Genomic DNA, 226196 nt, shown 5'->3' with positions numbered 1-226196 from the left:
CCACCAGGATCAAATCGGCGCCGAACCTGATGTTGAAGCCTGGGCCGAGGAGATCGCGGGGGTCTGCGATCAGCTGGCCCGCGTGCTGGTGCCGACCGGCTCGCTGCACCTCAATCTCGGCGACGGCTACAGCCGCGCCCCCCGAGAGGGGGCAGAGAGGAAGTCGCTTCTGCTTGGCCCCGCCAGAGTTGCACTGCGCCTCACCCGTTCCGGGTGGTTATTGCGCAACACCATCGTGTGGGCAAAGAGCAACCCGACGCCCTCAAGCGTGCGCGACCGGTTCACCAACGCCCACGAGTACGTCTACTTCTTCACCCGGCAGGTGAACTATCACTTTGACCTGGACGCCGTGCGCGAGCCCGCCAAGACCGCGGGCGCCGGCCGGACCTCGAGGCGGGCTCGGCCCTCACTGCCACGTACGGCGGTGCCGAGTCTCGGCAACGGCAGCAGTCCCCGGGTCGACCTCAACCACGGCTTGGCCCGGCTGAAGCGCGCTGGGATTGCTAGTCACCCCCTCGGCAAAAATCCGACCGACTGCTGGATAGAAGCGACGGGTAGCTACCGGGGCGCGCATTTCGCCACGTTCCCGCTGCGGCTGGTGCGCCGGGGGTTGCTCGCCACCTGCCCGGAGCGGGTGTGTACGACGTGCGCCACGCCGTGGCAGCGGGCACCGCAACGCCTGCACGGCCGGTTGTTGGCCACCGGCCCCTTGCGCCCTGCCTGTGCCTGCCAGGCCGACTGGCGGCCGGGGATCGTGCTTGACCCGTTCATGGGTTCCGGAACCACGGCGGTTGCAGCCGAGATGTACGGCCGGGCCTGGGTTGGCATCGAGTTGAACCCCGACTACGCCCGGCTGGCCGAAGAGCGCTTGGCGGCGTGGCGGACGACGCAGGTAGGGGCGGTGTCGTGAGTCACACCGACCGGGCCACCCCTCCCCGGTGGCCTGTGGCTGCTCATCCCTCGCTCGCAGTCCCTGCGGGCATGGGCGGCCACACCAACACCGAGGAGGACGACGTGTCCGAACCAAGAGCAGGCGTCAAGACGCTGGGCATCAAGGTGCCCGACGCCCTGCACGCTCAATTCACGCTGGTGGCACAGCTCGACGGCATCTCGCTCAACGATGCGGCGCTGCGGGCGGTCGAGCTGTACGTGGCCACCAAGAAGGACGAGCCGGACTTCGCCCAGCGGGCTGCGGCCGCACTGGCGGAGATTGAGAAGGAGGCTGCGGCCCGGCGAGCCTCCATCGAGGGACTGTTCGGTACCTCAGCTGAAGCAGTCGCCGACGCCGCCGGTGCGGCCAAGCCGGCCACGAGCCGGAGCCGCAAGGCCGGAACCGAAGGGTAACCCTTTCGATTCTTCCTCACGGTGACGGGTGGCGGCCTCACAGCCGCTACCCGTCACCTCGAACCTAACAATTAACCATTTGCCAAGAATAAGGCCAGGATATCCTGTCTTGGCACTTCCTAAGAATCCTGAAAAAATAACAGAAGGGAATCGCAATAATGGCTCCTTAGAGCTGAAAGGTTCGATTTATGCACGCCAACGAACGCACCAAGGCACTGATTTACCTGCGCGTAGCTCGTGACGACCATCGACAGGAAGGCCGGGCGCTGGCAGCGCAAAACCGCGTCTGCGAGCATCGGGCCAACGAACTCGGCCTAACCGTCCTTGGCGTGTACATCGACCGGGGACCAGGCACAACCATGAGCCGACCAAGCCTGACCGCACTGCTTAGCGAACTGAGGCGGCGCGATGACATCGCGTTTGTCATCGCCTACGACCATCGGCAGGTCGCCATTCGAGCCGAAGACTACAGCCGGGTGGTTTGGGCGGTCGGCAAGGCATGCGCTCAGCTTGAAATCGCTAGCTTGCCTCACCGTGAAGTCACGGCGGTCGATGCCCAACTCATCGGGCGAATCGGGTCGGTGCAGCTGGCCGAGACGACCGCGAAGCCGCCGCCACCCGATGAACTGGATAACGATCGATCATAACTAATTTCCGAGAGGAGGAACCATCATGTCAACCAGAAACCAAGCGACCACATCGCTACCCAGCGAACCCGACGCTGCCAACCAGCTCATGCAGGCGATTGTGCGGGCGGTTGCCGAGTACTCCAGGATTGAGCACCGCCGGGCAACACTGGCGGGACAGGCAAAGCGGCGGGCACGCCTGCAGCAGGCGGCGGGAGGTGCTCACGATGATCACTGAGCCTACGACGAGTCCCGATCACGGCGCCCTGGCCGGAAGCCCCACCCAACCGCAGCCGGTCGTGGCTGCAAGCACTGTTCACGCGCTTGACCTGGCGAAAACCCGCGCGCTAACTCCCACCCGCGCGAAGTCGCAGGCGGCAGTCACGCGCCGAGCCACACCCATTGCTTTCGTCTACCTGCGGGTGAGCACGAAGGAGCAGGCGCGCACCGGCGGCGGCGCGGAGGGCTACTCCATCCCGGCGCAGCGAGACGCTTGCCTGGCCAAAGCGGCGGCCCTCGGCGCGGTGGTGCACCACATCTACGTTGACGCGGGCGAGTCGGCCCGCTCAGCAGACCGCGACGACCTCCAAGCCATGCTGGCGGACGTGCGGACGGTCAAGCCCGACTACATCATCGTGCACAAGATCGACCGGCTGGCCCGGAATCGCGAAGACGACATTGCCATTAACTTGCTGCTGCGGCGTCACGGCGCGGAGCTGGTGTCATGCACGGAGAACATCGACAACACCCCGAGCGGCAAGCTCCTGTACGGGCTGCTGGCCGAGATTGCGCAGTTCTACTCCGGCAATCTGGCCCAAGAGGTGATGAAGGGACTGCTGCGCAAGGCCGAGGAAGGCGGCACGCCGTACCGGGCACCGATTGGGTACCTGAACGTCCGCAAGACGGTCGAGGGCGTGACGTTCGCGTCAGTGGAACTCGACCCGGACCGCGCCGACCTGGTGCGCTGGTGCCTGGAGCAGTACGCCACCGGCGAATGGAGCGCGGCGGACTTGCTACTGGAGGCCACAGCCCGAGGTCTGACCAGTCGGCCGACGGCGACGAAACCGGAGCGGCCGATCGGCATCACGACCTTCTACCACCTGCTGCAAAACCCGTACTACATGGGCATCGTCAGCTACCAGGGCATTCACTACGAGGGCAAGCATGAGCCACTGATCGAGCCGGAGACGTGGCTATCGATTCAGGACATCTTGACGGTTCGTGCCCATCTGGGCGAGAAGGACCGCAAGCACATGCACTACCTCAAAAGCACGATCTACTGCGCGGACTGCGGGGGCCGGTTGGTCTACTCGATCAACGTCGGCAACGGCGGTGCGTACACCTATTACGTGTGCGTGAAGAAGAAGACCAAGACGAGCAACTGCCGCCGCCCGGCGGTGCGGCTGGAGCGAATCGAGGAGGGCATAGCTCAGTTCTACGAGCGGTTCGAAGTGAGTGCGGCTCACGTCGAGCAGATCAGGGCCGGCGTGCGGGCGCTCATGACTGCCGACCAGGAAGAGGCACGCCGTCACGCGGCGGCTGCCGTCAAACGGAAGCAGCAGGCGACGGACGAGCGGCAGAAGCTCTTGCGCGCCCACTACGCAGGTCACATCCCCGAAGACGTGCTCGGCTCAGAGATGCAGCGGCTGACTCGCGCCCTGGCCGAGGCGGACGCCCTAATTGCAGCGGCGCAGACGTCGACGGCTGAGGTGGAAGCGACCCTTGAAGCCGCCTTGGCAGCCGCCGGACGCTGCCACCGGGCCTACGTCACGGCACCGGAGCCCATCCGGCGGCAGATTAACCAGGGCTTCTTCGTGAAGTTGTTCATTGCACAAGACGGCTCAGTGGCTCGCGCCGAGCTGACAGAGCCATTCGCCGCTCTGCTGGCACCGGATCTGTCGGCCCGGATGGCGGTCGAGGGGACGGCGGCCGCTGGCGGGCCGTCCCGCGCGGCCCAGATGGCCGGAGACGAGCCGGAGGAATCACCCGATGGGACGCGCTCGACCGGCGAGAACCGGCCCGGCGAACCCGCGCCGGACGGCGGGCATGACGTGCGCCACAGGGACGCACGGCGTGATGATGGTGTCACACCTCGTAACATTTTTTGTGCTACTGGTGTGCAAAATGAGTACTTGGTGGGCGCAGCAGGGTTCGAACCTGCGACCGCTCGGGTGTAAGCCGAGTGCTCTTCCGCTGAGCTATGCGCCCCGGTGGCGGCGGTCCCGCGGGACCGCCGCCCGAGGAAACTCAAGCCGTCAGTTCGGCCACGGCCTTCTTCCAGCCCTGCTGGTCGCGGGCCTCGCCCGGGGCGTTGACCTCGGCGAACCGGACCACACCGGACGTGTCGATCAGGAACGTTCCGCGGACTGCCAAGCCGGCGTCGGAGTTGAAGACGCCGTAAGCGCGAGCCACCTCGCCGTGCGGCCAGAAGTCCGACAGCAGCGGGAACTGGTAGCCCTCCTTCTCGGCCCACGCCTTGAGCGAGAACGGCGTGTCGACCGAGACGCCCAGGACCTGGACGCCCTTGCCGTCGTAGTCCGCGAACTCGTCGCGGAGCTGGCACAGCTCGCCCGTGCAGATGCCACTGAAGGCGAACGGGTAGAACACCAGCAGCACCGGCTTGTCACCGCGGAACGACGACAGCTGGACCTGCTGCTTGTTGTAGTCGTTGAGCGTGAAGTCAGGGGCCTCAGAACCGACCTCGACGGTCATACCGGCAATTCCTCTCCCGAACGGACACGTGCCTGTGAGGACAACCCTATCGTGTCCGTCCGGCGGGACCGGCTCAGCGCTGCTTCGACTTCGACTTCGGCGACACCAGGCGGGTGCCGATCCAGTTCGGGCCGACACTGATGTTGGCGGTCTGGGCCAGGCCGACGGCGGGTACCGCTTCGGCGATTTCGCTCGGCTCGACGTGCCCTGGCTGTCCCGTCTTGGGGGTGAGCACCCAGATCACGCCGGTCTCCTCCAGGGGGCCCCTGGCGTCGATGAGCGCGTCGCCCAGGTCGCCGTCGTCCTCGCGCCACCAGAGCAGCACCACGTCGATGACCTCGTCGGCGTCCTCGTCGAGGATGTCCCCGCCGATCTGCTCCTCGATCGCCGCGCGGACGTCGTCGTCGACGTCCTCGTCCCAGCCGATCTCCTGGACCACCATCTCGGGCTTGATGCCGAGCCTCTCGGCGACGCTGCTCTGATCAGCGTCTCCCGCGGCGACCACTGCTTTCACTCCTCCAACTACGACGGAGTGCGGCAACCCGCACCTTCTGTCGAGGGTACGGCGGCGCCACACTCGGCGACCCGGTTGCCGATAGCGAACACTGGTGAAGCCCCGCGCGCAACCGTCCACACCGGATCTGTGACAACTCGTGTCGCAGGATACGGCCCGGCGCGGCCCCTTCGCGACGGCGTTCCGGGTGCCTGGCGCCCCCGCTCTGCCACCCCCGCGGGGGTCGTCCCCTAGGGTGGGGGAGAAGAAAACGCGCGCGCGATACACCGCGCGCCGGGAGTGGCTCGACCGGGCCGGTCCATGTTACCGACAAGTAGCGGTGCGGAAGCCGGGACGGAAGACGACGATGGAGAGTCGTACACCCCCGCGCACGAGCACCACCGGCTACAACTTTTCGCAAGGAGACCCCTTGGCCCCGCAGAACGACGGCGCCTCCGGCAAGGAGACCCCGGCACGCGTACGCGTCATCCGTGACGGACTGGCGGCGCACCTGCCCGACATCGACCCGGAGGAGACCGCCGAGTGGCTGGACTCCTTCGACGAGGCTCTGGCGAGGGGCGGGCAGCAGCGGGCCCGGTACCTGATGCTGCGCATCCTCGAGCGCGCCCGGGAGCGGAACGTCGGCGTCCCGGCCCTGACCTCGACGGACTACGTCAACACCATCCCCACCGAGAACGAGCCCTGGTTCCCCGGCGACGAGGAGATCGAGCGCCGCTACCGGGCCTACATCCGGTGGAACGCCGCGATCATGGTGCACCGGGCGCAGCGCCCCGGCGTCGGCGTCGGCGGCCACATCTCGACCTACGCCTCCTCGGCCGCGCTCTACGAAGTCGGCTTCAACCACTTCTTCCGCGGCAAGGACCACTCCGGCGGCGGCGACCAGATCTACATCCAGGGCCACGCCTCCCCCGGCATCTACGCCCGCGCGTTCCTCGAGGGCCGGCTGAGCGAGTCGCAGCTCGACGGCTTCCGCCAGGAGTACAGCCACGCCGGCGAGGGCGGCGGCCTGCCGTCGTACCCGCACCCGCGGCTGATGCCGGACTTCTGGGAGAACCCGACGGTGTCCATGGGCCTCGGCCCGATGAACGCCATCTACCAGGCCCGGTTCAACCGCTACCTGCGCGACCGCGGCATCAAGAACACCGACGACCAGCACGTCTGGGCGTTCCTCGGCGACGGCGAGATGGACGAGGCCGAGTCCCGCGGCCTGATCCACGTCGCGGCCGGCGAGGGCCTCGACAACCTGACCTTCGTGATCAACTGCAACCTGCAGCGGCTCGACGGCCCGGTGCGCGGCAACGGCAAGATCATCCAGGAGCTGGAGTCGTACTTCCGCGGCGCCGGCTGGAACGTCATCAAGGTGATCTGGGGCCGCGAGTGGGACTCGCTGCTGCACGCCGACCGCGACGGCGCCCTGGTCAACCTGATGAACGTCACCCCGGACGGTGACTACCAGACGTACAAGGCCAACGACGGCGCCTTCGTCCGCGAGCACTTCTTCGGCCGCGACCCGCGGACGAAGGACCTGGTCAAGGACCTCTCCGACGCCGACATCTGGAACCTCAAGCGCGGCGGCCACGACTACCGCAAGGTGTACGCGGCGTACAAGTCGGCGCTGGAGCACCACGGCCAGCCGACGGTGATCCTGGCCCACACGATCAAGGGCTACGGCCTGGGCCCGGCGTTCGAGGGCCGCAACGCCACGCACCAGATGAAGAAGCTCACCCTCGACGACCTGAAGCTGTTCCGCGACTCGCAGCGGATCCCGATCAGCGACGAGGAGCTCGAGCGCAACCCGAAGCTGCCGCCGTACTACCACCCGGGCGCGAACTCGCCCGAGATCGAGTACATGATCGGCCGCCGCAAGGCGCTCGGCGGGTTCCTGCCGGAACGCCGTCCCAAGGCCGCCAAGGCGCTCGTCCTGCCCGGCGACAAGGTCTACGAGGGCATCCGCAAGGGCTCCGGCAAGCAGGAGGTCGCCACCACGATGGCGTTCGTCCGGCTGGTCCGCGAGCTGGCGAAGGACTCCGAGATCGGCAAGCGGGTCGTCCCGATCATCCCGGACGAGGCCCGCACCTTCGGCCTCGACTCGATGTTCCCGACGGCCAAGATCTACAACCCGCACGGCCAGACGTACACCTCGGTCGACGCGAGCCTGATGCTGGCCTACAAGGAGTCCGAGAAGGGCCAGCTGCTGCACGAGGGCATCAACGAGGCCGGCTCGACCGCGTCGTTCACCGCCGTCGGCACGTCGTACGCGACGCACGGCGAGCCGATGATCCCGATCTACATCTTCTACTCGATGTTCGGGTTCCAGCGGACCGGTGACGGCCTGTACGCCGCCGCCGACCAGATGGCCCGCGGGTTCGTCCTCGGCGCCACCGCCGGCCGGACCACCCTGACGGGTGAGGGCCTGCAGCACGCGGACGGGCACTCGCTGCTGCTGGCGGCGACCAACCCGGCCGCGGTGGCCTACGACCCGGCGTGGTCGTTCGAGATCGCGCACATCGTCAAGGACGGCCTGCGCCGGATGTACGGCGAGGCCGGCCCGGACGGCAACGGCGAGAACGTCTTCTACTACATGACGATCTACAACGAGCCGTACCAGCAGCCCGCCGAGCCGGAAGACCTCGACGTCGACGGCCTGCTCAAGGGGCTGTACAAGTACGCCGACGCCCCGGAGGGCGACGGTCCGGAGGTGCAGATCCTCGTCTCCGGCGTCACGATGCCGGACGCGCTCAAGGCGCAGAAGCTCCTGGCCGAAGAGTGGGGCGTGCGGGCCGCGGTGTGGTCGGCGACGTCGTGGACCGAGCTGCGGCGCGAGGCCGTCGAGATCGACCACGACAACCTGCTCTACCCGGGCAGCGAGCCGCGCGTGCCGTACGTCACCGAGGCGCTCAAGGGCGCGAACGGACCGGTCGTGGCGGTGTCGGACTGGATGCGCGCGGTGCCGGACCTGATCCGCCCGTACGTCCCGACCGACATGCTGACGCTGGGCACCGACGGGTTCGGCTTCTCCGACACCCGGCCGGCGGCGCGGCGGAAGTTCCTGGTCGACGCCGAGTCGATCACCGTCGGGGCGCTGTCGATCCTGGCCAAGCGCGGCGAGGTCGACCAGGCCAAGGTCCTCGAAGCGGCCACGAAGTACCGGCTCGACGACATCGCGGCCGCCGGGCCGCAGACGTCGGAAGCCGGGAACGCGTGACCTGCTGCTAGGTTCGGGACCCGGCAGACATCCGATGTCTGCCGGGTCCCGCGTGCGTTAGGGAGTTGATCAGGGTGACGAAGCGCCGACTGCCGAAACCGGCCGAGCTCCAGCAGATCCTGCGGCCGAAGCCGATCGTGCTGAACCCGACGGACCGGCGGCTGGCGAACGCCCACACGATCGCCGACCTGCGGATGATCGCGCGCAAGCGCACGCCGCGGGCGGCGTTCGACTACACCGACGGCGCGGCGGAACTCGAGGACAGCCTGCTGCGCGCCCGGCAGGCGTACCGCCGCGTCGAGTTCCACCCGAACGTGCTGCGCGGGGTGTCCGATGTGGACACCACCCGCGAGGTCCTCGGCCAGACGTCCGCACTCCCGTTCGCCTTCGCGCCCACCGGCTTCACGCGGATGATGCAGCACGAGGGCGAGCGCGCGGTGGCCCGCGTCGCCGAGCGCAACGGCATCCCGGTCGGTCTCTCGACGATGGCGACGACGTCGATCGAGGACCTCGCCGAGGCCGCGCCCGGCGCGCGCAAGTGGTTCCAGCTCTACGTCTGGCGCGATCACGGCGCCGGCGAAGATCTGATGAATCGGGCGTGGGCCGCGGGCTACGACACGCTCATGCTCACCGTGGACACCCCGGTCGCGGGTGCCCGGCTGCGGGACGTCCGCAACGGGCTGACCATCCCGCCGGCGCTCACGCTCAAGACGTTCCTCGACGGCGCGACGCACCCGGCGTGGTGGTTCAACCTGCTCACCACCGAGCCGCTGACGTTCGCGTCACTGAACCAGTTCGGCGGCACGGTGGCCGAGCTGCTGAACAAGCTGTTCGACCCGACGCTGAACTACGACGACCTCGACTGGGTCCGCCGGACCTGGCCCGGGAAGCTGGTGGTCAAGGGCGTCCAGAACGTCGACGACGCCCGTGACGTCGTGAAGCACGGCGCCGACGCGGTGCTGCTGTCCAACCACGGCGGCCGCCAGCTCGACCGCGCCCCGACGCCGCTGGAGCTGCTGCCCGCGGTGCTGGACGAGCTCCAGGGCGGCGCCGAGGTCTGGATCGACACCGGCATCCTGTCCGGCGGCGACATCGTGGCGGCGATCGCCCGCGGCGCGGACGCGGTCCTGATCGGCCGCGCGTTCCTGTACGGCCTGATGGCCGGCGGCGAGCGCGGCGTCCAGCGGTGCGTGGACATCCTGCGGACGGAGATGGTCCGCACGATGCAGCTGCTCGGCGTCCGGACCCTGAAGGACCTGACGCCGAGCCACGCCACCCTGCGTTAGACCTGCGCCTGGCCGCCGTCGACGAAGAACTCGATCCCGTTGACGAAGCTGGCCTCGTCGGAAGCCAGGAACAGCGCTGCGGCGGCGATCTCCGCCGGGTCGCCGAGGCGGCCGAGCGGCACCTCCGCCACGAGGCCGTCGACCAGGCCCTGCTGCTCTTCGGCGGGCACCAGGCCCAGCAGGCCCGGGGTGCGCGTCGGCCCCGGGCTCAGGACGTTGACCCGCGTGCCCGTCCCCTTGAGGTCGACCGCCCAGCTGCGGGCGAAGTTGCGGACCGCCGCCTTCGTCGCCGCGTACACGCTGAACGCCGGGCCGACCCGGGTCGACGTCGTCGAGCCGGTCAGGATGATCGACGCGTTCGCGTTCAGCAGCGGCAGCGCCTTCTGGACGGCGAAGACGACACCCTTGACGTTGGTGCCGAACGTGCTGTCGAACTGCTCCTCGGTGATTTCCCCGAGCGGCGCGAAGCTGCCGCCGCCGGAGTTCGCCACGACGACGTCCAGCCCGCGGCCGCGCTCGGCCACCGCGCGGTAGAGCTCGTCGAGGTCGGCCAGGTTCGCCGAATCCGCCCGCACCGCCGTCACGTCGCCGCCGATCTCGGCGACCGCGTCGTCGAGGGCCTCCTTGCGCCGGCCCGTGATGAACACGTGCGCACCTTCGGCCGCGAACCGCTTCGCGATGGCGAGCCCGATGCCGGTGCTGCCGCCGGTCACGACCGCGGTCTTGTTCTCCAGGTTCACGATGCCCTCCAAGTTCTTGACTATCTCGTCCAGAACATACGCCGTTCTGGACGAGATAGTCAAGAACAGGTAGCCTGACCCCATGGCGAGACCCCGGAGCTTCGACGAGGCAGCGGTCCTGCGCGCGGCCAGGGACCAGTTCTGGGAACACGGGTACGCCGGCACGAAGGTCGACGACCTCGCCGCCGCGACCGGCCTCGGCAAGGGCAGCCTCTACGGCGCTTTCGGCGACAAGCACGCGCTCTACCTGCGCGTCTACGACTACTACTGCGGCGAAGCGACCGATGGGGTGCGGCACCAGCTCGAAGGCCCCGACGACACGGCCTACCGGCGGCTGTGCGATCACGTGCGGGCGATCGCCGAGTCGGTCGTCGCCGACCGCGAGCGCCGCGGCTGCCTGATGGCGAAGGGCGCCGCCGAATGCGCGGAGCACGACGAGGCCGTCGCCACGCGGACCGCGCGGGCGTTCCGCGACCTGCAGGGCTACCTGACGGCGTGCATCGCGGGCGCGCAGCGCGCGGGCGACCTCGACCCCGGCCCGGATGCCGCCCGCCTCGGCGGGCTCGTGCTGGCGGTGCTGCGCGGCCTCGAAGCACTGGGCAAGGGCGGCGTCGGACCCGAGGAGATCCGGGCGATCGCCGAGACCGCGCTCGACGTGCTGCCCCGGCCGGTCAAGTCCTGACCCATTGCGCCAACCGGTCTCAACTCCTTGACGGACCGCCTGGTTTGTGACGAAGATCTCGGGCACCCGCCGAAAGGCCGTTTTCGCATCGTGGAAACGGAGGTCGCCCGTGTTCGTGCAGGATCTGACTCCCCTGGGCTCGCTGGGCTTGTCGGCGTTCGTCGCCGTGCTGCCGCTCGCCACCGTCCTCGTCCTGCTCGGCGTCGTCCGGATGCGGGCGCACCACGCCGCGCTGATCGGCTTGCTGGTCGCGCTCGTCGTCGGCGTCGCCGCGTACGGGATGCCGGTCGTGCAGGCCGTCTCCGGGGCGCTGCAGGGCGCCGCGTTCGGGTTGTGGCCGATCATGTGGATCGTCGTCAACGCGCTGTGGATCTACCGGCTCACCGTGCGGACCGGGCACTTCGACGTTCTGCGGCGCTCGTTCGGCCGGATCTCCGACGACCCGCGCATCCAGGCCCTGATCATCGCCTTCTGCTTCGGCGCGCTGATGGAGGCCCTCGCCGGGTTCGGTGCGCCGGTCGCGATCAGCGCCGTGATGCTGGTCGCCGTCGGGTTCCACCCGGTCAAGGCCGCCGTCGCGCGCTGGTCGCCAACACCGCACCGGTCGCCTTCGGCGCGATGGGCACGCCGGTCGTCACCCTCGCCCAGGTCACCGGCCTGCCGCTGCAGGAGGTGTCGTCGATCGTCGGGCGGCAGACGCCGCTGCTCGCGCTGGTCGTGCCGCTGCTGCTGGTGATCATCGTCGACGGGAAGCGCGGCCTGAAGGACACCTGGCTGCCCGCGCTCGTCTGCGGCGTCGCGTTCGGAGTCGTGCAGTTCCTCGCCTCGAACTTCGTTTCGCCGCAGCTGGCCGACATCGGCGCGGCGCTCGCCGGCGCGGCCGCGCTGGTGGCGCTGCCCCGGACCCGGCGCCCGGTGCCCGCAGCCGTCCGCACCGGCACCGGCGGGACGGCGACCGCCGAGACGCCGCCGGAGGACTCGCGGGACGACGTCGTCAAGGCCTACCTGCCGTACCTGCTCATCATCGTGATCTTCTCGATCGCCGTGCTGCCGCCGGTGAAGAAGCTGCTGGACAAGGCGACCTGGAAGTTCCACTGGCCCGGGCTGGACGTCGCCGGGCCGAACGGGAAACCCGTCTCCGGCAACACCTTCTCGCTGCCGTTTCTCAACACCGGCGGCACGCTGGTGCTGCTGGCGGGCGTCATCACGGCGGCGCTGCTGGCGGTGAAGGCGAGCGGCGCCGCGAGCGAGTGGCTGGCCACGGTCAAGGAGCTGCGGTTCGCGATCCTCACGGTGACCGGGGTGCTCGCGCTGGCCTACGTGATGAACCTGTCCGGCCAGACCAGCACCATCGGCACGTTCATCGCGGCCGCGGGCGCGGGCCTGGCGTTCCTGTCCCCGGTGCTGGGCTGGTTCGGCGTCGCCGTGTCGGGGTCCGACACCTCGGCGAACGCGCTGTTCGGCGCGCTGCAGGTGACCGCGGCGCACCAGACGGGCCTGCTGGCCGCGGCGAACAGCTCCGGCGGTGTCCTCGGCAAGATGGTGTCACCGCAGAACCTGACCATCGCGTGCGTGGCGGCCAACCTGCCCGGCGAGGAGGGCAAGCTCCTGCGGAAGGTGCTGCCGTGGAGCCTCGGGCTGCTGCTCGCGATGTGCCTGATCGTGTGGGGTCAGAGCACCGCGGCGCTCAGCTGGATGCTGCCGTGACCCCGGGCCGCGCGGCGACGCGCTGGGCGGAGCGGTTCCAGCTCCACCAGCCGTGCACGACGAGCCCGGCGAAGACGATGTAGATCGCGGCCGAGAAGTACAGCCCGGACGAGATCTGCAGCGGCACGCCGATCGCGTCGACGGCCAGCCAGACCAGCCAGAACTCGACGAGCCCCAGGCCCTGCGCCCCGAAGGCGACGAGGGTGCCGACGAAGATGGCGGCGTCCGGCCAGGGCGCCCAGGACGCGTGCAGCGCGTCGAGCACCAGCGCCATCACGGTGGTGCCGACGACGAAGGCCCCGAGCATGGCCAGCCGTTCGGTGAGCCGGCCCTTGCGGACGACGACGCCGAACACCGGGTCCTGGCGGCGCGTCCAGGCCCACCAGCCGTAGACGGAGATGGCGAGGATCGCGACCTGGCGCGCGGCGAGGCCGCCGAGGTGCGCGGAGACGTAGACGGCGAACAGCAGCACGGTGGCCCCGACCTGCACGGGCCACGTCCACAGGGTGCGACGCTGCGCGAGGAACACGACGGCGAGCGCGAACACCTGCCCGGCGAGCTCCGCGATCGAAATCCACTGGCCGAGCACGGTGATCCCGTGGTGCAGCAGGAAGTCCACGTCACGCCCCTTTCGTCCTACCGCTCCCAACATGCTCCGGCCGGGGTGAATTCCCTAGGGACTGTGAGGGGCGGAACATCCCACGCTTTGGACGTCGCCGACGTGCAGCGTGCCACCGCGGACGACCCGGGCCTGCACGCCGAAGGTCGTGCCTGCGGTGTCGCCGAGGGTCTTGAGCAGTCCGGGCGCGGCCGGGAGCTCGTCGCACGGCAGGCCGACCATCACGCACCGGAACGCTTCGCGCAGGATTTCCAGCTCGACCTCGCCGATCCGGACGCGCTCCCCCACCCAGGCGTTCTCGGCGAGCTCCGGCGCCGGGCCGGTGTCGAGCAGGACGTTGGCCCGGAACCGCCGTTCGTCGAGCGCCACGCCGGGCGTGCGCTCGGCCAGCCAGGCCAGCGACGACGTCGTGACCAGGTGGACGGGTGCTTCGTCGTGGTGCGGGAGACCGGCTTCCTTCGCCAGCTCGACGCCGGGGAAGGTGAGGGAGGTGGCGAGTTCGGCGTGCACCCGGGGGTCGTCGCCGCGGATTTCGCGCCCGTCCGGGAAGGTGACCACCGGGACGTCGTGGTCGTATCGGGCGGCGAAGGTGTGCAGGCCGGGCATCCGGCGGAACCGGTCGGAGTTCTTGCCGCTGCCGAACTTGCCGTCGGGATCCCGGACGGCGTACAGGCGGTCGCCGTCGAGGCCGCGCTCGTCGAGCACCGCCTCGGTCAGCCGTTCGCCGGCCATCGACTTCACGGGATAGCGCCACAGCGCCGCCACGACCCCCATCGGATCAGGGTAACGCCCGGACCGGGCCCGGCGGCTCCGCCGAACGCCGGGATCGCGGTGCTCGGCCGGCGGTCGGTGCACGGCTTCCCGGCTCCGGGCCCGCGCCGCCCACCTGCCGACCGGCGGCGTGCCGTACCGCTGGACCTTCGATCCCCCGCCGCGAGAAGCGGGCCCGGCGGCTTCCCCGACCGCCGGGCCCGCGCGACTCCCCTCGGCTCAGCCCTGCGGGCGCGGGGTGCCGGCCGGCGGGGTCGGGGTGTTGTCCGCCCCCACCGTCGTGCGCGGGCGGGCGGCCGTCGGCATCTCACCCGTGCGCTGCTGCGGCGTCTCCAGCTGGTGTTCCATGTTGGCCAGCCAGCCGCGCCAGCGGTCCTGGGCCGGCTTGATCAGGCCGCCGCCGAAGCCGACCACGATCACGCCGCCGATCGTCGCCAGCACCGCGATCAGGACCGGGCCGGTGATCGCCGTCGCGATGTTCACCTGGCCCAGCGCCGCGATGATGCCGAACGCCATGATCAGCCAGTACGCGCCCAGCGAAAGCGGGCGCGCCGCGCCGCGGCCGGACAGCGCCGACGCGACGACGTCCCGCACCACCTTCGCGATGGCCGCGGCCACCACCACGAGCACCAGTGCCACCACGATCCGCGGCAGGAACGCGATGATGTCGTTGAGCAACTGGCTGACCGGGTTCGTCGGCCCGAACACGCCGAACGCCAGCTGCAGCGCGATCAGCAGAATGAAGTAATACACCAATTTGACGAGGATCCCGGTTGCGTCGATCTTCTGCTGGCCGATCTTCCCGCTCAGGCCGGTCCGCTCGACGAGTTTCCCGAAACCGGCTTTCCCGAGCACGAGCGCCAGCCCTTTCGAGACGGCCTTCGCGATCAGCCAGCCGATCAGCAGGATGATCAGGAATCCCACGAGCTTCGGCACGAACGTGGCCACCAAACTCCACGCCTGCCCGAGCCCGTCCTTCAGTTGCTGGCCCATACCGACTCCCTCCACGGATTTGCACCGGATCGTCGATCAAGTACCCGGGGGCGGCAACTCGTGCGCCCCACGATCGAGTGAGACGACTGGCGCGCGAAGATCGTTGGCGGCCATACTGGTTCTACCGGTGGGGACCGGGGAGACGAGGCCGTCCGGCGCAGCGTAAACCGCAAGCGCCGGGCGGCCTCGAGCATTATCCGGAAAAACCGGCCCCCGGGGGCGCCGGGGGCCGGATGAACAGCGGAAGAACCTCAGGCGGCGCGCAGGGCGTCGCGGAGCTTCACTTTCGCGCCCGTGCGCATGACCGCGTTCCGGTAGATCCGCGCGGCCAGCCAGATCAGCGCCGGAATCAGCAGCACCACGAGCCCCACCGACACCACCGCTTCCCAAACCGGCACCCCGCCCATCGCCAGCCGCATCGGCATCAGCGTCGGCGAGAACACCGGAATCACCGAAAGCACTTCGACGAACGTGTTGCCCGGATCCGACGGCAGCACGGAAATGCCGATGACGTACCCGGCGATCACGAACATCAGGGCGGGCATCGTCGCGCCGCCGACGTCTTCCTGGCGCGAAACCAGCGCCCCGAGCGCGGCGAACACGATCGAGTACATGAAGAACCCGAGCAGGTACCACACGATCAGCCAGACGACCGTGCCCACGGCCGCCGAAACGGAAATGGTCAGCACGCCGGTGGCCAGCCCGGCGACCACCCCGCCGATCCCGATGACGAGCATCTGGATCAGCCCGACCACGCCGATGCCGAGCACCTTCCCGGCCATCAGCTGCCACGGCTTGATGGTCGACAGCAGCAGCTCGACCACCCGCGACGTCTTCTCCTCGACGACGCCCTGGGCCACGGTCTGGCCGTTGATCATCAGCGACAGGTAGATCAGGATGCCGGCCACGATGCCCAGCACCAGCTGCTGGCCGTTGTAGTCGTACGGCTGCTCCAGCGGCGGGTCCTCGACGTACTTCGCCGAGGCGATCGCCGCCTGGAACTGCACCGGGTTCCCGCCGAGCGCCGTCACCTGCCGATCGACCGCCACCTGCTGGGACAGCAGCTGCAGGACGTTCGCGAGCTTGCCGTCGAGGTCCTTCTTCACCTGGACGTGCACGCTCTTGCCGTCGCCGGTGAGCAGGGCGTCGAGCGAACCGTCGGCCAGCTTCGCGCGACCGGCGGCCTCGTCGGCGACCTGGGTGGTCTCGATCTTCTCGTCGACCGTCTGCCCGGCCGCCTTCAGCGGCGCCGAGAAGCCGGCGGTCGCCGCGGTGTACCCGACCTTCGCGTCGGGCCCGCCGCCGCCGGCGATCAGCTTGATCAGCACGATGCCGACCACGATCAGCAGCAGCATGATCACCGTGCTGACGCGGAACGCCTTCGACTTCACCCGCGTGCCGATTTCGCGGGAGGCGACCAGGCCGACGGCCGCCGCCGGGCTCAGCCGGACGTCCGGGACCGGGGTGCTCATGCCTGGACCTCCTGGGTGACGACGGAACGGAAGAGCTCGGTCAACGACGGCTGTTCGCGGGCGAACTCGCGGACCGGCCCGGTGGCCAGCGCCGCCTTGAGCACGGCCTGGTCGTCGGCGTCCTCGCCCAGCTCGAGCTCGGTCACCGAGCCCGTCCGGCCGAGCACCTTCACCCCGGGCACGCCGTCGGCCCAGCCTTCGGCGGCCTCCGGGACGTCGACGCGCAGCCGGACGGCACCACCGGACCGCAGCTGGGCCACGGTCCCCTTCGCCACCATCTGTCCACTCCGGACGATGCCGACGCGGTCGCACAGCCGTTCCACCAGATCGAGCTGGTGGCTGGAGAACACGACCGGCACCCCCTCGGCCGCCTTCTCCTTCAGCACCTGGCTCATCACGTCGACGGCGACCGGGTCGAGGCCGGAGAACGGCTCGTCGAGCACCAGGATCCGCGGCTCGTGCACCAGCGCCGCGGCCAGCTGGACGCGCTGCTGGTTGCCCAGCGACAGCTTCTGCACCTCGTCGTCGCGGCGGCCGGCGACGCCGAGCCGTTCGGTCCACTTCTCCGCCGACGCCCGCGCGTCGGCGGCGGGCATGCCGTGCAGCCGCGCGAGGTACGTCAGCTGCTCGGCGACCTTCATCTTCGGGTAGAGGCCGCGCTCCTCGGGCATGTAGCCGATGTGGCGGCGCGTTTCGTGCGTCACCGGCGTGCCGTCGTAGCGCACTTCGCCGCCGTCGGCGGACAGCACCCCGAGCGCGATCCGCATGGTCGTGGTCTTGCCGGCGCCGTTGCTGCCGACGAAGCCGAACAGCTCCCCCGGCCGGACGTCGAACGTCATTTCCCGCAGGGCGACCACGTCACCGTAGCGTTTGGACACCCCGTCGATCTCTAAACCGGGCATTCCGGTTCCCCCGTTCTGTGTGGCCCGATCCTAGGCAGTGCGTACACGCTCCGCCTAGCCTCGCGCGTTGCCGCGCGGGGCTACCAAAGTTGCGGGCACGTAGGATCGCGGGCGCCATGGATGGAACCACCGCCGCGCGCCGGGTGCCGAAGCACCACGGACTGTCCGCGAAGACGCTCCGGCGGCTGGAGCACGCGTCCGGCAGCCTGGCGAGCGCGAGCATCGCGGTGATGGAACGGCGGCTGCCCTGGTTCGCCCGGCTGCCCGCCGACCAGCGCGCGAGCGTCCTGCTGATCACCCAGGCCGGGGCCGCCGGCTTCGTCTCGTGGTTGCGCGACTCCAAGGAGGCGCTGAAGCTCACGACCGAGGCGTTCCGCGACGCACCGGCCGAGCTGTCGCGCTGGATCAGCCTGCGCCAGGCGGTCGGGATGGTCCGGCTGGCCATCGAGGTCTTCGAGGAGCAGCTGCCGGAATTCGCGGCGAACGAGACCGAACGGGCCGCTCTGATCGAAGGGATCCTGCGCTACGGCCGGGAAATCGCTTTCGCGGCGGCGAACTCCTACGCCGCCGCGGCGGAGGCGCGCGGCGCGTGGGACGCCCGGCTGGAGGCGCTGGTCGTGGACGGCATCGTCCGTGGCGACGCCGAGGAGTCGGTGCTGTCGCGGGCCACGGCGCTGGGCTGGGATCCCTCCGCCGCCGCCACGGTGCTCGTCGGCAACCCGCCGTCGGAGGACCCGCCGACGGTCGTGTTCGAGGTCCGCAGCCGCGCGGCCCGCGTCGGCCGTCCGGTGCTGCTGTCGGTGCAGGGTTCGCGGCTGGTGGTCGTGGTCGGCGGCCCGACCGACGGCGGGGTGAAGGAGCGGGAAATCCTGGCCCGGATGTCGGTGGCGTTCGCCGACGGCCCGGTGGTCGCCGGCCCGACGGTGCGGACGCTGGCGGAGGCCCACCACAGCGCGACGGAGGCGTTGTCGGGACTGCGCGCGGTGGTCGGCTGGCCGGGCGCGCCCCGCCCGGTGCGTTCGGCGGACCTGCTGCCCGAGCGCGCGCTGTCGGGCGACGCGGAGGCCGAACGCCTGCTGGTGGACACGATCGCCCGCCCGCTCGAGGAGGCGGGCCCGACCCTGCAGCGCACGGTGGAGGCGTACCTGGAGAGCGGCGGCGTGCTGGAGACGTGCGCGAAGACGCTGTTCGTCCACCCGAACACGGTCCGGTACCGGCTGCGGAAGGCCGCGGAGCTCACCGGCTGCCAGGCGACCGACCCGCGGGACGCGTTGGTGCTGCGGATCGCGCTGACCGTCGGGCGGCTGGCGAGGGCCCGCGGGCTCTGGTGATCGCCGGGTGTCGAGAACCCGGCGACGGCTCCGACGGCATCATCGTCGCGCTCGCCGAACAGCTCCGCTGAAACCCCCTCCGAGGAAAGGACGTCACCATGGCCGTCGCCGAGGACCTCGATCGCGCCACCGACTCCACCGACCCGCAATGGGACTGGGTCGCCGAGCAGACCCGCACGTACCTGGCCTCGGGTGGCACCGTCGGGCACGAGTCGAACGGGGTGCGCACCCTCATCCTGGCCACCACCGGCCGCCGGACCGGCCGGCCCCGGCGGACCTGCCTGATCTACGGCACCTCCGGGGACGACTTCGTCGTCGTCGCGTCCAAAGGCGGCGCCGACGACGACCCGGCGTGGTACAAGAACCTCCTGGACGAGCCGAGCGTCGGCGTCCAGGTCGGCACCCGCCGGTTCACCGCCCGTGCCCGGGTGGCGACCCCCGGCGAGCGCGGCCGCCTGTGGGCGGAGATGGCGGCGATCTTCCCCCTCTACGACGAGTACGCGCGGAAGACCGACCGCGTGATCCCGGTCGTCCTGCTCACCCCGCAGGCCTGATCCGAGACGGGCGTCACGTGATGGACTTAACAGCGAAAGGTGATTGAACCCGACAAGGCATCCGGGTTACGCGCGAGCTTCTGCCGTGCATCTTTGGAGGGTTCCGACAAAGACGCCGCACAGACACTGTGAACGTCGGCATCCCGGGAAACACCCTCCGCCGTGTTGTCTTGAAGGGTGACAGCAGCAGTCCTCGCTCCCGGCCAGGGGTCCCAGGCCCCCGGCATGTTCACGCCCTGGCTCGACCTCGACGGCGCGCGCGAGCGCGTCGCGCAGTGGTCCGAGCGCGCCGGGCTCGACCTGCTCCGCCTCGGCACCGAGGCGGACGCCGACGAGATCCAGGACACCGCGATCGCCCAGCCGCTGATCGTGGCGCTGTCGCTGCTCACCTTCGAGCACCTCCAGGCCACCGCGCCGGTGCCCGCCGACGCGCCGGTCGCCGGTCACTCCGTCGGCGAGCTCGCGGCCGCCGCCATCGCCGGGGTGCTCAAGCCGGAGGACGCCGTCGCGCTCGCCGCCGTCCGCGGGGCCGAGATGGCGAAGGCGTGCGCGCTGGAACCGACGTCGATGGCCGCCGTCATGCTCGGGGACCCCGAGCAGGTCGTCGCGTGGCTCGAAGAGCAGGGCCTGACCGCGGCGAACCGCAACGGTGCCGGCCAGATCGTCGCCTCCGGTGCCGCGGACACCATCGCGAAGATCGTCGCCGAGCCCCTCGAAGGCACGAAGATCCGCGCCCTCAAGGTCGCCGGCGCGTTCCACACGCAGTACATGGCGCCCGCCGAAGAGGCGATGCGCGCCCACGCCGCCGAGCTGACCCCGGCCGACCCCACCCGGCCGCTGCTGTCCAACGCGGACGGTACGGTCGTCAGCAGCGGGGCCGAGTACCTGGCGCGCCTGGTCTCCCAGGTCACCCGCCCGGTCCGCTGGGACCTGACGATGGACGGCCTGGTCTCGCTCGGCGTCACCCGCACGATCGAACTGGCGCCCGCGGGCACCCTGACCGGCCTGGTCAAGCGGCAGCTCAAGGGCGTCGTCACCACTATCACCGCGCTGAAGACGCCGGCCGAGCTGGCGGCGCTGCGCCAGGAGGACGCCTCGTGACCGACCGACCCGCCCTGAGCCTGCGCACCGGCTCCCGCGGCAGCCGCGTGCTGGGTGTCGGCAGCTACCAGCCCGAGAAGGTCGTCACCAACGACGACCTGTCGCAGGTCATGGACACCAACGACGAGTGGATCCAGACCCGCGTCGGGATCGTCGAGCGCCGGTTCGCCGAGAAGGACGAGCTGCTCACCGACATGGCCGTCGCCGCGGGCACCGCCGCGCTGGCCGACGCCGGCGTCGATCCGTCCGAAGTGGACACGGTGATCCTGCCGAACTGCACCATGCCGACGCTGATCCCGAACGCCGCCGCCCAGGTCGCCGCCCGGATCGGCATCCCCAGCCCCGGTGCGTTCGACCTCAACGCGGCGTGCGCGGGGTTCTGCTACGGCCTCGGCGTCGCCTCCGACCTCGTCCGGGCCGGCTCGGCGCAGAAGGTCCTGGTCATCGGCGCGGAGAAGCTCACCGACTCGGTCGACCCCCTCGACCGGGCCAACGCGATCATCTTCGCCGACGGCGCGGGCGCCGCGGTCGTCGGCCCGTCCGACGAGCCGGAGATCGGCCCGGTGTCGTGGGGCAGCGCGGGCGACCTGGTCGACCTGATCTACATGCGCGACGAGAAGTACATCTACCAGGAGGGCCAGTCGGTCTTCCGGTGGGCGACCACGAAGATCGCGCCGATCGCGATGCAGGCGCTCGACGCCGCCGGGCTGAAGCCGTCCGATGTGGACGTGCTGATCCCGCACCAGGCGAACCTGCGGATCGTCGAGGCGATCGCCAAGAAGCTGCGGGCCAACGGCGCCCGCGACGACATGGTCGTCGCCGACGACATCAAGTACTCCGGCAACACCTCGTCGGCGTCCATCCCCCTCGCGCTGGACCACATGCGCAAGGCCGGGACGGCCAAGCCCGGCGACGTGGTGCTGGCGGTCGGGTTCGGCGCGGGCCTGTCCTACGCCGGGCAGGCGTTCGTCTGCCCCTGACCACCGTTACGCTCCCCGCGGGCACTCGCCCGAGGGCAACAGACCCCCAGAAAGACCGAGAAGGGAACTACCCCATGGCTGACAACGCTGAGATCCTCGCCGGCCTCGCCGAGATCGTCGAAGAGGTGGCCGGTGTGGCTCAGGACGACGTCACCGCCGAGAAGTCGTTCGTGGACGACCTGGACATCGACTCGCTGTCGATGGTCGAGATCGCCGTGCAGGCCGAGGACAAGTTCGGCGTCAAGATCCCGGACGACGAGCTCGCCAACCTGAAGACCGTGGGCGACGCCGTGAACTACGTGTCGGCCAACTCCAAGTAAGTCCTCTTCCCTCCTTGAGGAGACTCGAATGAGCAACTTCGACGTCGTGATCACCGGTCTCGGCGCCACCACACCGCTCGGTGGGGACGTCACGTCCACCTGGGACGGTCTGCTGGCCGGGCGGAGCGGGGTCCGGGCGATCGAGGCCGACTGGGTCGAGGAACTGCAGCTGCCGGTGAAGATCGGCGGTCAGCTGGCCGTCGATCCTTCGGAGGTCCTCCCGCGGGTGCAGGCCCGCCGGCTGGACCGCTGCGAGCAGGTCGCGCTGATCGCCGCCCGCCAGGCGTGGGCCGACGCCGGGTACACCGAGCCGACCGACGAGCACACCGACGTCGACCCCGACCGCCTCGGCGTGTCGATCGGCACCGGCGTCGGCGGCCCGGTCACCCTGCTCACCCAGAACGACCTGTTGCACCAGCAGGGTCTCCGCAAGGTGTCGCCGCTGACCGTGCCGATGCTGATGCCGAACGGCCCGGCCGCGCACGTGGGCATCGACCTCAAGGCGCGGGCCGGGGTGCACTCCCCGGCCTCGGCCTGCGCCTCGGGTGCCGAGGGCATCGCCAGCGGGGTGGAGATGATCCGCTCCGGGCGCGCCGACGTCGTGGTCGCGGGGGGCGCTGAAGCGTGCATCCACCCGATCACGCTGGCCGGGTTCGCCCAGGCCCGCACGGTCTCCACCCGCAACGACGACCCGGCGAGCGCGTCGCGGCCGTTCGACTCCAACCGCGACGGCTTCGTCCTCGGCGAGGGAGCCGGCGTGGTCATCCTGGAGCGCGCGGACCTGGCCAAGGCCCGCGGGGCGCGCGTCTACGCGACGATCGCCGGGCACGGCATCACCTCGGACGCCTACCACATCACCGGCAACCACCCCGAGGGCATCGGCCAGATCGCCGCGATGCGCGCGGCGATGAAGATGGCCGGCGTCACCGCGGCGGACGTCGGGCACGTGAACGCGCACGCGACGTCCACTGTGGTCGGTGACATCGGCGAGGCGGCGGCGATCCGCAACGCGGTCGGGGAACACCCGGTCGTGACGGCGCCGAAGGGCTCGCTCGGCCACCTGGTCGGCGGCGCGGGCGCGGTCGAGGGGATCATCACGATCCTGTCGCTCTACCACGGCATCGTGCCGGCGACGCTGAACCTGACCGACCTGGACCCGCGGGTGCAGCTGGACGTCGTCGCCGGCGAGCCGCGCAAGGTCGAGCTGACCGCGGCGATCAGCAACTCGTTCGGGTTCGGCGGCCACAACACCGCGCTGCTGTTCACCCCGGCGGCCTGAGTTTTCAGGAACCGACGAAGAAGGGCCCGGCTTCGGCCGGGCCCTTTTCAGCATTTCTCGTGCTCGGGCGGGGGACCGCCGTCGACGGTGTCGATCTTCAAGCCGGACTTTTCGACGATCATCGGCATCACGAGCCGCCACTTGATGCAGGGCTCCCGGAAGAACAGCGGAGCGTCCTCGGTCTTCTGCCGGCTGGTGAACCCGACGAGGACCCGCAGCGACGAGCCCGAGCCGCGCTCGATCCGGTAGACGAGGGCGTCACTGTCCGTTGTGGAGCGAATACCGTTCTTCCAGTCGGCGAGCGGCTGCTGAGCCGCCCGGTCCGCGCTGACCACGCTGGTCCACTTCTGGTACTGCTTGGTGTTGATGGCGTCGAAGTAGGTCAGCAGGACTTTGCGGACGGCATCGGCCTGCGGGTGCGCCCGCGCGTCGTCGGTCATCCGCACCTCGCCCGCCGCGCCCGCTGCGCCCGGCACGCCACTGCTCGGCACGGACGACGTCGGCACCGGGCCGGCGGTGTCGTCGGCGGGCTGGTCGGGCCGGCGGTAGAGCTCGCGCGCGAGCAGACCGCCGCCGACGGTCACGGACAGCACCACGACCACGACGGGCACCAGCCAGCGCTGGCGAGAGCTGGGGGCGGGGGTGGTCACGCCGGAAGCGTACCGGCCCCCGTCCCGCGGCTCAGCCGACCTGGTGCAGCCAGGTCACCGGCGCGCCGTCACCGGCGTGGCGGAAGGGCTCGAGCGCCTCGTCCCAGCTCGCGGCCAGGAGCTCGTCCAGCTTGTGCGCGAGGGACTCGCCACCGCGGGTCATGCTGACGAGCGCGCGCAGCTGGTCCTCGCCCACCACGATGTCGCCGTTGGCGCTGGTCCGGCCGTGCCACAGGCCGAGGCCGGGCGCGAAGCAGAACCGTTCGCCGTCGACGCCCGCGCTGGGCTCTTCGGTCACTTCGAACCGGAGCATCGGCCACGCCTTGAGCGCGGCCGCCAGTTTGGCGCCGGTGCCCGCGGGCGCGCGCCAGCCGCACTCGGCGCGAAGCTGACCCGGACTGGCCGGCTGCGCCGTCCACTTCAGGTCAACGCGGGCACCCAGGGTGCCCGAAATGGCCCACTCGACGTGCGGACACACCGCAGACGGCGACGAGTGGACGTACACCACACCTCGGGTGCTGCCACGGGTGCTCACTGCTACCTCCGCTTGTTGCTCGACGAGGGACGTCTTCCCCTACGCCCTGTCTCGAGCTGCGGAACGGCTTCAGCGCGGCTCCCGAATGCCGCCTCCGATGCGTTGTAGCACATTCTGCACCCCAACCGTGCTGTTTGGCCACATGAACACCACAAGTCACCCGCCGCCCCACTTTCGGTGGGCAAGCGGCCGCGGCGCGCCCGTGTCGCACGGATCATTGCGCTGGGCGCGCTAGCGTGTTGACCCGGAACGACGAGCAGGGAGGGACAGCGGTGCGACTGGTGCGCCTCGAGCGGCAGCAGTCCCGGGTGGCGGACGACATCCGGGCGGCACTGGCGTCCCTGGGCCGCGGCGGCACGGTGATCGGCGGCATCGCACTGGTGGGCGTCGGCGGCGTGGCGGACCGTCCGATCGAGGCGGTGGTCCTGCTGCCCCACGGCGTGATCATCGTGATCGGCGTGGACCTGCCGGACCCGGCCCTGCGCCTGGAAGCACCCCTGGGCGGCCCCTGGAAGGCGGACGGCTGGCCCCTGGTCGCGGACGACGACTCGGTGAACCCGGCCACCGAGGCCCTGGACATTTCCCAGGCGTGCGAGAAGCGGATCGCGGCGCTGGTGCCGGGAACGGCCCCGGTGGGCACGATCATCGCGGTGGGCCCGTACGTGGAGACGGTCGACCAGCCGGCGGCTGACCTGGCGGGCCCGGTCCGCGTGCTCCACCCGACCCCGACGACGATGCTGGCGGCCACGGTGTCCTTGGCCACGGCCCACCGGCCGAGGTCGGTGGACCAGGTGCGGGCGCTGATCCGCGGGCTGGCCCCGTCGGCCCCGGAGCTGCCGGACGAGGTCCTGCTGGGCGAGGGCTTCGGCCGGATGACCGACGATTCGCCCCCGGAGTCCCTTTGGGACGATCCCGCCGCGGCGGCTTCGGGGTCGCCGGCGATCGCCGCGGTCTCGGCGGCGACCGACTGGCGGACCGAACCCCCGGTGGAAGCCGCCCCGGAGCCCGCTGGTGGGGTTGCAGCGGAGGTTTCCGCGGAGGCTGCTTCGGCAGGCGGGGGCACTGAGGTGCTTTCTCCCGCAGACTCCTCGGCGGGGTCGCCTGGGGCAGAGAATCCCGCGGCCGACCTGGTTGAGGTAGTTGCTCCCGAGAAATCAACCGAACCTGCCGATTCTTCACCGCAGCTGGTCGGCGCACCCCCGGTGGAAGAGGCTGGCCACACCGAGGTTCTTCCGGCCGCCGGCGTGCCAAGCCAGCCAGCAGACGCCTCGGCCCAGCCGGTGTTCCCCGGCACCGAGACCGCAGAACCGCCTGAGTCTTCCGCCGCCGAAGCGGAACCGAACGAGTCTTCCGGCACCGAGACCGAGCGCACCGAAAACCTCCGCCTGCCCTCGCCCAACAGCGAGCCAGCCGAAGCCCCAGCCGCCGAAACCAACCGAGCGCCCGAGCCCGCTGCACCACCGACCGCAGAAGCCCAACCGGCCGGTCCTCCTTCGGCCGCGTCCACCCGAGCCGAGGCGGCCACGCCGTACCCCGCCACCGAGGCCGAGCGCACCGAAAACCTTCGCCTTCCTTCACCGAACAGCGAGCCAGCCGAAGCACCGGCCACCGAAGCCGAGCCCGAGCGCCCCGCCGAACCCGAGCCACCTCAGGCCAAACCCCGGCCCTCGCCCTACCCGAAACCCACCCGACCCACCCCGCACCCCACCGAACCCGAGCCGCCGCAGGACTCCCCGCAGCCCTTCCCGCACCCCCGGCCCGCGTCCGAGCCCGAACCCGCCTCCCGGACCGTCCGCTGGCTCCCCCTGGCCGCCATCGGAGCGCTCGCGCTGCTCGTCGTCGCCGCCGTCGTCGTGGCCACCTCCGGGGGCCGGACCGACGCCGCGCCCGCCCCGCCGCCCCCTCCTCCCGTCACCGCGAAAGCCGCGCCGCCGCCTGCCGCTCCGGTTCGGAGCCTGCAGTTCGCCCTCCGCGCCGCCGCCGAAGATCAGCGGTGTGCCTCGCACGCCTTCGGCGATGCCCAAGCCAGCCTGCAGCGGACCAGCTGCTCAGGCGTGCAGCGCGCCAGCTACGCCGCCACCGTCGACGGGCGCTCCGGGGCCGTCACCGTCGGGGTCGTCGCCTTCCCCGATGCCGCGCAGGCCGCCGCCTTCAAGGCCGTTGCCGACACACCCGGCGGGGGCGGGATCCTCGATCTCGCGACCGAGACCGCCCAGTGGGGCGCCACGCCCGCCCCGCGGTTCGAGAACGCCGCCTACGCCAGCAAACTCGACGGCTCCTCCGTCCGAATCGTGCAGGCCGTCTGGGCGCCGGGACCGTCCACTGCGGACGATCCCGGCCTGGCCAGGGCGGCCAAAGCCGCCCTGGACCTGCCCGCCCACTGACACTCAGAGCCCGTACGCCTCCAGCAGCCGCAGCCACACCTCGCTGATCGTCGGGAACGACGGCACCGCGTGCCACAGCCGGTCCAGCGGCACCTCGCCGACGATCGCGATCGTCGCCGAATGCAGCAGCTCTGAGACGTCCTGGCCGACGAACGTCACACCCAAGAGCACGTTCCGCTCGGTGTCGACGACCATCCGCGCCTTGCCGGTGTAGCCGTCCGCGTGCAGGGACGATCCCGCCACCGCGATGTCGATGTCGACGACCCGGTCGGCCGACCCCGGCCGCGCGTCCGCCAGGCCGACCGCCGCCACCTCCGGGTCGGTGAACACCACCTGCGGTACCGCGTGGTGGTCGGCCGTCGCGGTGAACCGGCTCCACGGCTCCGTCGAGACCGGCTTTCCCACGGCCAGCGCCGCCACCGTGTCGCCCGCCGCGCGGGCGCCGTACTTGCCCTGGTGGGTCAGCGGTGCCCGGCCGGTGACGTCGCCGGCCGCGAACAGCCAGCCACCGTCCACTGCGGACACGCGGCCGGTGTCGTCCACCTCCAGCGGCCGTCCGGGCTCGATGCCGAAGCGCTCGAGCCCGGCGGTCGCGGGACGGCGGCCGGTCGCGACCAGGAACTCGTCGACGACGACCGTCGAACCGTCCTTCAGCGTCAGCGACGTCCCGGAGTCCCCGGCGGCGACCTGCGAAACCCCCGAGTCCGTGTGCACCTCGACGCCGGCGTCGCGCAGCCCCTGCAGCACGAGGTCACCCGCGAACGACGCGTTGCGCGGCAGCGGCCGCGGACCGCTGATGACCAGGTGGACCTCCGAGCCGAGCGACGCGAACGCCTGCGCCATCTCGACGCCGACCACGCCGCCGCCGAGGACGCCGAGGCGCGGCGGCGCCGAGGAGGCCGACGTCGCTTCCCGCGAACCCCACGGCCGGATCGTGTCCAGCCCCGGGATCGACGGCGTGCTCGGCACGCTGCCGGTGCAGACGATCACCGCGTGCCGCGCGGTCAGCACGCGGTCACCGCCGACCGTCACCTCCCGCTCACCGGTGATCTCGCCGTGCCCGCGGATCGGCTCGATGCCGGCGCCGCGCGCCCAGTCGACCTGTCCCGAATCGTCACCCTTGCCGGTGAACCAGTCACGGCGTGCGAAGACCGCCGCCGGGTCGATCCGGTCGCCGACCGGCACGCCGGGCACGCGCTTCGCGGCGGCGAGGAGGTTTCCGGGCCGCAGCAACGCCTTGCTCGGGATGCAGGCCCAGTAGGAGCACTCACCGCCGAAGCGTTCGTGCTCGACGAGGGCGACCTTCAGGCCTCCGCGGGCCGCCCGTTCGGCGGCCACCTCCCCCACCGGACCGGCACCGATCACCACTACGTCAAAAGTCTCTGCAGCCATGTCTTCAGCGCACACCACTACGCGGGATCACGCAAGCCAGCGGCTATCCTCCGTCAGGAAGCTGCAAGTTTTCGGCGGCACCGGGTGCCGTCGGTCCCGGTGCGCGCGAACACATCACACGTTCGAGCACGGGAGGTTTGTCGTGGCCAAGAACACGGCGGTGCAGGTGCTGGATGATCTGACCGGCGAGCCCGCGGCGGAGACCGTCGGGTTCGGCCTGGACGGCATCGACTACGACATCGACCTCTCCTTCGCCAACGCCGACACCCTCCGCGTGCTGTTGCAGCGCTACGCCGACGCCGGGCGCCGCACCGGCGGCCGCAAGAACCGCCCGCGGCTCGTCCCCGGCGCGAAGAAGGCGCCCGCCGCGAAGGCCGCGCCCGCCAAGACCGCGAGAGCCGCCTCGGGCAAGGCCGCTGCCACCAAGACGGTGCCCGCAAAGGCGGCGCCTGCGAAGACTGCGCCTGCGAAAACTGCGCCCGCCAAGGCTGCGCCGACGAAAACCGCGTCCACCAGGACTGCGCGCACCAACGCGAAGACCACCACGACCAAGGCGACCCGCGCGAAGGCCGAGCCCGCGCAGCCCGCCCGCGCCAAGAAGGCCGCGGAAACCAAGAGCACCAGGGAAGCCGCGCGCAAGGTGCCGACCGTCACGTTCTCGGCGGCCGAGTGAGTCCACAGAGGACTCAAGCGGCGCGCTGGGCGCCGTCGGCGTGCCAGAGGGGGTAGCGGTAGCGGGTGTGCAGCAACGCCCGCTGCCGCGCCAGCTCGGCCGCGGACGGCGGCCGGGGCACGAGCGTTCCGAGCCGCTGCGACGCCGCCGCCCGCACGGCCGCCTCGACCGCCGGAAACCCGGGCCGCAGGCCGTGCTCGGCCAGCGACGCCACCGGGCTGCGGTGCGAGTCGAACGGCCGCGGGTCCGGCGGCGCGCTGGTCAGGTAGCGGCCGACGAGCCCGGCCGACGTCTCGACCAGCAGCGTCGAATGCGCCAGCAGGCCGGTCTTCGTGCGGAACACGGCGAACCCGCAGAGCTTCGCGTCCCCGACGAACAGCCCGCGGTCGCCGAGCCGCGGCACCAGCCCGAGCTGGTCGACGGCGGCGCTCATCACCTGGCCGAGCGCCTCCAGCGGCCGGTCCGCCGGGCCCGGCAGGACGAGGGTGACGTTCAGGTTGCCCGGGTCGTGGAACACCGTGCCGCCGCCGCTGGCCCGCCGCAGCACCGGGACGCCGTCGCGCTCGCACTCCGCCACGCGCACCTCGCGGGCGATTCGCTGCCCGCGCCCCACCACGACGCAAACCGGGTTGCGCCAGAGCCACAGCACCGGTGACTCGGGCGCAACCCGGAGGAGCGCTTCGTCGAACGCGAGATTCTCGGCCGGATCCGTGAACGCCGCACGAACATCCGACCCGGTCGTCATAACGCCTTGAGTTCCTCCACGATCTCGCCCACCGACGACTTGGCGTCCCCGAAGAGCATGCTGGTCTTCGGATCGTAGAACAGGTCGTTGTCGATGCCGGCGAAGCCCGAGCTCATCCCGCGTTTCAGGACGATCACGGACCGGCTCTCGTTGACCTTGAGGATCGGCATCCCGTAGATCGGCGAGCTCGGGTCGGTCTGCGCGGCCGGGTTCGTGACGTCGTTCGCGCCGATCACCAGCGCGACGTCGGTCTGGGCGAACTCGGAGTTGATCTCGTCCATCTCCTTGAGCTGCTCGTACGGCACGTCGGCCTCGGCGAGCAGCACGTTCATGTGCCCGGGCATCCGGCCGGCGACCGGGTGGATCGCGTACGCGACCGTGATGCCCTTCTTCTCCAGCAGCTTCGCCATCTCGCGGACGGTGTGCTGCGCCTGCGCCACGGCCATGCCGTACCCGGGCACGACCACGACCTTGCTGGCGTAGGCCATCTGGATCGCCGTGTCGGCCGCGCTGGTCGAGCGCACCGGGCGGGCTTCCTTCGCCGCGCCGCCGGCCGCGACCGCCGGGCCGCCGCCGAAGCCGCCCGCGACGATCGCCGGGATGGACCGGTTCATCGCCTTGGCCATCAGGTTGGTCAGGATCGAGCCGGACGCGCCGACGATCATGCCCGCGACGATCAGCGCCGTGTTGTCCAGCGCCAGGCCCATCGCCGCGGCCGAGAGGCCGGTGAACGCGTTGAGCAGGGAGATCACGACCGGCATGTCCGCGCCGCCGATCGGCAGCACGACGGTGAGGCCGAGGACGCCCGCCGCGACGAGCAGCCCGATGATCAGCAGCTCGTTGTCGCCGCCGGTGATGATGAGCACCGCGCACACGACCGCGACCGCCAGGAGCAGCAGGTTCACCGGCTGCTGCAGCTTGCCGAGGGTGATCGGGCGCCCGCTGATCAGCTCCTGGAGCTTGCCGAACGCGACGTTCGAGCCCCAGAACGAGATCGACCCGATGATCGCGGCGAACAGCGACGCGATGGCGATGTACAGCGGCTCGTGCGCGTAGCCGTCGGTGGAGTTGAACTCGACCCAGGCGATGAGCGCGACCGCGCCGCCGCCGACGCCGTTGAACAAGGCCACCATCTGCGGCATCGCGGTCATCTTGACCTTGCGCGCCGACGGGACGCCGACGACCACGCCGATCCCGACGCCGAGGGCGATGAGCAGCCAGTTGCCCATCCCCGGGGTGAGCAGCGTGGCGACGACGGCGATGCCCATGCCGACCGCGGCGATCCAGTTGCCGCGGACGGCGGTGCGCGGGCCGGTGAGGCCCATCAGGCCGTAGATGAAGAGGGCGAACGCGATGATGTAGAGGATCGCGATGAAGTCGGTCACTTCGTCTCCTCCTCATCGGCCGGAGCGGGCTTCTTCGCCTTGAACATCGACAGCATCCGGTCGGTGACCAGGAAGCCGCCGACGACGTTGATCGTGCCGAAGGCGATGGCGATCACCAGCAGGATCTTGTTGAAGACGCCGTCGACGCCGAGGCCGAGCACGACCAGCCCGCCCAGCAGCACGATGCCGTGGATGGCGTTCGTGCCGGACATCAGCGGCGTGTGCAGGGTGTTGGGCACCTTCGAGATGACGGCGAAGCCGACGAACCCGGCGAGCACCAGCACCGCCAGGTTCTGCACCAACGGACTCACGACGCGCTCCCTTCGCGCCCGGCCACGCAGGCACCGGCGACGATTTCGTCCTCGAAGTTCAGCTCCAGCGCGCCTTCCTTCGTCACGAGCAGCTCCAGCAGCTCGACGACGTTGCGCGCGTACAGTTCGCTGGCGTGCGAAGGCATTTCGGCGGGCAGGTTCAGCGGGGAGGAGATGGTGACGTCGTGCTCCACGACGTCCTCGCCCGGCTTGGTCAGCTCGCAGTTGCCGCCGGTCTCGCCGGCGAGGTCGACCACGACCGACCCGGCCGGCATGCCCTTGACGGCGTCCGCGGTGACCAGCGTCGGCGCCTTGCGGCCCGGCACCAGCGCGGTGGTGATCACGACGTCGAACTTCGTGATGGCTTCGGTGAGCCGCCGCTGCTGTTCCTCGCGCTCCTCGGGCGTCAGCTCGCGGGCGTACCCGCCTTCGCCGACCGCTTCGATGCCGAGGTCGAGGAACTGCGCGCCGAGCGACTTGACCTGCTCGGCGACCTCGGGCCGGACGTCGTAGCCCGTGGTCTGCGCGCCGAGCCGTTTCGCCGTGGCCAGCGCCTGCAGGCCGGCCACGCCGGCGCCGAGCACCAGCACCTTGGCCGGCGGGACGGTGCCGGCCGCGGTGGTGAGCATCGGGAAGAACCGCGGGAGCTTCTGCGCGGCGAGCAGCACCGCGCGATATCCGCCGATGCTGGCCTGCGACGAGAGCGCGTCCATCGCCTGCGCCCGGGAAATCCGCGGAATCGCCTCCATCGCGAAGGCGCGTATGCCTGCTTCTTCGAGTGTCGCGAGCCCGTCCGGATTGCCGCGCGGATCGAGGAAACCGACGAGCACGGCGCCCCGGCTCAGTTTCGCGACTTCCCCCGGCGATGGCGGGTCGACCTTCACGACGATCGGGGCGCCCCAGGCGTCGCCGAGTTCGGCGCCCGCTTGGGTGTACGCGTCGTCACTCAGGTGCGCACCGGCCCCGGCACCCGGCTCGACGACCACGCGCAGCCCGCGCTGCACGAGCCGCCCGACCAGCTTGGGCACCAGGGCGACCCGCCGCTCCCCGGGGCGTGATTCGGCCACCACACCCACGGTGAGCTGCTGACTCTGTTCGCTGTCGGTCACACGACCTCCTCATCGGCGAGGCACGATCCGTGGGTTGTACCACGCCGGACCGACAGTCCCCAGTGACGTGAGTCGCAAGTCTCGCGGTTGTGCCAGAAGATACGAGTGCCGGGCGGGAACCGGTCAGCTGCTTTTCCAGTGCGGGACGCCGAGCAGCACCAGACGCAGCCGTTTTTCCGCCGTTCCGGTGATTTTCGCGTCTTCACCCGGGCGGGCTTCCAGCAGTTCGACAATGGTCGTCAGCATCACGGAAACGATCAAGTCGGCGAGCATGTGCAGGTCTTCGGTGCTCCATTCGCGCAGCTTCGGGAACCGGGCGAGGTCGATCGCGAGGTCGCCGGAGAACAGGCGCAGTTCGACGCCGATCGCCTCGGCGAGCGGGCCGCCGGCGTACCGCTCGCGGGTCAGGAACCGGAAGTGGTCCTCGTGCGCCCGGACGAATTCGCGCAGCGTCGTCACCGACGCGCTGATCATCCCCTGGTAGGAGTCCCGGTCCGCGCGGGCGGAGCGGATCATGCCGCGCAGCGTGCGGGTCGCCGCTTCGACGAGGGCGACGCCGAGGTCCTCCATCGAGGCGAAGTGCCGGTAGAAGGCCGTCGGGACGAGGCCGGCGCCCTTCGCGACCTCGCGCAGGGAGAGCGTGGCGAACGGCCGATCGGCCAGCAGGTCCAGTGCGGTGTCCAGCAACGCCTGGCGGGTGCGCAGTTTGCGCTCCTGGCGGCTCACCGGCGTCAGTGGTTCGGACACGGGGTCCAGGGTACGGATGTCCACCGCGTTGCTCACGTCACATCCTCGGGGTCTCGCGTTGACAGCGTGTCCACTCCTGCAGTGCACTATTGAGTGTACAGTCGTTCACTGTAATCGAGGAGGACCCGATGACGGCGCTCATCCCCCGGCGGGTGCGCGGCCTCGCCTCGCTGGCCGAGGCGCTGCTGACGCCGCACGGGATGGACCGGTACCTGGAGCTCGTCGACCCGATGCTGGTCCGCCGCGAGATCCGCGGGCTGGTCACGGCGGTGCGCAAGCAGACACCCGACACCGTCACCCTCACCGTCAAGCCCAGCCGCGCGTGGCCCGGCTTCACCGCCGGCCAGTACGTCCGCGTGCAGGTGGAGATCGACGGCGTCCGGCGCACGCGCTGCTATTCGCCGTGCGGTTCGCAGTACGACGGCGAACTGGAGTTCACAGTCAAGGAACAGGGCCTGGTCTCCGGCCACCTGAACCGCGCGATCGGCGTCGGCTCGGTCGTGAACCTGTCCACTCCGGACGGCACGTTCACGCTGCCCGCGGCGCGCCCGGACCGCGTCCTGCTGATCGCGGGCGGCAGCGGTATCACGCCGGTGCTCGCCATGGTCCGCACGCTGGTCGCGGAGGGCCACCCGGGCGAGATCGTGTTCGTGCAGTACTCGAACGGGCCGGCGGACGCGCTGTACCGCACCGAACTGGCCGAGCTCGCCGCCCGGCACCCCGGGCTGCGGGTCGTGCACGCCCACACCCACGAGAAGGGCGGCGACCTCACCGGGTTCTTCACGCTCGCGCACCTGGAGCGGGTCGCGCCGTGGTTCCGCGACGCGGAGACGTTCGTCTGCGGCCCGAAGCCGCTGATGGACGCGGTCCGCGAAGAGTTGGGTGAACGTGTGCACACCGAAGAGTTCACGCCGCCGGCGTTGACCTTCGACACGGCGGACGCGGAAGGCCGGGTGCGGTTCAAGCGCAGCGGCCGCGAATGCGCCAACTCGGGGAAGCCGTTGCTGGAGCAGGCCGAGGAGGCCGGGCTTTCGCCGGAGCACGGCTGCCGGATGGGCATCTGCTTCTCCTGCACCCAGCTGAAGACCGCCGGGCGCGTCCGCAACGCGCGCACCGGCGAGGTTTCCGGCGACGAAGACGAAGAAATCCAGCTCTGCATCTCCGTCCCGGTCGGGGACGTCGAGATCGACGCTTAGAGGAGATTGTCATGACCGGTCTGCAGGACCGCCTGACCCCGGCACAGGTCGAGGAGTTCGGCCGCGAGCTCGACGCGCTGCGGCAGCGGATCGTCGACGACCTGGGCCAGGAGGACGTCGACTACATCCACAACGTCATCAAGACCCAGCGCGGCCTCGAGGTCGCCGGGCGCGCGCTGCTGTTCGCCGGGTTCTTCCCGCCCGCGTGGCTGGCCGGCGTCGGCGCGCTGTCGCTGGCCAAGATCCTCGACAACATGGAGATCGGCCACAACGTGATGCACGGCCAGTACGACTGGACGCGCGACCCGGCGCTGAGCTCCCAGCGGTTCGAGTGGGACACGGTGGCGCCGGCGGAGAACTGGCGGCACTCGCACAACTACATCCACCACACGTACACGAACATCGTCGACAAGGACCGCGACGTCGGCTACGGCATCCTGCGGATGGACACCGCTCAGAAGTGGCACCCGTACTACCTGGGCAACCCGGTGTACGCGACGCTGCTGGCGATCTTCTTCCAGTGGGGCGTGATGCTGCACGACCTCGAGGTCGAGAACGTCGTCAAGGGCGAGCGGTCGTGGGCCGACAACGTGCCGGTGCTGCGGAAGATCGTGCGGAAGGCATCCCGGCAGGTCGGCAAGGACTACGTGCTGTTCCCGCTGCTGACGGGCCCGCTGGCGCCGCTGACGTTCCTCGGCAACGCGACGGCGAACCTGACCCGCAACCTGTGGGCGTTCGCGATCATCTTCTGCGGCCACTTCCCGGCGGACGTCGAGAGCTTCACCGAGGAGGAGACGGCTTCGGAATCGCGGGGCCAGTGGTACCTGCGCCAGATCCTGGGTTCGGCGAACATCTCGGGCGGCCCGCTGTTCCACATCCTGAGCGGCAACCTGTCCCACCAGATCGAGCACCACCTGTTCCCGGACATCCCGGCGCGCCGGTACCCGCAGATCGCGGAAGAGGTGCGCGCGATCTGCGAGAAGTACGGCCTGCCGTACCACACGGGCCCGCTGCGCAAGCAGCTCTGGTCGGTGGCGAAGAAGATCGTGAAGCTGGCCCTGCCCGTCCCGCCGTCCCCGGCTACCGTGGAACCCGACCGGCAGCTCCGAGCAGCGTGAGGGTGACATGGTGGGCCAGTTCGAGCGGGAGAAGGACACCCTGCAGGTGATCACCGAATCAGCGGCAACGCACGTCGGCAACATAGCGTCGATCATCACGGGCGCGGTCCGCGACATCGCGCGTGAGACGGGTGAGTGGCTCACCGACGTGATCGAGATGCGCGAGGCGGCCCAGCGGGCCCGAGAGGACGACCCCGACACGGCGTGAGCAGCGTTCCGGGCGAGTCGTCCACACCCTCCCGGGATTGTGGACGGCTCGCCCGACGCGGCCGGCGGCGGTCCGGAACTGTCGGTGCCCGCCGGTAGCGTGGAAGACGGGGGCGCCCCCGCGGCCGAACCCGGGGGAAAACCGGATGGGCCCGCCCACCGCCCCGCGCGAAACTGGACCCGTGACCAGCCCCCACCCGCTCCGCCGCATCCTGGGTCCCGTCTCCGCGCGGGACTTCTGCGCCGAATACCTCTGGCTGTGCCTCGCCGGCCCGCTCACCGCGTTCTCGCTCTTCACCTTCCTCGCCGTCGTCGCTCTCGGCCTGTGGCTGACCCCCGTGCTGCTCGGGTTCCTCGTCCTCGCCGGGGCCGTCTTCTACGCCCGCGGGCTCGGCGCCGCCCACCGCCGGCTCGCGCAGGCCCTGCTCGGCGTCAGCGTGCCCGCTCCCGGGCGGCCCGAACTCAAGCCCGGGCTGTGGAGCTGGGTGAAGGCCCGCGTCGGCGACGCCGCGGGCTGGCGCGCCGCCGGGTACCTCCTCCTGCGCCTTCCCCTCACCTTCGCCGGGGTGGCCACCGTCGTCAGCGGGACCCTCTACGGCCTCGCCGCCGGCACCTTCGGCCTCTTCTGGTTCCCGCTGGGCGCACGGGCACTGCCGACCTTCGGCATCCGCGCCGAACACTGGGCCGGTGCGCTGGCCTGGTCGGCGTCCGGGCTGCTGGTGCTCGTGGTGCTCCCGTGGGTGACGCACGCCTTCGTCGCCCTCGACCGGCTGCTGGTCGTCGGGTTGCTCGGCGAACGCGAGCTCTCCGAACGCGTGCGTGACCTCGAGGCGAGCCGGGCGACGGCGGTCGAGGACGCCGCCCTGCGGCTGCGGCGGATCGAACGCGACCTCCACGACGGTGCGCAGGCCCAGCTCGTCGCGCTGGCCATGAAGCTCGGGCTGGCCAAGGACGAACTCGCCGGCGCCGACCTCCCGCAGGTCAAGCAGCTGGTCACCGCCGCGCACGCCAACGCCAAGCAGGCGCTGACCGAGCTGCGCGACCTCGCCCGCGGCATCCACCCGGCCGCGCTGGACGCCGGGTTGGACGTCGCCCTCGCCACGCTCGTCGCCACGTCCGGGATCGACGCGGGGGTCGCGGTGGACCTGCCGCGCCGCCCGCCGCCGTCGCTGGAGACCATCGTCTACTTCAGCGCCGCCGAGCTGCTCACGAACGCCGCGAAGCACGGCGGGACGACGCTGGTCGAAGTCACCGAGGAACAGAACGTCCTGCGGCTGCGGGTGCGCGACACCGGCCCCGGCGGCGCGCGGCTCGTGCCGGGCGGCGGGCTGGCCGGGGTGGCCGAACGGCTGCGGACGGTCGACGGCGAACTCCTCCTCAGCAGCCCGCCGGGCGGTCCGACCGAAGTGACCGCGCAGGTGCCGCTGCCCCGCTAGGGTCGCGGGATGCGGATCGTCATCGCGGAGGACTCCACCATCCTGCGGCACGGGCTCGTGGAGCTGCTGACCTTCCGCGGCCACGAGGTCGTCGCCGCGGTGAAGGACGCCGACGCGCTGCGCGAAGCGGTCGACGGCCACCGCCCGGACGTGTCCATTGTGGACATCAGAATGCCGCCGACGCACACCGACGAAGGCCTGCGGGCGGCGATCTCGCTGCGCCGCGAGGTGCCGGGCTGCGCGATCCTGCTGTTCTCCCAGTACGTCGAGACGAAGTACGCCGCCCAGCTGCTGGCCGACCGCGCGGGCGGCGTCGGCTACCTGCTCAAGGACCGCGTCGCCGAGGTTTCGGACTTCCTCGACGCGCTGCGCCGGGTCGCGGACGGCGAAACGGTCCTCGACCCCGAAGTCGTGAGCCAGCTGTTCTCGGCCACCCGCCGGACCGACGCGCTCGGCGGCCTCACCCCGCGGGAACGCGAAGTGCTGGGCCTGATGGCGCAGGGCCGCTCGAACTCCGCGATCGCGGCGGAGCTGTTCCTCTCGCCCGGCTCGGTGGAGAAGTACGTGACATCGATCTTCGGCAAGCTCGGCCTGCCACCGTCCGAAGGGGACAATCGCCGCGTGCTCGCGGTGCTGCGCTACCTGGATTCCTGAGCCTAGGCTAAGGCTCATGTACTCCACCGAGATCGAGGTCCGCACCGGCTCCGAAGCCGTCGTCCACGACCTCACCCACGAAGCCGAAGCCTTCCTGCGCGACGCCGACGCCACCGACGGGCTGCTGCACGTCTGGGTTCCGCACGCCACCGCCGGGCTGGCCGTCCTGGAGACCGGCGCCGGCAGCGACGAGGACCTGCTGACCGCCCTCGACGAGCTGCTCCCCCGCGACGGCCGCTGGCGGCACCGGCACGGGAGCCCGGGTCACGGCCGTGACCACGTGCTCCCGGCGCTGGTGCCGCCCTACGCGACGATCCCGGTGCTCGGCGGCGTCCTCGCCCTGGGCACCTGGCAGTCGATCTGCCTAGTGGACACCAACCTCGACAACCCCGTCCGCAAGGTGCGGTTCAGCCTCCTGGCGGGTTGAGCGGGCCGGCCACAGCGCCACCACCAGGCCCGCGGCCAGCAGGGCGCCGAGCACCCACAGCGCGGTCGTCACGTCGGGCGCGTCCGGCACGCCCTGCAGCAGGCTGCGCAGGCCTTCGGTCGAGAACCGGAACGGCGTCCACGACCACAGCAGCGCGCGGTAGGCCGGGTTCAGCAGCTCCGGCACCTGCCCGGCCACCGCGGGCGCGACCAGGTACAGCGGCGCGAGCACGGCCATCGCGCGCAGGCCCAGCAGGCGCAACAGCGCGGCCTGCACGGCCGCGAACGCCGTCGCGGCGAGGAAGACGAAGCCGAGCACGCCCGCGGTCAGCGGCAGCGTCGAGTCCCACAGGGCGAAGAACCCGGCCACGACCGCGGTGATGAGCACGCCGGCCCCGGTGACCTGCAGCAACCGCGCGCCGGCCCCGATCGGACGGCCCGTCCGCTTCGCGAGCTGGGTCAGCGCGAGGCCCGCGACGAGCGCACCGATCCACGCCAGCGCGCTCGCGGCCAGCGGCGCGACCCGGCCCGCGAGCCCCGCCGGGTGCCGGACCTCCTGCTTCGGCGGGCCGGCCAGCGCGGTCGCCGCGCCGGTCAGCGCCTGCTGCGCGACCTGGGTGCCCGCCGGGTTGACCGCGCCCGACGTGACGACCGTCGCGGCCGGTCCGGGCGCGAGTTCGAGCACGCCGTAGACCTTCTTGTCCTCCAGCAGCTGCCGCGCTTCGGCCGGGGTCGCGACGGTCCAGGCGAGCTGGCCACCGCCGTGGGCGGCGAGGCGCTGGGCGATCTCCGGCGGGCCGGCGACGGCGACCGGGACGCCGTCGGGCGCGACGGTGGCCTGGGCGCCGAAGGTGAGGAATCCGAGCACCACCGCCACCAGCGCGCCGGCCACGGCGGCGACCAGGGCGAGGGCCCCTGCGGGACGGGTCATCACTGCCTCCACTTATTCGTCATTCGTTGAATTACGCTCAAGGTACGACCCGGCCGCCCGGAAGTCAACGCGCGTTGAATAGCGCTCCCGGTAGCCTCGGTCCCGTGACGAAGAAGCGGCTGGTGCTCTGGGACATCGACCACACGCTCGTGGACTTCACCGAACTGGGCTCGACCTGGTACGGCACCGCGTTCACGGCCGCCACCGGGGCGACCCTGCAGGTCCGCCCGGTGTTCGGCGGGCGCACGGAACGCGCGACGACCACCGACCTGCTCACCGCGAACGGCTTCGAGGCCGCCGAGGAGACGATCGAGGCGCTGTTCGAGGCCCTGGTGGCGGAGTCCGAACGCCACCGGCACACCTTCCCGGAGACGGCGCGCGCGCTGCCCGGCGCGGCCGAGGCGCTGAGCTCGTTCGCCGCCGACGGCGACGTCGTCCAGACGCTCGTCACCGGCAACCTGCCGGAGATCTCCCGGCACAAGCTCGCCGCGTTCGGTCTCGACGAGCACCTCGACCTGGAGATCGGCGGCTACGGCACGCTCTCGGTGCACCGCCCGGACCTGGTCCCGCACGCGGTCAAGCTCGCCGCGGCCAAGCACGGCACCGAGTTCGGCGCCGACGCGGTGGTCGTCATCGGCGACACGCCGAACGACGTCCGGGCGGCCGTGGAGAACGGTGCGGTGTCCGTCGCCGTGGCCACCGGGCACTACTCCGCCGAGGAGCTCGCGGCCGAGGGCGCGCACACCGTGCTGCCCGACCTGACCGACACCGACGCGGTCCGGCGGGCCGTCCTCGGCTGAAAGTCGTCCTTCGGAGGGGGACATCCCTCAGCCGAAAGGAGGATTCCCCTAGGGGAAAAGTCGTTCCCTTGCCCGATGTCCGCGGCGACGGAACTCGACAGACTCTTCCCATGACTGACGCAGGGGCGGCGGACGGGTCCGCCGGAGGGGGCCGCATCCGGAACACGGTTGCGGTGTTGAGACAGCGGCTGCCGTTCACCAGCGGCGTCACGCTCGCGATGCTGGTGCTGGCCGTCGCGACCGGGGCGCTGTGGAACGCCGCCGAGGACCGCGCGGCCTACCCGTTCGTCGCCTACGGGCTGCCGTCGCTGGAGGCGGGCCGCTGGTGGACCATGTTCACCGGGCCGTTCTTCGCCGTCATCCCGTGGTACTACCTCCCGATGGTCGGCAGCTTCGCGCTCTTCGCCGGCTTCGCCGAGTGGAAGCTCGGGACGCGGCGCGCGATGGCCGTGACCATCGGCGGCCAGCTGGTCTCGGTGCTCGTGGCGACGCAGTTCCTCGCGCTGTCGCGCAACTCCGGCTGGCTGTGGGCCGAGCGGGTCGCGGGCAGCCTCGACGTCGGGTTCTCCGGCGGCGCGCTCGCCGCGGTGGCGATCGCCAGCGCGACGCTGCGGCCGCCGTGGGCGCTGCGGCTGCGGGCCGGGCTGTGCGTGTACGCCGGCGTCGCGATCGTCTACGTCGGCACGCTGGCCGACCTCGTGCACTTCTTCGCGCTGCTGCTGGCGCTCCCGCTCGGCAAACGCCTGGTGGGCACCCGCCGGGTGGGCGCCCAGGCGGCCCCGAACCTCCGGGAGTGGCGCGTGCTGGCCGTGGCCGGCCTGCTGCTGCTCACCATCGCCGAGATCGTGATGTTCCTGGTGCCCGGCGACGGCCCGTTCGGTTCCGACGACGGCGTTTCGCTGTCCGCGCCGGAGCTCGCCGTGCTGGTCCTCATGGTGGTGCCGATGCTCAACGGGCTGCGCAAGGGCAGCCGCGTCGCGTGGCGCTGGGCCGTCGTGCTCTCGGCGTTCGTGACGGTGCAGGGGCTCGCCGTCGCGACGCTGCTCGGGGTGGCCGACGTCTTCGGCGGCGACTACGACACGGCCGGCCTGCCGCTGTTCTTCGTGGACAATCTCCTGTGGACGGTCGAGCTGGCCGTGCTGATCGCCGCGCGGCACGCCTTCCGGGTGCCTTCGCGACGCCGGCTGCGGCGGCACGCCCAGGGGCCCGGGCCGTCGCTGGCCCGCAGCCTGCTCGGGCGCCACGGCGGCAGCACGTTGTCGTGGATGACGACGTGGCCGCGCAACACCTACTTCGTCCGCGCGGACGGCCGCTCCTACCTCGCCTACCGCCGCCACGCCGGGGTCGCGGTCGCGCTCGGCGACCCGATCGCCCCGGACGGCACCGCGGCGGCCACGGTCACCGAGTTCGCCGCGATGTGCGAGAACTCCGGCCTGGTGCCGTGCGTGTTCTCGGCGACGGAAGCCACCGTCGCGGCGACGCGCGAGCTGGGCTGGCAGCACGTCCAGGTGGCCGAGGACAACGTGCTCGACCTCGACGGCCTCGAGTTCCGCGGCAAGGCGTGGCAGGACGTCCGCTCGGCGCTGAACAAGGCGGCCAAGCAGGACATCGAGTTCCGGCTCGTCCGGCTGGCCGACCAGCCGGAGCCGATCCTGGCCCAGGTCCGGGCGCTGTCGGAGGAGTGGATGTCCGGCAAGGCGATGCCGGAGATGGGCTTCACCCTCGGCGGTCTCGACGAGGCGATGGACCCGGCGACCCGGGTCGGCCTGGCGGTCGACGCGGAGGGCACGGTCCACGGCGTGACGTCGTGGCTGCCGGTCCACACGGGCGCGGGCAAGGTCGGCGGCTGGACGCTGGACGTCATGCGCCGCAGCGCCCACGGCTTCCGCCCGGTGATGGAGTTCCTCATCGCGTCGGCGTGCCTGGCGTTCCGCGAGGAGGGCGCGCGGTTCGTCTCGCTGTCGGGTGCGCCGCTGGCCCGCAGCGGCACCGGGTTCTCCGCGCGGCCGGTCGACCGGGCGCTGGAGTCGCTGGGCCGCGTGATGGAGCCGTACTACGGATTCCGTTCCCTGCACGCGTTCAAGGCGAAGTTCCAGCCGCGGCACGTGCCGCTGTACCTGGCTTTCCGCGACGAAGCCGATCTTCCGCGGATCGGGCTGGCCCTGAGCCGGGCGTACCTGCCGGACGTGCGGCTGCGGCAGCTGGCGAAGCTGGTCAGTAGCTCTCGGGCACGCTGATCCGCTGTGGGAAGCGGATGTTCCGCCTGCTGACGACGTTCTGGTCCTTCGGGATCAGGCGGCCGTCGGTCAGGCGGAGCCAGTGGCCGTTCCGCGAGTCGGTGAAGGCGAGCATCACCCCCGGTGTCATCTCCGGGCGCCGCCACTGCTCGCGGATCGGCATCCGCCACTTCCCGGGCGGCAGAACGGCGTAGAGGTATTCGTCGTCCTCGATCTCCGGCCCGCGGTGCAGGGTGGACCCGGTCATCGGCAGCTGGTGCACGAGGTCGAAGGAAACGACGACGTGGTTGACCGCTTCGGCGTTCGCGTTGGAGACGATCATGTAGCCCTGGTCACCGGTGTATTCGATCCACGCGGTGACCTTCGCCGCTTGTTCCTGCCGTTCGCGCAGGTCGCGCTCCCGCCGGTCTTCGCGCGCGAGGCGGCCGTCGCGGATCGCGATCCACAGCGCGACCACGACGGCCGCGATCGTGCCGATGCCTCCGGCCCACTGTCCCGACGCACCCCACCAGTCCGGGTCACGTGGCCGGACGAGCCAGCTCCCGGCCTTCGCCAGCAACGGCCCGAGAACCAGCACGAACTCGGCCACGGCCAGCACCCCGAACGCGGCGGCCCGCACGCGGCCGAGCCGTCTTCCCTCGTCCCCGCTCATGCACCGCAGCCTGCCGAATCCCGGCGCCGGGCGGAAGACTGTCCGCCGGACGTGCAAAGCCGCCCGCGCTAGCGGTTCGTCGGCGCGGCGAAGCGGTAGCTGCGCACGATCCGCTCCAGGTCCTCCCGCGTCGACGACCCGTCGCTCGCGTACGCCACCACCACGCCGGACGTCCCGGAGTTCCCGCCGAACGCCAGCGCCGCCACCAGCGCGTGCCGGGGCACGCACTCCCCCGGCTCGGCCGGAGTCACCTCGGCGACCACGACCCGGGCGGCCACTGCGGTGCCGTCGGCCCGGCGAACCTGCGCGTCCGAACCCGGACCGGCCTGAAGTGATCCGCCGTAGGCGCCCGTTGCCACGTCCGTTGCCGCCTTGCGCGCGGCCGCGTCGAGGTCGGCCAATGGCTCGGTCGCGACGCCCGCGCCGCCCCGGTGCGCCTGGCCGCAGTCGCCCAGGAACGCGCTGCTCACCAGCCTGATCCCGGCCCAGCCGTGCTGGGTGCCGGGCGCCGGCTGCCAGTTCGGCGGGACGTCGTAGGCGTACGAGCCGTCGCCGCCCGCCACGGACTGCCAGCCCGCGGCCGCCGCCGGGACCGCGGCTCGCGGCGAAGGCGTCCCCACCGGCGGCGGCGAGGACGACGCCGGGTGCTGTTTGCCTGCCCCCAGCGCGTTCAGCACGCCGGCGACCAGGGCGACGAGCGCCAGGCCGAACCACGGCGCCCGCCGCCACTTCAGCGGCTTCGCCCTCGGCCGGATCCGTTTCGGCCGCGCGCGCGGCGCGGCGTCCTCGTCCCCCGGCGTCACGTCTTCGGAACGCCGGCTCATCAGCCTCGGACGAGCTTGACCAGGTGCTCGACGACGGCGTCGACCGCGATCTCCTCGCGTTCGCCCGAGCGCCGGTCCTTGACCTCGACGACGCCGTTGGCCAGGCCGCGCCCGACGACCAGGATGGTCGGCACGCCGAGCAGCTCCGCGTCGGCGAACTTGACGCCCGGCGTCGCCTTGCGGTCGTCGAGGATGACCTCGATGCCCGCCGCGTCGAGGTCGGCGGCGATCTTCTCCGCGCCGGCCGCGATCGTCTCGTCCTTGCCCGCGATGACGATGTGCACGTCGAACGGCGAGACCACGCGCGGCCAGATCAGGCCGAGGTCGTCGTGGTTCTGCTCGGCGAGCACGCCGACCAGCCGCGAGACGCCGACGCCGTAGGACCCCATCGTGATCCGGATCGGCTTCGAGTCGGGGCCGAGCGCGTCGACCTCGAAGGCGTCGGTGTACTTCCGGCCGAGCTGGAAGATGTGCCCGATCTCGATGCCGCGCGCGGCGACGAGGGTGCCGTGCCCGTCCGGCGACGCGTCGCCTTCGCGGACCTCGGCGGCCTCGATGGTGCCGTCCGGGGTGAAGTCGCGCCCGGCCAGCAGGTCGACGACGTGGTGGTCGACCTTGTCGGCCCCGGTGACCCAGGCGGTGCCGGGGACGATCCGCGGGTCGGCGAGGTAGCGCACGCCGTTGTCCTGCAGCGCCTTCGGGCCGATGTAGCCCTTGACGAGGAACGGGTTCTTCGCGAAGTCGGCCTCGTCGAGCAGCGCGACCTCGGCCGGCTCCAGCGCCGCCTCGAGGCGCTTCATGTCCACTTCGCGGTCACCCGGGACCGCGACGCAGACCAGCTCCCACTCGGCCGCGCCGGGCCGGCGCGTCTTGAGCATGACGTTCTTCAGCGTGTCCGCGGCGGTGAACGTGCGGCCCAGGCCGGCGTCGTTGAGGAAGTTGACCAGCGACTCGATGGTCGGCGTGTTCGGCGTGTGGTGCACCTGCGCCTCGGGGCGGCCCTCGACGGGCTGCGCGGGCGGCGCGGGCGTGACGACGGCTTCGACGTTCGCCGCGTACCCGGATTCGGTGCTGCGGACGTAGGTGTCCTCACCCGTCTCGGCGACGGCGAGGAACTCCTCGGACGCGGAGCCGCCCATGGCACCGGACGTCGCCTTGACGACGACGTACTCGAGGCCGAGGCGGTCGAACAGCTTCACGTAGGCGTCGCGGTGGGCCTGGTAGGAGCGCGCGAGGCCCTCGTCGTCGAGGTCGAAGGAGTAGGAGTCCTTCATGACGAACTCGCGCCCGCGCAGGATGCCGGCGCGGGGGCGGGCTTCGTCGCGGTACTTGGTCTGGATCTGGTAGAGCGTGACGGGGTAGTCGCGGTACGAGCTGTACTCGCCCTTGACGGTGAGGGCGAAGAGCTCCTCGTGGGTGGGGCCGAGGAGGTAGTCGGCGCCCTTGCGGTCCTTGAGGCGGAAGAGGCCGTCGCCGTACTCGGTCCAGCGGCCGGTGGCCTCGTAGGGCTCCTTCGGCAGCAGCGCGGGGAACTGGATCTCCTGCGCACCGATGGCGTTCATCTCTTCGCGCACGACGGCCTCGATGCGCCGCAGGACGCGCAGGCCGAGCGGCAGCCAGGAGTACCCGCCCGGGGCGACCCGGCGGACGTAGCCGGCGCGTACCAGGAGCCGGTGGCTCGGTACCTCGGCGTCCGCCGGATCCTCGCGCAAGGTGCGAAGGAACAACGACGAAGTCCTGGTGATCACGGCGGGGCTCCCTGCTCCGGGCGGGTGTGAAAGTCCCGCTCAGGGTAGTCAATCCCCCGGCCGTGACTCCAACGGGTTACTCGCGGCCGGTTTTTGTCGGTGGTGGCCGCTAGCTTGGCGGGCATGGCAATCCGGATGGGCATGATCACGATCGACTGCGCGAACCCCCGAGGTCTGGCGGAGTTCTGGACGGCGGCACTGGGCACGGAGGTGGCCCAGGACTACGAGGGCGAGTTCCTGATCCTCGCCCCGGCCGGCGGCGGCTTGCCGCTGGCCCTGCAGCGGGTCCCGGAGCCGAGAGCGGGCAAGAACCGCGTCCACGTGGACTTCGGGACGGACAACCGGGCGGAAGAGGTGCGGCGGCTGGTGGGGCTGGGCGCGAAGGAGGTGGAGGAGCACGAGGTGCCGGGCCTGGCGTGGACGGTGCTGGTGGACCCGGAGGGGAACGAGTTCTGCGTGTCGGCGCAGGCGCAGTGACGCGGTAGGTCCGGCCGGGCGGGGGTGGGCCGGGCAGGAGGTGGCGGCGGGGGCGGGTGGGCGGGGAGGGGGAGGGGGAGGGAAAAGGGGAGAGACAGAGGAGCCGAGCGGGAGGTACGTGTCGAGGTGCCCGCGCGCCGGGCGCACCCACCCGCGCCCGGCATTCCTGGCGCACCCGCACGCCTCACACGCGCCCGCGCCCGGCATGCCTAGCGCACCCCCACGCCTCACACGCGCCCACGCCCGGCGCGCCCACGCCCGCGCGCCCTTCGCGCCCGAGCCCACCTGCGCCGTTTCCGTTGCCCCGCAGCGATTTCCTCTGCCTCCGCCCCACCCCTCCCCTTGATCGTCCATCCGGCTCAACCCCTCCACACCCACCTCCCGACTACTGGCCACCCGCCAACGCCACCCGCTAGCATCGGCCCGACCAGGAACGGGGAGGGTCCTCGGTGCGGGGTGACCGCGGCTTTCCCGTTCGCGCCCGAAAGTCCGAAAGCCGATTCACAGGGGGATCCATGCCGCCCGTCAAGGGTGTCTTCGCCGTGCCCGGAAAAGCCGTGGCGCTCGCCGCCGCCGGTCTGCTGATCGCCGCCCTTCCCGCTGCCGCCGTCACCGGGGGTGCTCCCGCTGACGAGGGGGCCTACGCCTTCGCCACCAAGATCGAGGTCGGCGGCGTCCACGGCTGCAGCGGTGCCCTCGTCGCGCCGCAGTGGGTCGTCACCGCCGCGAGCTGCTTCCCCGAAAACGCCGCGCAGGCCGGTCCGCCGAAGCTCGCCACCAAGGCCGTCGTCGGGCAGCGGGGCACCGCCGGCACCGAACGGGCCGTCGTCGACCTGCTCTTCCGCGCCGATCGTGACCTCGCGCTCGCCAAGCTGGCCGCGCCCGTCACCGGCGTCACGCCCGTCGCCATCGGTACCGCCGCGCCCGCCCAGAACGAGTCGCTGCGCATCGCCGGCTACGGGCGGACCGCCACCGAATGGGTGCCCGACAAACTCCACACTGCCCCCGTTTCCGTGCAGAGCGTCACCGCCACCACCCTCGCCGTCCTCGGGGATCCGGCGGCCGCCACCACCTGCCATGGCGACGCCGGCGGCCCGCTCCTGCGCGAACACGACGGCGTCGCCGAGCTCGCCGGCCTCCACCACTCCTCGTGGCAGGCCGGCTGCCTCGGCTCGAACGAAACCCGCCAGGGCACCGTCGAGACCCGCGTCGACGACATCGCCGCCTGGATCGGCCTCCGCCTCCGCGGCGACGCCTACACCGCGCTGCCCACCGCCCAGCGCGTGCTCGACACCCGCACCGAAACCGGCGGTCACCAGAAGCCCGTCGCCGCGGGCGAATCCGTCTCCGTCGCCATCCCGGGCCTGCCGGCCGGTGCGAGCGCCGTCGCGGTCAGCCTGGTCGGCACCGGTGGCACCGCGAGCACCTTCCTGACCGCCTACGGCGATGCCCTGCCCACGACGTCCAACGTGAACGTCAGCGCCGGCCGCACCGCCGCCGGCATGGCCGTGGTCCCGGTCGGCCCGGACGGCCGGATCAAGGTCCGCAACAACGCCGGCGACATCGACGTCCTCGTCGACTACCTCGGCTACTACAGCGCCTCCGGCGAGTCGACCTACCAGCCGAAGGACCGGCCCGACCTGGTGCTCGACACCCGCTCCTCGCTCGGCGGCCACCCGGGCAGGCTGGCCCCGGGCGAGGTCGTGACCGTGCCGGTCCGCGGCGTGGCGGGCGTCCCCGCCGACGCCGTCGCCGTGGCCGTCAACCTCACCGGCACCGAAAGCGACTCCGACACGTTCTTCAGCGTCTTCGCGCAGGGCTCCCCCGGGCCGTCGACGCTGAACATCGTGCCGAACGAGCACCGCGCGGCCCAGTCGCTGGTGCGGATCGGCGACGACGGCGCCATCCGCATCTTCCTCCACCACGGCCAGAGCCACGTCCTGCTGTCGGTGGCGGGCTCGTTCGTCCCCGGCGACGCGGGCAGCCGGTACGCGGCGCTGACCACGCCCACCCGCCTGCTCGACACCCGCGACGGCACGCCGGCGCCGCTCGGCCCGGGCGGGATCGTCACGGTGCCGGCCACCGGCCTGCCGTCCGGGGCGACGGCCGTGGCGCTGAACCTCACCGGCGTGCAGCCGAGCGCCTCGACGTTCCTGGCCGCCTGGTCGCACGACCTGCCCTACAGCGACGTCCCCTCGACCGTGAACGTCATGGCGGGCGAGAACACCTCCAACGCCGCGACGGTCCGCCTCGGCTCGGGAGCGCGCTTCGACGTCCGCAACTCCGCGGGCTCGACGCACCTGGTCGTGGACCTGCAGGGCTACTACACGCGGTAGCGGGTAGAAAGGCGGCATGAGCGCTCGCGTACTGCTGCCGTGGACCGACATCGACGTGCCGGAGGGGCTCGGCGCCGCGTATTACGACGGCGTCGAGGCCCCTCCGGCCGATCTCGGGGACGTCGAGTTCTACGTGCTGCCCTACGACCGCGGGCCGGAGCCGCCGAAGCTGATCGAGCAGCTGCCGTCGCTGCGGGTGGTGCAGTCGCTGTCGGCGGGCGTCGAGACGCTCGTGCCGCTGCTGCCCGACGGCGTCCGGCTCGCCAACGGGCGCGGGCTGCACGACCTGAGCGTCGCCGAGCACGCACTGGCGCTGATCCACGCGGCGCAGCGCGACCTGCCGCGCTGGTTCGCGCAGCAGGCGCGCGGCGAGTGGACGCGCGAGCACACGCGGTCGCTGGCCGACAGCCGGGTGCTCCTCGTCGGCTACGGCTCGATCGGGCGGACCGTCGAACGTCAGCTCGTCGCCGCCGAGGCCGTGGTGACGCGGGTGGCGAGCCGCCCCCGTCCCGGCGAGGACGTCCACGGCGTCGCCGAGCTGCCCGAGCTGTTGCCCCAGGCCGACATCGTCGTGCTGGTCCTGCCGGACACCCCGGCGACGCGCGGCCTCATCGGCCCGGACGAGCTCGCCGCGCTCCCCGACGACGCCCTGGTGATCAACGTCGGCCGCGGCACGGCGATCGACACCGAAGCGCTCCTCGCCGAGACCCGCACCGGGCGGCTGCGCGCCGGCCTCGACGTCGTGGACCCGGAACCGCTGCCCGCCGACCATCCACTGTGGACGGTGCCGGGCGTGGTCATCACCCCGCACATCGCGGGTGGGTCGGCATCGTTCTACCCGCGCGCGAAGAAGCTCGCGGCGGAGCAGTTGCGCAGGTACGCGCGGGGCGAGGAGCTGCTCAACCTCGTAGTGAGCTGACGGCGGCGGCCCACGCGGCGCGCGAGACGGTCAGTTCACCGTGCTCCCGGGCCTTCGTGTCCCGGATGCCGACCGAACGGTCGAGCTTCACCTCGACGCAGTTGGATTGACCGCCGCTGTAACTCGACTTGCGCCAGACCATGTTCTTCACGCCGAGGCCTCCCGGGCTATCGCGCGACCTCCCGGAGCAGGGCTCGGGTGTCGTCTTCACTCAGTGCCTTGCCAGCCAACAGCTTAGCCTGTTTCCGGTAGCTCCGGACGACAACATCCTCGTTGAGGAAAGCGGTGGCGTGCGAGTTCTCCAAGTGCACGATCGGCTGCAGACCGGCGAATTCGTACAGGATGAACGAGCCGATCAGCCCCGGGTGATAGCCGATGCTCGCGGGAACGATCCGCAGTGAAATGTTCGACCGCAACATCATCGTCAGCAGGTGATCGATCTGATCCGACATCACATCGGCACTGCCGATTTCCTCTCGGATCGCGATTTCGCCCACCAAAGCGGTGAGCCGGACGGGATCCGGCCGCGAGAGAATCCCCTGCCGGTTCAACCGCGTGACCAGCATCGCGTCAGCTTGCGGCAGATCGATCTCCGAATTGGTCAGGATCGCCCTCGCATAGTCAGGTGTCTGCAGAAGGCCCGGTACGATCGCCAGTTCCCAGTTCGTGATGCGGGTGGCGGTGCGCTCGTACTCCACGATCCCGCTCAGCGCGGGCGGCAGGTCCGACGGGTTCGAATCGAGCCAGTTGTCGTCCCTGGCGTGCCTGGCCAGCCGCATCATGCGGTCGTACGTCACGTCGTCGACCCGCAGCGCGCCCAGCAGCCGCGCCACGTCCTCCGGCTGCGGTACCCGCTGTCCCTTTTCCCACGCCGACAACAACTGCGGCAGAATCCGCACCATCCGCGCGAGTTCGCGCAGGCCCTTTCCCCGCGCTACCCGCACTTCGCGCAGCGATGCGGCCAATGCCCTCGACCCGGGCGAGGTGGAAGTCGGCTTCATGTCGTGATGGTACGAATGCCGTCCATTCCCCGATCGGCGGTGGGGCGTCCCATTTTCAGGACAGCACGTACACGTGCCATTCGTCGTCGACGCGATAACCGCAACGCTCGTAGACACCCAGCGCGCGGTGGGCGTTGTCGACGTCGACGTTGAGGGCCGACCGGTCGAATCCCGCGGCTTTCGCCGCCAGGAGCGTGTGCCCCAGCAACCCGGACGCGACGCCGCGGCCGCGCAGGGCGGCCCGGGTTCCCACCCAGGTGGCGTAGTGCTCGCGGAGGCCCGTCGCCGCGGTCTGGTACGCGTAGTGGTGGCTGAGCACGAACGCGAGCACCTTTTCGCCGTCCAGCACGAGGAACGACAGGTCCGGGCGGAAGTCCTTCGAGCCGGTGACCAGGTGGCGCCAGGCCTCGGGCTGGTAGACGGTGCTGCCCCAGTGGTCGGCGAAGGTGTCGTTGCGGGCGTCGAGGGCGGCGAGGTCGTACTCGAAGTCGAACGGCACCGCCTCGAAGCCGTCCGGCAGCGGCGGCTGCGGCGGCAGGTCGGCGAGGTTCACGCGCATGTTGACCATCGTCCGGCCGTGCGTGTAACCCGCGCGGGTGAGGACGCCGGCGATCCAGCGTTCGTTCCGGTGGCTGCCGTGGTGCAGTTCGAGCGGCGCGCCCGGGAAGGCGCGCTCGTGCACCTCGCGGCTCGTGCGGGCGAACCACTCGACCAGGTGAGCGCCGACGGCGTCGGTGCGGTACGCCGGGTGCACGACGGACTGCAGCCGGATCATGTGCACGGGGTCGGCGGCGTCGCGGCGGCGGGTCAGGCCGTAGCCGGCGAGCTCGTCGCCCGCCCAGGCGCCGACGGTGGCGCGGGCCAGGTCGACGTTGGGGGCGACGAGCTCTTCGCGGAGGTCGTCCGCGCTGAAGTGCTCACCCGTGCGGTCGACGTCCTCGGCGGCCGCGTACAGCCGGGCGAGGGCGGGAGCGTCGTCCAGGGTCAGCGGGCGCCAGGTCAGGTCCATGCCGGGAGGCTAGGCCGGACGGCGGCGTCCGTGCACGCCGATTTACCCTCGGTGCGTGCTGGTGCTCCTGCCCCCTTCCGAGACCAAGGCCGACGGCGGCCGCGGCGGTCCGCTCGACCTCGGCGAGCTGTCGTTCCCCGAGCTGAACCCGACGCGCGCGAAGCTCGCGGACGCGCTGGCCGAGCTGGCCGCGGACGTCCCGGCGAGCATCGCGGCGCTGGGCATCACCGAGCGCCAGTCCGGCGAGGTCGAGCGGAACGCGCAGCTGTGGACGTCCCCGACGATGCCGGCGCTGCGCCGCTACACCGGCGTGCTGTACGACGCCCTGGACGTGAAGAGCTTCACGAAGGCGGCCCTGGAGAAGGCGCACCGGCGGCTGGCGGTCACGTCGTCGCTGTTCGGCGTGGTGTCGGCGACGGACCCGATCCCGGCGTACCGCCTCTCGGGCGGCAACTCGCTGCCGGCATTGGGGACGGTCCGCGGCCTGTGGAAGCCGGTCCTGGAGCCGGTGCTGCAGGCGGTCGACGGCCTGGTGGTCGACCTGCGCTCGGGCACGTACTCGGCGTTCGCCAAGCTGCGTCCGGACGCGGTGACGGTCCGCGTGGTGACGGAGAACGCCCGCGGCGAGCGCGTGACGGTCAGCCACTTCAACAAGGCGTACAAGGGCCGCCTGGCGCACGTGCTGGCGGCCACGCGCGCCGAGCCGTCCACAGTGGACCAGCTGGTGAAGGTGATCACGAAGGCGGGCCTGGTGGTGGAGCGCACCGGCGACCACGCCCTGGAGCTGGTCACCGAGGGCTGAGGCGGCCGAACCGGTCCGGCGCGAACGGGCTCAGGTCGAAACCCGGGTCCTCCCCCAGCGCCACCGCCGCCACCAGCTTCCCCGCGAACGGCGCGTTCGTCAGCCCGCCGGCCCCGAAGCCCGTCGACACCGCCAGACCCGGGCGGAGCGCCCCCAGGATCGGCAGGCCGTCCGGGGTGCCCGGGCGGAAGCCGACCCGGGTCTCCGCGAGCGTCGCGTCCGCGAGGCCCGGGGCCACCGCCAGGGCGTTCTCCAGCACTTCGCGTTGTCCGGCCGCCGTGACGCGGTAGTCGAAACCCGACTCCGCCTCGCGGGTCGCGCCCGCCACCACGCGGCCGCCCGCGAACGCCAGCAGGTAGTGGCTGCTGCGCGGCAGGACCACCGGCCACGCCGCCGTCTCCGTTCCCGGCAGGTCGAAGTGGCTGATCTGGCCGCGGTGCGGCGTCACCGGCAGGTCGATCCCCAGCGGCGCCAGCAGTTCCCGGCTCCAGGCCCCGGCCGCGACCACCACGCTGTCGGTTTCCAGGGGGCCGTCCGGGGTCGCCACCGTGCCGTCCGCGCGGAAGGCGACCTCGCCCTCGACGAACTTCGCGCCCCGGCGCTCGGCGGCCGCCAGCAGCGCGCGGCGCAGCCGATGCCCGTCGACGCGGCCCGCGCCCGCCAGGTGCACCGCGCCCAGCCCGGGCGCCAGCGCCGGGAACAGCTCCCGGGCCTGCGCCGGATCCAGGCGCCGGACCTCGCCGATCTCGGGCGCGTCCGCCGCCCGTGCCGTCAGCCGTTCGTGGGCTTCGGCGAGCTCCGCGTCGTCGGACGACACGACCATGCCGCCGACCACCTCGAACGAGGACCCGTCGAGTTCCGCGGCGAATTCGCGGTAGTACCGGCCGGCCGCCGCCGCGAGCGGGTACAGCGCGTCGTCCCGGCGGGAGGTCCAGGGACTGACGATGCCGGCCCCGGCCTCGGTCGCCGTTCCGGGGCGCGCCGCGTCCGCGACGACCACTTCCGCGCCGCGGCCCGCGAGGTGCCAGGCCGTCGCCGCGCCGCCGATCCCGCTGCCGATCACGAGCACTCGCATGCTTCCCACCCTGCCCGATCCTGCCGCGCCGGGGCCAGCAGGGGATGACCGACGCGGGCACCCTGCCGGTCGTATGCTGCGCGCCATGCCGAGCCGTGCCGAGCGGTATTTCGCCCATCTCGACACCCTGACGGGGTCCGCCGCGCCCCGGCTGCAGCCCATCCCGTCGACGCAGCCCGGGCTCGACGACGTGATCGCGTTCGTCTACGCCGACGAGCCCGAGCCGCGCTACCTGACCGGCGCCACCTACGGCCTGTCCCTGGCCGACCACCCGGACTGGCACGGCGTGCGCCCGGAGCTGTGGATCAGCGTCCGGTCCGACGACCCGGTCTGGGCCCTGGCCATCGGCTACCTCGCCGAGCAGCTGCGCGGCACCTGCCCGTTCGTCTACGGCGACACCATCGACTTCGGCCAGCCGATCGCCCCGGAGTCGTCGATGACGGCGTTCGCCGTGTCGGCGCCGGCGGGCCTCGACGCGGACCAGTACACGCTGATCGACGTCGGCGGCCCGCCGATCAGCATCGCCGGGTGCTACCCGGTGCACGACACCGAGCGCAAGTACATCCGCGAGCACGGCATCGAGGCGTTCTGGCAGCTGGACTGGGACCTCTACGACGTCCGCCGCGCGCCGGTGGTCTAGCGCCGCACGAGCTCGCGGACCGGACGCCGAACGTCCACGGCTCGCCGGACTTCGCGCCTTCCGGTGCCACGGCGTGCCGACGGGAACGCGGTGCTCGTGCGGCCGGTCGGCGGCGCGCCGCCGCTTGGCGCGCCGGTCAGCGGGTGGCTGACTCGCAGGTGGGCAGTGGTCCGCCTGCTCGAGTAGCCGGTCAGGCCCGGTAGGCGGCCGCCGCGATCCGGGCGAACGAGCGGATCAGCGGGTTCGCGTCGCCGTCCTGCCAGGCGAGCACCACCGGGCTCGGCGCCAGGCCGGTCAACGGCACCACGACCAGCTCGCCCGGCGGCCGGTGGCCCAGCGGCATCAGCCCGACGGTGCCGTTCCAGAGCACGGCCTGCAGGCACTCCTGGACCGCCCGCACCACCGGCCCTTCGCGGGGTTCGCCGCCGTGCCAGTACGCCTGCCAGCGCGCGTCGGTGCCGTCGGGGAACCGGAACCAGCGCCGTCCGGCCAGGTCGGCGGGCGCCAGGTGCTCGCGCCCGGCCAGCGGGTCGTCGGCGCGCAGGACCGCGCCCACCGGGTCGGCACGCAGCTCGTGCACCGTCAGGCCGGTCTCGTCGAACGGCCCGCGGGTCAGCGCGACGTCGACGAGCCCGGCGCGCAGCCCGCAGGTCGGATCGGTGAGGTCGGCGTCGCGGACGCGGACCTCGACCTCCGGGTGCTGCTGCCGGTAGGCGTCGGCGAGCCGGTTCGCGGCCGGGTCGGCGCCGTCGCCGAGGATGCCGACGGTGAGGGTCGGCGTGCCCGCGGCCGTGGCCACCCGCACGCGGGCCTGGTCGGCCTGGTCGAGCAGCGCCCGCGCCTCGGCCAGCAGCGCCGCCCCGGCCGGGGTCAGCGTGACGCCCGCCGCGGACCGCAGCAGCAGCACGGCGCCGACGTCCGTTTCCAGCTGCTTGATGGCCCGGCTCAGCGGCGGCTGGCTCATGTGCAGCCGCGCGGCGGCCCGGCCGAAGTGGCGTTCCTCGGCGACCGCGACGAAGTACCGCAGCGTGCGCAGCTCCATGACCGGCGACGATATTCGCCCGGTATCGGCACCACCGAACCGGTCTTGGACGGCCCGGGTCCGGCGGCGGTGGAATCGGGGCATGACCGAGCTGACCGATCCCGCCGTGCGCGTCTCCGGCGCCCGCGAGATCGCCCCCGACCTGCTGGTGATCCCGAACGACCACGTCGACCTGGTGCCGAACATCGGCGTCGTCGGCGGCACCGAGGCCGTCCTCGTCGTCGACACGGGTATCGGCAACGACAACGCGGCCCAGGTGCTCGCCTTCGCGCGCGAAGTGGCGAAGGGCCGCCGCCTGTACCTGACCACGACGCACTTCCACCCCGAGCACGCGTTCGGCGCGCAGGTGTTCGCCGGTGAGGCCACCTACCTGGTCAACCGCGGCCAGGCCGACGACCTCGCCACCCGGGGCCCGGGCTACCTGGAGATGTTCCGGGGTCTGGGCGAGACGGTCGCCCGCCGCCTCGACGGCGTCCGCATGCCCACGCCCGATCTCGTCTACGAGGACGGGTACAACCTCGACCTCGGCGGCCGGACCGTCCGGCTGCGGCCCACGGGCCGCGGCCACACCGCCGGCGACCAGGTCGTCGAGGTGCCGGACGCCGGCGTCCTGTTCACCGGCGACCTGGCCGAGACCGGGCAGTTCGCCATCTTCCCGTGGTTCCCGCCGCACGACACGGACGTCTCGGGCGTCGGCTGGCTGGCGGTGCTCGACCGGCTGATCGCGAGCCGGCCGCGGGTGGTCGTGCCGGGTCACGGCGAAACCGGCGGCCCGGCGGTGCTCACCGACGTCCGCGACTACCTGCGTGAGCTGCGGGACGAGACCTGGCGGCGCCGGGATTCGGCCATGGGCGTGGACGAGATCACCGCCGAGGTCCGCGCCCTGCTCGTCGAGCGGCACCCGGACTGGGCCGGGCGCGAGTGGATCGAGCCGGGCGTCGGCTGCCTGTGCGCCGAGCACGCCTGACCGCCCTTTCGGTGGGCGCGAACGGGTTTCGCCGTTCCGTAGGATCGGCGGCCCGGTGGCACCTCGAGGAAAGGGCTCGTCGTGATCGGTGTGGAGGTCGTGCTCGGAGCGCTCATCGCCTGGGCGCCGGCGAAGGCGCGGCGCGCGGGCAAGGCGCTCGACGGGATCGCCGACGAAGCCGTGGACGCGGGCGCGGCCAAGGTCCGGGACGTCGTCCTGAAGAAGCTCGACGGCGATCCCTCCGTGCGGAAGCTGGCCGCGGAGGTCGCCGAGACCGGCGAGGTCAGCGAGCGGACCCGCAAGCGCGTCGAACTCGCTCTGGAGGACGCCGTCGACGAAGACCGGCAGTTCGCGGACGCGCTGAAGACCGCGCTGGCCGAAGCGCGTTCTTCAGGCACGGCGGCTTCCCACGGCGGGGTCGCCGTGGTGGGCACCGCGGAGGCCCGCGACCACGGGATCGCGTTCGGCGCGGTCGGCCGCGACGTGCACGTCGGGCGGCCGCGGGCCCCTCGGGCGCCGGAGTAGTACTACCGCTGCCGGCCTGCGGAATCCGGTCGGGAACGTCCGGGCGCAGTCTTACGCCCCCAGCACCGCCATCGCCGCGTTGTGACCCGGGATGCCGCTGACACCACCTCCTCTCGCGGCACCCGCGCCACACAGCAGGATGCGTTCGTGGGCCGTCTCGACGCCCCAGCGGCCGGCCTCGGCCGGGTCTTCCGCGTACGGCCACGACAGGTCCCGGTGGAAGATGTGCCCCGCCGGGAGGCCCAGCTCGGCTTCCAGGTCCAGCGGGGTCTTCGCTTCCACACAGGGCCTGCCGTCCGGCGCGGTCAGCAGGCAGTCCTCGATCGGCTCGGCCAGCACGCTGTTCAGCGAAGCGAGCGTCGCGCGCAACGCAGCTTCGCGGGCCTCTTCGTTGCGCCCCTCGAAGAGGCGGGCCGGCATGTGCAGGCCGAACAGGGTGAGCGTGTGCGTGCCGGCCGAGCGTTCGGCCGGGCCGAGGATCGACGGATCCGTCAACGAGTGGCAATAGATCTCGCAGGGCGGCAGCGAGGGGATCCTGCCCGCTGCCGCCTCGCGGTACGCCGCCTCCAACTGCGTGAAGGTCTCGTTGACGTGGAAGGTGCCCCCGAACGCGTCGGCCGGATCGACGCTCGCGTCACGCAGCCTCGGCAGCCGCGTCAGCACCATGTTCACCTTCAGCTGGGCGCCTTCCGGGCGCTCCGCCGGATCCTCGCCCAGCAGCCGGGCGAGCGTCGCCGGCGCGACGTTCGCCAGGACGTGCCCGCCCCGGACGGCGGTTTCGGTATCGGCGCGCCGGTACCGCACCTCGCCGTCCGGGTCGACCGAGAGCACTTCCGCCCCGGTCACCAGGCGCGCGCCCGCCGCGGCGGCGACCGCCGCGAGCGAGCGGGTGACCGCGCCCATGCCGCCGACCGGGACGTCCCAGTCGCCGGTGCCGTTGCCGATCACGTGGTAGAGCAGGCACCGGTTCTGCCGCAGGTCCTCGCCGTCCGCCGGGGCGAACGTGCCGATCAGCGCGTCGGTGAGCACCACGCCGCGCACCGTGTCGTCGCCGAACCACGACGTGAGCGCTTCGCCGATCGGCCGTTCGAACAGCAAGGACCAGGCTTCCGCGTCGCCGACGCGCGCACGGAAGTCCACTTCGGACAGAAGCGGTTCGGTGAGCGTCCCGAACGCACGCCCGGCGACGCGCTCGGTCAGCTCGTAGAACCGCTGCCAGGCCGAGAAGTCCGAAGTGGACCCGGTGACCGCCCGGAACGACGCCGCCGTCCGGACGGCGTCACCCGTGTCGACAAGGAGACCGGAGCCGCCCGACGGGGTGTAGGACGACATCCGGCGCCGTCGCAGCTCCACGTCGAGGCCGAGATCGGCCACGATCTTCTTCGGCAGCAGGCTGACCAGGTACGAGTAGCGCGAAAGCCGGACGTCCACGCCCTCGAACGCGCGGAACGAGACGGCGGCGCCACCGGTCTCACCCCGCCGTTCGAGCACGAGCACCGACCGGCCCGCCCGCGCCAGGTACGCGGCCGCCACCAAGCCGTTGTGCCCGCCGCCGACGATCACCACGTCGTAGCTGTCCATCCGCCGCCCTTCCCTGGTTCGGCCTGCCCTTCAATCGTGACCACGCCGAGGGGCCGAATTTAAGGAAACGTCACAAATACTCCTTTCGCGGCGCTTTCCGCGAAATTCACTTGCACGGTGCCGGACCGATCCGGAATCCTGGGCCCACCTGGCAGGGAGCCGGTGCGGGAGAACGGGAGGTGCCTGTCGAGATGTCTGTCCTGGCCCTTTCGCGCCCTCACCCATCCGCCCCCCGAGGCTGACCACGCGCCCGGTGGGGCATCCCTGTTCGAGGAGAACCCACCAGTGCGTCAGCACGACTACGAAGACCTCTACGACGACGAGCCCACACGCCGCCAGACGCGATCGCGCCGCCGCGGGCGGTTCGACGAACCCGAACCCACGCGCAGTGGACGGCTGACCGAAGCCGAACGCGTCCGCCTCGCGAAACTGCGCGACGACGCCTACACCGAAAACGAGCTGCCCGACGGCGCCGACCGCTGGTCCACGTGGGACGACGCCGAACACGGCCCGCTCCCCCGGCCGGACTGGGTCGTCACCGAACTCGCCGCGGTCGACACGGACCTCGGCGTCCTCAAGACGGGCAAGGAAGCCGATGTCCACCTCCTGAGGCGCGCGTTGCCCGGCACACCGGGCACGTTGCTCGCCGCGAAGCGGTACCGCAGCGACGAACACAAGCTGTTCCACCGCGACGCGGGCTACCTCGAAGGGCGGCGGCTGCGCCGGTCCCGGGAGATGCGGGCGATGGCGCAGCGCAGCGCGTTCGGCCGCAACCTGATCGCCGAACAGTGGGCGGTCGCGGAGTTCTCCGCGCTGAGTCGCCTGTGGACGCTCGGCGCGCCGGTGCCCTACCCGGTGCAGCGCGAGGGGACCGAACTGCTGCTCGAGTTCCTCGGCGAGGACGACGGCACGGCCGCACCGCGGCTGGCCCAGGTCCGCCCGGACCCCGGCGAGCTGGCGGACCTGTGGTTCCAGGCGACCGCGGCGCTCGAACTGCTCGCCTCCGAGGGGCTCGCGCACGGTGACCTCTCGGCGTACAACCTGCTCGTGCACCGGGGCAGGCTGGTGGTGATCGACCTGCCGCAGGTCGTCGACGTCGTCGCCAACCCCGGCGGCGTCGAGTTCCTGGCGCGGGACGTGCGCAACCTGGCCGGCTGGTTCCACGGGCGCGGCCTCGGCGAGCACGTCACGCGGGTCGAAGAACTCCTGGCCGAGCTCGTTTCGGCGGCCGGGATCGGCTGAAACCGTGGCGGCGTCGCCGCTGTGGTGCGGAACACGGCTGCGACGCCGCCCACAACCGGTGACCTCGATGAGTGGTCCGAGCTCCGGTTCGGGTACAGTGAACACAGACCGCAACCGGCGGCGTGGATGAGTTGGTGTCCGTCGCCTCCAGAGCCACCGAATGGCTCGCGGTGATCCGAAGTAACTCCAGCGGCGCGCAGTGTCGGCAAGCGATGACACGGTGTGCCGGGTCCGTCCCTGTGAACGCCCATCGCACACCATCTTGCCCTGCCTGCGCGCGGGCTGCCCGGGCCTCCCTTGTGACGAACCACGTCCGAGAGGCATTTGTGACCGTCACGTTCAACTCCGGCCCTTCCTCGACGTCCGCGAACGCGGGCCGTCCCGACCGCAAGCCGCGCACCCGCCCGGCCGGCGGCGACATGCTGCGCGACGACGCGGTCGAGCTCGTGGCCACCAAGACCTTCGCCGAACTGGGCCTGCCGGAGCCGCTGCTCCGTGCCCTGGCCGACGCGGGCATCAACAGCCCCTTCCCGATCCAGTCCGCGACCATCCCGGACGCGCTGGCCGGCCGCGACGTGCTGGGCCGCGCCCAGACCGGCTCCGGCAAGACCCTCGCCTTCGGCCTGGCCATGCTGGCCCGGCTCGCCGACGGCAAGGCCCGCCCGAAGCGCCCCCGCGCGCTGATCCTGGTCCCGACCCGCGAGCTGGCCATGCAGGTCGCCGACTCGCTGACCCCGCTGGCCAAGTCGCTCGGCCTGTGGTGTCGCACGGCCGTCGGCGGCATGGCCTTCGCCCGCCAGGCGGACGCGCTCTCCCGCGGCGTCGACCTGCTGATCGCCACGCCGGGCCGGCTGTCGGACCACGTCCGCCAGGGCACCGCGCACCTGGGCGACTGCAACTTCATCGCCCTCGACGAGGCCGACCAGATGGCGGACATGGGCTTCATGCCGCAGGTCCGCGAGATCATGGACCTCACCCCGCCGGGTGGCCAGCGGCTGCTGTTCTCCGCGACCCTCGACGGTGACGTCAACCGCCTGGTCAAGCAGTACCTGACCGACCCGGTGACGCACTCGGTCGCGCCGTCGACCGCCAGCGTGACGACCATGGACCACCACGTGCTCCAGGTCTCGCACCAGGACAAGCAGGACGTCATCACGCAGATCGGCGCCCGCGAGGGCCGCACGATCATGTTCGTGCGGACCAAGCACCACGTCGACCGCCTCGCCGAGCGCCTGCGCGAGCAGGGCGTGAACGCGGCGGCCCTGCACGGCGGGAAGACGCAGGGTCAGCGCAACCGCGTCCTCGCCGACTTCAAGGAGGGCTACACCCCGGTCCTCGTCGCCACGGACGTCGCCGCGCGCGGCATCCACGTCGACGACATCTCGCTGGTGCTGCACGTCGACCCGGCGGCCGACCACAAGGACTACCTGCACCGCGCGGGCCGCACGGCGCGCGCCGGGGCGTCCGGCGTGGTCGTCACGGTGGCGACGCACGACCAGCGCCGGATGGTCCGCCGGCTGACCGACCGCGCCGGCGTGCGCGCGGAGTCGACCACGGTCCGCCCGGGCGACGCCGAGCTGTCCCGCATCACCGGCGCCCGCGAGCCGAGCGGCGAGCCGGTCGTCGAGCGGCGGCGCGAGAACCCGCGTCGCGGCGGCGGCGGCTTCCGCGGCGACCGCGGCTTCGGCGGCAACCGGGGCGGCGAGCGCGGCGGTTCCTACCGCGGCGAGCGCAGCTACGGCGACCGTGACCGTGGCGGCGAGCGCGGCGGCGACCGTGGTGGTTACCGCGGCGGCGACCGCGAAGGCCGTCCCGCCGGCTTCGGCGGCCGCGGCCGTCAGCCCCGCTCGGGCAACGGCGGCGGCTACGGCCGTCCGAGCCGTGGCCCGCGTCGCGGCTACGACAGCTGAGTTCTTCCTTCGGAAGCCCCGGACCGAGTGGTCCGGGGCTTCCGGCGTTTCCGGGGCCGCTTCGCGGTGGCGCGGGGCGTGGATGGGAGACTGCGGGACGTGACTACGCCGCCGACGCTCCCGCCCGAAGAGGTTTTCGACTGGCTCGACGCCGAGGCGGAGAAGCGGGCGAACGCCGGGCTCGTGCGGCAGCTGCGGCCGCGTCCGGCGCGGGCCGACGAGCTCGACCTGGCGGGCAACGACTACCTCGGGCTGGCCCGCGACAAGCGCGTCGCCGGAGCCGCCGCAGCCGCCGCGCTGCGCTGGGGTGCGGGGTCGACCGGGTCGCGGCTGGTCACCGGCTCGACCGAGCTGCACACCGAACTGGAGCTGGAACTCGCCCGGTTCTGCGGCGCGCAGGCGGCGCTGGTGTTCTCCTCGGGCTTCGCCGCGAACCTCGGCGCGGTGACGGCGCTGTCGGGGTCAGAATCGGCGATCGTCACGGACAAGTACATCCACGCGTCGCTGATCGAGGGCTGCCGGCTCTCGCGGGCGGACGTTGCCGCGGTCGCGCACTCGACGCCGTCGGCGATCAAGCACGCGCTGGCGACCCGCCGCAAGCCGCGCGCGCTGGTGGTGACGGACTCGGTGTTCTCGGTCGACGGCGACCTCGCACCGCTCGAGGAGCTGGCCGGCATCTGCCGTGCGCACAGCGCGGCCCTGCTGGTCGACGACGCTCACGGCTTCGGCGTCCTGGGCGAAGGCGGCCGGGGCGCGGTCCACGCGGCCGGGCTTTCGGGCGCACCCGACGTCGTCACGACGTTGACGCTGTCGAAGTCCCTCGGCGCCCAGGGCGGCGCGGTGGTGGGGCCGCGGCGGGTGATCAAGCACCTGGTGGACACGGCGCGGAGCTTCATCTTCGACACGGCGCTGGCGCCCGCGAGCGCCGCGGCCGCGCTGGCGGCGTTGCACGCGTTGAAGGAAGAGCCGGGACTGGCGGAGAAGGTGGTCGAGAACGCGGGCAACCTGGCGATGTCGCTGAAGGCGGCCGGGTTGAAGGCGAGCGTGCCGGACGCGGCGGTGATTTCGGTGCAGGCACCGTCCGCGGAGACGGCCGTGGCCTGGGCGGCGGCGTGCGCGGAGCAGGGCATCCGCGTCGGCTGCTTCCGGCCGCCGTCGGTGCCGGACGGCATCTCGCGCCTGCGGTTGACGGCGCGGGCCGACCTCACGGAGTCCGATGTGGACCGTGCGGTGAAGGTCATCACCGCGACGGCCCCGCGAGGCGCGCTCGCCTGAGGTCGGATCGGAAGGCCGGTCGGCGCACCTGGGCGGTCGGATCGCGCACCTGGACGGTCGGACCGCGTACCCGGAGGGTCGGATCGCGTACCCAGGCGGTCGGATCGCGTACCCGGAGGGTCGGTTGGGTGATCAGGGACGAGTTTCGCGTGACTGGGCGGGCATCTCGCGTGATTGGTGGGGTATTACGGGTGGCGGCGCATGCGGATATGGGGGATTCCGTCGTCGTCGGTGTACTCGTCGCCTTCGGCGATGAAGCCGTAGCGGGCGTAGAAGCCCTGGACGTATGTCTGGGCGTCCAGGACATACTCGCCCGGGATCGTCAGGGCCGCGTCCATCAGGCGGGCCGCCAGGCCGGCGCCGCGGGCGGGCGCCGCTGTCGCCACGCGGCCGATGCGGCGGATGCCGCCCGGGTCGAGCAGCACCCGCAGGTACGCCACGACCGAACCGGCGTCTTCGAACCACAGGTGCCGGGTGTCGGGCCGCAGGTCACGGCCGTCGACTTCCGGGTACGCCGCTTTCTGCTCCACGACGAACACATCGACGCGCAGGCGGAGGATGTCGTGCAGCTGAGCCGCGGTCAGCTCGGGACCGGTCGCGTCGTGCAGGGTCGGCATGCCCCCTGCTTAGCACGCTCAGCCGAGCAGGCGCGGCTTGGCCTGGGACTCGATGTCACCGGCATAGGTGGAGACGCGCGTGTACACGCCCGGCCTGTTCGCCTTCGCGCAGCCGTCGCCGAAGGAGACGATGCCGATCAGCGTGTCCCCCACCACCAGCGGGCCGCCGGAGTCGCCCTGGCAGGCGTCGACGCCGCCTTCGGCGTAACCCGCGCACACCATCGTCCGCTGGTCGTAGACGCTGTAGTCGGTTTTGCATTCGCTGTCCGAGACCACCGGCACCTGCGCGCTGCGCAGGTAGTCCGAGCGGTCGCCGCCGTCGGCGATGCGGCCCCAGCCGAGCACCGTCGCCTGGGTGTCCTTGGCGTACAGCCCCGCGTCACCGCTGCCGGGCAGCTTCGCGGGCCGGTAGCCGAGCTGGCCGCGCACGGTCAGCACCGCGACGTCGGCCCCCTTAGTCGGGTCGGTGTAGCCCTGGCCGATCCAGACCTTGGAGACGCCGAGGACCTGGCCGTCACTCGTGCGCTTGTCCTCTCGGCCGGCCACCACGCGGATGTCCTGCTTCGCCACCGCTTTGGCGCAGTGGGCCGCCGTCACGACCGCGGTGGAGCTGACGATCACCGCGCCGCAGAACTGGTTGCCGCCCGCGTCGGTCAGGTACACCGCGTACGGGTGGTCGGCCAGGGAAGCCTGGTTGCCCCCGACGATCCGCGCCTGGTTGCCGGAGCCGGCGGCCCCGGGGTCGGCCGCTGCCGTGCCCACCACGACCGGCACGGCGGCCGCGGCGACCGCGAGGAGCGCGGCGCTCGCGAACAGCAGGGATCGGCGGGACTTCACGGACATGGGTCTTCCCCTTTTCGACGCAGCACAACGTTGAGCACTCGGCACCCGGATGACTCCGGTGCGTGAACGACGTGCCCTCAATACCCTAGGCCGAGGGGGCCCAAAACGGTGTCACTGGAACGGGTGGTCTCCGGCCACGGGAGGCTTCTGCCAAGCTGACCGGATGTGGCGGACGGCGGCGGCGTGGGCAGCACTGGCCCTCGCCATGAGCGCGTGCTCGGCGACAGCGCCGTCGCCCGTGCCGTCGCCGGTGCCGTCGCCGCAGCCTGCACCTTCCGCGCCGCCGACGACGGCGAGCCCGCCGGGCACCACGGCCGCGCCGCCGGTGCCGAGCGCGTCCGCCGCGCCTTGGCAGGTCGGTGCCCGCCCGCTCCCCCGCCGTGCCGACGGCTTCGGCGAGGTCGAGCCGACGCCACCCGAACTGGTGAACCGGGCACTTCCGACAAAAGACCTGTTTCCCCCGCCCGCCGGGAACGCGTACGCCGCGACGATCAGCGCCGTGCCCGCGGACGTCCTCGCGCGCAGCACCTGGCAGCCGTCCTGCCCCGTCAAGGCGGCCGACCTGCGCTACCTGACGATGTCCTTCTGGGGCTTCGACGGCCGCGCGCACACCGGCGAAATGCTGGTGAACGCCGCCGGCGCGGCCGGGATCACGAAGGTGTTCGGGCAGCTCTTCGCCGCTCGCTTCCCGCTCGAGGAGATGCGCGTGACCAGCCCGGCGGAGCTCACCGCACCGCCGACCGGGGACGGCAACTCGACCAGCGCCTTCGTCTGCCGCCCGGCGCGCGGGCAGCCGAACTGGTCGGCGCACGCCTCCGGGCTCGCCGTGGACGTGAACCCGTTCTGCAACCCCTACACCCAGGGCGATCTCGTGCTGCCCGAGCTGGCCTCGGCCTACGTCGACCGCTCGCGCCGGCGGCCCGGCATGGTGCTGGCCGGTGACGCGACCGTCCGCGCGTTCGCGGCGATCGGGTGGAGCTGGGGCGGGAACTGGCACAGCCCGACCGACCGGATGCACTTCACCGCGACCGGCCATTGACCACGTAATACGACGTTGAGCACAGGCGGGAACACCCGCCCGCGCGGCGCGGTTGGCTAGGGTGAATCGACCGGACCCGGACCCCGCGGAGGATGCAGTGCCCCACTACGACCTGGTGATCGTCGGGACGGGATCGGGGAACTCCATCCTCGGCCCCGGTTTCGCCGGCCAGAAGACGGCGATCGTGGAGAAGGGCACCTTCGGCGGCACCTGCCTGAACGTCGGCTGCATCCCGACGAAGATGTTCGTGTACGCCGCCGACGTCGCGTACACGCCTTCGCGCAGCGCCAAGTACGGCGTCGACGAAGAGCTGAAGGGCGTGCGCTGGCGCGACATCCGCGACCGGATCTTCGGCCGCATCGACCCGATCGCCGAAGGCGGCGCGGAGTACCGCCGCAGCCACGAGGACAACGCGAACGTCGACGTCTACGAGGGCACCGGCCGCTTCACCGGCCACAAGGAGCTGCGCGTCAGCTTCGCCGACGGACGCCCCGACGAAGTGCTCACCGCCGACCGGTTCGTGCTCGCCGCGGGCGGCCGCCCGGTCATCCCCGCGATCCCGGGCCTGGACGACGTCGACTACCACACCTCCGACACCGTGATGCGGCTCGACGAGCTGCCCGAGCGGATCGTCATCCTCGGCGGCGGGTACATCGCGGCGGAGTTCGCGCACGTCTTCGCCTCCTTCGGCGTGCAGGTCACCCTGGTCAACCGCTCCGGGCGGCTGCTGCGCTCGGAGGACGAGGACGTCAGCGCCCGCTTCACCGAGCTGGCCGCCGAGCGGTTCGACGTCCGCCTCGACCGCAAGACCGTGCGGGCGCGCAAGACCGGCAGCGGCATCGCGCTCGACCTCGAGGGGCCGCAGGGCGCCGAAACCGTCGAAGGCGACGTGCTGCTCATCGCCACCGGCCGTCGGCCGAACTCCGACCTGCTCGACGTCGCCGCCACCGGGGTGACCACATCGGACAGTGGGCACGTCGTGGTGGACGACCACCAGGAGACCGTGGTCGAAGGCATCTACGCCCTCGGCGACCTGTCTTCGCCGCACGAGCTCAAGCACGTCGCGAACCACGAAGCCCGCGTGGTGCAGCACAACCTCCTGCACCCGGACGAGCGGATCACCGCCGACCACCGGTTCGTGCCGCACGCCGTCTTCACCCACCCGCAGGTGGCGTCGGTCGGGCTCACCGAGCAGAAGGCGCGCGAGCTCGGCGTGTCCTACGTCGTCTCGAAGCAGGACTACGCCGGCATCGCCTACGGCTGGGCGATGGAGGACACGACGGGCTTCGCGAAGCTCCTGGCCGACCCGGCGACCGGGCAGCTGCTCGGCGCGCACATCATCGGCCCGCAGGCGTCCTCGGTGATCCAGCCGCTCATCCAGGCGATGAGCTTCGGCCTCGACGCGAAGAGCATGGCCCGCGGCCAGTACTGGATCCACCCGGCGATGCCGGAGCTGGTCGAGAACGCGCTGCTCAACCTGCCGCTGGACTGAGCCACTCCGCGAAGGGCCTCTCCCGAAGGGGCCCTTCGCGACGGTTCAGACGAAGCGGTGGCGGCCGGCGAGAGCGCCGAAGGTCAGCTGGACGCCGAGCAGGCCGAGCAGCATGCCCAGCGGCACGGCCCAGCCGCCCGCGAGGTCGTGCAGCAGGCCGAAGAGGAACGGCCCGAGCGCGGCGAACAAGTAGCCGAAGCCCTGCGCCATCCCGGACAGCCGGGCGGTGTCCGCGCCGGTCCGCGCGCGCAGCGCGATCACGGTCAGGGCCAGCGAGAACGTGCTCATCCCGAGCCCCACGAGGATGCTCCAGAGCAGCGGCGACCACGACGGCGCGAGCATCAGCCCGGCGGTCCCGGCGACGCCGAACACACCCAGCCCGACGATCCACCCGCTCTGTCCGCGCTGCCGGGCCGCCATCGGCGCCACGACGAGGCTAATCGGCACCGCGATCAGCGAGACCAGGCCGAACAGCAGGCCGGCGTCGTCGCGCGGCACACCCGCGTCCATCAGCACCTGCGGGAACCAGCCCATCGCCGCGTAGGCGTAGAACGCCTGCAGGCCGAAGAAGCCCGTGACGATCCACGCCAGCCGGTTGCGCAGCAGCGACCGGCCGGCCGCGGCACCGTCGGCGGGCCGCGGTGCCCGGCCGGTGCCGCGGGCTGCGAAAATCCACACCAGCAGCGCGACGACGGCCAGCACGGCCCAGCTGCCCAGCGCCGGGCGCCAGCCGCCGAGTGCGTCGCCGAGCCGCGGGGTCACCGCCGACCCGAGGGCGCCACCGCCCTGCAGCGCGGCGGTGTAGACGCCGGTCAGCACGCCGATGCGGGCCGGGAAGGAGTCCTTGATGACGACCGGGATCAGCACGTTGATCAGGGCGATCCCGGCCGTGGCCACGAGCGTGCCGCCGAGCACCACGACCGGGCCGTCGAGCACGCGCAGGACCAGCCCGGCGCCGAGGGCGGCCAGCGCGATCGCGATGGCCGCGCCGACCCCGGCCCGGCGCGCGAGCAGCGGCGCGGCCAGCCCGGCACCGGCGAAGCAGAGGGTCGGCAGCGTCGTGAGCACGCCGGCCCAGACGACGGAAGCCCCCAGGTCGGTCCGCATTTCGGCGAGCATGGGCCCGACGCCGGTGATGGCCGGACGCAGGTTGAGGGCGGTGAGCACCACCGCGACCGCGAGCAGCGCCCCGGCGGCGACCACGCCCGGCGTCCGGACCGCCGCGGCGCCGTCGAGTTCGGGTTCACGGTGTTCGACGCGCATGCCCGCTACTATCGCATACGTAGGATGATTGGATGAAGGGATAATCCTGTGCCTCTGGCCACCACGCGCCGAGCAGGCCTCGTCGACCAGGTCATCGAGCAGCTGCGGACCGCGGTCACGCAGGGCGAATGGCCGATCGGCGAACGCATCCCGACCGAGGCCGAGCTCGTCGAGCAGCTCGGCGTCGGGCGCAACACCGTCCGCGAGGCCGTGCGCGCGCTCGCGCACACCGGACTGCTGGAGGTCCGCCAGGGCGACGGCACCTACGTGCGCGCCACGAGCGAGGTGTCCGGCGCGATCCGCCGGCTCTGCGGCTCGGAACTGCGCGAAGTCCTGCAGGTCCGGCGCACCCTGGAGGTCGAAGGCGCGCGGCTCGCGGCGTCCGGGCGGACCCAGGACGAGGTCGCCGAGCTGTGGTCACTGCTCGCCCGCCGCGAGGCCGAACTGCGCGAAGGCCGCTGGCAGGACTTCGCCCGCACGGACGCCGAATTCCACTGCGCGGTCGTCGGCGCGGGCCACAACCGGCTGCTGACCGAGCTCTACCGCGGGCTGACCGAGGTCATCGCGGCCAGCATCGCGACGACGTCCAGCATCGCCCCCGGCGCCGACCACTCGCCGGAAATCGGCCACGAAGGTCTCGCCCAGGCCATCGCCGACCGTGACCCCGACCGTGCCGCCGCCGAGGCCTGCGGGTTCCTCGACGAGCTCCTGGAGCGCATCGAACGCGCCTGAACTGCGCTTTCTTAACTTCTGGCACCACAAATGACCCCTAAGGGTGCCATTTCAGGGTTGTCGTGGTGCCACGATGGCGCCATAGTTGTGCCATGGACCTGACGCCCTTCGTGGACGAACTCCGCCGGGAGCTCGCGGTCGCCGCCGAAGCGGCGGGCGAGGAAGCCGTCGCCCTCGCCGAGCGGCTCACCGCGCCGCTCGAGTCGGCGATCCGGCTCACCCTGCTCGACGCCCTTTCGGCCGCGGCCGACGAAATCACCCGCGACCTCGCCCCCGGTTCCGTGGAGGTACGCCTCCGCCGTCGCGAAGCCGAGTTCGCCGTCTCCGTGCCCACCACACCGGAACCCGCGCCGGCCGAAGCGCCGCCGCCCGCGCCCGAGCCCGACGACGGCGCCGTCTCCCGCATCAACCTGCGGCTGCCCGAGCAGCTGAAGCAGCGCGTCGAAGAGGCCGCCGGCCGGGAGCGCATCTCCATCAACGCCTGGCTCGTCCGCGCCGCCACCACCGCACTCGGCACGGACCGCGGCCGTCCCGCCCCGCGCCGTTCGGTCTTCGGCGAGAAGTACACCGGCTGGGTTCAGTAACCACTTTTCCGTTCTTCCGTCTCCGACCTGCGGAGACGCCACCTCAGCACCCCAGGAGGGCGCAGCCATGCCTGTTTTCCCCACGCCCGAACCGATCACGGCCACGATCGACGTCAGCGTCGCCGACGTCCGGATCGTCGCCGGCGACCGCGCCGAAACGACCGTCGAGGTCGCCCCGGCCGACCCGGCCGAGAACGAGGACGTCAAGGCGGTCGCGAAGACCCGCGTCGAGTTCTCCGGCGGCGAGCTGCTGGTCAAGGGCCCGAAGTACGTCACCAAGCTCTGGGGCCGGGGCGGCGCCCTGCACGTCACGATCGAGCTGCCCGCCGGTTCGCAGCTCACCGGCACCGCCGCGATGGGCGACTTCCGCGTCACCGGCCGGGTCGGCCCCAGCCGCCTCAAGACCTCCGTCGGCGACATCCACGTGGACGAAGCCGCCCGGCTCGAAGCGAGCACGGCGACCGGCGACGTCACCGTCGAGCGCGCCACCGGGCACGCCGAGGTCGGCACCGGCTCCGGCGAACTGCGGATCCGCCAGATCGACGGCGACGCCGTGCTCAAGAACTCCAACGGCGAAACCCGCGTCGGCGAGGTCACCGGCGACCTGCGCGTCAACACCGCCAGCGGCGACATCCTCGTCGACCTCGCCCACGCCGGCGTGCACGCCAAGACCGCCGCCGGCGACATCCGGCTCGGCGAGGTCGTGCGCGATCGGCTCGTCCTCGAAACCGCCGTCGGCGAGATCGAGGTCGGCATCCGCGAAGGCAGCGCCGCCTGGCTGGAGCTGAACTCGCTGACCGGGTCGGTCCGCAACACGCTCAGCCCCGCCGACGGCCCCGGGTCGAACACCGAGACCGTCGAGGTCAAAGCCCACACCTACACCGGCGACATCGTCATCCGCCGGGCCTGAAACTCCACGAGACAAGGGGAAATCCATGCCGGACGCCATCGTGGCCGAGGGATTGGTCAAGAAGTACGGGAAGGTCACCGCGCTCGACGGGATGTCGCTCGTGGTACCGGAAGGCACGGTGCTCGGGGTGCTCGGGCCGAACGGCGCGGGGAAGACCACCACCGTCCAGATCCTGACGACGCTGCAGAAGCCGGACGCGGGCCACGCGACGGTCGCCGGGTTCGACGTCGTGAAGGACGCGCACGAGCTGCGCTCGCACATCGGTGCCTCGGGGCAGTACGCCGCCGTCGACCAGGAACTGACCGGGGCCGAGAACCTGGAGATGGTCGGGCGGCTGTACCACCTGGGCACCCGGCGGGCCAAGGCCCGCGGTCGCGAGCTGCTGGCCCGGTTCAGCTTGGCCGACGCCGCCGACCGCCCGGTGAAGGGCTACTCCGGCGGCATGCGGCGCCGCCTCGACCTGGCCGGCGCGCTGGTGGCGAACCCGCCGGTGCTGTTCCTCGACGAGCCCACCACCGGGCTCGACCCGCGGGCCCGCACCGAGCTGTGGGAGGTCATCACCGAACTCGTCGCGGGCGGCACGACGCTGCTGCTCACCACGCAGTACCTGGAGGAGGCCGACCGGCTGGCCGACACCATCGCCGTCGTCGACCACGGGCGCGTGATCGCCCGCGGCACCGCGGACGAGCTCAAGGACCTCGTCGGCGGCGAGCGGATCGAGCTGACCGTCGGCACCCACGACGACGTCCTCGTGGCCCGGCGCGCGCTGGCCCGGCTGGCCAGCGGCGAGCCGCAGGCCGAGGCGTTCCGGCTCACCGTGCCCGTGAGCCACGGCGCGAAAGCGCTTACCGAAGCGTTGTCACTGCTGGCCGCGGAAGGCGTCGACGTCCGCGACGTCGGTGTCCGGCGCCCGACCCTCGACGACGTTTTCCTCACCCTGACCGGCCACGAGACGGCCGAACCCGAGAAGGAGGCCGTGTGATGAACGCGGTGCAGATGGCCGTCACCGACGGCGTGACCGTCGCCAAGCGCAACTCGATCAAGATCGTCCGGTCGCTGGACCTGCTGGGGTCCATCGTGTTCACGCCGGTGATGTTCGTGCTGCTCTTCGGCTACGTCTTCGGCAGCGTGATCGACATCCCGGGCATGTCGTACCGCGAGTTCATGCTGCCGGGGATCTTCGTCCTCGCGGTGGCGATGGGCAGCATCGTCACCGGCTACGGGCTGACCGACGACCTGCAGAAGGGCATCATCGACCGGTTCAGATCCCTGCCGATGTCCCCGGCGGCGGTGCTGATCGGGCGCACGACGGCGGACCTGATCCTCAACGTGACGAGCCTGCTGATCATGGGACTGGTCGGGCTGCTGGTGGGCTGGCGCATCCACACGGGCGTCTTCGAGGCCCTCGGCGGGGTGCTCCTGCTGCTGGCCTTCGCCTACGCGCTGTCGTGGGTGATGGGGACGCTCGGCCTGGCGGTCCGCAAGCCCGAGGTGTTCAACAACGTCTCCAGCGTGGCGATCTTCCCGCTGACGTTCCTGGCCAACACGTTCGTCGACAGCGGCCGCCTGCCGACCCCGCTGCGCGTGATCGCGGACTGGAACCCCGTCTCGGCGATCACGCAGGCGTCGCGAGAACTGTTCGGCAACACGAGCACGGCCATGCCGGCGCACGACGTCTGGCCGATGCAGCACGCCGTGCTCGCTTCGGTGCTGTGGATCGCGGTGCTGCTGGTGGTCTTCGTGCCGCTTTCGGTGCGCTGCTACAAGAAGGCCACCAGCCACTGACTCAGGGCAGCGTGAGGATTTCGCTGCCGTCGGCCGTCACCACGAGGGTGTGCTCGAACTGGGCCGTCCACTTCTTGTCCTTCGTGGTGACGGTCCAGTCGTCGGCCCAGATGTCGTAGTCGATGGTGCCCAGGGTGATCATCGGCTCGATCGTGAAGGTCATGCCCTCCTCGATCACCGTCTCCACCGAGGGCTCTTCGTAGTGCAGGACCGTCGGGGGCGTGTGGAACGCCGGGCCGACGCCGTGGCCGGTGAAGTCGCGGACCACGCCGTAGCCGAAGCGCTTGGCGTAGGACTCGATGACCCGGCCGATCACGTTCAGCTGGCGGCCCGGGCGGACCGCCTTGATCGCCCGCATGGTCGCCTCGCGGGTGCGCTCCACCAGCAGGCGGGCCTCCTCGGAGACGTCGCCGGCGAGGAAGGTCGCGTTCGTGTCGCCGTGGACGCCGCCGATGTAGGCGGTGACGTCGATGTTGCAGATGTCGCCGTCCTCGATCACCGTCGAGTCCGGGATGCCGTGGCAGATCACCTCGTTGAGCGACGTGCAGCACGACTTCGGGAACCGGCGGTAGCCCAGCGTCGAGGGGTAGGCGTGGTGGTCGAGCAGGAACTCGTGCACCACCTTGTCGATGTCGTCCGTGGTGGCGCCCGGCTTGACGGCCTTGCCGCCCTCCTCCAGGGCCTGCGCGGCGATGCGGCTCGCGACCCGCATCGCCTCGATCACCTCGGGCGTGCGCACGCCGTTGCCGGTGTCCCGCTTCGGCGCCGGCTTGTCCACGTACTCGGGACGGGCGATGGAACTGGGGACGTCACGGCGCGGCGTCTGGACGCCGGGAACGAGCGGGGCACGAACGGACATGCCTCCACCTTACGACGGTCCGCTCAGCCGATCCCCGCCAGGAACCGGTGCGCGGCCTGCACGGCCGGTTTCGACGACCCCGCGTCGGTCAGCAGGACGGCGAACGCCAGGTCGCCGCGGTAGCCGACGAACCAGCCGTGCGAGTGCGCGCCGTCGCCGAACTGGGCGGTGCCGGTCTTGCCCGCGACGTCGGGGATGTCCCGCAGCCCGGTCGCGGTGCCCGCGGTGACGACCTCGCGCATCATCCCGCGCAGCGCGTCGAGAACGTCCTGCGACGGCGGGTCGCCGACGTTCTTCGTGGCCGCCGGCAGGCCCTTGACGATCGACGGCGACGGCACCTTCCCGGCTTGCACGGTGGCCGCGACCAGCGCCATCCCGAACGGGCTGGTCAGCACCCGGCCCTGGCCGAAGCCGTTCTCCGCCCGCTGCACGGCGGAGTCGGTCGCCGGGACGTCGCCGGTGACCGTGGTCAGGCCCGGGACGACGAAGTCGGCGCCGAGGCCGAAGGAGCGGGCGGTGTCGGTGAGCGCGGAGCCGCCGAGGCCGGCCGCGAGCCGGGCGAACGTCGTGTTGCAGGACCGCGCGAACGCCGTCTTCAGCGGCACCCGGCCGAGGTCGAACCGGCCTTCGTTCGGGATGACCCGGTTTTCGACCGTGGTCGTGCCGGGGCAGTCGACCGGGCTGCCGGCGTCGACGTCGCCGGTGGCCAGCGCGGCCGCCGCCGTGACGATCTTGAACGTCGACCCCGGCGGGTAGCGCCCGGACAGCGCCAGTGCGCCTTCCTCGTCGGCGGCGTCGTTCTGCGCGACGGCGAGGATGTCCCCGCTCGACGGCTGGATCGCGACCAGCGCGGCGGAGTACGGCTCGGTGGCCAGCGCCTTCTCCGCGGCGGCCTGGATCTTCGTGCTGAGCGTGCTCGTGACGGCGGGCGCGGGCCGCGGCGGCTCGGCCTTGAGCTCGGACACCTCGCCGCCGGTGACGTCGCGGGTGACGATCCGCCAGCCCGCCGCCCCGGCCAGCTGCTGCTCGACCAGCGCGCGGATGCCCGGCAGGACCTGCTGCCCGGACCCGCGGGTCACCGGCAGCAGCCGTTCCTGGCTGGCGAAGCGCACGCCGGGCAGGTCGTAGATCGCCGCCTTGACGCGCTGGTAGTCGCCGGCGCGCAGGGCGATCACCGGGTAGGCGTCGCCGGGCTTGGTCCTGCTCATCCCGTCGAGCACGGACCGGCCGGTGACCGACGGCTCGTACCGGTGCAGCGCCTTGGCGAGCGTCCCCGCGACGGCCCTCGTGTCCCCGGCCTTCTGCGGGTCGACGACCACGCCGATCACGGTCTGCGGGCGCATCAGCGGCACGCCGTCGCGGTCGAGGACCGGGGCCGTCTCGGGCAGCTGCGGCAGCAGGCCGAGGGTCTGGCCGACGGCCAGCTGGGGGTGCACGACCGTCGGCTGCCAGTGCACCTGCCAGCCGTTCTCGGCCGCCCGCAGCTGGGCGTCGGCGCGGTAGGACCAGGTGCGGCCGTGCGACAGGTGCCAGGTGAGCCGGTACCCGGCGGTCACGACGTCGCCGTCGGGCTGCTTGACCTCTTCGTCGTCGACGTCGAGGCCCTCGGGGTCGAGCACGCCCCGGACCTGGCTCAGGACGGTCTTCGCGGCGTCGGGTGAGTCGGTGTTCGCCGCCGCGGCGGCGACGTCCCCGGACGCGACGGCGTCCAGGAAGGCGGAAAGGGCGTCCTCGGGACTGTCACCCGAGCACCCGGCCGTGGTCGCGGCGACGAGCAGCAGCGCCGCGAGCGCACTGCGGTGTCGACGTGCACTCATGGCCGGATAGTGCCTGGTCAGCGTGGTTCGACCCCGCTGAAACACCGCCACGGAAGAGTGGTTAGAACAGCACCGTCGCGTACTGGCCGACCTGCTTGAAGCCGATCTTGCGGTAGGCCGCGAGGGCGGGGGTGTTGAAGGCGTTGACGTACAGGCTGGCTGTGCGGCCCAGGCCGCGGACCAGCCGGTTCACCACCGCGGCGGTGCCGGCGGTGCCGAGCCCGTCGCCACGGCGGTCGGGGTGCACCCAGACGCCCTGGATCTGCCCGACGGTGGCCGACATGGCGCCGATCTCGGCCTTGAAGACGACCTCGCCGTCCTCGAACCGGGCGAACGCGCGGCCGGCGCCGATGAGTTCGGTGACCCGGGCGCGGTAGCTGGCGCCGCCGTCACCGCTGCGCGGGTCGACGCCGACCTCCTCGATGAACATCGAGACCGCGGCGGGCAGGTACCGCTCCAGCTCGTCCGGCCGGACCGGGCGGACCAGCGGATCGGCGGCGACGAGCGGGGTGCTGTCCAGCGCCATCAGCGGCTGGTCGTCGCGGACTTCGCGGGCCGGCCCCCATTCGCCCTCGAGCTCCTCCCACAGGCCGATGACCTGCTCGGCGGGCCCGACGAGCGAGGAGCAGGTGCGCTGCCGCCTCAGTGCTCGGTCGGCGAAGGAGCGCAACGCGGGCGCGTTGCCGCGCAGCGGGATGAGGTTCGGCCCGGAAAAGCACAGCCCTTGGAGCCGCCCGGCCCGGACCGGACGGCTGTCGGCGGCCCAGAGCTCGCCACCGAGCCGCCACGGGTCGAGGCCCGCGGCCTCGACCCGGGCGCTGACCATGCAGCTGCCCACCGGGTCCGCGGCCAGCGCGGCACGGACCGCCGGATAGTCCCGATCATCGAGCAGCCGTGCACCTGCAAGCCGCAACACGGACTCCAGGGTGCCAGATCGGAGCGGTAAACGGAACGCGAGGCCCCAGACACGGTGAGATGAAGGGCCCAGGTCGGGGACGGCGGGGCAGGATGGAGTCCATGCAGCGGTTCACGTACAAGGTCGTCGAGGTCCGGGAGAAGCTGATCGGCGGGAAGATGTCGGGCGGCAAGCTGGAGAAGCTGCTGAACGACCACGCCGAGGACGGGTGGCAGCTGAAGGCGATCACAGCCACCGAAGTGAAGGGCCGGGTCGGCCCCGGCGGGGTCGAGGGCTTGCTGGTCACCTTCGAGCGGCCGGTGCAGTAGCCGGGGCCCGCCCGGGGTGGGTCCGGCCGCGGATGGGCAGGGCGGATCCAGCCCGCAGCGACGCCCGGCCGCGGTTCGCCGGACCGCAGGCCGGTGCTCCCGCGCGGCCAAGGGCCAAGCGACCGACCGCCGCGCCCGCCTCACCGCGCGGTCCGGCGCCGACCGCCCCGGCCGCCTCACCGCATGGTCAGGCGCCGACCGCCGCACCACCTACGGCGTGGTCAGGCCGCGCCGCGGTACGTCCCGATGGTCCACGCGTTGCCCTCCGGGTCGCGGAGGCTGAACGTGTGCGAGCCGTATTCAGTGTCCGTCAGCTCCGCCGTGATCTCCGCACCCGCCTCCTGCACCCGCGCGTACACCTCGTCGACGCGGTCCGACACCACGTACACGGCGGCCGTGCCCGGCTTCATCGCGTCGTGGACGCCGTCCGGTGGGCGGACGCTGCCCAGCATCACCGCGCCACCCTCGGGCCAGCGCAGCTCGGCGTGCGCGATCAGGTCGCCCTCGGGCACCACCAGCGCCTCGGTGAAGCCCAGGACGTCGACGAGGAAGCGGACCGCGGCCGGGGCGTCGTCGTACCGCAGGGCCGGCCAGACGTTCGGTTCAGGAGTCATGCCGTCAGCTTCGCGCCACCTCCGCCCCCTGGTCTTGGAGGAACGGGAGCTCCTCGGCGATCCACGTCCCCGGCGTGCACCCGGCCAGCGCGCGCCACTCGTTCGTCAGGTGCGCCTGGTCGTAGAAGCCGCACTCCGCCGCCAGCGCCGCCAGGTCCGTGCGCCCCTGCCGCAGCAGGCGGCCGGCCCGCTCGAACCGCAGCACGCGCGCCGCCTGCTTGGGCGCCAGCCCCAGCTCCGCGCGGAAGCGCTCGCCGAGGTGCCGCCGGCTCCAGCCGACCTCCGCCGCCAGGTCTGCCACGCGCACCCGCCCGTCCGCACTCCGCAGCCGGCGCCACGCCTCCCCCAGCTCGGGCGGCGGCGCCACCGGCGTCACGGCCCGGGCGGCCAGGACGTCGTCCAGCAACGCGAACCGCTGCTCCCACGCCGGCAGCGAGCGCAGCCGCTCCGGCAGCCAGCCGAGGCCGAAGCAGGCGAGGTCGGCCACCTCGCCGCTCAGCTCCGCCGCCGTCACGCCGAACAGCGTCCGCACGCCCAGCGGGTCGAGCTCCAGCTGGATGCCCTCCTGCACGCGGTCCTGCCGGATCAGCACCGCGCTCGTGTGCAGGCCGCCGACCAGCGCCTGCAGGCTGCGCCCGCCCATCCGCACCGGCCCGGCGAGGCTGATGACGAGCGTCACGTGCCGGGACGGCAGGCCGCGGTGGACGGCCAGCGTGACGTCCTCCTGCGCGTACCCCACATAGCGCGTGACCAGGGGCCGCACCACCGGGTGCGGCAGGCGATCGGCCCAGGTCACGCTCACGAATGCCAGCGTAAACGTCACCACCGACAGTTTCGGGTCTGGTAACACGGGGGGTGCGTCCCCACCGCGGAAGGAACCACCCGATGACGATCCAGGAGCAGGCGCAGCAGCTGGAGCTGCTCGCCGACCAGGTGCCGACCGGCATCGCGCTCGCCACCAAGAGCGACCTCGAAGACCTCCAGGCCCAGGTGCTCGGCCTGCTCGGGGAGACGTCCACCGCGACCGCGATCCAGGGCGCCATCCAGCTCGCGTCCCAGCAGATCGACGAGGTCGCGGCCGCGCTCGAGAACGTCCGCCTGCAGATCCGCGACGCCGCCCAGCACCACCTACAGGGCTGATCCGTAGCAGGAGCGGACGGCGGGCTGGCCCGTGTAGTTGGGGCCGGCCCGGTCGTCCGCGCCGAGGTAGCGGAAGGGCAGTGAGCCGTCGAAGCGGCCGTGCCGCCGGATCCGGTGCGTCCGCGGGTCGTACGCGAAACCGGCTTCGCGCAGCGCGCGCAGGACCCGGCGCGCCCCGCCCGGGGCATCGATGCCGTCGACGTCGAAGTTGGCCACGAACACCCCGTCGTCGGCGAGCCAGGACGCCGCCCGCAGCAGCGCGCCCAGCTTGTCGCCGACGTAGTGCAGGCCGTGCACGCACGTCACGAGGTCGAACCGGCCCGCGGGCTCCCACGCCGTGATCGACGCCGTCACCAGCCGCACGGGCCCGGGTGCCGCGAAGCAACCGACGAGGTCGACGCCGGTGATGTCCAGGTCCGGGCGGGCTTCGGCGGCGTCCAGCAGCGCCCGCCCGCTGCCGCAGCACAGGTCCAGCCAGCGAGCGCTCGGCGGCAGGCCCAGGACGTCGAAGCCGAGGACCCGCGAGTAGCCGTCGCGGCCGGCCAACCGGCGGTCGCGGTTCATCGCCCGGTTGGCCACCACGGACGACGCCTCCAAGGCGTCGTCCGACAGCAGGTCAGCCAGCGGTGACCACGGGCGCACCCTCACCCATGGACTCGCCCGCCTCTTCGGCGATGCGCATGGCTTCTTCGATGAGCGTTTCGACGATGGCGTGTTCGGGGACGGTCTTGATGACCTCGCCCTTGACGAAGATCTGGCCCTTGCCGTTGCCGGAGGCGACGCCGAGGTCGGCTTCGCGGGCTTCGCCGGGGCCGTTGACGACGCAGCCCATGACGGCCACGCGCAGCGGGATCTCCATGCCTTCCAGGCCGGCGGTGACCTGCTCGGCGAGGGTGTAGACGTCGACCTGGGCGCGTCCGCAGGAGGGGCAGGACACGATTTCCAGCTTCCGCGGCCGCAGGTTCAGCGACTGCAGGATCTGGATGCCGACCTTGACCTCTTCCACCGGCGGCGCGGACAGCGACACCCGGATCGTGTCGCCGATGCCCTGGCGCAGCAGCGCCCCGAACGCGACCGCGGACTTGATGGTGCCCTGGAACGCCGGCCCGGCCTCGGTGACGCCCAGGTGCAGCGGGTAGTCGCACTGCTCGGCGAGCAGTTCGTAGGCGCGGACCATGACCACCGGGTCGTTGTGCTTGACCGAGATCTTGATGTCGTGGAAGTCGTGCTCGGCGAACAGCGACGCCTCCCACAGCGCCGATTCCGCGAGCGCTTCGGGGGTGGCTTTGCCGTATTTGTCCATGATCCGCTTGTCCAGCGAGCCGGCGTTGACGCCGATCCGGATCGGGGTGCCGTGGTCCTTCGCCGCCTGGGCGATTTCCTTGACCTGGTCGTCGAACTTGCGGATGTTGCCCGGGTTGACGCGCACCGCCGCGCAGCCGGCCTCGATCGCGGCGAAGACGTACTTGGGCTGGAAGTGGATGTCGGCGATCACCGGGATCTGCGACTTGCGCGCGATCGCGGGCAGCGCCTCGGCGTCGTCGGCCGAGGGGCAGGCCACGCGGACGATGTCGCAGCCCGCGGCGGTCAGCTCGGCGATCTGCTGCAGGGTCGCGTTGACGTCGGAGGTGAGCGTCGTCGTCATCGACTGGACGGAGATCGGGAAGTCGCTGCCGACACCGACCGACCCCACCTGGAGCTGGCGGGTCTTGCGGCGCTCGGACAGGACGGGCGGGGGCAGGGCGGGCATACCGAGTGCGACGGTCACGGCTTCCAGCGTACCTACCCCTACCGGGGCACCCTCACCAAGTCAACCGTCACGGTGAGCAGGATTACGGCGGGGGTGAGCGGCCGCCGGCCGGCCGCCACCCCGCCGTGGGACTACTGGCCGAGCCGGATGGGGTTGACGATGTCGGCGGTGACGGTCAGTAGCGTCACCGCGCCGCCGATCAGGACGAGCACCATCGTGATCCCGGACAGCCTCGTGTAGTCGACGGGACCGCCGGCCGCCTTGCCCCGCCGGGCGCGGATCCAGTCGCGGACGCGCTCGTACCAGACCACCGCGATGTGCCCGCCGTCCAGCGGCAGCAGCGGCAGCAGGTTGAACACGCCGATGAAGAAGTTCAGGCTGGCCAGCAGGAAGAAGAACAGCACCCAGATGCCCCGCTCGACGGCCTCGCCGCCGATCCGGCTCGCGCCGACGACGCTGACCGGGGTGTTCGGGTCGCGCTCGCCGCCGAAGATGGCGGTGACGACGGCGGGGATGCGCTCGGGGAACTGGACGAGCCGCTGCGCCGTCTCGGCGAACATCGTGCCGGTGAAGTCGAAGGTGGCGCCGATCGCGGCGACCGGGCCGTACTGGACGGTCGGCGACTCGACCTTCGGCGAGGCGCCGATCATGCCGACCTCCTTGACGCCGGAGGGGCTCCAGCGCTGCACCTTCGGCACGTCGACGACGAGCCACAGCTGCTGGGTGCCGCGCTGCACCTCGAAGACGGTCCGGCCGCTGGTGGCCTGCACCGCGGTGAGCATCTCTTCCCAGGTCGCGACCGGCTTGCCGCCGACGGAGAGCACCTTGTCACCGGGCCGCAGCCCCGCCGAAGCCGCCGGGGTCAGGGCGTCCTGGGGGCACTGGGCGCCGGCCTGGGCCTCGGCCTGCTCCTTCGTCGTGCTCGGGCGGGCGCAGGAGGTCGAGTCCAGGACGGGAGCGGTCGGGGTGGGGTTCAGGTTCGGCAGGCCCATGGTCACGGCCATCAGGTAGAGGACCACGAAGCCCAGGATGAAGTGGGTGATCGACCCGGCCGACATCACGACGGTGCGCTTCCAGGTCTTGAACCGCCACATCGCGCGCGGGGCCTCGTCCGGCGTCACCTCGTCGAGGGCCGTCATGCCCGCGATGTCGCAGAACCCGCCGAGCGGGATCCACTTCAGGCCGTATTCGGTCTCGCCGCGGCGCCAGGAGAACACGGTGGGCCCGAAGCCCACGAAGTACCGGCGGACTTTCATGCCGAAGGCCTTCGCGGTGACCATGTGCCCGGCTTCGTGCAGCGCGACCGAGACGCAGATCCCCAGCGCGAACAGCACGACGCCGATGATGTAGGCGAGCACCCGCTACTTCCCCTCGATGATCGAACCGGCCCGGGCGCGAGCCCAGCGCTCGGCCGCGAGAACGTCCTCGACGTCGCGTGGCTCGCGACGCCATTCGTCGGCGGCTCCCACCACCTCGGAAACAGTGTCCACTATCGACGTGAAGCTGGTGTTCTGCGCGAGGAAAGCCGCCACCAACTCCTCGTTGGCGGCGTTGTAGACCGCGGGCAGGCAGCCGCCCGCGGCCCCGCAGTGCCGGGCCAGCTCGACGGCCGGGAAGGCCTCGTCGTCCAGCGGCTCGAAGGTCCAGGTCGCGGCGGTGTCCCAGCGGCACGCGGCGGCGGCGCCGGGGACGCGGTCCGGCCAGTGCAGCGCGAGCGCGATCGGCAGCCGCATGTCCGGCGGGCTGGCCTGGGCGATCGTGGAGCCGTCGGCGAAGGTCACCATCGAGTGCACGATCGACTGCGGGTGGACGGTGACGTCGATCTGGTCCGTCGGGATGTCGAACAGCAACGCCGCTTCGATCAGCTCCAGGCCCTTGTTGACCAGGGTGGCGGAGTTGATCGTGATGAGCGGGCCCATGGACCAGGTCGGGTGCGCCATCGCCTGCTCGACGGTGACGCCGGCCAGCTCCGCGCGCTTGCGGCCGCGGAACGGGCCGCCGGAGGCGGTGAGCACGAGCCGGGCGACCTCGCTGCGGTTCCCGGCGCGCAGGGCCTGGGCGATGGCGGAGTGCTCGGAGTCGACGGGCACGAGCTGCCCCGGCTTGGCGGCCGCGAGCACGAGCGGCCCGCCGGCGATGAGGGACTCCTTGTTGGCCAGTGCGAGGGTGGCGCCGGTGGCGAGCGCCTTGAGCGTCGGCTCGAGGCCACGCGAGCCCGGGAGCGCGTTGAGCACGGTGTCGACGGGCACGGCGTCGATCAGCTCGGTGACGGCGTCGGAGCCGGCGAGCAGCCGCGGGAGCTTGAACTCGCCTCGGGCGTACCCCCGCTTCTGCGCCTCGGCGTACAGCGCGAGCTGCACGTCTTCGACGGCCGTGGCCTTGGTCACGGCGACGGCCTCGACGCCGTGGGCGATCGCCTGCGCGGCGAGCGCGGCCGGGTCGGCCCCGCCGGCGGCGATCCCGGCCACCCGGAACAGGTGCGGGTTGCGCGCGGCGACGTCGAGGGCCTGCACGCCGATGGACCCGGTGGAGCCGAGCACGAGAACGCTTCGCGAGGTAGTCATCGCCGGTCATTGTCGCGCGGGGCGTGTCCGCGGCGCACCCGGAGGTGTGGGATCATCGGCGGGTCCGAGGTTCACGGGGTTTGAGGAGTTCATCGTGGCAGGCAAGGCGGTCGAGAAGAGGCGGCCCGAGGTCGACCCGCGCGACGAGCCGTCCGCGGCCTGGGGCTGGCACGGCTCGTTCCCGAAGGCCACCCGGATCGCCGGCTGGCTCAGCGCGATCATCCTGCTGGTGATGATCAAGGGCAACCACGAGAACAACACCGAGAACGTGTGGCTCGTCGGGCTGTCGCTGTTCCTGATCCTGCTGCTCGTGCTGGACATCCGCAAGCAGCGCACGGCCTGGCGCAAGTAGCCGGTTTTTCGCTAACGTCCCCGGCATGAAGCTGCGCTGGGGACTTGCTCTTGCCGGTGTGCTGGGTACGTTGCTGATGGCTCCGACGCCGGCTTCGGCGTCGGTGCCGCTGGTTCACTGCACGTTCACGCCGACGCCTTCGAACCCCGCCGCGCGGCCGGTGGTGCGTCCGCTGCCGTTCGCCTCGACGCGCGGCACCGTCGACGTGACGTTCCGCTTCAACTACGGGCCGGTGACGGTCCGGCTGGACCGCGCCGGGGCGGCGCCCTGTGCGGTGCACAACATGGTCTCGCTGGTTCTGCAGCGGTTCTACGACCATTCGCAGTGCTGGCGCCTGTCCGACTCGGCTCGCCTCGGCGTCCTGCAGTGCGGGGACATCTACGAGGTCGAAAAGGGCGGACCGGGGTACAAGTTCCCGGACGAGGTTTCGGGCGCCGAGACGTACCCGCGCGGGACGATCGCGATGGGGAACCAGGGCCCGGGGACGAACGGGTCGGAGTTCTTCATCGTGCATTCGTTCGCGCACATCCCGGCGAACTATTCGGTGCTGGGGCGGGTGATCCGCGGGATGCCGGCCATCGACCGGATGGTGGCGGACGGGATCATCCCGACCGATCCGAACGGGCCGTTGGACGGAGCCCCGGCGCACCCGGTGAAGATCCAGCGCGCCACGCTCGGCTGGTAGCACGCAGCCAGGCACCTTCGAATTCCGCGGCGGTGATCTCCTCCGCGTGGAACTCCGGCTGAGCGCTGATCTCGGCGAGCGGCGGGAACGGCACCTGCCCCAAGCCGATCGCGTCCGTTTCCCGGCCCGCGTCGGCCCACTCGGTGCGGCCATCGCGGTAGACGTCCACCTTGCGCACCTCGTAACGGTCTTCGCCGAGTTCGCTGAACAGCTCGACCGGCTCGTCGGCGAAGTCGTGGTGCCAGCGCACCTTCACGTAGGTGGTCACGGAGGAACGATAAGGGACCGGGGTACGGATCCCGACAGGAAAAGCCGGGTGCCACCCGGCACCCGGCTTCTCGAAACCAGCGTCAGCGCTCGCTGGACGGCGAAACCAACTCGCTCGGTCCGCCACCCGATTCCCCGGCCACCGCGGCCAGCTCCTCGCCCACCGACTCGCGGTCCGACGGCCGCGAGTCCTTCGTCAGCAGGGACGCCACCGCGCCGATCAGGCACACCACGATCGCGAAGCCGAACGCCACCGCCAAGCCCGACTGGAACGGGCCCGAGATCAGGTTCGGGAAGAAGCTGCGCCCGGTCAGGAACGACGCCTGGTCCGGCGGCAGGGACGACAGCTGGCCGCCCAGGAGCTGCTGGATCGGGTTGTAGCCCAGGAACGCCGCGAACAGCACCGCCACCGCCGGGAGGTTCGCCACCTGGGCCGCCGCCGCCTCGGGGACGCCGTGGGCGACCAGGCCGTCGTGCATCGTCGACGGGAGGCTGCTCGACAGGCCGGAGATGATCAGGCTGAAGAAGAAGCCGATCGACAGCACCATCGCCGCGTTCTGGAACGTCGTCATCATGCCCGCGCCCGAACCGCGCGCGTCCGCCGGCAGGCTGTTCATCACCTCGGCGCGGTTGGGCGAGGAGAACATGCCCATGCCGATGCCGTTGACCAGCAGGATCGCGGCGAACGCCCAGTAGTCGAAGTTCACCGGCAGGATGATCAGCAGCAGGAACGTCACGGCCGTGATGAACAGGCCGCTCGAGGCGAGCAGGCGGCTGCCGATCCGGTCGGCGAGGATGCCCGACGTCGGCGCGGCCAGCAGGAAGCCCACCGTCATCGGCAGCATGTAGATGCCGGCCCACAGCGGCGTCTGCTCGAACGTGTAGCCGTGCTGGGGCAGCCAGATGCCCTGCAGCCAGATGATCAGGATGAACTGCAGCCCGCCGCGGCCGAGGGACGCCGTCAGGTTGGCGACGTTGCCCCAGGTGAACGACCGGATCTTGAACAGCGAAAGCCGGAACAGCGGGTTGTCGACCTTCGACTCGATGATCACGAACGCGATCAGCACCGCGAGCCCGCCGATCAGGCAGGTGAGCACGAACGGGCTGCCCCAGCCGGTCGGCGACGAGCCGTAGGGCTGGATGCCGTAGGTGATGCCGATCAGCACCGCGATCAGGCCGACGGCGAAGGTGATGTTGCCCCACCAGTCCATCCGCGCGTGCTTGCGGACGCCGGTGTCGTGCAGCTTGAGGTAGGCCCAGACCGTGCCGATCACGCCGAACGGCACGGAGACGAGGAAGATCAGGTTCCAGTCGACCGGCGCGAGCACGCCGCCCACGACCAGGCCGAGGAACGAACCGGCGATGGCCGCGACGCCGTTCATGCCGAGCGCGAGGCCGCGCTGGTTGGCCGGGAAGGCGTCGGTGAGGATGGCCGAGGAGTTGGCCATCAGGAAGGCGCCGCCGACGCCCTGCACGATCCGCCAGCCGATCAGCCACAACGCGGCCGCGTCGCCGTCGAACCACGTGACGGCCAGCATGATGGAAGAAACCGTGAAGACGGCGAAGCCGAGGTTGTACATCCTCGCGCGGCCGTACATGTCGCCGAGCCTGCCGAAGCTCACCACCAGCACCGCGGTGACCACGAGGAAGCCCATGATCATCCACAGCAGGTAGCTCGTGTTGGCCGGTTCCAGGGGGTTGATGCCGATGCCCTTGAAGATGTCGGGCAGCGCGATCAGCACGATCGAGGAGTTGATCGTGGCGATCAGCATGCCCAGCGTCGTGTTGGACAGCGCGATCCACTTGTACCGCGGCCCCAGTTCCGCGATCGAATACGTCCGGCGTTCCGCCACTGTGCAACCTCTCTGCTCGCAAAGTCCCTTAGCTAGGCTAAGCAACTTGCTTGCGTATGGCAACCAACAGCGGGAAATGCGTGGGAGAGCATGATCACAGCCGCTTGACTGTCCTTTGAGGACGCTTTACCGGACGGCTGGGAACCGGTCCGCTTCGGAGGGCCGGCGGGGTTCGTGACCTGCGGTGCCAGGTGCGTGGCGGCAAGTTGTCCACAACTTGCGCCCGCGAACCTGGGCTGTGGACAACTCCGGTTCGTCGTCCCGGAACTGTCGGTGCCCTCCGGTAACGTTGAAACCGGGGGTCCCCCTCACGGCGAGGCCCCTGATCAGGGCGGCAAAGGCCACGGTCAGGACGGCAAGGCACCGGTCAGGGCGGCGAGGCCCTAGTCACGACGGCAAGGCCCCAGTCAGGACGGCAAAGCACCAGTCAGGACGTTAAGGCCCCAGTCAGGACGGCGAAGCCCGCATCAGGACGGCGAGGCCCCGACCAGGCGCCCGAGCACCCCCACCCCCTCCGCGATCTCCGTCGCCGTCCGGGCCGCATACCCGAGCACCAACCCCGGCCGCCCCGGGCGTTGGCGGTGCCAGGACAGCGGCTGGACCTTCACCCCCTCCGCCAACGCGGCCGCCGCCACCGCGATGTCGTCCACCGGTGGCTCGAACGTCACCGTCAGGTGCAGCCCAGCCGCGGCGCCGTGGACCACCGCCGACGGCAGCGAGGCCGACAGCGCCCGGATCATCGCGTCGCGGCGGCGGCGGTGCCGTCCCCGCACCACCCGCAGCTGCCGCTCCAGCTCGCCCGTCTCCATCAGCCGGGCCAGCACCAGCTGCGCCAGCACCGCGTTCCCCAGGTCCGCGAACCGCTTCGCGGCCACCAGGTCGGCGAAGAACCGCGGCGGCGCCAGCAGCCAGCCCACGCGCAGCGCCGGTGCCAGCAGCTTCGACACGCTGCCCATGTAGCACACCTCCGGCAGCATCGACCGGACCGCGGGCACCGGCGCCCGGTCGTAGCGGTGCTCGGCGTCGTAGTCGTCCTCTAGCACGATGCCACCGGCCGCCGCCCAGCGCAGCAGGTCACGGCGTCGCGAGCCGCCCAGGACCACGCCCGTCGGGAACTGGTGGGCCGGGGTCAGCAGCACCGCCGGTGCGTCCAACGCCGCCACCTGCACGCCGTCGTCGTCGACCGGGACCGGCGGGGTCGCCAGGCCGCTGTGGTGCAGGTGCTGGCGCGCACCCAGCGAACCCGGGTCCTCGACCGCCACCGCGGAAACGCCGTGCTGCCGCAGCACCTGCCCCAGCAACGTCAGCGCCTGCGCCACCCCGGACACCACGATGATCTCGCCCGGGTCGGCGCGGATCCCGCGGTTGCGCGCCAGCCAGCGCGACACCGCCAGCCGCATCGACGGCGCGCCGCGCGGGTCGCCGTAGCCGAAGTGGGACGGCTCCAGCTCGTCCAGCACCGCCCGCTCGGCTCGCAGCCACGCCGCCCGCGGGAACGCCGTCAGGTCCGGGACGCCGGGAGTGAAGTCGATCCGCGCGGGCGCTGCGCGAACCGCGTCGAAGACTTCCGCGCCGGGCAACGGCGTGATCACCTTCGAGACCAGCCGTCCCGGGGACGGCACAGGGGACGGCGGCAGCACGGGCGCGGCGACGATGACCGTCCCCGCGCGGCCGCGGCCCGCGGCGTGGCCGTCGTCGATCAGCCGCTGGTAGGCCTCGGTCACCACGCCCCGCGACACGCGCAGCTCGGCGGCCAGCACCCGGGACGCGGGCAACCGGGCGCCGACCGCGAGCCTGCCGTCGGCGACCGCCGCGCGCACCTGCCCGGCGAGCCAGTCCGCGAGGCCGCCCGGGGGCGCCTCGCGGACGTCCAGCTGGAGGAAATCCGACCCTATGGACCCCTCCGGTGCCGGGGTTTTGGCTCTGTCCATCGGACCATTGTCGCAGCACGCTGGGCTCATGGACACCGCTTACGTGCACGGCTACACCGCACCCGAAGCCCGCCGCCTCGGCGACCAGGCCGACACCCTCGCCGACCTCCTGCACGCCGGGACGGCCTACCCCGCCGGCAGCCGCGTGCTGGAGGCCGGCTGCGGCGTCGGCGCCCAGACCGTCCACCTCGCGGCCCGCAGCCCGGGCGCGCACCTGACCGCGGTCGACGTCTCCGCCGCGTCCCTTGCCCAGGCACGGGAACGGGTGCGCGGCGCCGGCTTCCGGCAAGCCGACCTGTTCGACCTCGACGGCGAGTACGACCACGTCTTCGTCTGCTTCGTGCTGGAACACCTGCCGGAGCCGGAAAAGGCCCTGACCCACCTGAAGACGCTGCTGCGCCCGGGCGGCACGATCACCGTGATCGAGGGCGACCACGGCTCGGCGTTCTTCCACCCGCGCAGCGAGCACGCCCAGGCCGCGATCGACGGCCTCGTCCGCGTCCAGGCCGACGCCGGCGGCGACGCGCTCATCGGACGGCGCCTGTACCCGCTGCTGGCCGGGGCCGGGTTCGGCGACGTCACCGTCGAACCGCGGACCGTCTACGCCGACGCCTCGCGCCCCGGCCTGGTCGCCGGCTTCACCCGCGACACCTTCACCGCCATGGTCGCAGGCGTCGGCGAAACCGCGGTCGCCCGCGGACTGAGCACGCGGGACCGCTGGGAGCAGGGCGTCGCCGACCTGCACCGGACCACGCGCGAAGACGGCACCTTCCACTACACGTTCTTCAAGGCGACCGGGAACAGGCCGTGAGGCCCCGGCCGCGGCTCGCCGGCAGCTCCGACGTCGTCGACCGGGACCTCGAACGGCTCGAAGCCGACCTCGCCGCCCACGAGCCCGATCAGCCCGCGACGCGCTCCAAGGCCCGCAGGTGGTTCTCGACCCGGATGGCGCCGGGCACGCACTCCCCGGCGTAACAGGCCAGCGCGCGCTCCCAGTGCAAGCGCGCCGCCTCCGCGTCGCCGAGTCCACTGTGGACTTCACCGAGCCCGCAGTGCGCCCGGCCCTGCTCGGGACGGCAGCCCGTTTCCTTCGCCACGGCCAAGGCTTCGCGGTGGTAGCGGAGGGCGTCCGAGGCGGCGCCGCGCGCGGCGGAAAGGAACCCGAGACTGTTGAGCACGCGGGATTCCACGCCGCGGTCACCGCCTTCGCGGGCCAGGCTCAGCGCCTCTTCGAGGTGCTGGGCCGCTTCCGCGTGCCGCCCCTGCGCCAGCCGCACGTCGCCGAGGTGCTTCAGCGCGACGCTGCGGTTCGGCGGGCTGCCCGTCTCCTGCGCGATTTCCAGCGCCCGCTCCAGGTGCGCCGCGGCTTCGGCGTACCGGCCGCGGGCGTGTTCGACGTCGCCGAGGATGCCCAGGGCGTACCCCTCGCTCACCCGGACACCCATCGCACGCAGGTGCGCCAGCCCCTCGTCCAGGAGCTCGGCCGCTTCGTCGTGCCGGCCCAGCGCCGACAGCACATCGCCCAGGTTGACCAGCGCGTAGCCCTCGCTCGTGCGGTCGGCGATCTCGCGCGCCAAGGCGAGCGCCTCTTCGAGGTACGCGATCGCTTCGCCGTACCGGCCGATGCCGCGGCAGGAACAGCCCAGCACCACCAGGACCAGGCCCTCGCTGGTGCGGTCGCCGGTCTTCCTGGCCAGCGCGAGCGCTTCCGTCGAGTACCCGATCCCCTCGGCGAACCGGCCGAGCGCCCGGCAGATCAGGCCCAGGGTGTTGACGGCGTGGATTTCGGTGCGCCAGTCGCCGGTCTCCCGGGCGAGGACGAGCGCCTCCTCCAGGTACCGCAGCGCTTCCGGCGACCGGCCGACCCGCCAGTGGCCCACCGCGATCAGGATCAGCGGCTCGGCCTCGGCCACCCGGTCGCCGCTGTGGTGGGCCAGCGCCGACGCGTGCGTGTGCAGCACCAGCGCTTCCTCGTGGTAGCCGCCGACGTCGAGGTAGTGCCACAGGATCCCGGACAGCAGCCGCAGCTGCTCCGGCCAGCCGTGGCGCGTCGCGTGCGCGGCGACCGCCAGGAGGTTGCGGCGCTCGGCCTCCAGCCACGCCTGCGCGTCGAGCACCTTGACGTCGGGGTCCGGCACGCGCGGCCGCAGGTGCCGTTCGTGGGGCAGCACGACGTCCATGGCCTGGCCGGCCGAGGAGACGTAGAAGTCGAACAACCGCCGCTGCGCCTCACGGCTTTCGCCGGGATCCCCGGCCGCGAGCTCGGCGGCGTAGACGCGCAGGAGGTCGTGCAGCTGGACGCGGTCGTCGCCGGTCTGCTGCGCGAGGTGGGCGCGAACCAGGGCGCCGGCCAGCCGTTCGGCCTCGGCCAGGCCGACGCCGGCGAGGGCGGCCAGCGCGGGCGGCGTCAGGTCGCGGCCGGGGTGCAGGCCGCAGAGCCGGAAGAGGCGGGCGGCGTCGGGCGCGAGGTTGCGGTAGGACCACGAGAACACCGCGCGGACGGCGGTGAGCGGGTCGCCGCCGCCGTCCAGCAGGTCGAGCCGCCGCCGTTCGTCGGCCAGCTCGGCGGCCAGGGCGGCGAGGCGCTCGCCCTCCCGGCTCAGCGGCAGCTCGGCGACCAGGCGCAGGGCCAGCGGCAGCCGGGCCGCGTACCCGATCAGGGCCGCGGCGGCCTCGGGCTCGGCGTCGACGCGCGGGCCGAGCAGCGCCCGGAGCAGGTCGCGGGCTTCGGCCTCGGTGAGCAGGTCGACGAGCACCCGCCGGGCGCCGTGCCGGGCGACCAGCCCCGGCAGCGCGTCCCGGCTGGTCACCAGCACCAGGCACGTCGGCGAGCCGGGCAGCAGCGGCCGGACCTGCCCGACCGCGTTCGCGTTGTCCAGCACCAGCAGCATCCGCCGCCCGGTGAGCGCGGTGCGGAACTTCGCGGCGCGTTCGTCCGGCTCGGCGGGGATGTCCGCCCCGGGGACGCCGAGCGCACGCAGGAACCCCGACAGCGCGTCGCCCGGGTCCACCGGCCGGACCGTGCCGTACCCGTGCAGGTCGAGGTACAGCTGACCGTCGGGGAACTCCCCCGGCGAGCGCTGCGCCCAGTGGACCGCGAGCGCGGTCTTGCCGACCCCGCCGGTACCGGAGAGGACGGCGATGCGCGCGCCGGTTTCGCCTTCCTCTCGGTGCAGCAGCGCGTCCAGCTCGGCCAGCTGGGCGGCGCGGCCGCGGAAGCCGGGGACGTCGGCGGGCAGCTGCGCCGGCACCCGAGCCGGCGGCTCCGGCGCGGCGAACTCCTGCCGCAGCACCTGCCGCTGGGCGGCCCGCAGCTCGGGGCCGGGTTCCAGGCCGAGTTCGTCGGCGAGCCGCCGCCGCACTTCGCCGAACACGTCCAGCGCGGCGGCCTGGCGCCCGGACGCCGCGAGCACCAGCACCAGCTTCGCGTGCGCGGACTCGTTCAGCGGCTCCTCCGCGGTCAGCACCCGCAGCTGCACCGCGGCGTCCTCGGGGTCGGCGACCTCGGCGTAGGCCAGCACGGCCTTGGCCCGCCGCATCGCCAGCGCGAGCCGGGCCGGGTGCTGGCGCAGCCGTTCGACGTCGGCGAGCGCCGGGCCGCGCCAGAGTCCGAGGGCCTCCTTCGGGGCGTTCCGCGCGAGCAGGGCCTCGAAGCGCAGCAGGTCGAGTTCGTCCTCCCCGGCGGCGAGCCGGTAGCCGCCCTTGTCCGTGGCGATGAGGCCGGCCGGACGCAGCGCTCGCCGCAGCCGCGCGACGTAGGTGTGGAGCAGGTCGAGGCAGGACGGCGGCGGCTCGTCCCAGATGGCGTCGACGAGGTCCTCGCGCCGGACCGTGCGGTTCGGCTGCAGGGCCAGCATGGCGAGCAGCAGGCGTTGTTTCTCCGCGCCGATCTCCACCGGTTCGGTGCCCCGCGTCACCGTCAGGGGTCCCAGCACGCCGATCCGCACCGGTTCCGGCGGGGCTTCGGCGAGCGCGTCCCGCAGCCTGCGTGCCGTCTCCGGCCGGGGGCGGCGGACGCTGCCTAGCTCGGCATTGCGCACCGCGCGCAGGCTCAGTCCCGCACGCTCGGCGAGCTGGGCCTGGGTGAGGCCGGCGAGCACCCGCCGGTCCCGCAGCCATCCGGCGAACGACGGACCTTCGTCCACAGGCGTCCTCTCCTGCGTCCCCCGAGCGGAACGTACCTCTCCAGCATCACGATCGTGCCGCCCGAGATGTACCACCGATCGGCCAAGATAACCGTTTGCGCAGGTACGGACGGTGACACCGGCGCGGAACAGCAGTACAGGCGCTCGTCCACCGCGCTTTCCTAGGCTTTCTGGCGTCCGGTGGTGACGAGGGGTCCGAGGCGCAGCCGTCGCATGGGGTACGACGGCTGCACCCGGGCCCTCAGACGCCGAAGCGCTTGAGCAGGGCCCGCACGGCGGCCGGGTCCTCGACGTGGGCGTTGTGCCCGAGCCCGGGCAGCGTGACGGCGTCGGGGTCGAGCGCCCGCAGCTGCTCCGGACGGCTCATCGGGTCGTCCTCCCCCGCGACGAGCACGACCGGACAGCGCGCCCCGGCCAGCAGGGCCGGCATGTCCGGCGCGCCGAGGCCGAACGCGGCCGGGTCCATCGCGAGGCGCCAACCTCCCTCGGTCTCGCGAAGCCCGGCCGGGTCGGTCGGCGCGATCCCGAGCAGCCCGGACACCTTCAGGTACGCCTGCTCGGCGTCGGCCCGCGTCTCGAACACCCGCGGCGGCCGGGCGGCGAACGACGCCGCGCGGTTGAGGTCGTCCTGGCTCCACTCGACCTTCACCCCGAGGGCCAGCACGCCCGCGACCTCGACGCCGTAGCGGCCGGACGCCAGTTCGAGCGCGAGCACCCCGCCGAGCGAATGCCCGGCCACGACGAGCGGCCCGCCGTCCGGCAACGCCCGCGCGACCGCTTCGGCGAGCGTGGCGAAGCTGTAGTGCGGCAGGGGTGCGGACGGGCCGTGGCCGGGCAGGTCCGGCACCAGAACGCGCCGCTCGAGCTGCACGGCGAAGTGGTTCCAGACGGCGCCGGTCGCGCCGAGGCCGTGCAGGAGGAGGACGGCCGGTTCGCCCTTGCCGCCGATGCGCATGTTGAGCGTGTCCATCCGCGCAGCCTCCCAAACTGTCGGTGGCCGCGGCTAGGGTCGGTTCGTGATCACCGATCCGGACACCTACGTGCGAGGAGTCCCGTACGACGAGCTGGCGCGGCTGCGGCGCGCCGGCCCGGTGGTGCGCGTCGACGACTTCTGGGCGGTGCTCGGCCACGCCGAGGTGCGGCGGGTGCTGCGCGACCCCGCGGTGTTCTCTTCGCAGCTCGGCGGAACCCAGATCCGCGACGCGGCCGACCTCGCCTACGTGCGCCGGATGATGCTGAACATGGACCCGCCGGAGCACGGGCGGCTGCGCGGGCTGCTCACGAAGGCGTTCACCCCGCGCGCGATCGCGAAGCTGAGTTCGCAGATCGAGAGCTGGGCGCGGGAGCTCGTTCTCGCCGTCGCCGATCGCGGCGAGTGCGACTTCGCGCAGGTGGCCGCCGACCTGCCGCTGCTGACCCTGGCCGGCGTGTTCGGCGTGCCTGAACAGGACCGGCGGCTGATGTACGACTGGAGCAACCGGGTGATCGGCTACCAGGACGCCGAATACGCGGTGAGCTCTACGGTTTCCGACTCCGAGGTGACCGGGCTCGCCCGGGCCGCGCTCGCCGTCCGCCCGTCGCCGGGGCCGGACGGGTCGATGCCGGATCCGCGGACGCGCGCGGGCATGCCGGACCTCTACGCGTACGCGAACGCGCTCGGCGAACACAAGCGCGGGCACCCGGGCGAAGACGTGATGAGCAACCTGATGCAGCACGTCCGCGACGACGGCGGCCGCGTCTCGCTCGCCGAGTTCGAGAACCTCTTCTGGTTGTTTTCCGTGGCGGGCAACGAAACCCTGCGCAACGGCCTGCCGGGCGGGATGCTCGCCCTGCTCTCCCACCCCGCGGAATACCGGCGGCTGCTGGCCGACCGGTCGCTGCTGCCGTCGGCGGTCGAGGAGATGTTGCGCTGGTGGACGCCGGTCACGCACTTCCGGCGCACGGCGGTCGCGGACGTCCGACTGTCCGATGTGGACATCCGCGCCGGGGACAAGGTGGTGGTCTGGTTCTCGTCGGCCAACCGGGACCCGTCGGTGTTCCCCGCACCGGACACCTTCGACATCGGGCGGACGCCGAACGACCACCTGACCTTCGGCCACGGCCCGCACTTCTGCCTCGGCGCGCACCTGGCCCGGGTGCAACTGCGGGCGATGTTCGACGCGGTGCTCGACCTGCTCGGCTTCGCCGAACTCGCCGGCGAGCCGGTGCGGCTGCGGTCGAACTTCCAGAACGGCCTCAAGTCGCTGCCGATCAGGTGGGCCCGCTGATGGAGATCCGCGAGCTGCGCGCGTTCGTCGCGGTCGTCGAGGCGGGCGCGATGTCCAAGGCGGCCCGGCAGCTGCACCTGAGCCAGCCCGCGCTGTCGCAGACGATCACCGCGCTCGAACGCCGGCTCGGCGTCCGGCTCCTGGTGCGCACCAGCACCGGCGTGCAGGTCACCGAGGCCGGGACGACGCTGCTCAGTGAGGCCCGGGCGGTGCTGGCGCGCCACGACCAGGCGCTCGCCGCGATGGCCCGGCACACCGCGGACGGCGGCGGCGTGCTGCGCGTCGGCGTCCCCTTGGAACTGCCACCCGACCTGCTGCCGTCGGCGCTCGCGCGGCTGCCGGACACGCGGGTGCAGGCGCGCCACCTCTCGTCGGTGGCGCAGGTGGCCGCGCTGCGGGCCGGCGAGCTGGACGTCGGGCTGGTGCGCGAGCGCCCGCCGGGGCCGGATCTGGACGCGGCGCTCGTGGTGACCGAGGACGTCGGCGTCCTGCTGGCCACGGAGCTGGCGGAGAAGCTCGGCTCGCCGGTCCGGCTGGAGGACCTGGCCGGGCTGGAGTGGTTCGCCTTCCCCCGTGCGGGCAGCCCGGCCTGGTACGACGAGCTGGCGGCGATCCTGCGCAGCCACGGCCTCGACGTCGGCCCGGAGGTGCCGGAGGAACAGCGGCTGATCGTCGAGCTCAAGATCCCGGCGGTCAGTGCGGGCGGGGCGTACGCCTTCGCGCCGCCGCGGTGGCCGTACCCGCTGCCCGACACCGTCCGGTGGGTGCCGCTGGCCGGGAACCCGATCGTCCGGCGGACCTGGGCCGTGTGGCCGGCGACGTCGCACCGGCGGGACGTCGCCGAGTTCGTGGCGGCGCTGGAAGACCATCGGCGGAACGGATCGGAGGTATAAGGAGGGCCGAACGCTCAGCCGGAAGTCTCCGGCGGCGGTCTCGCTTGAACCCTTCGACCGGGGAAAACCCCCGGGGTTGCGGAGGAGCTGAGCGATGACTGCAGAACTGTCCGGGTCGACGGCGCTGGTGACCGGCGGGACGAGCGGCATCGGCCGCGCGACGGCGGTCGCGCTGGCCGGGCTGGGCGCGCACGTGGTGCTGTCCGGCCGGGACGCCGGGCGCGGCGCCGAAGCCGTCGCGAAGATCCGCGCGGCGGGCGGCAAAGCCGACTTCGTCGCGGCGGACCTGACCGACGCCGCTTCGGCGCGCGCCCTCGCGGACCGGGCGCGGGAGCTGGGCGGGCCGATCGACGTGCTGGTGAACAACGCCGGGATCTTCCCGACCGGGCCGACCGCGGAGTTCGCGGAAGCGGACTTCGACGCCGTCTTCACGACCAACGTGAAGGTGCCGTTCTTCCTCGTCGCCGCGTTGGCGCCGGAGATGGCGGCCCGCGGCCACGGCGCGATCGTCAACGTGTCGACGCTGGTCGCGGCCCGCGGCATGGCGGGCATGGCGCTCTACGGCTCGTCGAAGGCGGCGGTCGAGCTGCTGACGAAGGCGTGGGCGGCGGAGTACGGGCCGTCGGGCGTCCGGGTCAACGCGGTGAGCCCGGGCCCGACCCGCACGGAAGGCACCTCGGTGTTCGGCGAGGACCTGGACGAACTGGCGGCGGCGGGCCCGGCGGGCCGGGTGGCAGCCCCGGAAGAGATCGCGGCGGCGATCGCGTTCCTGGCGGCGGGCGACGCGAGCTTCGTCCAGGGCGCGGTCCTCCCGGTGGACGGCGGCCGGCTGGCGGTGTGAGCGCGGGCGGACGGCGTCACCGGAGGAAAGTGACGCCGTCCCGGGGCCGCTCGTCGACCGTGAGCGAGAAAACGTCCGGCCGCGCGTAATGGCCCGAGACATCGAGGCTCTTGCGGGCCGCGACGATCTCGTCGAGGTCGATCTCCGCCGTGATGAGCCCTTCGCCGTCCCGCAGCGGACCCGCCAGGACGTCTCCGGTGGGGCCGATGATCACGCTGCCTCCGCGGAACGGGTCGTCGCCCCCTGTCTCGTACGGGCACGCCGAAACCACGAAGCACCGGCCTTCGTCGGCGATGTGGCGCATCGACGCCTGCCAGACGTCACGGTCGTCCGCCGTTGGGGCACACCAGATTTCCACGCCCTTCGCGTACATCGCCGCGCGCAGCAGGGGCATGTGGTTCTCCCAGCAGATCGCCGCGGCCGCGCGGCCCGCCGCCGTCGGCACCACCGGGAGCGTCGAACCGTCGCCGCGGCCCCAGAACACGCGCTCCCGCGCGGTCGGCACCAGCTTGCGGTGCTTGGCCACCAGGCCGTGGCCGGGATCGAGGAACACCGCCGTGCTGTACAGCGTCGAGCCGTCGCGCTCGATGACGCCGGCGACCAGGCTCGCGCCCGTCCGCGCCGCGAGCCCGGCCAGCTCGGTGACCTCGGGGCCGGGCACGGTCACGGCCGCGTGGAAGTACTCGACGAACGGCGTCCGGCCCGGGTAGCCGCCGAGGACCGCCTCCGGCAGCACCACCAGGGCGGCGCCCCGGAGCTCGTCCTCGAACGCCAGGATCCGCTCGAGTGGGACGCCCGTGGCGATCTGGAGCGCGGCGACGGTCGTCACCCGCGCACCGGTTCGCGTCGCGGCCACCACGGGACCACCGCCGACGTCCGCCGCTGGTAGTCCGCGTACTCCGGGTACCGGGACTTCGTGATGCTCTCGGTGAACCGCGTCGAGCCGACGAACAGCAGCGTGAGCAGCACCGCGCCGGCGACCGTCCACTGCAGACCGCCGGCGACCACGCCGAACGCGGCGACCGCCCACCACTGCGCCTGCTCGAAGAAGAAGTTCGGGTGCCGCGAGTAGCGGAACAGCCCGCTCTGGAGGAACCGCGTCGAGGCGCGACCGGCGTGCTTCTCACGGTGGAACTCCCACTGCTGCTGGTCGGCGACCGTCTCCCCCACCAGGAAGGCGGCGAACACCACCGCGACGACCACGTCCGCGACGCCGAACGAGCCCCGGTTCTCCAGCGCCGTCAACGCCGGCAGCGTGATCAGCAGCAGGATCACGTTCTGGTACAGCGAGATGAAGAAGAAGTTGAACAGCTGGAACTGCCACGGCGCCATCCGCTCGCGCAGCACCGCCCACCGGTAGTCCTCGCCGCCGGGTGCGTAACCACCCTTCCGGGCGAAGTTGAACGTCAGCCGGACGCCCCACAGCGCGACCAGGGCGAACACCACGTCGAGCCGCGGGTCGGCGAACCCGGCGGCGCCGGCGAAGATCCCCGCGTAGGCCACCGGCACGATCGACCAGATCCGGTCGACCCAGGAGTACTCCCTGGTCAGCACGGAGACCAGCCAGGTGCCGAGCGTCACCCCGGCGAAGACGTACAGGCACACCCGCAGCGCGTCCATGGGCCCACTTTAGGACCTAGGATCGGCGCCGTGCCGTACTCCTTCCTCAGCCACCTCGAGTGCTCCCGGACCGGCGAACACCTGGACGCCGACGTGCGCCAGGGCCTCTCCCCCGCGGGCGCGCCGCTGCTCGCGCGGTACGACCTCGACGGCGTCCGCGAAGCCGTGACGCCGAAGGAGATCGCCGGGCGGGAACCGACGCTGTGGCGCTACCACGAGGTGCTGCCGGTGCGGTCGGCCGAGCACGTCGTCAGCCTCGGCGAGGGCATGACGCCGGTGCTGCGGCTGCCGCGCTACGGCCGCGAGCTGGGGCTTTCACGCCTGTGGATGAAGGACGAAGGCCTGGTTCCCACCGGCACGTTCAAGGCGCGCGGCGCGGCGGTCGGCGTCTCGCGGGCCGCGGAACTGGGCGTGCGCGGGATCGCGATGCCGACGAACGGCAACGCGGGCGCGGCGTGGGCGTTGTACGCGGCGCGCGCGGGGCTGTCGAGCCTGGTCGCCATGCCCGGCGACGCCCCGGCGATCACCATGCGCGAGTGCGTCGCGGCCGGCGCCGAGCTGTACCGGGTGGACGGTCTCATCGGGGACGCCGGCAAGCTGATCGCCGCCGCGGCCGGGCGGCGTCCCGGGGTGCAGGACGTCTCGACGCTGAAGGAGCCGTACCGCATCGAGGGCAAGAAGACGATGGGGTACGAGCTCGCCGAGCAGTTCGGCTGGCGGCTGCCCGACGTCATCCTCTACCCGACCGGCGGCGGCGTCGGCATCATCGGGATCCACAAGGCGCTGCGGGAAATGCAGGAGCTGGGCTGGGTTTCCGGGCCGCTGCCCCGGCTCGTCGCCGTCCAGGCCACCGGGTGCGCGCCGATCGTCACGGCGTTTTCGCGCGGCGACCGGGAAAGCACGCCGTTCCCGGACGCCCGGACCGTCGCCTTCGGCATCACCGTGCCCAAGGCGCTGGGCGACTTCCTCGTGCTCGACGCCGTGTACGCGACCGGCGGCACCGCCGTCGCCGTCACCGACGAGGAACTCCTGGCCGCGCAACGGGAACTGACGTCCTACGAGGGGACGTTCGTCTGTCCGGAAGGCGGAGCGTGCTTCGCCGCGTTACGGCACCTTCGCGAGTCGGGGTGGCTCGGAGGCGACGAGGACGTCGTCGTGCTCAACACCGGCGCCGGGATCAAGTACCCGGAAACAGTGCCCTTGGACGTCCCGCTGCTCTCGACGACCGACGCGATCCCCTAGAGGACCGACCGCACCGTTTCGGGGTCGCGGGCGACGACCGCCGTGCCGTCGTCGGCCGTGATGATCGGCCGCTGGATCAGCTTCGGGTGCTCAGCGAGCGCCTCGATCCACTTCGGCCGGTCCTGCGGCGTGCGGCCCCACGCCTTGAGGCCGAGCTCCTTCGCGACCGGCTCGGCGGTGCGCGCGATGTCCCACGGCTCGAGGCCGAGGCGCTCGAGGACCGCTTCGAGCTCCGCCGCCGTCGGCGGGTCCTCGAGGTAGCGGCGCACGGTGTACTCCGCGCCCGCCTCGTCCAGCATCGACACCGCGGACCGGCACTTCGAGCACGCCGGGTTGACCCAGATCTCCACGGCGGCAGCTTACCGCCCTGGTTTTGGAGCACGTGCTCTGTTACGGTCGCGGCATGCCCCGCCCCCGCGTCCACGACCTCGACGCGCTCCTCGACGTCGCCGAGCGGCTCGTCGCCTCCTCGACGGAGGTGACGGTCCGTGGCCTGGCCGCGGCCGCGGGCGTCCCGAACGGGACGATCTACCACGCGTTCGGGTCACTCAGCGCGCTGCTGGCCCGGGTCTGGCTGCGCGCGGCGACGGCGTTCCTCGATCTCCAGACCTCGCTGGTGGACCAGGCCCCTTCGCCGGTGGAGGCCGTCGTCGCGGCGGCGGACACGCCCGCGGTGTTCGCCTCCGTGCGTCCCGACGGCGCGCGGATGCTGCTCGCGGTCCGTGGCGACCGGCTGTTCGGGCCCGACCTGCCCGACGAGCTGGCGGACGCGCTGCACGCGGTGGACAAGCGCCTGGTCGCGCTGCTCGTCCGGCTCGCCCGGCAGCTGTGGGACCGCGGCGACGGCCTGGCGGTCGAGGTGATCACCACGTGCGTCGTCGACCTGCCGACCGCGTTCTTCCGCCGTGACATCACCGATCCGCTGGTGCGGGACAGGCTGGCCGCCGCGGTGCGGGCCGTGCTGACCGTGCCCCCTCGAGAAAAGGACCGACCGTGACCGTATCCGTGCTGGACCTGGGTGACGACGAAAACCGGTTTTCCCCGGACTGGCTGCAGCGCGTGCACTCCTTTTTGGACGGTGTCGAGGGCGCGCTGGTGACCACCGGCGGCGGCAAGTTCTACTCGAACGGCCTCGACCTCGAATGGCTGACCGCCCACGGCGACCAGGCCTCGGCGTACGTGGCCGACGTGCAGGAACTGCTCGCGCGCGTGCTGACGCTGCCGGTCCCGACGATCGCGGCGATCAACGGGCACGCCTTCGGCGCGGGCGCGATGCTGGCGATGGCGCACGACTTCCGCGTGATGCGCGCCGACCGGGGGTACTTCTGCTTCCCGGAGGCGGACATCAACATCCCGTTCACGCCGGGGATGGCGGCGTTGATCCAGGCGAAGCTGACCCCGTCGGCGGCCGTGGCGTCGATGACGACGGGACGGCGGTTCGGCGGTACCGAGGCGGCGGACATCGGGCTGGTGGACGACGTCGCGGCCGAGGGCGAGGTGGTGAAGGTGGCGAGCGAACGGGTGCACGCGCTGGCGGGGAAGGACCGCGGCACGCTGGGGGCGATCAAGGGAACGATGTTCGCGGCGGCGGTGGCGGCGTTGCGGGCGGCTTAGGCCTCCGGCCCCCGGGTTCCAGCTTACCGGGGACCACCGACAGTTCCGGGTGGCCGGCACAGCGAGATGGCTGCGGCCGGACGGCGGAAAGCCTTGCGCGGCAACGATTCCCGCGCAAGGCCGCCGTCAGCGCTGTTCACCCGACCGCGTCACCTCCGCCAACCGCCCGCGCAGGTACCCCCGCTCCGGCTCGGTCCCCGCCAGCTCCAGCGCCTCCCGGTAAGCCTCAGCCGCCTCCGCCGCACGGCCCGACCGGCTCAGCAGCTCGCCGCGCGCCGCCGCGAACGGGCCGTACCCGCGCAACCTCGGCTCGTCCGCCAGTGCGTCCAGCAGCACCAGCCCCGCCTCCGGGCCGTCGCGCATCGCCACCGCCACCGCCCGGTTCAGCTCCACCACCGGCGAGGGGGCCAACCCGCGCAGCACGTCGTACAGCGCCACGATCTGCGGCCAGTCCGTGCCCGCCACGTCGGGCGCCTCGTCGTGCAGCGCCGCGATCGCCGCCTGGACGCCGTAGAGCCCCGGTGGCCCGCCGGTCAGCGCGACCTCCACCAGCGCCGCCCCCTCCTCGACCATCGCCCGGTCCCAGCGCGTGCGGTCCTGGTCGTCGAGGAGCACCAGTGCGCCGTCCGGGCCCGTGCGGGCGTCGCGGCGCGCGTGGATCAGGAGCAGCAACGCCAGCAGGCCCGCCACCTCCCGCTCCGCCGGCAGCAGCCGGCGGAGGATGCGACCCAGCCGGATCGCCTCCTCCGCCAGGTCGAGCCGCTGCAGGTCCGGGCCCGCGCTCGCCGCGTACCCCTCGGTGAAGATCGAATACACGACCTGGAGCACGCCCGGCAGCCGTCCGGGCAGCTCGGCGGCGTCCGGCACCCGGAACGGGATGCGGAGCGTGCGGATGCGGTGCTTCGCGCGCACGATCCGCTTGCCCATCGTCGCGCTCGGCACCAGGAACGCCCGCGCCACCTCCGGTGTCGTCAGCCCGGCCAGGCAGCGCAACGTCAGCGCCACGCGGTCCTCGGCAGGCAGGGCCGGGTGGGCGCACGTGAAGAACAGCTGGAGCCGCTCGTCGGGCAGGCCGCCGTCGGACTCCGGCGCCGGCGCCGCGCGCTCGGCCTCGACCTGCAGCACCGCGAGCCGGGCCGCGTAGGCCTGATCGCGGCGCAGCCGGTCGACCGCCTTGCGCCGGGCCGTCGTCATCAGCCAGGCGCCCGGCTTCGGCGGCACGCCCTCCGCGGGCCAGCGCACCAGCGCCGCCTCGATCGCCTCGGACGTCACCTCCTCGGCCAGGTCGAGGTCGCCGAACCGCCGGACGAGCGCGGCGAGCAGCAGCCCGCGCTCCTCCCGGAACACCGCCTCGAGACTCAGCCGGGGATCCCCGGCGGACGCGCCTGCCCGGCCCGCCACGGCGTCAGCCCTCGTAGTCGGCGAGCGGCCGCACCACGATGGACCCGCCGTCACGGGACCCCGGGCAGCGCGCCGCCCAGTCGAGCGCGACGTCGAGGTCCGGCACGTCGACGACGAAGTAGCCGCCGAGCACCTCCCGGGATTCGGCGAACGGGCCGTCGGTGACGAGCCGTTCGCCGCGCTCGTCGACCCGGACGGTCGCGCCCGTGGTGAAGTCGGCCAGCGGGCTGCCGTACAGGTAGACGCCCGCTTCCTGGATCTCCTTGTAGAACAGCTGCCAGCCTTCCGGCGTGCAGCCGCCGACGGCCTCGCCTTCGGCGGTCAAGCTGGCGTTGATCAGCATCAGGTACTTCACGGGATTCCTCCGGTGGCTCGGTTGCCGTACGCCACCACTACGAACGGCGGCCGGCCGCTTGGACACACCATCGCAGAAAACTCCGCACGCGCCCCAGGGGCGATCAGCCGTAGCGGCGCGCGTCGAGCAGCCGGCCGAGCTGTTCACGCCGGGAAGTGCCCTGCGGCAACCGGACGAGCAGCTCCTGCAGGACGTCGAACACCCCTTCGGGCACGGCGTCCGGATCCGCGCGTTCGAGCAGCGCGGCCACGGTCCGGATCGCCCAGTACTGGATGAAGGCGGTGGCCTCCCGGCCGAGCGCCCGCACGGTCTCCTCGAGCAACGCCGGATCCGGCCGTCCGTACAGCGCGGCGTACCCGGCGAGGCGCATCCCGCCGTCGTCGTCGCCGAACGCCTGCACCGGGTCGAAGCCCGGCACGCGCGGGAGCACGGTCACCATCGCGCCGAACAGCTGGTCCAGCTCCGCGGTGCGCTCCGGCTGCCGCGGTGCCTTGCGCAGCCGCCGGTACTCCTGTGCGAAGAGCCGGACCGTCTCCATCGTCGGCGGGAGGTCCTCACCCCGCGCGGCGCCCAGCGCGGCCTGGGCGGTGCTGCTCGCTTCCTCGGTCGTGCGCTCGAGCGCGTCCTGGCGCTGCTGCAGGTCCCGGTACTTGACCTTCCAGCCGCCCGGCAGCTCGATGCTCTCCAGCAGCTCGCCGAGCCAGGGCACCAGGGCCACGACGAAGAGCAGCACCGTGATGGCGTCGATCTTCAAGCCGGGCCAGATCAGGTGGGTCGCGGCCGCCAGCAGCGCGACCACGCTCACCGCGGCGCCCAGCCACCGCCGGCGCCCCTTCACGACGTCACCGGAAAGCGTCCGCGTGCGCCTCGGCCCACTCCTCGAACGTCCGCGCCGGCCGGCCGGTCACTTCGGACACCGTCGGGTACACCGTCGCTTCGTCCAACGTCCCGTCGACGTAGAAGCTCCAGAACGCCTCGACGTACTCGCGCGGCATCCCGGCCTCGAGCTCCACCCGCGTCTCGTCGTCCGACAGCGCGACGACCCGCAGGTCCCGCCCGAGCACCGAGGCCAGCGCCGCCACCTGCTCGACCGGCCGCACCGCGACCGGTCCGGTCAGGTCGTGGACGAGCCCTTCGTGCCCACCCGCCAGTGCGAGGGCCGCCACCGCCGCGATGTCGGCCGGGTCGACGCACGCCACCGGGACGTCCGGGAACTGGACGCGGACGGTGTCGCCCGTGCGCAGCTGCGGCAGCCAGCGCAGGGCGTTCGACATGAACGCGCGCGGCCGCAGGAACGTCCAGTCCAGGCCCGACTCCCGCACCGCGCGCTCGGACAGCGTCAGGTAGCGCGAGACGGCGTTGCCGAGGTCGGCCAGCGCCGCCGACCCGCCGGACAGCAACACGATCCGCCGCACGCCGGCCTCGCGCGCCTTCGCCAGCGTGCCCGGCATGTTCTCGTAGCCGGACAACAGGAACACGCCTTCGACGCCCTTCAGCGCGTCGGTCAGGCTGCCCGGGTCGTCGAGATCGCCGACGACGGCTTCGGCCCCCTCCGGCACCACGACGTCCGGCCGGCGCACCAGCGCCCGGACCGGTGCGCCCGCCGCGGCGAGCGCCGCCGTCACTTCCGCGCCGACGTTGCCGGTGGCGCCGGTGACCAGGAACATGGCCAACCCCCCAGAGTCGTCCCGGCCCAGCCTAGCGCCACCGGCCGGCCTCAGTCCTGCGCCGGCAGGTCCTCGAACTCGACGACCTGCCGGACCTCCACCTCGATGTCCTGGTCGAAGAGCTCGACGTACCGCTCGGCGAACGCGACGGCCTCCGCCCGGTCCGCCGCGTTGATCAGCGCGAACCCGCCGATGACCTCCTTGGCCTCGGCGAACGGCCCGTCGGTCACGCGGACGGCGGCGCCGCGGGCCTTGCGGACCAGCGCGCCCTTCTCGGTCGGGTGGACGCCCTCCGCCGTGATCAGGATGCCCTTCTCCGCCGCCTCCTGGATGAACCCGCCCATCTTCTCGATGAACTCCTGGCTCGGGTTCCACGACTGCGGGTCGTGCTCGTCGACGCGGTGCATCATGAGGAAACGCATGGGTCTGCTCCCTGGTGTCTCGGCCGGGGTCCGGTGCGTTCCCGGACGCGGTGACCGGCCTTCACCCCCGCGTCGATCGGCCGCATGCGGCGTTCGACATTTCTCCGGGGAGATTTTTCCGGCAGACTACCTGTGACCTGTATCACCACGAGAAGGGGTGGTCGACGTGCGTCCTGCGGGGCGCGATGTGCTCCTGACGAGGTGCATCATCCCGTCGGTCGCGGGAGGCTGAGCTCGTCGATCAGCACCGCCGCCCGGCGAGCCGTCGCGGCCGCCCGGCGTCCGGTGCTGAGCAGCGCCAGCGCGACGAGGGCGGCGCCGAGCCCGGCGACCAGCCACCACACACCGTGTCCCGCGCTCGAAAGCGCGACCCCCAGCGTCGTGCCGGTCTGCCGGCCGGCCGACGCCAGTGACGCGGCCACCCCGGCCATCGATCCCGGCATCCCGGAGACGGCGGTGTTCGTGATCGGCGGGTTCACCGCGCCGAGGAACACGCCGAACAGCAGGAAGGTCGCGAGCACGACGGGCAGCGGCGTCGCCGGGCCGAGGAACGCCGAACCGAGGCCGCCGGCGGCGAGCGCGGCACCGGCGACGACCAGCGGCCACCGCGGCCCGTGGCGCCCGACGAACCGCCCGGTCCGCGGCGACAGGACCAGGACGAGCACGCCGACCGGCAGCAGGCACAGGCCCGCCGTCAGCGGGGTCATGCCGCGGACGTCCTGCAGGTACTGCGTCGTGACGAAGAGGAAGGCGCCGAACCCGCACAGCGCGAACAGCGCCATGACGATCGCCCCGCTGAAGGAAAGGCTGCGGAACAGGCGCAGTTCGAGCAGCGGGTCCGTGCGACGCGGCTCGTAGGCGAGGATCCCGAGCACGCCGAGCGCGGCGACGGCGAGCAGGCCGAGCATCCACGGGGACGTCCAGCCCAGCCGGTGCGATTCGATGAGCGCGGAGACGACGCTGCCGAGCACCAGCAGCACCAGCCCCTGCCCGACCGGGTCGAAGCGGCGGGCCCGCGGCGCCCGCGACTCGGGCACGAACAGCGTGGTGGCCACGAGCGCGGCGGCGATGATCGGGACGTTGACCCAGAACACGGCCCGCCAGCCGAAGGCGCCGACGAGCGCGCCGCCGAGGATCGGCCCGAGCGCCAGGGCCAGGCCGGACATCGAGCCGAAAACGCCGATGGCGCGGGCCCGCGCGGCGGGTTCCGGGAAGGTGGTGGCGACGATGGCCATCGCGACCGGGTTGAGCATGGTGCCGCCCGCGGCCTGCAGCGCGCGGGCCGCGATCAGCCAGCCGACGCCCGGGGCCAGGCTGCACAGCAGCGACCCGAGCCCGAAGACGGCGAGCCCCCACCGGAACACGCGCCGACGGCCGAAGCGGTCGGCGGCCGACCCGGCGAGCACGAGGAAAGCGGCCAGCACGAGCGTGTAGGCGTCGACGGTCCATTGCAGTCCGGCGACGGAAGCGCCCAGGTCACGGCGGATCGAGGGCAGGGCGACGGTGACGATGGAGATGTCCATCACCACGACGACGATGCTGGCGCAGCAGATCGCGAGCACGAGGCCCGGACGGCCGGCGGTGGGAACGTTCATGCGTCCGAAGCTAGGATTTAGAGCGTGCTCGAAGTCAACCCGATCCCCGCGGAGGGACTGACGATCGCGGACGCGGCCCGCCGCAGCGGCGTCAGCGCCCACACGCTGCGCTACTACGAACGGGCCGGTCTGGTCGTGACGGACGTCGACCGGACCGCCGGCGGGCGCCGCCGGTACCGCCGGCTGGACCTGGAGTGGATCAAGATCTGCACCAAGCTCCGCGCGACCGGCATGCCGATCAAGACGATCCGCCGCTACGCCGAGCTGGTCGCCGCCGGGCGCGGCAACGAACCGGAACGCCTGGCGCTGCTGGAGGAGCACCGCGCCGACGTGCTGGCGAAGCTGGCGGAACTGCAGGAGAACCTGAAGCTGATCGACCGCAAGATCGGGGTGTACCGGGGGCGCCTGGAAGCCGGCGACGCCGACAACCTGTGGGCGCCGGCCCAGCCGGGCTGAGCGCTACCCCAGGCCGCCGTAGGCCGCGGTCACCATTTCCATGCCCCGCCCGTCGCCGGTGATGGCGTCGAGCATCTGGTTCATCGCGTAGGCGACGGTGAGGCCGGCGTCGAGGTCGTTGAACACCAGCGAGCCGCCCATACCGCCCCAGAAGCAGGTGCGGCCGCTGACGCCGTAGCCCATGCCGTAGCGCATCCGCACGCCCAGCGCGTGGTCGAGGCCGTGGTACTGCTCCTCCAGCGCCCGCTCGCACCCGGCGCGCGAGAGCAGCCGCACGCCGCGGACGATGCCGCCGGCCGACAGGACGGACTGGACGGCCGCGACCGACCGGGCGTTGCCGTGGCCGGCGCCCGACGGGATCTCCGCCCGGCGCCACGCCGGGGTGTTCGTGTCCGCGGGCACGAGCTCCGGATTCGGGGCGACGTCGAGGAGTTCGGTGGGCGGCGGCGGGGTCAGCCCGCCGGGCGGGGCGAGGGACGGCGCGACGCGGTGGTGCTCGTCGTCGGGCAGCCCGATGTGGAAGTCGGCACCCAGCGGGCCGGCGACCTCCGCGGCGAAGAACGCGCCGATCGTGCGACCGGTGATCCGCCGGACCACTTCGCCGAGCAGGAATCCCTGCGTGACGGCGTGGTAGCAGCCGACTTCGCCGGGCGGCCACCGCGGCGTCTGGGCGGCCAGGAGCGCGGTGACCTTCGGTGCGTCACAGAGGTCGCCGAGGGTGATGGGCGTGTCCCAGACGGGCAGCCCGGCGGTGTGCGAGAGCACGTGCCGCACCCGCACGTCCGCGGCGCCGAACTCCGGCCAGTACGCCACGAGCGGCGCATCGAGGTCGAGTTCTCCCCGATCGGCGAGGATCAGGGCGCACAGGGCCAGCATCGTCTTGGTGGTGGACCAGACGTTGGTGATCGTGTTTTCCCGCCACGGCACGGTCCGGCCCGCGTCGGCGTACCCGCCCCACAGGTCGGCCACGGGCTCGCCGTGCAGGAAGACCGCGACCGAGGCGCCGACGTCGTCCTTGGCCAGTGACGCCGCGAGCGCGTCGCGGACGTCCCGGAACCGTTCGTCGCACGTTCCGTGCACCTGCCCCATGGGAGCCGAGTGAACCGCGTTCGCGCCGGTGCCGCCACCGAATTCCGTCCCCGGGGCGGGCGATGATCGACTGGGGTGCCGTCGTCTACCGTAAGGGCGTGGCGGGCTACCGTCCGTGTGCTCCGACGGCGATGGCAAGGCGGCTGGTGAAGGAACGCGAGTTGCGGCGCCGCTGCAGGCGGCTGCTGAAGGAACTGGGCATCCGGCCGCCGCTCGACGTCCTCGAACTGTGCCGCAGCGTCGGCGACCAGCGCGGCCGCCCGATCCGGCTGATCCCGCACCGGATCCCGGTGCCGGGACCGTTCGGTGCCTGGATCGCCACCGATCAGGCCGACTACATCGTCTACCAGCAGGACACGAGCAAGGCCCACCAGCGCCACATCATCCTGCACGAACTGGGCCACATGCTGGCCGGCCACGGCGCCACCGCGGAGAACCACGACCTGGCCGGGCGGCTGGCGCCCGGTCTGGAGCCCGAAGCGGTCCGGCGGGCCCTGCTGCGCACCTCCTACGACACCGACCACGAGCGGGAGGCCGAGACGGTGGCGACGATCATCCTGGAGTGGGCGTCGGTCCTCGACCGGGTCGCCCCGCCGTCGTCGGGCGAAGGCGCCGCGCGGCGGCTGGACGCCGCGCTCGACGAACGGCTGGGCTGGCTGTGAGCAGCAAGCTCACGCTCCTCGTGGTCCAGGCCGTCATCCTGTTCCCGGCACTGCTGTGGAAGAGCTACCAGCTGACGCGCGCACCGCGTGACGTGGCCCGCTGGATGGTCACCGCCTGCCTGGCGTGCTTCGCGGCCGCGTACCCGCTGGGGCTGCTGGCCGGCGACGTCAACCAGCCGGACCCCGGGCGGATCGTGCCGCTGCTGTTCCAGCACGTCTTCCTCTGCGGGCTGGTGTTCTCCCTCGCGTGCTTCTTCCTGTTTTCGGCCCTCCCGCCCGCCCGGGCGCGGCGGCGCGCGCTGGTGGAGGCGGCTCCCCTGGGCACGGCGATCCTGGTGATGGCGACCGTCACGGTGCTGGTGCCGGACGTCCCGCCGGCGCAGTACCCCCGCAGCGCGGTCTCGGTGTTCTACCTCGCGGCCGACCTGTACCTGACGTACGGCATCGCGAGCGCGTGCTTCTTCGCGCGGCGCTACGCCCGCGGCGCGGCCCCACGGCTGGCCCGGGGGCTGACCGTGGCGTCGGTGGGGTTCGCGATCGGCGCACTGGGCGGAGCCACCCTGATCGCGGTGGTGCTGGTGCACTGGGCGGGCGCGGCGATCCCCCGGCTGCTGGTCCAGGCGACGGTCTGGCTGGTGTTCCCGAGCGCGATCCTGCTCGTGGTCGGCCTGTCCTACCCGGGCGTCGCCACCCGCCTCGCGGCGGCCCGGGTGTGGTGGCAGCACCTGCGGACGTACCACCGCCTCCGTCCACTGTGGACAAAGCTGCACGAGGCGTTCCCGGAGGACGCGCTGAGCCGCACCCCGCTGGGCCGCTGGGACGCGCTGAGCGTGCTCGGCGTCCACCGCCGCTACTACCGCCGGGTCATCGAATGCCGCGACGGACTGGTGCGGCTGAGCCCGTACGTGGCGCGCTCGGAGGACCCGCTCCCGGACCGGCTGACAGCGGCGCTGCGCGCGCACGCCCGGCGCGAGCAGGTCCCGGAGGAGCCGATGCCGATAGCCGTCCCGGACGGCGGCAGCCTGGACGACGACGCCCGCGAGCTGGTCACGCTGTCGGAGTCGCTCACGGGCTGACGCAGCGGCCGGCCGGTCAGCCGCAGGGCGCGCTGAGGGTGCTGTTGTTGGCGGTGTAGGTGGTGAGGGCGGTCCCGTTGCACTGGTACTGCACGACACCCTTGCCGCTGGCCACGACCTGGGCGGCGCCGCCGGTCACGCGCGAGATCGACACGGGCAGCGGGATGATGGGCCCGAGCGGGAAGTAGGAGTACTCGTTGATGGCGGTCAACGCGGTCCCGCTGTAGGTGAAGCTCTGGATCGGCCCGCTGACGGCGTAGGCGGGCGCAACCCCGGCTCCGGTCAGCGCGACGACCCCGACGACGATGGCGGCGTACCGAGACATCCGATGCGGCATGCCTACCGTTCTAACACCGCGGCCGGGCACTGTCTGCCACCATTCGTACGCCCCGGCCGGCTGCGCCGGCCGGCGGTCAGCGGTCGAGCCAGGGGGCGAGCAGCTTCTCGAGATCGGCGTCCGACAGCGCCCGCGGGCCGCCGTGGAACTCGTGCCAGCGCGCCGCGTCACACGCCGCGTTGTACTCCACCTCGAACGCCCGCATCAGCACGTACATGAACGTCACCGAGCTGAACCGCTCGCCCAGCAGCGACCGGGCGCCGCGGGCGACGTCCGTGGCGCCGCGGAAGTCCGCCAGCTTCAACGATTCCGCAGCCGGGTCGAGCAGGCTGGGGGCATACATCACGACAAACTCTCCATCACAGAAACGAAACTCAGCCTTCGGCGGCCAGCTGGCCGCACGCCGCGGCGATCTCCTGGCCGCGCGTGTCACGCACCGCGCACGCTACTCCGCCCGCGTTGACCAGCCGCACGAACTCCCGCTCGACCGGCTTCGGCGACGCGTCCCACTTCGAACCCGGCGTCGGGTTCAGCGGGATCACGTTCACGTGCACCAGCTGACCCAGGTGCTTCCGCAGCCGCTTGGCCAGCAGCTCCGCCCGCCACGGCTGGTCGTTGATGTCCCGGATCAACGCGTACTCGATCGACACCCGCCGCCCCGACGTGTCCGCGTAGTACCGCGCCGCCGACAGCACCTCGTCCACCGACCACCGGTTGTTCACCGGCACCAGCGTGTCCCGCAGCTCGTCGTCCGGCGTGTGCAGCGAAACCGCCAGCCGCACCTGCATCTTCTCGTCCGCCAGCTTCCGGATCGCCGGCGCCAGGCCCACCGTCGACACCGTCACCGACCGCTGGCCGATTCCCAGGCCACCCGGCGCAGGGTCGGTGATCCGCCGCACCGCCGCCACCACGCGCTTGTAGTTCGCCAGCGGCTCGCCCATCCCTACCGTTTTACAACGTGAGCTGTGGCCTAGTTACCGCAGTTCAACGAGCCAAGCGTGAGCTTCGTCACGGCTACCTTCGGTTATACGGCAGCCATAGACTGTTCGTCGCCATCGTGCACAGCGTCCATCTTGCGTCACCTGGGAACCGATCGTTCCGCAAGGTCACCTCATGCGACGGGTTCCGGAACGGCCTCGTTCGACACACCGAGCACCCCGCCATCGTCGGCCCTCCATCTCACCGACGTGCTTCCTCTACCTGACGGAACTACTAGTCCGCCACGGCGGTTCCGCCGCTGACGCAACCCAACCGCGTCGTAACCCCAAGCGGGCGGCCCCCGTTCCACGACAAGGCCGCGCCCACCGCGACCGTCGCTCTAGCGGAGACGCGAACGCCGCAGCAGGCGGAACAGAACGAGGAGCCCCGCGATCGTTGCCACGTGAGCCCATCGCCAACGGCGCGATGGCCGCGGGCCAGTTCTAAGACGCTGAGCTGCCTGTTGAGGCGGTCGCGGTCGCGGTACTTCGGTTTGTCGTGATCTTGTCCACTCGAAAAGTAGACTGGCCAAGAGGGAGCCACCGATACCCAATCCGATGCCCGAGTTCGTGAGCGTCTGCTGGGCAGAAGCCATCTGATCGACGTTCATCACTCGCATAGAGGGCTGAATCGCATGGCCACTGCTCCAGGTCACCAGGCTGGAGTCCTGAAGCGGCGGCACAACTGCCTCGACCGTTGTCCGCGCAGCTACGCTGCCGGCACCGACTTGCTTGTGGAGCGTCGGCGGAACGATCCAATCTCCAGGCAGCTCCTGGCCACCTAGGAAGCTGCCGAGGTTCGTCGTGGGAACGCCAGGAAAGCCCCCAACCAATGGCCAAACTAGGCTCTGCCGCGGGGTGTCGTTGCCGAGAAACAGCGCGGGGTGCTGAATAGCGGCTTGAGCTTGGCCAGTGAGGGTGTAGCCCGTGCCCGCGAAGCCTTCTCCAGCTTGCGAGACACAGGGACCGAAGGCGCCGATCTTGACATGAAGAACTTGCGTGTGCCCGAGGGCCCACGAGACGTCGCCTTGCACGAGCTTGGCGTCATGAAGTTCGCTGACAAGAGGGCGGTCAGAGAGCGTCGGGCCGAGGATGTCGACCTCGCTGAGGCGAGCTTGCCCACCGATGAGGAGCACTCCGTCGAAGGCACGGCTACCACACGCAAGAAGGGAATACCGGAGATACGGGTGCTCCCCTGGAGCGCCTGGCTCCATGGCGACGACGCGCAGCTCCAGCTGTTCAGGGATTGGTTGGTCGGAGTGCTGGAGGACGGCAACCCATCCCTCGAACGGCGCCGTGGATGGTTGCGCGTTCACGACCCCCGACGCGAAGACGTAAGACGCTATGCTCCCGAGTCCGACCAGTACGACAGCCACCGAGCCAAGCCGGCGCATCCACCTCACCCGCACACCCTCCGTTACCGAACCTTTGACCTTGTTACGGAGCGCACGCCGCGAAACTGAGCAACACAGGTGATCAGCTCCGGCTCAGGCGGTTTTGCGCCTGGAACAGATAGCTGTAGGCGCTGGAGGGGTCGGCTTGACGGCGAAGTCCAAGGAGGGCACCAGCTGCCCCCAGAGCCGCTCCTACGGGATTCCCCGTCGCATGTGTGACGGCACTGCCGGCGATGGCGATGCCGAAGCTGGCCAATGGGCGCCGCCAAGACTTCCGGGCAAGCCGTCGGAGCTCGTCGGCCACGTCGGCCAACGCCTCGCGTCGATCAGCGAACGCCCGTTCGTGCTCTGCGATGTCGAGTGACGCCAGTTCCCGGACGAACTGGCGAGGATTCCGGGCGTAGGCGCGGTGCTGCGCTCCATGCTGCCGCCGGAAGTCTAGAACTTCGTCAAGAGGTACCGACGACAGATCAAACGTGACCTGCTCCAGGTCGAACGCGACGATGTGGCCGGCAGTCGGCAAGACCTCCAGATCCAACGTGTCAAGCAACGCCCGCAGTGATCGGCTGTTGGCACTGACAGGCTGAAGAGCGTAGCCAGACGCCTCAGCCGGTGCGCGCAAAAGCTGCGGCAACACCACGAGCACGAAAGCCCGAACCACGGGATGCAGCGGGATCGACACGCCATCTTCAGTGTGCCGGGCAAGTCCGCGCTCCCGAAGCTGCTCCAGGACTATCTCAGTCAGCCCGGCATCGGCAGTTCCGCCGAGCCGAGAATGTGACAGTTCCGCAAACGCGGTTTCCCTGTCGAGATCATCGAATACTCCACTGCTGATGATCTTATCGAGAAGGTCGGTCAGCGCCTCAGCAGTTGACTGATCAACTAGTACTTCAGGGCTCAGCAGGTGTAACAACCCTTGCTCGGCGAGCGGCTGCGCCAAGGCCGGATCGGTCAGCAGCGGCCGTTCGCGCATGTACTCCGGCACAAGCAGGGCAAGGCCGTCGAAGAACAACAGCAGGCTCTTGAACCAATCGCCCCTATCAGGTAACCAGTACGGCTCGTGGTAGTACGCCACCTCACTCAACGTGTGCACGCTATCGTCAGTCCTCGCCGTTGCGGTCAAGCCGCCCACCTCCTCGGTAGTTGGTCGCACCCAACTTCGGTGGCGTTACGACGCCGATCATGCGAGCCGACCGTTGTGACACCAGGGTGTCGCGCAGCTTGTCGTCCGGTGTGTGCGGGAAGACCGCGAGGCGAACGCGCATCTGCTCGTCGACCAGCTTCCGAATCGCCGGCGCCAAACCTACCGTCGACACGGTCACCGAACGCTGAGAGATAGCCGAGGCCGGCAGGAACCGGTTCAGCAACTCGACATATCGCCGCTGTAACGAGACGAAACTGACGATCGGCTCGCCACCGCTGCGCCTCGAGCGACGCGGCGGGCTGCCTACTCCACGCCGAGTCGATCCCGCAGACTCGCCGCCAGCCTTTCCTAAGCAGGGGACTTGTAACCTTTGAAGTAATCGTGGCGACCCCTGCGACTCGCCGCCCCTCCCAAACGACGAAGTTCTCACGCCCAGAGTACTCTTCGGCAGCCCGGGACAGTGAATAGGAGGCGAACGCAGTGCGCAAACACACCAAGACTTTGCTAACCCTGATAGCAATCTTCACCTTTCTGACATCGATCTTCAAATGTGCATTAGCAAATAGAACATTCCGAGCCACCCAACCATCTACACGAAAATCACGCCAGAGGCGAACCCTTAACCCTGGCGCCCGATCGTTCGACTCGCCTCGAAAATCTAGATCCTCTGCACTCGAATTAATTCTGCTGGCAACGTATGTAATTTTCATCGCAGGGTCAATTTGGGCATTGATTGCCTTCTACGGACAGTACTCAAAAATTTCAGATTTCCCACCACGAGCAGCGGACGCAGGTGGCGCACGCCTCTACTTCTCGCAGCAAGGTGTTGACGCCATCATGCAAGCGAAGGTGACCGATAGCAAATGGAGCGGCCAGCAGCTTGACATCTACATCAATGCGACAGGCAAGGATGTCGGTCACGATTTAGGATTTCGAGTCGTTCTTACCGGAAGTCTGGCTACGCAACCAGAACTGCCACTCTGGGACAAGAAGGATGCCCACGGCTGCTGGCGCAACCTCTACGTAATTCCAGAACAATCGTATTCATGCGTAATGAACAAGGGGACCAGCGACGGACTGGGTGGAAACGTTCCCAATCTTGACCAGATCGTAGTCGCAGGCGATATGCTGCCCGCACAGCAAGACCACACCTGGGCGCAAGTTACTATTTACACAGACCAGTCGATGAGAACATCTGCAGGCAAACGGACAAACTTCTCGCTCCCCCAGTTCGGCACCAAAAAGGTACCCGAATCAATTCGCAACATTCCATATGAAGTTGGGATCAGCGAGAAAGTTTTCGCGCCTTCAAAGCTGGATCTTGTCATCGACTATCGTGACCTTGACCCAAACGAGAAGATCGACTCGATTGCTCCGGACTTGTACGAGTCCGGAAAACTGTCATGGATCGAGACCGACAGCTCGATAATTCACCCACGCGGTTCGATAGTCAATGTCGAACTAGAAGAATCCGGCCAACGCCAGCTATACTTGATCGGCATCCTTGCAGGACTGCTTTCCGCAATTGCCCCAATGGCGTTCAGTGCGGCATGCAAGAAGATCGAGAAGCTAACAAGAAAACGCGTGAAGTGACGTGCTCCGACTTGACTGCGTGCTACCTAGACCTGCTCGGTCAGCTTTTCACCGTTCAGGGTTCAAGCCAACGAGATCTCGGGCGCACACCTCAGGCACCCAATCGGCGATCAAGCCACGGAGCGAGCAGCGTCTCCAGGTCGGCATCCGACAGGGCTCGCGTCCCACTGTGGAACTCATGCCACCGCGACGCGTCCCGCGCGGCGGTGTAATCGACCTCGAACGCTCGCATCAGCACGTACATGAACGTCACCGAGCTGAACCGCTCACCCAACAGGTTCCGCGCCTCGCGAGCAACCTCGGTCGCGCCGCGACCGACCACGTCCGCGAGCCGAAGCTCCTCCGCAGCCGGATCCAACAGGCTGGGCGCATACATCACGACAAACACTCCACCATCGAAACCAACAAACTCAGCCTTCAGCCGCCAGCTGACCACACGCCGCGGCAATGTCCTGGCCCCGGGTGTCCCGCACCGTGCACGCGACCCCGCCGGCGTTCATCAAGCGCACGAACTCCCGCTCCACCGGCTTCGGCGACGCATCCCACTTCGAACCCGGCGTCGGGTTCAACGGAATGACGTTAACGTGGACAAGCTGGCCCAAGTGCTTGCGCAGCCGCTTCGCGAGCAGCTCCGCTCGCCACGGTTGATCGTTGATGTCCCGGATGAGGGCGTGCTCGATCGAGACCCGGCGGCCGGAGGTGTCGGCGTAGTACCGGGCCGCGGAGAGGACCTCGTCGATCGACCACCGGTTGTTCACGGGCACCAGCGTGTCGCGCAGCTCGTCATCCGGCGTATGCAGAGAGACCGCGAGGCGAACCTGCAATTTCTCGTCGGCCAGCTTCCGGATCGCTGGCGCCAACCCCACCGTCGACACCGTCACCGACCGCTGAGAGATGCCAAGCCCAGCAGGAGCCGGATCAACTAACCGATATATCGCCGATATAACGCGACAAAAATTCGCGAGTGGATCGCCAATCCCTAACCTCTTACAACACATCTACCAGCACCGATGACGAATCAGATTGCGGCGTGCCTTTGCCGACCGTCCGCCCGCGCATGACCGTCAGTGGGACGCTGGTAGGCGGAGCTTCCGGCCCCGGCCCCCGCCGGAGCGGAGCCGGGTCAGACTTGGCAGCGCGGCAGTCTGCTCACGGATGCTCGGGCCGATCCTTAGTATCGCGTCCTGTTCAGCGTGCAGCGCTTCAGTGCGACGCCGCTGCGCGGCCCGCCGCCACTTCTCCTCATCAGAGACTTCTTAGCGGCAGCCCGCCCGCGTTTTTAAGGCCCTCCGGGATCCGGCGCCTATGCGATGTCGGCGAACCATGCGTTACCCACCTCGTCACCACCGGTGACTTCAGTCCTGGCCGATGCGATCAGAGTGAAACGCAGTCACCGACGTCGCAGGCTCGTAGCCCTCCGGCGGCGTTAGATGGACCGTGTAATTCCATCCACTATTTGTTTCGCCGGCATCGCGGGCGACGCTGATCGCGTCGATCGCTTCCAATTCCCGCACGTACGCCGGAACCTGGTTCTCGGGCACATCGAGCAGTCTCGCGACCGATTCCTGCGTCAGCCACGCTTGTGCTTCGGGAATAGTACCGGTGACATGCGCCTGCAATGCCCAATACAGCACCTTGGCCTGATTGGTGATCGGGGAAAGCAGCACCCAATCACCGACCTGGCTAATTGTCGGCCGTCGCCCTGCACACACCATCGGCCGTTTTGGTCTGGTCACATCGGTGATGTGGGCCTCAGTCACCGCGACTTGGTCTTCCTTTCCTGTGATCACCTTGGGCTTGACGAGTGGGAGTGGTTCTGGCGGGTCCACCGCATCGGGTATTCGGAGAACGTAATAGATGCCCTCACGCGTCGCCGCAGCGTTCCGCATTGCAGTCGCTTGACGATCCGTCACGTCCACCGCGACCGCACTCGCCAGAGCAGCCTGAATTTGCTGGCGCAAGTCGTGTCTGACGACGAACGCTCTCATCGGATCGGTTGAGTGAGTGCTAACTGCGGCCAGCGCGGGGCTCCCCAAATCGGCGGCGTAGCGGGTGAGCGTGCCACGATCACCGATCACGACGTCCGCGGCGACGATCGCAGCATCCTCGGTACCCGGTTCTATCAGCAGTAACCCGAGATCCAGGGCGTCGCGCAACCACGCCAGGATCTGCCAACGACCGTGCGCGGACCATACATGGGGATGCAACACCAAAGCGACACGAAACTCGTCCACCGGCAACTGCTCTAGCAGCCGTCGGGGCAGATCCGGGTGTACGCCGAACAACGAGTCCTGCCCCCACGACGAGGCAACAACCACCAGGCGCTGCTCTCCACCTACACGCAGCGCCTGCCGGTAGCGCCTGCGGTGCGGCACGCTGATCACCAGGCGGTCGAACGACGGATCGCCAGCGACCAGCAGATAGTCAGCGTCGACTACCCTCCGGGACTCCTCGTCCACTGCCGTGATCAACTCGCGGGAACCCATCGGGCGCTGGGCTGTCCACAACCCGGCCGAGAAGAATCTTGCGCCGCGGAACCGCCAGGGAAGGAGTCGGGTTTCATGCTGCCGTGGCGGCAGCAACACAACTGGACCATGCAACTGCTCCAGCCCGACGCTGTCCTCGGCAGCGATGACAGCGTCGAACGTCATCGTCGCCGCCTCATGCCAGGCAACGAAGACGACCCCGAGATCATCCAGTGTGTCGGACAGTCCACGTTCGAACGCCGAGCCGCCCTCGATCGTAAACATCACCTGCACTCGGACATCGGTCCCGAGCAGGGCGAACACGTCGAGCGCCCGGGAAAGCGAGTCGATCGTGCCGACCACGACAAGCACTGTTCGGGTGCTCGCGACCGACCGCCACGTGCTCCCATCCCGCAGCGCTTGCGACGGTCGAGTACTGCTACTGCCGGCGATCGCGTCTTGCAGCGCAGACCGCCGCGAAAGCCACTCGGCTTCATCACCGCCCCACGCCCGGACCAACGCGCTGACCACCTCTGGGCCAGGCAACCGATCACCCTTCAACGCCGCGTACAGCGTCGATCTCGGTAGCTGCTCGGCTGCGCAAATCTCGTTGATCGTGGACGCGGCCACGCCCTTATTCCCCCGGAGTTGCCGCAGATCACGCGCGAACTCAGCCAAGGGTCCTAGCGCTGCGCTGATCGGGGTCGCCCGCCGGCCCATCTTCATCTCCTCTCAGATCTTGCAAGTCTCGCATAAGTCTCGAATAGTCCAGCATGATAGGTTCACGCGTCGATCGTCACGGCCACCGCAGCCAAGGGAGCACCCCGTCATGGACAAACCGGCACCTCAGCGGGTGCTACTGGTTATCATCGCTGTTCTGCTTGGCGTCATCGTCGCACTCATCGCCGGCATCCTCGCGGCACTCAACGGCGGCAACACCGTCGTCGCCATCTCTAGCGGAGGCATCTCCTTCGCCGGCACCGTCACACTCGTACTGGTCATCATGAACGCGCTCCGGCTCCTGTAGCCGCACTACCATCACCACAGCAACACCAAATGGATCGCCCACGCCGTGTCATGATCCACAGCCAACGTCTCTGGCGCCAAGCTCGGGAAAGGAACTTTGCTGGCTAGCTCGACGCACGCCTCCATAGCTTCTTTTCAGCCCGGCTGCGGTGTCGGCAGCGGCAGCTCGACGCCGCCAGCTGATCCCCCGGGGCCACAGCAGAGTTACGTCAGAAGGCCAACTCGACGACGCGATGCGGGCACGAACGTCAGGTCTTGGTGCAGCGTCCCGGGGACAGCACCTGGATCGCCGAGGAGGACTTGCCGAAGCATCACCTGACGGCCCCCAGGTCAGCCAGAAGCTGATCGAGAAGAGCCTCCTCGTGTAACGCAACGTGTTGCTGAGCATGGAGATCCCGCAGTCGAAGCAAAGCCGCATCCGCACCGCCGGACAAGTCGCCGATCTCGTCAAGCCCCAGGTACTGCGCGTAAGTCGTGCAGTCGAAACGCCACGTCCTTGCGCCGGGCGCGGCAGCGCGGACTTGATCCACGACGACGAACCCCGCCTCATCGATGTCTGCACGGACGACAAACTCGCACCCTGCGGCAGCCAAGCCGGAGACCAGATCGAGCGCGGCAATCGACGGAATGCCGTCGGTACACAATAGAGGCGGGCATCTCGACCCGAATTCGTCCGCGGCCGCCTCGAGCACGGTCGGATTCTCACAGACGAAAACCACCGTGCCAGCTGGAGCCGTCCAGTCTCCGTTGATCGACCGTAACGACAGCCATAAAGGCTCCCCCTCGGCAACAGTCGTCCAGCGCACGGCAGCCGCGTCACCTGAGAGTGGAAGGTTGAGCGTCAGCACGCGCGACGAAACTTCATCGCACAACACACCGACGGTTGCCCAGGCACGCCGCCACTCCCGCCCGGCACGCATCGGCCGGGGCAGGCCGTGGATCAGAGCGATCAACCTGGACAGGGCGCGACCGAGCTCTTCCCGGTAGTCCAGCGCGTGCGCGTCCGAGAACTCGGAGGCCGCCAGCTGGGCAAGTCTCTGCCGAGGCTCGAGCGGCAGCCGGCGCATGACTCGGACGATCTGCTGAACCAGGATGAGCAGGCCACCGCCTTCAGCGCGCGGAAGACCAGGATCGGCCAACCACGTCTGCACCACGACGGGATCCACACCGGATGCCGTCATCAACTCGGCGGCTCTGGCAACGTCCGCGACGGCAGCGGCTTTCCTGTCCTGGCGTAACTTGCGCTGGTTAACCAGCGGCTCGCCGTCTAGGGCTTCGACGAACTCGCGCACGGTCAATCCGTGCTCCGCGAGCGTCGCGCCAAGATCCTGCAGTCGCACCGGTCCGCCGCCGACGTCCCACCGGGTCCCCAGCAACCGCGCCACCTCGGTGCGCTGCGCCGGGGTCAACGCCAGACGAAGCGCTCCCCGTTCAGTCCCGAAACCGCGCCTGGCACGATGCCGGACCGCCTCCAGGACAATCGCCGGACCTGCCCGGCGAGCCCACGCCACCAGACCCGCCGGCAGTTCAGGCATCGTCACCGTCGAAGTCGCCGAAGAGCCCCTCCGGTGGCACTTTTCGCTCATCCGACACAACACCGAGTCGATCGACATCGACCGCGGTGAGCTCGCCGCCGCACCATAGATACGGCATCGCGTCGACTCCGGGGAGGTGTTCGTGGCGGTACAGGTCGTAGACCGCGACCGCGGGCACGGTCGAGTACTTGCACCATTCGTCGTGGGCGGTGAGCATCACGTCCAGCTCGAAATCCACGGTCAGCCCCATGAACGACGCCTTGATCGCCGCGTCCACCCCGGTCATAGCTTCGTCCAGCCACACCCAGCGCGGCGCGAGCGGACCGGCCGCGTCGTAAGCGACCACCGCCGCCGCGAAAAGCGGCTGGGAAAGCAGCACGACCTTCTCCCCGCCGGACTTAGCGCCGTGCTTGGCCGCGTCGAACGTCGACCATGGAGTCCCGGCGCCGGCCCGGCGCTGCAAGGACAGCCGTAACCAGCCGCGGTAGTCGAGCGCTTGGGCGAGCTCCTCCTTCCAGTCGGAGGCACCGCCCGCGGTGGCCTCGCTGCGCGCTTCGTCGATCTTGCGGGCCAGGAAGCCTCTGATCATGTCCTGCCGCGCGGTCGACAGTTCCGCGAACCCTCTGCCGAGCGCGGCGACGACCGCACTCGTGTCCGGATCCGCCGGGTCCGCCTCCCAGAGCACCCTGACCACGTTTCCGTGGCGGGTCGGGTGTCGCTCCAGCTGGTCATTGATGCGGGCAAACGTGTGCGCAGTGTAGTCGAGCCGCTCCTTGAGATGCTCGATGAAAGTCGACCCGAGCAAGGTGGTGAGCACGCGCTGCTGTTCCGCGTCGTAGCCGTCCCGTTGGGCCTGGACACGCTGGGCCAGGGCGTCCGCGGCCAGATCAGGTGCCTGCCATCCGGCGGCGGGCTCGGCCAGGACGGCAACCCGCTGGATACCGTCGGTGTCCTCGTCATCGGCGACTCGGGCATCCCGGTTGGGCAGCAGCTTGCTGCGCAGATCCTGCATCTGTTGGAAGCAGCGTCGCCATGCTCGATCCTCGTCGGTGGCCTCCGCCTGGACGGTGAGCACCCGCCGCGCGGTCGTCGCCAATTCCCTGGCGGACTGCACGGTGCGCCGCTCCGGCGGCACGATGTCCAGCGGCTCAGTCAGCCGGGCGTCCACCGCCACCCACAGCGCCGCCATCGCGGCATCCCGGCTCTCCTCGGCGTCATGGCGTCGCTCTTCGTGCCCCTTGAGGACCTCTTCGGCTCGGGCGACCGCGACTTTCGCATCAGATAACAACTGGGACAGCTGCTCGATCTTCGCACCGAGCGCTTTGATCTCCTCGTCGAGTACGTCTTTGCGCCGAAGCACCGTCTGGCTGTCACCGCCCAAGGCCGACTCCGCGGTACGTAGGCGCACTTCGGCCTCCTCCAGGTTCCCGGTCAATCCGGCGACCTCGTCCGCGGCGGTCTCGCGATCGGCTTCCTGCCTGCTGAGCCCGTCTTCGGCGGCGTCCAGCGCTTCTTCCCGCGCGTCCAGCAAATTGAACAGACCTCTCAGGGAGCTCAGCAGTCTCGCGAACTCCCCCAAGGCCTTCGCCTGACTGTCGATATCGTTCAGACCGAACAGGTGTGTGCCGGCGTAGTCGGCGAACCCCGCCCATGCGTCGTCGCGGCGGGTGAGGGCTTCGTTGTGCTTGTCCTGCAGCTTCTTCGATTCGCGGGCGCAGGCAAGCCGGTGTCGAGCACGCTCGGCCAGCATGGTCACGAAGGAGTTCAGTTCACGTTCAGTGTCCACCGGGATCGCTCGTCGCTCGGTGTCCAAGGTCTGCAGCGCCTCGGTCACCCGCTCCAGTGCGTCGGCCAGCCCTGCCAGCTGCGCGTCCAGCTTGGAAAGCTCGTCAGTGAGCCGGGTGATCTCCCGTTGCCTGGCCGCTTCGCGCGCCGCGGTTCCCAGATAGGACGCCGAGTGCTCCGCCTCAGCTCGGCCGGTCAGCCCACCGAGCCGCCAGCTGCCGTCTGCTGCCAACCAGTCCCCGGACGCTTCGTCTGGCCGGGTGTCGAACCACCCGATACCTTGCAGCACTCGGCGCACGACGGCGGCATCCACCCCGCCCGCCGGATCCGGTTCCAGCACTTCCAGCAGGGTCCGGCTCTGCTCGGCCACGACTGCGACAGGCTGGACGTCGGCGATCAGTTTGCCTTCTACTGTAGACAGATTCCCGTCCGGCGTGAGCCAGGCATCGAGCACTCCCGCCGCCCCCAACGCGGCTTCGACCAATGCCTGCCGTTCGTCTTCGACGCCGGACACCGGGTTGACCAGGCGCCAGAGCGGAGCCCCGAGGCTGGCGGAGAGCTCTGGCCGGTCCCTTCTGCGCCACAGCGATGGAGCGTCCAGCACCGTTTCAGCACGCCCCTGCACGTCGATCAGCTGTGCCTCGGCAATCGCCCGCCGCTCGATGAGGGGAGCTTGGCGAAGCCGGAGCTCTTCCCGTTGCTTGACGAGGCTGCCACGGACCCTGTCGACATGCTCGCGTAGTTCGTCGACGACTGACGAACCCGGCCGGGCAACACCGACTTCCTCGTCGAGGACCGTCAGCTCCGTGACCGAGTCACACCACGACTCCACGGCGGCGGGCTCGCACTTTGCGACCGTGGCAGCCTCGGCCCAGTCCCGAATCCGCTGCTGCAGGAGGTCGGCCTGTGCGGCGACCCTGTCTCTCGCCTTTGCTTCGGCCTCCGTCGCCGTCGCGAATACGCGATCGGCCTGCTCGACGGCCTGCGCGGACCGCTCGGCCTCGTTCGCCGCCTTGTCGAACGTCGTTCGGAGGTCACGAAGGTGCGCGAACCTCTCCTGGCGGATCCCGTGGTCGGCGGTCAACGCTTCCACGTCCCGATCCGGCAGATGCCGCCGGACTGATTCGTCCAGCCCGGCCGCGCCAGCGGCCCTCGTGAGCTCCTCACCGGCCGCCAGCGCTTGCGAACCGACCCGCTCGACCTCACGTCGAGCCTTCTCGACGGAGGCTTTCGTCCGTTTGACTTCGTGTTCTTCATGAAGGAGACGTTTTCGAGCGGCCGCACACTGCGTCTGAAGATCACGTGTTGTCGTACGCAATGATTCCACTCGAGAAGCAGCCGCGCTGGCGTCCCGATAGGACTGGGACTCCAGCAGTTCCCGCAGCTCGACATTGCCCTTTTCCCGCTCCTGGGTGGACTTCCGGTGGTCGACTTCCGCCGTCGCCACCTGGTCCTGCTTGGTGCGGAGCGTCTTCTGCGCCTCGTTCTTGGCCCGGGTCGTATTGTCCAAGATCGTAGTCGCGCTGGCGAGCTCGTCCGCGCGCCGGCGCAGGACGATGCGGGCCCAGGGCTTCCATCCGGAGCGAACGAACCTGGCGACCTCGGTCGCCGCCTGCTCGGTCTGTTCGACGGCGCGGCGAAGCTGTTCGAGGTGCTCCCAGCCCTCGGCAAGCTGCGTGATCTCGTGCCCGGCCAGCGGAGGCAGTGCCTCTCGCAAGGTCTCCGCCAGGCTGGCGGGGTTGAGGCGTTCACCCAGTTTCGGCTTGCGGAGCTGTTTGAGCAGCTCCGTGACGTTGTCATAGGACTCGCTCGAGAGTCCGAACAGCTCGTCCGCCAACCGGCGGCGGTAGGCGGCGGCACTCGGCGGCGCCGACACCCCGTCGATCTTCTTCAGGTCCTTCTGCTCGATCGCCCGGCCGCCGGCCAGCAGCGTGAAGTCCTTGCCGGGCCGCTGGGCAGTGACGAAATGCCAGGTCGACGGGCTCACTGTGCCGGAACCTCGACGCGCGCTGGCACCCATACCGCAGACGAAGAACCTTGCCTGCCCGGACTCTTCCCGGCGCCCGAACTCGACCCAGGCGTAGCCGAGGCCGGCGTCCGCGGGTTCGCGCGGGTCGTCGCCCTCCCCGGTGGGGAGCAGGTTGAACCGCATGGAGCGATGCTGCGAACCGAACGGGTCGAGCACCGACGCCACAATCTCACCACGCATAAGCATCAGAGTGGTCAGCTCCAGGACCTTGGTCTTCCCCGCACCGTTTCCTCCGCGAAGCGCCAAGCGCCCATCGGCGAACCAGAACTCGGCGTTGTCGTACTCCCAGAGGTTGACGATCCCTACCCGCATCGGCTGCCAGCGGGACCGGCTCGGCTCTGGGAGGCCACCGGTAATGGCGGCTTCAAGCCACGCCTGCCCCAGGTCTTCGTGCCCGAGACCCTCCGTCGTCATTCGGTTTCCGTTTCATCGAGGCGAGCAGTCACGGAGACCACGCGGGGATCACGAAACCTCTCCGCCGCAGGGGAAAGCCACCAGGTCCCTCCGGCCGCTCCGCCACGCAAGAGATCCAGTGCCTGCAGAAGTTCGACGGCTCGGTCTCGCAGGGCCAGCCCCGTGTCGAGTTCCTTCGTCATGGCCCGCGGGTGACGGGCGCGGACCTCGGTTACCGCCCGACCCAGATCGCCTTCGCTCACTACTCCGCCCTCCTGGCGGTATTTCCGCAGCTCGTTCAGAACCATCAAGGTGGCGAAGTCCACGGCGCGCAGCCGGGGAAAGGGAAGGTCGGTGTCACTCTCCTCAGCGGCGATCAATGCCAGGCCCTCCGCCCGTTGCTCGACCACCCAGCCGGTCATCTCCGCACACCAGGCGAGGACCCGGTGCCGCTGGCTCGACAGGTATGCCCGGCAGGCGTCGTCGAGGTCGGCCAGCAGGCAGACCGGAAGTTCGATGAGCCGGCGCATCAGGCCGAACCTCGCAGCAGAGTCCTCGACCGCGGCGGCCTCGTCGTTGTCACCGAGCGTGGCGGCCAGCGCGGCGGGGTCGACCATCCTGACCAGCAGTTCACGCTCGACCTCGTAGGCCCCGCCGACCGTGTCGCGGCGATGTGTCCAGCCTTCCCGCTGTTCACCGGCGTCCCGCCCGGTACCGCGTAAGGCGCCCGTCTCGATGAGCAGGCCGACCGCCTTGTCGAACAACTGCCGCTCGGCGAACCGGTCCGGATCGTAGGGAGCCAGGCCGACCTCGTCATGAGCGGCAAGCGCGCGAACCCGATCGGACAGGTCCTGCGTGGTGGTGATGTCTTCAGCGTCCTCGGCAGCAGCTGCAGCGAGCACCGCCAGCACGAGCACTCGTCGCGACGGCGCGGCTAATCTCCGGGGCGCCAGCACCTCACCGGCGAGCGGCAACCGAAACAGCCGAGCGGCGGACTCCGTGACCACCAACCGGTAGCCCAGCCTCGCAGAGAACCACTCGATCAGCACCGGCCGATGACGAACGTTACGTACCAGCGCGAAAAGCTCGGGGTGACGTCGTCTGTCCAGCACCGGGTGGGCCAGTAGCCCGGTGAACGCGCGCTGCCGCTCGACCGCGTCCCGGCTCATCGCGCCGGTTCCAGATCAAATCGCCAGTTCAGCGTGGTCATTACCCCATCCGGGCTGCGCAACGACGCCGTGCCCGGCCGACCGGCTTCAGGTGTCAGGGTGACCCGCCAGCGACCGTCACCAGTGACTGCCGTTCGACTGCCACCGCTCCCCCGCTGTCTGGCTACGGCGAACAACTCCAACACGAGATCAAGCTCCTGGCTGGAAAGCGAGGTCCACTCGGACAAGCAGGTGCCCGAGCGAGCACGCAATGACGCCTCGGCTTCCGCACGTGCGGCCAACGCCTCCGCCCTGGCCCGGCGAGCCGCGGAGCGCCCTGCTGAGTAGTCCACGGCCTGGGCGCGTCGCCCGACAGCCGCTTTGACGCCTTGTTCACGATAACGCGCGGTCACCGGTGCGGGTGGGGACTCGGCCCACGAGCTCAAGTGGTCATCGGCCGAGTCGGCTGGAAGCAGCAGATGGCGGGCGGGGAAAACGCCGACCGCGGTATCCCACATCCGCCAAGCCGTCTCATCATCCGTTGCCCGCTCAATCGCCCGCGCGAGCCGCAGGAGCTCGGCACGCCTGGTGACCACGCCACCGGTATCCATCAGGATGTGCATGTTGCGTGCCCAGGGCGCCACCAAGTCCCTCAGCTGCCGGCGCAGACGACGAGCCTGGCCATCGGAACCGGAAAACCAGGACGCCAGCGCACCCCATGTCCGGGCCCAACGAGCGGCCTGGGTCTCAACGACCTCGTCGGTGACGTCCTCGGCCAGCGCCGCCCGCACGCATCCACGCCACACCGGCTCCGTGAGTACGTTCTCGAGTTCATCGAGGACTGCAGCGATCTTCGGGGTATGGACGTCAACCTGCTCACCCCAGAGCCCGATGTAGGACTTCAGGGTGCGCCACAGCACCATCTGCTTGTCCGGATCAGGACCACCGGACAACGCGTGGGCGAGGCTGCGTTGCCAAGTCCTCGCGGCCGCGGCCATCCCCTGATGCAGGACGATGACCTGCTGATACTCCGCAGCCGCCGCGGGGTAGCGACGATCATGCACAGCTGACGCGAAGGTCTCGAGACGGTCCCGGATCGCCCGCGGGGCCAGTGTCAGATCGGCGGCGGCGTCCTCGTCAGCTTCCTGCTCCTGAGTCCAGAACGCATGCAACCGCGCGGCCGGCGGAGTGAGCTGGTACCGATCGCGACGCCGCAGGAAATCCTCACCAGTCCGGGCAGGATCCTGCCACCGCGTAAGCACGCCCCACTTGACCAGCCGCTCCAGCCGCGCGTCCAGGGCGAACCCGTCCCCGCCGATCAACTCGTCGGCAACTTCGGCCGGCAACCGCTCTCCCAGATACGCGCGCGTTCTGGTGGCCACGTCGTCGAAGGACACGCCGGTCAAGCTGCTGTCCTGTGCCTCTAGCAGCACCTCCACGATGACGCGGTACTGCGCTGCGAACCGGGAAACCAAGTACGCCGGCACGAGGTCCTGCCCCGGCAGATGCGCAGCCCACAGGTCGCTCTGGCTGTACTCAGGAAGCTCCTCATCCACCGCCACGCCACCATGGTAGGCAGATCGCGACTGTGAGTGACAGCTTTCTACACATGCAGTGTGGAATCACGAGCTGCGTCCGACTCCCAGCGCTCCAGGGGAGGCCATCGACCGCCCGAACACGGCGGAGCACATCATGTTGATACGCCGGGCGCACCCACGTCTGAGCGACACAATCGCCAGAAGCCACGGGCCCCCGAGTTGGACTTTGGTACCGGCTCCCAACGTTGCTCGGGTGAGGGAGCGACGCCGGATGACCGCCATCGGCGAAGCGCTCGCCACAGCCGGTAGGCCGGACCTGCGAGATCCACAGCCAACTCACTCACTCCAAGCAGCAAGTCGATTATGTGTAGTCACTGACACCTTCGGTACGCGCCCCGTAGCAGAATTCTGCCGAGCAGCAAAGTCTTACGTCGAATCCGTCGAACGTAATCGATATCGAAATCACTTTCCGTAGCAAAAATTCACGCCCCATCGCGGGAATCATTCACATCGCGAGCTGGCCGCTGGCGACCCAAAGCCCAGTGGTCACCGAACCCGCGAAGAAGTTCCGGGGGCATCCGGCTCGGAGTTCAGCTGCGACTACGGGATCACCAGGATCTGCAACGGCACCCCATAGGTGGACAGCGCCAGCGACGCCGACACCAGTGCTGAACGGGCAAAGGTGAACAGCGTTTTCGGGTTAAGGGACCGGTCTGACCGGTGGATCGCATACACCAGGCCGGCCGGGCGCAACCCGAGCGCACCAGCGCGTGCGGAATCCTGCTCCCTCACCTTGTCCCGGAACTGCTCCCACGTGTCGGGATGAGACAAGAAGGTGTCGACCGCTACCAAGCCTTGCGCGAACAGGTGGCTTAATACCGATGATCCGGTGTCGCTACTGAATTTCTTCACGTGCACGAGTTCGTTGTCCGGGCCGAGAAGGTCGCACGCTTCGATGCCGCGACGGTGCGCGCGACTGGTGATGAGTTTTTTATCTAGACACAGAAATCGGGTGTCTTTCGCGGCGACGTAGGTGTTGTAGTTGCCTTCGACGAAGCGGCCTTTGGCGTCGGGCGGCGCGTCTCGCCAGGCGGCAGACTCCAGGAGGGGCGCGGGCGAACGCGTCATTCACCACGTGATCCACATAGTCCAGATACTGCTCGCCCAGCTTGTACCAGCCGCCGTCAAGCAGAATATACCGGCAGTCGGGGTCGATGATTTCAGCGGCGAGCCAGTTGAGCGCAGACACGTCGTCGCCGAGGCTTTGCGACTGCTGGTCAAGGCCTTCGATGCGCCCGGTGGATAGGATTTGCCAGTATTCGTCAGGGTTGTGCGCGCCGACCCCGGCTTGGATGTCGTCTATGGTCAAGTCGTCGGTGTTGATCGTGACGTTGCCGATCCACCCGCGATAGCGGTGCACATCGGGACCGTCGTAGTAACGGGCGGGATAAGCGATCCCGACCTCCCCGAAGGTGGGGTCGGGCTTAACCAGAAGATCAGCGGTGGCCGAGTCCAACAGCTCCACCATCGGGTCGTCCGCGGGCATGCGCCGCACCCATTGAAGCGCATCTAACTGGGGGTGCGGATCGACGTCGCGAATGACCCGGTTCAGCTCGCGCAGATCGGCGATCAGCGACTCACCCTCGATCCCGAGTCGCACTTGCACTGACGCCGAACACACGATGCTCATGCGGAAACCCCGGTAGTGCCCACGTCGGCGCACGTTGGAGATTTGTGGCATCACCTCAGCCCGCACTTGGCCGGCAAGGTTGCGCACCAACTCGGCGTGTTCGCGCAGCCCGAACGCCCACAGCCCCTGTCCTCCAGGAACATTGTTCTGATCAACCCGGGCTTTCGCGCTCAGCGCCCACCGAGTGATCTTGCGGATCTGGTCCGGGTCCAGTAGGCGCACCGCGATATCCAGCCCGAACTGGGTGTCGATCTTCCCTTCGCGCAGGTAATATCTCCCATGACCAAACGCGATCGCGTAATTCACCCCGTCCACGGTTACCAGCAACGCCGCCGAGGCTGCGGTCGAGGTGAACTCGATCTCGACCTGGGTCAAGGTCGTGACCGCGTCCGCCCATTCGACGGGTGCGACCTCGGTCTCGCCGTAAACGAGGACGCCAGGAGTATCCCCGACCATGACCTCGGTGCGGGTGAACTCGCCGTCTTCCTCAACAATCTTGCGCGCGAGCAGCTCGGTGACCTTTTTGGCAGGCAGCATCCGGTACACCGTCATCTGACGGGTCGGCGACGTCGGCGCCCCATCGGCATCGCCGATCGTGTCGGCGGCATCCTTGCTCATCACACTAGAGCAGCAAACTCACCGTGCGTAGTCCACCCTCACGCCCGGGTTACACCGGATCGGCGGGCCAACGTAACGAACACCTGATCGAAGGCGAGTTTGCACAACATCCCTGGACGATATTTGTCCCAGATTTGTCATATCCGCGGATGAGTAGGACAAGCTGAGCTGCTACTGGTTAATAATGGACTCATCGCCAGTACCGACATTTTTTGACCGCGAATATGCAGGGTCACCGGAAGTTGCAGAAACGTCAGACGGCTTCCGAAGGGGTCCAAATCCGCGAACAGCGGGGACGAAGGTGAGGCCCCTATCGTTAGAATCTCGCCGACAGCTTCGATCATGCGGTGAATCCGCGTAGCCCGAATGCAGCCGCTGACGCCGACCGCTTAGCGGTCAAGCCACGGAGCGAGCAGTTTCTCCAGGTCGGCGTCCGACAGCGCCCGCGGCCCGCCATGGAACTCGTGCCACCGCGCAGCATCCCGCGCCGCCGTGTACTCCACCTCGAACGCCCGCATCAACACATACGTGAACGTCACCGAGCTGAACCGCTCACCCAACAGGGACCGCGCTTCGCGAGCCACCTCGGTCGCACCGCGACCGACCACGTCCGCGAGCCGAAGCTCCTCCGCAGCCGGGTCCAGCAGGCTGGGGGCATACATCACGACAGACACTCCATCATCGAAACGAACAAAACTCAGACTTCAGCGGCCAGCTGACCACAGGCAGCCGCGATCTCCTGGCCACGAGTGTCCCGGACAGTGCAGGCGACGCCGCCAGCGTTCACCAGGCGCACGAACTCGCGCTCGACCGGCTTCGGCGAGGCGTCCCACTTGCTGCCCGGCGTCGGGTTCAGCGGGATGACGTTGACGTGCACCAGCTGGCCCAAGTGCTGACGCAGCCGCTTGGCCAGCAGCTCCGCCCGCCACGGCTGGTCGTTGATGTCCCGGATCAACGCGTACTCGATCGACACCCGCCGCCCCGACGTGTCCGCGTAGTACCGCGCCGCCGACAGCACCTCGTCCACCGACCACCGGTTGTTCACCGGCACCAGCGTGTCCCGCAGCTCGTCGTCCGGCGTGTGCAGCGAAACCGCCAGCCGCACCTGCATCTTCTCGTCCGCCAGCTTCCGGATCGCCGGCGCCAGGCCCACCGTCGACACCGTCACCGACCGCTGGCCGATCCCCAGACCGCCCGGCGCGGGGTCGGTGATCCGCCGCACCGCCGCCACCACGCGCTTGTAGTTCGCCAGCGGCTCACCCATCCCTACCCTTTTACAACTTTGATCTCTACATAAAGCTGCAGCTCAAAGCCTTACGAACGTCAGCTATGACCTCAGTCACAGTGTATGCGCTGCCGTCGGACTCACTCGGAGCCCAGTTCTAGATCATCGTCACCAACCCCCGAGCGGGGCATTCACGCGGCCGCCAACGCCAGCCGCCCCGCCAACGCGCGCCAGGTTGCCAAACCTGATCGACCGCGCCAAGCCCGAGAGCAGTCTCGATCTCGCTCGACTCCATGCCTGCGGCCCCTGTTGGCCAATTCGGACACCTGACCGCCTCGTCAAAGCGCCGCGAGACCTCCCGTTCGACGTCGCCGCAAGACCACGACAGCAATCTTCCGACATCGTTACCTTAACGATACCGCGTCGATACGCTGCCGACTCCGTCATCCAGTAGCGATCTGGCGAATTCGCACGTAACGTGCAACGATTCAGAGGCACACCGCGATAGATCCAACACAGGCATCGCTGCGGAGACGATCGCAGCGAGGCGAGGCTGAGGGGGGAGGTGACTAATGCACATACCGCCAAGTGCCGACATCCCTTTTTTTGGCAACCTCGAGCGCTACTTCGACTACTTTGACGGACTTACAGGAGGCGTCACCGAAAGTCTTACAAAGAAGCGACTCGCGGCTGGCCTCCAAAAATCCTACCTACTTGAGACAGTTGGACTTCGGGAAACGTCAATCCCGGCGGTGTTGAGCAGAAGTGGCTTTAGATGCGAGAACATCGGCGAGTCAGCCTACCGACTAGTCGATAAAAGCCTCAATGGCCTTGCCGTGATCGAACCAATAGGGACTAGGTTTTTGGCACTCTACACCCTCCTGCCGTCAGCCTCGTCCGATAAACTTGTTCGCCAGGCGGTCGCCAAAAACCCTTTACTTGACCACATATGGTTATCATCAGAGAACTTCATGTCACTATGGAACTACGTTCGTTCCGTAAACGGTGGAGGGCGCTACGGCCGGATCACTTTTGAGCACGAGTCCGTATTTGAGTCGCCTGCGGATGCAGGCGAATTTGAAAACGAACGCCGTACATCTCGATTCACGATGGTCGATCGCCTCGACGTTATCGAGGAGCAGATGGTCCCTTTGCGCGAGACTTACGCTCCTTTGGCCTCGGTAACACATCTTCGTATTCCATCCGATTATGGCGGAGGCCATGATCTTTACTACGACGGAAAAGTGACTAACCGAAGCGATTCATTTCTTGACCATCGAAGCACCTTGCTGCACGTCGTGGACTTGTACTCCGACCTCACCCGAAGCGTCGAAGAAAGCCTATGGGTTTCCCAGCGCGAAACCGCCGGAAGCGGATTTTCTCTCGACGGCGCCGTTGCAGAGCTTGTATTCAGTGAGCCACTCGCCGACGATGTGTTTAAACGATGGATGATCAACCTATTTAACAATCGCAGGAATCGCTTCCGAATTAGCGGGTACGCGACGTGGTTAAGCGACCGTAAGCTCCACGCAAACGCCATCGATCAACATCTGTGGCAGCCGCTGCTCATGGAAGTTACACCTGAGCGCCTGGTGGCAATCCTACCAAAGGGCACGTGCGGGAACACCATTAATCGGCTGGTATCCAATGTTCAACGCATGGTGGACCCGCGGGTTAAGGCTTACATCGGCGAGGCCGAATATTCGGATCTCATACCAGGCTCAAGCAGGGTGGCACGAGTTGGTTGATGACACTTCGCCACTGACGCGAGACCCAGTCTTTCAAGTTAATGCCTGCATATGGCTAGTCCGGACCAGCAGGGCGGTCGGCCCAGGCGCCCGCCCCGTCTATCGCGCCCACGGCTTTGACCTCAGAAGCCTCGAGCGCCGGTTAGCGTTCTCGTCAGACGTGCGCAAGAAGCTTGTCGAAGCCGGCTTCAACCCCGATCCACCCGAGCCAGACGTACTGCTGAGGAACATAAGTACCGACGACCACTTGGTGCTTGAGTGCAAAGCTCAAGGATTTTCACCCGCTTCCAGCACCGCAACCCAGGGGCGCAAGCTCCTTGCAGCCTGTAGTGACCCGAACGCAGCCCTGGGAACGTCGGGCGCAGCCTCTGTGGCCTACGTCCTAGACTCGGACGACTGCAACCAGCAACTCGAAACCCTCCAGGCTCTATCTGCGGAGATCCGCAGCTACGGCATAGAGCCACCGCCGTCCGGCGTTCTTGCACTATCCATCGATGACAAAGGCCTCTGGGCTGAACTTGTTATTCCAGGCCTGGACGAGTCAAGTTCTGTCGCCGCCCTTTGCGAGAGAGTCCTTGCTGTCGAGGGCGAAGCGGACGAACTTCGCCCCCTGTATGTCATCCCTTACGACCCAGCGGCTGAGAGTTCCCAGGCCGAGAGCGAGCGCAGGTACTGCGCCCAGCAACTCGCCGAAAGGCTCTTCAACGCAACTGTTAGCATAATTGGAAGAGCAGATATTCCCGCTTGCGTAATCGTCGCTTCAGACCATTTACTCAGAGAAGCTACTTTTGGCGTATCCGACTACTGGGAAGTCAGGGATCTCAAGAACTTCAAGAGTCGAATTGCAAAGTTTATATCCTCATACTTAAACAAGTCGACCCTCAAAGGCAAGGTTACGCTTCGCGGTGGAATTAACGTCGAAATAAATCTCAGCGACGAAGATGAGCGTCAAGCTGCGATTGGCATGCTCCAACGAGGGAGCCCGCGAGGCCTAACCGAGAACCTTCTCGACACACAGTTGGACGTTGTAGCCGAAGGCGGCCCTCCCGAGTTTTCGTAGATACACCTCAAGATTGCAGGCATCCTCATATTTGCTCCCTGAAACAGTGGCGCTGCAGCATCGACTATCGCGACCTGCTGGCTGGATTGGCAATAGTTGACTGGCTTTTGACTGCGATCAGAAGAGCAGTTAACGGCAGGCGTAATAGGATTATATTGAAACCAGGATATCCATGGCAAATAACGCTACTTAGCACGCTCGCCGCCACGACATCGTCCCTAGGCGACCAACTGAGTCACACCCGGCAGTGATCGAAGTGGTCAGCGGTCGAGCCAAGGGGCGAGCAGCTTCTCCAAGTCAGCATCCGACAGCGCCCGCGGGCCGCCGTGGAACTCGTGCCACCGCGACGCATCCCGCGCCGCGGTGTACTCGACCTCGAACGCCCGCATCAGCACGTACATGAACGTCACCGAGCTGAACCGCTCACCCAACAGAGTCCGCGCCTCACGAGCCACCTCGGTCGCGCCGCGGCCGACGACGTCCGCGAGCCGAAGCTCCTCCGCAGCCGGATCCAACAGGCTGGGCGCATACATCACGACAAACACTCCATCATCAAAACGAACAAGATCAGCCTTCAGCGGCCAGCTGGCCGCAGGCAGCGGCGATGTCCTGGCCTCGGGTGTCACGCACCGTGCACGCGACCCCGCCGGCGTTCACCAGGCGCACGAACTCCCGCTCGACCGGCTTCGGCGAGGCGTCCCACTTGCTGCCCGGAGTCGGGTTCAGCGGGATCACGTTGACATGGACCAGCTGGCCCAGGTGCTTGCGCAGCCGCTTCGAGAGCAGCTCCGCCCGCCACGGCTGATCGTTGATGTCCCGGATCAGCGCGTACTCGATCGAGACCCGTCGTCCGGAGGTGTCGGCGTAGTACCGCGCGGCGGAGAGGACCTCGTCGATCGACCAGCGGTTGTTCACGGGCACCAGCGTGTCGCGCAGCTCGTCGTCCGGCGTGTGCAGGGACACCGCGAGACGGACCTGCATCTTCTCGTCGGCAAGCTTGCGGATCGCCGGTGCCAGACCCACGGTTGACACGGTCACCGACCGCTGCCCGATGCCGAGGCCACCCGGCGCGGGGTCCGTGATCCGGCGAACAGCCTTCACAACTCGGACAAAGTTCGCTAAAGGTTCACCCATGCCCATGAAGACGATGTTCGACAGCCGGCCGGGGCCGCCGGGCATCGTGCCGTCGCGCATGACCGCGGCCGCCGAGCGGACCTGGTCGACGATCTCCGCCGTCGACAGGTTCCGGTCGAGCCCGCCCTGGCCGGTCGCGCAGAACGGGCACGCCATGCCGCAGCCCGCCTGGCTCGAGATGCACAGCGTCGCCCGGTCCGGGTAGCGCATGAGGACGCTCTCCAGGAGCGTGCCGTCGTGCGCGCGCCACAGCGTCTTACGCGTCGCGCCGTCGTCCGCCGCCAGCGCGCGCACCTCGGTCAGCAACGTCGGCATCAAGTCGGAGACCAGCCGCGCGCGGGACGCCGCCGGGATGTCCGTCATCTCCTCCGGGTCCACCGTCAGACGGGAGAAGTAGTGGTTCGACAGCTGCTTCGCGCGGAACGGCTTCTCCCCCAGCTCGGCGACCGCGGCCGCGCGCTCGGACACCGAAAGGTCGGCGAGGTGGCGCGGCGGCAGGCCGCGCTTGGGCGCGTCGAAGACGAGGGGGAGGGCAGTCATAACCGGACCAGTGTCCCACGCGCCCGCGCGGGGCGCCCGAACCACCCTCGCCGGAGTGCCCCGCGTCACTAACTTGAGCAGAAGGCGGCTGAGATCGCCCGGCTGCACTGATGGCCACCTCCGGCCCGCAGTCCGCAGATTCACTCCACAGAAGGTGCTTTACTGTTCTCGCTAGACACCGGTCCGACTCGACGACGCGTGCGCGGCCGCTCGTCAGGGTCGCAACGCCACGCAGCGAGCAAAAGAGCTAGCCGCTGCGGGCGGTCAGCATCGGCCAAGACCCAGCATAACGCCACGATGGGTACAACGACAACCACAATAAGTAAGACCCCGCCGATCCAGCCTGCTGCGGCACCCGCGGCCACCAGGCCTGCGACACCGCCTGTGACACCAACAACGCGAACCGCGCTCGACGGCTTGCTCACCGTTTTGCCACTTGGCGCGCGACTACCTGCCAGGTCAGAACAGTGCACGCACTCAGTGACGAAAGCAGCGCGAGGGACGGCTTCGGCATGACTCACTCCCGGAGTGATGTCCAGCTGATGTTCTCGGTGTCTCCTATGCCGACAGCGCCTGGCAACCTTACGCTGACCTGCGAGAAGTCTCCTGCCAAGTTCTCCGCAAGCGGGCGTAATAGGCATGAGCGATCGCTGCATAGGAGTTGAGGTCTTTCCTGTGGAGTCGACGAGCTGCGGTAGTCCTCGTCATACTCCGTAGCAGTTTCAGTCCCTTGGCGGAAGGGTTGGGATGATGCATCGTCGTCGCGCAGGCGCGGCTGGTCGCCGCGACCGGCACGCCGACGTGCCGCCCAACGACGCTGACACGCACATACCACCAGAGGCAGCTAGCTTTGATCACCTCGAGCTCGTCGACCTTGACGCCGGATTACAGGCAACTGAATCCATGCAACGGCGGCTCGGTGATCTTCAGCTTCGCGATGCGCTGGCCGCGCAGGATTTCGCCGGCCCTGCCTGGGAGGCATTCGCCCAGGAACTGGCCCGCTATGGTCACGCAGTGATCCTCGGCTGGCTACACACCGGATTGATCTTCTCTCTATCCCGCACACGACGCCGACCGGTCGGCTCCGCCCCGACGAGTTGGACCGAGGACGATCGGGTTGACCTGGCCACCGATACCGTAGTCAAGGGAATCGCGCTCTTCCACGAGAGAGCTCTGGTCCGGGGCGAGTGGAGCGTAGAAGGTGGCGCATCGCTGAGCACGTACTTCATCGGATCGTGCATTCTGGTCTTTCCCGGCATCTACCGAGCCTGGCGAAGCGAGCACGAGCAGAAGCTCCGCATTCGCAGCGCTGGACATGCCGCTGATCTCGACGGAGCAGGCAAGCCGCTCGGCCCCGCAGCTGATGATCCAGCTGAAGTCGCAGCGCGATGGACAGAGATCGCCGAAGGGCTCGACGCCTTGCCGGACGAGCGGACCAGGGTCATCGTTGCGGCATCTGCCTTCGGCTACAGCCATGGTGAGATCGCTGAGCTGCTCAGCGCCGAGAGTTACGAATCGGTCACCAGCAACAACGTCGCGCAGATCCTGTTTCGGCACAAACGCCGCGCTACGAGGGGGGCCCACACACATGACTGAGTCAGGCGTCCCTCGGCCTGGCGACCCGACCCTGACGGTGTCGGATAGGACCGAATGGCTGCGGTACCGACAGCTCGCACTTATGGGTGTCCTCGACCGAGTGCACCGCGAACCGGATGAGCCCGGCATGCTGCTGCACGCGATAGCAGCACTACTTGAACGCTCGTCTTTTGGCACCGCCGGAGCACGAGAGCTTCGCGATCGTACGTCGCCCGAACTGGCGAACGCAATCGTCGAGCGCGCCAGTCGTGAGCAGGGCGCGATGGTCCCCGGCACGCAATCTCCACCCTCGGAAAACGAGCACTACGGCAACCACCCGCATGGAGAAGCTCGGGCCAGAGAGGACGAGCTGGCCGCCGATTCTTCTGTAGCTGATAGATCGGCAATCGTAGAAGATTGGGTCATCAGCGGTTGGGCTCATCTAAAGCTTGGAAACGTCACCAAGGCTCGCGAGGAGCTCACTCGGGCTCTCGCTCTGGCGGAGCGTTTCGGCCTTCCTCATGTCGCGGCTTCCGTCCAGTGGACGCTTGGCCTGCTCGAGGTGCGCATCGGCGACGTTCCCGAAGCGTTGCGCCGCTACGAACTCAGCGAGCGTAGCTACCGCGCCATCGACGCGGAGATACCGTCCGGATTGCGGCTCGCTCAGGCGAGAGCGCTGCTTCTCGCGGGATTGGCCGACGAAGCCGCATACCACCTTGACGACTTGATCGACAGCTTCGATGGCGACCGTTCCGGAGACAGCGACCTGGCGAAGGCGCAGCTAGATCGGGCTTCGGCCGCGCTCGTGACCGGCGAATTCAATGTGGCCCGCAAGATGGCTGCCGTGGCCGCAAAAGCTTTGACACGGAACGGGTGTCCGACCTGTACCGCGAACGCAAGACTTACTCAGCTACGCGCCGAGGTGGCTCAGAGCCTGCAGACGGGATCTGTGCCGACCCGGCTGATAACTCGCGCCTTAAGCGTCGCCGACTCGATGTCTGCGGCCGCCCTCAACGGTTACGCCGCGACCGCGCGGATGCTCGCTGTGCGGCTTGACATTCGATGCGGCAACCTAACCCGTGCCGCCGAGACTCTGGCTCTCGTCCCGCGGCCCGGCCAGCTCTCCCCCATCGACCATCGGACGCTGCGCCGACTTTGTCGCGCCGAACTGGCTCTCGCGCGTGGACAGCGAGCCAAAGCACTCACCGAAGTGCGCGCAGGACTCACCGAATTCGAAGCTGTGCGCGACCGAATGGGCGAACAGGATCTCGTATCCGGCACAGCGCTGCATACTCAAGAACTCGCCGACCTTGGAAACATGCTCATGTTGCAGCGCGCCGACCCGCGGCGGCTATGGGTGTGGCTGGAACGGACGCGAGCACAGACCTTCCGCTACGAACCATTGAGCGCGGAAACCGATCCTGAGCAGGCTGACCGGGTGGCCGAAGTGCGCAACCTCGGCCAAGCCATCCGCGAGGCGCAGCATGATGGCCGACCGATCGCGGGTCTGCGAGCGAAATACAACGAACGGCTCCGAGACGCACGCCGGCTCGGTTGGCGTTCCGGCCGCTGGGGCCGGCCGCGACCAATCACAGCGCTAAATGATGTCTTCGCCCAGTTGGGCGAGCGCGCCATGATCACCTTCGCGGCTGCGAAGGACGATCTAGTTGCGGTCATTCTCGCTGGCGGCGAGTCCCGAGTGGTGCGGCTGGGGTCGGCTCAAGCCGCTGCCGAAGCGGCGCGGATGCTTAACGTCGACCTGGACGCGTTGGCGCCAGATAACCTGCCGGAGCGACTCGCCGAGGTTGTCCTCGCCTCGGCGTACCGGCAAGCCGGCCGACTCCATGCTCAACTTATCGAGCCGCTCATCGACCTAATCGGCGATCGCGAATTGGTAATCATCCCAACCGTAGAATTGTTCGCCGTTCCGTGGGGCGTGCTATCCGGCCTGCAACGGCGGCCAACGGTGGTCGCGTCATCAGCGGCGATGTGGTTCGAAGCTGAACGGGTCAACTTACTGCGATCTGGCGAGGCCGTACTCGTCCGCGGGCCAGGGCTGGCCGGCGCTCGCGGCGAACTGGACAAACTGACTTCACATCATCCGATGGCGACACAACTGACCGGCACCGCAGCGAGTGTAGAGTCGGTGTTGCATGCAATGGAAGGTGCGACACTCGTTCACATCGCCGCCCACGGCGCTCACGAGCCAGAAAACGCTTTGTTCTCCCGGCTCGAATTGTCCGACGGCGCTTTGTTTGGACATGAAATGTCCCGTCTGCGCCCACCGCCCCAGCATGTCGTTTTCAGCTCGTGCGAGCTCCCGATGAATCATCTCCGGCCCGGCGACGACCCAGTCGGGTTTGCCGGGACACTCTTGGACGCCGGAGCACGCACGGTCATCGCGCCGGTATCCAGGGTGGGAGACATCGCCTCCGCCGTCGCGATTGACGACTACTACCGGGCCCTCTCCGCCGGAAAGCCACCTGCCCAGGCGCTCGCCGAAGCCATCGCAATCGACCCCTTCCGTCGGCCGTTCGTGTGTTTTGGAGCCGGTTAAGCCGCATATGCCCTCGGTCGTCCTCCAATGTCGTACACGGACCACCGGGGCGACGGCGGGACACAGCCCAACATCGACATCACCGCACCGTTGCAGACCCTTGCAGCCGTACATGTCGTTATACACTTGAAGTCATGAGTCCCCGCCAGTGGGTCAGGGCGCAGGTTTACATAAGGGCTGTTATCGGCCTACGACTACCTACCGCGCCCTACGGCATACTGTGAGTGTCGACTCTGGCGGATCCGAGCCGAGGCTCCTGAGTCAACGTTGGGTCAGGCTTGCCGTCCGGCGCGCCGACGACCTTCTCGTCCAGGACGTGAAGCTCGAAACGGGCGGCGTCGTAACCGCCGATGTCCCAAGCCAGGTCGCTATCGCCCACCCGCCACTCGCGGCCGCTGGCTCGCTCGCGCACCAACCACGCCATAAGGCCTCCCCGACTTCCAGGTCACCCAACGACACGAACTTAGCAAACGGTAGAACACACGTTCGACAGGTGTCGGCTGACCGTCACGGTGAGACGCCCGACCACGAGTGTGCCGACAGGCGATAGTTGGCATGTCCAAGTGGAATCTGGCACGACGTCCTGGGTGTCGGCGAGTCCACAAGGGAAAGTCGGTCCGGTGGCTATGACGAAACCCACTCCGCGCCGCGGATGGCTACTGCTTAACCACGCGCGATGTCGCGCTTACCCCGCGCTAAGGCACGTACACCCTTCCGGTGCGACGCATCGCTTGCTCAGCGCTTCGCTCACACCCCCTGTCGGAGCCCACCGCCTGGACGCTCGTGTACTGCTGTGGCCACAGCACCTCCGCCGGCAGCCACGGTGACGGCCGTTCGTTTCGCCTTCGTGCCTGGTCCCGGTGTCGGCCTCGGTTGTGCGGGTGGTGTGAAATCTGGTCGTGACGTCATGGAGAGGACCGGGTGATCCTGCCAACGAGGTGGAGCAGCTGAAGGAAGCGCTGGCGACGCAGCCGGTGATCGAGCAGGCGAAGGGAATGATCATGTTGGTGCGGGCTTGCACCTCTGATGAAGCCTTCGTCGTTTTGCGAGAGGTATCCCAAAACACCAACGAGAAGGTGCACGACGTCGCCGCGGTCATCGTCGCGGCCGCCAGTCGCGCCGAGCAGCCCAGTGGATTGGCCGGCCTGGACCAGCAGGCGATCACGGTGGTGCTGGACGAGGCCCGGCGGCGGGGCTTGGACGCGGCGGTCGGCTGAACAGCGATCATGACTTCGTCGCTGCCACGGCGTTACGGCCGGTCGGCGATGCGGGCAGCTCGGCGGACTGCGTCGAGAACGAGCCGGATGTGTGCGCCTTTGATCAGCATCTCGGCGATGCCCATGCTGGCGAGTTGTTCTTCGGGCAGCTGCAGTTCGAAGCCCGAGAAGGCGACAATCCCGACGTGAGGCTGATGGTGGTGGAACCGGCGAAGGGCGCGCAGGTGCTGATCACCCAGCTGGGCGTCGAACACCGTGACTGACGGCCGATGTGTGGCAGCGAGCCGGATGGCCTCAAGCCCGGATCCGGTGTCGGCGACCACCTCAATATCAGGTTCGGCGGCAAGGACGTCACGGAGCGCGGCCCGGACCTCCGGCGACTGATCCACCACAGGACACGGACCTGGTTCATCGCCTGAGGGGCTGCTCCAGCCGAGACGGGTACTTCCGCAGGCGCTTCAGCATGCCGCAAAAGCTATAGACGCATCGGGCGTCCGGCATGACGCAAGTGCACCACCCGGTACGCCGGCGCCTCATCTGGTGCACGAATCGCCCGATCGAGGTGATGCGGACGACCGCGTGACAAGTTCGCGGTTGAACTGCAGCGTTTGCTGCTCGGTTGTACCGTCGTGGTGCAGCGGTTCAGCCCGGTAGCCGTCGCGTCCGTAACTCGCCTGCCCCAGAGGGGGCGTGAGGGGCTGGACTTGTGCACCGGCGGTTCGGCCTCATGGTGTTGGTCCGAGGAGGCCCTGACCTTGTTTTCCGAGTTCGTCCCCCCGGCCGCGGCGCCGATGGGAGTACTCACTCGCGGCATCGTTCACGGTGACCAGGACAGCTGAGACGAGGGTGGTCACTGCGGTCGGCGACCTGGACCTCACGGTCACCAGCGACCTGGCTGCCCTGCTCGGGCAGCAGGTTGGTCTGCGGCCGCGGGGGCTGGTGCTGGATGCGTCCGCGGTCACTTTCTGTGCCGCACGCGGGGTGACGGTGTTGCTCGACGCGGTACACCGAACTGATCGCCGAGCACTGGGACGACCTGCTGCGCCTGGCCGGGTCGCTGAAGTTCGGGCACGCCACCGCCTCTCTGCTGTTCGGCAAGCTCTCGGCGTCGAGCCGGCAGAACGCGCTGGCGGCGGCGTTGAAGGAGTACGGGGCGCTGCGACGCACGATCTACGCCGCCCGCTACCTGTCGGACCCGGCCTACCGCCGCAAGATCTCCCGGCAGCTGAACAAGGGCGAGTCGCTGCACGCGCTCAAGCGGGACCTGCTCTACGCCCACGAAGGAATAATCCGCGCCCGGCACCTGGAGGCCCAGACCGAGCAGGCGTGGTGCCTCACCCTCGTCACCAACGCCGTGGTCACCTGGACGACCGAGTACTACGGCCTGGCCGTCGAGCAGATGCGCGCGGCCGGCCGCCGCATCGACGACGAGGTCCTGGCCCACATCTCCCCAGCCCACTCGGAGAACATCAACTTCTTCGGCGCCATCGAGGTCGACATCGAAGGCGAACTCACCCAGCTCGGCCCCACCGGGTACCGGCCGCTGCGGGTGCGCGACACCCTGTTCTGACCGCTGGGATTCGCGGCGAGCCGCCCGGGGGGAGGACGGTGCTCGTCAGCTGCTTTCGGAGTTGAGCATCTGCCAGGCACGGGACCGTGGCCGGGGAGCGTCGCCCGGTCGGGTGGACTTGCAGGGCCGAACGGGCGACCGGTGTGTCACGTGACGCGGGACCCGCCCCGCCGGGGCGATAGAAACTGTGGTTCACCAGTGCACCACGTGGTTCTGTCCTCGGGGGGTCGGCATGGCGGCTACGGGGCGGCACGCGGTCCACCGCACGATGGTCCTGGTCGACGTGGAGGGCTACAGCGCTGCCAGCCGGACCCTGCCGCACCAGCTCGGTACCCGGGCCGGGATGTACGCGGTGGTCACCGAGGCGCTGGCGGCGGCCGGGGTACCCATGGAAGCGTGCTGGCACGGCGACGCCGGGGACGGTGTGGTGGTCCTGGTCCCGCCGGAGTACCCGAAGGCGCCGTTGCTGGAGGTGCTGCCCGAGGCGCTGGCGCGGGCGGTGCGCGGTCACAACAGCACGAGCCCCACCGCCGCGCGCGCCCGGCTGCGGCTGGCAGTGCACGCCGGGGAGGTCGCCTTCGACGACCACGGCGCGACCTCCCCCACGATGGTCGCGGCGTTCCGGCTGCTGGACGCAGCCCCGGTCCGCGACGCCCTGACCGGTTCACCGGGCGTGCTGGCCATGATCGTGTCAGGGCTGGTCTTCGACGAGGTCGTACGCAACTCCACCACCCTGGACCCGGCCACGTTCCGGCCCGTCGAGGTGAGGGTGAAGTCCTTCCACGACCGCGCCTGGATCGCCCTGCCCGACCACCCCTACCCGGCCGACCCTGCCGTCCTCACCCAATACCCGCCGGACACCCTGCGGCAGCTGCCCGCTGCACCGGGACTGTTCACCGGCCGGACTGCGGAACTGGCCCGCCTGGACCGCGCCCTCACCGACGCCGCTGCGCCGCAGGGACCAGGCGCCGGCACGCGGGAACCGACCACCGCAGCCCCCACCACCGGCCCGGCATATGCGGGGACGACGGTGCTGGTGTCGGCGATCGGCGGTGCCGGGGGCATCGGAAAGACCTGGCTCGCCCTGGCCTGGGCACACCGGCATCTGGAGCGGTTTCCCGACGGGCAGCTGTTCGTCGACCTGCACGGCTTCAGCCCCACCGGCGAACCGGTGCAGCCGGCGGTGGCGGTGCGCGGGTTTCTCGACGCCCTGGGCGTCGAGGCGAACCGCATCCCGGCCGACCTCGACGCCCAGGCCGCGCTCTACCGCAGCCTGGTGGTCGGGCGGCGGATGCTCATCGTGCTGGACAACGCCGCCACCAGCGACCAGGTCGTACCCCTGTTGCCCGGCTCGCCGTCCTGCACGGTGCTGGTCACCGGCCGGCACCGGCTGGACTCGCTGATCGACCGGCACGGCGCCCGCCACCTAACGCTGGACGTCCTGTCCCCCGAGGAGGCCCGCAGCCTGCTGGCCGCCCGCCTGGGCACCGACCGCGTCGACGCCGAACCCGGGGCGGTGGACGAGCTGATCGGGCTGTGCGGGGGCCACCCGCTGGCGTTGTCGATCACCGCGCGCACCGCCGGCACCCGCCCCGACGTTCCGCTGGCCGAGGCCGCCGCCGAACTGCGCGACCTCGGCCTGGAGGCACTCGACCACGACACCGACCCGGCCGCCAGCCTGCCCACCGTGCTGTCCTGGTCCCTGCGCTATCTCACCGACACCCAGCGCACCGTGTTCGCGCTGCTGGGCATCGCCCCCGGTCCCGACACCACCCCACCCGCCACCGCCGCCCTCACCGGCCTGCCCGCCCGCTCCGCCCGCCGGGCGCTGAGCGGGCTGGAGAACGCCTCCCTGCTGGAACGGCGGCCGGGCGGCCGCTACACCATGCACGACCTGATCCGCCGCTACGCCACCACCACCGCCGACACCACCCTGCCCGAGCAGGTGCGGGAAGCGGCCCTGACCCGGGTGGGGGACTTCCACCTGCACACCGCCCACGCCGCCGCCCGCCTCCTGGACCCCCACCGCCCGCTCGTGCGGCCCGGGCCGCACGCGCCCGGCGTGCGCCTGCACCCGCTGCCCGACACCGACGCGGCGCTGGCCTGGCTGGACGCCGAGCACGCCACCCTGCTGGCCACCCAGCGCACCGCCGCCACCCTCGGCCACCACCACACCGTCTGGCACCTGGTCTGGAACCTGAACACCTTCCTCCAGCGGCGGGGGCACCGGCACGACGCGGTCACCATGTGGCAGGCGGCACTGGACGCCGCCGACCACCTGCCCGACCCCGCCACCCGCAGCCGCACCCACCGGAACCTCGGCCTCGCCTGCTCCCTGCTGGGCCTGCACGAACAGGCCACCACCCACCTGGAGCAGGCCCTGGACCTGGCCCTGCGCCACCACGACCCCACCGAACAGGCCCACGCCCACCGGGCGCTCGCGTTCGCCTGTGAAGAGCGGGGGGACGACCGGCAGGCCCTGCAGCACGCCCACCACGCCCTCGCCCTCTTCCGCACCCTCGACCTGCCGGTGTGGGAAGCCATCGCGCTCAACGCGGTCGGCTGGTACGCCGCGCGCCTAGGCCGGTTCGACACCGCCCGCGAGCACTGCCAGGCCGCCCTCACCCTGCACCGCCACCACCACAACCCCGGCGGCGAGGCGGAAACCCTGGACAGCCTGGGCTACATCGCCCACCACGCCGGCGACCACCACCAGGCCCTCAATCACTACCACCACGCCCTCACCCTGCGCCGCGACCTCGACAACACCTACCAGGTCGCGGCCACCCTCGACGGCGTGGGCCACCCCTACGCCGCGCTCGGCCGGCACGAGCAGGCCCGCACGGTGTGGCGGGAAGCGCTGCAGCTGTACCGGGACCAAGGCCGCGACGCCGACGCCGAGCGCGTCCAACACCAACTCGACGACCTCGACCACACCTGAACCGCGACGCTGCCTACCAGGGCAGTTACCGGATAATAGGCCATTATCCGGTAGGTTGATCCACTTCGACAACCAGCAACCAGCGGGGACCTCGCACGCTCGACGACGCGACTCCCGCATGTTATCCGGTAGGTCGATTGAGAGGAGCGGATCGTGGCGTCGACGGTGACCAAGCTGGAGACCCGCCGCCGAGGGACCGGCAAGACCGGCGGCCCGGCCGTGCGCACGGCCATCGACGCCTTCCTCGACTCCCCGAACATCACGGGGAACCCGAACACCCTGCGCGCCTACACGAACGTGCTCGACCGGACCGCCGATGTACTCGGGCCGGACCGGGCGCTCGCCGACGTCGCCGGCGGCGAGGTCGCCGAGGCACGCACCGCGTTGTGGGGCGAGGCGGCCGCGTCGACCTGGAACCGCAACCGCGCCGCCGTCGGCTCCTGGCTGGCCTGGTGCGCGGCCAAGCAGCACTGGACCGCGCCCGCCCTGCCGGATTCGGCCGAGCGGCGGCGCGAGAACAACGACGACACCAAGGCCGTGTCCCGCTCACGGATCGACCGGCTGTGCCGACGCCGCGACGTCCCGCTGCGGGAGAAGACGCTGTGGCGGATGCTCTACGAGTCCGCCTCCCGCGCCGGCGCCGTGCTCGCGCTGAACATCGAAGACCTGGACCTGCCCAACAAGCAGGCCCGCGTCACCGCCAAGGGCGGCGACACCATGTGGATCACCTGGGGCACCGACACCGCCCACCTGCTGCCCCGGCTGATCGCCGGCCGCACACGCGGCCCGCTATTCCTGTCCCAACACCGCCCCGGCCCGCACCGGAGCGCGACCACCGACCTACGCGACATCTGCCCGGAAACCGGACGGGCCCGGCTCGGTTGCGACTGCGCCCGGATCCTGCTCGGCCACTACTGCGACGGCCTGCGCCTGCACCAGCTCCGGCACAGCTCCGCCACCCACCTCGGCGACGCCAACACCTCCGCCAACGTGATCATGGCCAAGACCGGGCACAGGAGCCTGCGCAGCGTCCAGCGCTACGTCAAACCCGGCCTCGCCGCCGTGCACCAGGCCACCGAAACGCTGTCCAGCCCCCGACGTCGCGGATAGCACCACATCACCGCAGGTCAGCCATATCCACCCAAAATTCGGCGAGTACTACGGGGACTCCTACCGGGGCGACGTCGCGAACGCGCCGACGTACTTTGTGACAACTACTGTCTGAATCCGGCGCCAACCATCGGCTGTAACCGACCATGGTCAGCAGGTCGCGATGAGGTTCCTGCGCCAACTATTGCCTGCTGTCACAACGAGTCAGCCAGCCGACGCAGCTCAGTACAGCCCAGTCATGTAGACCGTTATACACAGCCGGTTGCCGCCCCACGCGCATCTGATGAGGGTTACCGCCAGCATCCGACGCATCAGCATGGCTGCAGGGCGGATCAGCCCGGCGCATAGCGTTCCCGGCACGAAAGGACTGCGCCACCGGACCGTATGGCCGGGGGCTCATCAACCACGCCAGCATGACCTCGCCAGGTGGTCGCCGTGGACGGCGTCGCGGGCGGCCCGCCGCAGGCCCCCGACCGCAACGGCTAGCCGCGAAAGTGCACACACGAGCCATCTGAACCGAAGATCGACCCCCTTGCATGCGGATCTCCAGGCCGACGCGGATTGCGGCAACCACACGAATGACAACAGCGGGCGCGCGCCCAAGACACCCCCCGTGAGGAAGACGGCCGGGCAGAAGTCCACTGGTCCGCGCGCGGCCCCGGCGCAGCCAACGGGCCGCCACTGCACGTCGGGGCTCCTCTATCCGTTTGGGCCTTCACATCGCGACCGGACGGCCTAGGCCAACATTCACGTCGCTCAGCCCGGTGGGGTCGCCGCCCAGTGACGATCACGCAGCCTCGCTACCCGCGACAGCGGCGCAAACTCAGTCCCTCAGCTCACCGCGGAGTGAGGGTCTACCGCCGCGGAAGTGGCACGCGACCGTGGCGGCGTTACAGCGGGGCCGGGACCGCGAGAACCCGAACCGCGTGCACGGTCTCTGAATGCAGCATCAGCCACGATGGTGTGAACGGCGCCGGCTCCTGGCCCGGATTGATGCAGTTAGCGGCCTCACAGAACAGCACGCAGCAGACGCCATCGTTCTGGGCGCTGCGGTAGAGGATGCCGTCGACCTTGTTCGTGGACACGTAGCGCAGGTACTCGGTGATCACCTGTGTGGGGACGTACTCGATGTGCTCGCGGCCGTCGAGCGCGATCGGCTTGGCCAGGTCGGCAGCGAGATCGTGGAGGAAGATCACGTCGTAGCGCGCTGCGGTCCGGCCGGCTTCGGTGTAAAGGCTCGGCACGTCGGGCAAGGTGGTGAGGTCCAGCAAGGTCAGGTCGCGGGTGGTTTCGAATTCGCCGACCACAGCGTATCGCTGGGAACTGTGCGCACCGATTTCGGCGATGGCCGTGGCGATGTCGTCGGCGCCGTAGAACATCGTGACCCCGGCGGGACTCATCCGGCTGTTGGAGGCGAGGTCGCGCGGCGGCGGGCCGAGCTCGGGCGCGCGCCAGGCGCGGGCGTCATCGGGGTTGATGGTGAGCCGCCCACGCCAGAAGCGACGGCCGGCGGGAACGTGGAGCACGGTCTGGTGGCCCCGCAGGACCTGGTCAATCTTCTGCAGGAACTCCTCGGTGGTGAACTCGTCGGGATGATCGGAATGTTCCTCCGGTGTGGAGAGGAACACGAAGCGCGAGCTGTAGCGGACTTTGTCGCGGAACTGCTCCCAAGTAAACCGCAGTGCGTCGTCCGGCTGTAGTTGCGAGATGTCGTCGGCGGTCCAGTCCGCCAGAGGGATCAGCTCCGCGATCGCGTCCAGGACCTCGTTGGTGACGTCGCCAGCGCAGAGCTCGTACACCGCGTCGCTTGAGTCGATCACCGAGCCGCCAATCCAGGTCTGATCTTCGCTGTCCCAGGCCAGGGCCGACTCCGCCGAGTGGTACACGAACGTCAACGCGCCCATGACGATCGACATGAAGTCGTCGAACTGAGCCGCGATCGGATCGTCGGCGCTTTCCTCTGCCACCGCGCCGCAGAACGAGCACTCCCACGCCGTCAACTGCTTGACCGTCTCAGCTCGCAGGCTCTCGTCGACGACACAGTCCAGGCACACCGTGCGGCCGCCGGTGTCGTCGAAGCCGCGAGCCGCGAGGTGCTCGGCGTAGTCGTCTGCGAGTCCCACGAGGACATCGAAGCACTCAAGACGCCGAGTGGTGCTGGCAGGCGTCGGATCGGCCGAGTGCCGGTTCGCCGTCGCCGGCTGTGCGGCACCGATCGCGTGGCTGTCGTGCGTCCAGAGCGTGCACAAAGAAGGCTCACCCGGAGCGCCGGGCTAACTGCGCTGGCGACGTCCGCAGCGTCGTCCGAGCCGGCCCTGCCCGAGAGTGGCACTTAAGCAGGCGAAACAGAATTCGTCCAAGATCCTTCTCAAAATGTGAGTCCCGGGCGGAGTCCACATCGGTATCACCATCGACAGAAAGGAGGCCGATCATGGACTGGGACCCCTCGGACACGGAGTTCATCCGGATCCCCCGCCCGCGTAGCGTGGCGCGCGTGCTGCTCGACGTGGTGCGTCTTCGCACGGCCCGGGCGATGGCCCGCGAACGCAACGACACGATCAACACGGTCGCGCAGGTCATGACCAGGTCTGGCCGCGCCGCGCGGGTCGTCAGCCACGACCCGGCCGGCGACTGGTCGATCACGGTCGGGTCGGTGTCGGCGCTGCCCGCGGAGCACGCGTGACCGACGACGACCAACCGGATATCACCTTCTGCCGGGCCGCGGTCGCGACCGTCGTGGCCGACCACCTCGGGAAGGCGGTCACCATCGTGCGGCAGATGGGGCTCACCGACGGCACCGCCGAAGACATCGTGCAGCAATGCCTGATCGAGCTCATCCGGACGTGGGAGCGCGAGGGTGCGCTCAGGAACCCGGAGTTTCTGCTGTTCGCCACCGCACGGCGCCGGACGATCGACGAGTTCCGACGGCGCGGCCGGACGAAGACCGCCTTGATCGACAACGCTGATCTGGCCGAGCTGACCGCCGAGCAGGTGAAGGACATGCCGGAGTTCCTGCCCGGCATCGACGGCCTGTTCACCACCACCAACGTGATCATGGCGCTGCGGGAGCTGCCCGTGCGCCAGCAGGAGATCCTCCTGCTTCGCTTCGGGCTCGAGCTGGACATCAAGACCGTCGCCGCGTTCATGGCCTGCACGATCTCCGACGTCAAGAATGCCCAAGCCCGTGGGCTGAACAAACTACGAAAATCACCCCACCTGGATGGATACCCGACCCTGCCGGAGGTGCACCAGTGACCCCGACCACGCCCGACACCGGTCACGGCGCCGATCCCCGGTTCGACGTCGACAACCTCATCGCCGCTGCCAAGGCCGCGGACGCCGCCGAGATTGCCGCGCACGGCCGGGTGCTTCGCACGATGGTCGACGACACGGTCGTCGCGTACCGGGCCTTCGAGATCGGGGTCTGGGAGACGATGCACGACAACCACGGTCAGGCGCTGCGGTGGCTGCGCATCGCCGTGGACAGCGATATCGAGGAAGCCGAGCCCCTGCTCCAGATCTGCGCCGAGGTCCTCGATCCCATCCCCCAGCGGCGCGAGGCTGCCCAGGACGAGCGCGATGCCCGACTCGCCGAAGGCCAGATCGAGCTGACGCAGAAGACCGACGTGTCGACCACAGCAGCAACAACGCCGATCTACGACTGGCTGATCGCCCAAATGCATCACGAACATGGCGAACTGTCCCGGACTGAACTCCCCGAACCGTCGGGAGATCAGCAGCACGATCCCCGACCCGCCGAGCCCTGCTCCCTCGAGTTCCGGTTCCAGCTGGGCGGCTGGCGGAGCTGGAGGTCGCAGCTACCAATGCCGCCGCTCCTGCAGGCTGAGTGCGACATGCTCACCTCCCTCCTGATTCGCTGGCCCTGCATGTCTGACGCCTTCGAACCGTTGCGGACGCCAGACGACGTCGTAGGCAACCGTTGGAATGTGCGGCAACTGCTCAGGCAGGTTCAGTGGGCAATTTGCAACACGAACACGACGGGCGACGAGCGCGCGGCCCCTCGGAGCCAGCACCTCAGCCATTGGAACGTGCGGTACGAAGCCCCATGGAAGATCGAGCGGATCCTGCAGCCGTTCGGCTCCCCCGGCGCAGCCGATGCTTATGTCCGGCTTCCCGATCTCGACCTCTACGTGCCCACCCAGCAGCGTTGCGCCGAACCGAGCACCGGCTCGGCGCTGGTTCACGCCGCACGGGTCGCGGAGCTGAACGGCGACCTGGCTCGCGCCGAGCGGCTACTTCGGGTGGCCGCAACCGGCTGGGACCCGAACGCATTGATCATGTTAGCGTGGCTTCGCCACCAAGCCGGAGACCACCACGAAGCCAACCTGCTTCTCCGGCGGGCCGCCGAAGCCACCGCGGCCAGCCCGGCGCTGCTCGATCACGAGACTCCGCTACGCCGGAATGCCGGTCACTATGGTCCCCGAATTCAACCCGACAACGATCGGGACGAGACGGAGCTGATTGGTTAGCAAGTCGGCCAACAGATGGGTCCCGGGAGTATGGATCGGGGCCGCGTTCGGGGAAGCCTGTGCTTGCGACTCGCCAGCGTTGACCTCGAGCGATAAAAGGTGCCAGTCGACGTCCGGATGCCCGACTGGTTCGGGGGGCCGAAGCCCCGCCGGGCTCCGGGCATCGGCACGTCACCCGTCTCGGTGAAGCTCGACTTCGGACGTCATTGCCGCCGCCGCGTGCCCTCTTGTCTGATACCGAGGTAATCGGTCCGGCACGCCCCCCGACCGTCCCGATCACCGAGAGTCTGGCTCGGCGGCACAACGCCCCCGTGTGCCGCCGAGCCCTACTTCCCTGTCCGGCCTACTCACAAGTCGCGGGCGAATGTGAATTGCGTGATCGATCAGCAGTCGGTGGACGTGAACGTGGGACACACGTCGACAGCCGGCCAGCCCTACGACCGCGGCACTCTCGCACGTCGCCCTGGTCTTCGCGAGGGCTAATGTCGTTCCCCGCTTGCCGGCGCATCGCGGATGGTGACGTGGACCGGACCGAAGTCAACGCGGGAGACTCCGGTGAGCAGCACTGTGCTCACAGCGAGCCAGCTAAAACTCCGACAGCAGCCACTGCCCTGCAGGTATGAGCCGTGCTGGTCAGGATCTGATTAGCCAGAGTGAGTAGCCCGCGCCGTCCGGCGAACCGCTCATCTTCCTCGGTAAGTGCTTCCCGCGTGGCGCTGTTGATCTTGATTGACCGCCGATCGCCTGTAGGAGACGAGTCGCCGTGCCGCCGCACGGACCCCGCCGTGCAGCAGAGCCGATCTTCGCCGGGGTGAACACGAGGATGGCCCGTCCACCGGAGCCTGGTGAACGGGCCATCCTGCGCCCGGGCAGATGCGTCCAGTCCACCTCTCGGCACGACATGGGGTTCCAGCCGAACGAAACCCGCAAGGCCGAGGGCATGAGCCCAGGGGATACGCAACGCGTCGATCGGCGTGCGCATTTCCGCGGTGGCGCCGGCTATTCCGGGGCTGTCCCGGGTGACAATAGCAGGCACCCCCGGGGTGATCGTGCTGCCGGGGTATCGCCGCCGCTCCAGCGTGTAACGTAGGGCAGGAAATTACGGCCTTCCCAGCGATGCTTCTACCCAGCTGACCATCGCCTGACATTTATTGGGATGAGCGCCCAGATCGATGGCAACGGTCACTGTCGTATCGCGGCTGATGGTCGGCAGGTCGGCGGGCAGAGTGAAACTGTCTCCCTTATCCAGGGTCGCGGGGACGGTGACTTGACCCACGGTGACTGCGATGTGCACCGGTCCGCATGTGGTGGCGTCGAGCCGCAGAGTTGCGTGAAGCTTGAGTGGCGTTGTCATGCTTCCTACTGCGCCGAAGACGGACCTCACCTTCGGATGCGCGTCGGAAAGCGCCCAATAATCAAACGACAAATAGGGAATATATGGGGACGTCGGAGCCACGCTGACCACGAGAGTCCGCGCCGTTTTCGTCTTGAGATCTAGCTCGAATCGGTCCCCGGAAAGGTACACTAGACCATCTGGCCCAGGCGCGGTATAACCACTAGTTTCTGTCGACAGGGGGAACGTGGACGGAGAGTTGCTCACGTAATACAGACTTGCGGCAGAGTTCATCGATTGCAACGTCAGTAGAGTGGCAGCAATGGCGAGCAAAATCGTGCAGCTGAGGCCAATCAATGTTGCCTTTCGCGAGTTCGAAGACCGTGAGCCCGAACTCTTACCGGGTAAGTGAATTACCCACGTTCGTTTCAGCTTCGCAGGTATCATCTCACGCGCCGCCTTCACCTCGGCGGCAACGTCTGCGCGACTTTTCTCCCACGTAGAAGCCTCGGCTCCGCACAACTCTGCGAGCCTGCGGACGGTAGCGGCACTTGGTAGTTGCTTGCCGCCGAGTGCGCGGCTCACGGTGCCAGGGTTCATCGGGGCCAAGCGGGCCAGCTGGCTGTTGCTCAGCCCCGCCGCTTCGGCCATCTTGCGGAGGCCATGCGCGAAGTCGGAGACCGGGCCGCCGTCGATCGGGACCGGCTTGCGCGGTGCCGGACTCATGCACGCTCCGCTTCGGACGCGTCGACGGACTCATGGGCGGTAGAGGCTGGAGGCGCCGGGCCCAGCAGCCGCGTGGCGAGCTCCGCGCTGAGCAGCCCTGCCGCACCGACCAGGGCGATCGCCGCGCTCGGAGCCATGCCGGACGCGGTCATCACCACGACTGCGGTAACGACGATGAGCATGACCACTACGCGTCGCCCTAACGGTGACGCCGACGATTCAGTGGGCATGGTGGAACGTTCGCGCATGTCGCTTGTCCCCTCTACGAAGAGATCTCCGGATGGCAGCGGCACGCGGTGTGATTCGCCAACGACTTGAGGGCACTGTCCGTCAGTCGTCACTCTGGCGTTGCGGTTCGGCACTGTGTGTCGCATTGCCTATGTTGCACCCCATCGGGGCCGACTGCGAGTCACTGATGTTGCGGAATGCACGCAGGCTGGCGTCCGCCGATTCCCCGATGCACGGCTCGGCCTATTTGCCGAATCACCCAGGCCGCTGCAACTACGTAGATCTACGCTCGGCGGAGTGCAGTATTTCGTGGGCGCGGCTTGATCATCAAAGGCCTGTTGATGTTGTCGCCGCAGGTCAAGGCTTTGTGTCGATGTTGCGAATCGACCCGTCGCTGGCATCCTCTGGTCGGCGGCAGGCCCTGCTGCGCTCGACCGGGAGCGGAGCGTCCGCGGCGAAGCTACGGGCTCGGACGACCGGCGTCTGCTCGGCTGGCCCACATGCCCGCCGCGTTCAGTCTCCACGAGCAGCGCTGCTCCGAGGACCTCGCCAGTACCGATCGCCAGATCCGGCTCGCCCTCGACAACCGACGCCAGCTTCACACAACTGATGGTTGTAGGCCCGGAACGGATCCGCCACTGGCACACCAGCAAGCACGCCGGCCGGGCGTCCAGCGCCAAGCCCACAAGCTGGTGTCTACGGAGATTAAGGCCGGACGCGGGGAGCTGCCAAGCCCCTCGAGGCAGCGCCCCGCGTCCGTTCGAGGCTGACAAAGTCCTCGATCAGGATCCTAGCGACCAGCACCGACAGCAACGACCGGCGCAGGACCGGGACGGCGGCAGTGACGTTCGCGGCTTGAGTACACACGCGTATACATAGGCGGCGCCAGAGTCCGAGCCGTTACGCTGTGTGCGGGATCGCTGCCACATCGGCTGCGGTGATATCGCTGCAGGTGAGTGCTGAGTAGCGAAATTGCTGGATTGACGAGCAACTTGGCGGCCTTGGCCCTCGACATCGGCGCCGCGACGCTGGACCACGAGCACGCCGCTACGTCGTGCTCGACCTCGAGACTCCCGTTCGATGGTCCGGACGAGTCCCTCACCGACGGTAGGGAAGGGCGCCGGTCGCTGCAACCCGGCCGGCGCCCTCGCACCTCACCGCACAACGGGCGGCAACATCACGGAAAACCTGATGAACAGCGGAAATATCGTCCGAACCGAGCGCCGACAGCATCGCCGCGCGACCACCCCGGCGGGCTGAGGACTCAGCGCTTGAGCCGATCCCAGCGGTCACGCACTGCTCCACCGTACCTACCGCGACATCGGGCGGAGTGATGTACCTTGCGGGCCGCCCTCTCATCTTCCTGCGTGCGCTCCCGAGCGCACGCAGGAAAAACCGAAGGTTTATGGGGCGGGGTCACGTTCGGATCCTTCGTCGGCGTGCCACGGGGCGGCGGAATCGGCGAGGGTGTCCAGCAGCGGCTGACACCAGGTGGTCGCGGCGCTGACCGCGAGCCGTGCGTGGCGTGCGCCGAGCCCGGCCGGGGCTTGGGCTTGGCCGTGCCCGGTGCCGTAGCCGCGGTTGCGCAGGTCGGCCAGTCCGATCGCGATGGTGGACGCGCCGCCGAGGATCTTCTTCAGCGCGTCGGCGCCGTCCGGGCCGGGCTGAACCGCCGAGGGGTGCAAGCGCAAGGCTTGCTGGGCGGCTTTGACCAGGTCGGAGACGGTTGCGTTGTCGTCGACGGGCAGACCGCGTTCGTGCAGGACGACTTTCGCGGTGGCCTCGACGAGCTGCTTCGCGGCCCCGATCGCGCCGGCCGGGTCCTCGGGCAGGGTGCGGTGGCGCGGTCGATCTCGGCGCGGATGCCGGACGGATCGTTCAGGGCGTGCAGGCTGTGTTCGAGGCCGACCGGCCGGGGCGCAGCTGATCTTGTTGCCGTCGTCGAGGATCCAGGCCGTCGCGGTCCAGCCAGGCGGCGGCGTCGTCGAAGTCACTCGCACCGTGGGTGGGCTGGCGGGCCAGCCAGTGCAGCTGCCACTCGAACACCCGCAACGCGCGCTCGACGTGAGTCAGGGGCAGACTGGTCGACGGCTTTGATATAGGACTGCACGGTCGAGCGCCTGACGCTGGGGTCGTCGTAGTCGAGGCCAGCGACTGGCGCGAACCCTTCGTTCTGCCACAACTCGACCTTGGCCTTGGGGATGTCTGCGGCCAGGCTGCGGAAGGTGTTGCGGGTGCCGCGCCGGATCAACTCGTGACTCATGGCAGCGCGGCTCCGACCGAGGCCCACATGAGGCCCGGCGCCGCGGTGAGCGTACGCGGACCGTCGCCTCGCGTAGCTGTCGAACATCCCCCGGCCGGGTGTTCATGATCTGCACTGTCGTCACGGAACGCTGACGTGCGGGTTCACCGACGCGCGCGGTTGCCGGAGCCGCGCGGGGGGACCGGCGTCCATTACGGCTGGGGAGCCCGAGGCCCCCACCAGGATATACAGTGTGCCGGGCTCGCGTAGGGGGCGAGCCCGGCACACCGCCTGGCCTCCTGCCGACGACGCGTTCGCCGGCGAAACCTTGGTAAGGCGCAGATTCCGGGGCACCTCGCCGGCGCGTTCACGGCGTAACAACGGAGAGCGGCGGGTCGACATCGGCACTGCGGCATCGGCCGCGGGCCTGGGCAGGCGGCAGCTTTCCTTCCCCGAGACTACCGCCGTCTCAGGCGCTTTTCCTGCTCTGCCCGCAACAACTGCACAGCATGCCGGGTACCGAACGGCACGATCGCGTCTTCGCGGAAGGAAAGTCCAGACGTTCGGCCAGCAGGTCCCGCCACCGCATTCAGGAACGATTCGCGCCACAACGAGGGAATACTTGCTACAGATGACGATATGTGCGCACTGATGATGTCGACTACGAGGTGGGCGGGGGGCGCGTGATGGGCGAACGGCAAGTGCGACTGGTGATGACCAGCCGCGAAGTCAGCATCTCCGCCGAGTCAGGCAATGAGGTGCTGCGCTACGCCGGGATCTGCGTGGTGCACGTCGAGGACGGGAAGCCGGTGGAGCAGACCTGGGTACCGCTTGGCGCGTCGCCCACCTCCGCCGACGACGAAGCCTTGATCGCGACCTGGCGCGCAGCCCTGCAGTGGCGCCAAGCCTGCGCGTAGACGGCCGACGCGGGTTCGTGCACCGATCGCCACCGCTGAAACGGGCTTTCCGCATGGGCGCACGCGCATCAGGTGGGCCCATGCACCGTCATCCGGCTCGTCGGGTATTAGTTAGCGTCGTGACTGCGCGCAGCGACGGACAGCACTCCGAGCCCGCTGATGCCGGATCAATCGGGGCTTCTGCGGCAGCTACACCGCAGACGGCAGCGACGTCGCATAAGGTGTCGAACGGTCCGACTGGCTCACCGGACACCCAACTGGTCGTGCTCAGGGGCCCGTCCGGCGCCGGCAAAACCACGGTCGCTACGGCCGTCCGCGCGCGGCTCGGCCGCGGTGTCGCGTTAGTCCAGCAGGACGTCCTACGCCGCGTTGCCCTGCGCGAGCATGACGTCCCCGGTGGGCGGTGGACCGGATTGTGACGCACCTAGACGGCGACGAGCGGGACGCGTCCGGCACTTAACCGGTATCCCCCGCCGCGCGTACCGAACCAGCGCCTCGTGCGGACGAGAAAGGCCGATATCGCCAACGGCGTCTAGTGGTGATCCGGCTGGCATTCACGGCCGGTGAACCGCCAACAGCTCCGGGAGGCGGGCCCAGTCATCGAGGGGGAGGTAACCGAGCCCGCGCGCACAACGTACCCAGCTCAACGGCCGAAACTCGTCGTCTCCCGAACCTCCCTCACGCGGCCCAATTTGTGGCACGGGTAAGCCGGCGGTCGAGATCGGCGCTCGGCACATTGTGCGCAGTGCGGTCTCAAGCACCGATACCGGACTACTTCGGCTTGATGCGGCCGCATCGCCTGAGGTTCGTCAAGCCGGGCGATCCCGCGCAGCCGGCGGGTAGGGCGCGGCGGCCTGCCGCGATGACCCGTACTGTCCGGCACCGCCCCGACGGTGCGGCGTGGTCATCCCGGCAGGCCGCCGCCTGTCCCCGAGACCCCCGTCCCGAGTACTGATGACCTACCCAGTCGTCCGGGGGTCTCAACCGTCCCGGCGCACATTCGCCAAGTTCGGCAGCGTGGTCACGTGCCCGGGGCGCAGACCCAGCTCATTTCGACGACTGTGCCGGCCGGTGTAGTGGTGAAGGCGCTCTCGTCGGCCAGGGTGTGGATCAGCGGCAACCCCCGCCCGCCCAGCAAGCCCGGCGCGGGGGCAGGACGCCAGGAGCCGCGGTCGGTGACCGTGACGGTGATCCGGCTACCGTTGCGGCGGGCATGCAGGTCGAGGGTGCCGGTTTCGCCCGGGTAGGCGTGCTCGACCACGTTGGCCAGCGCCTCGTAGACTGCGAGCACCACATCCTGGATCCGTCCCACGGGCAGCCCGGCGTGACCGACCCAAGCGAGGAGCTGGCGGCGCAGCTGAGTTAGCAGCGGCGGCGTCGCGCTCACCCCTACACAGGCCAAGCCCGCAACCGGCGCTGGAAGAGCCGGATCCGGGTCACTAGCGGTGGTCTCGGACTCCATCACCGAGTCCCGTCGGACGTCGAGGTCACTGGTTGCTCCCGGACGGGCTCGCGTCACCGTGCTCCGAAGGCGGCTCGGCTGGGTGCCCGGCCGAGAGGGCTTCGGCGAGCGTTGCGAACACCGGCATGAGCCGGTCGGCACCGGTGATGGCCATCGGCCGCGCAGCGACCGAGGTCGCCGCGACCCGGACCGTGGTCGCGGACCCGGCCGCGTTCTGCAGGTTGAACAGGACCGCCAGGCCGGCGGACGAGAAGAAGGTCACCGCGGTCAAGTCGACGATCAGCAGGGCAGGTGCCTCGGTCAGCGCGGCGGTGACGGCGTCGTTCAGTTCGGGTGCGGTGACGAGGTCGACCTCGCCGCCGACGGTGAGCACCAGCGCGGTCTCGACGCGCCGCAGCGACACCGACACCGCGAACGAGGATGCAGCGGGGAAGCCACCCGCCTCCGGCTCCGGGAACGTCACCGACACATCATGCCCGCCCACTGTCCATCGGCCTCGCCGCGACCCCGCTCGCCTCACATGATTAAGGTCAAGTTGCCGAGGTCGCACTTCGTCTACGTGAGTCGATGAGCCGCGACAGCGTGACTGGCCAGTCGCGTTCAGCAGGCGTTCAGGTCGTTCAGCTGGGACAACAGCGCCAGCCAGACCACGGCTTTGGCCGTGTTGTGATGTAGCGGCAGGACCTGCTCCAAGGCGAGGACGGTGATCGGCCGCAGCAACGCCTGCTGCCGGCCGACGAAAGCGAACGGTCGTCACCGCGGCCGCGCAGACTGCTCTAACCGGATCGGTCCATGAGCGTCCAGGCGGTACCTCGGGGCTGCTTTACGGTGAAGCGATGAGCAAGCGATGCGTCGTGCGGCAAGGGTGTACCGGCCTTAGCTGCGGGTAAACCCGACGTTGCGACTGGTTAAGCAGTGCGCCATTCGCGCCGCCGCGCTGCCCCGAGTGCAGCAACGGTCTCGGGGCAGCGCGGTGCATCGCACCCTGGGGGTACAGGGCTGGCCAGTGCGGCCAGACCACAAACACCCTTTCCTTCAGGATTGCGGTGGGACTGTTCCGCGTCGGTTCTGGCCGCCCCTGGTGCTGGCTGGGCTGCGGTCATTTCCACTGGAAGCATTCGCCGCCTATCCGCGGGAGGCATCGCGACGCCAGATGTTGACGTTGCTTGGCCTCGCGGCGATCAGCGACAACCAAGCGACGTTGGGGCGGGTTGCACGCGTATGCCCGACAGCCTGGCGACAGCGCCCGGTTGCTGCATGTAACTGGTCGGTCTGCTCGGCTAGGCGGGCTACGACAGCGGCCGCCCAACCCGATGATCAGAGCCTCCGTCAGCGGGGCGGCCTGCCGGGCACGCTGTGATGCCCCGCAGACCTGGCCGATCGGCAGCAGGCCGGGGGGATGCCTGCATTGCCGGATGACGTGTAATGAGAATGGCGGTGACACGGGATGTCGGCCAGGGTCGAACGGCTCTGGCCGCAGCAGAGTCGTTCGTGGGAGGCCACAACGGCCGCATCAGACGTCGGCAGAACGCCGCGATGGGCCCTACCTGGTTCCGGCGGCGATCCGCCCGATGTTTTTACGAGCACAGGTCGGCGCGAACATCCCGCATCACCCTCAACAGGTGGAATTCTGCGCGACCCAGGCGGCCGTCACGTCGAGCAGTGCAGTTGCGTCATGCTTGACCGGAGACCCATGGATAGCGTTCTGGATGCCGAAGTCCCGGGAGGCGCAGGTGCGTCAACCGGGGCAGGTCGTCGCGCGATGAGCCTGGTCCGTGTCCTGCTCGTGGACCAGTCGCCGACCATGCGGGCTGCGCTGCTCGGCGCTCAGCTGGAGGGGCACCCGCTGCGCCTGTTGCACCACAAGCACCATCAACCCCGAGTCGGAATTCTCGCGTTCTTCTGGCTCGATCTGCAGCTCTCGGCAGAACAGCTCAAGAGCGTGGGGATCACCGAGCTGCCGATCAAAGGCGTCTACATTTAGCTGGTCCTCGACTTATCCGGTCCTCATGGACTACCGCGCCCGGCGAGACGCCCTCGCTGGCTGGCTGGCTGGTTCCGACCAGGATTTTCTCCGGACTACGGGGCAGCTCGTTCTGATCCGGCTGGAACGGACCCTCGCCCGGTCGTGGCGACCGCCGCTACGACGACGCGGCCGCCGTCATGCGGGCTGGCACGCGCCGCAGGAGGTGGTCAACGTGAGCGCGTTCGTCTCGTCGCAGTAGCCGTCGAAGTTCTCGTGGCCAGGCGCCTCGCACAGCCCGTTTTTGGCGTTGCACTCAGTGCGCGCACCGCGCCGGTGTTCCACGACGACGTCGGCGCGGCAGATCAAGGCGCGGCAGTAGGTGCAGTCTTCCGGGTCGGACGCGCAGTCGATGGCACCGGAGTGGTATCCGCCGGTGCAGCGAGCGCCGCGAGCGCAGTTGCCTTCCGTGCCGTCGATGTGTTCTTCGATCATGCCCGGGCACTCGGGCAGCCAATCGCGCTCGTCGAACTCGTCGGCCTCCGTGGCGGCGAACCGGGCGTGGATCGCGTCCAGCTCGGGCAAGGCTGGCGGGCGCGGACCGGCTGCCGAGGGCGGTGCGCCGGTGCTGCTCTTGCGAGCCTGGCGACGCTTGGCCTTCGCCGCGCGCCGCTGTTGCGATCCTCGTTTGCGCTGGGCCACCGCAGTCAGACCCCGACGTTCGGCAGAAGGGGCTGAGCAAGGGCGGGCGGGGTGACCGTCGAGGCCCGCGCTGTTGTCATCGTCTCTGCGTGCACGTCCGGAATGATCATGGAGTTGTCGTTCACCCGCTTCTCCTTGCGGTCGTGATTGCGGCGACAAGGGTAACGGGCGCCGAGGGCGGTGTTCGCGCGCCGCGACGCCGAGCCGGATGATTCACCCGGCTGCGGCAACCGCGTCGTGCGTTCAGTCGGGTGAGTCGACGATGATCGGTAGGTCGACGGGTGCGGCCAGACCACGCTCACGGATCCTGTCGAGATTAGTCAGCTTCGCGCGGCCTCGTTCAGCTGGCCTGCAGGCCGGCGACCTCGCCGAGCCAGCCGTTGAGCTGGGCTTCTTGGATGCGGTTGCGCAGGTTGGCGATGATCCCCACCAGCCTCGGCCTGGCTGCGGGGACCAAGCGCAGGCTGGGACAGCGGATGCAGACGTGCTCGTGCTTGCAGGGCGTGCCGTAGGGACGGCCGCACTCGCCGAGTTCCAGTTCGCGCAGCTGGCAGTGCTGCTCGAACTGGCGCCATTCCTCGTCGGTGGGCTCGCGCTACTCGGCTTCGGGTCGCTGAGCGCGCCGGGCGTCGAGGAAGCTGCGGTAGGAGCGGACGAGCTGTTCGTCGAAGATCGCCATGTAGGCCTGGGTGTTGGTGTTGATGTTCTTGTGTCCGGGCAGCCTAGACACGATGTGGGCCAGCAGCCCGTTGCCGACGGCCTCCGAGGCGAAGATCCGGCGGAAGTTGTACGGCGTGTAGTGCAACGGCTGCCCGGCCGCGTGGGTGAGGCCGGCGAGGGCCAGGACGCCGGCGATCAGCCGGTAGAGCGTGGCCGAGGAGAGGACGGCCCAGGCGCCGCCGCGGCGAAGCTGACACAGGTGCCGCAACGACGGGCCTGACGTGCTCATAGAGGTCGTAGCGCGCGGTCAGCGGAAGGGTGCCGCCGTTGTGCACGCGCAGACGGGTGATCAGCGCGGAGCCGCAATCCTGTGCGGAGGAGTAGCCGATCGTGTGGTTGCGTCAGCTATTGGGTACTAAGTGCGCATGGTTGTCCGAGCGCCCGAGCGAAAACCGTCCGCCGGGACATCCGCCCTGCCGTCCCAGCGCCGTTTCGACGAGTACGCCCACTGTTCGCCGAACGGAGCCGGCTTGGCGACGAGGACACCCGGCGCAGGGAGCTGCGGGCGAGGTTGATCACCGAGCACCTCCTGGTGGCTGAACACATCGCCCGGCGCTTCAGCGGCCGCGGCGAGCCGTTCGACGACCTGCTGCAAGTCGCCCGGACCGGCTTGATCCACGCCGTCGACCGCTACAACCCCGAGCGAGGCACCGACTTCCTGTCCTTCGCCGTCCCGACCATCATGGGCGAAGTTCGCCGCCATTTCCGCGATACCGGCTGGTCGATGCGCGTCCCACGCTCGTTGAAAGACCTGCAGCAGAAACTCAGCAAAGCCACCGACACCCTCGTGGGCCACCTGGGTCGGGCGCCCACGCCGAGCGAGCTGGCCGCGCACCTGGGGATGAACGTCGACTACGTGCGGGAGGGACTGCTGGCAGCGGAGGCTTACCGTCCGCACTGGATCGACACTCCCGTCCGCGGCGCCGAAGACACCGTCACGGTCGCCGACCAACTCGCGGTCGAAGAATCCGGGTTCACCCGATTCGACAACCGCGTCGCCTTGCAGGCGGCAATGGCGACGTTGCCGGCCCGTGAGCGCGCGATCATCAAGATGCGGTTCGTCGACGAGCTGCCCCAGCGCGACATCGCTGAACGTATCGGGGTGTCCCAGATGCATGTCTCCCGGCTGCTGGCCAAGACCCTCGAACAGCTCCGCGCTCACATCATCACCGACTAAGCCACGCCCGCTCCCCCAGCCACAGGACCGGCAGCAGGCCGCCGCCCACCGTCCCACGTCCGGTCACGGTGACGGTGGTGCCGGCGACGCTCGTCTCGACCAGCACCTGGTCGACTAGGGCGCGGATCAGCGGCAGGCCGCGGCCACTCAGGAAGGTAGAGCGTTACACCGGCTGTCACTGGCCGGAGTTGCGCATGGCGACGTTGCCATCGCCTCGTCCACCGCCAGCAGAAGGTCTTGCCCACGTTCGGTAAACAGGCCAGTGCCGACGGCCCAGCCGGCGAGCAGGTCGGAGCGGACTCTTTCGAGCCGGTGGGCTAATCCATGACTTCTTCCGCTTACCGAGCGGCCCGCAGTGGGTAAGCCGTTGCACCGCTGTCGGCGTTAAGCGTGTTCCCTCAGCGCAGCCGCGCTACCAGCGACAGCCATTCGTCGGCGTCGGCGCGGTCGGCGTGGATCGGCAGGATGCGGTCAAGGAACAGCAGCTTGATGGGGCGGACCACGGCGCGCTGGCTGGCGATGACCGCGCAGGCGATCCCGAGGGCGTGGGCACTGGTGACCGCGTTGACCAGCACCGACAGACCCCCAGAGGAACAGAATCCGACCCTGCTGAGGTCGATGATGAGCGCGGCAGGCCGCAACGCCAGTTCCTCATCCAGCCGTTCCTTCAGCCGCGGCGTGCTGGAGAGATCTAGGTCGCCGACGACCGCGACGGTGGCGGCGTCGGCTGTGGTGGTCACCGTGAAGCGGGTACGTGCGACAGTGCCGGCGTTGACATCACGGTGGCTGCGGGGCGTGGCGGTAGCGGGCATGGTGGAGGCCTCCTCGTCGACGCGGGGAGCCGGCTACGCCTCCCCGTGGTGCCGGGCTGCCGGTGGCAGGCCGAAACTGGGTTCGGTGGCGGCTCTGGTCTCAACCGCGGCGTCGCACCGCACGGCCGGCCGAAACTGGCTGTCACGGTGAAGCGCCATGGCCCGGACCGCGCTCAGGGCAATGGCCGGGCCAGACACCTACTGCCCAGTTGATCGCCCGCTCAACCGCAGATCGAACACTGGTCGCCAGCGGGGTCGGCTACCCCGGCGGCCCCGGCGGTGAGTTGAAGGCCGATCCGAGAACGTTCTGGCGCAGTTCGTCAAGGACGAGAGTCGAGGTCTCGGCGTTGACCGAGTGGGTTTCTACACAGCTGCCGGCGGCAACCACGATGGTCGCGACCTTGTGCAATTTGACGTTGGTGCGCTGCGATACGGCGCGCAGGGCCGCGAACGCCGCCGCTGCGGTCCAGCCACGCACCAGCATCAGCATCCCCTTGGCCTGCTCGATGACCGGCTGGGTGTCCAGGGCGTCTCGCAGGTTCGCTATCTCGTCGGCCGGGTTGTCCGCAGATCTCCACGACGTCATGTGGTTATCTCACCTCACCCTTGAAGCGGCAGGCACCGCGTCGCCGCGATGCGGACTACGTCGCACCCGACCATAGGCACGTTTCGTCAACAGGCGGTCACACATCGTTAACCCCTATCTCTGATGTTTCCAGGGCGAAGCGACCTACAGATCGATGCATCATCGTTGCAGTTCGGACTGATCGTCGACAAGTCACTCGACCCGTCGACAGGCCTCGTACAGACGGACGGTCGCGCCGTGCGGCGGGGTAGGTAACAGCGGGAAGGCCGGCGGCGCTGTAATGAGCGGAACATGCTGGCTACCGCGACCCCGGGAGACCTGATGGACACGACGCACGCCGACGTCGCCGGTCCGCGTCGCGGTTCGGAGGAGCCGCCGGCAGCCCGGGTCCAGGTCACCGGTCCGGTCGACGCGGTCGTCGCGCTCACCGTGTCCGGTCACCTCGACACGAACGCCGCCGGAGGGCTCACTCACGCCATCGACACCCTCCTGCACCATGTGGCCGGCGGCATCGACCGCGTGATCCTCGACCTGACCGAGGTCACCTCCCTCACACTGGAGGCTTTGACGCCGCTGGTCCGCTTGGCCCGCGCGTGCCGAACGGCCACGGTGCCGCTGCACGTCGCACTGTCGCCGGAGGCCCGGCGGAAGGTGGCTCTGACCGGGCTCGCCGCGGTGTTGCCTGAGGGCCGCTGACCGCTCGGTGTACGGCACTTCGAACACACTGGCCCCCACCTGCGCTCAACGGAGTCTGAGCCCGGCCGTGGAGCTGAAGCGGAGTTCCATGCTGACTGGCACCATGTCAAGGTCCAGAGCTTGCCGGAGCCGGGGCAGACCGTCGGCCTCCAGACGTTCACGGATCTGGCCCGGATCGCCGTCCTGCGCCAAAGTGACCACCAGGGCCAGCGTCGGATCGTCGTGGCTTCCGGCCAGGGTGGCGTGAGCCTGGTGCACACCGGGGTACGTCCTGAGTTCTTCGGTGAACGGCGCGACCGCGGCGTCGGCGGACAGTTCCGTGCGGCCACGGTCGGGGTCGGTGTCGAAGCGCCACGTCCGCGTCGGCGGACGGCGGACCACCTGGGCCAGGATCCACCGCAGTATGAGCAGCCCGAGGAGTACGGCTACCGCAGCGGTGACGTACAGCGCCCAGGTCGGTGGCCGGGTCGGTCCCGGCACCAGCGGCGAATCCGGATCGAGGAGCCGCAGTCGCTGGAAGTGGGTCGCGACCGCGAATCCACCGGCGGCCAGTAAGGCCAGCCCGAGCAGGGCCAGAACTGTGCGGTTGAGCCGGGCGGGGCGGTTGAGGTCGGTCATGACGTCCTCCTGGGGGCGCGGACCCGCACGGCCACCGTGGGGCGGGTGGCCGGGGCGATCCGGTCGAGCCGGCCGGTGACCGCCGCGCGGACGGCGTCGCCCAGGCCGTCAGGGCGGGTCCGGGTGGTGTTGACCCGGACCTTCACCCGCCGCGACCGCAACTTCACCCGGGCACCGGAGACCCCGTCGACTCCGGCCGCAGCTGCCTGCAGGGTTGAGCGATAGCTGCCGCGGGCAACGCCGGAGTCGAATAGCCCGTCCACCGGAAGCACGGTGGCGGCCCCGGGCAGGACCGCGGCCAGCAGCAACACCAGCCCGACTACGGCGAGGACACCGCCGGCGACGGCGGGCAGCACATCAGTCCACCGCAGCTGGTGCAGGGTGGCGGCGACGGTGTCGTAGCTGACCCACGGGCGTTCGCCGAGGATCAGCTGGACGGCGCTCACGGCGACGAGCACGCACACAGCCAGCAACACGAGCGCGATCACCAAGGCCGGGGTGCTCCGGCGCGGTCGGCGCTTCATTCAACCCTCCCGCGCCGGGCGGCCGTGGTGTGCAGGGCCGTGACGGTGATGTCGACGCGCGTGACGACAAGTCCGGTCAGCTCCTCCACACGGTTCTCGAGGTGCTCGCGGGCGCGCTCGGTCGTGCGGGTGACGGATGCGGGATAGGTGATCGAGAGGCGCACGTCCAATCTCACCTCGCCGCCGGTGACGTGGGCGGTGACCTTGGCCGAGCGGTCGAGGTCTTCGGCGGCGAGGCTGACGCCGAGGAACCGGCCGGCGGAGCCCCCGACGTCGTCAAGTTCCGCCACCGCGTGCGCGGCCAGCCGTTGCACCGCCTGCTCGGCGATGCTGAGCGTCCCGCGTTCCGGGACGGCCAGACTGGTGGTCATGGTGCTCAGCCCCGGTCGCGGCCGGTCAGCTGGGACAGGTCGAGCTTGCCGTCCAGGACGCGGCCGACGAGCAAGCCGATCGCGCCGAGCACCACGACGGCGGCGAAGGCGCCGAAGCCGCCGAAGGCGATGGCTAGGCCGAGGACGAGGCCGGTGAGCAGGCCGAGCTGGGTGGACGTCACGAGACCTTCTCCTTCGGTTCTTCCTGCGTGATGGGTGGTTCGACGATGTCCGCGACCACCACGTGCACCTCGCGCCCGCCGCGGCCCGTACGGCCGCGGCGAGTTCGGTGACCGCCAGGGGATAGCGTGCGGTGACAGCGATGGTGACGTCTGCGTCGCGGACCCGGACGCCCGCGACTCGCTGCGGCGGGACGAGGGTGGCGATCTCCCCGAACCGGCCGCCGTGCAGGCCGGCCACGCCGGACACGGTCAGCACGGCGGCGGCGATCCGGGCGGCGTCGGGCTCGGCGGTCACTGCACCCGGCCGGTGTCGGTGTGCTCGCCCTCGTCGTCATCCGAGGGCAGGTGCAGGTCGCCGACGTGGATGTTCACCTCGACCACCTCCAAGCCGGTCATCTGCTCGACCGCGCCGATGACGTTGCGGCGCACCGAACGCGCCAGGTCGGCGATCGAGACGCCGTACTCGACGACCAGCTGCAGGTCGACGGCGGCCTGCTTCTCCCCCACCTCGACCGACACGCCCTGGCCCGCCGAGGCGGTCGCGCCCGGGATCCGCTCCCGGATCGCCGAGAACGCCCGCGCGGCACCCCCGCCGAGGGCGTGCACGCCCGGGATCTCGCGGGTGGCCAGGCCGGCGATCTTCTGAACCACGACGTCGGCGACCGACGTCGAACCCTGGGCGCTGACCAGCGCCCCATCGGGCTTGGTAGCGGGCTGGGCCGAGGTCGTCTGCGCGGGGACCTTGGCTGCGGCGGTCGTCATGGTGTCTCCATAAGATTGTTGGTGTTCAGGACGGGATGTTCTGGATGCCCGGGGCGATGGGGTGTGGCTGATGGTGTCTTGCCTCGTGCGGTGGCTTCGAAGGAGTGGCCGCCCTGTCGTTCTGGACGCCCTGGCCGCTGATTGAGATCTGCGCCTGGTCGCTGTTTATGGAGATGCCGGCGGGTCGTCCACGGGGCTGAACTGCGAAGACAGGAGGACTGGCCGGATGGCCGTGGGGAAGGTGTGGGTGGGGATCGATGTCGGCAAGGGCTTTCATCACGCCTGCGCGGTGGACGCGGCCGGGAAGATCGTGTTCTCGCGGAAGGTGGCCAACAGCCAAGCCGCGATCGAGCAGCTGATCACCCGCACCACTACGAAAGCCGCGCAGGTGGTGTGGGCGGTGGACATGACCTCCGGCGCGGCGAGCCTGCTGATCACGTTGCTGCTGGCCACCGGCCAGCCGGTGGTCTCGGTGCCGGGCCGGGTGGTCAACCGGATGGCCGGCGCGTTCGCCGGTGAAGGCAAAACCGACGCTCGTGACGCCCGCACCATCGCCGAAACCGCCCGCCTCCGCGGCGATCTGACCCCGATCACCAGCCCCGACGCGGTCGTGGCCGACCTGCAGATCCTCACCGCGCGCCGGGACGACCTGATGGCCGACTGGGTCCGCGGAGTCAACCGGGTCCGGGAGCTGCTGGCCTCGATTTTTCCCGCGCTGGAGCGGGCGTTCGACTACTCGACCCGCTCTGCGCTGGTGCTGCTGACCGGATTCCAGACCCCGGCCGGCATCCGGACGGCCGGAGCAATCGGCCTGTCCGCTTATCTGACTGACCACGGTGCCTGGGGCAAGAGCGTTCCGTCCATGGTGGACAAGGCCCTGGCCGCGGCGCAGGAGCAGACCGTTGCTCTGCCGGGGGAATCGGTGACCGCACCGTTGATCGCCCGGCTGGCCCGGCAGCTGCTGGACCTGGACCGGGAGATCAAGGACGTCAGCAAGCAGCTCGGCGACCGGTTCGCTGAGCACCCGGGCGCGGGGCCTATCACCAGCCTCGACGGGTTCGGTCCGGTCCTGGGTGCTCAGCTGCTGGCTGGGACCGGCGGGGACCTGCAGACGGCTTTCCGGAGCTCGGCGCACTTGGCGGCCTACGCCGGTCTGGCGCCGGTGCCGCGTGATTCGGGGCGGGTGCGGGGCAACCTGCACCGCCCGCAGCGTTACCACCGCGGTCTGCGCCGGGTGTTCTACCTGGCCGCGTTGTCGGCCATCAAACGCCCCGACGGCCCCTCTCGGGTTTTCTACCTGCGTAAACGCGGTGAGGGGAAGGGGCATACCCAGGCGTTGATCGCCCTGGCCCGCCGGCTGGTCGACGTCGTCTGGGCGCTGTTGCGCGACGGTCGTGAGTTCCATCCTTCACCGCCGGTCACGGCCGCAGCTTGACACGGTCATTGAGACTCCTTCGCACGGGACGGATGTCTTGCGTTGGCAGAGGAATCAACTTCGATTGTTTCCTCCACACCGGACAGACACCCGGTTCGAGAGATCGTCACGACCCGATCGTGTGAAGCACACCACTCGCGAAGCCACCCATGCGAAGCGCCGGTTGCGAGACCAGCACGACGAGTTCGAGTCAACGCGGCCGTGTCGCCGGCCGCGACCGCGCTTTCCATGCGGCGGACATCGCCTCACGCCGGATTGCTTGACGCGTGGCACCCGAACCGTTCACCGCGCACCCTTCCCGATGCCACAGCGCACGACGCCGGCCGATCGCCTGTGCGCGGATCCCCATCGCGCGCGTATCAGCGGATGCCCGGGTGCCACGTATTGTTAACGTTACGGCCAACCCAGCCACAACCGCGACCCGAGGCGGGCGGCCGGCCGGCATACCACCGCACGCGTAAACAGCGCATCTTCGCTGACAACGGTCGTTCCGCCGCCGAGCGCGGCGTGGTCTCCGCCCGTGTCGCGCGCTCTGTCGGAACACCGGGGGCCCAGCTTGCGGTCGACGATCAAGACTCCGGGCACATGCACTTCCGAAGGCGAACGCCAACACCGACGGTGGCCCGCTACGGCTGTGCCAGCAACTCACTCAGCCCGGTCAGCCCCATCACCCGACGGGCGAACGGCGAAGCAAGCACCCGCAACTCAACGCCCAGCACCGCACAGTCTGTGCGTAGCGTTATCAACGCCCCCATGAGCGCCGCCCCGCAGAACCTCACCTGCGTCGAGTCGACCACCAGACCGCCGCCGCACTGCGACAACACTTCGGTGAACACACTCCGCAGCAATTCCCGGTGCGTGATGTCGATCTCGCCGGTCACTTCTACTCGTCCTGGACCGGCCAGCTCTACAGTGCCCGCCGACGCCGCCACCAACTCCCCGTCCTGCCAGTGCGGAAGTCTTCAACAACGCTTACGCTACCGCCACTGCAGCAGGCAGGGCAGCGATCGAGGCGTCCCATCACCCGCGTGACCGAAGCCACCCATTGCGAGTGACCGCTGTAGTCGGCTGCAGAAGTCGGCTCGGCGCCGCCTGACGTGTCAGCAGCCGGCTTGCCTGTCGGCGCGGTGAGCGTCCGGAGGTTTCAGCGTGTAGGACGATCCGTCGACACCGGCGGGCACGACCCCGCCCGAGTTCGGCAGGGCGACCAGCGGTGCACCGTAACCGGCGTCATTGAGCATCCAACCGATGACTGTCTCACCATTCCAATCGCTGCCTTCCACCGACCACCCCGGCTGCGCCGGAAGAAAATGTACCCCGAGGTGAGTCTCGACCAGGCCGACAAAGTTGTCGATGCTTGCCGCCGGCACTAGCCGGGCCGAGGTGCTGTCGACCATCATGGCGTTGCCATCAGGTGCGAAACATTGGATGGTGACCTGCCACGAACGCCGCTTACCGTCTTTCTCTTCCTGGAATTCGGCGAACCAGCCCGTCGGCGAGATGTCGAAAGCGTACATAGGCAAAGTCTGCCACGAACCGGCTTGTCGGCTGCAGGAAATCACCCTCTAGCAGGCCTTCACGCTGAGATAAGCACCGGATACGACAGAACCCCGGCCGCAGGAGCGGGGGGAGGGGCGCCGGGGTTCTGTCCTGGGGAGGGAACGGCTCCGCGGCTCTCGGTTGAACCGGCATCAGCCATCCAGCAATATACGCCCATACTGCTGGCGCTAGGTCATTCTGAGTGAGGTTCACTCGATTGGACAGCAGCGATAGGCCACGTTGCGGTGCGCGTGTCCGTGCCACTGGACCAACGTTAGCCTCCGACGTCCGAGTCAGTCCCGGATTCGTGCCATAGCCAGACAGTTCGCTGGAATCAATCCGACAGGTGGGTGACGGCAGCAACTCCGCCAACGGCTGACATAGTTGATCATTCATGAGCTTGCCAATGACGTGGCAGGCCTTAGTTCAGCAACTGTTCCGTGCTGCCAGCTATTCTGTCGATTCGCCCTTTGAGACAGGGTGTCCGCCGCACCGAATGCGGACGTTCCACGGAGGATCGGTAGACGTTGGGTTTGATGCGTTACGCGGGTGATCGGTCACTGCCGGGCGCCCTTGCCTACGATCTTCGCGATCGGCTTGCTCGCCGTAGACTTGTGCGCTGGCGACGATTGCTTCGTTCACTTGTTGACCGCCTACGTCGGCACGGCCGGGTTGCCCGAGCACGGACTCGGCCTCACTGCACCGCTGCCGACGCCGCTCGATGTGGCGACGCAGCCGCAGCGACACCGGCGGAAGATCTCTCGTGTAACCACTGAATCTCGACACTGCTATTGCCAGTACGTCTATTCAGCTCCGAGATGCGCCGTCTGGGTGGTGTCGTAACACAGAAGTGGTGATGCCCGCCGATTCTGTAACCCACGCGGCGGCGCGGACGTCTGAACTGGGTGACACGTAGTGACTTTACGTTAATCCATGGCGGCGACCGGATGGGAGGCCGGGTCGCGGTACAGACGGAAGAAGGCGACGGATGACTGTCCACCAGCTTCTGCTCGGCAGGCTCTTCTACCGGCCCCGGCATGTCCGCCACACGATGCGGTGGCGGTTGCCAGCGTTACTGATGATCCCGCCGGCGGTCGCCGTCGCCGATACCCCGATCGGCATGGTCGCGATGAGCGTGGCGGCTGCGGTGACCGCGGTGATCGTCGTCGTGCGGTGGCGGCTGGTGCGTATGGCAGCGCAGGTGGAGGAGATCATCGAAACAGAACTGGCGCCGCACGATGTTCCGCCCAGCGTGGGCGGCACCGCAACCGGGTAGGACGCGATAGCCGGCTGACACCTCCCGCTCCGGCGCAAGGAGGTTGGTATGGCGGTACGCACGGTAGGCCACATTCCGGCTGTGCCCAGGTTGACCGACGAGGCGGGGCGGAAGTGGCGCCTCAGCGGGTGGGCAGGTCGACCTCGGTGTGGCGGCTGGCGAGCGTCGAGGCGACCTCAGCAAGCTTGACGTTGAGGGTTTGTGAGGTGCGGCGCAGTACGTCGAAGGCTTCGTCGGCGGTGACGCCGCGGCGGGCCATGATGATGCCTTTGGCCTGGCCGATGACGTCGCGGCTTTCGATCGCGGTGCGCAGGTGCGCGGCTTGGAGCTCGGCGCGGGTGACGGCGTCGGTGGTGGCCAGAGCCAGCGACGCGTGGGTGGCCAGTAGCAGCAGGACGTCACGGTCGGCTTTGTCCAGGCCGTTGGTGGTTGTGGAGAACACGTTCAACGCGCCGATGGAGCGTCCGGTCGGCGGCCCGGGGATGAGGGCGGTGGCGAGAACGGACCGGACCCCCAGTTCCAGCGCCGCCGGCGCCCATTTCGGCCAGCGTGGTTCGTCGGCCAGGTCAGCGCAGATCGCCACCGCCGGGCCGTGCGGAATCGCAGCTTCCACGCAGGGGCCTTCACGGAAGCGGTACTGCAGCAGGTCGAGGTCGCTGGCGAGCTCGTCGGTCTCGGCGGGCGTGTGGAAGCCGCCGTCGGCGTCGAGCAGAGTGAAGCTGGCGAAGTCAGCCGTCGGGATCATCGTTGTGGTGGCGTCGAGCACACGCTGCAGGACATCCTTCATGGACGGGGCCGCGAGCAAGGTGGCGGTCAGTGCGGCGAACTGGGCACCCAGCGACGCCGGGACAGCAGCTCGCCCCGGATCGTCGCCTGATGTGGGCGCTGTTCTCTCATGCTGCCGATCCTGCTCTGAGGCCATGCCGTCTCCCTAAGATGCTGCGGAGGACGGCTGCCTGCTCAACCATCGCGACGACCAATCTAGCCGCACCGAACGCTGATGGACGAGAAGTGTGTTTCGACTTGCACAGAATGGGTAACGGTGGTGGAGGTCAAGTTGACTCGTACGGGTACCACTCGACCTAGACCCCGCCGGCTCTAAACCCTGGGCCGGCGGGGTCGCCACATCGGACCCCGGGCCGCCTTTCATCACCGGACAGGTGACACGCCGTACTGGTCGCGGTAGGTCCCGTGTCGCTTACCGTTGGCCACCTAGGGGTCCTTCGAGCACCCTGGCGAGCGGTGTGTCGGCACGCTATACACTTCCCCGCGGTTGAGACCACAGCTGTCGGCGTGCGCCTGCGTGGGCGTCTTTGTGGCTGATCCCGGTCTTCCTTGTGCGAACACCTGGCGAGGCCTTCGTCTCAGAGAGGCCTGAAAGTCGTGACTGCTCCTCCGATCGGTCCTGCCCGGATCTCTTCGGCGCCGGCGCCGACCGAGCGGCTATCGGTGCTGCTGGTCGAAGACGACGACGGGGACGCCCTGCTGGTCGAGGAGATGCTCGCCGACATGCCGGCCAGTGGCGACGAGTTCACGCTCCTGCGGGTATCCACCCTGGCGGCTGCGCTCGCGCACGTCGCCAGTATCGACTGTGTCCTGCTCGATCTGCAGCTGCCGGACGCCACCGGGCTGTCCGCGCTCACCGCGTTGCGCCACCACCGGCCCGGGGTCGCGGTTGTCGTGCTGACCGGGCAGAACGACACCGCCACCGGGGTGGCCGCGGTCGCCGCCGGGGCGCAGGACTACCTGGGCAAGGACCAGGTCGACGGCCACCTGCTGATGCGGGCGATGCGGTATGCCTGGGAGCGGCGCCGCGCCGAAGGCGCTGAACAGCAGCTACTGCAACAGCAGCTGGTTGCACGGGAGAACACACGTCTGGAACGCGGCCTGCTGCCCACTCCCCTGCTGGCGGACTCCAAGCTGGAGCTCAGCGTGCGGTACCGCCCGGGCCGTGACGGGGCGCTGCTGGGCGGGGACTTCTACGACACCGTCGAGCTGGCCGACGGCACCGTCGAGATGATCATCGGTGACGTCTGCGGCCACGGTCCCGACGAGGCCGCCCTAGGCGTGGCGCTGCGGATCGCCTGGCGGGCGCTCGTGCTCGCCGGGTTACCCGCGCTGGACGTGCTGGCCACGGTCGAACAGGTCCTGCAGAACGAGCAGATCGAGTCGCTGTTCGCCACCGCCTGCACGATCACCATCGCACCGGACCGCACGACCGCGCGGATGACGCTGGCCGGGCACCCGCCACCCCTGCTGATAGGCGACGGCGCGGCGACGCTCCTGCCGTCCCACGCGCTGGGCACCCCGCTGGGCGTCCCGTCGCGAAGACCGCGGCGTCAAACCGAGCTGACCCTGCCGCCCGGGTGGTCCTTGCTGCTCTACACCGACGGCATCTTCGAAGGCCGCACCGAGCACGGCGACCGGCTCGGGCACGACCGGATGGCGATGCTCGCCGCTGAGGAGTTACAACGGCTCGTGAAGCCGGGAGCCGCGCTGGACGCCTTGATCGACCGCGTCCAGGCGCTGAACGCCGGACCTTTGGACGACGACATCGCGCTGGTTCTGCTGACCCGCCAGCCCCACGGAGACAACCGATGACCCCAAGCTCGACCGCCTGGCCCATGCGGCGCTGGGTCACATTGCTGGCCCTCGCCGAAGCGATCGTGCTCGGCGCAGCTCTGCTCGGCGGCGCGATCGCCCTGACCAACCTCAGCGACGCCCGCACCCGCTTGCTTGACCAGACCGGACCGCAGCTGCTGCAGGCCAACGCCCTCGCCACCGCGCTGGTCAACCAGGAAACCGGCATCCGCGGCTACCTGCTCACCCAGCGGCAGGACTTCCTCGAGCCTTACCGCACCGGCCTGGCCCAGCAGAACCAAGCCGCCGCCGAACTGCGCCGCCTCGGCGCCACCCCCACCACCCCGCCCGGGCGCGACCTCGACGCCGTCCTCGCGGCCGCGGACACCTGGCGAGGCGCCGCCCTGACCCCGACCGCACCCACGCCCGCGCAGGCCGAGCAGAGCAAAACCCTGTTCGACACAGTCCGGGCCCGCCTGGCCGACCAAACCGCGCATCTGGAAGCCGCGCGGGCCGGCGGCCGGGCAGACCTGACCTCGGCGTCAAACCTGCTGACCTGGATGCTGATCGCCATCGCCGTCGTGATCGCCGTGGCGTTCGTGCTGCTGTTCGTCGGCCTGCGCCGCGCGGTCGTGGGCCCGATCCAGCAGCTCGCCGCCGCAGTGCGTGACGCCGCCGCCCGGGACCTGCGCCGCCCGGTGACCGGCACCGGGCCCCGCGAGGTGCGCCAGCTCGCCACCGATGTCGACACGATGCGCCGGCGGATCCTGGAGGAGGTCGCCGAGCTGGAGCAGGCGCACGCGCAGCTGGAAACCCGCACCCACGCGCTGGAACGCTCCAACTCCGACCTTGAACAGTTCGCCTACGTCGCCTCACATGACCTGCAGGAACCGCTGCGGAAGGTGACCAGCTTCTGCCAGCTGCTGGAGAAGCGCTACTCCGACAAGCTCGACGAGCGCGGCGAGCAGTACATCGGGTTCGCCGTCGACGGCGCCAAACGGATGCAGGTGCTGATCAACGACCTGCTGGCCTTCTCCCGCGTCGGCCGCCGCGGCGGCCAGCCGGTCGAAACCGACACCTCAGCCTTGGTCACCGCCGCAACGGCCAACCTCGACAGCATCATCACCGACACCGGCGCACACATCACCGTCGCCGACGATCTGCCGCCCGTGCGGGGCGAGGTGTCGCTGCTGACGGCAGTGTTCCAGAACCTGATCGGCAACGCGCTGAAGTTCCGCAGCGAACAACCCCCGCACGTCACTGTCGCCGCCGAGCGCGACGGTGAGGAGTGGGTGTTCTCCGTGACCGACAACGGCATCGGCATCGACCCCCAGTACGCCGAGCGGATCTTCGTCATCTTCCAGCGGCTGCACGGCCGCGGCGACTACCCCGGCACCGGCATCGGGCTCGCGATGTGCCGCAAGATCGTTGAACACCATGGCGGACGGATCTGGCTGGACACCGACGTGTCCGAAGGCACGTGCTTCCGCTTCACCCTTCCCGCCCTGCCGGCCTCGGAGCAGCCCGACGCCGCCGACGAAGAACAGGACGCCGCATGACCGAATCCCTGGAACCGATCGACGTCCTGCTCGTCGAGGACGACCCCGGCGACGTCCTCATGACCCAGGAAGCGTTCGAGCACTACAAGATCCGCAACACCCTCTCGGTGGTCTCCGATGGCGAGCAGGCCCTGCAATTCCTGCGCCGGGAGCCGCCGTATGAGGACGCACCCCGCCCGAGCCTGATCCTGCTGGACCTCAACCTGCCCCGCCGCGACGGCCGCGAAGTGCTCGCCGAGGTCAAAGCCAGCCCCGACCTGCGCAGCATCCCGGTCGTCGTGCTCACCACCTCCGAAGCCGAAGAAGACATCGCCCGCAGCTACGACCTGCACGCCAACGCCTACGTCACCAAACCGGTCGACTTCGACCGCTTCGTCGACATCGTCCAGCAGATCGACAGCTTCTTCGTCACCGTGGTCAAACTTCCGCATTGAGGCGTATCCGGTCTGCGACCTGTCGATCAGAGCTAGCGTGGTGCAACGGCATTGCACCGGATACAGCGGACGACGCCACGTGGCTGGGGCCCCCGCGATGGCCGCATCACAGTCGGCCACCGGTGGTGCGGACGCGGCGGGTGCGGGGGCGTCGGTCACCGACCGCAGGGAAGTCAAGCTTCCTTTGCAGTGAAGACCCAGCGGTTGCTTGCCAGTGCGTCGCCAGGCACCGGGACCAGCCCTGCACGATGATCGTGAAGCCGCTGTAGCGTTCGGCGATGTGGCCCGGATGCCAAACCGTAGCGCGTCCTCGCGATTCCGCCCACGCGGGCACCGCGTCTCGGCCACCACCAGGGCCAGGAAGGTGACCGGCGGCCACGCGCCCGTCGTCCACAGCCGGGCGACCCAGCCGACCTGGCCGACAGCGATGCCCGCGGCATAGCGCAGGGCGCCTGACCGGCCATCAGAGTGTTCGATCGCGGCCCGCAGCGACTGGCTGATCATCGCCACCCGCATCAGCACGTATCCGGCCACGACCAGGGTGAAGTCGCCGTCGAAGGCGGCCGAGACCTCGCTCGTTCGGGGCGTGGCCAGCACTCCCGGCTACGTCGGATCACGGCCTGTCAATCGTCCCTTGCCCGGTTCGGGTAAGGGACGATGCAGGCGTGCTACGTGGAGCAGCGCCGTAGATCACGTCCTGTGAGGAGGTACTCGACTGTGGCCATCTGCGGGTTGCACGGGGCGGTCGTGCTGCCGTCTACCGCGGGGCCGCGAGATCTTGGCTGACAGCGTATTCTCTAGCCGTGAAGAGGCTGACCGAGCCGGGTCATCACCACGCCTGCTGGGGGTACCGGCGACGAGACGAGTTCGCTGTGCAGGCGTGGCGTTCGCTGGCCGAGGGTCTCACCTCAGGTGAACGGGTTCTCTACGTCGCTCCCGGCGACCCGGAGTTCATCGCGATGCAGATGCGCGCGGCCGGCCCGTTCGACGAAGGCTTGCGCACCGGCGCGGTGCAGATCTCGTCGCTCGACTCGACCTACGCCACCGGCGCTGTGGTCGACCCTGCTGGGCAGGTCGGGTTCTACGCCACCGCGACAGCGCAAGCTCTGGCCGCGGGATACACCGGGCTGCGGGTCGCTGCCGACGTCACCCCGCTCGTGCGGACTCCCGCTCAGCTGGACGCCTTCGCCCGCTACGAGCACCTCGTCGACCACTTCATGGCCGCCCATCCGATGTCGGCGATTTGCGGCTACGACGTCGGAGAGCTCGGTGTTAACACCGTCGCGCAGCTGGCCTGCATGCACGCTGAAGCTCAGGAGGGGCTGACACCGTTTCACCTGCACGGCCACGCCCGCGACGGGAACGCCGCCGCGCTGACCGGCGAGCTGGACATGCAGGCCCGCTCGTTGTGGCCGCTGGCGCTGCAGCGCTCCGAGCTGCGGCCGGCCGGAGGGTCGATCTCTATCGATGCCACCGACCTGACCTTCATCGACCACCGCAGCCTGTTCGACATCGCCGACTACGCTGAGAACCACGACACCACCGTGGTCCTGCGCACCCGACTGGCCACACCCGCCCGCTTGCTCGATCTGTTCGGCCTGAGCAATGTCCGTGTGGAGCGCGTGTGAGCGGCAGAGACCCGGAGAACGCGGAGCGCGGCTACGACCATGCCGCCGTCCACTACACCAGCCATGAGGAACTGCTCGCCGTCGCCGTGCCTTTCCTCACCGCCGGCATCGCCGCGGGCGAGCCGACCGTCGTGTCCCTGGAGCCGGAGCGGGCCGAACTTGTCCGCGATGCACTCCCCTCGTCGGCGGACACGCACTTCCTGACCATCGAGAACGTGTACATCCGGCCCGCTTCGGCCATCAAGTCCTACCGCGACCTGATGGCCTGTTTCGTCGCCGACGGCGCCACCGGCATCCGCATCTTCGGCGAAATTCCGCCGGCCGCCATCGCCTCCTCCTGGGACTGGTGGGCCCGCTACGAAGCCGCCGTCAACCACGCCTACGACGAGTTCCCCCTGCGCAGCATGTGCGCCTACGACACCCGCACCACGCCGCAGCACGTGCTCGACGACGTCGCCCGCACTCACCCCTACCTCGCCATTCCTGGCGATGAGCACCACACCAACGCCGGCTATGTCGACCCGCCGGCCTTCCTCGCCACCCCGAGGCCGATGACGCCGTACCCGATCCAGCGCACCGCGCCACTGGTCGACCTCATCAACCCCCTGCCACCGGCTGCGCGCCGCGCCGTCACCGACTTCAACAAGACCGATCTGCCCGCCGCCGACATCGACGACCTGGTACTCGCGGTTAGCGAAATCGTCGACAACGCGCAGCGATACGGACGCCCGCCGGTCCGGTTCCGGCTCTGGGCCGACACCGCACACATGGTCGTCACCGTCCACGACACCGGCACCGGCCTCAGCGACCCCTTCGCCGGCCTGCTGCCGGCGGACCGCCACATCGGCGGCCGCGGACTCTGGATCACCCACCAAGTCTGCAGCCAGGTCACGCTCCACCAGGACGACACCGGCTTCACCGTCCGCCTCACCGCCGGACTACCCCGCCCCCACCCGACCCCGCAGCACACTGAGCCGCCTTCTCGCCGTCGCCTCACCCCAGCAGACGCTCCGTGATCGAAGTTTCTGGCGCAGAGACGATCTGCGTTGCAGCTCCCAGCCCGCACCGCCGTTGCACAGGTCGCGGTAGCGTCGCCGCTCGTCGGACGAGCTAACCGGGCCACAGCAGTTTTACTGCGTCGTGCCTTGGGGCCAATGGACCTATCGCATCTGCCGTGGAGCTACGCCGCGTCCCGCGGCCGTGAGCGCCAGCCAGCCGGCTGCCCGCCGCGCCTATGACTCGCGCACGCAACGCCGACCACCCCTAGCGGCAAGCGGCGTCGTGTGAGCGGTCGACTCGGCGGCCTCGTCGGTGTGCCTCGAACCTCTGAGCATGAGTGGCATTCGTCATATATGGCGAAGGGAAGTCCCAAGTGAACTCCTGAATGTCCCCGGGACTCGTGTCAGAACTCGCGTGAAAGTGCCAGCTGTCGCCTGCTGGCACACTGTTGCTACGCACGGCCCCGCTGTGGCGTCCGGCCCGGCTGAAACAGCCCTCCAGAGGGCGGCTCGGCAGCCGGGCGCGGACTCGCATCGGCGACCTGCTCGGCGGTGGCGCGGGCCGCCGCGTCCAGCAGCACCGAAAACCGCGCGTCCGTGCGGATCTCGCGGTGCCAGGCCAGCTGTGTGTAGACCTGGAACGGTGCCGTCCACCGCACCTCCACCAACCGGCCCTCGGCCAGCTCGGTCGCCACGCTCAGCCGGGGCAGCAGGGAAATCCCCAGGCCCGCCGTCAGCGCGCGCTTCACCGCGTCGATCGAACCGAACGACAAGGCTCTGATCCGGCCGTCGCCGACGCCGGCCAGGGTCTGCTCGAACAAGCGCTGATACCCGCTGCCGCGGTGCGCACACAGCAACGGCTGTCTCGCCAGGCTCCTGCTCGCTACCGGCTCTGCACCCAACGGGCCGTCCTGGCCGGTCACCACCACCAGCGGTTCCGCGCACAGCAACGTCGAATCCGCCTTCGGCGAGGACTCGCAGACGTCGATGAAGAACGCGCAGTCGACGTCGGAATCACCGATCCGGCTCCACGGATCCTCTTCCAGCGGCCGGATTTCCAGCGCGAGGTCGGGGTGGCGCCGGTACAGGTACTCGACGATCGGCACCAGGCGGTAGGACGTGAGCCCGCTGTCAGCGCCCACCGTCAGCGCGTCAGCCGGCGTCGCGCCAGCGAGCACCGAGTCCTCCGCCATGCGGCTCAGCTTTACGATCTTGTGGGCGTAACGGCGAAAGCGCTGGCCGGCCGCGGTCAGCCGGATCAGGGCGCCCGTGCGGTTGAACAGGTCACACGCGAGGTCGCGTTCCAGTTTCTTGATCCGGGCAGTGACCGTCGGCTGGGCGACGCTCAAGTCGTTCGCCGCCTTGGTGAAGCTCGACTGCTCGGCCACGCTGAGGAAAGTGGTCAACGCTGCGGTGTCCACGACCCGGATCACCGCCGGACCAAGCGAGCGATACGGGGGCGGGCTCCCGTATCGCGACGAACGTTCCCTTCCCCGCCCGGGCGGCATTTCCGGGGGTCGACCGCCTCACGCCAACCGTGATTCCGGTGCCGGACGGCGGCTCTCCGAACGGCTGCGGTTTTGTGGTGCGAGTCCGATCCGTTCCCGGGCGCGTGACCTTCCAGCGGCCGGCTGCTCGCGGCCAGCACGGTACCTTTCACGACGTCCGCCCCCAATCTGCATCCACGGCTCGTTCCCGACCACGGATGGGTGGCTCGTCCCCGTCTGCGGATGGATCTGCCATTACTGGCTCGCCAGCGGGTTTCAATCAGGGAGCAGACCGACCGGTTTCACCCGCTAAAGTAGCCCTCTGACGAGTTACCACCCGGCCGTGACGAGCAAACTACGCCCATCGGGCGAGTGACGAACGTTTTCCTCTTCACCGGCCGTGGCGGGAATGGCGAGGCGGGTCACTCTAAGAGACCATCGACGCCGTTGCCACCTCATCTAGCTTCTACGGCAGAGAAGTGTCATTTCTTTATCACAGCGGTTTCACTCTGCGCTTTCTGTTCGACGTCCCGCCCGGCGCGGCGAAATCAGCCGAACACCAGGCGCACCAGAGCGGTCACGACCGCGGCACCGATCATCGCAGTGAGGATCGGCCACTTGCCGGCCAGCAGGACGATCTCGACGCCGACGCGGCCCCACTCGTGTCAAGGGTAAGCAGGCGGGTCGAGGTCAGCGCTCGGCACACTGTGCGCGCCTGGGCGGACGAACATGACCGGCACGGCGATCTCGGAGCCGCGCTGAACCACATAGTCGACCGGCTCAGCACCAATCCGGTCCTCATCGATTACTGTGCCGTGTCGCTGCTGCTTTGGGTCGTCATGCCCCGGGCGACTCCTTGGGCGGTTCGGCCGTCAGGTCATCCGCCATCTCAAGGCGCGGTGGCGGTATTGCGGCTCGGGTCGAGGCCGAACCAGTCGAGGCAGACCACCATGGCGTCGTCGGTGGTCCCGGCGGCTGCGCGGCGAAGAGCGAGGTCGGCTAGGACCGCGCCCGGGACCTGCGCGGCGGTGAGTTCGGCGGTGTCTCTGACTGTGCGGGCGAGGTCGGCGTCGCCGTAGAGGTCGCCGGTGGGACCGATCGCCTCGTAGACGCCGTCACTGACGAAGACCAGCCGGTCGCCGGGATTGGCCTGCAGGCGCTGAGTGGTGTAGCTGGTGTCGCCGAAGGCGCCCAAGGGCAACTGTTCGTCGAAGGAGACGCGGCGGGCATCGCCGTCGCGCAGCAGCCACATGCGAGGTGAGCCGGTGTCGACGACATCCAGCGCGCCGGTTGCCAGGTCGAGTTGCAGGAGCAGGGCGGTGACGTATTCGCGTCCGTCGTAGTGGCCGTGCAGGGCTTGGTCGGCGAGTTCGGCTTGGACTGTCAGGGGCACCCCGGCGCGGCGGGCGTTGCGCAGGGCGTTGACCGCGAGGTGGGTCACCATGGCGGCGTCGACGCCGTGTCCCATGCCGTTGACCAGCGTGACGGTCAGCGATCTGGCTGTTGCGGACCAGTCGAAGCTGTCGCCGTGGACGGCGTAGGCGGGCTCGAGCTGCCCGCCGAGGGCGAAGTCGGGCCGGGTGCAGGAGCGGCCCGGCAGCAGCTGCCACTGCATTTCCGCGGCTAGGGTGAGCCGGGTGGTCCGTCGCGCCTGCAGGTACAGATCAGTGTCGCGGCCGGCGACCAGGAGCTCGTGGGCGAGTGCTGCGGCGATCCGGGACAGTTCGAGCTGCACCGCCGGGTCCGGTGCCGTCGCGAAGGTGACCGCCAGGACGCCCAGGCGGTCACCGCGCACCGAGACCGGGACGTGCGCGGTGACCGTGCGCGCGGTCGTTTCGAAGGTCACCTGCTGACCGGTGAGTGCCGCGCCCGCGACCGTGTCGTTGACCGGCATCGGGTCCCGGCTGTAGGGAAGGTCTGCCACCGGCTGCAGTTCGGTCATGCCGTAGTCGGCGAGCAACAGCTCGACGGCCTGGGCGTCCCATCCCGCGGTCAGGACGGCTCGCAGCACCACGAGCAGTTCGTGCGGCGCGGCTTCGCGCAGCAGCCGGTCGACCGCCGTCGTCTTCACCGCGCTGTGTCCTCCTCGGAGCCCGAGGTTTCCGGGCTCCTGTCGATGTCGTGTCCGGCCCGGCTCGTCAGAGCGTCGAAGATCGCTCGTGGCGCTGCTGGACGGAGGTGCAGATGCGAAAATCGGCTTGTGGACCGGTCGAGACGTGGGCAGGCTGACGCCGTCGCGGCCGAGCCTGCCGACCTGAGCGACTGGTTCGAATTCCTGTGGGACTACGCCCGGCAGGTCTCCGACGACTCCTTACCGGCCTCGCAGTTCCGGGCCCTGGTGGTGCTCGACAACCACGAAGGCATCAACCTGACCTCGCTGGCCGAGCTGCTCGGGACCACGCCGCCGTTGGCCAGCCGCCTGTGCGACCGCCTCCAGGCCGCCGGGTTCGTCGAACGCACGCTCAGCAAGCACAGCCGCCGCGAGCTGTCCCTGCGCCTGAGTGAACGCGGGCGGGCCCACCTGGACCGGGTGCGCGCGCGCCGGACGAAGCACATCGCGGCCGTGCTTGCCGCGCTGCCTCCCGAAGCACGCGAGGCACTGTTCGCCGGGCTGACCGCGTTTCGCGCGCCGCTCGCCGCGAACGAGGGGTAGATTCCTGACCACGCGGATACCGTACGACAACTGTTGTCGTGTGACAACAGTTGGATGTGGATTGCCCGACGGTAGGCCCCGTTCCTGGTCGGAGGCCACTCCGATCGTGTGACAGTGCGCGGTAGGCTGCGCCGACGGCTCGACCTAGGGATGCCACAGTGAACCGTTCGCGCAGGACGCGCGCCGCCGACCAGGTGGCCGCGGCTGTGGCCGACACCGCCGAGCTGCTCGAAATCCTGTTCGAACGCGCCCGCGACGCCTCCCCCAGGCCGTTGTCGGTGTCGCAGGTGCGAGCCGTCGTCGCCCTCGACCGCTACGAAGGACTGAACCTGCGGACCCTGGCGGAACTGCTCGGATCCACCCCGCCGCTGGCCAGTCGGCTGTGCGACCGGCTGGAAGCCGTGGGCTTCATCGAACGGCTTCCCCATTCCCAGAATCGCCGTGAACTGGCCCTGCGCCTCAGTGACAGCGGCCGCGCCTACCTGCAGGACCTGCGTGCGCGTCGCCGGGAGAGCCTGCACACCGTGCTCGCCGCGCTGACCACCGAGGAACGAGACGCCCTCACGAGCGGGCTACGCGCCTTCCGGGCCGCGGCCAATCGTGATCTCGCCGAGGATGACAACCGCGCAGCGGGACAGTAAGGTCACTGTTGTCATACGACAACTGACGTAGCGGTCGCCCGCTGCGCCAGGCCGTTCTCAGGTCGCGGTTCAGCCGTCAGCCGTAGCATGCAGCACGCAGTCGTCGTTCCCGGTCGATCAAACCGGTTTTCCCTCGGAGCACAGCTCATGGAACCGTCATCCCCGCCGATGCTGGCGGTCGCCGTGCGATCGATCGGCGACATCGCGGTCCTCGAAGTGGACGGCGACGTGGATCACGTCGTGCGGACGATGCTGCGCGCGGCCATGGAGGCGGCTCTCGCCCGAGGTCCTCGGGCGCTGGTGGTCGACCTGAGCCGCGTGGGGTTCTTCGCCTCGGCCGGTCTCTCGGCGCTGGCCTGGCTGCACGGAGCCGCTGGCGAGGCGGGCATCGACGTCACCCTGGTGGCGACCCAGCGCAGTGTGCTGATGCCGCTGGCGATCACCCGGGTCGAGGACCTGTTCGACATCCATCCCACCGTGGACGCCGCCGCCGAACACCTGGGCAAGCCAGGGGTTCCGGGCGCCCACTGCATCGAAATCGGCGATTAGCCGAACGGGGATCGCGCCGGTTCGCTCTTCACGGGGTTCAGCGGTGTGGCGGCCGGCTGCGGTAGACGTCCAGGGTGTTCGCGGCGGTTCGGCGAATGGCGAGCACGACGGTGTCGTCGGCGTGCAGGACGACGTCGTGCATGCGGGTCACCAGCTCACCCGGCAGTGTGTCGATCGGATGGCGAGCATACGCGCGGGCGTGGCCCAGGAGCCGGATCTGACCTTCGTCGAGGTCGCGGCGGCTTTCGATGAGACCGTCGGTGTAGAGCAACACGGTGTCCCCCGGGCCAAGCGTGTGGCGGAGGAGCTCGGGACTGCCGGGCTCGGGGAAGCCGACGCCACGGCCGACGACCGGAGCGCGCAGCATCCGGGCATCGCCGGCCGCGGTGACCAGCACCGGCGGCGGGTGACTTCCATTGGCGAGAGCCAGCTTCCCGGTCGCCGGGTCAAGCCGGGCCAGAAGCACGGTGGCCATCAGGTCCGGCTCGATCGTGGCCAGGGTGTCCGCGGTATGGGCGATGAGTTCGGCGAACGGGTGGCCTTCCAGGGCAAGGGTCCGGACGGCGTGGGTGACGATGAGGGCGTCCCGGGTGGACGTGACGCCATGGCCGACCGCGTCGACCACGGTCACGTGCAGCTGCCCGTCGGGCAAAACGAACCAGTCGTAAAGATCACTCCCGGTCGGAGATTCGGGATCGGTCGGCGAGTACTGGACAGCCAGCGCTAAATCCGGCACCACCGGTGCCCGCGGGCGTAGCGCGTCCTCGAGCTCGCGAAAAATGACCGTGTGCGCGCGGCGGAGCCGCTCGTCCCGCTCTTCCAGGTCGAGATACATCGCCAGCACACCGCTGTTGGTTTCGGCGAGCTCGTGCTTGTCGTACCGCTGCTCCTGGCCGAGAGTGTCGGCGGCGGGCGATCAGCGCGAGCATCTCCTCGCGCGTCGCCGCATCGTCGTCGAGGGGTACCGGTTGCGGGGTGGATCCTGTGGCGAGGTGCCAGGAGAGGGTGGCCCCGTCTCCGGCGTCGGGCAGTAGCGGGAGGGCATTGCGCCGCACCTGCTCGACCGGCTCCGGCAGTCGGAAGGTAACGGCCAGTCGGCGATCCGCTGCGGTGGTCTCGAGGGACACTTCCTGGCCGGTCTCGATGGCCGGTTCGGTGAGCAGGGTCGCCGCGAGGACCAGGCGAGCGCGGTCGCCGGGCGGCAGGCCCGCTTCGCCGCAGGCGGTGCGCAGGTCCCGGCGGATTCGAGCGAGTTCAGGGTGCATCAGGCGACCGCCAGCAGCAACGCGTTGCGGAGCCGCTCCGAAGTACGCTCTCCGGCCGCTGAAGTCCGCCAGCCGGCGTCGATGCCAGTCGGCGTGCAGCACCGATGCCTCCTGCGGTGCCAGGGGCGCTCTGCTGGACGCCAATGGACTGTTGTCATGTAACAACAGTCAAGGCTACCGGGACAAGCCCACGGCTACACACCGACCCATCGGTGTCCCACTCCCTGGTGACCCGCACTCCAGGCAGTGACCGCGTAGTCGCTCAAGGACAATCCGGACCGCTCCTGCAGATCCGACGCAGCCATCGCTCAATCCGGGCGGCATCCTGGCGGGATCGATCCGCGAGCTCCACAGTGGCATCTCTATGCTGAACCCGCAGCGCAGCTCACGCAACCCGCCGTAGACCGGCAACGCCGGAGCGGAGCACACTCGGCAGACTGATCGTGAGCCTCTCCGCCCGCGGTCCCGTGAGCAGGAGGCAAAGTCGTGGACAGATCCCTGGCGGTCGAACGCCGGTTGCGCGACGTTGCGCCCCACGACCTCCCCGCCGCACTGCGGTCGGCGCTGGCCGAGCACTTCGGCGCCGAGGCGGTCGAGCTGCTCATGGCCGATTACGCCCTGACCGAGCTGTGCCAAGTCAGCACCCTGCCCTACACGAACGAACCCATCTCGGTCCAGGGCAGCACGCCCGGTGACGCGTTCGTCGCCCAGGCCGCCACCTTCGAGCACAGTGGTTCCGGCGTGACCGGGTACCTGCCGGTGAGCGTCCGCGGCGACCGCCTCGGCATCCTGGCCGTCACTCTGTCGGCGGAACCCGAGCCACCCGTCTGGGCGGAACTCGAGCGATTCGCCGAAGCGGTGGCCCACGAGCTGTTCGTCGCCGACCGGGACACCGACCTCTACATTCAGGCCCGGCGGTCCTCCCGGCTGACGCTGGCCGCGGAGATGCAGTGGCAGCTGCTGCCCGGGCGCGCCTGCACCCGGCCGGAGTTCGCGCTGGGTGGGCAGCTGGAACCCGCCTACGCCATCTACGGCGACTGCTTCGACTGGTCGGCCTCCGCGCACAGTCTTGCCGTCACCCTGATCAACGGCATGGGCGACGGCAGCGAAGCCGCGCTGCTGACCAACCTCGCGGTCAACGCCCTGCGCAACGCCCGCCGTGCCGGGATCGAGCTCGATGCCCAGGCCGAGCTCGCCGACCAAGCCCTCTATTCCCATTACCGCGGCAGCCGGCATGTGGCGGCGCTGCTGCTGCAGTTCGACCTCGGCACCGGCCTGGTGGACGTCGTCGACGCGGGCTCGCCGCGGCTGTGGCGGCTGCGTGATGGCAAAGCCGAACGCGTCCTGTTCGAGGAACAGCTGCCGCTCGGCGCGTTCGAGGAAACGGTGTACGCCGTGCACCAGTTCCAGCCCCTCGACGGTGACCGGTTCGTCTTCGTCAGCGACGGCGTCTACAACGCCGCCGGCCCGCACGGAGACCGCGAGCTGGGCGAGGCCGTCGCAGCGACGGCGGACCTGCCCGCGGCGCACGTTCCCGGTGCGATGTTGCAGGAACTGAGCACACGCCGGCACGGCGGAAAGGCTGAAGACGACGCCATGGTGGTGTGCCTGGACTGGTTCGGGCCGACACCGCTGCTGGAAGCTGGCACCAGTGCGTCAGTGACGGTGCCGAGCACGTCGGAGTAAACGCGTACCCGTCCCGCAGCGGTGCCGACCGGAGAAATCAGGGTGCGGTGTTCTGCCGCAGCGCGGCCGGACGCCAGATCATCGTCACCTGCGTGCCGTGCTCGCCTGTATCGATCGTCATCTGGTCGGTGAGGTCGTCGATCAGGTGTAGACCGCGACCACCCGAAGTGGGGGGACGGTGCCCTTCTGGGGCAATTCCGCAGCCTGTGTCAGTGACGGTGGCGGTGAGGGTGTCACCGGCCCAATCGGCGTACAGCCGGACCCACCCATCCCTGTCGAGATACGCGTGCGCCGCGACGTTGGCCAGCGCCTCGTATGTGGCGAGCAGGATGTCGTAGCTGCTGCCGTCATCCAGCGGCAGCTCTTCCAGCCAGCGTCCCATCTTCCGGCGTAGCAAGGCAGCCTCGTGGAGGGATGCCGGTACGAGTTCTTCGAGGCGCGAACGGACCGATGGATCAATGGGCACACCGGCCGGGACCCCGGAGTCGACCCTCTTTGCTCCGGTTGTGTCGCTCATTTTCGTACGCGGTCCGGGAGTATGTCGATGCACGATCTACTCCTTCCCTCGCCTGCCCGCGCCCCCGTAGTCGCGAGCCTCGTCCACTCGATTACCCAGGCCTTCTGTCTCTCACCCGTGGCCTCTACCGCCTGGGACTCCGCGTCACCAGGCGAACGGGTAAATGGCTGCGCCGAGGGTAATCTTCGACCGCTGGATCAAGCCGGAGTGGGCTCCAGCGCCACGGTTGGAGGAGTCGCGTTGTGCGCGTGAGCTGGAGCGAGAACGACCCAGAGAATTGGGAAGTACTCGACCTGGCCGATTCTGACCTGTCGCGCCTGACAGCAGCCCGCCGATGGACTGAGGCCCAGCTCCCCACGGTGGGTGAAGCCGCCCGGATCGACACGGTGCTGGTCGTGGGCGAGTTGCTGGAGAACGCCTACCGCCACGGCGGTGGACCGCACCAGCTGCGGATCCGCTACCAGGCGAGCCCTTGTAAGGTGATCGTGGCTGTCGCCGATCGTGGGGCCGGCGAACCGCTGCTGCGGGTCCCGGACCGCGGGGGCGGCCGTGGCCTGTTGCTGGTCGACGCGGTGTGCGCCGAGTGGGGCGTGAGCCGCCACGATGACGGCAAGCTCGTCTGGGGACGTCTCGACTGCGACGCTGCCGCGCGGTGACCGCTGTCAGGGTCGGAAGGTCCCGCGGGTGTCCGGGCTGACCGAACGAGCCGAGAGCGCCACCCAGCTCAAAGCGTCGGCAACGCTGCGGTGCACCGGCAGAACGTCCTCCAAGCCGAGCGCGGCGATCGGCCGCAGCAGTGCTCGCGGGCGGCCGGCCGCGGCGAACGGCACCCGAGCCACCGACGCGTCAGCGACCGTGTCGAGCAGGATGGTCAGGACACGTGCGGCGCAGAACTCGACCGCCGACGCGTCGCAGATCAGTGCCGGTGGTTGCCGGCGCAGCTCCTCGGCGAGCAGGTCGGCGAGCTGAACGGTAACGGTCAAGTCGAGCTCGCCTAACACGGTGACCACGCTCGCCTCACGTGTCCGGTTCACCGCGAACGACGCCGGCGGCCGGTTCCGCGGATCTCGCGGCCGTGGCACAGATGTCGACATGAGCATGGCCTCCTCCGACCACCTGCGAGACATCACTACCGCTGCACGCTGACCGTACAACCGACGTGCAGACGATGCAGCATCTCCCAGTCTCATCTCGCTCGCCGGAATCGGACGAACCGGCAAAACCTTGCGGTGTCGCACCGGTTCAGTCGGCGTTCTCGGCGACAAACATACCCAACCTGCCGATTTGGAGCTGGATCCTTCGCGAAGGAGTACCCGATCGTGTGGTTTCGACGACGATTGGGTACCAAGTGCGCATGGTTGTCCAAGCGCCCGAACGAAACCCGTCTGCCGCGACAGCCACCGCGCCGTCCCAGCGCCGCTTCGACGAGTACGCCCACTGCGCTCCCCTGTTCCTCGAACGGAGCCGGCTCGACGACGAAGACGCCCGGCGCAGCGCATTGCGGGCGCGGTTGATCACCGAGCACCTCCCGGTGGCCGAACACATCGCCCGGCGCTTCAGCGGCCGCGGCGAGCCGTTCGACGACCTGCTGCAGGTCGCGCGGACCGGTCTGATCCGCGCTGTCGACCGCTACGACCCCGACCGGGGCGCCGACTTCCTGTCCTTCGCCGTGCCGACCATCATGGGCGAAGTTCGCCGGCACTTCCGCGACACCGGCTGGTCCATGCGTGTCCCCCGCTCCTTGAAGGATCTCCAGCAGAAGCTCTCCACAGCGACCGACACACTCGCTCACGACCTCGGTCGGGCACCCACGCCCAGCGAGCTGGCGGCGCACCTGGGGATGAGCGTCGACTTCGTGCGGGAAGGGCTGCTCGCCGCGGACGCTTACCGCCCCCATTCGATCGACGCACCGATCCGCGGCGGCGCCGAGGACCCGGTCACCGCCGCCGACCAGCTCGCTGTCGAAGAATCCGGGTTCACCCGGTTCGACAACCACGACGCCTTGAAGGCCGCGATGGCCACGCTACCTGCCCGCGAACGCGACATCATCAAGATGCGGTTCGTCGACGAGCTCCCCCAACGAGAGGTCGCGCAGCGGATCGGGGTGTCGCAAATGCACGTATCGCGGCTGTTGGCCAGAACCCTCGAACAACTCCGTGCGCACTTGGTCGCCGAATGAGCCGACCCGGCCGCCGGGATCTGGGAGACGTCACAGAGGTTGCCGGTCGCAGGTCCAGGTCATCGTGACGGTGGTGCCGGCGACGCTGGTCTCGACCAGCGCGTGATCAGCCAGGGTATGGATCAACGCCAGCCCCCGGCCGCCCAGGAGGCTGGAGCGCGGAACCGGTTGCCACTGGCCGTGGTCGCGGATGGTGACGGTGACGGAGTCGCCGGCCTGGGCGGCGTGCAGAGCCAAGGTCCCGATGCGGTCGGGGTAGGCGTGGACGACGACGTTGGCCATCGCCTCGTACGCCGCGAGCAGCAGGTCCTGAACCCGCACGGCCGGCAGGCCGGTGCCAGCGGCCCACCCGGCCAGTGTGTCCCGCAGCCGGCCCAGCTGGGCCGGCCCGGCCGGCACGTCGTCGTGCCGTAGGTCGGGGGCAAGGACGGGGTCGTCAGCAGGGAGGTCCGCGGAGCAGGTCATCGCGGCCGGGCTGCGGCGAGCGCATCCACCGTGCTGGTGAACACCGGCAGCAGCTGGTGCATCCCGGTCAAGGTGATCGCGCGGTGAGCCAAGGTTTCCTCGACCGCGACGACCCGAACGTTGGTGTCGCGGCCGCCGTCGGCGTGGGCTCGCGCCAGCACCGACAAACCGGAGGAGTCGAGGAACGTCACGGCGGCCAGATCGATCACGAGCACCGGCGGCCGCCGGGCAAGAGCGGCGGTGACCGCGTCGGTCAGCTTCGCGGCCGTGAGCAAGTCAACTTCACCTGCCACGGCCAGCACCAGCGCCGCAGAGGGAGCTTCCTCGCGCAGGGAGAGCCGCAGGGCGTCCTCGGTCTGGGCCGGGTCGGCGAGGTTATCGGTCACCGACCCGTGTCCGCTCTGTCGACCATCAGCTCAGTCCCTTCTCCGCGCGCGGTAGCCCCGCAGCCGTTCGCGCGTGGTACCCGATCTTGAGCCAAGTCAAACCATGACTCCGGCCGCTTGTCGCACACCTGCGATCGTGAGCCTGGCATACGGCCGCTCTTCAGCCTGCGGCTGAGGCCGGTGTGCCGGGGCGTCGGAGGGTGCTGAGGGGCGGGGCGGTGGTTCAGCGCAGCCGCGCTACCAGCGACAGCCACTCGTCAGCGTCGGCCCGGTCGGCGTGAATCGGCAGGATGCAGCCAAGGAGCAGCAGCTTGATGGGGCGGACCACAGCGCGCTGGCTGGCGATGACCGCGCAGGCGATCCCGCGCGCATGCGCACCGGTGACCGCGTTGACCAGGACCGACAGGCCGCCGGACGAGCAGAACCCGACCCCGCTCAGGTCGATGATGAGCGCGGAAGGCCGCAACGCCAGCTCCTCATCCAGCCGTTCCTGCAGCCGCGCCGTGCTCGACAGGTCCAAATCGCCGACGACCGCGACGGTGGCCGCGTCGGCCGTGGTGGTCACCGTCAGGCGAGTACGGGCGAGAGTGCCGGCGGCGATGTCACGGTGGCTGCGAGGCGCGGCGGTGACGGGCATGGCGGGGCCTCCTCGTCGACGCGGGGAGCCGGGCGGGCCGTGCCTCCCAGTGGTGCCGGTGCTGCCGATGGGCAGGTCGGAACCGGATTCGGTGGCGGCTGGTGGCTGTACCGCGGCGTCGCACCGCTCAACGCCATCCGAGGCCGGCGTCGCGGCGAAGCGCCACGGGCCTGACGGCGCGCAGGGACGCTGGCCGGGCCAGACACATACTGCCCAACCGGTCGCGCGCTCAACCGGCCTTGGGCTCGCGTTCCTTGGCGGGGGTGTCGAAGGCCGACCCGAGCACGTGCTGCCGCAGCTGGCCGAGGACCACGGAGGAGGTTTCGGCATCCACGGTGCTGACTTCGGCGTGGCTGCCGGCAGCGACCACTACCGCCGCGACGTCGTGCAGTTTGACGTTGGTGCGCTGGGATATGGTCCGCAGCGCGGCGAAGGCGGTCGCGGCGGTCCAGCCGCGCACCAGCATCAACATCCCTTTGGCTTGCTCGATGACCGGCTGCGTATCCAGGGCGTCCCGCAGCTGAGCCACCTCGTCGGCCGGGTTGTCCGGGGATCTCCACGACGTCATGAGCTCATTCCAGCGCACTTGGTCGCGCCCGGCACCGCGAGCTCGACACTTCGTCAGGCGAGTGCACCTCCTCTGCGCCGAGCGCATCTGCATCGTTCCGAAGGCGATCCGGTCAACGCTGACCACAGGTAACGATGCGTGACCGATACGGTGGTTGAACGATTCGTCGACGGGTAGACCACTCTCGGTGGCCGGTTAGTTGAGCATCCAGCTGTCCGGCCGCCCTCAAGCTCTCAGCGACCACCGTCCCGACATCGCGGGATGCACTTCACGGGCACAGCGGACGAGGCAGGTGTGACGACGCCTCCACGAGACGCTGCTCAGCTCGAGGGTCAGGACTCGGCGGGTGGTGGTTCCAGCTCCAAGGTGGAGCGGAGGCCGAGGCTCGTCAGCTTGCGCCGGACCGGCTCGGAAGCCACGACCCGCAGCGACGTTCCCCGAGCAGCGCAGCGGTGGGCCAGGCTGACGAACGGGATGACCGCTTCCATGGTCAGGTAGGTCACCGTGGTCAGGTCCAGGATGAGGGCGGTGGCGGGATCTGCTGCATACGCCGGGGCGACGATCTCCTCCGCGGCGAGGGTGTCGGTGAGGTCTCCGGCGCCGCGCAGGATCAGCACGTCGGTGGCCGGCGCAGATCGAGGATCGATGGTGGGATCCTGGTGGGGGTCGGCGACCGTGCTCATGTGCCCGTCCTGTTCCGCCGAGCATCCCGCTGCGTCTCTGAGCGAGACGCAGAGGGTCGCGAGCTGCGCAGCTGTCTTCTCGGGTATCTCAGGGGATTCGTCAGGCGTTACCGCCCGGATGGGTGGAGTCCCGAACGCGCGCAAGATCGCCTTCAGGGGTGCCCGGCGACCAACGGCAATTCGCCTTCCTCTGGTAGCAGCGCTCAACGGTGGACGGCCATCGAGCTGCGGCAGGTCCGAGATCACTTCTCGGTTGGCTGGATCGACCGGCGGGTAGTCCGCTGCCGCATGCCCGATGGGGCTGGGTGGGCGAGCCAGCAGGTGGGTCGCCTCGGTGACGTGGTGGAGGTCCCTAAGTGTCATCCTTGCCGCTGGCGGTGCTGATTTTGATCTTCGTGGCGGCGGCCGCGGCGATCTGGGTCGCCGGCATCTCGCTGTCCAACCAGACCGACGTGCTGGCCACCCGCCTGCATCTGGGCTCAGCGCTCGGCGGCCTGGTCCTGCTGGCCGTGGCCACGAACCTGCCGGAGATCGCGATCGTCGTCTCCGCCTCGGCAGCGGGCAACGTCGGCGTCGCCGTGGGGAACATCCTCGGCGGCATCGCCATCCAGACCGTCGTGCTGGTCGTGCTGGACGGATTCGGTGTCCGCGGCGGGAAACCGCTGACCTACCGGGCCGCCTCCCTCGTGCTGGTCCTCGAAGGGGCGCTGGTCGTGGCCGTACTCGCCGTTGTCATCGCCGGCACCCAGCTGCCCGCCTCCCTCATCGTATGGCGGCTGACACCCGCGCCGGTGCTGATCACCGTGCTGTGGGTGGTCGGGCTGCTACTCCTGCAGCGAGCCGGGAAGTCTTTGCCGTGGCACGAAGACGGCGCCGCACCCGACGGGCAGGACCGGCCCCGCGGCCACCGCCGTCACCACGTCGAACAGCAGGCCACCCACAAGGGCACCAGCACCGCCAAATCCGCGGTGATCTTCGGCGTCGCCGCGTTGGTCACACTGGTCGCCGGGGTGTTCCTCGAGCGCAGCGGCGACGCCATCGCCGACCACATCGGCCTCTCCGGAGTCCTGTTCGGCGCCACCGTCCTCGCCGCCGCCACGTCACTGCCCGAGGTCTCCACCGGGATCACCTCGGTCCGCAACGGGGACTACCAGCTCGCGGTGAGCGACATCTTCGGCGGCAACGCCTTCCTGCCCGTGCTGTTCCTGGTCGGCACCCTGATATCCGGTCAGGCCATCCTGCCGCACGCGGAGAACACCGACATCTACCTCACCGCGCTGGCCGAGCTGCTCACTCTCGTCTACGCCGCCGGGCTGCTATTCAGGCCCCGCCGCCGCATCGCGGGCGTCGGCGTCGACTCATTGATCGTTCTGGTGCTGTACGCGGCGGGCATCGGCGGCCTGATCGCCATCGCCACTTCCTGAGCAGCCGCTACACCGCCGAGGCGGCAAACGCCGACCGCGTTCGGAGAAGAACTGGGATGCGCGCGGCTTCCCCGGTCGGGCACACCTGCCGACGCGTTCGAGCTGCTGCCCGCCAGCAACCGGCGCTTCATCGCCGGCGTTTCGAGCACTGAACCAGGACGCAGCCCGCGCCGAAGTCACCGCCAGTCAACACCCGTTCGCCGTGCTGTCCGGGTGTTCGGATTCCCGGCTGGCCGTCGAGATCATCTCGGGGACGACCGTCGGCCAAGTGGGCGGCGTTCCACCCATCCGTTGCCCGGACAGCCTCGAAAGGGGGGTGTCCAGGAAGGATCCGTCCCAGCGCCGGGAGGCTCGGTGGTGGGTGACGCCCGCCGTACGCGCGGGCGGGGAGGAGTTCGTCCGTGTTTGGCAAGCGCTATGCCGCCTCGATGATCACCCGGAGCGCGGAGAACGATCAGGATCGCCGGCGTTTTCTCAAGGCCGCCGGCATGACCGGCCTCGGCGTCGTCGGCGCCGGTGCCCTCGGCAGTCTCGCGACCGGGACCGCGTCCGCCGCCACCGTTCGGCCCGCCGTGTCAGCTGCCGCTGCGTCGGCTGAGGTCAGTGACGGGGCGGTGCTCAACTTCGCCCTCAACCTCGAGTACCTGGAAGCCGAGTTCTACCTGCACGCCGTCACCGGCCGTGGGTTGGCCGACGCGATGACCACCGGCACCGGCGCTCGTGGCGGGGTCACCGGTGGCCGCGCGGTCCGCTTCGAGAGCAAGACGGTCCGCCAGTACGCCCAGGAGATCGCGGCCGACGAGAAGGACCACGTCCAGTTCCTGCGCTCGGCCCTCGGCTCGGCTGCGGTCGCCCGGCCGGCGATCGATCTGCAGTCCAGCTTCACCGCCGCCGCCCAGGCCGCCGGCCTGGTCAAGTCCGGCCACAGCTTCGACGCGTTCGCCTGCGAGGAGAACTTCCTGCTCGCCGCGTTTCTGTTCGAAGACGTCGGTGTCACCGCCTACAAGGGCGCCGCCCCGCTGATTTCCAACAAGGCCTACCTGGAAGCTGCCGCCGGGATCCTCGCGGTGGAGGCCTACCACGCCGGCAACATCCGCTCCCAGCTCTACGAACGCCGCGGCGGCATCCTCGGCCTTGGCCTGCTCGGCCGCGACCTGCGCGAAGCTTCCGTCAAACTGTCCAACGCCCGCGACAGCCTCGACGGGCCGTCCGACGACGACCAGGGCGTGATCGACAGCCGCGGCAACGCCAACATCGTCCCCACCGACGGCAACGGCATCGCCTACAGCCGCTCCCCCGGCCAGGTCCTCAACATCGTCTACCTAACCCCCAAGGCCGCCACCTCCGGCGGCTTCTTCCCCAACGGCGTCAACGGCGACGTCAACACCAGCGCCGGCAACAGCTGATCAGCGCCTGAACGACGAAAGGCAGGCAAGAACATGTCGACATCCTCAGCGACCCGGACGAATCGCTCCGCGACCCAACTCGTCGCGATGGCGGTGGCCGCGGTCTTCCTCCTGGTCGGAATTCTCGGCTTCATTCCCGGTGCGACCGCCCACTACGACGAGCTCAGCTTCGCCGGCCACCACTCGATGGCGATGCTGCTCGGGCTGTTCATGGTGTCGGTCCTGCACAACATCGTCCACCTCCTGTTCGGCGTCGCCGGCTTCGTGCTCGCCCGCACCCACCGCGGCGCTCGCGGCTTTCTCATCGGCGGCGGCATCGTGTATCTGGTGCTCTGGATCTACGGTCTGGTCATCGACCAGATGAGCGCGGCAAATTTCGTCCCGGTCAACACCGCCGACAACTGGCTGCACTTCGGCCTCGGCGTCGGGATGATCGCCCTCGGCCTGATCACCGGCCGCCTGCCGGCCCCGAAAGCCACGCGCGGCTGACCGCCCCTTGCCAGGCTTGGCGTCCGCACGCACCGCGAGCGGGCGCCAAGCCGCGTCCGTCGCCATCCACCGGGTGGCTTCCGTTGTCACACTTCCGGAACTAAGACGAAGAGGCCCCGGACTTGCCGCGCCACCGACCGACCGGTCTGGCTATACCCAGACCGCCGGCCGCGCCGGCGCCGTCCCCGACGGCGCCACCGGCTGGCACAGCGTCACCATCACCGCCAACTGACACCCCTTTCCTACATCCCGACGGGAAAGACCCTCACCGGCACCAACGCCCACACGACCTTGCCGCGGCTGTCGGTGCGGACACCCCAGTCCAGGGAAAGCTGGCCCACCAGCCGCAACCCGTACCGCAACGTGACGACCCGGACCGCGCCCGCCGCCGGGTCTCCGTCGCTGACCTCGACCAGCACGTTCTCCGAAGTTCGACCAGCTCGCAGCAGCCTCGGTGTCGTCGCATGACGATAGGCGTTGCCGACCAGCTCGTCGACCACCAGCAACACCGCACCGAAACGGTCGTCAGGGTCCGCATCCGGCAGCAGCGCCTCGACGATCGCCGCCCGCACCTCCCGCAGATCCGGCCGGCCGGTGAGATCGACCGTCACATCCGCCATTGAACCTGCCGGCGGCCTGATTCTCCGGTCGTCATTGAACGTCACGCCGTAGTTCCCTTCACTCCACCTGATTCATGTTCGTCACCTTCTGGGGGATGGATGGGCGTTCGATCAGGGGATATACCGGCGACGCCGCGGCGGACCAGTCCGCTCGGCCAGGGGTTCCGAACTAGCACTGAAGGAGCCGCCGCCGTGCTCAACGCAGCCCGAACCGTGAAAACCCCACCCGCGACGGCCTAAGTCGGCTGCGAGACTGCCTGGGGGTGACGTGACGACCGCCGACCTGCACACCCTCACCGGGGCGTACGCGATAAACGCACTGTCGGACCTGGAACGTGCCGCGTCCGAACGGCATCTGGATCAGTGTGAAGACTGCCGTCTGGAAGTCCGGGAACTCAAAGCCACCGCGGCTCACCTGGCGGTCGACCTCTGGCTGGAACCCTCGTCGCGGTTGCGCTCTGCTGTGCTGACCGCGGTCACTCACACCCGGCAGCTTCCGCCGCGCGTGTCAGACCAGAGAATCCTGCGGAGAATGGACCGTGAATCGCGTGGCTCGTCGCGGCGGCCGCCGTGGTCGTGAGTGTGGTGCTCAGTGCTGCACCGGACGCAAGCACGGTGACCGCACCCACCGACGGCGAAACCACGGCCCAGCCACCAGCATCGCCCCCGCGGCCAGCGTCGAGCGGCGAGCGGCGATTCTCGCCGGCTCGCTGCCCGCCCTTGATCCACAGCATGTGTATCAATTGTGGATGACCGGCGAAGGTATCGCCCACTCCGCTGGACTGGTTCAGGCGCATGCATCGAATCGACAGGGGCTCGTGGCCGTTGATATTCCGTCCCGCACCCACCATCTGGCCATCACCGTCGAACCGGTCGGCGGCTCCCGTAGTCTCAAAAGCTCAGCGGCCCTACCTCGGTTTCCGAACATCGAACCACTCAGGTCACTCGACGGAGTGAATCACCCATCCGCTTTCCACCTCGGTCCGAATGACCCGTGACAGACACTTCCGCCTTGGAATGTGCAAGCCGCTCTAGTTGGAGTGATTTTTGTGAACAAGCTTCGTGTCGTCGGTGTCGGCATCACCGCGGCCGCCGTCCTGACCCTCACCGCGTGCGGCAGCGGCTCCGGCTCGTCGAACAACGCGAGCAGCAGCTCAATGGCCCCGTCCAGCTCGATGTCCGCGCCGATGACCAGCGCCGGCGCGACCGGGTCCCCCGACGGCGTGACCACCAACGCCGACGTGTTCGGCCCGGCGTGTTCGCAGCTGCCGCAGGGCTCCGCCCCCGGCTCGCTGGACTCGATGGGCCCGCAGCCGGTCGCCTCGGCCGCGTCGACGAACCCGCTGCTGACCAAGCTGGTGGCGGCCGTCAAGGCCACCAACCTGGTCGACACGCTGAACAGCCAGGAGGCCATCACGGTGTTCGCGCCGGCCGACCCGGCGTTCGCCGCGCTGGGTGACGCCAAGTTCAACGAGCTCGCCGGCAAGCCCGCCGAGCTGGCGCCGATCCTGCAGTACCACGTCGTCGGCAAGCGCTACGACGCCAAGGGCCTCGCCGCGGCCGGTTCGGTCGACACGCTCAACACCGCCGGTGGCCCGGTCAAGATCGAGGGCTCGGGTGACAACATGACGATCAACGGCGCGAAGATCCTGTGCGGCAACATCCCCACGAAGAACGCCACCGTCTTCGTGATCGACAAGGTGCTGACCCCCGGCACCAACAAGTAACCCGGCCTCCGGGACACACCCTTCCTTTGCGGGAGGCCCGGATATGCGGCCGCCGCAACTCCTCCGACGGATGGAGCTGCGGCGGCCGTGCCACATCCACCGAACGTCCCCCACTCGGGACGTAGGTGGCTCCGACCAGCGGCGGCGGGTTGCGGGATGCCGCCGCTGGGGACGCCGAAAGCGGCGGCGTTCCGCCGGCCGTCGTCACCGCCGGATCACTCCCGGGCTGTGGCGACGGCCGGCCTTCCTACAACGCTGACCGCTGAAGCGTGCAGGTGAGGCGCCCTGCTGGGTGCGCCGTGCTGTACCGGCATGCCTGACCGTCCGACGGTGGCCGACGGAAATCCCGATGACCGGACGGCGTTGCCCGCGGTTACAGCGGCGCGGCGGTATGGATCAGAGTCGAACGTATCAGGTCGTCCTGGCGGACACAGAGGACGACGAACGCCACGTTCGTCAGGTCTTGCAGCTGCCCTTTCATCGTTTGTGTGGCGTCGACTGCTGCTTGGCACCACGCGCGGGTGACGGAACGACCAGCACTTCTCGACAGCCCCGACAGCGGAGGCGCGCGGGCGTTACCCGATTTGTCGGCGAACTCTCACCAGGTCGGACGATTGCGCAACGTGTACCCCCGTCGGAACCTGGCGGGTTTCGCCTAGCGTGACGCGCGTCTGGTGCACACCAGAGGAGTAAGGCCGCGGAGCTTGGGCGTAGATCGGTGCGGCGGCTGCGTCAGTGGGCCGGCAAGTCGACTTCGGTGTGCCGTGTGGCGAGCGCCGAAGCGACCTCGGCGAGCTTGACGTTCAGGTTCTGGGAGGTGCGCCGCAGCACGTCGAAGGCTGCCTCGGCCGAGACGCCACGGCGGGCCATGATGATGCCCTTGGCCTGGCCGATCACATCCCGGCTCTCGATCGCCTTGCGCAGGTGCGCAGCTTGAAGTTCGGCTCGCGTCACGGCGTGGGTCGTGGCCAGGGCCAGTGACGCGTGAGTCGCCAGCAGCAGCAAGACGTCCAGATCGGCCCAGTTCAGCCCATTGGCGGAGCGGGAGAAGACATTGAGGGCGCCGATGGAGCGTCCAGCTGGCGACCCGGGAATCAGGGCGGTCGCGAGAACGGACCGGACACCAAGGTCTACAGCGGCCGGCGCCCACTGCGGCCAGAGTGGCTCGTCGGCCAAGTCGGGGCACAGGGCGACGGCGGGGCCGCTGGGGACGGCGGCTTCGACGCACGGGCCTTCACGGAACTGGTACTGCAGCAGGTCCAGTTCGGTGGCGATGTCACCGGTGGCTACCGGGGTGTGGAAGCCACCGTCGTCGTCGGCAGGGTGAAGCTAGCCAGGTCGGCGGCTGGGACCATCACGGTGGCGGCATCGAGCACGCGCTGCAGCACGTCCTCGACCGAAGGAGCGGCCAGCAATGTAGCCGTCAGCTGGGCGAACTGTTCAGCCAGCGGCCCCGGCCAGACTGGGCCCGGTTGGCGCCGGAGGTGAACGCTCGTCTGCCGAGCTGCCGGTCCTGCTCGCTGGTCATGCCGTTCTCCCTGGTGTTGCGCGGAGGACGGCTGCCTGCTTAACCATCGCCGAGAAACAACTTAGCCGCCTGTACCGCTGCTCGACGAGTTCGGGAGGTTTCGACGCGCCCCGACCGGGTAACGAAGGGCTAGGTCTGATCGACTCGTACGAGATCCGCGCGGACCTAGACCCCGCCGGCTCTAAAACCTGGGCCGGCGGGGTCGCACCGTCCAGGCGACGTCCCGCGACAGACTCGCTGGCCGCTCGTTCACAGCCCTCCGGCAAGTTCGGTGCACTTCCTCGACTTTGCCACCAGTGGCTGGGTCCACCCCGAGCGCGGCGGCTGGGAGGAGGTCCCGTACTGGCTGCGTGGTTACGTCGACCTCGCCGCGGTGACCGGCGATGCGACGACGCTGGCCACCGTCCGCCGCTGGATCGACGGCATCCTCGCCACCCAGCAACCCGACGGCTTCTTCGGCCCCACCGCGCTGCGCAGCGCGCTCAACAACGGCCCCGACTTCTGGCCGTACCTGCCGCTGCTGCAGGCGCTGCGCTCGTGGCAGGAGTACACCGGCGATGCGCGGATCGTTCCTTTCCTGACGCGGTTCTTCCGTTACACGAACGCCCAAGACAAGAGCGCGTTCGACTCCAGCTGGGTGTCCGTGCGCTGGGGCGACGGCCTCGACAGCGTCTTCTGGCTCTTCAACCGCACCGGTGACACCTTCCTGCTCGACCTCGCCGACAAGATCCACACCTACGGCGCCAACTGGGTCCGGAACCTGCCAAGTCTGCACAACGTCAACGTCGCCCAAGGCTTCCGCGAGCCGGCGCAATACGCGCTGCGAACCGGCTCGACTGAGCTGACCCAGGCCACCTATTCCGACTACGCCACCATCATGGCCGCGTACGGCCAGTTCGCCGGTGGTGGCTTCGCCGGGGACGAGAACGCCCGGCCCGGCTTCGGTGACCCGCGGCAGGGGTTCGAGACCTGCGGGATCGTCGAGTTCATGGCCAGCCACCAGCTACTGACCCGACTGACCGGCGACCCGGTATGGGCCGACCGCTGCGAAGACCTGGCCTTCAACTCCCTGCCCGCCGCGCTCGACCCGACCGGCCGCGCGGGCACTACATCACCAGCGCCAACAGCGTCGACCTCGACAATCTGCCCAAGAGCGAAGGTCAGTTCCAGAACGGCTTCGCGATGCAAGCCTACCTGCCAGGCGTCGACCAGTACCGCTGCTGCCCGCACAACTACGGCATGGGCTGGCCGTACTTCACCGAAGAACTCTGGCTTGCCACCCCGGACCACGGGCTCGCCGCCGCCATGTACTCGGCGAGCAGCGTGACCGCAAAGGTCGGCGACGGAACCTCCGTGACCATCACCGAAGACACCGCCTACCCCTTCTCCGAGCAGATCATCCTCACCGTCCGGACACCGCGCCGGCTGCCGTTCCCCCTCTACCTCCGCATCCCCACCTGGTGCGCGACGCCACGGCTCACGGTGGCGGGCACACCCGTCGCGGCACCGGCCGGGCCGGCGTTCCTCAAGATCGACCGGGCCTGGGCGGACGGCGACGTCGTCATCCTGACCCTGCCCCAACACACGACCACCCGGACGTGGGCGGCGAACCACGACTCCGTGTCGGTCGACCACGGCCCGCTGACGTACTCGCTGAAGATCGGCGAGAACTACGAGCGCCTGGGCGGCAGCGCGCAGTTCCCGGAGTACGCGGTGCACGCGACGACCCCGTGGAACTACGGGCTGGCGGCCGGCGCGGCGTTGACGTTTTCCGCGTCGAACGGTCCGCTGCCCGCCAACCCGTTCACGCCGGAAACCACGCCGGTGCAGATCACCGCAGCCGTCCGCAGGATCGCCGAGTGGACGGTGGACGAGCAGAACGTCGTCACGCCGCTGCAGCCGTCCCCGGCTCGCAGCGAGGCACCGGTCGAAACCGTCACGCTGATTCCGATGGGCGCCGCACGGCTACGCATCACGTCGTTCCCGACAGCCTCGCCTGATGGACACCCGTGGTCGCCGGGCGGCGGCGGGGCGGGCTTCCGAATCATGAACCGGAACTCCGGCAAGGTGCTGGGCGTGGACCAGATGTCGACCGCCGACAGCGCGCGTGTAGTGCAGTTCTCCGACAACGGCACCGACGACCACGTCTGGCACCTCGTGACGAACGGCGACGGCTGGTACCGGTTCCGCAACCACTACTCGGGCAAGGTCCTCGGCGTGGACCAGATGTCCACGGCAGACAGCGGTCGCGTCGTGCAGTTCACCGACAACGGCACCGCTGACCACCTGTGGCAGCTCGTCGACAACGGCGACGGCTGGTGGCGGCTGAAGAACCGCAACTCCGGCAAGGTTCTCGGCGTCGACGGAATGTCGACGGCGGACAGCGCGCAGGTCGTCCAGTTCGGCGACACGGGCACCGCGGACCATCTGTGGCTGCTCGTCCCGGACGGCCGGGTGCGGATCGAGAACCGCAACTCCGGCAGAGTTCTCGGCGTCGACCAGATGTCCACCGCCGACAGCGCACGGGTTGTCCAATTCTCCGACAACGGCACCGACGACCACCTGTGGACCTTCGAACCGACGCCGGCCGGCTGGTTCCTCATCCGCAACGCCCACTCAGGCAAGGTGCTCGGCGTCGACCTTGCGTCCACGGCAGACAGTGCGATCGTCGTCCAGTTCACCGACAACGGCACCGCTGACCATCTGTGGCGGCTGCGCTAGCCGATCCGTCCGACCGACACTGCGTCCATGATGCGTGCCCTGAACCTTCACAGGGCAGACCACCAACCGCTGCTGTCCGATGTCACTCCAGCTTTGTGCATTCCGACGGGGAGGCCCTGCCGGTATCAGCTGCTTAGGCCGCTCACCCCGTTCGATCGAGCCCAGCAGGATCGACACGCCCGTCGACGCCTTGCGGAGATGTTCTGCGCCACGGTCGTCAGCTTCGGGACGACGCAGCCACACAGATCAGGATCGTCGAAGCCGACCACCGAGGCGTCCTGCGGCAGCCGTGGACGATGCCGATCGCAAGGAGGTCCGCCATAGCGAACGCCGCGGTCACGCTGAGGTGACGACCCGGCAGGGCCAGCCCTTCCGCCCGGCCGGTTGACCGGGTTCCACGGCCCCAACGGCGCGGGCGAGTCCGCCACAATCCGGCTGATCCGTGGCCTGGACGCGCCGACCAGTGGCCGGGTCCTGGTCGACGGCCGGCCGTACCGGACGCTCGACCGGCCCCGGCGGCAAGTCGGTGCCCTGCTCGACGCGGCCGCCATGCACGGTCGCCGCCCCGCCACCGCTTTGACGGCCGGGCTGCTGTTCCTCGCCGTCACGCTGCGGAAGGCCGTCTCCCCTGACGGCGCCATCACCCTCTCCCGTTGGGCACCTGGCGTCATCACCGAAGACTGACCTGAACCACCTTCCACGACCCGGCATGGCCGTCGGCGAGCTTCGCGAGACTGGTCTGTCTGACCTACCTGACCGTCACGATCACGGCCGCGGCGGTGTGCGTCACCCGCCGCGACGTCTGAGCGCCCGGCGTCGTACCGCGGTACTACACGGCGTGCCGGATCACCTCCCGCGGTACCACGGTGATCCCCGTTTCCCTGCCTACCGTTGAGGACATGAACGAGCCGGGTCGTCCGGCCCGCGGACACAGGGTATGACCGATGATCGAGGCGCAGCAGCTGACGAAGCGTTACGGGGAGAAGACGGCGGTGGACCGGCTGGACTTCACCGTCCGGCCGGGCACCGTCACCGGGTTTCTGGGACCCAACGGCGCCGGGAAGTCCACCACCATGCGGCTGATCGTCGGCCTGGACGCCCCGACCGGCGGCTCGGTGCGGGTCAACGGCCGCCGCTACGCCGAGCACACCGCACCGCTGCAGGAGGTCGGCGTCCTGCTGGAAGCGAAGTCCATCCACCCCGGACGGTCGGCCTTCGACCACTTGCTCGCCCAGGCCCAGACCCACGGCATCCCGCGCCGGCGGGTGGACGAGGTGATCGAGCTGACCGGACTGCAGTCCGTGGCGAAGAAGCGCGCGGGAAGCTTCTCGCTCGGGATGGGCCAGCGGCTGGGGATCGCCGCGGCGCTGCTCGGCGACCCGGCCACGGTCATGCTGGACGAGCCGGTCAACGGGCTCGACCCCGAAGGCGTCCTGTGGATCCGGAACCTGCTCACCGAGCTCGCCGCCGACGGGCGCACCGTGTTCGTGTCCTCACACCTGATGACCGAGATGGCGCTGGTCGCCGAACACCTCATCGTCGTCGGCCGCGGCCGGCTGCTCGCCGACACCACGGTGGCCGATCTCGTGCGCGAGGCCGGCGGGGACACCGTGCAGGTGGCCACCGCGGACCCGGCGCGGCTGCGCGAAGTCCTGGCCGGCCCGGGCGTGGAGATCGCCGGCCGCAGCGGCTCCGAGGAACTGCAAGTGACCGGCCTGTCCGCTCGGAAGATCGGGCTCACGGCGGCCGAGCACGGCATTCCGCTGTTCGAACTCACCGCGAAGACCGTCTCCCTCGAAGAGGCCTTCATGGATCTGACCCGCGATGCCGTCGAGTACCACGGCGTCACCACCGGCATCGACACGCTCGGGAGGGCGGCATGAGCACCATGACCACGAACCCGGCCGAGACGGCCGCGCCCACCCGGCCGGCCTACCGGGTGACCTGGCGCCACGTCCTGCGCTCGGAGTGGACGAAGCTGTGGTCGCTGCGCTCGACGTGGATCACCTTAAGCCTCGGTCTGGTGTTCCTGGTCGGCTTCGGCCTGATCTCCGCCGCCCGGTACCAGTCGAACGTCACCTCCGGTCAGCCGCTCGACCCGGACTTCGCGCAAGCCACCGCCGTCAGCCTGTCCCTGTTCGGACCAACTTCGCTCAGCTGGCCCTGGGCGTCCTCGGGGTCCTGGTCGCCGCCGGCGAGTACTCGACCGGGATGATCCGCTCCACGCTGACCGCCGTCCCGCGCCGCCTGCCCGTGCTCTGGGCCAAATCCGGAGTCTTCGGACTGGTCGCCTTGCTCGTCGGGACGGCCGGTGCATTCCTCGCCTTCCTCTTCGGGAGCGGCATCGTTTCCGGGACCCCGGCGGCGATGACGCTCTCGGACGCGGGCGTCGTGCGCAGCCTGCTCGGCGCCGGGCTGTACCTCGGGCTCGTCGGCGTGATCGGAGTCGCAGTGGGCGCACTGCTGCGCTCGGTGGCCGGGGGCATCTCGGTCCTGGTCGCCGCGCTAATGCTGATCCCGGGCCTCGTCTCGCTGCTCCCGAAAGCGTGGCAGACCGACCTCGGCCCCTACCTGCCCAGCAACGCGGGCCAGTCGATGTTCGCCCTCACGCACGACAGCACCAGCCTGTCCCCCACCGCCGGGCTGCTCGTGTTCCTCGGCTGGACCGTGCTGACGCTGGGTGGTGCCGCCGTCCGGCTGGTCCGCTCCGACGCTTGAGTCCCCCGGTGCCGGCGATCGTCGTCCACGATGGACAGGTGACCCACGTGAGCAGCAGCGACCACGCCGACACCGGCGGGTGGCCGGCACATCCCCTCGTCGCGCGGCTGACGCGGCTCGGGCACCGGCTCCGGCAGGCGGACCGGCGCCGTCCGTGGGTGCTGGACCTGGCCGTCATCGCCGCGATGTTCCTGCTGTTCTGCCTGCCGGACCTGGTCCCCCACCAGGAAGACGGACGCGGTCCGGAGCAGCTGCTGCTCACGTTCACCCACCTGCCGGTGGGTGGCACCCTGGCCCTGCAGGCCGGTCTGCTGCTGCCGCTGCTGTGGCGGCGGCAGGCCCCGTCGACCACCCTGGCGATGACGGCGGCGGTGTTCGTGGTGCAGTGGTCGCTCGGCGTCTTCCTGCGCGCCGACGTCGCCCTGCTCGTCGCGTTGTACAGCGTCACGCTGCACGGGCGGCTCCGGCACCTGCCGTGGGCTTGCGCGGCCATGATCGGGCTGCTGCTGCCCGTCGCGGCCAGGATGTCGGCCGTGGCGTCCCTCCCGGAGGCACTGTTCTTCCTGCTCAGCGCCGTGACCGCGGCCGTCACCCTCGGCCTGGCGGTCCGGATCCGCCGGGCCCAGCTCGCCGGCCTGCGCGACCGGGCGGCCCGGCTGGAGGTCGAACGCGACCAGCGCAGCAGACTGGCCACCGCCACCGAACGCGCCCGCGTCGCCCGCGAGATGCACGACATCATCGGCCACCACCTGTCGGTCATCATCACCCTGGCCGACGGCGGCGCCTACGCCGCCGACGTCACCCCACACCGGAGCAAGGAAGCTCTCCAGCTCGTCGGCGACGCCGGGCGCCAGGCCCTCGGCGAACTGCGGCGCATGGTGGGCGTCCTTCGCGACCGGGCGGACGCGCCCGAACTGAATCCCCAGCCCGGCATCACCGACGTCGAGGAATTGTGCACCCGGTTCCGCGCTGCCGGGCCCGAGGTCGTCTACCGCTCGGCCGGGGAACTCGACACCCTCGACCGCGGAGTGCAGCTGATGGCCTATCGCATCGTCCAGGAGGCGCTCACCAACACCCTCAAGCACGCCGGGCCGCACACCCGGATCGACGTCCTGGTCGCCGCCGCGGACGCGAAGCTGCGCGTCCACGTCCAGGACGCGGGACGGCCCGACCGCACCGGCCCGCTCGCACCACCCGCCGAGGAAGGGCACGGGCTGGCCGGGATGCGCGAACGCGCCGCCCTCTACGGCGGCACCGTCACCGCGGGGCCCGCGGCGACCGGCGGATGGACCGTCCAAGCCGTCCTGGACCTCACCCCGCTCACCGGCGGTGCGGCGTGACCAGCGTGCTCATCGTCGACGACCAGCCGCTGCAGCGGTTCGGTTTTCGGATGCTGCTCGAGGCCACGCCCGACACCGAGGTCGCCGGCGAAGCCGCGCACGGCGCCGAGGCCGTGCGGCGGACGGCCGAGCTGCGGCCGGACGTCGTCCTCATGGACATTCGCATGCCCGGAATGGACGGCATCGAAGCCACCCGCCGGATCCTCGCCACCGGCGGCCGCTCCCGCGTCCTCGCCCTCACCACCTTCGACCTGGACGAGTACGCCTACGCCGCCCTGCGCGCAGGAGCCAGCGGCTTCCTGCTCAAGGACGCTCATCCGGAGGAGCTGCTGGCGGGGATCCGCGCCGTCGCCGGCGGCGACGCCGTCATCGCCCCCGCCCTGACCCGCCGGCTCCTCGACACCTACGCCCACCACCTGCCCGCGGACACCGCCCGCCCACGGGAACAGACCGATCCCCGCTGGCGCTCCCTCACCGAACGCGAACAGGAAATCCTGGTCGCGATCGGCCACGGCTGGACCAACGGCGAGATCGCCGAACGCCTCGTCCTGTCCGAATCCACCGTCAAAACCCACGTCGGGCGGGTGCTCGCGAAAATCGGTGCCCGAGACCGCATCCAAGCAGTCATCCTGGCCCACGACCTCGGCCTCACCCGCCCCAATGCACCCGGCTGACGGCGCTGTGCCCCATCGCCCGCCGGGTGTCGGCACGGCAACACGATGGTGCTCGCCGCGACGAGGGGCCGGTGCCGGGATCGATGTCACGCACACCGCGGTGAGGGGCCAGCCCGGCCGGGACCGCCCGGCGATACCCGGAGGCGAGTCCGGGAACCTGAAGCGCAGCCGCGTCGTCCTGTGTGCCAGACGAAGATTTCGCCCTAGACGGTGCATCGGCTGAACAGCCATACGACGACGGTGGTTCTTCGCAGCCACCGCAGTCGACCGCCGGATCGGCGCCGCTCAGCCGGCACGGTGGTCACGTTCCAAGCCGGCGGTGTGAGGGGTGGTCGCCGCAACGCCGGTCTGGTGCACAATCAGGGACGCGAGCCCGCCGTCGGCGGTGACGACGGCGAAAGCGAGTGCGGTGGGTGTCGGCGGGCGGTCCAGTCGGCATGGAACTCGTTCCCGGCCGCGTCCAGCCACCGCTGGCCCGGCCTGCGGCAGGCACCTCACCCGCCGGGACCGGGTACCCGGCAGCGGCAAACAGTAGGTGTTCGCAGCCGATACAACCGTGGCCGAGGTCCCACGCCGCCGCTGGCACAGGTGACGATCCGACGTGCGTCGGCGTCGGCGTCGGCGTCGGCGTCGGCGTCGGCGTCGGCGTCGAACAAGGGAATCCACGGTCAGCCCATGCTCCGACGGCCATGCTTGCGGTGCGCCCGTCTGTTCGGTGACGCCGAGCCGGGCCACAATGTCCTCCCAGCTCCAACCAACGTATGAACATCGAGCTAACTCAGCCGCCGACGGCCCTCGATGGCCTTTGTCGATAGAGTCCGGCGACCGCGCGGACGACGGAAACCGGCAGGGATGTCAATATTCGTTGTCGACTGAGGAAAGACGCCCCGTTGGTCGACGGTGCTCCCGCTATGGGGTGGTTGACTGCGCAAGTTGTTCGCGTACGGTCTGGGGTTGACGGCCGAGGAGACCACTGAGCAGCGGGTCGACGCCAGCGAAGTAGCCCTGATGGGCAGCCTGATACATGCCGAGGGTGAAGCGAGCCATGGAGTCTTGCTGCCCTGCGCCGACCTGGGCGGCAACCCACTCGTCCGGATCAATCACCACCCGCTCGATCGTGCGCCCGGCTAGTTCCGACGCGATCACGGCAATGTCCTCGAACGTAATAGCCGTTCTCGCGGTAAGCGTCGTTGGGCCCTCGTAGGAACCGTCCGAAGCGAGAATTGCAGCCGCGGCTTCGGCGGCGTCCTCCCGCGCTGTCCATGACACGGGCCCGTCAGCAGGCACACAAATCGATCCCGTCTCGCGCCACGGCCCCAGCAGCCAGTCCAGACTGTGCAGGTAGAAGCCGTTGCGCAGGGAGGTCCAAGCGACGCCAGACTCGGCGAGCAACTGCTCGGTGGCGGCATGGTCACGCCCCGGGCGGAACGGGCTGTCGGGTGCTGCTCCCTGGTGGCTTGTGTACAGGATACGGCCGACCCCCACGGCGACGGCCGCCTCAATCGCGGCACGGTGCAGAGACACCGCATCAGCATGGGGATCGTTCGACGAGACGAGCAGCAGCTGATCGGCACCGGCGAATGCGGCCGGCAAGGACTCCGCATCGGCGTAGTCGCCGCGCCGCACCTCGACGCCTTGCTCGACGAAGCGCTGAGCCTTACCCGGGTCGCGCACCGCAACGACGATGTCGCCGGCGGGGAGGCGGCCCAGCAGATGATCGACGGTGGCGCCGTTGAGCGCACCGGTCGCTCCGGTAACGATGATCACAGCCAACCTCCCGATATCGATGTAACTATCCATATGATATCATTGAAACTAAGCTGGTAGCACTGATCAGTTATCGTCGCTACCTAGCCGACGTGGCAGCGGCTGAAGCGGAACGCCGGCGTAGGTCGTTGACATGGCACGGCGAGTCTCGTTGGCGAAGGCGGCCCGAGGTGCAGCCGCTCTCGGCATCGACCGTAACGAGCCTGACCTTCGTCGCCGCGATCGTCGCCACTGTTGTGTACCTGTCGGTGACGAAGTCGGACGTTATCTCCGACCGAGGAGCCAGCCGAGCCGACGCATCAGCCCGCGGCGGTTTGTGGCAGAAGACCGTGTTTCTCGCCGTCGTCCTCACCGCCGGGATCGTCGGCTAAACCCTCCGAACAGCAGCGCTGCAGGAAACATCTCGGCTTCGGTCGCAGCGCCGCCGGCTCTTGGCCAGCCCGCTCAGCCGGCGCAACCTCCGACGTTCCCGCTCGGCGACCTCTCGACGTTCCGCGGCATCACCCAGGACACCGGCAGCGGCAACCAGGCGGCCGCCACCAGCCGCGCCGACGACCTGGAAATGCCTTGGGACAATGCGGAAGCCCGGCTGAAGCCGAAGGATAAGGCCGAGTTGAGGCGAGTCCACGGCAGAATCGACTAAGTCCCGCGTGGACTCCAGGCTGCCAACTGGGATCGGGCCGGCGACAAAGGACGCCCTCACCACGTTGCTCAGCGCCTTCGGCTGACGGCACCAAGGCGCGGACAGGGTTCGATGGCCCAGGCCGTGACCGGACCGGAGCGGGTCAGCCGTCGTGACCGTGCTCGATGGCCTCAGGGCCGTGACCTTCGAACCCGTCCGCGCCGAAGCCGTGCACGGCGGCCACGACGATCGCCGCGGCAATCAGCAGTCCGATGAGCGCGGTCAGGACGATCAGCAGCCGACGGCGGCCGGGAGTGGCTTCGGGCGTCCGGCCGCGCAGCACGGCAAGATCGGCGGCAAATGCGACGCGCGCGGCAGTCAGGATCTGCCGCCAGCCCACCGCGGTATCCGATTCCACCTCCGGCAGGTCCGCAGTCAATTCGGCCAGCTCGTGCCGGAAACGGAGTTCTTCGAGCCGGCCGAGGCGTTCCTCGACCTCGTCCATCCGCAGGCGGCCTTCCCCGGCCGCCGCGTAGAGGGCGGCCCGGACCTCCTCACGTTCCGCATCCGAACAGCGGATCCCCGCGGGCACAGTCGAGCCAGGCGCGTTCTCGCTCATCATTCCTCTTCACTTTCGTCAACACTTCTCCCGAGGCTAACTGCGAAAAAGGCACCGAGGCGCCACCGAACGTCAATCTTCGATGAGAGTTCCGATCGCTCCCAGCAACGTCAACTACAGCTACTTTGAGTCATCGACGATCGGACGGAGGGACACCGGGTGCACTTGGTGATCATCGACGACGAGACCGCTTTACAGGACTCGCTCTCGCGAACCCTGCGGTTCGAGGGTTACACCGTCTCGGTCGCCGGCGACGGCGCGTCGGGGCTCACGACGGTCCGCGCCGAAAGCCCCGACGGAGTGCTGCTCGACGTCACCATGCCGGTCCTCGGCGGCTTGGAAGTGTGCCGGGTCCTGCGCGCCGAGGGCAACACGGTGCCGGTCCTGATGCTGACCGCGCGGACAACCGTGACCGACCGCGTGGCCGGTCTGGACGCGGGTGCGGACGACTACCTCGTCAAGCCGTTCGCGCTGCAGGAGCTGCTGGCCCGGGTGCGGGCCCTGCTGCGCCGCACCGAATACAACACCCCGCTCGAGCCCCCGGCCCCGGCAGTACTGCGGTTCGCCGACGTGGCACTCGACCCGGCCACGCGGGAGGTGTGTCGCGGCGAGCGCCGCTTACACCTGACCCGCACCGAGTTCGCGATGCTCGAGACCTTCCTGCGCCACCCCCGGATCGTGCTCACCCGCACCGCGATGTTCGAGCACGTCTGGGGCTACGACTTCGGCAGCGCGTCCAACGGCTTAGACGTCTACGTCAGCTATCTGCGCCGCAAGCTGGAAGCCGAGGGCGAGCCGCGGCTGCTGCACACCGTGCGCGGCGTGGGCTACGTCCTGCGCGAGGAACCGCTGTGAAACGGCCCCGCTGGAAGGGTCTGTCCCTGCGCGCCCGGCTCGGTGTCCTCGTCGCCGCCGCGGTCGCGCTCGCCGTGGTGACGGTGTCGATGATTTCCTGGAGCATCACCCGGGCCGACCTCTACGACCAGTTCGACGCCCGGCTGCAGTCCTACGCCCAGCTCGCGGCGACGACTGCGTCGCCGCAGGAAGCCCTCGCGGCCCTGCGCTCGGCCGACGACCGGCCACGGCCCGGCCACGACAGCCTGACCGTGCAGTTCCTTTCCGCCACCGGCGCGATCACCGGGACCGCGGGTGCGAAACCGGAGATTCCCCCGTCGCCAGTGGACGCCCCCGTCGCTGCGGGCGCCGCCGGGCGCTCCTCCGACGTCCGGCGCATCGACGGCGACCGCTACCGCGTGTGGACGGCCCGGCGCCCCGACGGCGGTGCGGTCCAGGTCGCCGAGGACTCCGAAGCCGTCGATGACACGCTCGGCCGGCTGGGTTTCTGGCTGCTCGTGGTCTCCGGTGCTGGCGTGCTCGGTGCAACCCTGGTGGGCCGGGCGATCGCCCGCTCGGCCCTGCGCCCGGTCGACGAACTCACCTACGCAGCCGAGAACGTCGCCCGCACGCAGGAGCTGTCGGCGGCCATCGACGTCACCGCGACCGGTGGAATCGGCCGGCTCGCCACGTCCTTCAACGCGATGCTCACGGCCTTGAGCCGCTCCCGCGACGAGCAACGACGCCTCGTCGAGGACGCGGGGCACGAGCTGCGCACCCCCTTGACGAGCCTGCGCAACAACATCGAGCTGCTGATCCACGCGGACGCCAACCCCCAGCGGCACCTGTCGGCCGAAGATCGGTCGCGGCTGCTGACCGACCTCGACACCCAGGCCGTCGAGCTGACGGCGTTGATCAGCGAGCTGGTCGAGTTGTCCACCGGCGAACGGCCGAGCGAGGCGGCGGAACGCCTCGACCTAGCCAATGTCGTCGGCTCGGCCGTCGAGCGAACGCGGTCGCGATGGCCGAACGTCACGTTCGAGGCCGAACTGGCCAAAGCCGACGTGGTCGCCCGCCCCGCAGCGGTCGAACGAGCGCTGCTCAACGTGCTCGACAACGCCGCCAAGTGGTCGCCACCCGGCGGCACCGTGCGGGTGGCCATGACGGTCGAGGACGGCTCGGTGTGCGTGCGCGTCGACGATGAAGGCCCGGGCATTCCCGAGGCTGACCTGCCGCACGTGTTCGAGCGGTTCTACAGAGCCGACGCCGCCCGCGCCCTCCCCGGCTCCGGGCTCGGCCTGGCGATCGTCGAGCAGGTCCTCATCCAGCACGGCGGCAGCGCCGCGGCGGCCCGGCTCGCCGACGGCGGCGCGCGCTTCGATCTCGCGCTGCCACTGGCCGCTTCTTAGCGAAACCGCGCCCGATCTTCATCGAACTCTCATGGGCGGCCAGCACCGTCTGAGGAGTGACTTCCCGGACCGCGCTTTCACCCGCCTCGCCGGCGACACTGACGCTGGTCCTGGCCGCTGTCGCCCAGATGATCATCGCCGGCTTGACCCTCGGCTTCGCCGGCACTGTCAGTCCTTGGCGTGATCCGGTCAGCGACTACGCCTGGCACCGCGGCGGCCGGTTGTGCTTCGTCGTGGCCGTCGTCCTGCTGCTAGCCGCGGCCGCCACGCTCGCGACGGCCGCCCGCCTCGCCGCGTTGCCTCGCAGCCCGCTGGCCGGGGTCCTGTTCCTGCTCTGGACGACGGGGCTCCTGGTGATCCTCTTGTTCCGCAGCAATTCCAGTGCCGAGAACGTCACCGTGTCCGGCGAGATCCACCGCGCCGGCGGAGCGGTGCTGTTCGTCAGCCTCCCCTTCGCGGCGTGGACGTTGAGCGCCCGGCTGCCCGCGGAACCGCGTTGGTCCGCCCTTGCGGCGACGCTCCGGCGTGCTGCGGTCGCTGGAATGGTCACCGCGGCGGCGTTCGCGACCGCCCAGGTCGTCGGCTGGCTCCCCCTCGGCCTGCTCGAACGGGTCGCCTTGCTGGCCGAGTTCCTGATCGTCGCCACCGTGGCCACCGCGCTGCGCCGGGCTTCCGGCACTCCGTCCCGAGCCGCCGAGGCCGCCGCCCGGGAGGTCATCCGATGACCGCTCTCGCCATCGCGGTCGCCTTGCTCGCCGCCACGCTGTTCGCGGTGGCCGCCACCCGGCAGCACACCGAGGTCACTGGACTGGCTGCCGGCGGCACTCCCGAACTGCGGACCCTGGCGCGGTTGCTGCGCTCACCCGGCTGGTGGGCAGGTACCGCCTTGGCCACCAGCGGCAGCTTGTTGCACGTCGTCGCGCTGTCGCTGGCTCCGCTCCCGGTCGTCCAGCCCCTCGGGGTGTTCAGCCTGGTCCTGACCGTCCTCTTCGGAGGCCGTGGCCGCGATCGGCGGGTGCGCTCGGCCGTCGTGCTCGTCGTCGCGGGGGTTTCCGGGTTCGTAGTTCTCGCGGCGTCCGCCACCTCCGCGGCGGCGGTCCGCCCGGGCACCGCCGAAGTGGTAGCTGTGCTCGGATTCGTGATAGCGGCCTTCGCGTGGTTCACCCGCGCCGGGTGCGCCCTGCTCGCCACCGCAGCGGCCGTCCTCTTCGGACTCGGCTCGTCCGTGGTGCACGCAGCCGCGTCGCAGCCGCCGGTCACGGCTGTCCTGCTCGGCGGCCAGGCCTTGCTGCTGCTCGGCGCCGGTGGGGTCCTCCTGCACCGCGCCTACGCCGCCGGTTCCGCGGTCGTCGTCGTCGGCACCACGACCGTGCTCGATCCGATGACCGCTGTCGTCGTGGCTGCCCTGGCCTACGGCGAGGCCCCGAAGCCCGCGGCATTGATCGCCGCGGTAGTCGCTCTCGCCGGTGTGCGCGTGCTCGCCGGTGCCGTTCCGCACCTCCGCCCGACCTCCGAGGAGAATCCCGTGCCTGAGCACCCGACCGGCCTTCGCGTCCTGATCGGCGCCGACACGTTCCCGCCCGACATCAACGGCGCCGCGTTCTTCGCCGGACGCCTGGCCCGGGGCCTCGCCGGCCGCGGTCACGACGTCCACGTCGTCTGCCCGTCCGACGACGGTCCGGCCCGCATCGAGCAAAGCGACGGCTACACGATCCACCGCGTCCCCTCCCGGGCGATCCCCTTCCACCGCAACTACCGATTTTGCACGCCCGGAGCCGCACGCAGAGCTGCCGGCACCATCCTCGAGCAGGTCCGCCCGGGCATCGTCCACGTCCAAGCGCACTTCGGCGTCGGACGCGCTCTGCTCGAAGCGGCGGCCGAACGCGGCGTCCCCGGCATGGCCGCCAATCACTTCATGCCGGACAACCTGCTCGGCTACACGCCCTTCCCCCACCGGGTGAAGGACGCGCTCGCGCGCTGGGCGTGGAAGGACCTCGTGCGCGTCTACCGCAACGCCCGCATCGTGACCACGCCGACCCCGCGGGCGGCCGAAGTCCTCGGCGGCATCGGGCTCGGCCGACCCGCCCAGGTCATCTCGTGCGGCATCGACTTGGCGCACTACACGGCACCGGCTCGCCCCGCCGACCGCCCGATGTCGGTCCTGTTCGTCGGCCGCCTCGACGCCGAGAAGAACATCGACCAGCTGCTGCGCGCACTCGCCCCGCTGCCCCACGTCCGCGCGGACCTCGTCGGCGACGGCACCCGGCGGCGGGACCTGGAGGCGCTCGCCGGCGAACTGCGCATCGACGAGCGCGTCACCTTCCACGGCTTCGTGTCCGACACCGAGCTCGTACACCGATACGCCGAAGCCGACATCTTCTGCATGCCCGGCACCGCGGAGCTGCAGAGCCTCGCCACGATGGAGGCCATGGCCGCCGGCCTGCCGATCATCGCCGCCGACGCGCTCGCCCTGCCCCACCTGGTCCACCACGGCGAGAACGGCTACCTGTTCGAGCCCGGCGCGATCACCACAATCTCGCGGTGGATCGCCGACCTGGCCGCGGACCCGGACCAGCGAGCTCGAATGGGATCAGCATCACAAAACATCGTAGCCCGGCACGACATCAAGAGCGCATTGGCGGCTTTCGAGGCGCAGTACCGGATCCTGCTCGGACTTCCAGCACCGTCGAAGATCGAACAGGCCGCGTGACTGCCCCGGCCACTGGCCCAGTCCGCCATGCGCGCCGTGACCGTCGCCGCTCCGGGCGCAGTGAGCGCTTGGACGTAGGTGGCAGCCGGATAGACCAGCAGCGCGACGAAGACGATCAGTGCGCGCGGCAAGCGCTTTTGACCTCGTCTTACCAGCGGCCGGGAAGGAGGCAATTCTCCGGTTTGGGGACAAAATCGACCATAAGTCACGGTAATGAGACCACGGCTCGAGTCAGTCGAGCAAGTTGCTAGCGAAGTGTGCTAAAGCGCGATGAGCGACCACGATTACCGCGGCGGGCCGAAAGTCGCCCGACTCTCGACGTGACGGCCGGCTAAGGCTCAACGACGTCCGGTGTCGCTTTCACCGGTGGCGCCGGCATCCCGGCGGCGGCTTCGCCACAGCTCCAGGAAGAGGGGGATCAACGACACAACGACGATGACCGCGATGATCGGCAGCAGGTACTGGTCGATACCGGGGACGCTCGCGCCCAAGAGGTAACCCGCGAGCGTCACGCCGATCGACCACAGGAGGCCACCGAGCACCTGCCACAGCGTGAACGTCGGGGCCGGGACAGCCAAAATTCCCGCCATCGGATTGAGCACCGTCCGCACCACCGGAATGAACCGGGCCAGGACGATCGCCTTCGCGTAGCCGTAGCGGCCGAGCAGCTCTTCGGCGCGCTCGACCCCGCGGTGCAGGTGCGGATTCCGGACCCGCGCCAGCAGCGGCCGGCCGCCCCGGCGACCGAGCACGAAACCGGCCTGCGCGCCGCTGAGCGCACCCGCCACCGCGGCGATCAACACGACCGGCAACGACAGGTGCACGACGGCGGTGGCGCTCGTCGTGCAGAACAGCCCGGCGGTGAACAGCAGCGAATCACCGGGCAAGAAGAACCCGATCAACAGACCAGTCTCGGCGAACAGGACCAGGAAAACGCCCGCCGCGCCGAGATCGGCCAGCCAAGATGTCGCACTCAGGGGGTTCACGTCGATTACCACCGACCTCTCCAGGACAACCCTGCCAAAACTATTTTTACACGAGTGTAGTAGTCGCTCGACGGGCCGACGTCCGCCCGGTCACGCCGACAGGCGAGCAAGACCCTCTTCCCATCAAGACTTTTACCTACCGCAAACCTTGCTCTTGCCTAGTTCTCACCTTCGTCCACTCCGGACAGAAAGGTTTGGCTTCTCTTTGAGGGGGGCTTCCCTGGGTTACGGTCAGCGGGCCCCCGGTCTCGACACTTCAGGAGCACGCATGTCGCCCGCCCAGATCGCCCTGCTCGGCGCCGTCTCGGGGTTGACGATCTTCCTCGGCCTTCCGCTCGGCCGGCTGCGGGCGGAGCTGCCGCGCACGAAGACGCTCCTCAACGGCACCGCCACCGGCATCCTGATCTTCCTGCTCTGGGATGTCCTCGCGCACGCGTGGGAACCGGTCGACACCGGGCTGAGCAAAGGGGAAATCGGCTCTGTGCTGCTGAACGGCGCGGTCTTGGCGGTCACGTTCGGTGTCGGCCTGCTCAGCCTGGTCCACTTCGAGCAGGCCGCCGGCCGCACTGCGTCCCGACGGCGGGCCTTCGGTCCCGGCGCCGCCGCGGTCGGCGAACTCAGCGCGCCGGCCGTGCGCACCCCGGGCGCCCGGCTGGCCATGACGATCGCGGTCGGCATCGGGCTGCACAACTTCGCCGAGGGCCTCGCCATCGGCAATTCGGCCGCTGCGGGCGAACTGAGCCTGGCCGTGCTGCTGGTGATCGGGTTCGGCCTGCACAACGCCACCGAGGGCTTCGGCATCGTCGCCCCGCTGACCGGTAGCCGGCCGTCCTGGGGTTACCTCGCGTTGCTCGGCCTGATCGGCGGCGGCCCCACCTTCCTGGGCACCCTCGTCGGCCAGGCCTTCGTCAACGACACCGTCTCGATCGCGTTCCTCGGCCTGGCCGCCGGATCGATCCTGTACGTCGTGATCGAACTGCTTTCGGTGGCCCGCAAAGCCAACCTCAAGACCATCACCACGTGGGGCCTGTTCCTCGGCTTGTTCCTCGGTTTCGCCACTGACGCGGTCATCACCGCCGCCGGGGCGTGAGCCTCAGCTGACACGCTCGGCCGTTCCGACCAGCCTGGACAACCGTCCGTCACGAGCCCGGACGACGAGCGTGGTCAGAGGCCGCCGCAGCAGGAGACCACAACAGGCAATCGCCGCCCCAAGGACCACGGCAGCGAGGACGTCGTGCGGGTAGTGCGCCCCCAGATACACCCGCGAGAAGGCAACGAGCCCAGCCAAGACGAGAGCGAGCAAGCCAACCCGCCAAGCGACCAACAGCAGCCCGACCGCGGCCGAAACGGCGAACACCACGTGGTTGCTCGGGAACGAGTAGTCCGTGGCGAAGTCACACGGCGCAACGGTCGGCACGGCCGGATAGCGCAGACACGGCCGCGGCTCCTGGACCAGGACTTTCACCAGGTTGCTCAGACCGTAGGCCAGCAGGACCGCCAGCGGGACCCACAACGCCGCCGCCATGGTCTCGGCCGGCTTGCCGCGCGCCCGCCACCAGACCACCGCGGCGAGCACGGCAAGCAGACCCAACCCGGCGTCGGTGTAGATCTCGAAGAAACCGTGCAACCACGGCGTCGATCGGGCAAATCCGACCACATCGAGGTACCAGCCACCGTCGATGACTCCGCCGTCCATCCGAACGCCCCCTTTCCGCTACCCAGCGTTCACCCTCCACTTCTACACGAGTGTAGATTGACGGGTGACGGCCGGGCAGAAATGAGGGCGGCATGATCGAGGCACGTGGAGTGTCCAAGCGCTACGGCGAGAAGACTGCGGTGGACGACCTGACGTTCACGGTGAAACCCGGGGTGGTGACCGGCTTTTTGGGTCCGAACGGGGCCGGGAAGTCCACCACGATCCGGATGATCATGGGCCTGGACGCCCCGACGGCCGGCTCGGTCACTGTCAACGGCAACGCCTACCACCAGCACCCCGCGCCCCTGCACGAAGTCGGCGCGCTGCTCGAGGCCAAAGCCGTCCACACCGGACGGTCGGCCTACAACCACCTCCTCGCGCTCGCACTCACCACCGGCATCCCCCGGCGCCGCGTCGACGAAGTCATCGACCTGGTGGGCCTCCACGACGTCGCCCGCAAACGCGTCGGCGGGTTCTCCCTCGGCATGGGCCAGCGACTCGGCGTCGCCGCCGCACTGCTCGGCGACCCGGCCACCCTCGTACTCGACGAACCGGTCAACGGCCTGGACCCCCAAGGCATCCTGTGGATCCGCACCCTGCTACGTGGGCTGGCAGCCGAAGGCCGCACGGTGTTCGTGTCCTCCCATTTGATGAGCGAAATGGCACTGACCGCCGAACACCTCATCGTCATCGGCAAGGGAAAGCTCATCGCCGACACCTCCGTCGAGGAGTTCGTCCGACGCGCCTCCAGCGAAGTCGTTCGCGTCCGCACCCCCGACGCCGACCGACTGCAGGACCTGCTGACCGGCCCCGGCATCGGCGTCACGAGCGTGCAGCCCGGCCTGCTCGAGGTCACCGGCCTCGACGGCGCCGAAATCGGCCGCATCGCCTGCCGCGAAGCCATCCCCCTCGAAGAGCTCACACCGGTGCAAGCCTCCCTCGAACAAGCATTCATGGAACTCACCGACGACGCCCTGGAATACCGAGTCACCCCCGCCGCGGAAAGGCACGCGTCATGACGACGACCCTCCCCACGACCAGCGGGACCGCGCCCACCCCGGCCGCTCCCCTGCCGGACGACTTGAAGGTCACCGGCCTGCGCGTGCTGCGCTCCGAGTGGCTGAAGTTCCGCTCCCTGCGCTCCTCCCCGCTGGCCGTCGCCGTCGCCGTGCTCGGCATGGTCGCGCTCGGCTGGATCTTCTCCGCCGCCGACGCCAACCGCTGGCCGGTCATGCGGCCGCAGGCCAAGCTGCATTTCGACCCCACCGACGTCAGCATCCGCGGCTACGTCCTCGCCCAACTGGTGATCGGCGTGCTGGGTGTGCTCATCGTGTCCGGCGAATACGGCACCGGCATGATCCGGGCCACCTTCTCCGCGGTACCCACCCGGCTGCCCGTGCTGTGGGCGAAGCTGGCGATCTTCGCGGTGGTCTCCTTCGTGGTCGGCACGATCAGCTCGTTCGCCGCGTTCCTCGGCGGCCAGGCGTTCCTCAGCTCCCAGCACATCCAGACGACGCTGGGCGCCCCCGGAGTCTTCCGCGCGGTGTTCGGCGTCGGCCTGTACCTGACGGTCGTGGGCCTGCTCGGCGTCGCGCTCGGCTGGCTGATCCGGCACACCGCCGGGGCGATCGCGACGCTGTTCGGGCTGCTGCTGGTCCTGCCGGGCATCGCGGAAGCCCTGCCCGACAGCTGGGCCCCGCACATCGTGCCCTACCTGCCGAGCAACGCCGGGCAGGCGCTAGTCACCGTCCGCCCGGACGCCGCGATGCTCGCGCCCTGGACCGGGTTCGCCTGGTTCTGCGGGTACGTGGTTGTCGCCCTCGTGGCCGCGGTGGTCCTGCTCAAGCGCCGGGATGCCTGACCAGGGCACCCTCCGCCGGTACGACAGCGGTGTAGATTGACGGCATGCGGAACCGGCGGAAGGACGCCATGCGACGAGCGCCTGGCACCCTCGAGGCCGAGGTACTGGCGGTGCTGTGGAACGCGGAGGAACCCCTCTCCCCCGCCGACGTCCAAGCACAGCTGGAAGACGACCTGGCCTACACGACCGTGGTGACCATCCTCACCCGGCTGCACGACAAAGGCGTGGCCATGCGCGAGAAGCACGGCCGCTCCTTCCGCTACCACGCAGTCGACGACGAGGCCGGGCTCGCCGCCCGGAAGATGACCAAGGTCCTCGACGGCGAGCCCGACCGCGGCAGCGTGCTGGCCCGGTTCGTGACCCAGCTGTCCGAGACGGATGAAGAGGTCCTGCGCGCGCTGCTGCGCGGCGGCACCGGGAGCTGACCGAAGTGGACGCCGACACCCTGGTCCCGTTGCTGCTGCCCCTTCTGGCCTGGCCGGTGTCGCGGTTCGTCGCGCCGCGGCTCCCACCCCGGGTGGCCGGCTGGCTCCTGACCGGCAGCAGCCTCGTGCTGGCCGCGGCCAGCACGAGCGCCCTGCTCCTGCTGGCGTTCGCCGGGCTCTCGCTGATCCCCGCGATCGCTGACGCCGGCCACTGGTCGCCCGAGACACTGCGCAACCTCGACGCCGTCAACGTTCCCGTCTCGATCGCCAGTGGTGTGGTGCTGGTGGTCCTCGGTGGCCGGCTGGTCCGCACCGGCGTCCGCTACCGGCGGTGGGCCCGGCAACTGTCGCAGGAACTGGACGAGCACAGCCGAGACGGCGGGGTGGTCCTCCTGCCCGGGCAGGAACCGGTCGCGTTCTCCGCACCCGGCCGGGGCGGCCGCATCGCGATCTCCAGCGGCATGCTGGCCGCGCTCAGCCCGAAGGAGCGGTGCGCGCTGCTGGCCCACGAGCGCGCCCACCTGCACCTGCGTCACCACCTGTTCCTGATCGCCGTCACGCTGTCCTCGACGCTCAACCCGCTCCTGCGCCCGCTCGGCACCGCCACCGCGTTCGCGCTCGAACGGTGGGCCGACGAGTCCGCCGCCACGCACGTCGGAGACCGCGGCCTGGTCGCGCGGGCCGTCGCGAAAGCCGCGCTCGCCGGCCGCGCGCCCCACGCGTTCGCCCTGGCCGCCACCGGCGGGCCGGTGCCGCGCCGGGTGTCCGCGCTGCTGGCCACCCCGGCGTCCACCAGTCCAGTAGCGATGCTGGGCAGCGCCCTCGTGCTCGGCTTGGCCGCGCTGTCGGCACAGACTGCCCTCGACGGCGCGTCCGACCTGCACGACGGCATCGAGATCGCCCAGGCCGCGGCCCCCGGACAAATCCCGGCCGCCCTGCGGGCGCACCACCACGGCTCAGCCGTCCGAACCTCTGGGTGGCACACCCGCTGACCCGTCAGCTCACCCCGGGCAGCACCCGCGTGCCCTCCTCCCGGACCGCGTCCAGGGCCCGAGAATTCAGCCCCAGCAGACGCAGGATCGTCGGCGCGATCTGGGTCGTGGCCACCGATGCCCCGATCGTCCGCGCCTCGTGGCCGGGGCCGGTGACGACCAGCGGCACCTCGCGGTCGTCGGGCGCGACCCCGCCGTGTTCAGCGATCTTCTTCGTTCCGCCGGTGTACACGACACCAGGGCGGGTGATCCCGAACAGGTCGGGGACACGGTCGTCGCCGGGCCGGACCCCGAAGTAGTGCGCGGCGTCCGCGCCCGCGTACACCGTCTGCAGGCCGGATCGCGTGAACGCCTTGGGCGCACCGGCGATGTCCATACCGGTTCCGTTCTGCGCCAGCAGGTACTGCTTCGCGAACTCCGTCGCGGCCGGGGACCGGTCGGTCAGCCACAGCAGCATCGCGTCGTCGTCGGTCGACAGGGCAACCAGGTCGACCGTGCCGGGGTGCCCGGCCCGCCAGGCCGCGTTCAACCCCGCTAGCAGCTTGCCGTCGTCGATGCGGATGAGCGCGGCCGGGTCCATCGGCGACTGGCCGTGCTTGGCGGACAGGATGATCGTCGTGTCCCGATCGAGGTGCCGGCGCCGCAACTCGGTGGTGAACGCGCCGATCCGGGCGTCGACGAAGTCCAGGGCCGCGGCCAGCACGGGCCCGGGCAGCGTGCCGCCCGGGAGGTAGCCGCCGGGCTGCCCGCCCGACGCCGGCAGCTTCTGCGCGGTCGAGACCGACTGGAAGTTGAGCCCGAACACCGCCGGCGTGCCGACGCGGTGGGTGCCGCTGTGGTCGTAGCCGTCGATCTCGTTGAGCACGGCTTGTGCCTTGTAGCCGTCGTAGCGGCGAGTGGCGGCGTTGTCCTTGGTCCAGTCACCGGTAGCGTCCGGCCCGGTGCTGTTGATCTCCGGGGTGAACAGGTCCTGCACTCCGGTGTCCGAAGGCCCGTCGAGGATTTCGTAGGCCGGGTGCTTGTCCGACCACGCCGTGCGCAACCCGGCCTGGCGGGCGACCTCGAACACCGTGTTGACCTTGAGGTAACTGTGCGGCGCGACGGGACGGCAGGTGCGGGGATCGACCGGAAGGCCGGCCTGCTCGATGAGCGTCTGCGGTGATCCGGTCATGCCGAGGATCGAGTCCGGCAGCCCGGCCAGGCCCTGCCCGGCGTCCAGGCGGGCCGGATCGTGGTCGAGATCCTCGGTCAGGTCGACCGCCGCACCGGGCGCGACACCCGCACACGAAGTCGTGCCCGCCGGCAGCAGGGCGTGGTTGTACGTGGAGTCGTAATAGATCCCGGTCGCGGCCGGGTCGCCACCGGTCAGCTGGCCGACCAGGCCCGGGAACGAGTCGGACGGCACCGGCGTGCGCGCCCGGGTGTAGGACGTCCCGCCCGCGACCAGCGCGGCCAGCGCGGATCCGGGGCGCCGGGCGACGTAGGCGGCCAGGTCGGCCTGGTGCAGGCCATCAACCGAGATCAGCAGGACGTGGCGGCCGCCGGAGCGCGGCTCCGACGCCAAGGCGACCGGGACGGCAGTGAGCAGGCCGAGCGCGGCCAGCAGAGCCGGGATGCGCAACCGTTGCGGGGACAAGGCTCCTCCTCGGGTCACCCCGGGCGGGGCGTCTCCGGCATCCCACGCCCCGAACCGGTCCGGGAAGGAACCGCCACCCGAACGTCGGGTGAACAACCCAATCGCCGGCCAGTTATAAGCACACCAAGGAATAACTCGGACCAAATGTCCAATTTGGACATACAGTCGGGTCGGGATATGGGACCGCCGACATCCTCAGTCCCGCTAAGATCTACAATTATGTAGAAATTCTACTGTCTTGTCGTAGAACGGAGTGGATCATGGCGCGCATCGTGATCGTGTCGGCGCCGGGCACGACGGAGCCGCGTACGCGCTGGCTGATCGGCTGACCGGTCACGACGTCGAAGTCCTCGACTTCCTCGACTTGCTACCCCACTCTCTCGGCCGTCGGCTGTGCGACCTGTACCACCGCCAGCTCGAGATGGCGCCGCGTAGCTGGGACTGGACACTCAGCGCGCTCATGCCCCGTGGGCGGCCCAGCTCGCTGGCCGGGCCGCCGGACTCGCCTGCGGACCGCCTTGGGCCCGGACACCTCCCTGGCCGTCTCGACCTACCCGCTGGCCACCCACGCTTTGGCCGCGTTGCGCACCCGTGGCGCGCGGCCGGCGCCGTTCGCGGTGTACTTGACCGACCCGTCGGTGCACCGGCTGTGCGTCAGCGCCGCAGCCGACCTGCACCTCGCCCCCAACACCCACGCCGCGGCCCAGGCCACCGGCCTCGGCGCCCGATCCGTGGCGCAGCCACTCCCCTGGTCGCGGCGCGGTTCCGTCCCCCGACGGGCCCTGGAACGCTCCGGTGCCCGAGCCGCCTATGGCCTGCCGCCGACCGGACACCTGGCTCTCGTGATCGCCCGGTTCCTGGGGTGTCGGGCAGATGCGGGAGACGGCCGAGGACGTCGCAGCGCCGGGTGGCGACCCCGCCCGACACCTCGGCACCGGGGGCACCCTCCTGCTCCACGACAGCGACATCACCACCGGCAACGGCGCCTGGCGCGCCACCCTCAGCGTCCTGCCTGCCGTCATCGCCGACTGCCGTCGCCGTGGCCTCCACCTCGATCCACTGGCGACCGGCGACGCTCAGAGCCAGTCACGCTTCTTGAAGGCGACGTAGAGACCGGCGGACAAGATGACGATCACCAGCGTGGACGTCCAGAACCCCGCGGCCGTCTGGAACCCCGGATAGGGACGTTCTGTCCGTAGAACCCGGTCACCGCGGTCGTGATGGCGATGATCGCGGCCCAGCTGGTGACCTTCTTCATGATCGTGTTGAGGCGGTTGCCCTGGATGTTGAGCTGCGTCTCGCGGATCGTGGTGACCAGGTCCCGCAACGACTCCGTCCACTCGGAGGCACGCAGCACGTGGTCGTAGACGTCCTAGAAGTTCGGCTGCATGTCACCGTAGCGACGTGCAGGTCCCGGCGCATGATCGCGTTGACGACCTCACGCATGGGCAGCACGACCCGCCGCACCTGCACCAGGCTCTTGCGCAGCTCGAAAGACCGGCGTTGCACATCGGTGTAGCGAGGCCGCTCGTCGAACACCAGATCTTCCAGCGCCTCGATCTGCTCGTCCAGCGCCTGCACGCCCGCAAAATGGCCGTCCACGATGTAGTCGAGCAACCCCTGGACCAGGAATCCGACTCCGTTCTTGGCCGGCTCTCCCGCCGCGTCCAGCGAGCCACCACCTGGTCGATGGCGAAGTTCTCGTTCTTGCGCACCGTGACTAGCGCCTGGCCGGTGACGAAGGCCGCGACCTCGGAGACGGTCAACGTTCCCGTCCGGTCGTCGAGCACGGCGGCGTACGCGGTCAGGAAGGCGTGCGAGTCGTACCGGTCAAGTTTGCGCGCTGGTGTTCATGGACGGCGTCCCTCGGCCGCGAGCGCGTGCAGTCCGAGTTCCTCGCTGATCGCCGCGAGGTCCTCTTCCGTCGGACCGCAGAAGTTCAGCCACACCGTCGCGCCAGATCGACGAGGTAGTCCGATACGTCGGCGACCGGGAGCCCTTCGGCTTCCAGCACGCCGTGGCGGTAAACCCGCGTTCGAGACATGCGTCCGCGGCGATCAGTCGTCGGCGCGCATCGCGGGGCGGACCGTCCGGTCCCGCCGCCGGTCTCCTCGATCGATCGGGGATTGACGAGGACCGACCATGAACAATTGCACTCCCGACGCCAGGAATCCGCTCACAGCGGATATTCTTCGGCGACTATCCATCAGTGGTGCTGCGAGGACACTGAGAGAGTTTGTCCTGTCTTGCCTGGACGTGACCGTCAGCCAATCCTGAGCAGGGACTCGACAGCCATGGTCCGCGCCGCCGCCCATCGGAACGCCGGCGCGGACCAAGAACTGTTTACAGGTGATAGAAGTCGCTGTAGTGGTCGGGCGAGTACCAGACCTCGCCGGTGTTCAGGTCGACCACGATCCGGTAGGCGTCCCGGTGCGCCCCACACGTCCGCGGATAGACGTCGTACTCCTGGAACGAGTCACCAGTGGGCAGCTGCCCGTCGTTGTTGTAATAGGTGCCGCCCGCGAAGTTGCACTGCCCGTTCGGCCAGTCGTACCACCCCCGGCTGCCGGGATAGCCGTCGGACTCCCAGATCGAATTGGCCGACCGAGCGGCGGAACAGCCGGAGATGGTGCACGAGTCGTACGTGGACGCGTCCGCCGATGTGGTAACCGCCGAAATGCCAAGCGTCGACACGACCACACCCGCCACCACGCCGAGCTTCTTCACCCATGACCGATGGGAACGTTGCCGAATTTGCACAGATCCTCCTTATGGGAGCTACTGGGGGCCAACCAACCTCGACAAGGTTGGCTTTTCGATCGCTCGCAGACCAGGAAAATCATCGCCAAATGTAAATGAACTTCAGCAGGAAGTCGCCGCCGAGGCGTGAGGAGATCAGGCGAGTCCGACGCCGTAGGCGTTCAGCGCCGCGGTCACCGGCTGGAAGTAGTCGGTGGTGCTGTCGCCGCCGGACACGGTGCCCAGCGCGGTGCTGCCGTCGAACAGGGCGCCGCCGCTGTCGCCGTGGTCGGAGTAGACGTTCGTCTCGATCAGGCCGTAGACGACCTCGCCGTTGCCGTAGTTGACTGTCTGGTCGAGCGCGGTCACCGTGCCGCAGGTCAGTCCGGTGGTGCGGCCGCTCTTGCAGACCTGCTCCCCAACGTAGGCGTCACCGGCGTGGGTGATGGACTGCGCGGTGCCGTCGTAGAGGTCGACCGCGCCGGGGCCGTCCCCGGAGTCGTTGCGGATCAGGCCGTAGTCGGTGCCGGGAAAGCTCGAGTCGACCGACGGACCGATTCCCTGCCAGTACGGTCCGCCCTGAGTGCAGTGCCCGGCGGTGATGATGTACTGCTGTCCACCGCTGGTGACGTTGAACCCGGCCGAGCAGATGATCGAACCGGTGCCGATCTCGTCACCGTCGTAGACCTGCGTCGTCAGCGGCTTGGCCGTGCGCTTGACCCGCACGGCGGAACCGAGCGAGGCGATCGTCTCCCGCAGCTTCGCCATTCCGGCGCCGCGCGCGGCATCGGAAATCGTGACGACAACCTGGTGCGTGGCGGGATCGATGCCCCACGCGGTGTTGGGGACGTCGTGGACGCGGTCGAGGACGGCTTTCGCGGAGGCGAGCGCCGCCGCGTTCGGGGCCGCCGAAGCGGGTGCGCTCAAGGCGAACACGGAAGCCGCGGCGATTCCGGCGGTGAGCAGGATTTTGTGCAGGGATGTGGTCATGAGGCACTCCCGGGTGAACCGGATGGGGACGTCCTCAGCGTCGCTGGAACCCCCCGTGGTCACCACCTACCTCAGTAGGGAAAAGTCAGTGATTTGCCCTCATCGCACGACCGACGTGGCGTCTTCCCAATTCCGAAGAATCGGACGCGATTGGATCGACGGCGAGTCCCGCCCGCGGCGGCGCGGGCCGCGCACGCTCGTCGTGAGCGCACGGCCCGGACGGCGCGTTGTACGTGATGTTCAAGAACTTCAACAACGCGGTGGCGAACGCGGCGGACAACCACAACCAGGTCCTGCTGGCCCCGCTCGGCCGACGGCGGTCAGACCTTCTCGACCCCGGTGTTGGTGGGGAACTACCACGAGCTACCCGACTCTGTGCGACCTACCAGAACGGCCAGGACCCCGGCCGCGCCCGCGTCCGGAAAGGGTCCGTCGGCGAACTCGGTGTTCCGTGCGAGCAACTACCCGGTCGGCGGCGTCGACCCGCGCAACCCGCGCCGGATCCTCGTGACCTACGGCTCCTACATCAACCGCAACTCCAACGAGACCACCGGCTGCACACCGACCGGGTTCAACCCCGCCACCGGCATCAACACCTACACCGGCGTGAAGAACGGCACCTGCAACCACGACATCGTTCTGTCGGCCTCGACGAACGCCGGCGCCTCCTTCGCCGGCGGTAGCTCCGATGTCCGGCAGCTGCCGGTGATCACCAACGCCCCGGGTCAGGCGAGGACCGACCAGTTCTGGCAGGGCGCCGAGTTCAGCCCGGACGGCACCTCGCGGTCAGCTACTACGACCGCCAGTACGGCGCCGACGAGACCACCGGCTTCTCCGACATCACGGTGTCGGCCCGGTTCACCCACACCCGGACGACGTCGAGCAGCATGCCGCCGCCGACCCAGTTCAGCGGCACCTTCTACGGTGACTACGCCGGGATCGCCGTCACCTCCCGCACCGCCTACCCGGTGTGGTCGGACACCCGCCCGCCGGACTTGTTCCTCTGCCCGGCACCGGCACGCCCGGCACCCCGCCGCGCACCTGCCAGGCCGGCGCACCGAACGCGTCGATCGCCAACGACCAGGACACCTACACCACCCGCGTCGGCATCCGCTGACAACGCCCCGCGTGGGTCACCCGCGGCCGCGCAGGTGGCCCACTCGGCGTTCAGGTGATCTGGACTTCGAGCTGCCACTGGCTTTGGGGTGGTCCGTGCGGGTCGCCGGCGAACGCGGCGGTCGTCGCGGTGACCGTGACGTTGCCGCGGCGCAGAGCGGCGCAGGTCGCGGTCGTCGCACCGTCGGCGAGCGGGCGCGCGATGCAGCGCAGGAGCGACTCGTCGGAGCCGGCGGCGCGAGACCGTCCCTGGGATGAAGCCGAGTGGGACTCGGGCCCCGGTCAGCCGATCCTGAGCACGGACTTGGCGGTGGTCCAGTTGTTCAGCATCGCCGTCTGCGCGGCGGACAGGGTGACCTGGTGGGCGCAGACGGCCTTCTTGACGGCGTTCTCGACCGAGTCCTTGCTGTAGGAGTTCGGGCTACCCGAGTGCGGCTCTGGCCACAAGTTGCGCGGGTCCTTCGGCGCGCCACCGAGCTCTAGCGGGAGGAAGTGGTCCTCTTCGTAGTCGGACATGCTCGTGTCGCTGTATCCGTAGTCGATGATGCCCTGCTGCTTCAGCCCGTTGGTGTAGGTCGTGGGCGGGCGGATCGTAGCCGTCCAGCCAGAGACACAGATCGTCGAGCTGATCGTCGACTGGGTCACGTCCGGGTTCTTCACCCCCGGCGTGCAGGACGGGTCCGGCAGCGGCAGATAGGACTGCGAGCACGACGCGGTCGTCGACAGCGGGCCAGCTGCCGTGCCGCCTGAAGCGTAGGCGGGAAGGTCGATCAGGCCGACCGTGACGGCGACAGCGGCGGCGGTCAGGCAGGTACGAAGAACGATGCGGCTCATCCGAGTCCTTTCGCAGAACGGCAGCGAGCCCCAGGCCCGGCTTCCTTGGTGGCCATCACCATGCGCAGCGTCGCGACGCCACCATGACAGTGAAGAAGCCACCAGATGTCCAGGTCACATCTAAACTGTTCACCGAGATGGGTTCGTGCCACGTTGTCCGGAACATCCCGACCTTCGGCGGGTCAGCCGTCACCTTTTTGACCCGTCGGCGAACCTGTTGATCAGACGCCAGACTGAACAGCACGAACGCCTCAGCCCCCGGAGACCGCGCTCCAGGCCGGCCGGTAGTGTAGCCGCGCGTGTCGGGCTCGCTCGCGTTCTTCGACCGATGCGGCAGCCTGAGCGACGGCCTCGGCCAGCCAGGCTGTCGTCGACGGCCGCCGCTGCTGATCAAGTGGGGGGGGTGTCCCTATGTGGTTGTCAAGCCGCAGCGGGCGCGGGGTGTTGGTAGTGGGTGCCGTTGCGGAGCATGGCGTAGAGGACGTCGCAGCGGCGGCGGGCCAGGCAGATCAACGCGGCGTTG

At 69.7% G+C, this 226196-nt stretch carries 220 protein-coding genes, 1 tRNA gene and 8 pseudogenes (1 of these 229 running past the window's edge); 112 read left to right on the top strand and 117 right to left on the bottom strand.

From position 1 onward, the window contains the following. The 4 genes from ACLJPY_RS40570 to ACLJPY_RS40555 all read left to right on the top strand — a co-directional run. Window positions 1-910, top strand: the 3' portion of a protein-coding gene (locus ACLJPY_RS40570; RefSeq protein WP_410596262.1) for a DNA-methyltransferase. It extends 137 nt beyond the left edge of the window; the window shows 910 of its 1047 coding nt (coding positions 138-1047); the start codon falls outside the window, past its left edge; it ends in the stop codon at window positions 908-910. Window positions 911-981: 71 nt separating this feature from the next. Further along, window positions 982-1344 (top strand): hypothetical protein, encoded by a 363-nt coding sequence (locus ACLJPY_RS40565; RefSeq protein WP_410596261.1) that lies wholly within the window; start codon window positions 982-984, stop codon window positions 1342-1344. Between the two features lie 188 nt (window positions 1345-1532). Next, window positions 1533-1991, top strand: a complete 459-nt coding sequence (locus tag ACLJPY_RS40560) for a recombinase family protein (RefSeq protein ID WP_410596260.1) — start codon at window positions 1533-1535, stop codon at window positions 1989-1991. A gap of 206 nt (window positions 1992-2197) precedes the next feature. After that, the gene (locus ACLJPY_RS40555; protein WP_410596303.1) at window positions 2198-4147 is read left to right on the top strand and encodes a recombinase family protein; all 1950 of its coding nucleotides are present in this window, start codon (window positions 2198-2200) and stop codon (window positions 4145-4147) included. On the opposite strand, the gene ACLJPY_RS40550 is transcribed toward ACLJPY_RS40555, so the two are convergent. The 3 genes from ACLJPY_RS40550 to ACLJPY_RS40540 form a co-directional block, all read right to left on the bottom strand. Then, window positions 4104-4178 (bottom strand) — tRNA-Val (locus tag ACLJPY_RS40550). The genes ACLJPY_RS40555 and ACLJPY_RS40550 overlap by 44 nt on opposite strands. A gap of 39 nt (window positions 4179-4217) precedes the next feature. After that, entirely contained in the window at window positions 4218-4682 is a 465-nt protein-coding gene (locus tag ACLJPY_RS40545; RefSeq protein WP_410596259.1) for a peroxiredoxin, read from the bottom strand. Window positions 4683-4755: 73 nt separating this feature from the next. Continuing rightward, window positions 4756-5187 carry a DUF3052 domain-containing protein gene (locus tag ACLJPY_RS40540; RefSeq protein ID WP_003084504.1) on the bottom strand — a complete coding sequence of 144 codons (432 nt, stop codon included), beginning with the start codon at window positions 5185-5187 and terminating at the stop codon, window positions 4756-4758. A gap of 418 nt (window positions 5188-5605) precedes the next feature. Here ACLJPY_RS40540 and aceE point away from each other — a divergent pair, with 418 nt between their 5' ends. Beyond that, window positions 5606-8401 (top strand): pyruvate dehydrogenase (acetyl-transferring), homodimeric type, encoded by a 2796-nt coding sequence (gene aceE / locus ACLJPY_RS40535; protein WP_410596258.1) that lies wholly within the window; start codon window positions 5606-5608, stop codon window positions 8399-8401. 74 nt (window positions 8402-8475) lie between these two features. After that, complete coding sequence (locus ACLJPY_RS40530) at window positions 8476-9687, top strand: alpha-hydroxy-acid oxidizing protein (protein ID WP_410596257.1); 1212 nt, start codon at window positions 8476-8478, stop codon at window positions 9685-9687. Here ACLJPY_RS40530 and ACLJPY_RS40525 read toward each other — a convergent pair. Next, window positions 9684-10439, bottom strand: a complete 756-nt coding sequence (locus tag ACLJPY_RS40525; RefSeq protein WP_410596256.1) for an SDR family oxidoreductase — start codon at window positions 10437-10439, stop codon at window positions 9684-9686. The genes ACLJPY_RS40530 and ACLJPY_RS40525 overlap by 4 nt on opposite strands. 70 nt (window positions 10440-10509) lie before the next feature. On the opposite strand from ACLJPY_RS40525, the gene ACLJPY_RS40520 reads away from it, so the two are divergent. Then, window positions 10510-11109 (top strand): TetR/AcrR family transcriptional regulator, encoded by a 600-nt coding sequence (locus tag ACLJPY_RS40520; protein WP_410596255.1) that lies wholly within the window; start codon window positions 10510-10512, stop codon window positions 11107-11109. A gap of 109 nt (window positions 11110-11218) precedes the next feature. Next, window positions 11219-12816: pseudogene (locus ACLJPY_RS40515) on the top strand (L-lactate permease). Here ACLJPY_RS40515 and ACLJPY_RS40510 read toward each other — a convergent pair. From ACLJPY_RS40510 to ACLJPY_RS40490, 5 genes are all read right to left on the bottom strand, one after another. Beyond that, window positions 12797-13435: a nicotinamide riboside transporter PnuC gene (locus ACLJPY_RS40510; RefSeq protein ID WP_410596254.1), complete on the bottom strand. Its 639-nt coding sequence runs from the start codon at window positions 13433-13435 to the stop codon at window positions 12797-12799. The pseudogene ACLJPY_RS40515 and the gene ACLJPY_RS40510 overlap by 20 nt on opposite strands. 54 nt (window positions 13436-13489) lie before the next feature. Further along, a complete protein-coding gene (locus tag ACLJPY_RS40505; RefSeq protein ID WP_410596253.1) occupies window positions 13490-14209 on the bottom strand; it encodes an MOSC domain-containing protein in 720 nt (239 codons plus the stop codon). A 216-nt stretch (window positions 14210-14425) separates the two neighbouring features. Next, complete coding sequence (locus tag ACLJPY_RS40500; RefSeq protein ID WP_410596252.1) at window positions 14426-15199, bottom strand: mechanosensitive ion channel family protein; 774 nt, start codon at window positions 15197-15199, stop codon at window positions 14426-14428. 251 nt (window positions 15200-15450) lie between these two features. Next, complete coding sequence (locus ACLJPY_RS40495; protein ID WP_410596251.1) at window positions 15451-16671, bottom strand: ABC transporter permease; 1221 nt, start codon at window positions 16669-16671, stop codon at window positions 15451-15453. Continuing rightward, window positions 16668-17573, bottom strand: a complete 906-nt coding sequence (locus tag ACLJPY_RS40490) for an ABC transporter ATP-binding protein (protein WP_410596250.1) — start codon at window positions 17571-17573, stop codon at window positions 16668-16670. Before ACLJPY_RS40490 ends, ACLJPY_RS40495 begins: the two co-directional genes overlap by 4 nt. A gap of 116 nt (window positions 17574-17689) precedes the next feature. Here ACLJPY_RS40490 and ACLJPY_RS40485 point away from each other — a divergent pair, with 116 nt between their 5' ends. The 6 genes from ACLJPY_RS40485 (at window position 17690) to ACLJPY_RS40460 (ending at window position 23138) form a co-directional block, all read left to right on the top strand. Beyond that, a complete protein-coding gene (locus ACLJPY_RS40485; protein WP_410596249.1) occupies window positions 17690-18904 on the top strand; it encodes a PucR family transcriptional regulator in 1215 nt (404 codons plus the stop codon). 98 nt (window positions 18905-19002) lie between these two features. Then, entirely contained in the window at window positions 19003-19458 is a 456-nt protein-coding gene (locus tag ACLJPY_RS40480; protein WP_410596248.1) for a nitroreductase/quinone reductase family protein, read from the top strand. A gap of 177 nt (window positions 19459-19635) precedes the next feature. Next, window positions 19636-20559 (top strand): ACP S-malonyltransferase, encoded by a 924-nt coding sequence (locus ACLJPY_RS40475; RefSeq protein WP_410596247.1) that lies wholly within the window; start codon window positions 19636-19638, stop codon window positions 20557-20559. Next, window positions 20556-21539, top strand: coding sequence for a beta-ketoacyl-ACP synthase III (locus ACLJPY_RS40470; protein WP_410596246.1), 984 nt, complete (start codon window positions 20556-20558; stop codon window positions 21537-21539). The genes ACLJPY_RS40475 and ACLJPY_RS40470 overlap by 4 nt, the downstream gene beginning before the upstream one ends. A 74-nt stretch (window positions 21540-21613) precedes the next feature. Continuing rightward, window positions 21614-21859, top strand: coding sequence for an acyl carrier protein (locus ACLJPY_RS40465; protein WP_004559006.1), 246 nt, complete (start codon window positions 21614-21616; stop codon window positions 21857-21859). Between the two features lie 28 nt (window positions 21860-21887). Then, window positions 21888-23138 carry a beta-ketoacyl-[acyl-carrier-protein] synthase family protein gene (locus ACLJPY_RS40460; protein ID WP_410596245.1) on the top strand — a complete coding sequence of 417 codons (1251 nt, stop codon included), beginning with the start codon at window positions 21888-21890 and terminating at the stop codon, window positions 23136-23138. 47 nt (window positions 23139-23185) lie between these two features. On the opposite strand, the gene ACLJPY_RS40455 is transcribed toward ACLJPY_RS40460, so the two are convergent. Together ACLJPY_RS40455 and ACLJPY_RS40450 are read right to left on the bottom strand one after the other, a co-directional pair. Then, on the bottom strand, window positions 23186-23788 hold the full coding sequence (locus ACLJPY_RS40455; RefSeq protein WP_410596244.1) for a hypothetical protein: 603 nt from the start codon (window positions 23786-23788) through the stop codon (window positions 23186-23188). Window positions 23789-23819: 31 nt separating this feature from the next. Continuing rightward, window positions 23820-24323 (bottom strand): DUF3145 domain-containing protein, encoded by a 504-nt coding sequence (locus ACLJPY_RS40450; RefSeq protein WP_360265473.1) that lies wholly within the window; start codon window positions 24321-24323, stop codon window positions 23820-23822. 272 nt (window positions 24324-24595) lie between these two features. Here ACLJPY_RS40450 and ACLJPY_RS40445 point away from each other — a divergent pair, with 272 nt between their 5' ends. Beyond that, window positions 24596-26707, top strand: a complete 2112-nt coding sequence (locus ACLJPY_RS40445) for a hypothetical protein (protein WP_410596243.1) — start codon at window positions 24596-24598, stop codon at window positions 26705-26707. Window positions 26708-26710: 3 nt separating this feature from the next. On the opposite strand, the gene ACLJPY_RS40440 is transcribed toward ACLJPY_RS40445, so the two are convergent. Continuing rightward, complete coding sequence (locus ACLJPY_RS40440) at window positions 26711-28099, bottom strand: dihydrolipoyl dehydrogenase family protein (RefSeq protein ID WP_410596242.1); 1389 nt, start codon at window positions 28097-28099, stop codon at window positions 26711-26713. 142 nt (window positions 28100-28241) lie between these two features. On the opposite strand from ACLJPY_RS40440, the gene ACLJPY_RS40435 reads away from it, so the two are divergent. Further along, window positions 28242-28772 (top strand): histone-like nucleoid-structuring protein Lsr2, encoded by a 531-nt coding sequence (locus ACLJPY_RS40435; RefSeq protein WP_410596241.1) that lies wholly within the window; start codon window positions 28242-28244, stop codon window positions 28770-28772. Window positions 28773-28785: 13 nt separating this feature from the next. Here ACLJPY_RS40435 and ACLJPY_RS40430 read toward each other — a convergent pair whose 3' ends face one another. From ACLJPY_RS40430 to ACLJPY_RS40410, 5 genes are all read right to left on the bottom strand, one after another. Next, entirely contained in the window at window positions 28786-29517 is a 732-nt protein-coding gene (locus ACLJPY_RS40430) for a lipoate--protein ligase family protein (protein WP_410596240.1), read from the bottom strand. Further along, entirely contained in the window at window positions 29514-30902 is a 1389-nt protein-coding gene (locus tag ACLJPY_RS40425) for an NAD(P)(+) transhydrogenase (Re/Si-specific) subunit beta (RefSeq protein ID WP_410596239.1), read from the bottom strand. The genes ACLJPY_RS40430 and ACLJPY_RS40425 overlap by 4 nt, the downstream gene beginning before the upstream one ends. Continuing rightward, window positions 30899-31204, bottom strand: coding sequence for an NAD(P) transhydrogenase subunit alpha (locus ACLJPY_RS40420; protein ID WP_033261827.1), 306 nt, complete (start codon window positions 31202-31204; stop codon window positions 30899-30901). The genes ACLJPY_RS40425 and ACLJPY_RS40420 overlap by 4 nt, the downstream gene beginning before the upstream one ends. Before the next feature lie 5 nt (window positions 31205-31209). After that, window positions 31210-32322 (bottom strand): Re/Si-specific NAD(P)(+) transhydrogenase subunit alpha, encoded by a 1113-nt coding sequence (locus ACLJPY_RS40415; RefSeq protein WP_410596238.1) that lies wholly within the window; start codon window positions 32320-32322, stop codon window positions 31210-31212. A gap of 123 nt (window positions 32323-32445) precedes the next feature. After that, complete coding sequence (locus tag ACLJPY_RS40410; protein WP_410596237.1) at window positions 32446-33105, bottom strand: TetR family transcriptional regulator; 660 nt, start codon at window positions 33103-33105, stop codon at window positions 32446-32448. A gap of 92 nt (window positions 33106-33197) precedes the next feature. Here ACLJPY_RS40410 and ACLJPY_RS40405 point away from each other — a divergent pair, with 92 nt between their 5' ends. The 6 genes from ACLJPY_RS40405 to ACLJPY_RS40380 all read left to right on the top strand — a co-directional run bounded on the left by ACLJPY_RS40405 (window position 33198) and on the right by ACLJPY_RS40380 (window position 38107). Continuing rightward, window positions 33198-34265: a ferredoxin reductase gene (locus tag ACLJPY_RS40405; RefSeq protein ID WP_410596236.1), complete on the top strand. Its 1068-nt coding sequence runs from the start codon at window positions 33198-33200 to the stop codon at window positions 34263-34265. 11 nt (window positions 34266-34276) lie between these two features. Then, window positions 34277-35383: a fatty acid desaturase family protein gene (locus tag ACLJPY_RS40400; RefSeq protein WP_410596235.1), complete on the top strand. Its 1107-nt coding sequence runs from the start codon at window positions 34277-34279 to the stop codon at window positions 35381-35383. Between the two features lie 7 nt (window positions 35384-35390). Continuing rightward, complete coding sequence (locus tag ACLJPY_RS40395) at window positions 35391-35591, top strand: hypothetical protein (protein WP_410596234.1); 201 nt, start codon at window positions 35391-35393, stop codon at window positions 35589-35591. Window positions 35592-35736: 145 nt separating this feature from the next. Next, complete coding sequence (locus tag ACLJPY_RS40390; protein ID WP_410596233.1) at window positions 35737-37026, top strand: sensor histidine kinase; 1290 nt, start codon at window positions 35737-35739, stop codon at window positions 37024-37026. A 9-nt stretch (window positions 37027-37035) separates the two neighbouring features. Continuing rightward, window positions 37036-37680, top strand: a complete 645-nt coding sequence (locus tag ACLJPY_RS40385) for a response regulator transcription factor (RefSeq protein WP_410596232.1) — start codon at window positions 37036-37038, stop codon at window positions 37678-37680. Window positions 37681-37696: 16 nt separating this feature from the next. Beyond that, entirely contained in the window at window positions 37697-38107 is a 411-nt protein-coding gene (locus ACLJPY_RS40380) for a secondary thiamine-phosphate synthase enzyme YjbQ (protein WP_310974331.1), read from the top strand. Here the strand turns inward: ACLJPY_RS40380 and ACLJPY_RS40375 are convergent. After that, window positions 38045-39037, bottom strand: coding sequence for an ABC transporter permease (locus ACLJPY_RS40375; RefSeq protein ID WP_410596231.1), 993 nt, complete (start codon window positions 39035-39037; stop codon window positions 38045-38047). The two genes, ACLJPY_RS40380 and ACLJPY_RS40375, sit on opposite strands and share 63 nt — an antisense overlap. Before the next feature lie 104 nt (window positions 39038-39141). Between ACLJPY_RS40375 and ACLJPY_RS40370 the strand changes: the two genes are divergently transcribed. Together ACLJPY_RS40370 and ACLJPY_RS40365 are read left to right on the top strand one after the other, a co-directional pair. Continuing rightward, the gene (locus ACLJPY_RS40370) at window positions 39142-39837 is read left to right on the top strand and encodes an HAD family hydrolase (RefSeq protein WP_410596230.1); all 696 of its coding nucleotides are present in this window, start codon (window positions 39142-39144) and stop codon (window positions 39835-39837) included. A 110-nt stretch (window positions 39838-39947) separates the two neighbouring features. After that, window positions 39948-42074, top strand: coding sequence for a bifunctional lysylphosphatidylglycerol flippase/synthetase MprF (locus tag ACLJPY_RS40365; RefSeq protein ID WP_410596229.1), 2127 nt, complete (start codon window positions 39948-39950; stop codon window positions 42072-42074). Here the strand turns inward: ACLJPY_RS40365 and ACLJPY_RS40360 are convergent. The 3 genes from ACLJPY_RS40360 to ACLJPY_RS40350 form a co-directional block, all read right to left on the bottom strand. Continuing rightward, the gene (locus ACLJPY_RS40360; protein WP_410596228.1) at window positions 42052-42726 is read right to left on the bottom strand and encodes a hypothetical protein; all 675 of its coding nucleotides are present in this window, start codon (window positions 42724-42726) and stop codon (window positions 42052-42054) included. The genes ACLJPY_RS40365 and ACLJPY_RS40360 overlap by 23 nt on opposite strands. A 68-nt stretch (window positions 42727-42794) precedes the next feature. Further along, the gene (locus tag ACLJPY_RS40355; protein WP_410596227.1) at window positions 42795-43550 is read right to left on the bottom strand and encodes a hypothetical protein; all 756 of its coding nucleotides are present in this window, start codon (window positions 43548-43550) and stop codon (window positions 42795-42797) included. Further along, window positions 43550-45298, bottom strand: a complete 1749-nt coding sequence (locus ACLJPY_RS40350) for a proline--tRNA ligase (protein WP_410596226.1) — start codon at window positions 45296-45298, stop codon at window positions 43550-43552. Before ACLJPY_RS40350 ends, ACLJPY_RS40355 begins: the two co-directional genes overlap by 1 nt. 123 nt (window positions 45299-45421) lie before the next feature. On the opposite strand from ACLJPY_RS40350, the gene ACLJPY_RS40345 reads away from it, so the two are divergent. From ACLJPY_RS40345 to ACLJPY_RS40335, 3 genes are all read left to right on the top strand, one after another. Beyond that, window positions 45422-45775, top strand: a complete 354-nt coding sequence (locus tag ACLJPY_RS40345; protein WP_410596225.1) for a VOC family protein — start codon at window positions 45422-45424, stop codon at window positions 45773-45775. A 515-nt stretch (window positions 45776-46290) separates the two neighbouring features. Beyond that, on the top strand, window positions 46291-48111 hold the full coding sequence (locus ACLJPY_RS40340; RefSeq protein ID WP_410596224.1) for a S1 family peptidase: 1821 nt from the start codon (window positions 46291-46293) through the stop codon (window positions 48109-48111). Window positions 48112-48127: 16 nt separating this feature from the next. Beyond that, window positions 48128-49030 carry a 2-hydroxyacid dehydrogenase gene (locus ACLJPY_RS40335; RefSeq protein WP_410596223.1) on the top strand — a complete coding sequence of 301 codons (903 nt, stop codon included), beginning with the start codon at window positions 48128-48130 and terminating at the stop codon, window positions 49028-49030. Here the strand turns inward: ACLJPY_RS40335 and ACLJPY_RS40330 are convergent. The 3 genes from ACLJPY_RS40330 to ACLJPY_RS40320 are packed head-to-tail and all read right to left on the bottom strand — an operon-like array spanning window position 49011 to window position 51040. Further along, window positions 49011-49172 (bottom strand): DUF397 domain-containing protein, encoded by a 162-nt coding sequence (locus ACLJPY_RS40330; protein ID WP_410596302.1) that lies wholly within the window; start codon window positions 49170-49172, stop codon window positions 49011-49013. The genes ACLJPY_RS40335 and ACLJPY_RS40330 overlap by 20 nt on opposite strands. 25 nt (window positions 49173-49197) lie before the next feature. Next, window positions 49198-50031 (bottom strand): helix-turn-helix domain-containing protein, encoded by an 834-nt coding sequence (locus tag ACLJPY_RS40325; RefSeq protein ID WP_410596222.1) that lies wholly within the window; start codon window positions 50029-50031, stop codon window positions 49198-49200. Window positions 50032-50086: 55 nt separating this feature from the next. Then, window positions 50087-51040: a GNAT family N-acetyltransferase gene (locus ACLJPY_RS40320; RefSeq protein WP_410596221.1), complete on the bottom strand. Its 954-nt coding sequence runs from the start codon at window positions 51038-51040 to the stop codon at window positions 50087-50089. Between the two features lie 55 nt (window positions 51041-51095). Between ACLJPY_RS40320 and yaaA the strand changes: the two genes are divergently transcribed. After that, the gene (yaaA, locus tag ACLJPY_RS40315) at window positions 51096-51842 is read left to right on the top strand and encodes a peroxide stress protein YaaA (protein WP_410596220.1); all 747 of its coding nucleotides are present in this window, start codon (window positions 51096-51098) and stop codon (window positions 51840-51842) included. Here yaaA and ACLJPY_RS40310 read toward each other — a convergent pair. Next, complete coding sequence (locus ACLJPY_RS40310) at window positions 51829-52917, bottom strand: NAD(P)/FAD-dependent oxidoreductase (RefSeq protein WP_410596219.1); 1089 nt, start codon at window positions 52915-52917, stop codon at window positions 51829-51831. The two genes, yaaA and ACLJPY_RS40310, sit on opposite strands and share 14 nt — an antisense overlap. An 85-nt stretch (window positions 52918-53002) precedes the next feature. Between ACLJPY_RS40310 and ACLJPY_RS40305 the strand changes: the two genes are divergently transcribed. After that, window positions 53003-53557, top strand: coding sequence for a suppressor of fused domain protein (locus ACLJPY_RS40305; protein WP_410596218.1), 555 nt, complete (start codon window positions 53003-53005; stop codon window positions 53555-53557). Between the two features lie 190 nt (window positions 53558-53747). Here ACLJPY_RS40305 and ACLJPY_RS40300 read toward each other — a convergent pair whose 3' ends face one another. Then, complete coding sequence (locus ACLJPY_RS40300; protein ID WP_410596217.1) at window positions 53748-54599, bottom strand: LysR family transcriptional regulator; 852 nt, start codon at window positions 54597-54599, stop codon at window positions 53748-53750. Between the two features lie 82 nt (window positions 54600-54681). On the opposite strand from ACLJPY_RS40300, the gene ACLJPY_RS40295 reads away from it, so the two are divergent. After that, on the top strand, window positions 54682-55566 hold the full coding sequence (locus ACLJPY_RS40295; RefSeq protein WP_410596216.1) for an MBL fold metallo-hydrolase: 885 nt from the start codon (window positions 54682-54684) through the stop codon (window positions 55564-55566). A gap of 81 nt (window positions 55567-55647) precedes the next feature. Next, window positions 55648-56091 carry a hypothetical protein gene (locus tag ACLJPY_RS40290; RefSeq protein WP_410596215.1) on the top strand — a complete coding sequence of 148 codons (444 nt, stop codon included), beginning with the start codon at window positions 55648-55650 and terminating at the stop codon, window positions 56089-56091. A gap of 51 nt (window positions 56092-56142) precedes the next feature. Here the strand turns inward: ACLJPY_RS40290 and ACLJPY_RS40285 are convergent, their stop codons facing one another. After that, window positions 56143-57672 carry a phytoene desaturase family protein gene (locus ACLJPY_RS40285; RefSeq protein WP_410596214.1) on the bottom strand — a complete coding sequence of 510 codons (1530 nt, stop codon included), beginning with the start codon at window positions 57670-57672 and terminating at the stop codon, window positions 56143-56145. A 285-nt stretch (window positions 57673-57957) separates the two neighbouring features. Between ACLJPY_RS40285 and ACLJPY_RS40280 the strand changes: the two genes are divergently transcribed. The 3 genes from ACLJPY_RS40280 (at window position 57958) to ACLJPY_RS40270 (ending at window position 62099) form a co-directional block, all read left to right on the top strand. Next, window positions 57958-58914, top strand: a complete 957-nt coding sequence (locus ACLJPY_RS40280; RefSeq protein WP_410596213.1) for a serine protein kinase RIO — start codon at window positions 57958-57960, stop codon at window positions 58912-58914. A 326-nt stretch (window positions 58915-59240) separates the two neighbouring features. Further along, the gene (locus ACLJPY_RS40275) at window positions 59241-60824 is read left to right on the top strand and encodes a DEAD/DEAH box helicase (RefSeq protein ID WP_410596212.1); all 1584 of its coding nucleotides are present in this window, start codon (window positions 59241-59243) and stop codon (window positions 60822-60824) included. Window positions 60825-60923: 99 nt separating this feature from the next. After that, the gene (locus ACLJPY_RS40270) at window positions 60924-62099 is read left to right on the top strand and encodes an 8-amino-7-oxononanoate synthase (RefSeq protein WP_410596211.1); all 1176 of its coding nucleotides are present in this window, start codon (window positions 60924-60926) and stop codon (window positions 62097-62099) included. Between the two features lie 185 nt (window positions 62100-62284). On the opposite strand, the gene ACLJPY_RS40265 is transcribed toward ACLJPY_RS40270, so the two are convergent. Further along, a complete protein-coding gene (locus tag ACLJPY_RS40265; protein WP_410596210.1) occupies window positions 62285-62716 on the bottom strand; it encodes a GNAT family N-acetyltransferase in 432 nt (143 codons plus the stop codon). Between the two features lie 18 nt (window positions 62717-62734). Then, on the bottom strand, window positions 62735-63559 hold the full coding sequence (locus tag ACLJPY_RS40260) for a S1 family peptidase (protein WP_410596209.1): 825 nt from the start codon (window positions 63557-63559) through the stop codon (window positions 62735-62737). A 163-nt stretch (window positions 63560-63722) separates the two neighbouring features. Here ACLJPY_RS40260 and ACLJPY_RS40255 point away from each other — a divergent pair, with 163 nt between their 5' ends. Beyond that, entirely contained in the window at window positions 63723-64598 is an 876-nt protein-coding gene (locus tag ACLJPY_RS40255; RefSeq protein ID WP_410596208.1) for a M15 family metallopeptidase, read from the top strand. A gap of 97 nt (window positions 64599-64695) precedes the next feature. Next, window positions 64696-66090, top strand: a complete 1395-nt coding sequence (locus ACLJPY_RS40250) for a mycothione reductase (protein WP_410596207.1) — start codon at window positions 64696-64698, stop codon at window positions 66088-66090. Window positions 66091-66135: 45 nt separating this feature from the next. Here the strand turns inward: ACLJPY_RS40250 and ACLJPY_RS40245 are convergent, their stop codons facing one another. Continuing rightward, window positions 66136-67353 carry a CynX/NimT family MFS transporter gene (locus tag ACLJPY_RS40245; protein WP_410596206.1) on the bottom strand — a complete coding sequence of 406 codons (1218 nt, stop codon included), beginning with the start codon at window positions 67351-67353 and terminating at the stop codon, window positions 66136-66138. Window positions 67354-67401: 48 nt separating this feature from the next. On the opposite strand from ACLJPY_RS40245, the gene ACLJPY_RS40240 reads away from it, so the two are divergent. The 5 genes from ACLJPY_RS40240 (at window position 67402) to ACLJPY_RS40220 (ending at window position 71364) form a co-directional block, all read left to right on the top strand. After that, complete coding sequence (locus ACLJPY_RS40240) at window positions 67402-68085, top strand: FadR/GntR family transcriptional regulator (protein WP_410596205.1); 684 nt, start codon at window positions 67402-67404, stop codon at window positions 68083-68085. A 92-nt stretch (window positions 68086-68177) separates the two neighbouring features. Continuing rightward, window positions 68178-68669 carry a toxin-antitoxin system HicB family antitoxin gene (locus tag ACLJPY_RS40235; protein WP_410596204.1) on the top strand — a complete coding sequence of 164 codons (492 nt, stop codon included), beginning with the start codon at window positions 68178-68180 and terminating at the stop codon, window positions 68667-68669. Window positions 68670-68736: 67 nt separating this feature from the next. After that, on the top strand, window positions 68737-69579 hold the full coding sequence (locus ACLJPY_RS40230) for a DUF4097 family beta strand repeat-containing protein (protein WP_410596203.1): 843 nt from the start codon (window positions 68737-68739) through the stop codon (window positions 69577-69579). Between the two features lie 25 nt (window positions 69580-69604). Further along, window positions 69605-70561, top strand: a complete 957-nt coding sequence (locus ACLJPY_RS40225) for an ATP-binding cassette domain-containing protein (protein ID WP_410596202.1) — start codon at window positions 69605-69607, stop codon at window positions 70559-70561. Further along, on the top strand, window positions 70561-71364 hold the full coding sequence (locus ACLJPY_RS40220; protein WP_410596201.1) for an ABC transporter permease: 804 nt from the start codon (window positions 70561-70563) through the stop codon (window positions 71362-71364). The genes ACLJPY_RS40225 and ACLJPY_RS40220 overlap by 1 nt, the downstream gene beginning before the upstream one ends. 1 nt (window position 71365) lies before the next feature. Here ACLJPY_RS40220 and map read toward each other — a convergent pair whose 3' ends face one another. The 3 genes from map to ACLJPY_RS40205 form a co-directional block, all read right to left on the bottom strand. Next, on the bottom strand, window positions 71366-72223 hold the full coding sequence (gene map, locus ACLJPY_RS40215) for a type I methionyl aminopeptidase (protein ID WP_410596200.1): 858 nt from the start codon (window positions 72221-72223) through the stop codon (window positions 71366-71368). A gap of 23 nt (window positions 72224-72246) precedes the next feature. Next, window positions 72247-74040, bottom strand: coding sequence for a penicillin-binding transpeptidase domain-containing protein (locus tag ACLJPY_RS40210; protein ID WP_410596199.1), 1794 nt, complete (start codon window positions 74038-74040; stop codon window positions 72247-72249). 61 nt (window positions 74041-74101) lie between these two features. After that, the gene (locus tag ACLJPY_RS40205; RefSeq protein ID WP_410596198.1) at window positions 74102-74956 is read right to left on the bottom strand and encodes a GNAT family N-acetyltransferase; all 855 of its coding nucleotides are present in this window, start codon (window positions 74954-74956) and stop codon (window positions 74102-74104) included. A gap of 101 nt (window positions 74957-75057) precedes the next feature. Between ACLJPY_RS40205 and ACLJPY_RS40200 the strand changes: the two genes are divergently transcribed. Next, a complete protein-coding gene (locus ACLJPY_RS40200) occupies window positions 75058-75264 on the top strand; it encodes a DUF4177 domain-containing protein (RefSeq protein WP_410596197.1) in 207 nt (68 codons plus the stop codon). 221 nt (window positions 75265-75485) lie between these two features. Here ACLJPY_RS40200 and ACLJPY_RS40195 read toward each other — a convergent pair whose 3' ends face one another. After that, window positions 75486-75878: a VOC family protein gene (locus tag ACLJPY_RS40195; RefSeq protein ID WP_410596196.1), complete on the bottom strand. Its 393-nt coding sequence runs from the start codon at window positions 75876-75878 to the stop codon at window positions 75486-75488. A gap of 4 nt (window positions 75879-75882) precedes the next feature. Then, entirely contained in the window at window positions 75883-76680 is a 798-nt protein-coding gene (locus ACLJPY_RS40190) for a helix-turn-helix domain-containing protein (RefSeq protein ID WP_410596195.1), read from the bottom strand. Window positions 76681-76763: 83 nt separating this feature from the next. Between ACLJPY_RS40190 and ACLJPY_RS40185 the strand changes: the two genes are divergently transcribed. Continuing rightward, on the top strand, window positions 76764-77018 hold the full coding sequence (locus ACLJPY_RS40185; RefSeq protein WP_003057586.1) for a hypothetical protein: 255 nt from the start codon (window positions 76764-76766) through the stop codon (window positions 77016-77018). Here ACLJPY_RS40185 and ACLJPY_RS40180 read toward each other — a convergent pair. The 4 genes from ACLJPY_RS40180 to dxr form a co-directional block, all read right to left on the bottom strand. Continuing rightward, on the bottom strand, window positions 77007-77666 hold the full coding sequence (locus ACLJPY_RS40180) for a class I SAM-dependent methyltransferase (RefSeq protein WP_410596194.1): 660 nt from the start codon (window positions 77664-77666) through the stop codon (window positions 77007-77009). The two genes, ACLJPY_RS40185 and ACLJPY_RS40180, sit on opposite strands and share 12 nt — an antisense overlap. Then, window positions 77635-78786 carry a flavodoxin-dependent (E)-4-hydroxy-3-methylbut-2-enyl-diphosphate synthase gene (ispG, locus tag ACLJPY_RS40175; RefSeq protein ID WP_410596193.1) on the bottom strand — a complete coding sequence of 384 codons (1152 nt, stop codon included), beginning with the start codon at window positions 78784-78786 and terminating at the stop codon, window positions 77635-77637. Before ispG ends, ACLJPY_RS40180 begins: the two co-directional genes overlap by 32 nt. Window positions 78787-78899: 113 nt before the next feature. Beyond that, window positions 78900-80126, bottom strand: a complete 1227-nt coding sequence (locus tag ACLJPY_RS40170; protein WP_410596192.1) for a M50 family metallopeptidase — start codon at window positions 80124-80126, stop codon at window positions 78900-78902. Between the two features lie 3 nt (window positions 80127-80129). After that, a complete protein-coding gene (gene dxr, locus ACLJPY_RS40165; RefSeq protein WP_410596191.1) occupies window positions 80130-81332 on the bottom strand; it encodes a 1-deoxy-D-xylulose-5-phosphate reductoisomerase in 1203 nt (400 codons plus the stop codon). A 94-nt stretch (window positions 81333-81426) separates the two neighbouring features. Here dxr and ACLJPY_RS40160 point away from each other — a divergent pair, with 94 nt between their 5' ends. Together ACLJPY_RS40160 and ACLJPY_RS40155 are read left to right on the top strand one after the other, a co-directional pair. Next, on the top strand, window positions 81427-81684 hold the full coding sequence (locus ACLJPY_RS40160; RefSeq protein WP_290059022.1) for a DUF2631 domain-containing protein: 258 nt from the start codon (window positions 81427-81429) through the stop codon (window positions 81682-81684). A gap of 25 nt (window positions 81685-81709) precedes the next feature. Then, a complete protein-coding gene (locus tag ACLJPY_RS40155; RefSeq protein WP_410596190.1) occupies window positions 81710-82369 on the top strand; it encodes a peptidylprolyl isomerase in 660 nt (219 codons plus the stop codon). Here the strand turns inward: ACLJPY_RS40155 and ACLJPY_RS40150 are convergent. The 3 genes from ACLJPY_RS40150 to ACLJPY_RS40140 all read right to left on the bottom strand — a co-directional run bounded on the left by ACLJPY_RS40150 (window position 82287) and on the right by ACLJPY_RS40140 (window position 86420). Further along, the gene (locus ACLJPY_RS40150) at window positions 82287-82637 is read right to left on the bottom strand and encodes a DUF6881 domain-containing protein (protein ID WP_410596189.1); all 351 of its coding nucleotides are present in this window, start codon (window positions 82635-82637) and stop codon (window positions 82287-82289) included. The genes ACLJPY_RS40155 and ACLJPY_RS40150 overlap by 83 nt on opposite strands. Before the next feature lie 82 nt (window positions 82638-82719). Continuing rightward, complete coding sequence (locus ACLJPY_RS40145) at window positions 82720-84489, bottom strand: MFS transporter (protein ID WP_410596188.1); 1770 nt, start codon at window positions 84487-84489, stop codon at window positions 82720-82722. Between the two features lie 467 nt (window positions 84490-84956). Continuing rightward, on the bottom strand, window positions 84957-86420 hold the full coding sequence (locus ACLJPY_RS40140; protein ID WP_410596187.1) for a PLP-dependent aminotransferase family protein: 1464 nt from the start codon (window positions 86418-86420) through the stop codon (window positions 84957-84959). Between the two features lie 28 nt (window positions 86421-86448). Here ACLJPY_RS40140 and ACLJPY_RS40135 point away from each other — a divergent pair, with 28 nt between their 5' ends. Next, the gene (locus ACLJPY_RS40135) at window positions 86449-87231 is read left to right on the top strand and encodes a methyltransferase (protein ID WP_410596186.1); all 783 of its coding nucleotides are present in this window, start codon (window positions 86449-86451) and stop codon (window positions 87229-87231) included. Between the two features lie 88 nt (window positions 87232-87319). Here ACLJPY_RS40135 and ACLJPY_RS40130 read toward each other — a convergent pair whose 3' ends face one another. Then, window positions 87320-90565 (bottom strand): tetratricopeptide repeat protein, encoded by a 3246-nt coding sequence (locus ACLJPY_RS40130; protein ID WP_410596185.1) that lies wholly within the window; start codon window positions 90563-90565, stop codon window positions 87320-87322. 241 nt (window positions 90566-90806) lie between these two features. After that, on the bottom strand, window positions 90807-91535 hold the full coding sequence (locus tag ACLJPY_RS40125; RefSeq protein ID WP_410596184.1) for an alpha/beta fold hydrolase: 729 nt from the start codon (window positions 91533-91535) through the stop codon (window positions 90807-90809). A 46-nt stretch (window positions 91536-91581) separates the two neighbouring features. On the opposite strand from ACLJPY_RS40125, the gene ACLJPY_RS40120 reads away from it, so the two are divergent. The 3 genes from ACLJPY_RS40120 (at window position 91582) to ACLJPY_RS40110 (ending at window position 94566) form a co-directional block, all read left to right on the top strand. Then, complete coding sequence (locus tag ACLJPY_RS40120) at window positions 91582-92832, top strand: cytochrome P450 (RefSeq protein WP_410596183.1); 1251 nt, start codon at window positions 91582-91584, stop codon at window positions 92830-92832. Further along, window positions 92832-93725, top strand: coding sequence for a LysR family transcriptional regulator (locus ACLJPY_RS40115; protein ID WP_410596182.1), 894 nt, complete (start codon window positions 92832-92834; stop codon window positions 93723-93725). The genes ACLJPY_RS40120 and ACLJPY_RS40115 overlap by 1 nt, the downstream gene beginning before the upstream one ends. 94 nt (window positions 93726-93819) lie before the next feature. After that, a complete protein-coding gene (locus tag ACLJPY_RS40110) occupies window positions 93820-94566 on the top strand; it encodes an SDR family NAD(P)-dependent oxidoreductase (protein ID WP_410596181.1) in 747 nt (248 codons plus the stop codon). A 16-nt stretch (window positions 94567-94582) separates the two neighbouring features. On the opposite strand, the gene ACLJPY_RS40105 is transcribed toward ACLJPY_RS40110, so the two are convergent. Continuing rightward, window positions 94583-95395, bottom strand: coding sequence for a nitrilase-related carbon-nitrogen hydrolase (locus ACLJPY_RS40105; protein WP_410596180.1), 813 nt, complete (start codon window positions 95393-95395; stop codon window positions 94583-94585). Continuing rightward, window positions 95392-96186, bottom strand: coding sequence for a DUF1295 domain-containing protein (locus tag ACLJPY_RS40100; protein ID WP_410596179.1), 795 nt, complete (start codon window positions 96184-96186; stop codon window positions 95392-95394). The genes ACLJPY_RS40105 and ACLJPY_RS40100 overlap by 4 nt, the downstream gene beginning before the upstream one ends. A 30-nt stretch (window positions 96187-96216) precedes the next feature. On the opposite strand from ACLJPY_RS40100, the gene ACLJPY_RS40095 reads away from it, so the two are divergent. Continuing rightward, window positions 96217-97428: a threonine synthase gene (locus ACLJPY_RS40095; RefSeq protein ID WP_410596178.1), complete on the top strand. Its 1212-nt coding sequence runs from the start codon at window positions 96217-96219 to the stop codon at window positions 97426-97428. Here ACLJPY_RS40095 and ACLJPY_RS40090 read toward each other — a convergent pair. Then, entirely contained in the window at window positions 97425-97778 is a 354-nt protein-coding gene (locus ACLJPY_RS40090; RefSeq protein ID WP_410596177.1) for an arsenate reductase family protein, read from the bottom strand. The genes ACLJPY_RS40095 and ACLJPY_RS40090 overlap by 4 nt on opposite strands. Window positions 97779-97831: 53 nt before the next feature. Here ACLJPY_RS40090 and ACLJPY_RS40085 point away from each other — a divergent pair, with 53 nt between their 5' ends. Continuing rightward, entirely contained in the window at window positions 97832-98425 is a 594-nt protein-coding gene (locus ACLJPY_RS40085; protein ID WP_410596176.1) for a TetR/AcrR family transcriptional regulator, read from the top strand. Beyond that, a complete protein-coding gene (locus ACLJPY_RS40080; protein ID WP_410596175.1) occupies window positions 98422-99042 on the top strand; it encodes an enoyl-CoA hydratase/isomerase family protein in 621 nt (206 codons plus the stop codon). Before ACLJPY_RS40085 ends, ACLJPY_RS40080 begins: the two co-directional genes overlap by 4 nt. Window positions 99043-99168: 126 nt before the next feature. Here ACLJPY_RS40080 and ACLJPY_RS40075 read toward each other — a convergent pair whose 3' ends face one another. The 6 genes from ACLJPY_RS40075 to ACLJPY_RS40050 form a co-directional block, all read right to left on the bottom strand. Then, on the bottom strand, window positions 99169-100443 hold the full coding sequence (locus ACLJPY_RS40075) for an RNA polymerase sigma factor (RefSeq protein ID WP_410596174.1): 1275 nt from the start codon (window positions 100441-100443) through the stop codon (window positions 99169-99171). Between the two features lie 4 nt (window positions 100444-100447). Continuing rightward, on the bottom strand, window positions 100448-100798 hold the full coding sequence (locus ACLJPY_RS40070; protein WP_410596173.1) for a YciI family protein: 351 nt from the start codon (window positions 100796-100798) through the stop codon (window positions 100448-100450). A 103-nt stretch (window positions 100799-100901) separates the two neighbouring features. Next, on the bottom strand, window positions 100902-101636 hold the full coding sequence (locus ACLJPY_RS40065) for a hypothetical protein (protein ID WP_410596172.1): 735 nt from the start codon (window positions 101634-101636) through the stop codon (window positions 100902-100904). Window positions 101637-101640: 4 nt separating this feature from the next. Continuing rightward, window positions 101641-102465, bottom strand: coding sequence for an NAD(P)H-binding protein (locus tag ACLJPY_RS40060; RefSeq protein WP_410596301.1), 825 nt, complete (start codon window positions 102463-102465; stop codon window positions 101641-101643). Window positions 102466-102515: 50 nt separating this feature from the next. Then, window positions 102516-102887, bottom strand: a complete 372-nt coding sequence (locus ACLJPY_RS40055) for a YciI family protein (protein WP_410596171.1) — start codon at window positions 102885-102887, stop codon at window positions 102516-102518. 206 nt (window positions 102888-103093) lie between these two features. Next, on the bottom strand, window positions 103094-104482 hold the full coding sequence (locus tag ACLJPY_RS40050; protein ID WP_410596170.1) for an MFS transporter: 1389 nt from the start codon (window positions 104480-104482) through the stop codon (window positions 103094-103096). A gap of 24 nt (window positions 104483-104506) precedes the next feature. Here ACLJPY_RS40050 and ACLJPY_RS40045 point away from each other — a divergent pair, with 24 nt between their 5' ends. Then, on the top strand, window positions 104507-104938 hold the full coding sequence (locus ACLJPY_RS40045) for a MerR family transcriptional regulator (RefSeq protein ID WP_410596169.1): 432 nt from the start codon (window positions 104507-104509) through the stop codon (window positions 104936-104938). A 3-nt stretch (window positions 104939-104941) separates the two neighbouring features. Here ACLJPY_RS40045 and ACLJPY_RS40040 read toward each other — a convergent pair whose 3' ends face one another. Next, on the bottom strand, window positions 104942-106027 hold the full coding sequence (locus tag ACLJPY_RS40040; protein WP_410596168.1) for a serine hydrolase domain-containing protein: 1086 nt from the start codon (window positions 106025-106027) through the stop codon (window positions 104942-104944). Between the two features lie 146 nt (window positions 106028-106173). On the opposite strand from ACLJPY_RS40040, the gene ACLJPY_RS40035 reads away from it, so the two are divergent. Continuing rightward, window positions 106174-106689, top strand: a complete 516-nt coding sequence (locus ACLJPY_RS40035) for a hypothetical protein (RefSeq protein WP_410596300.1) — start codon at window positions 106174-106176, stop codon at window positions 106687-106689. Beyond that, the gene (locus ACLJPY_RS40030) at window positions 106686-107765 is read left to right on the top strand and encodes an MAB_1171c family putative transporter (protein WP_410596167.1); all 1080 of its coding nucleotides are present in this window, start codon (window positions 106686-106688) and stop codon (window positions 107763-107765) included. The genes ACLJPY_RS40035 and ACLJPY_RS40030 overlap by 4 nt, the downstream gene beginning before the upstream one ends. Window positions 107766-107781: 16 nt before the next feature. Here ACLJPY_RS40030 and ACLJPY_RS40025 read toward each other — a convergent pair whose 3' ends face one another. The 3 genes and pseudogenes from ACLJPY_RS40025 to ACLJPY_RS40015 form a co-directional block, all read right to left on the bottom strand. Further along, window positions 107782-108090, bottom strand: a complete 309-nt coding sequence (locus ACLJPY_RS40025) for a hypothetical protein (protein ID WP_410596166.1) — start codon at window positions 108088-108090, stop codon at window positions 107782-107784. Between the two features lie 88 nt (window positions 108091-108178). After that, a complete protein-coding gene (locus tag ACLJPY_RS40020; protein WP_410596299.1) occupies window positions 108179-108445 on the bottom strand; it encodes a hypothetical protein in 267 nt (88 codons plus the stop codon). Between the two features lie 31 nt (window positions 108446-108476). Next, window positions 108477-109049, bottom strand: a pseudogene (locus tag ACLJPY_RS40015) (radical SAM protein); the annotation flags it as partial. A gap of 1076 nt (window positions 109050-110125) precedes the next feature. On the opposite strand from ACLJPY_RS40015, the gene ACLJPY_RS40010 reads away from it, so the two are divergent. Further along, window positions 110126-110542, top strand: a complete 417-nt coding sequence (locus ACLJPY_RS40010) for a hypothetical protein (protein ID WP_410596165.1) — start codon at window positions 110126-110128, stop codon at window positions 110540-110542. 13 nt (window positions 110543-110555) lie between these two features. Here ACLJPY_RS40010 and ACLJPY_RS40005 read toward each other — a convergent pair whose 3' ends face one another. Both ACLJPY_RS40005 and ACLJPY_RS40000 read right to left on the bottom strand, forming a co-directional pair. Beyond that, on the bottom strand, window positions 110556-111548 hold the full coding sequence (locus tag ACLJPY_RS40005; protein WP_410596164.1) for a hypothetical protein: 993 nt from the start codon (window positions 111546-111548) through the stop codon (window positions 110556-110558). Between the two features lie 127 nt (window positions 111549-111675). Next, a pseudogene (locus tag ACLJPY_RS40000) lies at window positions 111676-111871 on the bottom strand (23S rRNA (adenine(2503)-C(2))-methyltransferase RlmN); the annotation flags it as partial. Between the two features lie 226 nt (window positions 111872-112097). On the opposite strand from ACLJPY_RS40000, the gene ACLJPY_RS39995 reads away from it, so the two are divergent. Further along, window positions 112098-113210 carry a hypothetical protein gene (locus ACLJPY_RS39995; protein ID WP_410596306.1) on the top strand — a complete coding sequence of 371 codons (1113 nt, stop codon included), beginning with the start codon at window positions 112098-112100 and terminating at the stop codon, window positions 113208-113210. A gap of 91 nt (window positions 113211-113301) precedes the next feature. Here the strand turns inward: ACLJPY_RS39995 and ACLJPY_RS39990 are convergent, their stop codons facing one another. The 3 genes and pseudogenes from ACLJPY_RS39990 to ACLJPY_RS39980 form a co-directional block, all read right to left on the bottom strand. Beyond that, on the bottom strand, window positions 113302-113586 hold the full coding sequence (locus tag ACLJPY_RS39990; RefSeq protein WP_410596298.1) for a hypothetical protein: 285 nt from the start codon (window positions 113584-113586) through the stop codon (window positions 113302-113304). A gap of 34 nt (window positions 113587-113620) precedes the next feature. Next, window positions 113621-114193 (bottom strand): annotated as a pseudogene (locus ACLJPY_RS39985) (23S rRNA (adenine(2503)-C(2))-methyltransferase RlmN); the annotation flags it as partial. 372 nt (window positions 114194-114565) lie between these two features. Beyond that, window positions 114566-116038, bottom strand: coding sequence for a hypothetical protein (locus tag ACLJPY_RS39980; protein ID WP_410596163.1), 1473 nt, complete (start codon window positions 116036-116038; stop codon window positions 114566-114568). 466 nt (window positions 116039-116504) lie between these two features. Between ACLJPY_RS39980 and ACLJPY_RS39975 the strand changes: the two genes are divergently transcribed. Beyond that, window positions 116505-116702 carry a hypothetical protein gene (locus ACLJPY_RS39975; RefSeq protein ID WP_410596162.1) on the top strand — a complete coding sequence of 66 codons (198 nt, stop codon included), beginning with the start codon at window positions 116505-116507 and terminating at the stop codon, window positions 116700-116702. Window positions 116703-117012: 310 nt separating this feature from the next. Here the strand turns inward: ACLJPY_RS39975 and ACLJPY_RS39970 are convergent, their stop codons facing one another. The 8 genes and pseudogenes from ACLJPY_RS39970 to ACLJPY_RS39935 form a co-directional block, all read right to left on the bottom strand. After that, entirely contained in the window at window positions 117013-118236 is a 1224-nt protein-coding gene (locus ACLJPY_RS39970; RefSeq protein ID WP_410596161.1) for a DUF2399 domain-containing protein, read from the bottom strand. Next, entirely contained in the window at window positions 118229-122464 is a 4236-nt protein-coding gene (locus ACLJPY_RS39965; protein ID WP_410596160.1) for a TIGR02680 family protein, read from the bottom strand. The genes ACLJPY_RS39970 and ACLJPY_RS39965 overlap by 8 nt, the downstream gene beginning before the upstream one ends. Then, on the bottom strand, window positions 122461-123612 hold the full coding sequence (locus ACLJPY_RS39960; protein ID WP_410596159.1) for a TIGR02678 family protein: 1152 nt from the start codon (window positions 123610-123612) through the stop codon (window positions 122461-122463). The genes ACLJPY_RS39965 and ACLJPY_RS39960 overlap by 4 nt, the downstream gene beginning before the upstream one ends. Beyond that, on the bottom strand, window positions 123609-125153 hold the full coding sequence (locus ACLJPY_RS39955) for a DUF2397 domain-containing protein (protein WP_410596158.1): 1545 nt from the start codon (window positions 125151-125153) through the stop codon (window positions 123609-123611). Before ACLJPY_RS39955 ends, ACLJPY_RS39960 begins: the two co-directional genes overlap by 4 nt. 576 nt (window positions 125154-125729) lie before the next feature. Then, entirely contained in the window at window positions 125730-126134 is a 405-nt protein-coding gene (locus ACLJPY_RS39950) for a DUF6119 family protein (protein ID WP_410596297.1), read from the bottom strand. Beyond that, window positions 126121-127437 carry a DUF6119 family protein gene (locus ACLJPY_RS39945; protein WP_410596157.1) on the bottom strand — a complete coding sequence of 439 codons (1317 nt, stop codon included), beginning with the start codon at window positions 127435-127437 and terminating at the stop codon, window positions 126121-126123. Before ACLJPY_RS39945 ends, ACLJPY_RS39950 begins: the two co-directional genes overlap by 14 nt. A gap of 389 nt (window positions 127438-127826) precedes the next feature. Next, window positions 127827-128102 (bottom strand): hypothetical protein, encoded by a 276-nt coding sequence (locus ACLJPY_RS39940; RefSeq protein ID WP_410596296.1) that lies wholly within the window; start codon window positions 128100-128102, stop codon window positions 127827-127829. 32 nt (window positions 128103-128134) lie between these two features. Then, a pseudogene (locus ACLJPY_RS39935) lies at window positions 128135-128707 on the bottom strand (radical SAM protein); the annotation flags it as partial. Window positions 128708-129234: 527 nt separating this feature from the next. Here ACLJPY_RS39935 and ACLJPY_RS39930 point away from each other — a divergent pair. Together ACLJPY_RS39930 and ACLJPY_RS39925 are read left to right on the top strand one after the other, a co-directional pair. Continuing rightward, the gene (locus ACLJPY_RS39930) at window positions 129235-130410 is read left to right on the top strand and encodes a hypothetical protein (protein WP_410596156.1); all 1176 of its coding nucleotides are present in this window, start codon (window positions 129235-129237) and stop codon (window positions 130408-130410) included. A gap of 160 nt (window positions 130411-130570) precedes the next feature. After that, window positions 130571-131470, top strand: a complete 900-nt coding sequence (locus tag ACLJPY_RS39925; RefSeq protein WP_410596155.1) for a hypothetical protein — start codon at window positions 130571-130573, stop codon at window positions 131468-131470. 260 nt (window positions 131471-131730) lie between these two features. Here the strand turns inward: ACLJPY_RS39925 and ACLJPY_RS39920 are convergent, their stop codons facing one another. Together ACLJPY_RS39920 and rlmN are read right to left on the bottom strand one after the other, a co-directional pair. Next, window positions 131731-132003 carry a hypothetical protein gene (locus tag ACLJPY_RS39920; RefSeq protein WP_410596295.1) on the bottom strand — a complete coding sequence of 91 codons (273 nt, stop codon included), beginning with the start codon at window positions 132001-132003 and terminating at the stop codon, window positions 131731-131733. 34 nt (window positions 132004-132037) lie between these two features. Continuing rightward, window positions 132038-133144: a 23S rRNA (adenine(2503)-C(2))-methyltransferase RlmN gene (rlmN, locus tag ACLJPY_RS39915; RefSeq protein ID WP_410596154.1), complete on the bottom strand. Its 1107-nt coding sequence runs from the start codon at window positions 133142-133144 to the stop codon at window positions 132038-132040. Between the two features lie 747 nt (window positions 133145-133891). On the opposite strand from rlmN, the gene ACLJPY_RS39910 reads away from it, so the two are divergent. Then, window positions 133892-134740, top strand: a complete 849-nt coding sequence (locus tag ACLJPY_RS39910) for a hypothetical protein (RefSeq protein WP_410596153.1) — start codon at window positions 133892-133894, stop codon at window positions 134738-134740. Between the two features lie 127 nt (window positions 134741-134867). Further along, on the top strand, window positions 134868-137276 hold the full coding sequence (locus ACLJPY_RS39905) for a CHAT domain-containing protein (RefSeq protein WP_410596152.1): 2409 nt from the start codon (window positions 134868-134870) through the stop codon (window positions 137274-137276). A 208-nt stretch (window positions 137277-137484) separates the two neighbouring features. Here ACLJPY_RS39905 and ACLJPY_RS39900 read toward each other — a convergent pair whose 3' ends face one another. Further along, window positions 137485-137700: a hypothetical protein gene (locus tag ACLJPY_RS39900; protein WP_410596151.1), complete on the bottom strand. Its 216-nt coding sequence runs from the start codon at window positions 137698-137700 to the stop codon at window positions 137485-137487. A gap of 514 nt (window positions 137701-138214) precedes the next feature. Between ACLJPY_RS39900 and ACLJPY_RS39895 the strand changes: the two genes are divergently transcribed. After that, complete coding sequence (locus ACLJPY_RS39895; protein ID WP_410596150.1) at window positions 138215-138493, top strand: ANTAR domain-containing protein; 279 nt, start codon at window positions 138215-138217, stop codon at window positions 138491-138493. Window positions 138494-138525: 32 nt separating this feature from the next. Here ACLJPY_RS39895 and ACLJPY_RS39890 read toward each other — a convergent pair whose 3' ends face one another. Further along, window positions 138526-138885 (bottom strand): response regulator, encoded by a 360-nt coding sequence (locus ACLJPY_RS39890; RefSeq protein WP_410596149.1) that lies wholly within the window; start codon window positions 138883-138885, stop codon window positions 138526-138528. Between the two features lie 614 nt (window positions 138886-139499). On the opposite strand from ACLJPY_RS39890, the pseudogene ACLJPY_RS39885 reads away from it, so the two are divergent. The 3 genes and pseudogenes from ACLJPY_RS39885 to ACLJPY_RS39875 form a co-directional block, all read left to right on the top strand. Then, a pseudogene (locus tag ACLJPY_RS39885) lies at window positions 139500-140063 on the top strand (Tn3 family transposase); the annotation flags it as partial. A 232-nt stretch (window positions 140064-140295) separates the two neighbouring features. Next, window positions 140296-143004 carry an ATP-binding protein gene (locus ACLJPY_RS39880; protein ID WP_410596148.1) on the top strand — a complete coding sequence of 903 codons (2709 nt, stop codon included), beginning with the start codon at window positions 140296-140298 and terminating at the stop codon, window positions 143002-143004. 153 nt (window positions 143005-143157) lie between these two features. Further along, a complete protein-coding gene (locus tag ACLJPY_RS39875) occupies window positions 143158-144114 on the top strand; it encodes a tyrosine-type recombinase/integrase (protein WP_410596147.1) in 957 nt (318 codons plus the stop codon). A gap of 890 nt (window positions 144115-145004) precedes the next feature. Here the strand turns inward: ACLJPY_RS39875 and ACLJPY_RS39870 are convergent. Next, entirely contained in the window at window positions 145005-146237 is a 1233-nt protein-coding gene (locus tag ACLJPY_RS39870; protein WP_410596146.1) for an RES domain-containing protein, read from the bottom strand. Between the two features lie 308 nt (window positions 146238-146545). On the opposite strand from ACLJPY_RS39870, the gene ACLJPY_RS39865 reads away from it, so the two are divergent. Genes ACLJPY_RS39865 through ACLJPY_RS39855 form a run of 3 tightly spaced genes read left to right on the top strand, consistent with a single transcriptional unit; the run spans window position 146546 to window position 148604 of the window. Beyond that, entirely contained in the window at window positions 146546-146797 is a 252-nt protein-coding gene (locus ACLJPY_RS39865) for a hypothetical protein (RefSeq protein WP_410596145.1), read from the top strand. After that, on the top strand, window positions 146794-147369 hold the full coding sequence (locus ACLJPY_RS39860; protein WP_410596144.1) for an RNA polymerase sigma factor: 576 nt from the start codon (window positions 146794-146796) through the stop codon (window positions 147367-147369). The genes ACLJPY_RS39865 and ACLJPY_RS39860 overlap by 4 nt, the downstream gene beginning before the upstream one ends. Next, the gene (locus ACLJPY_RS39855; protein WP_410596143.1) at window positions 147366-148604 is read left to right on the top strand and encodes a hypothetical protein; all 1239 of its coding nucleotides are present in this window, start codon (window positions 147366-147368) and stop codon (window positions 148602-148604) included. Before ACLJPY_RS39860 ends, ACLJPY_RS39855 begins: the two co-directional genes overlap by 4 nt. A gap of 1099 nt (window positions 148605-149703) precedes the next feature. Here the strand turns inward: ACLJPY_RS39855 and ACLJPY_RS39850 are convergent. The 3 genes from ACLJPY_RS39850 to ACLJPY_RS39840 all read right to left on the bottom strand — a co-directional run bounded on the left by ACLJPY_RS39850 (window position 149704) and on the right by ACLJPY_RS39840 (window position 152885). Then, the gene (locus tag ACLJPY_RS39850) at window positions 149704-150663 is read right to left on the bottom strand and encodes a helix-turn-helix domain-containing protein (protein ID WP_410596142.1); all 960 of its coding nucleotides are present in this window, start codon (window positions 150661-150663) and stop codon (window positions 149704-149706) included. Beyond that, window positions 150660-150845, bottom strand: coding sequence for a hypothetical protein (locus ACLJPY_RS39845; protein ID WP_410596141.1), 186 nt, complete (start codon window positions 150843-150845; stop codon window positions 150660-150662). Before ACLJPY_RS39845 ends, ACLJPY_RS39850 begins: the two co-directional genes overlap by 4 nt. Before the next feature lie 1449 nt (window positions 150846-152294). Next, window positions 152295-152885, bottom strand: coding sequence for an abortive infection family protein (locus ACLJPY_RS39840; protein ID WP_410596140.1), 591 nt, complete (start codon window positions 152883-152885; stop codon window positions 152295-152297). 889 nt (window positions 152886-153774) lie between these two features. Here ACLJPY_RS39840 and ACLJPY_RS39835 point away from each other — a divergent pair. Further along, complete coding sequence (locus ACLJPY_RS39835; RefSeq protein ID WP_410596139.1) at window positions 153775-154050, top strand: hypothetical protein; 276 nt, start codon at window positions 153775-153777, stop codon at window positions 154048-154050. Window positions 154051-155071: 1021 nt separating this feature from the next. Here ACLJPY_RS39835 and ACLJPY_RS39830 read toward each other — a convergent pair. Both ACLJPY_RS39830 and ACLJPY_RS39825 read right to left on the bottom strand, forming a co-directional pair. Further along, complete coding sequence (locus tag ACLJPY_RS39830; RefSeq protein ID WP_410596138.1) at window positions 155072-155512, bottom strand: ATP-binding protein; 441 nt, start codon at window positions 155510-155512, stop codon at window positions 155072-155074. Window positions 155513-155537: 25 nt separating this feature from the next. Beyond that, window positions 155538-155975 carry an STAS domain-containing protein gene (locus tag ACLJPY_RS39825; protein ID WP_410596137.1) on the bottom strand — a complete coding sequence of 146 codons (438 nt, stop codon included), beginning with the start codon at window positions 155973-155975 and terminating at the stop codon, window positions 155538-155540. A 1299-nt stretch (window positions 155976-157274) separates the two neighbouring features. Between ACLJPY_RS39825 and ACLJPY_RS39820 the strand changes: the two genes are divergently transcribed. Next, window positions 157275-157496, top strand: coding sequence for a hypothetical protein (locus ACLJPY_RS39820; RefSeq protein WP_410596136.1), 222 nt, complete (start codon window positions 157275-157277; stop codon window positions 157494-157496). Between the two features lie 177 nt (window positions 157497-157673). Here ACLJPY_RS39820 and ACLJPY_RS39815 read toward each other — a convergent pair whose 3' ends face one another. Then, complete coding sequence (locus ACLJPY_RS39815) at window positions 157674-158177, bottom strand: hypothetical protein (RefSeq protein ID WP_410596135.1); 504 nt, start codon at window positions 158175-158177, stop codon at window positions 157674-157676. Between the two features lie 595 nt (window positions 158178-158772). Beyond that, window positions 158773-159126, bottom strand: a complete 354-nt coding sequence (locus ACLJPY_RS39810) for a hypothetical protein (RefSeq protein WP_410596134.1) — start codon at window positions 159124-159126, stop codon at window positions 158773-158775. A 177-nt stretch (window positions 159127-159303) separates the two neighbouring features. Between ACLJPY_RS39810 and ACLJPY_RS39805 the strand changes: the two genes are divergently transcribed. Next, window positions 159304-160074 carry a SigB/SigF/SigG family RNA polymerase sigma factor gene (locus ACLJPY_RS39805; RefSeq protein WP_410596294.1) on the top strand — a complete coding sequence of 257 codons (771 nt, stop codon included), beginning with the start codon at window positions 159304-159306 and terminating at the stop codon, window positions 160072-160074. A 398-nt stretch (window positions 160075-160472) separates the two neighbouring features. Here ACLJPY_RS39805 and ACLJPY_RS39800 read toward each other — a convergent pair whose 3' ends face one another. Next, window positions 160473-160886: an STAS domain-containing protein gene (locus ACLJPY_RS39800; RefSeq protein ID WP_410596133.1), complete on the bottom strand. Its 414-nt coding sequence runs from the start codon at window positions 160884-160886 to the stop codon at window positions 160473-160475. Window positions 160887-161145: 259 nt separating this feature from the next. Then, window positions 161146-161472: an ANTAR domain-containing protein gene (locus tag ACLJPY_RS39795; protein WP_410596132.1), complete on the bottom strand. Its 327-nt coding sequence runs from the start codon at window positions 161470-161472 to the stop codon at window positions 161146-161148. A gap of 291 nt (window positions 161473-161763) precedes the next feature. Between ACLJPY_RS39795 and ACLJPY_RS39790 the strand changes: the two genes are divergently transcribed. Beyond that, a complete protein-coding gene (locus tag ACLJPY_RS39790; RefSeq protein ID WP_410596131.1) occupies window positions 161764-162168 on the top strand; it encodes an STAS domain-containing protein in 405 nt (134 codons plus the stop codon). Window positions 162169-162213: 45 nt separating this feature from the next. Here the strand turns inward: ACLJPY_RS39790 and ACLJPY_RS39785 are convergent, their stop codons facing one another. From ACLJPY_RS39785 to ACLJPY_RS39765, 5 genes are all read right to left on the bottom strand, one after another. Beyond that, entirely contained in the window at window positions 162214-162786 is a 573-nt protein-coding gene (locus tag ACLJPY_RS39785) for an alkaline shock response membrane anchor protein AmaP (RefSeq protein ID WP_410596130.1), read from the bottom strand. Then, window positions 162783-163310: a DUF6286 domain-containing protein gene (locus ACLJPY_RS39780; RefSeq protein ID WP_410596129.1), complete on the bottom strand. Its 528-nt coding sequence runs from the start codon at window positions 163308-163310 to the stop codon at window positions 162783-162785. Before ACLJPY_RS39780 ends, ACLJPY_RS39785 begins: the two co-directional genes overlap by 4 nt. Then, window positions 163307-163681, bottom strand: a complete 375-nt coding sequence (locus ACLJPY_RS39775) for an Asp23/Gls24 family envelope stress response protein (RefSeq protein WP_410596128.1) — start codon at window positions 163679-163681, stop codon at window positions 163307-163309. Before ACLJPY_RS39775 ends, ACLJPY_RS39780 begins: the two co-directional genes overlap by 4 nt. A gap of 5 nt (window positions 163682-163686) precedes the next feature. Beyond that, complete coding sequence (locus ACLJPY_RS39770; protein WP_410596127.1) at window positions 163687-163863, bottom strand: hypothetical protein; 177 nt, start codon at window positions 163861-163863, stop codon at window positions 163687-163689. 291 nt (window positions 163864-164154) lie between these two features. Continuing rightward, a complete protein-coding gene (locus ACLJPY_RS39765; RefSeq protein WP_410596126.1) occupies window positions 164155-164625 on the bottom strand; it encodes an Asp23/Gls24 family envelope stress response protein in 471 nt (156 codons plus the stop codon). Window positions 164626-164851: 226 nt separating this feature from the next. Between ACLJPY_RS39765 and ACLJPY_RS39760 the strand changes: the two genes are divergently transcribed. After that, window positions 164852-166060, top strand: a complete 1209-nt coding sequence (locus ACLJPY_RS39760) for an IS110 family transposase (RefSeq protein WP_410596125.1) — start codon at window positions 164852-164854, stop codon at window positions 166058-166060. 626 nt (window positions 166061-166686) lie between these two features. Here ACLJPY_RS39760 and ACLJPY_RS39755 read toward each other — a convergent pair. Together ACLJPY_RS39755 and ACLJPY_RS39750 are read right to left on the bottom strand one after the other, a co-directional pair. Continuing rightward, window positions 166687-166941, bottom strand: a complete 255-nt coding sequence (locus tag ACLJPY_RS39755) for an STAS domain-containing protein (protein ID WP_410596124.1) — start codon at window positions 166939-166941, stop codon at window positions 166687-166689. A 219-nt stretch (window positions 166942-167160) separates the two neighbouring features. Continuing rightward, window positions 167161-167577 carry a hypothetical protein gene (locus ACLJPY_RS39750; protein WP_410596123.1) on the bottom strand — a complete coding sequence of 139 codons (417 nt, stop codon included), beginning with the start codon at window positions 167575-167577 and terminating at the stop codon, window positions 167161-167163. Between the two features lie 1010 nt (window positions 167578-168587). Between ACLJPY_RS39750 and ACLJPY_RS39745 the strand changes: the two genes are divergently transcribed. Beyond that, window positions 168588-168875, top strand: a complete 288-nt coding sequence (locus ACLJPY_RS39745) for a hypothetical protein (RefSeq protein ID WP_410596122.1) — start codon at window positions 168588-168590, stop codon at window positions 168873-168875. A gap of 121 nt (window positions 168876-168996) precedes the next feature. Here the strand turns inward: ACLJPY_RS39745 and ACLJPY_RS39740 are convergent, their stop codons facing one another. Further along, the gene (locus ACLJPY_RS39740) at window positions 168997-169797 is read right to left on the bottom strand and encodes a GAF and ANTAR domain-containing protein (RefSeq protein WP_410596121.1); all 801 of its coding nucleotides are present in this window, start codon (window positions 169795-169797) and stop codon (window positions 168997-168999) included. 461 nt (window positions 169798-170258) lie between these two features. Here ACLJPY_RS39740 and ACLJPY_RS39735 point away from each other — a divergent pair, with 461 nt between their 5' ends. Genes ACLJPY_RS39735 through ACLJPY_RS39725 form a run of 3 tightly spaced genes read left to right on the top strand, consistent with a single transcriptional unit; the run spans window position 170259 to window position 173448 of the window. Further along, window positions 170259-171476, top strand: a complete 1218-nt coding sequence (locus tag ACLJPY_RS39735; protein ID WP_410596120.1) for a PP2C family protein-serine/threonine phosphatase — start codon at window positions 170259-170261, stop codon at window positions 171474-171476. After that, window positions 171473-173014, top strand: coding sequence for a sensor histidine kinase (locus tag ACLJPY_RS39730; RefSeq protein WP_410596119.1), 1542 nt, complete (start codon window positions 171473-171475; stop codon window positions 173012-173014). Before ACLJPY_RS39735 ends, ACLJPY_RS39730 begins: the two co-directional genes overlap by 4 nt. Next, on the top strand, window positions 173011-173448 hold the full coding sequence (locus ACLJPY_RS39725; protein ID WP_410596118.1) for a response regulator: 438 nt from the start codon (window positions 173011-173013) through the stop codon (window positions 173446-173448). The genes ACLJPY_RS39730 and ACLJPY_RS39725 overlap by 4 nt, the downstream gene beginning before the upstream one ends. A gap of 372 nt (window positions 173449-173820) precedes the next feature. Here ACLJPY_RS39725 and ACLJPY_RS39720 read toward each other — a convergent pair. Then, window positions 173821-173964: pseudogene (locus tag ACLJPY_RS39720) on the bottom strand (low temperature requirement protein A); the annotation flags it as partial. A 287-nt stretch (window positions 173965-174251) separates the two neighbouring features. Between ACLJPY_RS39720 and ACLJPY_RS39715 the strand changes: the two are divergent. Then, window positions 174252-175076: an MEDS domain-containing protein gene (locus tag ACLJPY_RS39715; protein ID WP_410596117.1), complete on the top strand. Its 825-nt coding sequence runs from the start codon at window positions 174252-174254 to the stop codon at window positions 175074-175076. Next, a complete protein-coding gene (locus ACLJPY_RS39710; protein WP_410596116.1) occupies window positions 175073-176092 on the top strand; it encodes an anti-sigma factor RsbA family regulatory protein in 1020 nt (339 codons plus the stop codon). The genes ACLJPY_RS39715 and ACLJPY_RS39710 overlap by 4 nt, the downstream gene beginning before the upstream one ends. 434 nt (window positions 176093-176526) lie before the next feature. On the opposite strand, the gene ACLJPY_RS39705 is transcribed toward ACLJPY_RS39710, so the two are convergent. Then, window positions 176527-177495 (bottom strand): LysR family transcriptional regulator, encoded by a 969-nt coding sequence (locus ACLJPY_RS39705; protein WP_410596115.1) that lies wholly within the window; start codon window positions 177493-177495, stop codon window positions 176527-176529. Window positions 177496-178450: 955 nt separating this feature from the next. After that, window positions 178451-179632 carry a PP2C family protein-serine/threonine phosphatase gene (locus ACLJPY_RS39700; RefSeq protein ID WP_410596114.1) on the bottom strand — a complete coding sequence of 394 codons (1182 nt, stop codon included), beginning with the start codon at window positions 179630-179632 and terminating at the stop codon, window positions 178451-178453. Window positions 179633-179761: 129 nt separating this feature from the next. On the opposite strand from ACLJPY_RS39700, the gene ACLJPY_RS39695 reads away from it, so the two are divergent. The 3 genes from ACLJPY_RS39695 to ACLJPY_RS39685 all read left to right on the top strand — a co-directional run bounded on the left by ACLJPY_RS39695 (window position 179762) and on the right by ACLJPY_RS39685 (window position 181404). Next, on the top strand, window positions 179762-180214 hold the full coding sequence (locus tag ACLJPY_RS39695; RefSeq protein ID WP_410596113.1) for a MarR family winged helix-turn-helix transcriptional regulator: 453 nt from the start codon (window positions 179762-179764) through the stop codon (window positions 180212-180214). Window positions 180215-180372: 158 nt separating this feature from the next. Then, window positions 180373-180855 (top strand): MarR family transcriptional regulator, encoded by a 483-nt coding sequence (locus tag ACLJPY_RS39690; RefSeq protein WP_410596112.1) that lies wholly within the window; start codon window positions 180373-180375, stop codon window positions 180853-180855. 147 nt (window positions 180856-181002) lie between these two features. Beyond that, on the top strand, window positions 181003-181404 hold the full coding sequence (locus ACLJPY_RS39685; protein ID WP_410596111.1) for an STAS domain-containing protein: 402 nt from the start codon (window positions 181003-181005) through the stop codon (window positions 181402-181404). Window positions 181405-181441: 37 nt separating this feature from the next. Here ACLJPY_RS39685 and ACLJPY_RS39680 read toward each other — a convergent pair whose 3' ends face one another. Continuing rightward, the gene (locus ACLJPY_RS39680; RefSeq protein ID WP_410596110.1) at window positions 181442-182239 is read right to left on the bottom strand and encodes a PP2C family protein-serine/threonine phosphatase; all 798 of its coding nucleotides are present in this window, start codon (window positions 182237-182239) and stop codon (window positions 181442-181444) included. 916 nt (window positions 182240-183155) lie between these two features. On the opposite strand from ACLJPY_RS39680, the gene ACLJPY_RS39675 reads away from it, so the two are divergent. Continuing rightward, window positions 183156-184355: a PP2C family protein-serine/threonine phosphatase gene (locus ACLJPY_RS39675; protein WP_410596109.1), complete on the top strand. Its 1200-nt coding sequence runs from the start codon at window positions 183156-183158 to the stop codon at window positions 184353-184355. Window positions 184356-184392: 37 nt separating this feature from the next. Here the strand turns inward: ACLJPY_RS39675 and ACLJPY_RS39670 are convergent, their stop codons facing one another. Then, window positions 184393-184821 (bottom strand): ATP-binding protein, encoded by a 429-nt coding sequence (locus tag ACLJPY_RS39670; RefSeq protein WP_410596293.1) that lies wholly within the window; start codon window positions 184819-184821, stop codon window positions 184393-184395. Window positions 184822-185114: 293 nt separating this feature from the next. Between ACLJPY_RS39670 and ACLJPY_RS39665 the strand changes: the two genes are divergently transcribed. Next, on the top strand, window positions 185115-185528 hold the full coding sequence (locus ACLJPY_RS39665; protein ID WP_410596108.1) for an ATP-binding protein: 414 nt from the start codon (window positions 185115-185117) through the stop codon (window positions 185526-185528). 6 nt (window positions 185529-185534) lie between these two features. Here the strand turns inward: ACLJPY_RS39665 and ACLJPY_RS39660 are convergent, their stop codons facing one another. Then, entirely contained in the window at window positions 185535-185966 is a 432-nt protein-coding gene (locus ACLJPY_RS39660) for an STAS domain-containing protein (RefSeq protein ID WP_410596107.1), read from the bottom strand. Between the two features lie 260 nt (window positions 185967-186226). Here ACLJPY_RS39660 and ACLJPY_RS39655 point away from each other — a divergent pair, with 260 nt between their 5' ends. Next, the gene (locus tag ACLJPY_RS39655; protein ID WP_410596292.1) at window positions 186227-187051 is read left to right on the top strand and encodes a SigB/SigF/SigG family RNA polymerase sigma factor; all 825 of its coding nucleotides are present in this window, start codon (window positions 186227-186229) and stop codon (window positions 187049-187051) included. Between the two features lie 30 nt (window positions 187052-187081). Here the strand turns inward: ACLJPY_RS39655 and ACLJPY_RS39650 are convergent, their stop codons facing one another. The 5 genes from ACLJPY_RS39650 to ACLJPY_RS39630 form a co-directional block, all read right to left on the bottom strand. After that, the gene (locus ACLJPY_RS39650; RefSeq protein WP_410596106.1) at window positions 187082-187516 is read right to left on the bottom strand and encodes an ATP-binding protein; all 435 of its coding nucleotides are present in this window, start codon (window positions 187514-187516) and stop codon (window positions 187082-187084) included. Next, window positions 187513-187902, bottom strand: a complete 390-nt coding sequence (locus ACLJPY_RS39645) for an STAS domain-containing protein (RefSeq protein ID WP_410596105.1) — start codon at window positions 187900-187902, stop codon at window positions 187513-187515. The genes ACLJPY_RS39650 and ACLJPY_RS39645 overlap by 4 nt, the downstream gene beginning before the upstream one ends. Before the next feature lie 223 nt (window positions 187903-188125). Then, window positions 188126-188539, bottom strand: coding sequence for an STAS domain-containing protein (locus ACLJPY_RS39640; protein WP_410596104.1), 414 nt, complete (start codon window positions 188537-188539; stop codon window positions 188126-188128). Window positions 188540-188768: 229 nt separating this feature from the next. Further along, window positions 188769-189107: an ANTAR domain-containing protein gene (locus tag ACLJPY_RS39635; RefSeq protein WP_410596103.1), complete on the bottom strand. Its 339-nt coding sequence runs from the start codon at window positions 189105-189107 to the stop codon at window positions 188769-188771. A gap of 332 nt (window positions 189108-189439) precedes the next feature. Further along, window positions 189440-189790, bottom strand: a complete 351-nt coding sequence (locus tag ACLJPY_RS39630; RefSeq protein ID WP_410596102.1) for an STAS domain-containing protein — start codon at window positions 189788-189790, stop codon at window positions 189440-189442. Between the two features lie 356 nt (window positions 189791-190146). Between ACLJPY_RS39630 and ACLJPY_RS39625 the strand changes: the two genes are divergently transcribed. The 3 genes from ACLJPY_RS39625 (at window position 190147) to ACLJPY_RS39615 (ending at window position 193109) form a co-directional block, all read left to right on the top strand. Then, window positions 190147-191214 (top strand): sodium:calcium antiporter, encoded by a 1068-nt coding sequence (locus ACLJPY_RS39625; RefSeq protein WP_410596101.1) that lies wholly within the window; start codon window positions 190147-190149, stop codon window positions 191212-191214. Window positions 191215-191615: 401 nt separating this feature from the next. Then, the gene (locus ACLJPY_RS39620; RefSeq protein WP_410596100.1) at window positions 191616-192620 is read left to right on the top strand and encodes a ferritin-like domain-containing protein; all 1005 of its coding nucleotides are present in this window, start codon (window positions 191616-191618) and stop codon (window positions 192618-192620) included. 33 nt (window positions 192621-192653) lie between these two features. Further along, window positions 192654-193109: a DUF4383 domain-containing protein gene (locus tag ACLJPY_RS39615; RefSeq protein WP_410596099.1), complete on the top strand. Its 456-nt coding sequence runs from the start codon at window positions 192654-192656 to the stop codon at window positions 193107-193109. A 242-nt stretch (window positions 193110-193351) separates the two neighbouring features. Here ACLJPY_RS39615 and ACLJPY_RS39610 read toward each other — a convergent pair whose 3' ends face one another. Continuing rightward, entirely contained in the window at window positions 193352-193774 is a 423-nt protein-coding gene (locus ACLJPY_RS39610; protein WP_410596098.1) for an ATP-binding protein, read from the bottom strand. A 223-nt stretch (window positions 193775-193997) separates the two neighbouring features. Between ACLJPY_RS39610 and ACLJPY_RS39605 the strand changes: the two genes are divergently transcribed. Beyond that, window positions 193998-194309 carry a hypothetical protein gene (locus tag ACLJPY_RS39605; protein WP_410596097.1) on the top strand — a complete coding sequence of 104 codons (312 nt, stop codon included), beginning with the start codon at window positions 193998-194000 and terminating at the stop codon, window positions 194307-194309. Here the strand turns inward: ACLJPY_RS39605 and ACLJPY_RS39600 are convergent. Further along, complete coding sequence (locus tag ACLJPY_RS39600; RefSeq protein WP_410596305.1) at window positions 194206-194526, bottom strand: hypothetical protein; 321 nt, start codon at window positions 194524-194526, stop codon at window positions 194206-194208. The two genes, ACLJPY_RS39605 and ACLJPY_RS39600, sit on opposite strands and share 104 nt — an antisense overlap. Between ACLJPY_RS39600 and ACLJPY_RS39595 the strand changes: the two genes are divergently transcribed. Both ACLJPY_RS39595 and ACLJPY_RS39590 read left to right on the top strand, forming a co-directional pair. Beyond that, window positions 194425-194727 carry an anti-sigma factor gene (locus ACLJPY_RS39595; RefSeq protein WP_410596291.1) on the top strand — a complete coding sequence of 101 codons (303 nt, stop codon included), beginning with the start codon at window positions 194425-194427 and terminating at the stop codon, window positions 194725-194727. The two genes, ACLJPY_RS39600 and ACLJPY_RS39595, sit on opposite strands and share 102 nt — an antisense overlap. Before the next feature lie 51 nt (window positions 194728-194778). Next, window positions 194779-195456 carry a fasciclin domain-containing protein gene (locus ACLJPY_RS39590; RefSeq protein ID WP_410596096.1) on the top strand — a complete coding sequence of 226 codons (678 nt, stop codon included), beginning with the start codon at window positions 194779-194781 and terminating at the stop codon, window positions 195454-195456. A 732-nt stretch (window positions 195457-196188) separates the two neighbouring features. On the opposite strand, the gene ACLJPY_RS39585 is transcribed toward ACLJPY_RS39590, so the two are convergent. Continuing rightward, window positions 196189-196713 (bottom strand): ANTAR domain-containing protein, encoded by a 525-nt coding sequence (locus ACLJPY_RS39585; RefSeq protein WP_410596290.1) that lies wholly within the window; start codon window positions 196711-196713, stop codon window positions 196189-196191. A 542-nt stretch (window positions 196714-197255) separates the two neighbouring features. On the opposite strand from ACLJPY_RS39585, the gene ACLJPY_RS39580 reads away from it, so the two are divergent. The 8 genes and pseudogenes from ACLJPY_RS39580 (at window position 197256) to ACLJPY_RS39545 (ending at window position 204437) form a co-directional block, all read left to right on the top strand. Then, window positions 197256-198311 carry a beta-L-arabinofuranosidase domain-containing protein gene (locus ACLJPY_RS39580; protein ID WP_410596095.1) on the top strand — a complete coding sequence of 352 codons (1056 nt, stop codon included), beginning with the start codon at window positions 197256-197258 and terminating at the stop codon, window positions 198309-198311. Continuing rightward, window positions 198224-199705 carry an RICIN domain-containing protein gene (locus ACLJPY_RS39575; RefSeq protein ID WP_410596289.1) on the top strand — a complete coding sequence of 494 codons (1482 nt, stop codon included), beginning with the start codon at window positions 198224-198226 and terminating at the stop codon, window positions 199703-199705. Before ACLJPY_RS39580 ends, ACLJPY_RS39575 begins: the two co-directional genes overlap by 88 nt. A gap of 381 nt (window positions 199706-200086) precedes the next feature. Beyond that, window positions 200087-200389 (top strand): annotated as a pseudogene (locus tag ACLJPY_RS39570) (ATP-binding cassette domain-containing protein); the annotation flags it as partial. Between the two features lie 260 nt (window positions 200390-200649). Further along, window positions 200650-201588, top strand: a complete 939-nt coding sequence (locus ACLJPY_RS39565; protein WP_410596094.1) for an ATP-binding cassette domain-containing protein — start codon at window positions 200650-200652, stop codon at window positions 201586-201588. Beyond that, the gene (locus tag ACLJPY_RS39560; protein WP_410596093.1) at window positions 201585-201920 is read left to right on the top strand and encodes a hypothetical protein; all 336 of its coding nucleotides are present in this window, start codon (window positions 201585-201587) and stop codon (window positions 201918-201920) included. Before ACLJPY_RS39565 ends, ACLJPY_RS39560 begins: the two co-directional genes overlap by 4 nt. Next, complete coding sequence (locus ACLJPY_RS39555) at window positions 201917-202423, top strand: hypothetical protein (RefSeq protein WP_410596092.1); 507 nt, start codon at window positions 201917-201919, stop codon at window positions 202421-202423. The genes ACLJPY_RS39560 and ACLJPY_RS39555 overlap by 4 nt, the downstream gene beginning before the upstream one ends. Window positions 202424-202470: 47 nt before the next feature. Continuing rightward, window positions 202471-203763, top strand: coding sequence for a sensor histidine kinase (locus tag ACLJPY_RS39550; protein ID WP_410596091.1), 1293 nt, complete (start codon window positions 202471-202473; stop codon window positions 203761-203763). Next, window positions 203760-204437, top strand: coding sequence for a response regulator (locus tag ACLJPY_RS39545; protein ID WP_410596090.1), 678 nt, complete (start codon window positions 203760-203762; stop codon window positions 204435-204437). Before ACLJPY_RS39550 ends, ACLJPY_RS39545 begins: the two co-directional genes overlap by 4 nt. Before the next feature lie 909 nt (window positions 204438-205346). Here ACLJPY_RS39545 and ACLJPY_RS39540 read toward each other — a convergent pair. Further along, the gene (locus ACLJPY_RS39540) at window positions 205347-206237 is read right to left on the bottom strand and encodes an NAD(P)H-binding protein (RefSeq protein WP_410596089.1); all 891 of its coding nucleotides are present in this window, start codon (window positions 206235-206237) and stop codon (window positions 205347-205349) included. A gap of 137 nt (window positions 206238-206374) precedes the next feature. Between ACLJPY_RS39540 and ACLJPY_RS39535 the strand changes: the two genes are divergently transcribed. Further along, entirely contained in the window at window positions 206375-206575 is a 201-nt protein-coding gene (locus ACLJPY_RS39535; protein WP_410596088.1) for a hypothetical protein, read from the top strand. A 414-nt stretch (window positions 206576-206989) separates the two neighbouring features. On the opposite strand, the gene ACLJPY_RS39530 is transcribed toward ACLJPY_RS39535, so the two are convergent. After that, complete coding sequence (locus tag ACLJPY_RS39530; RefSeq protein WP_410596087.1) at window positions 206990-207445, bottom strand: DUF1707 domain-containing protein; 456 nt, start codon at window positions 207443-207445, stop codon at window positions 206990-206992. Between the two features lie 159 nt (window positions 207446-207604). Here ACLJPY_RS39530 and ACLJPY_RS39525 point away from each other — a divergent pair, with 159 nt between their 5' ends. From ACLJPY_RS39525 to ACLJPY_RS39510, 4 genes are read left to right on the top strand one after another with little or no spacing between them, the layout of a single operon-like run. After that, window positions 207605-208300 carry a response regulator transcription factor gene (locus tag ACLJPY_RS39525; protein WP_410596086.1) on the top strand — a complete coding sequence of 232 codons (696 nt, stop codon included), beginning with the start codon at window positions 207605-207607 and terminating at the stop codon, window positions 208298-208300. After that, on the top strand, window positions 208297-209688 hold the full coding sequence (locus ACLJPY_RS39520) for an ATP-binding protein (RefSeq protein ID WP_410596085.1): 1392 nt from the start codon (window positions 208297-208299) through the stop codon (window positions 209686-209688). Before ACLJPY_RS39525 ends, ACLJPY_RS39520 begins: the two co-directional genes overlap by 4 nt. Before the next feature lie 56 nt (window positions 209689-209744). Further along, window positions 209745-210413: a DUF998 domain-containing protein gene (locus tag ACLJPY_RS39515; RefSeq protein WP_410596084.1), complete on the top strand. Its 669-nt coding sequence runs from the start codon at window positions 209745-209747 to the stop codon at window positions 210411-210413. After that, entirely contained in the window at window positions 210410-212398 is a 1989-nt protein-coding gene (locus ACLJPY_RS39510; RefSeq protein ID WP_410596083.1) for a glycosyltransferase, read from the top strand. Before ACLJPY_RS39515 ends, ACLJPY_RS39510 begins: the two co-directional genes overlap by 4 nt. 338 nt (window positions 212399-212736) lie before the next feature. Here ACLJPY_RS39510 and ACLJPY_RS39505 read toward each other — a convergent pair whose 3' ends face one another. Beyond that, window positions 212737-213396, bottom strand: a complete 660-nt coding sequence (locus tag ACLJPY_RS39505) for a DedA family protein (protein ID WP_410596082.1) — start codon at window positions 213394-213396, stop codon at window positions 212737-212739. A gap of 256 nt (window positions 213397-213652) precedes the next feature. Between ACLJPY_RS39505 and ACLJPY_RS39500 the strand changes: the two genes are divergently transcribed. Next, window positions 213653-214474 carry a ZIP family metal transporter gene (locus ACLJPY_RS39500; RefSeq protein ID WP_410596081.1) on the top strand — a complete coding sequence of 274 codons (822 nt, stop codon included), beginning with the start codon at window positions 213653-213655 and terminating at the stop codon, window positions 214472-214474. A 3-nt stretch (window positions 214475-214477) separates the two neighbouring features. On the opposite strand, the gene ACLJPY_RS39495 is transcribed toward ACLJPY_RS39500, so the two are convergent. Then, the gene (locus tag ACLJPY_RS39495) at window positions 214478-215080 is read right to left on the bottom strand and encodes a phosphatase PAP2 family protein (RefSeq protein ID WP_410596080.1); all 603 of its coding nucleotides are present in this window, start codon (window positions 215078-215080) and stop codon (window positions 214478-214480) included. Between the two features lie 92 nt (window positions 215081-215172). Between ACLJPY_RS39495 and ACLJPY_RS39490 the strand changes: the two genes are divergently transcribed. From ACLJPY_RS39490 to ACLJPY_RS39475, 4 genes are read left to right on the top strand one after another with little or no spacing between them, the layout of a single operon-like run. Further along, window positions 215173-216099, top strand: a complete 927-nt coding sequence (locus tag ACLJPY_RS39490; protein ID WP_410596079.1) for an ABC transporter ATP-binding protein — start codon at window positions 215173-215175, stop codon at window positions 216097-216099. Beyond that, a complete protein-coding gene (locus tag ACLJPY_RS39485; RefSeq protein WP_410596078.1) occupies window positions 216096-216941 on the top strand; it encodes an ABC transporter permease in 846 nt (281 codons plus the stop codon). The genes ACLJPY_RS39490 and ACLJPY_RS39485 overlap by 4 nt, the downstream gene beginning before the upstream one ends. A 44-nt stretch (window positions 216942-216985) precedes the next feature. Then, a complete protein-coding gene (locus ACLJPY_RS39480; protein WP_410596077.1) occupies window positions 216986-217366 on the top strand; it encodes a BlaI/MecI/CopY family transcriptional regulator in 381 nt (126 codons plus the stop codon). Window positions 217367-217371: 5 nt separating this feature from the next. Then, on the top strand, window positions 217372-218358 hold the full coding sequence (locus ACLJPY_RS39475; RefSeq protein ID WP_410596076.1) for a M48 family metalloprotease: 987 nt from the start codon (window positions 217372-217374) through the stop codon (window positions 218356-218358). Window positions 218359-218362: 4 nt separating this feature from the next. Here the strand turns inward: ACLJPY_RS39475 and ACLJPY_RS39470 are convergent, their stop codons facing one another. Continuing rightward, window positions 218363-219994 (bottom strand): alkaline phosphatase family protein, encoded by a 1632-nt coding sequence (locus ACLJPY_RS39470; RefSeq protein WP_410596075.1) that lies wholly within the window; start codon window positions 219992-219994, stop codon window positions 218363-218365. Window positions 219995-220867: 873 nt separating this feature from the next. Between ACLJPY_RS39470 and ACLJPY_RS39465 the strand changes: the two genes are divergently transcribed. Beyond that, window positions 220868-221104 (top strand): hypothetical protein, encoded by a 237-nt coding sequence (locus ACLJPY_RS39465; RefSeq protein WP_410596074.1) that lies wholly within the window; start codon window positions 220868-220870, stop codon window positions 221102-221104. Between the two features lie 22 nt (window positions 221105-221126). On the opposite strand, the gene ACLJPY_RS39460 is transcribed toward ACLJPY_RS39465, so the two are convergent. The 5 genes from ACLJPY_RS39460 to ACLJPY_RS39440 all read right to left on the bottom strand — a co-directional run bounded on the left by ACLJPY_RS39460 (window position 221127) and on the right by ACLJPY_RS39440 (window position 224639). After that, window positions 221127-221351 carry a CorA family divalent cation transporter gene (locus ACLJPY_RS39460; RefSeq protein WP_410596073.1) on the bottom strand — a complete coding sequence of 75 codons (225 nt, stop codon included), beginning with the start codon at window positions 221349-221351 and terminating at the stop codon, window positions 221127-221129. Then, complete coding sequence (locus ACLJPY_RS39455) at window positions 221249-221596, bottom strand: CorA family divalent cation transporter (protein WP_410596288.1); 348 nt, start codon at window positions 221594-221596, stop codon at window positions 221249-221251. Before ACLJPY_RS39455 ends, ACLJPY_RS39460 begins: the two co-directional genes overlap by 103 nt. A gap of 741 nt (window positions 221597-222337) precedes the next feature. Then, a complete protein-coding gene (locus ACLJPY_RS39450; protein WP_410596072.1) occupies window positions 222338-222721 on the bottom strand; it encodes a ribonuclease domain-containing protein in 384 nt (127 codons plus the stop codon). A 168-nt stretch (window positions 222722-222889) separates the two neighbouring features. Continuing rightward, the gene (locus ACLJPY_RS39445; RefSeq protein WP_410596071.1) at window positions 222890-223723 is read right to left on the bottom strand and encodes a S1 family peptidase; all 834 of its coding nucleotides are present in this window, start codon (window positions 223721-223723) and stop codon (window positions 222890-222892) included. Between the two features lie 793 nt (window positions 223724-224516). Next, window positions 224517-224639, bottom strand: a complete 123-nt coding sequence (locus tag ACLJPY_RS39440; RefSeq protein WP_410596070.1) for a hypothetical protein — start codon at window positions 224637-224639, stop codon at window positions 224517-224519. Between the two features lie 54 nt (window positions 224640-224693). On the opposite strand from ACLJPY_RS39440, the gene ACLJPY_RS39435 reads away from it, so the two are divergent. Then, complete coding sequence (locus ACLJPY_RS39435; protein ID WP_410596069.1) at window positions 224694-224840, top strand: hypothetical protein; 147 nt, start codon at window positions 224694-224696, stop codon at window positions 224838-224840. A 281-nt stretch (window positions 224841-225121) separates the two neighbouring features. Here the strand turns inward: ACLJPY_RS39435 and ACLJPY_RS39430 are convergent, their stop codons facing one another. Beyond that, entirely contained in the window at window positions 225122-225673 is a 552-nt protein-coding gene (locus ACLJPY_RS39430; RefSeq protein WP_410596068.1) for a hypothetical protein, read from the bottom strand. Window positions 225674-226196: the final 523 nt, after the last annotated feature.

The organism is Amycolatopsis sp. lyj-23 (assembly GCF_046549135.1).
In the GTDB taxonomy this organism is placed as follows: domain Bacteria; phylum Actinomycetota; class Actinomycetes; order Mycobacteriales; family Pseudonocardiaceae; genus Amycolatopsis.
Note: the sequence above shows the minus strand (reverse complement) of the source record. Positions and strands in the feature narration are given on the sequence as shown.

Excerpts from the sequence above, each read along its gene's own strand:
- ACLJPY_RS40460 (WP_410596245.1), top strand. The coding sequence starts at position 21,888 with ATGAGCAACTTCGACGTCGTGATCACCGGTCTCGGCGCCACCACACCG.
- ACLJPY_RS39510 (WP_410596083.1), top strand. The coding sequence starts at position 210,410 with ATGACCGCTCTCGCCATCGCGGTCGCCTTGCTCGCCGCCACGCTGTTC.
- ACLJPY_RS39650 (WP_410596106.1), bottom strand. The coding sequence starts at position 187,516 with ATGACCTGCTCCGCGGACCTCCCTGCTGACGACCCCGTCCTTGCCCCC.
- ACLJPY_RS40050 (WP_410596170.1), bottom strand. The coding sequence starts at position 104,482 with ATGAACGTTCCCACCGCCGGCCGTCCGGGCCTCGTGCTCGCGATCTGC.
- ACLJPY_RS39795 (WP_410596132.1), bottom strand. The coding sequence starts at position 161,472 with ATGACGTCGTGGAGATCTGCGGACAACCCGGCCGACGAGATAGCGAAC.
- ACLJPY_RS40260 (WP_410596209.1), bottom strand. The coding sequence starts at position 63,559 with ATGTCCGTGAAGTCCCGCCGATCCCTGCTGTTCGCGAGCGCCGCGCTC.
- ACLJPY_RS39655 (WP_410596292.1), top strand. The coding sequence starts at position 186,227 with ATGGTTGTCCAAGCGCCCGAACGAAACCCGTCTGCCGCGACAGCCACC.
- ACLJPY_RS40500 (WP_410596252.1), bottom strand. The coding sequence starts at position 15,199 with ATGGGCCAGCAACTGAAGGACGGGCTCGGGCAGGCGTGGAGTTTGGTG.
- ACLJPY_RS39465 (WP_410596074.1), top strand. The coding sequence starts at position 220,868 with ATGCGGGAGACGGCCGAGGACGTCGCAGCGCCGGGTGGCGACCCCGCC.
- ACLJPY_RS40325 (WP_410596222.1), bottom strand. The coding sequence starts at position 50,031 with ATGAAGCCGACTTCCACCTCGCCCGGGTCGAGGGCATTGGCCGCATCG.
- ACLJPY_RS39865 (WP_410596145.1), top strand. The coding sequence starts at position 146,546 with ATGGACTGGGACCCCTCGGACACGGAGTTCATCCGGATCCCCCGCCCG.
- ACLJPY_RS40320 (WP_410596221.1), bottom strand. The coding sequence starts at position 51,040 with ATGGACCTGACCTGGCGCCCGCTGACCCTGGACGACGCTCCCGCCCTC.
- ACLJPY_RS40340 (WP_410596224.1), top strand. The coding sequence starts at position 46,291 with ATGCCGCCCGTCAAGGGTGTCTTCGCCGTGCCCGGAAAAGCCGTGGCG.
- ACLJPY_RS40345 (WP_410596225.1), top strand. The coding sequence starts at position 45,422 with ATGGCAATCCGGATGGGCATGATCACGATCGACTGCGCGAACCCCCGA.
- ACLJPY_RS40480 (WP_410596248.1), top strand. The coding sequence starts at position 19,003 with ATGGCCGTCGCCGAGGACCTCGATCGCGCCACCGACTCCACCGACCCG.
- ACLJPY_RS40265 (WP_410596210.1), bottom strand. The coding sequence starts at position 62,716 with ATGCCGACCCTGCACGACGCGACCGGTCCCGAGCTGACCGCGGCTCAG.
- ACLJPY_RS39480 (WP_410596077.1), top strand. The coding sequence starts at position 216,986 with ATGCGGAACCGGCGGAAGGACGCCATGCGACGAGCGCCTGGCACCCTC.
- ACLJPY_RS40100 (WP_410596179.1), bottom strand. The coding sequence starts at position 96,186 with ATGGACGCGCTGCGGGTGTGCCTGTACGTCTTCGCCGGGGTGACGCTC.
- ACLJPY_RS40305 (WP_410596218.1), top strand. The coding sequence starts at position 53,003 with ATGCCGAGCCGTGCCGAGCGGTATTTCGCCCATCTCGACACCCTGACG.
- ACLJPY_RS40440 (WP_410596242.1), bottom strand. The coding sequence starts at position 28,099 with ATGGCTGCAGAGACTTTTGACGTAGTGGTGATCGGTGCCGGTCCGGTG.
- ACLJPY_RS40060 (WP_410596301.1), bottom strand. The coding sequence starts at position 102,465 with ATGTTCCTGGTCACCGGCGCCACCGGCAACGTCGGCGCGGAAGTGACG.
- ACLJPY_RS40520 (WP_410596255.1), top strand. The coding sequence starts at position 10,510 with ATGGCGAGACCCCGGAGCTTCGACGAGGCAGCGGTCCTGCGCGCGGCC.
- ACLJPY_RS40110 (WP_410596181.1), top strand. The coding sequence starts at position 93,820 with ATGACTGCAGAACTGTCCGGGTCGACGGCGCTGGTGACCGGCGGGACG.
- ACLJPY_RS40560 (WP_410596260.1), top strand. The coding sequence starts at position 1,533 with ATGCACGCCAACGAACGCACCAAGGCACTGATTTACCTGCGCGTAGCT.
- ACLJPY_RS40055 (WP_410596171.1), bottom strand. The coding sequence starts at position 102,887 with ATGCGTTTCCTCATGATGCACCGCGTCGACGAGCACGACCCGCAGTCG.
- ACLJPY_RS39850 (WP_410596142.1), bottom strand. The coding sequence starts at position 150,663 with ATGAGTCCGGCACCGCGCAAGCCGGTCCCGATCGACGGCGGCCCGGTC.
- ACLJPY_RS40235 (WP_410596204.1), top strand. The coding sequence starts at position 68,178 with ATGGACCTGACGCCCTTCGTGGACGAACTCCGCCGGGAGCTCGCGGTC.
- ACLJPY_RS40185 (WP_003057586.1), top strand. The coding sequence starts at position 76,764 with ATGACGATCCAGGAGCAGGCGCAGCAGCTGGAGCTGCTCGCCGACCAG.
- ACLJPY_RS40210 (WP_410596199.1), bottom strand. The coding sequence starts at position 74,040 with ATGAGTGCACGTCGACACCGCAGTGCGCTCGCGGCGCTGCTGCTCGTC.
- ACLJPY_RS40465 (WP_004559006.1), top strand. The coding sequence starts at position 21,614 with ATGGCTGACAACGCTGAGATCCTCGCCGGCCTCGCCGAGATCGTCGAA.
- ACLJPY_RS40505 (WP_410596253.1), bottom strand. The coding sequence starts at position 14,209 with ATGGGGGTCGTGGCGGCGCTGTGGCGCTATCCCGTGAAGTCGATGGCC.
- ACLJPY_RS40405 (WP_410596236.1), top strand. The coding sequence starts at position 33,198 with ATGACGGCGCTCATCCCCCGGCGGGTGCGCGGCCTCGCCTCGCTGGCC.
- ACLJPY_RS40125 (WP_410596184.1), bottom strand. The coding sequence starts at position 91,535 with ATGGACACGCTCAACATGCGCATCGGCGGCAAGGGCGAACCGGCCGTC.
- ACLJPY_RS39725 (WP_410596118.1), top strand. The coding sequence starts at position 173,011 with ATGACCGAATCCCTGGAACCGATCGACGTCCTGCTCGTCGAGGACGAC.
- ACLJPY_RS40495 (WP_410596251.1), bottom strand. The coding sequence starts at position 16,671 with ATGAGCACCCCGGTCCCGGACGTCCGGCTGAGCCCGGCGGCGGCCGTC.
- ACLJPY_RS39800 (WP_410596133.1), bottom strand. The coding sequence starts at position 160,886 with ATGCCCGCTACCGCCACGCCCCGCAGCCACCGTGATGTCAACGCCGGC.
- ACLJPY_RS40200 (WP_410596197.1), top strand. The coding sequence starts at position 75,058 with ATGCAGCGGTTCACGTACAAGGTCGTCGAGGTCCGGGAGAAGCTGATC.
- ACLJPY_RS39930 (WP_410596156.1), top strand. The coding sequence starts at position 129,235 with ATGCACATACCGCCAAGTGCCGACATCCCTTTTTTTGGCAACCTCGAG.
- ACLJPY_RS40195 (WP_410596196.1), bottom strand. The coding sequence starts at position 75,878 with ATGACTCCTGAACCGAACGTCTGGCCGGCCCTGCGGTACGACGACGCC.
- ACLJPY_RS39660 (WP_410596107.1), bottom strand. The coding sequence starts at position 185,966 with ATGTCGACATCTGTGCCACGGCCGCGAGATCCGCGGAACCGGCCGCCG.
- ACLJPY_RS40375 (WP_410596231.1), bottom strand. The coding sequence starts at position 39,037 with ATGACCCGTCCCGCAGGGGCCCTCGCCCTGGTCGCCGCCGTGGCCGGC.
- ACLJPY_RS40230 (WP_410596203.1), top strand. The coding sequence starts at position 68,737 with ATGCCTGTTTTCCCCACGCCCGAACCGATCACGGCCACGATCGACGTC.
- ACLJPY_RS40245 (WP_410596206.1), bottom strand. The coding sequence starts at position 67,353 with ATGCGCGTCGAACACCGTGAACCCGAACTCGACGGCGCCGCGGCGGTC.
- ACLJPY_RS40395 (WP_410596234.1), top strand. The coding sequence starts at position 35,391 with ATGGTGGGCCAGTTCGAGCGGGAGAAGGACACCCTGCAGGTGATCACC.
- ACLJPY_RS40140 (WP_410596187.1), bottom strand. The coding sequence starts at position 86,420 with ATGGACAGAGCCAAAACCCCGGCACCGGAGGGGTCCATAGGGTCGGAT.
- ACLJPY_RS40385 (WP_410596232.1), top strand. The coding sequence starts at position 37,036 with ATGCGGATCGTCATCGCGGAGGACTCCACCATCCTGCGGCACGGGCTC.
- ACLJPY_RS40335 (WP_410596223.1), top strand. The coding sequence starts at position 48,128 with ATGAGCGCTCGCGTACTGCTGCCGTGGACCGACATCGACGTGCCGGAG.
- ACLJPY_RS40155 (WP_410596190.1), top strand. The coding sequence starts at position 81,710 with ATGAAGCTGCGCTGGGGACTTGCTCTTGCCGGTGTGCTGGGTACGTTG.
- dxr (WP_410596191.1), bottom strand. The coding sequence starts at position 81,332 with ATGACTACCTCGCGAAGCGTTCTCGTGCTCGGCTCCACCGGGTCCATC.
- ACLJPY_RS39990 (WP_410596298.1), bottom strand. The coding sequence starts at position 113,586 with ATGTATGCGCCCAGCCTGTTGGATCCGGCTGCGGAGGAGCTTCGGCTC.
- ACLJPY_RS39445 (WP_410596071.1), bottom strand. The coding sequence starts at position 223,723 with ATGACCACATCCCTGCACAAAATCCTGCTCACCGCCGGAATCGCCGCG.
- ACLJPY_RS39745 (WP_410596122.1), top strand. The coding sequence starts at position 168,588 with ATGACTGTCCACCAGCTTCTGCTCGGCAGGCTCTTCTACCGGCCCCGG.
- ACLJPY_RS40225 (WP_410596202.1), top strand. The coding sequence starts at position 69,605 with ATGCCGGACGCCATCGTGGCCGAGGGATTGGTCAAGAAGTACGGGAAG.
- ACLJPY_RS39500 (WP_410596081.1), top strand. The coding sequence starts at position 213,653 with ATGTCGCCCGCCCAGATCGCCCTGCTCGGCGCCGTCTCGGGGTTGACG.
- ACLJPY_RS40555 (WP_410596303.1), top strand. The coding sequence starts at position 2,198 with ATGATCACTGAGCCTACGACGAGTCCCGATCACGGCGCCCTGGCCGGA.
- ACLJPY_RS39905 (WP_410596152.1), top strand. The coding sequence starts at position 134,868 with ATGCTGCTGCACGCGATAGCAGCACTACTTGAACGCTCGTCTTTTGGC.
- ACLJPY_RS40545 (WP_410596259.1), bottom strand. The coding sequence starts at position 4,682 with ATGACCGTCGAGGTCGGTTCTGAGGCCCCTGACTTCACGCTCAACGAC.
- ACLJPY_RS40085 (WP_410596176.1), top strand. The coding sequence starts at position 97,832 with ATGCCCCGCCCCCGCGTCCACGACCTCGACGCGCTCCTCGACGTCGCC.
- ACLJPY_RS40360 (WP_410596228.1), bottom strand. The coding sequence starts at position 42,726 with ATGAGCGGGGACGAGGGAAGACGGCTCGGCCGCGTGCGGGCCGCCGCG.
- ACLJPY_RS40365 (WP_410596229.1), top strand. The coding sequence starts at position 39,948 with ATGACTGACGCAGGGGCGGCGGACGGGTCCGCCGGAGGGGGCCGCATC.
- ACLJPY_RS39775 (WP_410596128.1), bottom strand. The coding sequence starts at position 163,681 with ATGACCACCAGTCTGGCCGTCCCGGAACGCGGGACGCTCAGCATCGCC.
- ACLJPY_RS40400 (WP_410596235.1), top strand. The coding sequence starts at position 34,277 with ATGACCGGTCTGCAGGACCGCCTGACCCCGGCACAGGTCGAGGAGTTC.
- ACLJPY_RS39880 (WP_410596148.1), top strand. The coding sequence starts at position 140,296 with ATGGCGGCTACGGGGCGGCACGCGGTCCACCGCACGATGGTCCTGGTC.
- ACLJPY_RS39965 (WP_410596160.1), bottom strand. The coding sequence starts at position 122,464 with ATGACGACGGAGGGTCTCGGGCACGAAGACCTGGGGCAGGCGTGGCTT.
- ACLJPY_RS39780 (WP_410596129.1), bottom strand. The coding sequence starts at position 163,310 with ATGAAGCGCCGACCGCGCCGGAGCACCCCGGCCTTGGTGATCGCGCTC.
- ACLJPY_RS40490 (WP_410596250.1), bottom strand. The coding sequence starts at position 17,573 with ATGCCCGGTTTAGAGATCGACGGGGTGTCCAAACGCTACGGTGACGTG.
- ACLJPY_RS39555 (WP_410596092.1), top strand. The coding sequence starts at position 201,917 with ATGATCCGCTCCACGCTGACCGCCGTCCCGCGCCGCCTGCCCGTGCTC.
- ACLJPY_RS39560 (WP_410596093.1), top strand. The coding sequence starts at position 201,585 with ATGAGCACCATGACCACGAACCCGGCCGAGACGGCCGCGCCCACCCGG.
- ACLJPY_RS39490 (WP_410596079.1), top strand. The coding sequence starts at position 215,173 with ATGATCGAGGCACGTGGAGTGTCCAAGCGCTACGGCGAGAAGACTGCG.
- ACLJPY_RS39920 (WP_410596295.1), bottom strand. The coding sequence starts at position 132,003 with ATGTATGCGCCCAGCCTGTTGGATCCGGCTGCGGAGGAGCTTCGGCTC.
- ACLJPY_RS39540 (WP_410596089.1), bottom strand. The coding sequence starts at position 206,237 with ATGGATAGTTACATCGATATCGGGAGGTTGGCTGTGATCATCGTTACC.
- ACLJPY_RS39910 (WP_410596153.1), top strand. The coding sequence starts at position 133,892 with ATGATGCATCGTCGTCGCGCAGGCGCGGCTGGTCGCCGCGACCGGCAC.
- ACLJPY_RS40565 (WP_410596261.1), top strand. The coding sequence starts at position 982 with ATGGGCGGCCACACCAACACCGAGGAGGACGACGTGTCCGAACCAAGA.
- ACLJPY_RS39600 (WP_410596305.1), bottom strand. The coding sequence starts at position 194,526 with ATGCGCCTGAACCAGTCCAGCGGAGTGGGCGATACCTTCGCCGGTCAT.
- ACLJPY_RS39945 (WP_410596157.1), bottom strand. The coding sequence starts at position 127,437 with ATGAGCAAGGATGCCGCCGACACGATCGGCGATGCCGATGGGGCGCCG.
- ACLJPY_RS39830 (WP_410596138.1), bottom strand. The coding sequence starts at position 155,512 with ATGGAGTCCGAGACCACCGCTAGTGACCCGGATCCGGCTCTTCCAGCG.
- rlmN (WP_410596154.1), bottom strand. The coding sequence starts at position 133,144 with ATGACTGCCCTCCCCCTCGTCTTCGACGCGCCCAAGCGCGGCCTGCCG.
- ACLJPY_RS40295 (WP_410596216.1), top strand. The coding sequence starts at position 54,682 with ATGACCGAGCTGACCGATCCCGCCGTGCGCGTCTCCGGCGCCCGCGAG.
- ACLJPY_RS40380 (WP_310974331.1), top strand. The coding sequence starts at position 37,697 with ATGTACTCCACCGAGATCGAGGTCCGCACCGGCTCCGAAGCCGTCGTC.
- ACLJPY_RS40020 (WP_410596299.1), bottom strand. The coding sequence starts at position 108,445 with ATGTATGCCCCCAGCCTGCTCGACCCGGCTGCGGAATCGTTGAAGCTG.
- map (WP_410596200.1), bottom strand. The coding sequence starts at position 72,223 with ATGTCCGTTCGTGCCCCGCTCGTTCCCGGCGTCCAGACGCCGCGCCGT.
- ACLJPY_RS39430 (WP_410596068.1), bottom strand. The coding sequence starts at position 225,673 with ATGAGCCGCATCGTTCTTCGTACCTGCCTGACCGCCGCCGCTGTCGCC.
- ACLJPY_RS39750 (WP_410596123.1), bottom strand. The coding sequence starts at position 167,577 with ATGTACGCTTTCGACATCTCGCCGACGGGCTGGTTCGCCGAATTCCAG.
- ACLJPY_RS40255 (WP_410596208.1), top strand. The coding sequence starts at position 63,723 with ATGTGGCGGACGGCGGCGGCGTGGGCAGCACTGGCCCTCGCCATGAGC.
- ACLJPY_RS39760 (WP_410596125.1), top strand. The coding sequence starts at position 164,852 with ATGGCCGTGGGGAAGGTGTGGGTGGGGATCGATGTCGGCAAGGGCTTT.
- ACLJPY_RS39740 (WP_410596121.1), bottom strand. The coding sequence starts at position 169,797 with ATGGCCTCAGAGCAGGATCGGCAGCATGAGAGAACAGCGCCCACATCA.
- ACLJPY_RS40040 (WP_410596168.1), bottom strand. The coding sequence starts at position 106,027 with ATGGGGCAGGTGCACGGAACGTGCGACGAACGGTTCCGGGACGTCCGC.
- ACLJPY_RS40390 (WP_410596233.1), top strand. The coding sequence starts at position 35,737 with ATGGGCCCGCCCACCGCCCCGCGCGAAACTGGACCCGTGACCAGCCCC.
- ACLJPY_RS39960 (WP_410596159.1), bottom strand. The coding sequence starts at position 123,612 with ATGAGCCGGGACGCGGTCGAGCGGCAGCGCGCGTTCACCGGGCTACTG.
- ACLJPY_RS40025 (WP_410596166.1), bottom strand. The coding sequence starts at position 108,090 with ATGTCTCGGTACGCCGCCATCGTCGTCGGGGTCGTCGCGCTGACCGGA.
- ACLJPY_RS39495 (WP_410596080.1), bottom strand. The coding sequence starts at position 215,080 with ATGGACGGCGGAGTCATCGACGGTGGCTGGTACCTCGATGTGGTCGGA.
- ACLJPY_RS39810 (WP_410596134.1), bottom strand. The coding sequence starts at position 159,126 with ATGAGCACGTCAGGCCCGTCGTTGCGGCACCTGTGTCAGCTTCGCCGC.
- ACLJPY_RS39640 (WP_410596104.1), bottom strand. The coding sequence starts at position 188,539 with ATGCCCGTCACCGCCGCGCCTCGCAGCCACCGTGACATCGCCGCCGGC.
- ACLJPY_RS40430 (WP_410596240.1), bottom strand. The coding sequence starts at position 29,517 with ATGACGACCGGGTCGGATGTTCGTGCGGCGTTCACGGATCCGGCCGAG.
- ACLJPY_RS39790 (WP_410596131.1), top strand. The coding sequence starts at position 161,764 with ATGCTGGCTACCGCGACCCCGGGAGACCTGATGGACACGACGCACGCC.
- ACLJPY_RS40220 (WP_410596201.1), top strand. The coding sequence starts at position 70,561 with ATGAACGCGGTGCAGATGGCCGTCACCGACGGCGTGACCGTCGCCAAG.
- ACLJPY_RS39630 (WP_410596102.1), bottom strand. The coding sequence starts at position 189,790 with ATGAGCACGGTCGCCGACCCCCACCAGGATCCCACCATCGATCCTCGA.
- ACLJPY_RS40330 (WP_410596302.1), bottom strand. The coding sequence starts at position 49,172 with ATGGTCTGGCGCAAGTCGAGTTACAGCGGCGGTCAATCCAACTGCGTC.
- ACLJPY_RS39730 (WP_410596119.1), top strand. The coding sequence starts at position 171,473 with ATGACCCCAAGCTCGACCGCCTGGCCCATGCGGCGCTGGGTCACATTG.
- ACLJPY_RS40485 (WP_410596249.1), top strand. The coding sequence starts at position 17,690 with ATGGATGGAACCACCGCCGCGCGCCGGGTGCCGAAGCACCACGGACTG.
- ACLJPY_RS39685 (WP_410596111.1), top strand. The coding sequence starts at position 181,003 with ATGGAACCGTCATCCCCGCCGATGCTGGCGGTCGCCGTGCGATCGATC.
- ACLJPY_RS40135 (WP_410596186.1), top strand. The coding sequence starts at position 86,449 with ATGGACACCGCTTACGTGCACGGCTACACCGCACCCGAAGCCCGCCGC.
- ACLJPY_RS39565 (WP_410596094.1), top strand. The coding sequence starts at position 200,650 with ATGATCGAGGCGCAGCAGCTGACGAAGCGTTACGGGGAGAAGACGGCG.
- ACLJPY_RS40115 (WP_410596182.1), top strand. The coding sequence starts at position 92,832 with ATGGAGATCCGCGAGCTGCGCGCGTTCGTCGCGGTCGTCGAGGCGGGC.
- ACLJPY_RS40355 (WP_410596227.1), bottom strand. The coding sequence starts at position 43,550 with ATGAGCCGGCGTTCCGAAGACGTGACGCCGGGGGACGAGGACGCCGCG.
- ACLJPY_RS39485 (WP_410596078.1), top strand. The coding sequence starts at position 216,096 with ATGACGACGACCCTCCCCACGACCAGCGGGACCGCGCCCACCCCGGCC.
- ACLJPY_RS39845 (WP_410596141.1), bottom strand. The coding sequence starts at position 150,845 with ATGCTCATCGTCGTTACCGCAGTCGTGGTGATGACCGCGTCCGGCATG.
- ACLJPY_RS39900 (WP_410596151.1), bottom strand. The coding sequence starts at position 137,700 with ATGGCGTGGTTGGTGCGCGAGCGAGCCAGCGGCCGCGAGTGGCGGGTG.
- ACLJPY_RS39575 (WP_410596289.1), top strand. The coding sequence starts at position 198,224 with ATGGGCTGGCCGTACTTCACCGAAGAACTCTGGCTTGCCACCCCGGAC.
- ACLJPY_RS39785 (WP_410596130.1), bottom strand. The coding sequence starts at position 162,786 with ATGACCGACCTCAACCGCCCCGCCCGGCTCAACCGCACAGTTCTGGCC.
- ACLJPY_RS39820 (WP_410596136.1), top strand. The coding sequence starts at position 157,275 with ATGAGCCTGGTCCGTGTCCTGCTCGTGGACCAGTCGCCGACCATGCGG.
- ACLJPY_RS39975 (WP_410596162.1), top strand. The coding sequence starts at position 116,505 with ATGGACAAACCGGCACCTCAGCGGGTGCTACTGGTTATCATCGCTGTT.
- ACLJPY_RS39635 (WP_410596103.1), bottom strand. The coding sequence starts at position 189,107 with ATGACGTCGTGGAGATCCCCGGACAACCCGGCCGACGAGGTGGCTCAG.
- ACLJPY_RS39765 (WP_410596126.1), bottom strand. The coding sequence starts at position 164,625 with ATGACGACCGCCGCAGCCAAGGTCCCCGCGCAGACGACCTCGGCCCAG.
- ACLJPY_RS40300 (WP_410596217.1), bottom strand. The coding sequence starts at position 54,599 with ATGGAGCTGCGCACGCTGCGGTACTTCGTCGCGGTCGCCGAGGAACGC.
- ACLJPY_RS39680 (WP_410596110.1), bottom strand. The coding sequence starts at position 182,239 with ATGTATCTCGACCTGGAAGAGCGGGACGAGCGGCTCCGCCGCGCGCAC.
- ACLJPY_RS40285 (WP_410596214.1), bottom strand. The coding sequence starts at position 57,672 with ATGGACAGCTACGACGTGGTGATCGTCGGCGGCGGGCACAACGGCTTG.
- ACLJPY_RS39615 (WP_410596099.1), top strand. The coding sequence starts at position 192,654 with ATGTCGACATCCTCAGCGACCCGGACGAATCGCTCCGCGACCCAACTC.
- ACLJPY_RS40310 (WP_410596219.1), bottom strand. The coding sequence starts at position 52,917 with ATGCGAGTGCTCGTGATCGGCAGCGGGATCGGCGGCGCGGCGACGGCC.
- ACLJPY_RS39530 (WP_410596087.1), bottom strand. The coding sequence starts at position 207,445 with ATGAGCGAGAACGCGCCTGGCTCGACTGTGCCCGCGGGGATCCGCTGT.
- ACLJPY_RS39970 (WP_410596161.1), bottom strand. The coding sequence starts at position 118,236 with ATGCCTGAACTGCCGGCGGGTCTGGTGGCGTGGGCTCGCCGGGCAGGT.
- ACLJPY_RS40010 (WP_410596165.1), top strand. The coding sequence starts at position 110,126 with ATGAAGTTCGCTGACAAGAGGGCGGTCAGAGAGCGTCGGGCCGAGGAT.